Here is a 167,476-nt window from a genome sequence, read left to right as displayed (position 1 = left end):
GCGGGCCGGTGAGGGGGGAGACGCAGGCCCCCCCCCCCCCCCCCCCCGCCGCCCCCCCCCCCCCCCCCGCGCCGGTGGTCCGGTTCCGGTCAGTGGAAGAGCATGGACGCGCCGCCGGCCGCGGTGGTCACGGATCCCGGACACAGGAAGCTGCCCGAGACCTTGGTGGCCGTGAAGGCCTGGTTGACGTACTTGCCGGTCGCCGCGTCGAGGCCCCACAGGATGTTCGTGGCCTTGTAGCGGCAGGACACGAAGCTCTGCTGCCCGGTGATGTCGATCAGGTCGGTACGGGCGGTGGTCCCGGCGGCGTCGAAGGTGAAGGCCGGGTTGTTGTTCAGGGTGGCGGTGATGCCGCCGTCGCAGGTGAGGTTTCCGCCGGGCCTGTTGATGGTGGTGCGGTCGACGGTCAGGGCGCTGGGGGGATTGGCGCTGGTGCGGGCGTTGGTCCAGGTACAGGTGTTGCCCGCGACGACGATGACGCCGTCGACCTTCTGCTCGGCGGTGGTGCCGAAGGCGGCGGCGCTCGTGACACTGCCGGCCGTGGCCGCGAGGGCCAGTGCGGCGACGGCGAGTTTCGCACGGTGCATCATGTCGCTCCTCTGTGACACGTCCTTGTGGGGGTGTGGTGCGAGGGCGGTGCGGAGTGCGCCACGGAATGTGTCACAGCGGTCTTGAAATGTCATGTGCACTTCACGAATTGGCCGGAATGCGGCCCCGGCCGGGGGTGACCCGGGGAACGGGGACGCGCTGAAGCGGAGATGGAGGTCCGGGGAGGAGCGGGCGAGGGGAGCGTCAGGGGATGTCCGTGTCCATCGGCTCGGCCTCGTAGACGTGCGGGGCGTCCCCCTGCCACTCGATCAGCGAGGGCGCGCCGCCGAGCACCACCTCGTCGGGGTCCGGGACCTCCGCGCGGCGCAGGAACTCGATCACGTCGGCGTCGGTGTGCGCGGTGCCGAGGGGCGCGTCGCGGTCCTGGACGCGCAGGGTGACCCGGCGGCCGCCCGAGGGGGAGATCCGGTGGACGACGATCGGCGCGTGCTCCATGCCTCCACCCTGGAGCCGGGCCGCCACCGGCGCATCCGGACGCGGACGCCTTCGGGTACGCGCGCGTCCCGGCCGGTGTTGCGCACGGCTTCGGCGCGGACGGGTGTGGCGCGTGGCAGGCTGGGGGACATGTGCGGCCGATACGTCTCCACCCGCGGTCCCGAGGACCTGTCGGGCCTCTTCCACGTCCCCGGGCCCCCTTCCGGGCCCGAGCTGCCGCCCAGCTGGAACGTCGCCCCGACGGATGCGGTGTGGGCGGTGCTGGAGCGCGCCGACCGGGAGAGCGGGGTCCTCGAACGGCGGCTGAGGGCGCTGCGGTGGGGGCTGGTGCCGTCCTGGTCGAAGGACCCGGGTGGCGCGGCCAAGATGATCAACGCCCGGGTGGAGACGGTCGGCGAGAAGCCGGCCTACCGCCGGGCCTTCGCCAAGCGCCGCTGCCTGCTGCCCGCCGACGGCTTCTACGAATGGCGGTCCGTCCCGGCCGCCGGGTCCGCGAAGGCGTACAAGCAGCCGTACTTCATCAGCCCGCAGGACGGCACCGTGATGGCGATGGCCGGCCTGTACGAGTTCTGGCGCGACCCGTCCGTCACCGACCGGGACGACCCGGCCGCCTGGTGGGCGACCTGCACCGTCATCACCACCGAGGCCACCGACGCCGCGGGCCGCGTCCACCCCCGGATGCCGCTGGCCCTGGCGCCCGCCGACTACGACGCCTGGCTCGACCCCGCCCACGAGGACCCCGACGCCCTGCGCGCCCTCCTCGCCACCCCGGCCGAAGGGCGCCTGGAGGTCCGTGCGGTGTCCACGGCGGTCAACAACGTGCGCAACAACGGCCCCGAACTCCTCGAGGAGGCCCGGCCGTCCTGACGCCGGATCCCCTTCCACCCCTACAGACGGGCACGGCGCACATGGCCATCGGTACGGAGAACACCGCCTACGGGATACGCCCTGGTGTTCCGGACGTAGCAACCTACCGCCGGCTGCGCGGCGAGACCGGGCTCGGCGCCAAGAGCGTCGAGTACTCTCCGCCGAGCTGGAACGGCGCGTGCCGCAGGCACGTACGTGTCCCTGATCGCCGACGGCGACGCCCGGCACCTCTACGCGAAGTTCGGCTTCGCCGAGACGGCGCCCGCGTCGGTCGGCACGGCCGCCTGCTCTAGACCGGCTACAGGCCCGCGTCCTCAGCCGTGCCCGCCCGCCGCGCGCGGGGTGCCCGCCTCCGGTCCGAGTACCCGGCGCAGGGCGGCCGCGGAGGTGAAGCGGTGGCCCCGCATGCCGAGGGCGAGGGCGGCGTCGACGTTCTCCTGCCGGTCGTCGACGAACAGGATCCGGCCCGGGGCCGCGTCCAGCGCCCGCAGGCACCAGGCGTACGCGCCGGCCGCCGGTTTGGCGTGGCCGATCCGGCAGGACAGGCCCAGCGCCTCGAAGTGGGAGAGCCAGGGGTGGTGGCGCTCGTAGTGGACGGCGAGTTCCTCCGGGATGTTCGACAGGAGCGCGATCCGCCGCCCGGCGGCGGCCAGTTCCCCGATCAGCTCCACCATCTCAGCGTCCACGGCGCTCCAGCTCGCGATGTCGGCCTCCACGAGCGCGGTGACCCGCTCCGGACCGAAGCGGGTGCCGAGGGCTTCGGCCACCAGGTGCCAGTACCGCGGTCCGTTCACCCCTCCGCTGTCGTAGGGCGGCCGCAGCGCCCAGTAGGCCTCCCAGAACGCGTCCCCGGACACACCGGCCGCCTCGGCCAGGCGTTCCCTGCCGGCCGGTGACTGGTGACGGGCGATGACGCCGAACATGTCGAACAGCAGGATCTCGTCCAAGGCCCTCACACCTTCCGTACGGTGACGCCTGCCGCAGTCAGCGCGTCGGTCTCGTCCTGCGGCGCCTCCTGGTCGGTGACCACGGCGTGCAGCGCGGAGGCGGGCAGCACGTGCGCGAGGGCGGTGCGCGAGAGCTTCGCCGCCTCGGTGACGGCGATCACGCGGCGCGCGGAGCCGATCGCGGCGCGCTTGACGGCGGCATCCGCCAGGTCGTAGGCGGTCAGGCCGTGTTCCGCGCTCAGGCCGCAGCAGCCGATGACGGCGGTGTCGAAGCGCAGGGCGGCGAGGGAGGCCTCGGTCAGCGGCCCGGTGAGGGCGAGCTCGCCCTTGCGCGGCGCCCCGCCCGGCAGCAGCAGCGTCATGTGCGGCGCGTCGGCGAGGGCGTTGGCGGCGTGCAGGGACAGCGGCATGACGGTCAGCCGGCGGTGGTGCAGGGCGCGGGCCACCTCCAGGCAGGTGGTGCCGCTGTCCAGGACGACCGACTCCCCGTCCGCCAGCAGGGCCGAGACCTCGGCGGCGATGCGCCGCTTGGCCTCCAGCCCGTCCCGGGCGCGCAGCGGGAAGGGCGGCTCCTCCCCGCGCAGCAGCAGGCTCCGCGCCCCGCCCCGGTAGCGCTCGAGCAGCCCTTGCCCGGCGAGGACCTCCAGATCGCGGCGGACGGTCATCTCGGAGGCGCCGGTGAGCTGCGCGAGCTCCGTGACGCTGCGGCTGCCGCTCGCGCGGACGGCGTCGGTGATCTGTCTCAGACGGTCTGCACTCATACCCGAATTGAACAACCAGAATGTTCGAAAGGCAAGTTCCGCACATGATTCGTGTTTGTTATGTTCGATCGCATGCAGTCACTCATACCGCCTCGAGGACTCCGAGGCCCCCACGCGCCGCCCCCGTCCGTACGCCTGCGCAAGGCCCGGCGGGTCACCTTCGCCTACTTCGCCCTCAACGGCTTCGTCATGGGCATGTGGATCGTGCACATCCCGGTGGTGCAGCAGCGCACCGGCGTCGACCACGCCCTCCTGGGCTGGCTCCTGCTCCTCCTCGGGGCCGGTGCCTTCGCCGGCATGCGGGTGGCCGGACCGCTCGCCGACCGCTTCGGCGCCCGTACGGCCGTCCCCGTCGGCGCGGTCCTGTGCGCCGCCGCGCTGGTGCCGCCCGCGCTGGCCGGCGACGCGCGGACCCTGGGCGCGGCGCTGCTGCTGCTCGGCTTCGGCAACGGCTGCCTCGACGTCGGCATGAACGCCCACGCCGTCCAGGTCGAACACGGATACGGACGCCCCGTCATGGCGGCCTTCCACGCCGTCTTCTCCGTCGGCGGAGCCCTCGCCGCCCTGGCCGGCGCCCTCGCCCTGGGCCGCGGGCTGCCGGCCGCCGCCACCCTCGGGGCCACCGCCCTCCTCGGCGTCGTCCTCGCGCTCCTGGCCGCCCCCGCCCTGCTGGGGCGCGACTCCGGGCGGGCCGGGCGCCCGGAGCGGCGCCCCGCCGGCCGGACCTCCCCGCGCGTGCGGATGCTCGCCGTGCTCGCCTTCCTGCTGATGCTCTGCGAGGGCGTCGCCAACGACTGGAGCGCCCTCCACCTCGAGGACTCCCTCGGCGCGTCGCCCGCCACCGCCGCGCTGGCGTACGGGGCCTTCGCCACCGCCATGACCGCCGGGCGGTTCCTCGCCGACCGCCTGACGGCCCGCACCGGCCCCGTCGCGGTCCTGCGCTACGGGGCCGCCCTCGCCGGCGCCGGCCTGGCCCTGGCCGTCGTCGCACCCGGCGTCCCGGCGGCCCTGGCCGGCTGGACGCTCTTCGGCGCCGGCCTCTCGGGCTGCGTCCCGCAGCTCTTCAGCGCCGCGGGCCGCGCCGACCCGGAGGCGGCCGGGGTCAACGTCTCCCGCGTCGCGGGCCTCGGTTACCTGGGCATGCTCGCCGGCCCCGCGGTGATCGGTCCGCTGACCCGGCTCGTACCGCTCGGGCCGGCCCTGCTGCTGCCGGTGGCCTGCTGCGCCTTCGCCGCACTCGCCGCCGGCGCCCTCCGGCCGGAGGGTCAGGGGGCGGGCGGGTAGTGCTCGCCGAGCACCGCGGCGAAGAGCGTCGACACGTCGCGGGCGCTCATGCCCTGCTCGCGCGCCTCGCGCATCCACTCCCCGAGACCGGTGCGCAGCGGGGACTCCGGCGCCGTCTGCGGGGTGGCCAGCGAGCGGGTGATGAAGGTGCCGGAGCCCTGGCGCACCTCCACCAGACCGGACCGCTCCAGCTCGCGGTAGGCCTTGAGCGTGGTGTTGGGGTTGACCTTCGTGGAGGCCGCGACCTGGGCCGCCGTCGGCAGCTTGTCGCCCTCGGCCAGCGCCCCCATCCGCAGGGCCTGCTCCACCTGCTGCACGATCTGGAGGTAGGCGGGCAGGCCGCTGCGGCGTTCGATGCGAAACACGACCACCGTGCCCGCCTCCTTGCTGCTTCTCGATCCTTCACGGGTGACGTTTCAGCCTAGGCGGTGTCCGGCTGGAGTGGCCCGGGTCAGAGCGCCGAGTGCCGGGCCCGGCGCAGGAACGCGCCCACGAGGAGGGCGCTCAGCCCCAGGAAGATCCCCGCCGCGGTCCACTGCATGCCCGCCATCTGGTCGGTGCCGAAGTATTCCCAGACCGAGTTGACGATGCCCAGGGAGGCCCGGCAGCCCTCGGGCGAGCTGTCGTGCACGCACGTGCCCCAGCCGTAGAGCCTCCCGGAGGCGGTGCCGATCCACTGGTCCACCTGCACGACGTGGTCGAGCGCGGCCGGCTGGGCGGAGCCCAGCGGATAGGCGAGCGTCCGCGGCGTGGCGAGCCGCTCCCTGAGCAGCCCGGCCGCGAACAGGGCGACGGACGAGGTGAAGAAGGTCGCCACCATGGCCGGCAGGGACCGGCGGGCCATGGCCCCGATCGTGATGCCGAGCGAGGTGCAGAACAGGGCCGAGGACACCAGGACGGGGCCGGTGGCGCCGAACACCGGCCCGTTCAGCCAGTCCTCGGGGGCGAGGGGCCCGGCGGAGCGCCACCACCACCAGTAGAGGAGGCTCAGGATCCCCGTCGGGACCGCCGCCAGCGCCAGGGCCGAGCACAGCTTCCACAGCAGCCAGCGGCTGCGCGGGACGGACTGGGTGGCGACCAGCCGCGCCGTCCCGTGCTCCCGGTCGGCGGAGATCAGCGGGGCGCCGAGGAGGACGCCGAACAGCACGGGCAGGAATCCGAGCGTGCTGCCGAAGGAGTCGAGTTCGTTGGCGGCCCGGTTGTGGACGGCGCTGTCGAGGGCGTGCGGGGACGCGACGGGCCAGCCGGTGGCGTGCAGGGTGTCCAGCATGGCGGCGCGCTGGTACAGGATCCAGGCCGAGCCGAGGACCGTCAGGGCGGCGCAGGTGATCAGGGCGGTGCGGTGCTGGCGCGCCAGGAGCCAGGCGAGCCCGCGCAGCCGTCGGGGGCGGGCGGGTGCGGTGTCCGGGCGGGTGAGGCCCTCGGTGGGAGCGCTCATACGGCGGACTCCTCTCGGTGCAGGGGGGCGGCCGTGGGGGAGAGCAGCGCGGGGGCCCCGGGCGAGCGGAGGTAGGCGAGCAGCACTTCCTCCATGCTCGGCTCCGCCCGCTGCCACGCGTCGTCCAGCGGGCCCTCGCGCCGCACCAGCGCGGTGAAGTGGCGCCCGGAGGTGCGCGCTTCGATGACGGTGTGGTCGTTCAGGGAGGCGGGCAGCCCGGCGTCCGTGCTCACGCCGGTGACCAGGGTGTGCATGGGGACCAGTTCGTCGGTCTCCCCGGCCATCCGGACGCGGCCGTCGGCGAGTACGAGTACGTAGTCGCACATCGGCTCGATCTCGCTCAGCAGGTGGGACGACATCAGTACGGTGGTCCCGTGCTCGGCCGCCTCCGACAGCAGCAGGGCGGCCATCTCGTCCCGGGCCACCGGATCCAGATCGGCCATCGGCTCGTCCAGCAGCAGGACGTCGGGCCGCTTGCCGAAGGCGAGCGCGAAGGCGACCCGGGTGCGCTGGCCGCCCGACAGGTCCCCCACCCGGGCGTCGGGCGGGACCATTCCCGCGCGGACGATGCGCTCGGCCAGCGCCTGGTCCCAGGCCGGATTGAGCTCCCGGCCCAGCCGCAGGGTCTGTGCCACCGTGAACCGCTTGAACAGCGGCTTGTCCTGCGCGAGGTAGGCCCACAGGGGCATGGACGCGGGGGAGCCCGCGAGCCTCCCGAAGATCCTCAGGTCACCGGCCGACGGCTGCGCGAGGCCGGCCGCCAGGCTCAGCAGGGTGCTCTTGCCCGCGCCGTTCGGGCCCACCAGGGCCGTGATGCGGCCCGCGGGTATCCGGAAGGAGCAGTCCCGCAGCGCCCAGCCCCGCCGGTACTTCTTGCCCAGCCCGCGCGCCTCCAGGGCCCATCGGCCGTCGGCCGCGCCGGAAGTGGTCGTGCTCCGCACGGGCTCCCCCTTTTCAGTGAATCCACTAGATGAGTAATGGAATCATGGAGTGGGGGTGGGGCTCTGTCAAACGGTTGCCGCGGCGATCAGGAGGAAGCCGGCCCGGGAGCCGTCGGCGCCGACACCTGGTGCAGGCGCAGGGCCAGTTGGAGCTCCAGGGAGCGGTCGGGGGACTGCCAGTCCGGGCCGAGGAGACGGCCGATCCGCTCCAGGCGCTGCACCACGGTGTTCACGTGGACGTGCAGGACCTCCTTCGCCCTCGCCTGGCTCATACCCGCCGCGAAATAGACCCGCAGCGTGTGCACGAGCTCGCTGCCGCGCTGGGCGTCGTAGTCCAGGACCGGCCCCAGCACGGTCCGTACGAAGCCAGACAGGTCCGGGCGGTCACCCAGCAGTACACCCAGGAACCCCAGGTCGGCCAGCGTGCTCCCGTCCCCGGCACGCCCCAGGGCGCGCAGCGTCGACAGACAGCGCAGCGCCTCCGCGTGCGCGGCGGGCAGCCCCGCCGGACCGCCGCCCGCCCGCGCCGCACCCACCGTGACGGGCGCGCCCACGCTCCGGCCGAGCGCCGAGGCGAGCCGGGCGGCGTCCGCTCCGGTGGCCTCCGACGGGGCCAGCAGTACGGCGTGGTCGTGGTGGACCCCGGCCAGGCCCCGGCGCTCGCGGGCGTGGTGCGCGGCGGCCGTGAGCAGACGGGGCCGGGGAGCGGTCTCGCTGTGCAGGACGAACAGGGCGTGCGGCCGGGTCAGTTCCACCCCCAGACGACGGGCGCGCACCGTCAGGCCGACCGGATCGGCGGAGGGGCTCAGCAGGTCCCCGAGCAGCTCCCCCCGTATCCGGTCCTCGGTCTGCGCCACGGACCGGCTCAGGAGCAGCAGCAGGGCCGTGACCGTCGCCGCCCGCTCGAACAGGCGCCGTCCGGCCTCGTCCAGGCCGGGGCGGCCGGTCAGGGTGATGCTGCCCAGGAGTTCGGGACCCGCCAGCACGGCGCACACCCAGGTACCGCCCTCCGCGACGGCCCGGCCGCCAGACCGCGAGGCGGCCACGGCCCCGGCCGGCGGGGGACAGGGCCCGGTCCGCGCGCGGGCCAGCTCCGTGCCGTCGGGGTCGTGGATCAGGGTGCCGCCCTCCAGCAGCGCACCGATCGCGGCCGCCACCTCGCCGACGTCCCCGCCGCGCAGGACCAGACCGGTGAGCCGGTCGTGCGCCTGCTCGGCCCGGCGCAGCGCGTCGCTGTTCTCCTGGATGGTGCGGGACGCGGCGCCCAGTTCGGCCAGGGCCCGGCGCGTCTCCTCCAGCAGCCGCGCCCCGTCGATGGCGACGGCGGCGTGATCGGCGAGCGAGGACAGCAGCGCCACCTCGCGCGGGCTGAACTCGCGCGGGCTGCGGTCGGCGGCGAAGAGCACCCCGATCACCGTCGGGCCCAGGCGCAGCGGGACACCCAGGATGGCGTGCAGGTCCTCCTCGCCGACGGCGCTGTCGATGGGCCCGGTGTGCTGGAAGCGCGGATCGCGCTGGTAGTCCCCGGTGGCGTACGGGCGGGCCGTCTGGGCGACGAGACCGCCGAGCCCCTCGCCCATGCCGAGGCGCAGCTGCTGGAACGCCGCCGACACCGAGCCGTCCGTCACCCGCATGAAGGTGTCGCCCGCCGTCTCGTCGATCAGCGACAGGTACGTGACGTCGGTGTGCAGCAACTGCTTGGCCCGGTGCGTGATCGCCCGCAGCACCGCGTCCAGGTCGCGCAGCGCGGCCAGGTCCCCGGCGGTGTCGAACAGCGCGGTCAGCTCCGCCTCCCGGGTCCGGTGCCGGCCCAGGGTCCGGTGGACCTCCAGCGCCACCTCCGTCGCCTCGTCGAGGGCGGCCAGTTCCGCCTCGGAGGCGCCGGCGGCCCGCGCCGCCGCCGAGGGCCGCGCGAACTCCTCCGCCGGCGCCCCCTGGGCCAGCAGGCCGAGCAGCTCCCGTATGCCTTCCGTCACGGTGGTGAGCATACGGGCGCCCGCCCCCTCAGCCCTTGACGGGGACGGGCGGGGCCGTCCTGACGGGCCGGTCGAGGCTGCGGCCACGGGTCTCGCGGGCGACCAGGGCGGTCACCGTGGTGATCAGCGCGGCCGCGCAGAGGTAGACGGAGACCGGCACGGAGGACCCGTACTCCTTGAGGAGTTCCACGGCGATGACCGGGGCCAGCGCGCCGCCGATGATCGAGGCCACCTGGGAGCCCATGGAGGCCCCCGAATAGCGCACGCGGGTGTCGAACATCTCCGAGATGAACGCCGCCTGCGGCCCGTACATCGCGCCGTGCAGCAGCAGCCCGGCGGTGACCGCGACGGCGATCACCGGGAAGGACCGCGAGTCCAGCAGGGCGAAGAACGCGAACGCCCAGCCCGCCATGCCGACCGAACCCACGAGGGTCACGGCGCGGCGGCCGATCCGGTCCGACAGAGCGCCCCAGAGCGGGATGGTCACGAAGTGCACCGCCGAGCCGATGAGCACGGCGTTCAGGGCGTCGCCCTTGGGGAGGTGCAGGTGGACGGTGACGTAGACCAGCAGGAAGGCCGTCAGCACGTAGTACGAGACGTTCTCCCCCAGCCGCACGCCGATCGCCGTGAGCACTCCGCGCCGGCCCGAACGCAGCACCTCGACCACCGGCGCCGCGTGCCGGGCCCCCGCCGCCTCCTCGGCCTCGGCCCTGGCCCGCGCCTCCAGGAACGCCGGCGACTCCGACACCGAGACCCGGATCCACAGCCCCACGAGCACCAGCACCCCCGACAGCAGGAAGGGCACCCGCCACCCCCAGGCCAGGAACGCCTCGTCCGACTGGACGGCGGCCAGCAGCGCCAGCACCCCGGTGGCGAGCAGGTTCCCGCCGGGCGCACCGGCCTGCGGCCAGGACGCCCAGAAACCCCGGTTCCGGTCGTCCCCGTGCTCGGCGACCAGCAGCACCGCCCCGCCCCACTCACCCCCGAGCGCGAAGCCCTGCACCAGCCGCAGCAGCGTCAGCAGCACGGGCGCGGCGCCGCCCACCGTGGCGTGCGTCGGCAGCAACCCGATCGCGAAGGTGGCCCCGCCCATCAGCAACAGGCTCACCACGAGCAGCCGCTTGCGCCCGATCCGGTCGCCGTAGTGCCCGAACACCACCCCGCCGAGCGGCCTCGCCGCGAAGCCGACGGCGTAGGTGAGGAACGCGAGCAGGGTGCCGACGAGGGGATCGCTGGCCGGAAAGAACAACGTGTTGAACACGAGGGCGGCGGCGGATCCGTAGAGGAAGAAGTCGTACCACTCGATGGTGGTCCCGATGAGGCTGGCGGCGACGATCCTGCGTATGCCGGACGGGCTCGTTCTGCTCGCTGCGGGGGAGGCCATGTGCACCACTTCCAGGGGGGGGTCTGCGGGGACGTCGGGTGTGGCCACAACGTAGAAGTCCCCAGGTCAGCGGCATATGTGGCGGGCCATCACAATCACAGGCCAGCTTGTGTGCCGCATCACCACACGACCACCGCTGGCTCATTTCCACCACCGGAGGAAGTCCCTCCGTATCGTGTCGGATGTGCAGAACTCCGCCTGTTTCAGGGGGCCGGTGCTGACTCCCGTGCTGGTTCGGCGCTGACTACACAGCGTTGAGCTCCGACATTCGGCGCGGATCGAGTCCGCGGCCTTGTCGTGTGAGGGCGACCGACAGGTGCGCCAGCGGAGGTGTTCCGATCGCGTCGGCTGTGCGTTCACGACGCGTGTTGACGGCGATGGCCAGTCGGTCCCGGGTCTGCTGCCCTGGCCCTTCTCGACCCTCGAGGGACCGCTGGGGGAGCAGTGTCGGCTCGCCGGAAGCGGCGCCGACGTCAGCGGGCAGTGAGACGTTTGAGCGTCGGCATCAGGGAGTGGGCTCATTCGCCGGCCGTACGGGGATGTCGAAGGCCGGCCGTCGCCGGGGCACGGCGAAGGTGCAGCGGCTCGCAGGTGGTCACCAGACCTTCTCGTATCCGGCGCCGGACTCCCGGTAAATCCCAGATTCGCACATCTCTTCGATCGCGAAGGAGAGGGGGCTGCCGGGCCCGCCGTGGGCGAACACCGCCAGCCCCATCGGGATCATCGGATACTTCCTTTTCGGCCCCCGCCGGGACGAAGGAGCAGGACTGGCGGCCCTGCCGCGCAGCGATGCTCCGTGTTCAGACAGGCACTGAGCGCTACCACCACGGGTTGCGCCACAGGACCAGCTCGCCACCTAGCCCCACCGCCCGGTGTGCCAGCGCCTTCACCTGGACAGTGGTACTAGCCGGCCCGGCTTCCGCCTCGGATACCGTGTTCCTCTACGGGGTGCCATAACGGATGTGACGCCCCCCACCGGAGGTAGTCAGCGTATGAGTTCAAAGCGCAGCAAGAATCCAGCCCTGCCCGTACTTGACGACGCATACCGACTCGCGTCGGTCAAGGACGCCGAAGAGTCCACCCGTGACTTGGCCGCGCGGCTGGCCACCACCCAGCTGCGCCGCGTTTCCCACCCGGGCCGGGTCACCTGGGATCCCACCGATCAGGCCGAGCCCGTACCGGTCCCGCCGACTGTGGTCGACGGTGACGGGGACCTGTGGCTGCGGGACCGGGGCACTGGCACCTGGACCATGCCCGAGTTCAACCCGAAGGAGTTCCCGGACCGCTGTGGCGAGGTTCTGACCTGGAACCAGCTTGCCCGCGAGTTCGGCCCGCTTACCGCACTGGCCGACGACCGCCGCATCGGCGGCGGCCGGCGCTGACCGCGCAGCCTTCTGGAATGACCGCACCCCTGAAGCGCCCGTTACGGGTAGCTGGGAACTCCGGCTCGCCGCCGAGCTCGACGATGGCGGCGAGCAGGTGAGCGTGGTGGTCGGTCACGAGGTCTCCATGGTGCAGCCGGATACGTCGTCGCTGTCCGTGGCGTCGGGGTGGAAGAAGCGGGTGTAGCGGAGTCCGGTCTCCGGAGTGATGTTGAAGACCGCGCATAGGTGCTGCGGGTCAGCGCCGGTGAAGGCGGCCTCCTCGAGGATTCGGTCCTCGCGAAGTTGCTGGGCGGTGACTGGATCACGGTGCGGGCAGGGTCCGCGTCGGCCTGCCCCGGCTGACCGATCACCGGGACGCGGTTCCCGCCGGTGTCGCCCGGCGCGCTCGCCGGGGCCGCACGGGCACCGGACGGCCCTGAATCGACGGCCCGGAAAGCATTCGGGTGAATGTGCTCGCGGCCCATGTGCGCATCGGCGGGGAGGCCGGATTCTTGGCGGATGATCACTGCTTCTTTGCAGCGGGCGGCCGTGCTGGTGGCGACCGCGGCACTGCTGGGCGTCGCTCCGGCCGGCACTCCGCACGAGTCCTGGGATACGACGGAGAGGTGCGCGCAGACGGATTGGGACAGCCGTCGCATCCCCACGCGGACGGGAAACTCCGAGCTCGGGTGGCAGCACTTCTCCCGGCCGCACGGCATCACGAGCTGCAGGCTCATCAACGCCGCCCTCAACGGCAAGCCCGACAAGCTGTCCGACCAGCAGCGCAACCTCGAGTACTGGGGATCGGCCATCAAGAACGGCCGCCAGGTCGACTTCGTGGTCAAGGTCCGCTACGCCAAGACCACGGACGACGGCAGGTACGAAGCGCCCGGGGCGAAGGGGAAGGTCGGAGTCATCACGGCCTACTGCCGGGGGATGCGGAAATGCCCGTCATGGGTCAACTGACCTGCTCCGAGGGCTGCCTTGCGCACGCGCAGCGTGCCGTCTCCGAAGCCCTCTGGCACTACACGGACACTCCCATTGCCAGGCCGTACTACGTCCGCGGGTGTGTTCCCGAGCCGGACGACGCGGCCGTCATCGTCGCGCTGTGGACCGGCCCGAGCGCACGGGAGAAGAGGAACCTGTTCCTGCTTGTCCCGCTGGTGTCGGGCGGACTGCCCGTCCCACCGCGGCGCGTGGTCGCGGGGCTGATGCGGCTCAGCCGCGGTACGCACCTGTTCGGCTCTGTAGGGCGGCGCTTCGACGGCAAACCCCTCCTTGACGGCAGCGCTCTGATGCAAGGCGGGGGCCGGTCCTGCCTGTGTGACGGGGCCCCGGAACCCGAAGGGCCGCGGGGCTTCTACTTCGAGCGCCCCGGCGAACCGAGGCGCTACCCATGACCGACGGACCGGGGTGGGATCACCCTCGTCCTGCGAACTGATGGCGGCTCTTGACGATGGCGCGGGCGCTACCGGGGTGACCGGCGAAGTGGGTAGAGCCAGTTCTCCACGGTCTCCCCGCGAGGTGATGACCGGGCTGGACCTGCCCGCCCGGACCGTCGACTCCTGCGTGGCCCTCGCCCGGCTGCGCGGCGAGGGCGCGGCTGCCCCGGCTCCTGGCGCCCGTGACCGCCCGGCTCGAGTGTCACTGGTGTCGGGCCGTAACACCCCGGTGAGTCTGGAAGGGTTGGCCCGGCGCACAACCTGCGCCCGAACGCGTACCACCTCCGTCGACCGGGAGAGAAGCATGACCATCAAGGACATCGGGCCCGAACCTCAGAGTTTCGACCTCGAGCAGGCGACGCTGGAGAACACCGACTACCGCTCGGTCGCCTGGTCCGGGAAGTACCTCCAGCTGACCCTGATGTCGATCCCGGTGGGCGAGGACATCGGCCTGGAGGCACACCCGGGGACCGACCAGTTCCTCCGGCTCGACGCGGGCCGCGGCCGCGTTCAGATGGGCAGCGCGAAGGACCGCCTCGACTTCGACCAGGAGGTCGAGGACGGCTGGGCGGTCTTCGTACCCGCCGGCACGTGGCACAACGTCACCAACATCGGCGACGAGCCCATGCAGCTCTACGCCGTCTACGCCCCGGTTCACCACGCCCCGGGCAAGATCCACGCAACCTTCGCCGACGCGGAAAGCGACGAGGACTCGGGCAACGACGAACCCCCGACCTGGTCGGTCCAGCCCACCCACCGCCCCGCGGACGAGCAGGCCTGACCACCAGCGGGGGCCCAGGGAAACAAACCAGCCCCAGGTCGCCGACCTGGGGCTTCGAATGCGGCGGAGCCCTGCCGGAGTTGTCGGTTCCGGCAGGGTCCCTAGCTGCTGCCCGGCGCCCGTAGCGGTCGCTCAGATCGCGAGCCGGTGTGACGCGACCTCCGCCGCGATCGACCGGCGCTCCCACGACTCCCGGTCCCGCAGGTAGCGGGGGCGCTCGGCGACGATCGAGCGGGTCTCCGCCGAACCAGGCGCGAGCCGCCAGCGCACCGACCCCGTGACGTCGCGTGCGCACACATCGATGAACGCCTGTACGGCGGCCCGGAGTTCTCCGTACCAGCGGCCCTCCAGGGCCTCGCGGACCCAGAGCTGCTCGAGGGGCATCTTCTCCCGCAGCGTCTCCGCGTCCAGCACGGCGTTCTCCAGGAGCCGGTAGCCGCGCAGCAGCAGCCAGGCCGCCGGCATTTCGCGGATCTCCAGCACCTTCTCCCCGTGGTCGAGGTGCTCCAGGCCGCTGTAGCGGCCCATGCCGTAGCGGCCCACGCGCGCGTTCAGCTCGGTGATCAGCTTGCTGAGCGGGAGCGCCCTACCGTCGAGCGCCACGGGAACTCCCGCCCGGAACGCCACCTCCACCATGTCCACGCCGGTGGCACGCGCGTCGGGACGTCTGCTCCAGCGGTACAACTCCTCCGGTACCGCGTGCGATTCCGGATCGTCCAGGAGGCCGGACTCGAACTCCCGGCACCACAGGTTGGAGTCGCCGCTCACGGTTCGGCCGTCCAACTCGTCGACCCCCGCCTCCTTCAGTTCCTGGATCTTCTGCGCGCGGTCCACCGGGTCCAGGTCGTACGGGCTGCCGTAGCGGCCGGGCCAGCCGAGCAGGTCCAGGGCGCCGTTGAGTCGCCGGAGGGTGTTCTGCGAGCGGTTTGCCGTGTGCAGCAGCAGCCCCGCACCGAGCCGGTCGGCCACCCCCACCGCTTCCGCCGCGATCAGGGGCCGGCTGAGCGAGGAGCTGATGGGATGCGTGCCGAGGTACACCGCTTGCGCGGCGATGGCGGGCCGGACGAACTCGGTCGCGAACCGCTCCCGTGCGTCGACCACGTGCAGGGTGGCGCCCAGCTTGGCCGCGATCTGCTCCTTGGCGTCGTGCCGCTCGTCCACGTCGAGGCCGACGCTGACGGCGTGCACGTTCGAGGCGCCCGCCAACCGCAGCCGGTGCAGCAGGTAGGTGCTGTCGAGCCCACCGCTGAACAGGGTGACGACCGGACGCCCGGGCGCCGACCGGATCGACGCGGTGATGTCCCGGAAGGACCGGACCAGGGGAGAGGCGGCGGAAGGCGGCGTCACAGGGACGCTCCGCTCTCCAGATAGGCGCAGACCCCTGCCACCGTCGGCCGCTCGAAGAGCTCGTCCATCGGCACCTCGACGCCGAGGTGCTGCTTGATGAGCGCCTGCATGCGCACCATCAGCAGGGAGTGCCCGCCCAGCACGAAGAAGTCGTCGTCGTCGGAGAAGTCGTCCAGGCCCAGGACCTCGGCCCAAATGTGGTGCATCTGCTCAGTGATCAAGAGAGTTCCTCAACTGTGTGCCAGACGGGTCAGAGCCGTCCGGTCGACTTTTCCATTGGGGCTGAGGGGGAACGCCGGCACCGGGACGATGTGCTGCGGGACCATGTGGTCCGGGACGGAAGCCCGGAGTGCGATCCGCACGAGCCGGCCGTCGAGCCGTCTTGTGGGCGCCGGTACGACGTATGCGATCAGCTCGCCCCCGCCGGTGGTGACGGCCGCGGCGTCGGCGACGTCGGGCAGCGTCCGCAGCGCCGTCTCGACGTCCCCCAGGTCGACGCGCATGCCCCGCACCTTGACCTGGGAGTCCACCCGCCCGACGAAGAGCAGCTCACCATCGGGGGAGACCCGTCCGAGGTCCCCGGTGCGATACAGCTCGACGGATCCGCGGGACGTGTCCAGGCGGGTGAACCGCTTCTGGCTCTCCGGGTCGGCGTTGAGGTACCCGGCACCGACACCGCGTCCTGCCACGCATATCTCGCCGGTCGCGCCCCGTGCCACCGGCGCCAGATCACCGTCCAGGACGTACACGTCGGTATTGGCGAGCGGAAGCCCCGCCGGCACGCCGTCGGTCATGTACCGCTCCCAGTCGTGCAGTTCGTGCGCCGTTGCCACGTCGCTGCACTCGGCGACTCCGTACAGGTTGACCAGACGACAGCGGTGGCCCGGGCCGCGCGCCCAGGAGGAGATTCGTCCCGGCGACAGTGCCTCGCCCCCGCAGAGCAGCAGCCGCAGGGATTCCAAGGGGGAAACCGCCCGGGCCTCGTCGTCCTCCTCGACCAGCAGGTAGAGGGTGCTGGGAGCGCAGTGCAGCGTGCGCACACCGAACTCGCGGATGAGCCGGCGGGCGAGCAGCGCGTCGAATCTGCGGCTGGGCAGCAAGTGCAGGGTGGCGCCGGTGAACAGGGGCATCATCAGGCTGCGCTGGGTGATGTCGAACCCGAATGAGCTGACGGCCAGGTTGGAGGACTCCGCACCGAGCCCGTACGACGCGGCCAGCGACTCCAGCAGGTTGAACCAGCCCTCGTGCCGGATGGCCGCCGCCTTCGGCGTACCGGTCGATCCAGAGGTGAACACGACGTAGCACGGAGCGTCCGGGGCGAGGTCGGGACGAGGATCGCCCTCCGGCGCGCGGTCGTGGGACCCGGCCATGACGGCGTCCGGGACGAGGACCTCGCCACCGCCGTGGTCCACCAGTCGGCGCGTGTCCTCCGAGGCCACCACATGGGCCATGGCGGGCAGCTGGGCGACGTTCAGGCGCAGCCGCTCCGCGGGGTACGTCGGGTCGAGCGGCACGTAGGCCGCACCCGACTTGAGCACCCCCAGGATGGCGACCATCAAGTCGACCGAGCGGTGCAGACACACCCCGACCAGCGAGCCCGGGCCGATACCGCGGGAGGTGAGGGCGTGAGCGAACCGGTTCGCGCGCGCGTTGAGTTCCCCGTACGTGTACCGGCCCGTCGCGTCGGTGACCGCCGTCGCGTCGGGGTGGCGGGCCGCGTGGGCCTCGAAGGCCCGGTGGGCGAAGGGAGAGGTGCGGCGCGGAGACCGGGGACCTGAGAGGATCACCGGTCCGCCGTTCCCGTGCCGCGGGCGCTCACCGGGCGCATGTCGGTCCACTGGTTCTCGATGTGCTCCAAGCAGGACTGCCGGCTGCCGCGGTGCGCCGCGACCGACCAGCCCGGCGGGACCTCGGCGAAGGCCGGCCACAGCGAGTACTGGCCCTCGTCGTTGACCAGTGCCAGGAACTCCCCGTCCTGGTCGTCGAATGGATTCATACCTCGATCTCCTCTGTGAAAGTGCGGTCCCGGACGCGTCCCATCGCGTCCAGGAGGCAGGTTGCGCGCGGGCTCCTGCGGCCATTCAGGCCGGTTCCTCCCGGATGAGGTGCCGCAACACCCGGCCGATGTGCGCCAATGGGGCCGGCTGGGCCATGCCCAGATGGGAGCTGTCCACCTCGTGGATCTCGATGTCACCGAGCACGTGGGACCGCCATGCGGCATTCACGGACGGCGGCGTCAGTCCGTCCGAGGAGCGAGTGGCTCGGAAGAAGACGACGTCCCCGTCGTAGCGCCCGGGGGTGTGGTGGTCCATCAGCTCGATGTGCCGGGCGACCGCACGGGCGAGCCCTGCGACGCGTGTCGGTTCGAGAGCGGCGAGCGCGGGGTTCTCGCGCGCGACGAGGTCGGCGAGCGCCCGATCGTCAGGTCGCACGGGGTACTCGGCGAGTGCCCCCGCCACGTCCGCACCCTCGCCGAGCAGGTCCGAGAGCACCTCGGCCCAGTCGGCGCCCGTTCCCGTTCCGTCACCGCGGCTCGGATAGCTGTCGAGCAGTGCGAGCAGTTCGACCTCTTCGCCGGCGGCGCGGAGTCGTACCGCCATCTCATGCGCGACGAGACCTCCGAAGGACCAGCCGAGCAGACGGTACGGACCCGTCGGCTGCACCGTGCGCACCTCGGCGAGGTAGGCCGAGGCCATCTCGGCGACACTCGTGGGCAGCCGCTCCGGTTCCAGCAGTCCCCGGGTCTGCAGACCGTACAGCCCGGTCACGGGGTCCAGGTGCGCCGCGAGCCCCGCGTAGCACCAGCTCATCCCGAGCACCGGATGCACACAGAACAGGGGGCTGTGCGAGGCGCCCGCCCGGATCGGCAGCAGGGTGCGCAGGGAGTTCTCCCTCCGCGCGCCCTGATCGCCCGGTCCGTCCAGCAGCCCGGCCACCGTGGGAGTGTCGAAGACATCCCGGACGGACACGTCGATCCCCAGCTCGGTACCGATCCGCTTGACCAGTCGTGCCGCGAGGAGGGAGTGGCCGCCCAGGTCGAAGAAGCCGTCGTCGATACCGATGCGGGACGCGCCGAGGAGTTCCCCGAAGATTCCGCACAGCCGCTCCTCCCGGTGGTCGCGAGGCCCCCGCACCGAACCGTCGACCGTGTAGCCCGGTACCGGGAGGGCAGCCCGGTCCAGCTTTCCGTTGACGGTCAGGGGCAGTGCTTCCATGACGGGGAACGCCGCGGGCACCATGTGGCCGGGGAGGCCGGCGGAGACGTGGGCGCGCAGCTCCGCGGCACTGACGCCCCCGGACCGGTGCGTCTCCTCCGGTACGACGTACGCCACTAGCCGCTGGTCGCCCGGCTGGTCCTCGCGGACCACGACCGCGGCCTGCGCCACCGCCGGGTGCGAGACGAGCGCGGCTTCGACCTCGCCGGGCTCGATGCGGAACCCGCGTAGCTTCACCTGGCGGTCGGCGCGCCCCAGGTACTCGAGGGTGCCGTCGGTACGGAGCCGTACGAGGTCCCCGGTGCGGTACATCCGCTCGCCCGGCGCGCCGAACGGGTCGGCGACGAAGCGTTCGGCCGTCAGCTCGGGACGGTTGAGGTATCCGCGCGCCAGCCCGGCCCCGGAGACGTACAGCTCGCCGGCCACACCGGTCGGGGTGGGGGCCAGCCGTGCGTCAAGGACGTGGACCCGGGTGTTGGGCAGCGGCCTGCCGAGGGTCGGGGTGCCTCCCCCGCGGACTTCGGCGTACAGGACGTCCACGGTGCACTCCGTCGGTCCGTACGAGTTGTAGCCGCGCAGGTCCGCGTACGTGCCCAACTCCTGCCAGAGGTCCCTGCCGATGTCCTCGCCGCCGATCCAGAGCACGGCCGGACGGTGCCGGTCCTCGGCGAGCAGCCCCGCGGCCAGCAGCTGTCGTGCGTAGGTCGGGGTGATGTTGAGCATGTCGAGCCCGAACGCCGCGGCATGGCGGACGAGGGCGTCCGGGTCCCGCCGGGTGTTCTCGTCGAGGACGTGCAGCTCGTGCCCGGACATCATGGCGAGGATGTCGGTGGTCGACGAGTCGAACGAGAAGGACGCCATGGCGCCGATCCTCAACGGCTTCCCCGAGGCGAGCAGCACCTTCTCGTAGGCCGCGGCCAGGTGGGTGAGGTTGGCGTGGGTCACCACGACGCCCTTGGGCCGGCCCGTTGATCCCGACGTGTAGATGACGTACGCGGGGTGGTGCGGCCGCAGGGCGTCGTGCACGGGGTCCGTGGCGGGGCACCGCGCGACGGACGCGCCGAGCTCGTCCAGCACCAGGCGCGGGGGGGTGGCGGTCGCCGGCAGGCGGCCTTGCGCCGCCGTTTCCGTGAGGACCAGAGCGGGGCGGGCGTCGTCCAGCATCTGCGCGATGCGGTCGGCCGGGTACTCCAGGTCGATCGGCAGATAGGCGGCGCCGGACTTCAGCACCGCGAGCAGCGCGACCACGAACCGCACCGATCTGGGGAGGGCGAGGGCGACGAGGTCCTCGGGTCCGGTGCCGTGGGTGCGGAGGCGGTGGGCGAGTCGGTTGGCCTGCTGGTTGAGCTGGGCGTAGGTGAGGTGCCCGTCGTGGCCGCGGACGGCGATGGCGTGGGGTGTGCGGGCGGCTTGCGCTTCGAAGAGTTCGGGGACGGTGGCGTGTGGTGCGGGTGGGGTGGTGGTGTCGTTGAGGCTGGCGAGTTGTCGGCGCTCGTTGTCGGTGAGGACGTCGATGTGCCCGATGGGAAGTTCGGGGTGGGTGGTGAGCGTGGTGAGGAGGTGTTCGAGGCGGCGGGCCAGGAGGTCGGCTGTGGGCTGGTCGAACAGGTCGGTGGCGTATTCCACGACACCGGTGAGTCCGGCTGGTGCTCCCCGGTCGTCGTGCCGTTCGGCGAGGTCGAAGATCAGATCGAACTTCGCCGAGGCCAGCCTGCCGGTCTCGGTGGTACCCCGCACTCCCTTGAGCGCCGCGGCCGGATTGGCGGGCGTGTTGTCCAAGGACACCATCACTTGGAAGAGGGGGTGGCGGGCGGGGGAGCGGGTGGGGTTGAGGGCTTCGACGACGCGCTCGAAGGGCACGTCGGCGTAGGTGTAGGCCTCCAGGTCGGTGTCTCGGACGCGGTTCAGGAGCTGTTCGAAGGTGGGGTCGCCGGAGAGGTCCGTGCGCAGGACGAGCGTGTTCACGAAGAAGCCGACCGCCCGGTCCAGCGCCTCGTCGTCGCGGCCGGCCACATCGGTTCCGAGGGGGATGTCGTCTCCGGCGCCGAGGCGGTGCAGGAGTGCGGCGAGGGCGGCGTGGAGCACCATGAAGACCGTGGCGTCGTGGGCGCGGGCCAGTGCGGTGATCCGGGCATGGGTGGCGGCGGGGATCTCCAACGACACGGTCGCTCCCCGGTGCGTCGGCTGGGCGGGGCGTGAGCGGTCGTAGGGCAGGGAGAGCTCCTGGGGTGCGCCGTGGAGGGCCTTCGTCCAGTAGCGGACCTGGTCGGCGAGGGGGCCGGAGTGGTCGTCGCCCATGTACGCGTGCTGCCACAGGGTGTAGTCGGCGTACTGCACGGGCAGGGGCGCCCAATCCGGCTCGATACCCGCCAGACGGGCGGAGTAGGCGAGGCTGAGGTCCTGCACGAGCGGCCCCAGGGACCACCCGTCGCAGGCGATGTGATGGATGTTCAGGACGAGTGTGTGCCGGTTGGTGCCGGTGCTGAGCAGGGTCGCCCGCAGGGGGAGGTCCGAGGCCAGGTCGAAGGGCGCGTTGACGATGGTGTCGACCTCGAGCTCGGCCTCCGAGGAGTCACACTTCCGGATGACCAGAGCCGTTGCACCCTGCGCCGGATCCAGCACGATCTGGCAGGGCTCCTCGCCGGTGACCGGGTAGACGGTGCGCAGGACCTCGTGGCGGGTCACCAGGTCCACGAGCGCGGCCTGGAGCGCCGCGGGATCGATGGCGCCCGTGAGGCGGAGCACCACCGGCACGTTGTACGTGCTGTTGGGGCCTTCCAGTTGCGCGAGGAACCACAGTCGGCGTTGCGCGTACGACAGGGGCACGACGGCCGGCCGCACCGCCGGCACCAATGCCGGTCGGCTCCCGGTCGAATGGGCGGCGGCCACCCGCAGTGCCAGTCCCGCCGGCGTCGAGGCCTCGAAGACATCTCGGATCCCGATCTCAACGCCGAGTTCTCTCCGCACACGGCTGATCAGACGGGTCGCGAGCAGGGAGTGACCGCCGAGGCCGAAGAAGTCGTCGTCGACGCCGATGACGGGTGCGTCGAGGATCTCGGCGAAGACCCGGCACACACACTCCTCGACGGTGTTGCGCGGTAGGCGCGCCGAGGTGTTGGCCGCCCGCGCGGGCGTGGGCAGGGAGCGCCGGTCCAGCTTGCCGTTCGGGGCGAGCGGGAAGGCGTCCATGACGACGAACGCGGTGGGAATCATGTACGCGGGAAGCAGGGCTCGGGTGTGTTCACGCAGCGGCTCGGCGTGAAGTCCGTGGGCAGGGTCGGCCGGAACGACGTAGGCCACGAGTTCCTTCTCGCCCGGCCGGTCCTCGCGGACGGTCACCAACGTCTGACCCACGCCGGGATGCCGGCCGATGACGGCGGCTATCTCGGCAGGTTCGATCCGGAAGCCACGGATCTTGACCTGGTCGTCCGCTCTGCCGACGAATTCGAGCTGTCCGTCACGGTTCCAGCGGGCGATGTCCCCGGTGCGGTACATGCGGTCCCCGGCCGGGCCGAAGGGGTTCGCGACGAACCGTTCCGCCGTGAGGTCCGGGCGCTCGAGGTAGCCGCGGGCCAGTCCCGCACCGGCGAGGTACAGCTCTCCCGCCACACCCGGCGGTACCAGCCGCAGCCCCGCGTCCAGGACGTAGGCGCGGGTGTTGGCCATGGGCCTGCCGATCGGTGCGGTACCGGCGGTGTTGCCGTCGTCGTACCAGGCGGTGGCGTAGACGGTGCATTCGGTGGGCCCGTAGATGTTGGCGATCCTGGCCTCCGGGAGCGCCGCGCGCAGATCCTTCACCAGTTGGGGCGGCACTGCTTCGCCGCACAGCACGACGTCGCCGGCACGCAGCTCCACCGGGCCGCCCGCGAGAACGGCGGCGAACACGGACGGCACGCCGCTGATGAGGGTTCCCGACCAGCCGCCCCGCTGGGTGACTTCCAGCAGATCCCGCACGATCTCGACGGTTCCGCCCAAAGTGAGCGGGACGAGCCACTCGAAGACCGACACGTCGAAGTTGAGGGACGTGGACAGGAGCGTGCGGGACATCCGCTCCCGTCCGTAGTCACGCGCGGCCCATGAACAGAAGTCGACGACGTTGCCCTGGGTGACGACCACGCCCTTGGGGCGGCCGGTCGACCCGGAGGTGTGGAGGACGTATGCGGCGTTCTGCGGCCCCAGGGGCCGGGTGCGATCCCGGTCCGACAGGTTGGTCGAAGGAAGGGGCCTCCCGTACACGTTCTCCAGCAGCACCCGCACGGTGTCGCCGGAAGGCAGGGCGTGCTCGACGTCTCCGGTGGTGAGGACGCAGGCCGGCGCGGCGTCACGGAGGATGTAGGCGATGCGCTCCGCCGGGTAGTTCAAGTCGATCGGCTGGTAGGCGGCGCCGACCTTGAGCACGGCGAGGGCGGCCGTGAGCAGTGCGGGCGATCTGGGGAGGGCGAGGGCGACGAAGTCTTCGGGTCCGGTTCCGTGGGTGCGGAGGTGGTGGGCGAGTTGGTTGGCTTGTTCGTTGAGCTGGGCGTAGGTGAGGTGCTGGTCGTGGTGGCGGACGGCGATGGCGTGGGGGGTGCGGGCGGCTTGCGCTTCGAACAGTTCGGGGATGGTGGTGTGGGTGGGGGGTGGGGTGGTGGTGTTGTTGAGGGCGGTGAGTTGTTGGTGTTCGTGGAGGGTGAGGATGTCGGTGTGGGTGATGGGGAGGTGGGGGTGGTTGGCGAGGGTGGTGAGGAGGTGTTGGAGGCGGCGGGCCAGGAGGTCGGCTGTGGGCTGGTCGAACAGGTCGGTGGCGTATTCGATGACGCCGGTGAGTCCGGCTGGTGCTCCGCGGTCGTCGTGCCGTTCGGCGAGATCGAAGATCAGATCGAACTTGGCCGCTCTGAGTCCACCCTGCTCGACGGAGCAGTCCAGCCCGGTCCAGTGGTGGGCTCCACCACCTGTGGGAGACGCGTTGTTGAACCACAGGGCCACCTGGAAGAGGGGGTGGCGGGCGGGGGAGCGGGTGGGGTTGAGGGCTTCGACGACGCGTTCGAAGGGCACGTCGGCGTGGGTGTAGGCCTTCAGGTCGGTGTCTCGGACGCGGTTCAGGAGCTGTTCGAAGGTGGGGTCGCCGGAGAGGTCGGTGCGCAGGACGAGCGTGTTCACGAAGAAGCCGACCGCCCGGTCCAGCGCCTCGTCCGTGCGGCCCGCGTGGTTCGTTCCGAGGGGGATGTCGTCTCCGGCGCCGAGGCGGTGCAGGAGGGCGGCGAGGGCGGCGTGGAGCACCATGAAGACCGTGGCGTCGTGGGCCCGGGCCAGTGCGGTGATCCGGGCATGGGTGGCGGCGGGGATCTCCAACGACACGGTCGCTCCCCGGTGCGTCGGCTGGGCGGGGCGTGAGCGGTCGTAGGGCAGGGAGAGTTCCTGGGGTGCGCCGTGGAGGGCCTTCGTCCAGTAGCGGACCTGGTCGGCGAGGAGGCCGGAGTCGTCGTCACCGAGGTGGGCGCGCTGCCACAGGGTGTAGTCGGCGTACTGCACGGGCAGGGGCGCCCATGGCGGCTGGCTGCCGGCCAGACGGGCGGAGTAGGCGAGGCTGAGGTCCTGCACGAGCGGCCCCAGGGACCACCCGTCGCAGGCGATGTGATGGATGTTCAGAGCCAGGACGTGATGGTGGGTGCCGGTGGTGATCAGGGTCGCCCGCAGGGGGAGGTCCGAGGCCAGGTCGAAGGGCGCGTTGACGATGGTGTCGACCTCGAGCTCGGCCTCCGAGGGGTCGCAGTGGCGGATGACCAGAGGGGGTGCGCCCTGCGCCGGATCGAGCACGATCTGGCAGGGCTCCTCTTCCGAGACCCGGTAGACGGTGCGCAGAATTTCGTGGCGGGTCACCAGGTCCACGAGCGCGGCTTCGAGCGCGGCCGGATCGATGGTGCCCGTGAGGCGCAAGACGACGGGGACGTTGTAGGTGCTGTTGGGGCCTTCGAGTTGTGCCAGGAACCAGAGCCGGCGTTGGGCGAACGAGAGGGGTGTCACCTGGGGGCGCACCGCCTGTGTCAACGCCGGCCGGGTCCCGGCCGGACGTGCGGCGGCGACCCGTTGTGCCAGCCCCGCCGGCGTCGAAGCCTCGAACACGTCGAGGATCCCGACCTCGACGCCGAGCTTCGCCTTGATCCGGCCCACCAGTTGGACGGCGAGCAGCGAATAGCCGCCGACCTCGAAGAAGCTTTCGTGCTCCGCCACCGGAGGCGTGCCGTCCGCCCGCACCGGCAGGTCGAGGAGGTTCGCGTACACCTCGCGGAGTTCCCTCGTCAGTTCCCCGAGCTCCGGCGCCGTCGCCGTACGCCCGGTCTCGGCGTCGGCCGACGTCGGGGCCTCGGGCGCTGTCAGGACCTCTCGCTCGCCGCGCAGCCTCTCCTCCTCGGAGAGCATCGCGGGCTCGTCGATCCGGGCGTCGGGCTCCGCCGTCAGACCCGCCAGCAGCCTCAGGTACCGGTCGGCGAACCCGCGCACGGTCGCCTCGTCATAGAGCGCGGTGGAGTATTCGAGCTGGACGTGGGGCTGGTCGCATCCCATGACGACGGTGACGGTGAGGTCCACCTTCGCCGTGCCCGTCCATACCTCCTCGTGTTCGCCGCTGCCGAGGAGCCCCGGACGCGCGTCGTGGCGCGGCGTACGGTCCTCCGCCGAGAAGATGATCCCGAACAGCGGATGGGGGCCTGAAGGATCACGCTCGGGGCACAGCCGCTGCACCAGGGCGTCCAGGGGGACGTCCTGGCGGACGAAGGCCGCCAGTGTGGTGGACCGCACCTGACGGAGCAGCTCGGTGAAGGTGGGAGTGCCCGAGAGATCGGTGCGCAGTGGCAGGGTGTTGACGAACAGTCCTATGAGGTCGACGACGTCCGGGCGCGTGCGTCCCGCCGCCGGCACGCCGACGACCACGTCCGAGCGCCCCGTGGACCGTTGGAGGAACGCCGTGAACGCGGCGAGACAGACCATGAACGGACTGCAGCGCTGTTCCCTGGCCCCGGCCCGGATCCGCTCCTCCAGGTCCTTGGGCAGGGGCACCAGGCAGGCGGCGCCCCTGTGGTCGGACCGGGACGGACGAGGACGGTCGCCCGGGAGTTCGAGCGGCCCGCCGACCCCGCGCAAGCGCTCTTCCCAGTGTTCGAGCTGTTCCTTGAGCCCGTGGCCGTCAAGACGCTCGCGCAGGCCCCGCGCGTAGGGCCCGTACTGTGTGGGCGGAGGCGGCAGGGGGCTCGGCCGGCCCTCGGTGAAGGCCTCGTAGTGGGTGTCGATCTCCTTGTGCAGGAGCTCGCGGGACCAGCCGTCGAAGACGATGTGGTGCGCGGTGAACAGGACGACGTGGTCCTGCGCGGCGAGCGTGACGAGTTCCACGCGCAGCAGTTGCCCGAAGGACAGGTCGAAGGGGCGTTCTCCCGCGGCCCGCAGCGTCCTGGCGAGCAGCAGGTCCTGGTGAGCCCGATCGGTGTCGGTGAGGTCGGTCTCCCGCCACTCAGGACGCTGGCCCTCGTCGACGATCTGTGACGGAACCCCGTCCGTGCTGGTGAAACGCGAACGGAGGGCGTCGTGCCGACGGGCGGTCTCGTCGACGGCCGCGTGCAGCGCGGCCGCGTCGAGCGGGCCGCGCACGCGCACGGCCCACGGGATGCTGTAGAGCGTCCGGCCCGGCATGAGCTGGTCGAGGAACCACATGCCGTGCTGCGAGGGTGACAACGGATACCACGTCGCGGCCGAGGCCCGCGCCTGATCGCCGGTGCTGCCGGGTTCCCGGTCAGTCCCTGCCATGGAAGAACATTCCCTTCGTCAACTGCGTGGTGAGCACGGGGCCGGTCGGACCGTTCCCGCGTCGTGCTTGCTCGTGGGCGCCACCGGGGGCGGGTGGCTCAGTAGCCGAACTCGAGGGATACGGTGTTCCGCAACTCACGGCCCCGCGCGAAGCGTTCGATGTTGTCGCGGACCAGATCCGCGAAGGCGGGCCACGCGTAAGGCAGATCACCCGCGCAGTGCGCCGTGAGGAAGCAGTTCTCCAGGTCCCACAGCGGATGCCCTTCGGGGAGCGGCTCCGGATCCGTCACATCGAGCGCAGCGGCGCCGATCCGCCGCTCGCGCAACGCCGTGATCAGGTCGTCGGTGACGACGAGTCCTCCGCGCGCCACGTTCACCAGGCAGGCGTCCGGGCGCATGGCCTCGAACACGTCCCCGTCGATCAGGCCGCGCGTCGCGCCGGTGAGTGCGGCGGCGAGTACCACCACGTCGGCTGTCGCGACGACTTCGATCAGCCGGTCGGACGTGACGACGCGCGCCGCTCCCGCCACGGGCTCGGCGCGTCGGCGTACGACCGTGGCCCGGGCCCGTAGCGGGGCGAGGAGGTGCAGCAGTGCTCCCGCCACCTCGCCGGCGCCGACGATCACCACGTCGGCGTTGTACAGCGACCGCGGCTCCTGCGGGGACCAACGCCCCTCGCGCACCGAACGGTCAGCGGAGCGCAGAGCGAGCATCGACAGCATCAGCGCGTGCTCGGCCACCGGCTCGGCGAGCACTCCGCGCGCCGAGGTCCACCGCAGGCCGGGCCGCATGGAGGGTGCGTACTCCTCCACACCCGACCACGGCAGCTGTACCCAGCGGACGTGCGGCATGCGGGTGAGTTCCGCGGTGAGCGCCTCGGGGTCCGAGCCCAGCCAGACGAGCGCCTCGGCGTGTTCGGGCCGGACCTGCTCGCAGGGTGCCCGGTCGAGGGCGGTTCGCAGCACCGGAGGGAGGGGCTGAGGACGTACCGCAATCCTGATCATGGAAGTTCTTCCTCGTCGGGGGTGGCTTCTTCGTACGGGGGCAGGGCGCGGTCACATGGCGATTCCCCCGTTGGGGCTCAGCAGCCATCCCACGTAGTAGTCGGCTTCCGCGGAGGCCAGGAAGCAGACGCTGGCCGCGATGTCCTCGGGCCTGCCCCAGCGGCCCGCCGGGATGGAACGTTCGCGCTCCGGGTTGTAGGTGACGGGGTTGGCGGTGAGCATGGGCGTCTCCGTCATCCCGGGGGCGATCGCGTTGACGTTGATGCCGTGGGGGATCAGTTCATGGGCGAGCGCCTTGGTCAGGCCGATGACCCCGCTCTTGGCCGCGCAGTAGTGGACGAGCCGGGCCTCTCCGGTGAGGGCGAGGTCCGAGGAGATGTTGACGATGCGCCCGCGACCGTTCTCGATCATGTCGGGAACCACCGCGCGGGTGACCAGGTAGGCGCCCTTGAGGTTGGTGTCGAGGACCCTGTCCCACTCGGCCTCCTCGAGCTCCGTGACGGCGGCCCGGGAGATGACGCCGGCGTTGTTGACCAGGACCCCGATCGGCCCGAAGGCCTCGTGGGCCGTCGCCACCATCCGGGCGACCGCCTCTGCGTCGGACACGTCGGCCTCGACGGCCAACGCCCGGCCGCCCTCCGATTCGATCGCCTCGACGACGGCACGGGCCGGCCGCTCCGTGCCCCAGTGGTTGACGACCACGGCCGCGCCCTCGGCGGCCAGGGCACGGGCGGTTGCCGCGCCGATCCCGGTGGCGGCGCCGGTGACCAGTGCGACCTCTTCCGCGAAGCGGGGTGCGTGGATGCGCCCGGTCACCGAACCTCCAGTCCCTTCTCCTCCGCGAAGGTCTCAAGGAGCTCGACGTAGGTGCGCCGATAGGCGATGGAGTACTTGTCGGCGGGTGCGTGCGCCTGGCCGCGTAGGTCCAGGGGGGCTTCGCGCGGCTCCTGGTTCTCCACGATGGGGAAGTCCTCTTCGAAGACGATCCGCTCGTACTCCCACATCTGCTCGATGGACACTCCGTGCTCCTCCGCCACGATCCTGTCGATCCCGACGACCCAGAACTCCCTCACGCGCAGGCCGTCTTCGGAGATGGGCGTCGCGAACTGCGCGACGAGCCGGCGGCCGCCGTCGGGAAACGTGGTCCGGATCCACGCGAACATGGGCAGGGAGAGGTGGTAGGTGAGCGTCTGCCGTGTGCCGAGTGCCTTGTTCCCGTCCAGGGCCGTGCCGCCCAGGTCGGTGGACAGCTGCCATTCGAGGTCCCAGCCGTCGCGCTGCACCTGGTACGGGGCCACGACACGGCGCACGTCGGGTCCCATGCTTCCCTGGTGCACGAAGGGGAAGTGGGCCATGTCGCGGAAGTTCTCGGTGAGTTGGCGCATCCCGCAGTCGAGGTCGTTCGGCTCGCCGAAGGCGAGCCGCCACTCGACGGTGCCCACGTCGGCCAGGGCGGGCAGCGGCAGGTAGGGCTCCTCGAGACAGCTCCAGACATGGCCGTACGCCTCCGCCACCCGGTAGGTCTGGAGGTGCGCGCGCACCGGAGCGCTTCCCGCGGGCAGGGAGGGTACGTGCGTGCACATGCCGGTGCCGGCCGAGAAGATCCAACCGTGGTAGGGGCACTCGATGCCGCCGTCCCGGATCTCGCCCATGGACAGGTCGGCGCCGCGGTGCGGGCAGGCGGCACGGGCTACGGTCACCGTGTCCCCGACCCGGTACACCACGAGCTTGGTGCCGAGGATGTTGGCCTGGACCGGCCGGTCGGTGACGTCCTCGATCCGTGCGACCGGGAACCAGGTGTGGCGCAGGAGCTGGTACTCGCGCGGGTCCATCGTCTTCTCTCTTCGGTAGTGCTGGTACTGCCGGGCGCTGCTCAGGTGTACGGCACCGGCTCGGGCGGGCTTTCGGCTCCCGGTGCCACTGGACGCCCGTGCTCCAGGAGCGAGCGGCAGGCGGCCGCGAGCCTGTCCGCGGTGTCCGCGTCGATGCGGGCGGTGCGGTGGTCGAGGCGTCCCTCCAAGCGGTCCGGGTACTCCGTGACCGTCAGGACGAGGTCGGTGTGGGCCGTGCCGGTGGGCAGGTCGCGCGTAGGGCCGAGGGTCAGCCCGGGCCATTCCACGCCCTGGGACGCGTCGCGTTCGTAGGTGAACAGGACGTTGAAGAAGGGGTTCTCGCCGACCCTTCTGCGGGTACCGGCCGAGGTGTGCGCGATGATGCGGTCGATGGGTACGTCCTGGTGCGCGAAGGCGTCCAGGACGCACTGCCGCACCGCGTCGAGTTCCTCGTGGTGGGTCATGCCGTCGTGCAGACGCGGCCGCATCACCAGCGTGTTCACGAACATCCCCAGCACGTCGCGGAACTCGGGCAGGCCCCGTCCCAGGACCGGCGTGCCGACCGCCACGTCCTCCCGCCCGCTCTCCCGCCGGAGCACGGCCAGGAAGGAGGCGAGCAGCACGACGAACGGTGTGACACCGGCGGCCACGGCCGCGCGCCGCAGGTCAGCGGGCGAACCGAGCTCGAACGTGACTGAGGCCCCGGTCTCGTCACCCAGCCCGCGTCGGGTCCCGGCCTCCTGCGTGATCGGCCACAGCGGCGTGCAGCCGTCGAGCTGATCACGCCACCAGTCGAGCTGGGCCGCGGCCTCGGGACCGTCGAGGAACGCCGTCTGCCAGGCGGCGAAATCGGTGTGCCGGGCCGTGGTTCCGACCGGCTGCGGGTGCCGGCCGGGCGTGGTGAGTTCCCGGCCGTAGGCGTCGGCCAGCTGCTCCAGGAGCACGTGCTGCGAGCGGCCGTCGAGGACGAGGTGATGCGCCGCGCACACGAGGAGGTGCTCTTCGTCCCCGACACGGAGCAGGCTCATCCGCAGCAGCGGACCCTTCGCGGTGTCCATGGGCGCCCGGCCCAGTGCCTCCGCGCGCCGCAGGGCCTCCGCCTCGGGGTCGGGGACCTCCCGCAGGTCCTCGATGGTGAACGTGGCGGGCGCGCCCGTGACCTGCGCGGGCTCGCCGTCGATGTTGGCGAACGCGGTGCGCAGCGCCTCGTGCCGGAGGACGAGGACGTCGAAGGCCTTCCGCAGGGCGTCGTGGTCGAGGCGGCCCGAAAGGCGGCACAGCCAGGGGGTGAGGTAGAGGGTACTGGCGGGAGCGAGCAGTCCGTGGAACCAGATCCCGCGCTGGCTCTCCGAGAGGGGGCCGAGCACCGGCAGGCCGCTGAGCGCTCCGAGCCGCTCGGCGAAGTCCGCCCGGCGGACCTCGGCCGAGGCGAGGCCGGGCAACGGAGCGGACTCGGTGCCCGAGGGCGGCGCCGCGTCTACGACGGCTGCCAGTTGCCGCACCGTGGTGGCGGCGAACACGTCCCGGACCTCTGGATGGCGGCGGAGGTCACCGCGGATCCGGCCGAGGACGCGGTGGGCCAGGAGCGAGTCGCCGCCGAGGGAGAGGAAGGGATCGTCGGCACCCACCTCGTCGATGCCGAGGAGTTCGGCCCACAGCCCGCACAGGTAGGCCTCCGAGCCGGTGCCCGGTGCGCTGTAGGCCACTCCCAGGCCGGGGCGTGTCCCGGGAGGCTCGGGCAGGGCTGCCCGATCGATCTTGCCGTGGTTGTTCAGCGGGATCGCGGCGATCCGTACGTAGGCGGCGGGCACCATGTACGCGGGCAGCTCGGACGCGAGTGCGGCGCTCAGCTCGGCGTCGGTGGGCGGTGCTGCCCCGGGGTCGGTGGCGGGCACCACGTAGGCCACCAGTCGGCGGTGCCCGCCGGTGCTCTCGGCCAGGGTGACGACGGACTGCCGTACGCCGGGGTGACGGGCAAGCGCCGATTCGATCTCCCCCGGCTCGACCCGGTATCCGCGGATCTTGATCTGGTCGTCGACGCGGCCGATGAACTCCAGATTGCCGTCCGGCCGACGGCGCACCCTGTCTCCGGTCCGGTAGAGGCGTGACCGGTGGGTGTCCGGGGCGTCCGGCGCGAAGGGGTCCGGGACGAATCGCGCGGCCGTGAGTCCGGGCCGGTCGTGGTAGCCGAGGGCGAGCGAGTCGCCGCCGACGAACAGTTCTCCCTCCGCCCCCTCGGCGACCGGATGCAGGGCCGGGTCCAGAATGTGCACCCGAGTGCCCCGGATCGGCTTGCCGATGGGCAGGAGCGCCCCCTCGGGCACGCATGCCCCCGCGGGCAGGGTGTAGTAGGTGACGGTCGCCGTGTACTCGGTCGGACCATAGATGTGCACCAGCGGTACCCGGAGGCGCGCCCACAGCGGCAGGAACTCGGGGTGGCAGCGCTCGCCCGACACCCCCACCAGTCGCACGGGGGCGGGGAACATCCCGCCGGTGTCGGCGAGTTCACGGACCACGACGTGCCACAGCGCGGTGGTCAGGATGAGTGCCGTCACCCCGTGGCGCCGCAGGCACGCCATGAGACCGTCCACGGTGGACAGCCGTTGCCGTTCGGCCGGTATGACGACGGCCGCCCCGTGCACCAGCGGGGGGAAGAGCTCCTCCAGGGATCCTGAGAAGCCGGCCGAGAGGTTCACGAGGAAGCGGTCCCCCGGCACCAGCCGGAACTCCTCTCCGGCTGCCAGAGCGAGATTGGTCAGGGCCCGGTGCGGTATGAGGACCCCCTTGGGCCGCCCGGTCGATCCCGAGGTGTAGATGACGCAGGCGGGGTCCTCGCCTGCCGGTGCCCTCGGCGGGACCCGCCCGGCGGCCCGCTCGTGCGGCCCGTCGCCCCGTGCCGCGTCCGGTTCGTGGACGGGGACGAGCCGGGCGGAGCGGGCCGGACAGCTTCCGGCTGTCTCGTCCGAGACGACGACGTGGCTCAACGCCAGGTCGGAGGCGATGAACTCCAGGCGCTGGGGCGGGTAGTCGAGGTCGAGCGGGACGTAGGCCGCCCCGGTCGTCAGAATGCCCAGCAGGGCGATCAACAGGTCGGGGGAGTGCGGCAGACAGACCCCGACCCGGTCACCCGGCCCCAGCCCCAGGGCTGCGAGCCGGCCCGCCAGCCGGGCGGCGGCATCGGCGAGCTCCCGGTACGTCAGCCGCCGGCCGTCGCCGAGGACCGCGAGTGCGTCGGGACGGCGGGCCGCCTGCTCGGCGAAGAGCTCGGTCAGCGGCCGCAGCGCGTCCGCCGCGGAGTCGTCGTGGGCGGCCCTCGCCGTTTCGGCGGTCGAGGAGGGCGTCATACCGCATCCGCCGATGCGTGGAAGGTGCGCAGCGCGGCCGCTACTCCCTCTCCGACGACGAGGTCGTGTCCGGTGTCGCAGAGCGACAGCTCGAGGGCGCCGAGCGCACTCAGCACGTCGAAAGCGTCGACGTAACCGCAGTGGCCTATCCGCAGGACGTGACCCGATAGCGCGCCGGGACCGCCCGCGAACTGCACGCCGTGCCGCAGGAACGCCGAGCGGATGAGGGCCTCGACATCGACGCCCCGGGGCACGCGCACGGCGGTGACGGACCCGGCACGGTCGTCATCCGTGCCGTACACCTCCAGGCCCATGGCGCGCACACCAGCCCGGACCATCCTGCCGAGGACGACGTGCCGCCGCAGGACGTCGTCCAGGCCCTCCTCCAGGATCTGCCCCAGCGCCGCGTCGAGCTGGCTGAGCAGGGTGATGGCGGGCGTCCACGGGGTGTGCGCCAGCGCGCTCTCGGTCGTGGCGCGCACCTGGGTCCAGTCGAAGTAGAACCGGGGCAGCGTGGCCTTCCCGTGATGCCGCCAGGCGTTCTCGCTGATGCTGACGAAGGCCACACCGGGCGGCGTCATGAGGGCCTTCTGGCCGCCCGCGACGACGACGTCGATGCCCCAGTCGTCGGTCCGCAGTTCGCAGGCCCCCAGACCCGACGCGGTGTCGACCACGCTCAGGACGTCCGCGGCCGCACGCCCGAACGCCTCGATGTCGTTGACGACGCCCGTCGAGGTCTCGCAGTGCACGGCGATGGCCGCCGTGATGTCGCCGTGCTCGGCCAGTGTGCGGGCCACTTCGCCCATGTCCACGGCTTCGCCCCAGGCAGCGCCCACCTCGGTGACCCGCAGGCCGAATGCGCGGCACAGCGCGGCCCATCGGTCGCCGTACACGCCGTTGACCGCGACCAGGACGTGGTCTCCCGGCGAGAGCAGGTTCTGCACGGCCCCTTCGAACGCGCCGGTCATGCTGGAGGTGAAGACCAGGACGCTGTTCTCGGTGCGGAACACTTTCTTCAGGTTGTCGAGGATCCGCCGGAAGACGGCTGCGTATTCGGGGGTGCGTTCATCCTCGATCGGTCGCACCGCGGCCATGGTGACCGCGGGCGGCAGCGGCGTGGGTCCCGGGACCATCAGACGGTACTTGGACAGCATGCGTGGGCCTCGTGATTCTGGTGTGGGTGGAGAAGCGTTCGGTTCGCCGCAGCGGTGTACGTGCGGTCGCGGCGGGGATCAGTTCGTCCGATCCGCGGTCGGCTCCGTGGTCGTGTCCCCGCCGCTGCGGCTGCGCACGAGCTCGATGAACCGACCGGCGGTCGAGTTGCCGTAGAACTCCTGGACCGAGACCTTCGGCAGTCCCAGCTCCCTGAGCTCGGCGATCACGCGCACGACGAGCAGTGAATTGCCGCCCAGCTCGAAGAAGTTGTCCTGGACGCTCACTTCGGTGCCGAGGCGCCGCCGCCAGAGGTCGAGCACGGCCTCCTCGAGAGGATCCGCCGAGGGGGCGTCTGCCGGAGCGCCGCGCCCGCCGTCCCGGACGACGGCCGGCGCCGGCCCGCTTCCGATGGCGGGCAGACGGGAGGGGTCCAGCTTCCCGTTGATCGTCAGGGGGATGGCGTCCACGGGAGTGAGGGTGGTCGGGACCATGTAATCGGGAAGAGTCCTTCGCGCGTGCGACAGCACCTCCGCCGGGCGTGCGCCGGGTCTCAGTACGGCGTACGCGTCGATGCGCGCGGTCGTCGGATCGCCCTGGTCCCCGGGATCGAGGACGACGGCCGCGGCGAGGACGTCGGCTGAGGAAAGCAGGACGTGGCGGATCTCGTCGAGCTCGATGCGGAAGCCGCGAAGCTTGACCTGGCTGTCGATCCTGCCCAGGTGCTCCAGGCGGCCGTCGGGCAGGAGCCGGCCCTTGTCGCCGCTGCGGTAGATCCGTTCGCGGCCGGACGGGTCGAGGACGAACCTCTCCGCGGTCAGCTCCGGCTGTCCGAGGTAGCCGTCCGCGACCCCCGCGCCCCCGACCCAGATCTCGCCCGCGGCACCGGCCGGCAGCAGCTGCCCCCCGTCGTCGCGCACGGTCACCGACCAGCCCCGTAGCGGCCGGCCGACGCAACGCGAGCCGCGCAGGGCCGACTCCGGAGTGATCGTCTCGGCGGTCACGTGCACGGTGGTCTCGGTGATTCCGAACATGTTGACCAGACGGCAGGAGGCGGGCGGGTACCGGGTGAACCAGGGCAGGAGCATCCGGGTGTCGAGCGGCTCGCCGCCGAAGACGATCAGCCGCACGGCGAGCCGGACATCCGAATTCCGGTCGGCGGCCACGAGCTGCCCGAACGCCGAGGGTGTCTGACTGAGCACGGTCACCTGCTGCTCGGCGAGGAGTCCGTGGAAGCGCTCCGTGTCACGTGTGATCCAGTACGGGACCACCACGAGCCGCCCGCCCGTGAGGAGGCAACCCCAGATCTCCCAGACCGAGAAGTCGAAGGCGCTCGAGTGGAACATCGTCCACACGTCGTGCGGGCCGAGCCCGAAGTCCTCCTCCGTGGCGTCCACGAGGGCGAGGACGTTGCGGTGGGGCACCACCACACCCTTGGGCCGGCCCGTGGAACCCGAGGTGTAGATGACGTAGGCGGGCGCGTCCCCGTCCCCTTGCGGTGCCACATCGGCCCCGGACGGCACCGTGGCGGCGAGACTCAGCAGCTCCCGCGGACCGACGCGCTTGACACCTCCGACGTCGGGAAAGTCCGGCAGATCGGTGACGACCACGGCGACGTCGGCGTGCGCGGTGACGTAGCGCAGCCGATCCTCCGGATAGCGGGTGTCCATGGGAACGTACGCACAGCCTGCCTTGAGCACCGCGAGCAGGGTGACCACCAGCAGGGGGTCCCGTTCCAGGCACACGCCCACCATCCGGCCCGGGTCCGCGCCCAGCCCGCGCAGTGCGACGGCCATGTCGTCCGCCAGCTCGTCGAGCCGGCGGAAGGTCAGTTCCGTCCCCGCGCCGCTCACCGCTATCGCATCGGGACGGGTGCGGACCGCCTCGCGGAACCGGTCATGGATGCCGGCCCGCGGCTCGGTCGCGTGGGCGCGCTCCCGTGCGGGGCCGGTGCCGAGCAAGGCGATGTGCGAAGCCTCGGCGGCGTCCGACGGCATGACGGTGACCGTCGCGGTGTCCTCCCCGCCGGCGGCCAGCTGCGCGGCGACCCGCGCCACCCCGCGCGTGAACGCCTCGGCCACCGCGGTCGCCACGACGGTCGGGTCATACGCGCAGCCGCCCCGGACGGAGCCGTCGGGCTGCCGTTCCGCGTGCAGGGTGAGGGGGAAGTACGGCGCGAGGCAGGGCCGGTAGACCTGCCCGGCCACGGCGTCGCCGAGAACCACTCCGACGCAGGGCAGGACCGTTCCGACGGCTTCGGCGGACGGTGTGCCGGCGCCGCTGAGCGCGTACGAGACGTGGTTCGCGAAGGCGGCCGGCCGCTCCCCCTCGACGGGAGAGAGATCGAGTTCGTGGACGTACGTGATCTCCTGCGCGTGCGGGCCGCCGTCCGGGTCCAGCACTCCTACGCGGGGGGACTCGTCCGGCTCGTAGCGGGTGAGGACGACGGCTGCGGCGAGGGCGAGCAGGGCGACGTCCAGCGGCCGTCCGCCCGGCACCTCGAAGGGGATGGGCTCCCCGGGGCCCGTGGTGTGCGGCTCGCCCAGGCCCCACGGGGGCACGGCCGTCGAACGCGGCGGCGCGGGGGCGGCGTGCGGCGTGATGCGCAGTTCGGCGCCCGTGGCGAGGGCGCTCGCCGTCCGGTTCAGGTCCGTACGGGACAGTGTCGCGCGGTCGGCCACGAGGACCAGCGCACCGGCGCCGTCGCTGTGGCGGACGAGTACGACGCGCAGGCGTTGTGCGGAGCGCAGCGGGCGCTCGGCCTCGCGCCGCACGTACCGCGGCGCCGCCGGATCGGCGGACGGGACTGGTGTGGGTGCCTCCCAGAAGCTCCAGCCCTCGGCGTCCGCGGCGATGTCCGTCAGGCGTTGGTGCAGCACTTCCGCAGCCGGGGGGTTCGCGCAGGGCACTACCAGACTGTGGAGCGAGGCGTGTGCCCGCAGGGGTCGGTGGGTGGCCACCATGGGAATCTCCTGTTCGAACTGCGACGTGGTGCCGGTACCGGAGCGGGTCTCACCGAGTGGTGAAACCGCCGTCGACCGTGAGTACGCTCCCTGTCACCCGGGGGGAGTCGTCGGCCGCCAGCCACAGGGCGGCTCCGGCGACGTCCGCCGGGTCCATCAGGGAGTTCATGGGCTGGGCTTGGAGGAAGACCTCCTCGTGCTCCTCGACCGACACGTCGAGGGACCGGGCGATCTCGGAAAGCATGCGCCCGTCCACAGCAGGGTCGTCGCGCACCGAACCGGGGCACAGCGCGTTGACTCTGATCCGGTGCGGGGCGTAGTCCAGAGCGGCCGCCTTGGTCAGGCCGACGAGACCGTGTTTCGCGGCCACGTACCCGGCGAAGTGCCGGTATCCGACCAGGCCGGCGGTCGAGGAGATGTTGACGATGCTGCCGGACTGGTTCGCGACCATCCCCGGTGCCACGGCCCGCATCATGCGCCAGGCCCCCGAGAGGTCGACGTCGAGCATCAACGCCCACTCGTCGTCGGTGATCTCGTGGACGGCCTTGCCGGAAGGAGACGCGATCCCGGCATTGTTCAGGAGCACGTCGATCCTCCCGAAGCGGTCGAGTGCCCGCTCCACGCCGTCCGCGACGGAACCGCTGTCGCGGACGTCCAGACCCACGGAGAGCACGGCGGCGCCCTCCTGCCCGCACAGCCGCGCCGTGTGCGCGAGCTGTGCTGCCGAACCAAGCGGGTAGGGCACCCCGTCGATGTCACCTCCGATGTCGGCGAGGACGAGGGAGGCGCCCTCGCGCGCGAACCGGACCGCGCAGGCGCGGCCCAGGCCCCGGGCCGCGCCGGTGATGAGGGCGACCTTGCCTTCCAGGGCGGGGCCCCCGCTCATCCCAGGACCTCGCCCATCGTGTCGAGGAGCTGCTCGGCGGACTCCGCCAGGTACATGTGGCCTCCCGGGAGTTCCACGTACGCGAAGCCACCCCGGGTGGCCGCCGCCCACTGGCCGGCTTCCTCCTTCGAGACGAGCGTGTCGTCGGCGCCGCGCAGCGCCGTGATCGGGACCGAGAGGGGGGCGGCCGAGGAGGGCTTGTAGTCCTCGTGCATTTCCGTGTCGGCCCGCAAGGTCGGCAGCAGCACCTCGCGCAGGACGGGGTCGTCCAGCGCGGGATGGCGGTATCCGGCGAAGCGCGCGACCTGTTCGACGAACTCGTCGTCCCCGAGACCGGTGGCCCGCTCACTGCGGCCCGTCCAGGGGCCCGGCGATCCGCTGACGAACAGGTGACACAGCTCGACCGTTCCACGGGCTTCCAACTCCCTCGCCAACTCGAAGGCGAGCACCGCACCGAGACTGTGGCCGAAGAGCGAGACAGGGCCCTCGGTCCTCATTTCCAGGGACCGCACCAGATCGCGGGTGGCGGTCTGCGCGTCGGTGTGCGGCTGTTCTCCGAACCGCTCCTCGCGTCCGGGGAGCTGGAGGGGAAGGACGCTCGTTCCCGCCAACCGGTTCTTGGGCCAGGCCCGGTAGAAGCCGGCCCCTCCTCCCGCGAACGGCAGACAGACCAATGACTTCGACATGCTGGATCGCCTTCCTGTGAATCGATGGGGCTGTACGGGTGCGGCCGCGGGCGCGAGCCGGCCCCGCGGACGGGGAACAGCCCCTCCCGGCGGGCACCGTCGTGCGGGGGACCGACGGTCAGGCCGCCCGGCGGCGTCGCACCGCGGCGGCGGTCAGGAGGGCCACGGCCACGAGGCAGCTCACGGCGGGCGCGGTGAGGGCGATGTGCAACGGCAGCACGGTCAGACCCAGACCGCTGGCCGCGAACCCGCAGGCCCCCGTCGTGTAGAGCCAGCCGAATCCCTCGGAGCGCCGGTGCTCCGGAATGGTCTCCTCGACCGCGTAGGAGCGGATCGCGTTGAGCGGAGCGGTACACAGGCCCGCGACGACCACGACGGCGAGCAGGGCGGTCCAGCCGCGTGCCTGCCCCACCCCGACGGCCGCCACGGCGACCACCGCCAGGAGGGCACCCGCCTGCGCTCCGGGGCCGCCGGGCAGCCGGTCCGTCAGGACGGCGTAGCCGATTCCGGCGAGGGCGCTGCTCCCGGCGAGGACCGTGATGATCGCTCCGCCGCCGAAGGTGCCCGACCCCAGCATGTGGGCCAGCGGCAGGGCTGCCGTTTCGATGGCGCCGAGGGTGTGGCTGAAGGCGACGCCTACCGCGACCCAGGCGATGAATCCCAGATTCCACAGCGGTTCGCGCTGCTTCTCGGAGCGGTCCTGCTCGCCCCGTCCGTCGTGCTCGGGCGGGTCGTTCCGGGACGGACGTGCCGCCGTACGGGAGAAGGCCAGCAGGAGGGCCAGTACGGCACAGCCGCCGGCCATCGCCGCCACGCCGCCGAGCCGGCCGAACAGCACGATCGCGGCCCCCGCGATCAGCGGGGCTCCGACGACCAGCAGCTCCATCACGGTGGCATTGATGGCGAGCCCGCGCTGCACCAGCCCTTCCGGAACGGCCGAGTTGAGGAGCGTACGGGTGAGTCCGGTCAGGCCCCCGAGGCCGATGCCGGCCACCGCGCACAGCAGGCACAGCACGGCCAGCGGCGCGCCGAGGCCGGCTGCCAGACCGACCGATGCCAGTCCTAGCGCCGCCAGGGACGCGGAGGCCACCTGAACGGTCCGGCCCGACGTACGGTCCGCGACCTTGCCGATGAGGCCGGAGGAGACGACGTCGGCGAGGATCAGCGAGGCCACCATGACGCCGCCGTCCTTCGCGGAACCGGTACTCACGGCGGTGAGACCCGCGAAGGCCATGGCCGCCATCAGGGCGGGTCCGTTCACGAGCTGGACTATCAGGGTCCAGATCCAATAGGGCCGGTGGGCGAGCAGTGCCCGGACGGGGTGGGCGGTGGCTGTTCGCTCCGGGGCCGTCGCTTCGGTGGTCATTGCGCCCCCCGCTCGCCCGGCGTGCGCACCCCGGACGTCCTGCGCACGCGCGCCGCCAGTAGGTCGAGGGCGGCCAAGAGCTCGGACGCCGGCCCGCCGAATCCGACCCGGATCCGGTCGGGGTGGTCGAAACAGTCACCCGGCACGACGAGAACCCCGTCCTCCGCTTCGAGGGCGTCGCAGAACGCGGTCACGTCCGGCACTCCCACGAGGCGGGGGAAGGCGGTCACGCCGCCGAGAGGGGTCGGCAGGTCGATCCGACCGGGATGCCGTGCGGCCCAGTCGAGGAGCAACGCGCGGTTCTCGAAGGCGAGTTCCCGGTGCGGGGTCAGCACACGGTCGGCCTGCTCCAGGGTCACCGCGGCCAAGTGCTCGGCCACCGGCGACGTGCTGATGGTGAGGTAGTCGCGAAGCCGCACCATCTCGGGTATCAGCCGACGCGGGGCGACGCACCAGCCGACCCGCAGGCCGGGAAGACCGTAGGCCTTGGACAGGGTCGAGAAGGACAGTGCCCGCTCCAGCCGGCCGGTCGGCTCGGGCAACGGATCGGCATCGTGGGCCAGCTCTGCGAAGGACGCGTCCCAGAGCAGGTGGCAACCGTGGCTGTCGACCAGTCGGAGGAGGTCGTCGTACTGCGCGCGGGAGAGGGTGGTCCCGGTCGGATTGTGGGGGAAGTTGACCACGATGGCGCGGGTGCGCGGCGTCAGCACCGCCCGCAGCAGCTCCAGATCCGGAACGAACCCGTCCTCGGCGCGCAGCTCCCACGTCCGCAGGCGGGCGCCGAGCGCTGCGGCGATGGAGGAGAGGGACTGATAGACGGGGCGCAGGGTGACGATTTCGTCCCCGGGCTTCACCAGGGCGGCGATGGCGAGGAAGAGGCTCTCGCTCGCGCCGTGGGTCGCCATCACCCGGTCCGCATGCCCCGGCGCGTAGCGAGCGGCGATGGCCTCTCGCAGGCGCTCACTGCCCGTCGACGGGCTGTCCCGGAACGGAATGGCGTCCAGATCCGCGCTGTCGATGCCCAGGTTCCGACGCAACTCGCCGAGCGTGCACGGGGTCAGACCGGAACTGGAGATGTCGTAGCGGGCGGAGAAGTAGCGGTTGCGCAGCCAGTCCTCGAGCAGGGCGGGCGCGATGTCGTGCAGGGTCACGTGCTCTCCTTCAACCGATCACACGTGTGGCCGCGCCGGCGCGATCGGGACGGGTGCGCCGCAGGTCCGCGACGACGTTGACGCGCTTGAGCCAGCGGTCCCGGCCGTCGTAGCGCGGGCGGAAGGAACGCCGGCCGTGCACCACGTTGCGGTTGTCGACGAACGCGACGTCACCGGGGTCCAGGACGAAGTCGTACAGTTGCTCGTCGAGGTGGGCGATGATCCAGCGCAGCGCCTCGGACGCGTCGGCGTCGCCGTCCCGGGCGACCGTGAAGTCCCGGTCGATCCGCAGCACCGGTGCGTCCGGGCTGCCGCCGAGGACGGACACCGGCTCCTGCTCCTTCTGCTGTTGCGCGAGGCGGGCGAAGGCCTCCGGATTCGCCCCGCCGCCATCGGAGTTGTTGGCCGCGTCGTGGGAGGAGTCGGGGAGGATGTGGAACCGTTCCTGCGCCAGGACGTCGGCGATCACACCCGGCACCCGCGCGAGGTCCACACCCGCGAGCGTGGTGGGAATGCGCTCCGGTGACCGCAGGCAGTAGAGCCCGACGTAGTCCGCACGCGACGTCGAGAAGGCGTCCTCGGTGTGCCATCCCAGCTCCTGCTCGCTGCAGGAGCTGACCAGGCTGTCCTCGTACCCCGGGATGGGCAGCACATCGGTGATCACCTTGCCGTCCTGCTGAGTGGCCCACCCGATGGCGTCTCCCAGCAACGCCGCGTACAGGGACAGCAGTACGGCGTGCACCCGACTTCCCGGCGTGTCCGCGTCGCGCCAGTGCGTCGGGGTGTCCTCCAGGGCCGCCCCGTCCACGCGATTGCCCTTGATGACCAGCGCGTGCAACCTGTCCTGCAGCCGTGCCGAGTTGACGGCGGTCCTCAGGGATCTGGGCAGATCCGCGGCGAGCACCGGAGCGTCCCGCTGGAACTCCGGGGCTGACGCGCTCCCGTACGCCGACAGACACGTCTCGGCCAGCGCGAGGGCCTGGGCCGCCTCCTCCTGGGAGAGCCCGTACGTGATCACAGGCGGTTGGTCGTCGGTCGGGAGGGAGGTGGATGGGTCGGTCACGCTCTTGGTCATTGCTGTTTCACCCCCGGCCTGCGGCAGCGTGAGCCGCACAGGCCTGTCGTCGGTTGCGGTGGAGCAGTTCTCGGGCTGGTCATTTCGGCGTGCCGAGTGTTCCGAGCGTGCCGAAGGGAGGACCGCTGAGCCGTACGGTGCGAGCTGCGCACGCGTCGACATGGCGTGTCGGCAGTGGGCCGTCGGGGGACCGGGCAAGCCCCCGAGGATGCGCGGGGCGCCGGCCGACTCGGCAGGGTGTTGCCCCGCGGGTGCGACGGCGTCAGGTTGCCGTGGTCAGGTGGCCCCGGTGCCGCGGGTCTGCGGCGGGCGGCCGACGCTCAGGGCCGGACGTGAGCGGTGTGGTGTGCGCTCGAGGAGCTCTGCGGTCGAACGGTCTCGCGGCTCAATCAGATCAGAGCGGCCACGTCTGGCGCTGACATTGATCCCGCAGTCAACATCCTTTCCCAGGAATGGAATTGAGCTTCCGTATGCCGGAAATCTAGCGGCGGGGGGTGGGAGGGTCAACCGAATTTCGAATGGTTGATGCATTAGCCAAGCCGCTCCTCCGAACCTCTGTGCGATCAACTGAGGTCGACGAGCGCCGCCGATGGACTGCGGGGCTTCGAGCGCCGCGTACGGCTCGCCCATCAGCAGGAGTTCGAGCGCTTCCGCGTTGCGCACCACGCCGTCGGTTCCGTCGGATCCTTCAGCGTGACGCCACCCTCGGCGCCGGGTGCGATGGCACGAAGTGCTCTGTTCGGCCGCAGCGGTTGCCTGCGTCCCGCGCCGCCGAAAAGTATGTTTTTGCGTCCCTGGTGGTACGGGCGGGGTGCACGTGGTCGGATGTCCGCGACGGGGGCGGCGGGCGGAGCCGTAAGACGGCGCGCGGGGCCGTGTGAGCGCCGTGGGCGCACCGCGAGCGAACCGGAAGCGCCCTGTGATGATCCGCTCGTCATACGTAGCGTGGTCAAAGCGGAATGACCGATCTCCGGATCGTAAACCGCCGCATGCGCATGCAGACCGCACGTCCCCACAGCGAAAAGGAGTTCGACCATGACGTATGAGCGCCCCACCCTCACCAAGGCCGGCAGCTTCCGCAAGGTGACCGGGATCAAGAACACGGGGCCCAAGGACGTCCTCGGCGGCAAGCAGCTCCTCTGACATGAGGGCCCGGCCGCGCCGTTGAATCGGCGGCGGCCGGGCCCGACGGGGTGGCGGCACTCAGCCGCCACCCGTCCACCAGGCCACTTGCCTCCCGGCCACCTGCTTCCCGCACATCGCCGACCGAAGGCCGTAGTCGTGGAAGACTCCCTGTCACTCCGGGCCCTGCCCACCTGGTTCGCCGTCCTGCCCGACACCGACGCGGCCGCCACCGTCGCCGCCGACGCGCTCGCCCACGCCGGCCAGGCTCTGCGCCATCGATCCGGACGTCCCTGGCTCGTGGGGCGCTGGACACCCTCCAGCATGGTGGTGGGCGAGTGCGGAGGAACCCGCATCGCCGTGCTCGGCGAACACTCCGTCACCGCCGAAGCGGCCCGGCGCGCCGCCGCAGCCGTCGAAGGCACGTCCCTGTCGACGCTCGACCGCATCAGCGCCACCTGGGCCGGCAGCCACCACCTCGTGGCCAGCCGCGACCGACGGGTCCGGGTCCAGGGCGGCGTCGTCGGTATCAGGCGGGTGTTCTTCACCGATGCCGCTCTCCCGGCAGCCGGCGGCGTCAGTCTGGCCTCCGACCGGGCGGACGTACTCGCCGAACTGGTCGGCGCCCCGCTCGACGAACGCAGGCTCGCTCTCGAACTGCTTACCCTGGGCGTGCCGCACCCGCTGTCGGGCTCCCCGATGTGGAAGGGCGTACACGTCCAGCCCGGCGGTCACTACCTGACGCTCGATCCCGACGGACGGGCGCAGGAGACCCGCTGGTGGTCGCCGCCCGAGCCCCATCTGTCCCTGGCCGAAGGCGCCGTGCGCTTCCGGGAGGCGCTGACCGCCGCCGTCGCCACGCGCACACGCGGGCGCGAGCTGGTGACGGCGGACCTGGGCGGCCTCGACTCCACCGCCGTGTGCTGCGCCGCTGCCCGCGGGGACGCGAAGGTCGCGGCGTACACCGCCGCCATCCACGACGAACTCGGTGACGACGTGTACTGGGCGCGCCGGACCACCCAGGCCCTGGGGACGGTCGAGCACCACGTCGTCCCGGCGGCCGAACTGGCCATGACCTTCGATGGGATCGACGCACTCGACGACCTCCTGGACACCCCCAGCATCCTCACGGTCGACCGCAACCGCCGCATGCACATCGTCGCCCTGGCGGCAGCCCGCGGATCGAGCCTGCACCTGACCGGCCTGGGGGGCGACGAACTCCTCGCCGGAGCGCCCGCCCGCCTGCACGCGCTGCTGGGTACGCATCCCCTCACCGCCCTGCGGGACCTGCGCGGATACACCGCGAAGTACCAGTGGTCCCGATGGCGAGTGCTGCGCCAGCTGCTGGACCGCCGCTCCTACCGCGCCTGGCTCGGCCGGGTCGCCCGCGACCTGGACGCGCCCCCGGCCCCGGCGGACGAACCGCTGCTCGACTGGTCGGCGCCGCCCCGCATGCCCGGCTGGGCCACGCCCGAGGCCGTGGAGGCGGTGCGCGAGCTGCTCCGCACCCACCTCCCGGACGCCGCGCCCCGTGGTCGCGGGCACGGCGAGCACCGGGAGATGGCCGCGATGGACGGCATCTCCCAATGGACCCGGCACATCGGCCAGATGGCTGCCCCGCTCGGCATCACGGTCGCGGCCCCCTACTACGACGACCGGGTGATCGAGGCAGCCCTCGCCGTCCGGCCGCAGGAGCGGATCACCCCTTGGCGGTACAAGCCGCTGATCGTCGAGGCCATGCGCGGCATCGTCCCCGAGGCCAGCCGCACCCGCGGCACCAAGGCCAACGCCACCTTCGAGGAAGAGGCGGGACTGCGCCGCCACCGTGCCAGTCTGCTGGCCCTGTGCGAGGAGTCGCGCCTCGCCCGGCTGGGTCTCGTCGACGTGAAGGCACTGCGCGAGTGGTGCCGCCGCGCGCTGTCGGCCGAGAGCGAGAGCTACCTGCTGCACCCGACCGTGGCCTGCGAAGCATGGCTGCGTTCCCGGGAAATGAGGCCGTCCCCGAGGCGGCGCCCCCTGACGGAACGGGAAAGGTGATCCGATGTGCACGCTGAAGCCCGGGGTCCTGCTCACCGAGACCGAGTACGGCATGGCCCTGCTCGATCAGAAGAGCGCCGAGTACTGGACCCTCAACCCCACGGCGGCCGTCGTGCTCCGCGAGCTGCTGGACGGCCACGGCGCCGAACGGGCGGCAGCGGCCCTCGTCGAAGGGTACGAGGGCGTGGACACCGACGTGGCCGCACAGGACGTCATGAGCATCATCGAAGAATTCCGCTCCGCAGGGCTCATCACGCCGTAGCCGGCCACGGCCGCCGCGCCGTGGACCGCCGGCCGCCCCCGCTGAAGGGACACGCACAGATGTCGACCCCGGAAGCCGTTCCCTACCACCCTCGCTCCGTGCCCCTGGCCCGCCGCCTCGGGGCGCGCATGGTGATCGGCTGCGCCCACGTGCTGGCCACCCTGCCGCCCCGGCGGATCCGGGCCGTGCTGGCCCTGCTCCGCCGCGGATCCCGGCCCGCCACGCTGGCCGAGGCGGAAGCGGCCCGGGAGACGGTGCTCGCCGTGAGCCTCGCCGCGGGCGGGCACAAGGGATGCCTGCCGCGGTCCCTGGCCACGGTGCTGCTGTGCCGCTGCCGCGGCCGGTGGCCCACCTGGTGCGTGGGGGTACGCACCCGCCCGCCGTTCGCCGCGCACGCCTGGGTGGAAGCCGAGGGCAAGGCGGTCGGCGAGGGCACGCCGGCCGGATACTTCCAGCGCTTCTTCGCGGTGGACTGAGCCCGTGCCCCCTGCCATGCTCGCCCTCATCGGGCACCTCCGGCCTCAGCGCGGCCGCATGGGTGCGGGTGTCCTGCTGGGTCTGCTCGGGAGCGTGATGGGCTTGGCCCAGCCCCTGGCGGCCAAGCAGGTGATGGACGACATGGGCCGAGGAGGTCCGGCGTACGGCCCCGTGGTCGTCCTGAGCGTGCTGGTGGCGGCGGGCGGAATCCTCGCCGGCCTCGGGCACTACGTGCTGGACCGGTCCGCGGAGTCCATCGTCTGCACCGCCCGGCGCCGCCTGACCGACCGTCTGCTGGCGCTGCGCGTACCGGTGGTGGAGCGCACCGAACCGGGGGACCTGATCTCCCGGGTCACCTCCGACACGGCGCTCCTGCGGCAAAGCGCTCCCCAGGCGGTGTCGGCCGCGGTCACCGGCACCTTGATCACCCTCGCGACGGTGGTCATGATGGGCCTGCTCGACCCCGTGCTGCTCGGGGTCACGCTCGGAGTGATCGCGTTCGTCGGCGTCGTCGTCGCTGTCGTGTCCCCGCGCATCGGCCGGGCGACCCGGCATACGCAGGAGGCCGTCGGCCGCATGGGCGCCGCGCTGGAACGAGCCCTGGGCGCCTTCCGTACGATCAAGGCATCGGGTGCCGAACAGCAGGAGGCGCGAGCGCTGTACCGGGCGGCCGAGCACGCCCGGCGCACCGGTGTCCGCGCCGCCGCCTGGGAAGCGGTGTCCGCGACCCTCTCGGCGGTCGTGGTGCAGGTCTGCTTCCTGGTCGTGCTGGGGGTGGGGGGCGCGCGCGTCACCTCCGGCGCCATCGGGGTCTCCACCCTGGTCGCGTTCCTCCTCTACCTCTTCGCACTCGCCCCCCGGATCGGCCAACTGGTGGAAGGCGTCGTCCAGTTCCAGGTCGGTTCGGCCGCCGCTGCCCGGATCCTGGAGGTGGAGAGCCTGGAGGTCGAGAACCTGGAGGACCGGGGCGCGCACCGCGGCAGGGGAGGGGGTACGAGCCGGTCGCAAGGCGATCCGCTGCCCGCCCGCGTGGCCTTCCGCGAGGTCCGCTTCGCCTACCGCCCCGGGCTGCCCCTGGTGCACCACCGTGTCTCCTTCACCGTTCCCGGCGGAGGCCTGACCGCGTTCGTCGGCCCGTCCGGCACGGGCAAGACCACGGTCTTCTCCCTGATAGAACGCTTCTACGAGCCGGACGACGGGCACGTACTGCTGGACGGGAAGGACGTGCGGCAGTGGCCCCTGGCCGAACTGCGCGCCGCCATCGGATACGTGGAACAGGACGCACCCGTCCTCGCAGGCTCCCTGCGCGAGAACCTGACGCTGGGCGCGGTCGATGCCACGGAGGAAGAACTCCGCCACGCCCTGCGCCTCGTCCGCCTCGACGCGGTGACGGACCGCCTGCCCCATGGCCTCGACACCGACGTCGGTCACCGCGGCAGCAGACTCTCGGGCGGAGAGCGCCAGCGCGTCGCGATCGCCAGGGCCCTGCTGCGCCGCCCGAGACTGTTGCTGCTCGACGAAGCCACTTCGCAGCTCGACGCGGCCAACGAGGCGGCACTGCGCGACACCATCACCGACATCGCCGGCCGCATCACCGTCCTCGTCGTCGCCCACCGCCTGTCCACGGTCACCACGGCCGACCGCATCGTCGTGATGGAGGCGGGCCGCGTACGGGCGGTGGGCACCCACGCCGAACTCCTCACGGCGGACGCCCTCTACCGCGAACTGGCCACCACGCAGCTGCTGAACGGCCGGTGAGCGCGCCGGCCGTGCGATCACGGAGAGCGTCCGCCTTCCCTCGGCGAGCCTTTGGCGGGCGTGCTCGGGAGGAGGGTCCAGACAGTGGGGGGCATCGTGCCGGCCCCGGACGAGAAGTGCCCCTGAGCGGCGGGACGACCCGCCGATCGGCTGGCCGGCCGATCAGCGAGGCGGGCTCTCGGCGGGGAGGGGCAGGGACCTGATCAGCTCGGCGAGTTCGGCCCGGAAGAGCTTGTCGGGCGAGTGGGTCTGGGCGCGCAGGTGGCCGTAGATCTCCAGCGTGATCAGGCCGTGCAGGTGGCCCCAGATGCGCAGCGCCAGGGCGACTCCGGCCGGCGGGAGCTCTGGGAACGCCGGGCGGACCTTGTCCAGCAGGGCGGGGTCGAAGTCGTCCCAGTCGAAGCCGTCGTCGTGGGTGCGTTCGGCTTCGCCCCAGGCCGCGTCCGCCAGGCCGGTGATGCCGACGCAGACCCGACGGGCGGCGTCCGGCGCGGCGCCACCGTCCGGTGCCTGGTAGCCGGGCACGGGGTCGCCGTAGATGAGCCGGAAACCCTCGGGGTTGGCCAGTGTCCAGTCCCGGAAGGCGTGGGCCCATGCCTTGATCCGCTCCGCCGGGTCAGCCTGGGCGGAGGCGGTCCAGGCGGCGTCGAGCGCGTCGGCGAGGGCCGTGTAGACGTCGGCGATGAGGGCGGTGACGAGGTCGTCACGGGTGGCGAAGTACCCGTAGATGGCGTTGGCGGTCATGCCCATCTCGCGGGCGATCGCCCGGAGTGTGATCGCGGCGGGGCCGCCCGAGCGCATCAGCTCCAGGGCGGTGCTCTTGATCTCGGCGGTCGTCTCGGCCCGCAGCCGCTCGCGTCTTCCGTTGCTCCGGGTGCCTGTCACGGCGTCAGTCTACAGCGTCACCGAGCTGACCCCCGTACTGAAACTTCACGGCGTATAGTGCTTTCACGGCGTGAGGCTCCCGGCCTTCCGCTGCCATCCCGCACGACCACACGCATGAGCCAAAGGGGAGAACCATGCACATCGGCGTCATCGGAGCCACAGGCACGATCGGGAGCCGGGTCGTCACCGAGGCCCTCCGGCGCGGGCATCGCGTCACGGCATTCAGCCGGGACGCCTCCGGGGCGAACGAGGAGCGGCCGAACCTGGACTGGGCGAGTGTGGACGTCATGGACTCCGCGAGCATCGCCGCCGTGCTGCCCGGCCTGGACGTCCTGATCAGCGGTTTTCAGCCGGGCAACGCGGCGAAGGACTTCGCCGACACCGTCGAGCGCTCGATCGCGGACCCGAGCGTCTACGCCACCGCCGCCCGGGCCCTGCTCAAGGCCCTGGAGAGCCGGCCGCGCACCCGCCTGATCGTCATCGGCGGCGCCGGCAGCCTGGAGATCGAGCCGGGCGTCGTCCGCGCCGACCACGACGAGCTCATCCATGCGTCCCTCGACGCAGTCGGTCTGCCCCGGTCGTACGCCGCCGCCGTACGCGGTCACCGGGAGGCGCTGAACGTCCTGCGCGGCTCGAACCGACTGTGGACCTACTTCAGCCCCGCCGAGCAGATCGCCCCCGGCGAACGAACCGGCCGCTTCCGCATCGGCGGCGACCAGCCCGTACTGGACGCCGACGGCCTGAGCCGGATCTCCGCGGAGGACGCCGCGATCGCGCTGGTGGACGAGGTGGAGCTGCCCCGCTTCGTCCAGCGTCGGTTCACGATCGGGTACTGAGCCGAGCGCGGGACCCGTCGCCCGAGGCTCGGGCTTCGCGCGCTGCGGGCGGCCTAGATGTACCCCTCGCGCAGCGCGTAGGCCACCGCGTGGGCGCGGTTGCGCAGTTGGAGGCGGGTCGTCACGGTGTGGAGCACGTTCTTGACCGTCCGCTCCGAGTAGGCCAGCTTGGCCGCGATCTCTCCGGTGTCCAGGCCGTCCGCCACCAGCCGCAGGACATCGGCTTCCCGCGGCACCATCCCCATCGTCGCCGGAGCCGGGCCCGGTGCGCCGGGCGCGCTGCTCCGGAGACGTCCCATGTGGGCGATGAGCTTGCCCAGAAGATCAGCGGGGAAGTCGCCGTCTCCCCGTTCCGCGGCGAGGACGGCTTGGAGCAGGCGTGCGCCGGTGGCCTCACGGCGCCAGAGAATCGAAGTGACGCCGCAGGCGACCACATCGAACAGTTCCGCTTCTCTGAGCCGGTCCACGACCAGGACGACCCGGACGGCCTCGGCGCGGACGAGCCGGCGCAAGTTCAGCAGAACGGTTTCGTCCACCGAGTCGGCGAGCAGCAGTGCGACCTGGCTGGGCTCTTGCCGCGCGTCGTCAGTGAGTGCTATCTCCGGGTACGGACGGAGCTCGCTCACGACTCCGGCCCGGGAAATCGGGTCGGGCGCATGAATGACAACCGGAACCCGACGAAACGTGCTGACTCCGTCGACGCACTGAGTCACAGTTCACATCTCCTTGTTCTTGTGGCGGACCCGGATTGACGGACCCGTGGGACCGGGTCGGTTATCGAGTGCGCCGCAGCGCCATTGGCTTTCACTCTCCTCGACAGGGCCGTGGCGTGGCCATCGTGGGCGCCCACGAGATCGTAACCACGAGGACTTTAAGTGTCTTTGATGCCGGTGGCGTTGACGCGCCGGACGGCCCCGGGCGGCGCCGCTGCCTGCTGGTTGTGTGCGCTCCGGCTGCCCAGCACTCGTGGCACGCGAGTCTCGTGCCGTCGGCGGTCGTCACCGGGGCGACGCAGAATTCGAGAAGTGTTCTCCCGATGCCGAGATCCCTTGTTTCACCATTGAACGATTCACGAAGTGCCCCTGTCCGAAGGGCGGAAACCAATTGCTCTCCCTGTCGCCCGGGACTTCATGGAAGGCGCCGTCCGGCCCTCGGAGCGGCCCGGCTCGCCCTCGGGCAGCAGGCCGCCGGTCGTTGGCGGGGAACGTTTTCCCGCGTGTGATATGCAATGCGCCTACCGCCGCCGGCTGCGAGGCGGCCGGCGGCGCCCGCGAGGGGCTTCCCAGATGGCTGGACTCGGACATGTCTCTGCATGGGGGATATGTCCGAGTGAGATGTAGATCGCACGCATGTCAGGAGAGGCCTGAAATCGCCGTAGCACGCTCTTGCGTTCAGGGGAGTGGTACACAATGGCCTCTCCTCTCTGCGCACCGCACCATAATGTCCAGGAGCCCCACGTATGATCGTCAGTTCGTCGCGGGCGCCAGCCCCCGCTCAGTCCGGCGCGTTGTGGGAGCGGGCGGAGCCGCTGAGCGAGGCCAGGGCGGGGGTCGACCGGGCGCGGTCGGGCGCCGGTGAACTGCTGGTGGTCCGAGGTGCTACCGGAATCGGCCGCACCGCTTTGTTGGAGGAACTTTCCAGGGGCGCGGCGCTCCAGGGGACGACGGTACTGAGCGCCCGATGCTCCGATCAGGAATCGGACGCCGACTTCGGGGCGGTCCTCCAGCTGTTCGACGACCTCCTTCACCGGAAGCCGGTCGTGCCGCCGGCGGCGGGAGGCGCTCAGTGGGACGGCTCGCTGTACGGGGCGGATCTGCCGTCCCGGCTGTGGAGCCTGCTCCGTGCGAAGGCGGCGGAGGGTCCCGTCCTGCTCGCCGTGGACGACATCCACCTGGCCGACGAGCCGTCGCGTCGCTGGCTCGCCCAAGTGGCCCGGCGGCTGGACAAGCTGCCGGTCCTGCTGGCGGTGACGGAGCGCTGGCAGTACGACCTCGTCCCGCCGAAGCCCGCCTTCGCCGACCCCGCCGGCAGGCCGGCGCACGGGCATTGGACGTTGAGACCCCTGGGCCCGGCGGCTTCCACCGGTGTGGTCCGCGCGGCGCTGGGCGACCACGTACCGCAGGCTCTCGCCGAGGACTGCGTCCAGGCCTGTGCCGGCAATCCGATGCTGCTGCACGCCCTGCTCACCGATCTGACGGAGATCACCGGCGGCGGGCCGCTCCCGCCTCGGCTCCCGGAGAGCTGCGCCGAGCTCCATCACGGTGCCTTCGCCGGCGCGGTGTCCCGGTGGTTGCACAGTGCGGGCGCCGAGACGGCGGCCGCCGCCCAGGCGCTCGCCGAACTCCAGGAGGTGGAGGACGCCCTCGGGCTCCTTCCCCAGGTGGCCGGATCGGACCCGGCTCGACTCTGCGGATGGACCGGGGACCTCATCCGGCAGGGTCTCCTGCGGGCCACCGCGACGGAGGGCCGTCCGGTGTTCGCCCATCCTCTGCTGCGCGAGGCGATACGGGACTCCCAGCACCGGGACCACCGGACGAACCTCCGCCGTCGCACCGCTGAACTGTTGCACCGCCGGGGTGACCCGGAGGACGCGGTGGCGCGTCAACTGCTGCCGATCGGGGCCGTGGGCGAGCCCTGGGCCGCTGACGTGCTGCTCACCGCCGCTGCCCAGGCGGTCCGCGGCGCGCGGATCGATGACGCGATCGCCCTTCTGCGGCGGGCGCTCGAAGAACCACTGCCCGCCCGCCGCCGGGTCGAGGCCCTCTCGGAGCTCGGCTGTCTGGAAATGCAGGGCGAGCGCTCCTCCGGGGTGCGCCACCTCGCCGAGGCGCTGCGGCTGGAGCAGCACGTCGGAGGAAAGGTCCACGCCGCCACCGCGCTGAGCGCCGCCCTGGTGGCCCGGGGCGAGGTCCGTCTCGCCCTCACCGTGCTCGAGGACCTCGCCGAGGAGGCCGACTCCACGGGCTTGGCGGACGCGCTCCAAGCGGCGACCGCCCTCGTCTCCTCGCACGAGGGCGCCAGTTGGCTGCAGGTGGTGGCCGAACTCAAACGGATCGAGGAGCGGTCGCCCGGCACGATGGCCCCCACCGCTCGTGCGCTGCTCACCGAATACGACGCGACCGCCGGACACCTGTCGGCGGCCGAGGTCATGGAACGGGTCCGGTCGCTGACGGCCGAAGTGCTGGATCCGCTGATCGAGCCGTATCTCCTCGCGTCCACCGCCTCGCTGGCGCAGTGGGCCGATGAGCTCCCCGAGGCCGGCCGGCTGGTGGCACGCGGACTCGCCGACGACCGGTTGCCGAAGCTGCACCCCGGACGGCAGAGCCTGCTGAGCGTCCAGGCCGAGATCGCGGTGATGCGAGGCCAGTACGGCGACCTGCTGGCCGACACGACGCTATGGGGCACGCGCGGGGGACAGCGCGTGGAGCCGGTGCCCGACAACGCCCACCTCAGTGCCCAGGCCCTCATCGCGCTGACGGAGACGGGGCGGATGTCCGAGGCCCAGCGGCTCGCCGAGGCCGTCGCCCTGGGCGGAGCGAACGGGTCCTGGGAATGGAGCGAGTTCCTCTACGCGCGGGGGTTGTTCCGCCTCGCGTCGGAGGACCCCGGCGGAGCGCTCGCCGACTTCCTGGAGTGCGGGGTCCGTCAGTCCGCCCGCCAAGTGGAGAGCCCGGTCGTCACTCCGTGGCGCTCCGCCGCCGCCGACTGTCACGTCGCGCTGGGTTCGGCGGAGAAGGCGGTCCCGCTCGCCACGGAGGAACTGCGGCTGGCCCGGACATGGGGAACGCCTCGCGCCGTGGGCCGGGCGATGCGCGCCCTCGGCGCGTCGCTCGGCGGACGGCAGGGGCTGGAACTTGCCGAACAGGCGGTGGAAACGCTGCGGGACACCACTGAACCGCTTCCCGAACTGGTTCCCGCCCTCCTGTCGCTCGCGCAGGCGCTCCAGGGCTCCGGACAGCGGCAGCGGGCCCGTGAAGTGTTGCGTGAGGCCGCCCAGCGCGCCGAGCGCCTGGGAGCGGTCCGGCTGCACCTGATCGCGCGGGAAGCCCTGCGCCGTTGCGGCGCCCGTCCGCAACGGGCGAGCCAGACCGGGGTCATGGCGCTCACCTCCAGCGAACGCCGCATCGCCCTGCTGGTCGTGGCCGGGCACAGCAACAGTGAGATCGCCGCGCTGCTGCACGTGGCTGTCCGCACGGTGGAGACACATCTGACGCACAGCTACCAGAAACTCGGTATCCGCGGCCGGGCGGATCTGGCTGTCGCCCTCATGGACGCCGCATAGGTCCGCAGAACCCCACAGCCGTGATCAGTGCCGGTGTGCCGGCCCGGACGGGAACCGTGCGGGCCGGCACACCGTCTACTCGGCCGAGGTGAGGGACAGCAGCACGTAGTGCCGCAGCAGCCGGCCCGCGATCTCCCGGGTCTCGGTGTCCCGCCTGCCGTCCAGGCTGTAGGCGGTGTCCACCGCCCAGAAGATGAACAAGCACGTCGAGAGGTAGGCCGGCAGGTCCTCGCAGCGCAGTACGGACTCGGCCAGGTCCTTGATCAGCTGGGTCACCGAGCGTCCGGCGACGGCGGGGCTCATCCCGGCCAGGTCGTTGTGCCAGTCGGCGGGCGGCTGCTGGCTGCCGTCCAGGGTCGTCAGGTCGAGGACCCGCATCGCCAGGTCGTGGACCTGCCGCGCCTGGAGGGCGTCCGACGGCCGCGGCTGCTCAAGGCCGTCGCTCCAGCCCGCGAGCCGCTCCTGGAGGCGGTCCGGAGAGGCCTCACGAATGAGGTTGCGCGCCCACTTGCGCGGCTCCTCGTGGTTGTCGTGGTGGAGGATCAGGTCCAGCGGGCCGTGCTTGTCGAACCGCATCAGGCGCCAGACCAGGTCGAAGAACTCCTCACGGAGCAGGATGTCACCGAAGGGGATCACCTGCTCCCGGCCCCTGATCTCCTGGACCTTCGGCGCCTCGGTGGCGGCCGTCATCCACTCCTCGAAGCGCGGCCCGCTGAGCGTCTGCTCGTGCAGCGGCAGCGGAACAGGCCGTTCCGGAGTGTTGCGCCACTTCGTCAGCAGCTCGGCGATGTCACCGGCCGACGCCTGGAGGCTCGCGAGGAACCGCGGCTCGTACGCCTCGTCAGGGGTGCCGCAGGTCAGCAGCTCGCTCAGCGAGGCGTCCGCGGTGTCCTCGATGTCGCTCACCAGACGGCCGGGGTTGTCGGCCACCCGGTGGAAGGCGATGATGACGCAGCTGCGGGCCCTTCCGGTCGCGGTACGGAAGCGGTGGTGCACCAAGGAGCCCGCGGCGAAGACGCTGCTGAGCGGCCGGTCGGGGTCGGTGACCTCGACGACGGTCGGCTCGGCCTCGCCGTTGAGGCGCTTCTGGGCGGCGAAGACCTTGCGGATGCTGTCCGGGGTGGTGAAGATCGACGCGTTCTCACTCGACCACGGGACGCCTTCGCCGTCGGTCAGACAGGTGCGGGCCAGCTTGTGGGTGCCGGGCAGGAACGTGAAGTTCTGGCCCGCCGGGCCCTCCGCCGTACCGCGCCGCCAGGTGACGAGGATCTTGTACTCGTCGTTGAAGGGCGTGTTGTCGATGTGGAGCATGTTGTCCTGCGCCAGAACCGACAGCGGCTCGGCGTCCTTGGCCCGGGCATCGACGATCCGCACCGGCCCGCCGACGGCGTAGGAGATGAGGGCGACCATCAGCGGGTGCAGCAGCGGCTGGTTGACCTCGGGGTCGGTGAGCAGTCCGACGGTCCTGCGCAGGTCGACGAAGCGGTGGATGAAGCTGCCGCTGCCCTCCAGGGTCATGATCTCGTCGTAGCGCTCGACCAACGCCATGAAGTCCATGGTGGCCACGATGTCCGCGAGGACCACCGCGCCCTTGTCCGTCAACTGGCCGAGCAGGGCGCGCAGGCCGGCGCTCGTCTCGGCCGCGGTGTCGCGGTCCAGCGCCTCGAAGGCACGGTCGAGCTTCTGCAGGAGGAGCTCCCGGAAGGCTTCCTTGCCCTCCAGGTCACGGAAGCGCTTGTAGGCCCAGGGTGCGGGCAGCTCGTCGAGTGCCACCAGCTCGGGAACGATCGGCGCGGCGAAGTCCAGCGTGGGCAGGTCCTGCAGGGTGAAGCGTGCGAGCCGTACTCCGTCGGCTCGTTGTGCACGGGAGGAGGGGGAGGTCTCCTGCGGATAGGTGGTCATTGGGACGCCTTTCGTAGAGAGGGTGGGACGCCACGCCACGCCGCGCCTTGGGACGGCGGACGGGGATCTGGAAGGGGCGAGGCCCGTGGCGAGGGGGAGTCGCCGGGCTTCTGGGGCCGTCGGCTGCCGCGCCCGGCCTATGCCGTCCGCCCCTCGCCGGCCCGTCGGGCCACCTCGACGACCGGCAGGTGGGAGGCGCTGAGCGCGTGGCTCGTCAGAGCGCGCCAGCCGGCGAGGAAGTCCTCCATGGCCGGTGCGTCCAGGTGGTTGGCGGCGTGGACGACCGTCGTCGCCAGGCCTTCGGCGGTGCGGCGGGACCACAGGGACAGCCCGGGGGTCGTTCCGGCGAGCGGGAGGGGCAGACCGGTGGCGGGAGTGCCGGCGAAGAGCAGCGGCGCGTCGTCGCTGTCGTCGGCCTCGGTGTACTCGAAGAAGATGACGGTGGGCGGGCCCTGCTGCGGGACGCCGCCGGCGTCCAGGACGTCGCGGTAGCCGGGACCGCGGTGGTCCATGGCGCCCAGCAGGAGACGACGGGTCTCCGCGACGACGTCGTCGAAAGTGGGACGCTCGGGCAACCGGAAGCGGAGGGCCACGGTGGTGGACAGCCAGCCGACCGTGTGCTCCAGGTCGTCCGTTCCGCGCAGGTCGTCGGGGGTGCAGATCGTGAGGTCGTGTTCGCCCGTCACGGTGTGCAGGTGCGCGACGAAGGTCGCGGCATGGACCGTGAAGAGGGTGGTGTCGTGCTGCCGTGCGTACTCCTGCATGGCGTCGGCCGTGCCGGCCGGGACCAGGCTGTGATGCCGGAGGCCGTCGGCGGCCGGTTCTGCCGACGGCCGGGCGTTCGGCAGGTCGAGCTGCGGGAAGAAACGGTTGGCGGTGACCTCGGGCAGCCAGTAGGGCATGAGCCGGGCGTGCAGCTGTCGCAGGCCTTCCGGCCCGTGCCGTCGGCTCACCCAGTCGGAGAACTGGACGGCCACCGGAGGGAGTTCGCAGGTTTCGCCGGTCGCCGCCCGGGTGTAGAGGCGGGCCAGTTCCGTGCCGAGGATCTCCGCTGAGCGCCCGTCGGAGACGCTGTGGTCACTGACCAGCAGGAGCACCGACCGGTCCGGGGCTAGCCGGTAGAGCGCGGCGCGCAGCCGGGGCAGTTCGCGCGGGTCGAAGGGGAGGCCGGAGAACTCGGCGGCCAGGGCCAGAGCCCGGGGCAATCGGTCGTGCTCGGGGAGGCCGGAGAGGTCGTGCGACCGGAGGGGGACATCGCCCGTCGGCAGGACCGTCGCCTCACCCACCCCGTCCCGCATGGTGAACACCGTGCGCAGTGCGTCGTGCCGGGCCGCCAGGGCGGCGAGGGCAGTGGTGAGCCGGTGCTCGTCGACGGGACCGTTCAGCGAGACGCACCACGGCACGGTGCGCACGTGGGGCTTCGCGCCGAGGGTCCGGTGGGCCACGTCGCGTTCCAGCGACCGCTGCTGCGAGGGGGTCACCGGAAGGGGCGCGCCGGGGCGGATCCCGGCGTCTTCCGGGCGGCGCGTTCCGGAATCCGGCGCGGGCGCGGACCCGCGGTCCGTCAATTCCGCGAGGCTCACCGCGAAATCCTTCAGCACGGGGTTCCGGAACAGCAGTTCCAGCGGAACGGGCATCTCCAGTTCGCGGCGCAGTCCGAGACAGACCTTCGCTGCCTTGAACGAACTTCCGCCGAGCGCAAAGAAATTGGCGCTCGGATCCGGGTCGTCGGTACCGAGTACGGCGGCGCTGACTGCGCACACCAATCTGAGATGGTCCATCGCTATGCCTTCTCCTGCCCGACCTGCCACTGCTGCGGGGTCTGGGTGACGCGGGTCGTCCATAGATTCTTTTGCGGCGGATCGTCGACCGACAGGTACGGAAGGGAAGCGGTCGGTGCGTGAATACCTCGCGGAACAGGCAGGTGAGGCGGTCGCGGGAGGGCAGTCGAAGGTGCCCCCTGATGTGCCCCTCCGGTCATTTCCCGTGCCGTGGGGCGAGCCTAGGCTCGCCAGCGATCGAATTTCCAGGACGGTTGGTGGCGACGGTGAAGGTGCTGGATCCCGACAGTGGGAACGCGGACGAAAACGGTTCCGTAATGGCTTCCGCCAAGGAAAATGCGCTGTGGCTCCTGCACGAGATCATGCAGGAGAGTGGAATCAACAACGTGCCGTTGGCCGTCCAGGTGACGGGGCGGCTGCGGTGGTGGTCCCTTCAGCAGACGGTCGACGCTCTGATGCGACGGCACGAAGTGCTGCGCACCGTGTTCCGCACGCGGCGGTCCGGTCAGCAGGGCGCGTTGCGCAAGGAATTCCTTCCGCCCGATGACGCGGAGATCGCTGTCGAGGTGATCCGCTCGACTCCGCAGAGCCTCGAAGAGGACATCAAGGCGTTCGCGGCGACGCCCTTCGCGATGGAGGGGCAGCCGCTGGTGCGTGCCGCGCACCTGCTGTGCGAGACCGGCGACGTGTTCTGCTTCGTCGTGCACCACGTCGTCTTCGACGGACGCTCCGCCAATGTGGTGCTCGCCGAGTTCACCGCGCTGTACAGCGCCCTGGCCGTCGGCGCCGCGCCCGCGCCCGAGTTGCTGCGCGAAGTGCCGGTCCTGGTGGAACCGGAGCCCACCGCCGACAGCGCCGCGTACTGGCGCCGGCACCTGTCGGGAGTGGACCCCGCCCGCATGGAGCTGTGGTGCGGCGGTCCCGAGCCGGACGCGCCGACCCTGGCCGGAGCGCGCATCGTGCACGAACTCTCCAGCGAGGCGCAGTCGGTGGTGCGCCGGCTGCGCAAGGAGCTGAAGGCGACCGAGAGCAGCGTGCTGTTCGCGGCGTACTACCTGCTGCTCGCCCGGCACGGTGCCGGACCCGACCTGGTGGTGGGCACGCCGGTGGACATACGGGGAGCCAAGGCGCGCGACCGCGTCGGCTATCACGTCAACACGCTGGCCTGCCGGGTGCGGGTGGACCTCGACGACACCTTCCGAGCACTCGTCCACACGACGCAGGACGTGTTCCTGGGCGCTGTCGCTCGAGCCGACATGCCGGTCGACCTCGTCCTGCCTGACATCCCGCGCCAGGACTCATCATGGCGCGGCGTGCTGTTCCGCCACATGTTCAACTACATGCCCGACGACGGCGGGGACGGCCTGACCGTCGGCGGGCAGCCCGCTCGCACGCTGGACGTGGACCGCGGGTACAGCCGGTTCGACCTGGAGTTCCTCGTGTCGCCGTCGCCCAAGGGGACGCGCGTCAAGGCCGTGTACAGCACGGAGATCCACACGGCCGCGGACGTCCGGTCGCTGCTGGAGCGGTACGAGGAACTGATCCTGGCCGCGGGCCTGGAGCCGGACCGGCCGGTGGGCGCCCTCCCGCTGTCCAGCGGGCGGGACCGCGCGGTGCTGGAGCGCGCGAACCGTACGGAGCGGGCCGTCGCTCCGGCCAACGTGCTGGCCGCGATCGCCGCCCGAGCGGCGGAGCAGCCCGGTGCGGTGGCCGTCGTGGACGGCGGGCAGGACGTCACGTACGGCCGGCTGTGGCGTACGGCCGAGGCCACCCGGGCGGCCCTCGGCGCGGCGGGCGTGCTCCCGGGTGACGTGGTGGCGGTCGAGGCCACACGCGGCGCCGCGCTGGCCGCAGCGGTGCTCGGAGTATGGCTGGCCGGGGCGTCCTACCTGCCGCTGGACCCGGCGCACCCCCGTGAGCGGCTGGCCCACCAGCTGGAGGACTCCGGTGCCAAGGTGCTCCTGGGACGCGGCGGGTGGGACTGGACCAATGGGCCGTGCGCTGTCCTTCCGTTCGCCGAGCCAGGACCGGACGGCCCGCTGGACGGCCCGCTGGACGGCCCGCTGGACGGCCCGCTGGACGGCCCGCTGGAGGGCCTGGGGACCGTGCCCACGCCGGGGGAGCGTGCCTACCTGATCTACACCTCCGGCAGCACCGGCAGGCCCAAGGGCGTCGAACTCAGCCACGCCAACCTCGCCAACGTCGTCGGGCATTTCGCGCGGACCGTGTCGGCGGCTCCGGGCGAGGCCGTCCTGTGGCTCACGACGTTCGCCTTCGACATCTCCGCGCTCGAACTCTTCCTGCCGCTCTCGTGCGGCGGGCGGGTCGTGGTCGCACCGGACGAGGCCCGCACCGACGCCTCCGTCCTCTTCGGACTCGTCGAACGGCACGACATCCGTGTCGTCCAGGCCACCCCGACCACCTGGCGGCTCGTGGTGGACGAGGCGGGCGGCCGCCTCGCCGGGCGGCACGTGCTGTGCGGCGGCGAAGCGATGTCCGCCGCCCTCGCGGGCCGGCTGCTGGACACCGGCTGCCGGTTGCACAACGTCTACGGGCCGACGGAGACGACCATCTGGTCGACCGCCGCCGAGGTACGGGCGCGGCCGACGGGTGCGGTGAGCATCGGGACCCCGATCGCCAACACCACCGTCTTCGTCTCCGACCCCGACGGGCGCGAACTGCCCCCGGGCCTGCGCGGCGAACTGTGCGTCGCGGGGGACGGCGTGGGCCTCGGCTACCGGGACGCGGAGCTGACGGCGGACCGGTTCCGTGACCACCCGCGCTTCGGCCGCCACTACCGCACGGGCGACCTCGCCCGGTGGCGGCACGACGGCACGCTGGAGGTCCTGGGCCGTGCCGACCGCCAGGTGAAGCTCCGGGGCAACCGGATCGAACTGGGCGAAGTGGAGGCCGCCATGGCGGGATGCCCCGGAGTCTCCGCGGCGGCCGCGGTGATCGCGGGCGACCCGACGGCCGACGGGCGGCTGGTGCTCTTCGTCCACACCGCGCGCGGCGAGGAGATCGTCCCGGATGTCTGGGCCCACGCGCGTGCCGTCCTGCCCGCCTCGTTCGTCCCCAACGATGTGGTGCCGGTGAGCGGCCTGCCCACCACGCCCAACGGCAAGGTCGACTACCGGGCGCTGACGGAGACGGCCCTGGCCCGCCGGGCCCGGCGCGCGTCCGTGCCCGATGCCGCGGCCGGGACCCCCGCCGGACCCGCGGACGGCGAGGACGCGGGCGCCGCGCGGAGCGGTGACGCGCTGGCCGGGCAGCTGGTGGCGCTGTGGGGCGAGTTCCTGAAACGGGAGGACGTCACCACCGACACCAACTTCTTCGTGAGCGGAGGCCATTCACTGCTCGCGGCCCGCCTCGTACGGCGGATCGAGAAGGTGACCGAGACCCGGGTCAAACTGGCCGACGTCTTCGGCGCGCCGACCCCCTCCGCGCTCGCGGCCCATCTGGTCGCCCGCCGCACCGCCCGGCCGGCGCCGGCGGGGGGTGGCGCGGCGTGAGCAGGAAGAAGAAGACCGCACGCAAGAGCGTGCCGCCGGCGCCGGTGGCGACGGCCTCCGCCCCGGGGACCACCGGCACCGGCGAACCGGCTGCCGACGCGCTGGCCCGGCTGTGGCGGGAACTGCTGGAGCTGCCGCCAGGAGCGTACGGGGACGACACGGGCTTCCTCAGCAACGGTGGCACCTCATGGGCGGCCGTCCGGCTCAAGGCACGGGTGCGCGAGCGCTTCGGCGTGGAGGTCCCCCTCACCTCGTTGCTGCGCGACAACGCGTCGCTGGCCCGACTGCGCGAGCTCGTCACCGCCCGGCCGGCCGGATCCGGTCCGGCGGCCGGGGCCGACCGGCCCCTCTCGCTCCCCGCCTCCGGCCGGTCCCGGTCCCGGCTGGCGCCCTCGCAGCGCCGGATGTGGACGCTCAGCCGCCTGCACCCGCACTCCGCCGCGTACAACGTGGTCGCCGCCCTGCGGCTGCGCGGGCACCTCAGCCTGCCCGCGCTGCGGGCAGCGCTCGCCGACCTCACCGCCCGGCACGACGCCCTGCGCGCCTCGGTCGACGTGCCGACGGGCGTCGCCGACGGCGAACCCTCACTGGTCTACGCGGACGCCGTCCGTCCCGATCTGCGCGTGCGCACCGTTCAGGGCCCCTTGGAAACCGCTGTCGCGGCATTCGTACGGGAGACCGCCGAGCGCCCCATCGCCATGACCGGCGCTCCCCTGTGGCACGCGGCGCTGCTGCGCTCGCGGACGGTCGACGAAAACGTCCTGGTCCTGTCCCTGCACCACATGATCTCCGACCAGCACACGCTCGACCTGCTGCTGGCCGACCTCGCGGCCGCGTACAACGCCAGGTCGCACGACGAACCCCCGCAGCTGCCGCCCGCCCCCCGGTTCGCCGACCACGCCGAGACCGAGTGCGACGCGGTGGGCGGATCCCGTTGGACGGCCGATCTCGCGTACTGGCGGGGCCGGTTGGCCGACGCCCCGCGCGACAGCGACCTGCCGTTCCGACTGCCCGGACCGGACCGGCCGACCTTCAGAGGGGAGACGCACCCCCGCCCCCTGGGCGCGGACCGCACCCGGCAGATGGAGGCGTTCACCCGCGAGCACGCGGTCACTCCTGCCGTGCTCGTCCTGGCCTGTGTGGCCTTCGTGCTGGCGGCATGGTCGGGGCGCTCCGGCGTGGTGCTCGGAATGCCCGCCTCGCGGCGGCGCAGCTCGGCCGACGACGCCCTGGTCGGGTTCCTCGTCGAGAGCCTGCCGGTACGGCTCGACGTGGACGGTCACGCCGGCTTCCCGGCGTTCCTCCAGCACGTCAGGGAGCGCCAGGTCGAGGCGCTGGAGCACGGCCTGCCGACCTTCGACACGATCGTCCAGGCGCTGGGCGTGCCGACCCGGCCGACGGGCAATCCGCTCTTCCAGGTGTGGGTGAACGACCTCAGCCAGGTGGCGCCCGCGCCGTCGATGACCGGGCTGGACGTCGAGCTCGTGGACGTCCCCGGCTTCGCCGCGCTGTTCGACGTCAATTTCTACCTGCGCCGCACCGGCCCGGCCTACCGCCTGGATCTGGTGCGCGCCACGGACCGGGTCCCCGCCGACGTCGCCGAGGAGCTGGCCGACCAGTGCACCGCCGTGCTCGACCAGGTGTTGGCACGCGCGGACGTCCCGCTGGCCGACCTCAGCCTGGTCACCCAGCGCTCCCGTGCCGCCCGGGCCGCCCGGCGGCGGCCATCGCCCGCCCGCGCCCGCCTCGCACCGGAGCCCGGTCTCGCCGGCCAGGTGCTGGCCGTGGCCGCGCGGCACCCCTCGGCGACGGCGCTCCTGACGGCCGACGGCACGGCCCTGCCGTACGGCTGGCTGGCCGGGCAGGTGACGACGCTCGCCGCCCGGCTGGTGGCCGACGGCGTGGAGCCGGACGCCGTGGTCGCCGTCGAGGCGGTACGCGGCGTGTGGCTTCCGGTGGCGCTGCTCGCCGTGTGGCACGCGGGCGCCGTCGCCGCACTGCTGGACGGCACGCTGCCGGAGCAGCGGCTGGCCGCCTGCCGCGACATCGTCCGGCCCGCGCGGACACTGCGGCTGGACGACGGCCCGGACCGGCCGCCGACGCTGCTGGCCGGGGCCGCGCGAGCCCGGACGCTGCCCGGTGCGAGCCATGTGCTGTTCACCTCCGGCACGTCCGGCACGCCCGCGGCGGTGGAAGTGCCGCGCGGGGCGCTGGAGACCGCGCTGAGCTGGTACGGCCGGACGTACGGAACCCGGGCCGCGGACCGCACCGTGCTGCTGTCGGGCCTGGGGCACGACCCGGTACTGCGCGATCTGTTCGTACCGTTGCGCACGGGCGGTGCGGTCGTGCTGCCGCCGGCCGACGTGCGCACCGACCCCGCACGCCTCCTCGACCTGCTGCACGGCAGCGCGGTGACGCTGCTGCACGCCACCCCCGCCCTGCTGGAGCTCCTGGCGGCCGCCCACGAGGAGCGGCCCGCGCTGCGCCTGGACGCACTGCGCCTGGTCATCTCCGGGGGAGCACCGCTGACCGTGGGCCAGGCCCACCGGATCCGGGCCTTCACCCAGGCGGCCGTCGTCAACGCCTACGGAGCCACCGAGACGCCGCAGATCGCCTCCGCCCACCTGGTCGCCGCGCGCTACGCCCCGGTCGCCGCCACACTGCCCGCCGAGGCCGCCCTCCCGGTGGGGTCCGGCGCGGCCGGTGCCGACCTGGTCGTCCTGGCGCCGGACGGGAGGCCGGCCGGAGTCGGACAGCGGGGCGAGGTCCTCGTCCGCGGACCCTTGCTGGCGACCGGCTACCTCGACGGCACCGGGCCCGGCGAGCGGTTCGCACCGCGGCCGGACGGGACGCCGGGCCCGGCGGCGGGCACCTACCGGACGGGCGACCTGGGCCGGCTCGACCCGTCGGGCCGGGTGCACGTGGACGGGCGCACCGACCGGCAGGTCTCGGTGAACGGCTACCGGGTCGGGCTGGAGGAGGTCGAAAGTGCCGCCCGGCGCCATGCCGACGTCCGGGACGCCGGTGCGGCGCTGACCCCCGACGGTGCCCTCACCCTGTGGGTGGTGCCCCGTGACGGCAGCGCGCCGACCGTGGCCGGGCTGCGCGGCCACCTGTCGGCCTGGCTGCCGCCGCTGGCCGTCCCCTCGTCGATCACGCTGACCGGTGACGTGCGCATGGACGCCAACCACAAGGTGGTCACCGCGGGCACGGGGCTCCGGCAGGAGACCGCCGCCCGGGCCCCGCAGGGGAGACGAGCGCCCGCCGACGGGCCGTCCGACGGCCGGGCCGGACCCCCGCAGGCCGACGACCCGGCCGCTGCGGTCCTGGCCGGGCGGCTGCGGGAGCTCGTCGGCCAGGACGTCGGCCCGGACGAGAACTTCTTCGACGTCGGGCTCGACTCGATCTCCCTGCTGCGGCTGCACGAGTCGCTGCGGCGCGAGCTGCCCGGCCCGCTCACCGTCACCGACCTGTTCACCCACGCGAGTCCCCGGTCCCTGCTGCGCTTCCTGTCCGACCGGAGCGCCGGAGAGACCCGGACACCGCACCGCCCATCCGGTGCCACGACCGCCAACCTGCACGACGCCGCGGAACGCCGCAGGGCGATCCGCCGACGCATTCACCTTGAGGGGCGAAGCACCCATGAATGATCAGCTGGAGCCGATCGCCGTGATCGGCCTCGCCGGCCGGTTCCCCGGCGCCCGCGACACCGAGGCCTTCTGGCGCAACCTGCGCGAGGGCCGGGAGTCGGTGTACTTCCCCTCCGACGAGGAGCTGGCGGCGGCCGGTGTACCGCCGGAGGCCCTGGACGATCCCGGCTACGTCAAGGCGGTCGCTCTGGCGCCCGACGTCGACCAGTTCGACGCCCGGTTCTTCGACCTGTCGCCGCGCGACGCCACGTCGACCGACCCGCAGATCCGGATCTTCCTGGAGGCCGCGCACGCCGCGCTGGAGAACTCCGGCTACGACCCGGAGCGCATCAGCGACGTCGGCGTATTCGGCTCGGTCGGCGTCAACCGGTACGTCGACCTGCTGGCCGGTGCCGACCACAGCACGGTGCGCAGCGCGTCGGGCATGTCCGTGGGCGTGCTGAACAACTCGGACTACGCGGCCACCCTGGTCTCGTACAAGTTCGACTTCCGCGGCCCCAGCATGACCGTGCAGACCGCCTGCTCCAGCTCCCTGCTGACGGTGCACCTGGCCGCGCAGGCGCTGCGCAACGGTGAATGCGAGATCGCCCTGGCCGGCGGCTCCGACGTGGAGTTCCCCCTGGGGCACGGGCACTGGTGGGCGCCGGGCAGCCCGATGACGCCCGACGGCCACTGCCGCCCCTTCGACAAGGACGCCAACGGCACGATCTTCGGCAGCGGAGCGGGCGTCGTGGTGCTCAAGCGGCTCAGCGACGCCCTCGCGGCCGGTGACACGATCCGGGCCGTCATCCGCGGCACCGCCGTCAACAACGACGGCTCGGGCAAGATCGGATTCAGCGCGCCCAGCGTGACCGGCCAGTCCGCGGTCGTCGCGGAAGCCATGGAAATGGCGGGCGTGGCTCCCCGCGAGATCTCCTACGTCGAGGCGCACGCCACCGGCACCCCGCTCGGCGATCCCATCGAGGTCGCCGCCCTCACCCAGGCGTACCAGCGGCTGGCCGACGGCGAGTTGGAGCCGGGCAGCTGCGCGATCGGTTCGGTGAAGGGCAACATCGGGCACCTCGGTCATGCCTCAGGGGTGACAGCACTGATCAAGGTGGTGTTGTCGCTGGAGAACGAGCAACTGCCGCCCAGCGTCAACTGCACCGAGCCCAGCCCGAAGCTGGGGCTGGAGAGTTCGCCGTTCCGGGTCAACACCGAGCTCACCCCGTGGCCGCGCGCGGCCGGTGCGCCACGGCTGGCAGGGGTCAGCTCCCTGGGAATCGGGGGAACCAACGTGCACGCCATCGTCGAGGAGGGGCCGATGCCCACGCAGACCGCACTCGACGGCCGCGCGCGGCTCGTGGTGTGGTCGGGCAAGAGCCCGCAGGCCGAGCAGGCCTACCGCGACCGGCTCGCCCGGCACCTGCTGGCAGGTGGCGACGACGCGTTCGCCGACAGCGTCGCCACCCTCCAGGCGGGCCGCACCGCCCACCTGCACCGTGCGGCGGTGGTCGCCGCCGACGCCGGCACCGCCGTGGCGGCCCTGACCGGCCTGGACGGGCGGCAGCCCGTTCTGGGACCCGGTGCCGCCGTGCCCCGTGGCATCGTGTTCCTGCTGCCCGGGCAGGGCGCGCAGCACGCCGGAATGGCCCGCGGCCTGTACGGCACCGAGCGGGAGTTCACCCGCGCCTTCGACGAATGCCTCGACCTGCTCGACGGGCACGGCCTGGGGGTGCGCGAGGCGTGGCGTTCCGCCGGGAGCGACGACGACCTGCGGGACACGGCGTTCGCGCAGCCGCTGCTGTTCGCCGTGGAGTACGCGCTGAGCCGGATGTGGCTGGCCTGGGGGATCCGTCCCCGCGGGCTGCTGGGCCACAGCATCGGTGAACTGGCGGCGGCCGCCGTCGCGGAGGTGTTCAGCCTCGCCGACGGCGCCGCACTGGTGGCGGCCCGGGTGCGGGCGATGGAACGGGCGGAGCCCGGCGGCATGTCCGCCGTGGCGGCCCCCGCCGACACGGTGCGGCGCCTGATGACGGCGGAGCTGACCGTGGCCGTCGTCAACGGCCCCCGGCAGACGGTGGTCGCCGGACCGCTGCCCGCGCTGGAGGCCTTCGCGGAGGTCCTGCGCGGCGAAGGCATAGCGAGCCGCCCGGTGCTGACCTCGCACGCCTTCCACACCCCCCTCATGGAGGCCGCCGCCGCGGAGTTCGAGCGCGCCTTCGAAGGCGTCGAACTGCGCGCGCCGAAGCTGCCGATCCATTCCGCGGCCACCGGGCGGACCGTCACCGAGCAGGAGGCTGTGACGCCCGCCTTCTGGGCCCGCCAGGTGGCGGACCCCGTCCACTTCGGCCCCGCGCTGGAAGCGCTGCTCCGCGACGGGGACCACCTGCTCCTGGAGGTGGGTCCGGGACGCACGCTGACCTCGCTGGCCGTCCGGTACCCGGAGATGGCCGAGGACCGGCACGCGGCGGTCGCGACCCTTCCGCGTCGCCGCGACGACCGTGACGGTGACGGCGCCGACTGGCGCTCCGTCATGGAGGCGCTCGCGGTCATCTGGACCGAGGGCCACGAGGTGGACTGGGACGCCGTCGGCCAGTACGAGCCCGTCCGGCGCGTCCCCCTCCCCGGATACCCCTACCAGCTGTCCCGGCACTGGGCCGACGCCCCCGCCCCGCGCGACAGCGCCGGCACGGCGGCCCCGGATCCCGCGACCGACGAGCAGCGTCCCCGGACCGGCACGGCGCACTCCGCAGCCCCGGTGGAGCAGCCCGGCGGACTGCCCGCCCCGGACGGGGACGGGCAGCCGCCGGCCGCCGGTTCCCCTTTCGGCACCTTGTCGTGGACGGACGCACCGCGTACGGTGACGCCCCGGCCGCCGAAGGACGTCCCGGCGCTGGCACTGCTGCCCGCCGATCCCGGCCGGGCACTGGAGATATCGCTCGCGCTGCAGCAGGCCGGACTGCGCGTCACGCGCGTCCAGCCGGGTGACGCCTACGAGGAGACCGGTGCGGGATTCCGGGTCCGCCCGGGAACGCCGGAGGACTTCGAGCGGATGTTCCGCACGCTGGCCGCCCGTGGCACCTGGCCCCGGGTCCTGGTGCACGCCCTCACCCTCGCCCCCTGGACCCGCCCGACCTCCGCCACGGTGCCCGGCCAGCTGGACGACGCCTTCCACAGCCTGGTCGCGCTCACCCAGCAGGGGACCCGGCACGCCGGCGCCGCCGGAATGCCCGCCGTCATGGTGCTCACCGAGAACTCGGCGGACGTCTCGGGCGCGGAACCGGTGGACCCCGTCAAGGCCATGACGCACGGCCTGCTGCGCACCCTGGCGCTGGAGGACGAGCGCGTGGTGTGCAAGCTGGTGGACATCGGTGCCGGGACCGGCGAGGACGCCCTGGTGGCCGAGCTGGGCGAGTGGCAGCTCCCCGGTGTGGTGGCCCTGCGCGGCGACCGCCGCTGGCACCGCACCGAGCGGGAGTACCACCCGGTGCCCGGCACCCGGCCCGCACTGCGGCGCGGCGGCGTGTACCTGATCACCGGGGGGCTCGGCGGCCTGGGCATGGAGGTGGCCAAGGGCCTTGCCCGGACGGGGCTGCGACCGCGCCTGGTGCTGCTGGGCCGCAACGGCCTGCCCGAGGGGGAGGAACGTGACCGGCTGCTGGCCGCCGGGGACGCGCGGACCACCCGCCTCGTGGCCGACCTGGAGGAACTCACCGCGTCCGGCGCCGAGTACCGGGTCTTCGCGTGCGACGTCACCGACACGCGGTCGCTGCGCCGGGCCGCGGACGTCGCCGTGGCCCGCTTCGGACCGGTCTCCGGGGTGCTGCACCTGGCCGGCGTCGCCGGTGACGGGATGCTCGCGTTCCGCGACCGCGAGCAGACGAGCGCGGTCCTGGCACCCAAGGTGCAGGGCACCGTGGCACTCGCCGGCTTGTTCGCCGACCGCCCGCAGCTCGACTTCTTCGTCTCCTTCTCCAGCCGTGCCGCGGTCGCCGGCCTGCGGGGCGGTGGTGACTACGCGGCGGCCAACGCCTTCCTGGACGCCTTCACCGGCACCCCGCTGCTGCCCGGCTGCCGCATGCTGAGCGTCAACTGGCCCGCGTGGAACACCGTCGGCATGGCGGTGCCCGCCCTGGCGGCCCGCGACGGCCGGCCGCGACCGGACGCCACCGCGCGACGGGTGTGGAGCACCGAGCTGATCCCGGCCCAGTGCCCCGCGCTCGACGAGCACCGCATCGACGGACAGGCCGTACTGCCCGGCACCGGACACCTCGACCTCGTCGTCCGGGCCTTCCGGGCCGAGTGCCTCGACGGCCGGCCCGACCCGGTCCGTCTGACGGACGTAGTCTTCCTGCGGCCGCTGGTCGTGGAGGAGAGCTGCCAGGTGGAGATCTCCTGGGAACCGGCGGACTCCGGCGACGGGGAATGGCACTTCACGGTGGCCTCGCGCTCCGCGGCCGGCGGGCAGGTCCACGTCACCGGCAGCGCCACCGGGAAGGCGCCGCGGGCGGGCGGAACGGAGGCCGACCTCACAGCGCTGCGTGCCCGGCACACGGTCCGGCGGCCCCCGGCCGCCGGCCGCAAGAAGCCGCAGCGGCTCTTCTCGCTCGGGCCGCGCTGGAACAACGTCGTCACCCTCGACAGCGTCCCCGGTGACCGCGCCGAGCACCTGGTCCGCCTGGCGCTGCCCGAGGTCTTCGCGGACGAGACCGCTGACCACGCCCTGCACCCCGCGCTGCTGGACTGCGCCACGTCCCACGCCCGCGACCCGGAGCGCGACACGTTCCACCTGCCGTTCATGTACCGCTCCTTGACGCTCTACGCCGCCTCGCTGCCCGCCCGGCTGCTGAGCCACATCCGGCGCCAGGACAGCGCGGACGGGCTGATCGTCGCCGACGTGACGCTGCTGTCGGAGGAGGGCGCGGTGCTCGCCGAGATCCAGGGGTTCACGATGCGCCGGGTGGAGGACGCCACCTTCCTCCGGGCCGCCGAGCCGGCCGTCGCCGCACCGCCCGCCGCCGATGCCACCGCCACCGGGCCGACCGCCACGGCGGACGTCCCGCTCGCGGCGTCCGGTGTCCGGCAGGACGGCGCGCCGGCCGCGCAGTCCGGCATCGACCCCGACACCGGGGTCCGGCTGCTCCTGGACCTGCTCGACTCCGTGACGCCGCGTCAAGTGACGGTCGCGCCGTTCCGTGACGGACTGCCGATGCCGGTCGCCGTGCCGGCGATGCCGGTTCCGCCCGCGGCGCCCGTGCCTGTCATGCCCGTCCCCGTCGGGCGCGCGGTGCCGCCGGCCCCGGCGGCGTCCGCCCCGGTCTCCCCGTCCGTTCCCCGCCCTGCCCCCGCCCGCCCGGTGCCGTCCGCGGCGCCGTCCCCGGCCCCGGCACAGGCTCCGGCAGCCGAGCCCACCGGCGCGGATGCTGTCGAGGAGCGGCTGCGGGAGCTGTGGAACGCCGCGCTGGGCACGGAGTCGATCCGGCCCGACGACAACTTCTTCGACCTCGGCGGCAACTCGCTCACCGCCGTGGAGCTGATGATGCACATCCGCAAGCACTACGCGCTCGACCTGAGCATCGGGGCGTTGTTCGACAACCCCACGCTGCGCACCCTCGCGACGGAGCTCCGCACGAGGGGAGCCCGCTGAGATGGCGGACACCGCACCGGACACCGGCACCGGCAAGCCGCCGGACCCGCTGTTCGGCCTCGCCCCCGGCTGGCGCATGTGGCGCCTGTCGGCCCTGCGCGGGGCCGGCATGCCGTTCAACTGGCTGGACGACCTCGCCGCCCACGGCTCCGGCCCCGGCCGGTTCCTCTCCGAAGAGCGGTACCTGGAGGCACTGGCCTGGCAGAACCCTGCCGCCGTGCGCAACTGGGTCGCCCGGCACGCCACCGCACGCCGGGACGGCCACGACCTCAAGCGCGGCGGCAAGCGGGACGCGCTCCTGGCCCGCTACGCGCAGCGGTACTGCGCCAAGAACGACACCATCGGGTTCTTCGGACCGGTCGCCTGGGCGCGCTTCGACGAGCGGGCGACCGGTCTGCGCCAGACCGGCACCGGCGGCATCCGCCACCGCAGTACCCACTTCGAGACCTGGGCGCTGGAGACCCTGGCCGAGGCGTGGTGCGACGACCCGCTGCTGGCACCTCACCTGCCGGTGCGCGTGCACCCGGCCGTCCATTTCGACGGCGCCGTGATCCGCCGTCCCTGGCGCCCGGCCGAATCCGCCACCGGCGTCACCGCGGCCCTGCTCACCGCCGTCGGCGCGCACGGCGTGGCGGGCCCGGCGGTGCGCGCGACCGTCGGCGACGGCCACCCGGAGGCCGAGGTCGCGGCGGAGTTCGACCGGCTGCGCCGCGCCGGCGTGCTGGCCGTCGGGTTCACCGTGCCGCTGGACGAGCATCCCGAACGCCGCCTGCGCGAGCAGCTGGAGCGGATTCCCGACCCGCTGGCGAGCCGTGGCCCGCTCGGGCAGCTGCGCGAGCTGGACCGGCGACGGGACACGGTGGCCGGCGCGGCCGGGGACGCCCTGGCGACCCACCGGGCGCTGGAGGACCTGGGCGGCTACCTGAGCGAGGCGACCGGCCGGGCGGCAAACAGGGAGAAGAAGCAGACCCTGTACGGGCGTTCCTACCTGTACCAGGACAGCCGCCGCGACCTCGACGTGACCATCGGCGGCGATCTGACCCAAGCGCTGCGAGGGCCGCTGGCCCTGCTGCTGGACAGTTCGCGATGGCTTGCGGCGGAGGCCGCCGCAGCGGTGGAAGAGCGGGTCCGGGACCGTTACCGCACCTTGCGCGGGCGCTCGCGGGAGGTCACGCTCAGCGAGCTGTACCTCGGGGTGGCCGACGTCCTCGCCGGAGCGCCGGGCACCGTCATCGACGAGGTGTCGGAGGACTTCCGGCTGCGCTGGGCCGAACTGCTGGACACCGGACCCCGCCCGGCGGGTGCCGGGCCGGACCGCGAAATACGGCTGAGCACCACCGAGCTCGCTCCGCTCGCCGCGGCGCTCTTCCCGCACCGGGCCCCCGCCTGGTCCGGGGCCCGGTACCACAGCCCCGACGTGATGCTGGCCCGGACCGGGGGACCGGACGGCCCGGCGCGCTGGGTCCTGGGCGAGCTGCACGTCGCGCTCAACACCCTGGAGAGCCGCGTCTTCCACACCCAGGCCGACGACCGGGACGAACTGCGCGACACCGTCGCGCAGGACATGGCGGGCGGCCGGGTCCTGGCCCTGCAGCCGAACGACTCGCCGGAAGTGTCCCCGCGTACCTACCCGCCGCTCGCGGTCCACGTGCCCGGCGCGTACGCGTACTGGTCGTTCGGCGGAGACGCGGGAGCTCCGGGCGGCGCGGTCTCCTGGCCCGCGACCGCCCTGCGGGTCCGCGAGGCCGACGGGGAGCTGGTCGTGGAGCCCCCGGACAGGTCCTGGTGCGCGCCGGTGACCGAGGTGCTCGGCGAGTTCCTGACCGCCCTGGTGGTCAACCGGTTCCAGATCCGCCCCCGGGGCGCCCACGGGCCACGGGTGCTGCTGGACGAGATGGTGATCTGCCGCGAGAGCTGGCGCATCCCGGTCACCGCGCTGCACGGCGCCCGGTCCGCCGAGGCCCTGGCGGCCGGCCTGCGGGCGCGGGGCGTTCCCCGTCACGTCTTCGCCCGCACTCCCGCGGAACCGAAGCCGTTCTACGTGGACCTGGACGCCCCCCTGCTGGTCCGCAACCTGCAACGGGCACTCAGGCTCGCCGCAGCCCTCCCCGAGGAGGACGTCTGCCTCGACCTGGGGGAGATGCTGCCCGGCCCGGGCGACCTGTGGCTCGACGACCAGGACGACGGGCAGTGCACCGCGGAGTTCCGCCTGGTCGCGGTGGACGGTACCGCGCCACGGCCGGTGACCATGACTGTTGAAGGAGAAGCACGATGACGCAGACGCCCGGCTGGCGCACCCTCACCGAGGCCGCGCCCCCCGAAGCGGAAGGAACACCGGGCACCGTGCTCGCCGTGGACTTCGGCCAGAGCAGGACGGACGCCGGTTTCCCCGAACTCGTGGCGCACCTGGACACCCCGTACACGGTGCTGGAGACCGTACCCCCCGCCACCGGTCTGCGGGACCGCACCGCGCTGGAGCCCCAGACGTACATGGCCCCGTGGGCCGAAGCGCCGGCCGCACGCCCCGCGCCGGTCCGCGCCGTGCTCGGATACTGCATGGGCAGCCCGCTGGCGCTCGGCCTGGCGGCGCGGCTCGCCACCACCCAGCCGACCACGCCCCTGGTGATCCTCTTCGACCCCGAACTGCCGGGAACCGGCACCTTCCACGCCCAGTTCACCCGGGCTGTCGAGGGACTGGCGGACGAGCTCACCCCTGACGAGCTGGCGAGGGCGACGCGCCGCGCACAGGACGCCGCCGCTCCTTCGGCCGACCCCGTGGAAGCCGCCGCCCGCCTGGCCGGCCTCTACCGGGACCTGGCGAACCGTGCCTTCACCCGGGCGGAGCTGGGCGAGGAACTGGCCGCCGAATCCGCCGACCGGTTCGAGCACTTCCTGGCCTACCTGGTCGCGGCGCACCTCACCACCGACGCCTCCTGGACCTGCGGCCCGATCGCCGTGACCTCCTCCACCCCCGGGGCCGCCGCCCGCCACGCCGCCCGGCGGCACGCGTTCGACATCCCCCGTCAGGACCTGCTCCGCAGCCCCGAGGTGGGCCGCGCGCTGTCCCGGCTGCTGCGCGACGCCGCACACCGCCCCGCACCCGGAAGGACCTGAGATGCCGCAGACACCCCCCGCCCCCGATCCCCACGCCGACGCGGTGGACATCCGCGGCCTGCGACGCGTCTACGAGACCCGGGGCTGGCGCGGCCCGCGCACCACCCGGGTCGCCCTCGACGACGTCAACCTGCGAGTCGGCCGGGGCGAGGTGCACGGCCTGCTCGGCCCGAACGGCGCGGGCAAGACCACCCTCGTCAAGATCCTGGCCACCACCCTGCTCCCCACCACGGGCACCGTCCGCGTCTACGGCCACGACGTGGTCACCGAGGCCGCCGGAGTGCGCCGGGAGATCGGCCTCGTACTCGGCGGCGACCGGGGCCTCTACCAGGGCCTGTCGGCACGGCAGAACCTGCGCTACTGGGCGGCCCTGCAAAAACTCGACCGCGCCGAGGCCCGGCGGCAGGTCGACGAGGTGCTGGACCGCTTCGGACTGTCGGACCGCGCCGACGTCAAGGTGGAGACCTTCTCCCGGGGCATGAAGCAGCGCCTCCACCTGGCCCGGGGCCTGGTGGGCCAGGCCCGCCTCATCGTGCTGGACGAACCCACCATGGGCATGGACCCGGTCGCCGCCCGCGCCTTCCGCGACCTGGTCCGCGTCCTGAAGGACGAAGGCCGGTCCCTGCTGCTGGCCACGCACGACATGGCCGAAGCCGAAGAGCTGTGCGACCGCGTCACCCTGATCAACGAAGGCCGCATCCTGACCACGGAAACCCCCGAAGCCCTCAGCAAGCTGATGTCACGTCATGAGCACATCGACGTCGAGGACGCCCCCGGCCACGTCCTGGCGGAGATCGCCGCCCACCGCGCGGTCGCCTCCGTCGAGCCCGCCGCCGCCGGCGCCGCCCGGATCCGGCTGAGCGACGGGCCCGCCGCGCGCGACGTGCTCGCCCTGTTGGTGGAGGCCGGGGTGACCCGGATCAGGACCGGCCGCCCCAGCCTGGAGGACATCTACGTGGACATGCTCGGCGAACGCGGCCTGAAGGTGTCGGCATGAGGGTCTTCACCTCGGCGTTCCGGCTGCAACTGGCGCTCTTCCGCAGCGCGATCGGCCGTGTCTCCATCGTCATCGCACTCCCCTTCCACGTCCTCATCTTCCTTTCCATCACCCGGCACGGCGGACGCCTGGACCTGGACCAGCAAGCCGCCCTGGCACCCGCGCTCGCCGGGATGTGGACGCTGTCCCTGATGCTGGCCGGAGACATCATCGACGCCGACCGCTGGAGCGGCGTCCTGGACGTGGTGCTCTCCGCGCCCGCGTCGTTCTTCGCGAACCTGCTGGGCCGCTGCGCCGCGGTCGGCGTCCTCGGCCTGGTCTGCTTCGCCGAATCGTGGGCGTTCGCAGCACTGTTCTTCGACGCCGATCTGTCCTTCGCGCACCCCGGCTGGTTCCTGGCCGGGCTGCTCGCCACCTGCCTGGCCACAGCCGCCACCTCCACGGTGATGGCCACGGTCTTCGTCCTGGGACGCACCGCCCTCGCCTTCAAGAACGCGCTCAACTACCCGGTCTACGTGCTCGGCGGAGTCTTCGTCCCCATCGCCGCACTCCCGGAGTGGTCACAGCCCTTCTCCCGGGTGATCTTCCTGTCCTGGAGCGCCGACCTGCTGCGCGCGGCAGCCGGGCCGGACCCGATGGACAACCCCCTGGGCCAGATCACCGCGATCCTGCTGCTGGGCGCGGGCACCCTGGCCGCCGGCGTGTGGTCCGCCCGCGCCGTGCTCAACCGGATCCGCACCACCGGACGGGTGATGGCCGCATGAACAACGCCCTCACCTCCCGGCTGGGCATCGCCGGGAACGCGGCCCTCCTCGGCTTCGCCGAATACCGCTCCCAGTACACCCTGCAGTCCTGGTTCTTCGGCTGGGGACTGCGCCTGGTCTTCCAGGTGGTCTTCTTCGCCACGATCGGAACCGTGGTCGGCGACCAGGACACCGTCCGCTACCTCGCGGTCGGCAACATCGTCGCCGTCGGCACCATCGAATCGACCTCCTCGGTCCTGTCCATCGTCCGCGACCGCAGGAACGGCACCCTCACCCAACTCGTCGCCGCCCCCGGCGACCCCGTCGTCGCACTGCTCAGCCGCAGCCTGAACAACCCGGTCAGCGGGTTCATCAGCTCCATGGTCGTGGCCGCCTTCATCGTGCCCGTCTTCGGCATCCCGCTGCCGGGAGCCGCCACGGCGGCCATCGTCCCCATCGTGCTGACCGCCTGCTTCTCCGCGTACTGCTACGGCGCGCTCATCGGCGCCGTGGTGATGCGCTATCCCAACGCCGGATGGGGCGCGCTCAACGTCGCGTACCTGCTGCTCATGGCGTTCACCGGCGTGAACGTGCCCGCCTCCTTCTGGCCCGCGCCGATCAGTGCACTGGCCGGCCTGCTCCCGGTCACCCATGCCCTGCGCGCGCTGCGCGGCCTGCTCGACGGCGCCCCGACGGCACACGTCGCAGGACAGCTCGCCCTGGAGGCCGCCGTGGCCGTGGGCTGGCTGGCGGCCGCGGCCCTGCTGCTCGCCTTCCTGATCGGACGGGGCCGGCGCAGCGGAGGGCTCGACGCGGTGCACTGACGCCGACGCCACGCCCCCCGGCCGTGCCCCCCTCCACCCCGACGACCATCCGCCCGGCCACCTCGGCCCCGCGGGGGAGACCCCATGGAATTCAGCCTGTTCTACTTCGCCGACGACGACACCGCGCAGCCCCCGGCGCGGAGCGGGCCCCCGGCCGGTACCGCCACCGGCAAGTACCGCCTCCTGCTGGAAGGCGCCAGGATCGCCGACCGGGAAGGGCTCTGCGCGGTGTGGACGCCCGAACGCCACTTCCACCGCTTCGGAGGCCTCTACCCCAACCCCGCCCTCGCGGGCGCCGCCATCGCCGCCGTCACCGAACGGGTGCAGATCCGGGCCGGCAGCATCGTCGCCCCCCTCCACGATCCGATCCGGATCGTGGAGGACTGGTCCGTGGTCGACAACCTCTCCGGCGGCCGCGCCGGAATGTCCTTCGCCTCCGGCTGGCACGCCACCGACTTCGTCCTGCGGCCTGGCGCCTATGACGACCGGCGCCGACGGGTGACCGAGACCATGGAGGAGGTCCGACGGCTGTGGAGCGGTGACCCGCTGACCGCCGAGGACGGCGGCGGCAGGCAGGTCCAGGTCACCGCGCACCCCACCCCCGTGCAGACCTTCCCCCGGATGTGGCTCACCAGCGCGGGTTCCGCCGAGACGTTCCGGGCCGCCGGAGAACTCAACGTCGGCCTGCTGACGTACCTCCTCGGACAGGACCGGGACGACCTCGCCGACAAGATCCGCGAGTACCGGGCGGCGGTCCGCCGCGCCAGCGGCAACTCCTGGTCGGGCCACGTCGTCGTGATGGTTCCCACCTACCTCGACACCACCCGGGAACTGGCCGGGGAACGCGTCACCGGCCCGCTGGCCGCCTACCTGAAGAGCAACTTCCGCCTCATCGCCGGATCGCTGCGCCGAGGCGCGGCCTCACTGGACCCCGCGACCCTCAGCGCCGCCGACGTCGACGAGATCGTCCAGCGCTCCCTCGGCCACTACTACGAGCACTACGCCCTGTTCGGCACCGTCGACGACGCGACCGCCGCCGCCGAGAAGATCGCCGAACTCGGCGTCGACGAGATCGCCTGCCTGATCGACTTCGGTGTGGCACCCGAGCTCGCCCTGGCCTCCGTCCCCCGCATCGCCGAACTCGGCCGGGCGTTCCGGTGACCGCGCCGGCCCCCCACCACACCTGGCGGATCGAGCAGGCCGACGCCATCGAGGACATCGAGGCGGACCTCCTCGGCGGCCTGGCGGTCCCCGGCGGGACCGCGCACTACATCGCCGAGCTGGCACGCCTCGAACTCGCCGAATCCCTGCGCGGCACCACCGTCCGGTACCTCCGGGCCCGCGACGCCCACGGACGGTGCGAAGCCGTCCTGCCGGTCTACCGCGTCACCGCACCACTCCCACCGGCCCTCACCCCGCGGAACAGCCCCTGGCGCGACGGGGAACCGGTCCACCTGCTCGGTGCGCCCGGCGCGACCGCCAACCAGCTCGCGGTCTCCGCGACGCTGTCCCCGCGGCAGCGGCAGACCTGCGCGCGCCTGCTGCTCGAGCACGCGCTGTCCCTGGCCGCACACGACGGCGCCGCCGCGGTGCTGCTTCCCCTGGCCGATGCCGCACAGCGATCGCTGGCCACCGCGGCCCTGGCCGAAGCGGGCCTGGCCGAAACGGCCTTGGTGCACACCGAACCCGTCGCCGGGCTGGACGTCACCTGGGACAGTTTCGACGCCTACGTCGCCTCCCTGGCCAGCAGCCGCCGCGCCGGGATACGCAAGGAACGACGCCGGTTCCTGGACAGCGGCATCGTCGTCACCCAGGAACCGGTCCTGGACGTCTGCGAGGAGATCGCGCCGCTCGTCCACCAAGTGGAACAGCGCTACGCGCGGTCCACCACCGTGGAGCAGATCGAGTTCTACCTCACCGGACTCGGCCTCGCCATGGACGACAGCGGATTCGCCCTGGTCGCCCGCTCCGGCGGCCGGGCACTCGGAGCCTGCGTCATCTGGGAGCACGACGACGCGTGGGTCATCCGGTGCTGGGGCTGCGACTACGCCAGGACCGACCGGGAACCGCTCTACTTCAACATGGTCTTCTACGAGCCGGTGGCACGCGCCATCGCGCGGCGGATCCCGCGCATCCACGTAGGCGCCCACTCCATCGACACGAAGACCACCCGGGGCTGCACCGTCGACGAGCTGCACACGCTCCTCATCCGGTGACCCGAGCCGCCGCCCTACGCCCTACACCGTGGAGAACCCGATGGACCTGAGCCTTTTCTATTTCGCGGACGAATCCCAGGACGACGAGGACCGCTACCGGATGCTCATGGAGGGCGCCCGCTTCGCCGACACCCATGGCTTCACCGCGGTGTGGACCCCCGAACGGCACTTCCACCCGTTCGGAGGGGGATACCCCAACCCCGCGCTGACCAGCGCCGCCGTGGCAGCCGTTACCGAGCGCGTCGCCATCCGGGCAGGCAGCGTCGTGGCCCCGCTGCACTCGCCCGTACGGATCGCCGAGGAATGGGCGGTCGTGGACAACCTCTCGCACGGACGCGTGGGAGTGTCGTTCGCGTCGGGCTGGCACAGCACCGACTTCGCACTGCGCCCGGAGAACTACGCGGACCGCAAACAGGTAGCCGCCGAAACGGTCGACACCGTCCGGCGGCTGTGGCGGCGCGAGGAGGTCGACCTCACCGATGGCACGGGAGAGCCGGTACGGGTGCGGACCTTCCCCCCGCCGGTGCAGCCGGAACTGCCGGTCTGGCTCACCACCTCCGGCAGCGTCGAGACGTTCCGCGCGGCGGGCCGCCTGGGCGTCGGCCTCCTCACCCACCTGCTCGGACAGGACGTCGACGACCTCACCCGCGGTGTCGCGGAGTACCGACGCGCCTTCGCCGACGCCCACCAGGGCGACGGCCACGTCGTTCTGATGCTCCACACCTTCGTCGGCACCGACCGCGATGCCGTACGCGGCATCGTGCGAAAGCCCTTCAGCGACTATCTGCGCAGCTCGGTGAACCTGTCCGCACGCACCGGGACCGCCCCGGAGCCCGATGGGGACCTGGACCCTGAGGACATCGACTTCCTCGTCGAGCAGTCCTTCAACCGGTACTTCGAGACCAGCGGCCTCTTCGGGACCGTGGACGACGCGCTGGCCGTGGTCCGCAGGATGGAAGCGATCGGCGTCGACGAGATAGCCTGCCTGATCGATTTCGTCGGCGACACGGACGAGGTCCTGGACGGGCTCGTCCACCTCGACGCCGTGCGCCGCGCCTGCGGCTGACGAATCCGTTGTCACTGCCGAGGGGTGTCGAGGCTCGCATCCCGGCGCCGGTGATGCGATCGTTGACCGGATCCGCGGTGTGCCCGAGCGAACACGGCATGTGAGGGCGATCGGCCGTGAGTGCTCCCGCGGTGGGCCGAGCAGGCCATGAGGGGGAAGGCGACCGGGATGAACTGGCTGATCACCTTCGCGGGCGCGGTCCTCGTGTCGGTCGTCCTGCGGGACGTCTTCCATACCTTGTGGCACCCCACGCGCCACGGTGGCCTCAGTCGTCTGGTCATGACGGCGCTCTGGCGGCTGTCCTCCCGCCTGCGGCTGCGCCGTAGCCGGCCCTCAGGGCTGGCCGGCCCCGTCGCGATGGTGGTCGTCGTCGCCGTGTGGGCCCTCACCGCGGTCGTGGGATGGGCCCTCGTCTACTGGCCGCACATGCCCCAGGCCTTCACCTACGCCCCCGGCCTGCGCCCCGCCGAGCACGCGGGCTTCCCGGACGCCCTGTACGTCTCCCTGGTCCACATCTCCACCCTCGGCCTCGGCGACATCGCACCCGCCGAGGGGTGGCTGCGCATCCTCGCCCCCGTGGAGGCCATCGCCGGCTTCGCCCTGTTCAGCGCCACGGTGGCCTGGACCCTCGGCATCTACCCCGCCCTCGCCCGGCGCCGGGCCCTCGCCCTGAGGATCTCGCACCTGGCCCGTACCCATCCTTCGACGGAGCAGATCGACGCCGACGCGGGCGCGGCCGTCCTCGACGGCCTGGCCGGGGCCGTCTCCGTGGTGTCGGTCGACTTCCAGCAGTACGCCGAGTCCTACTACTTCCACGACGGGGACGACCGCACCTCCCTGGCCCGCCAGATCACCTGGGCCCTGAACCTGGCGGACCAGGCGGCGAGCGCCCGTCACCCGGACGTCCGGCTCTCCGCCGCGGTGCTGCGGGCGGCGCTGGACGACCTGGGCGCCATCCTCGACGAACGCTTCCTGCATGTCGGAGGTACGGCGCGCGAGGTCTTCGCGTCCTTCGCGAGCGACCACGGCCGCCACGCCGGGGGTGGCGACTGACCCGCGCGGTTCCACGCTCCGGGGACGGTGCGAACGCCGGTCGGAAAACCGCCCCATGCGCCACTCCGTGTCAGTGCGGGGGCCGGCGACCGCTCAGACAGGATCTAGTGGAGGTCCTCGGGGTGGGGTCCTGTGGCGTACGGGTTCGGCTCGCCCTCGGCGAGCACGGCCACGAAGGGCTCGCCCTCGCCGGCGAAGGTGTAGGCGCCGTTCTCGATCCGGCCGATCAGCCCGCGGGTCCATGCCGCTTCGCTGTCGGCGGAGTGGAGCCACATGTTCATGATCTCCCCGATGTGGCCGAGCTGGCCGGGCCCGTTCTCCGGCGTGTAGTACTCGGTGACCGAGGACCGCCACTGCTGAAGCCGCTCGATCCTCTCCTTGAGGAGCGCGACGGCCTCGTCCCGCGGCAGGTCGACGATGAACCCGACGCCGGCGGAGAGCACGTCCATCTTCTGGTCGTACGAGGTCAGGGCCTGGCGCAGCAGCGTGAGGTACTCCTCGGTTCCCGCGTCGGTGACCTCGTACTCGACCCGGGGAGGGCCGCCGACGGTGCTCGGTGCGACCTCGTGCGCCAGGAGGAGTTCCTCCTTCGCCATCTGCTTGAGCGCGTGGTAGATCGAGCCCGGCTTGGCGTTGGACCATTCGTGGGCGCCCCAGAACTCCAGGTCGTTGCGCACCTGGTAGCCGTGTGCCCGTCCGTGCTGGCGGACCGCGCCGAGGACCAGCAGCCGGATCGCTGACATGGGCGTCTCCCTTCAAGACAACTTTGACTAGCCTATCGGTAGTCCCCGAGTAATCAAGTTTGACTAACTCTTCGGGAGCTCGTACTGTTCGGCAGGTAGTCAAGTTTGACGAGAAGGGGGAGGGTGCATTGTCCGACCGTGATCCGGCGATCATCGTCGAAGGCCTGCGCAAGAGGTACGGGGCCAATCAGGCGCTCGACGGCCTCGACCTCACCGTCGAGGCCGGGACGGTCCAGGGGGTCCTGGGTCCGAACGGCGCCGGCAAGACCACCGCCGTGCGCATCATGTCCACGCTGCTGCGCCCTGACGAGGGACGGGTGGAGGTGGCGGGAGCCGACGTACGGACCCGGGCCGGCGAGGTGCGCTCGCGGATCGGGATGCTCGGCCAGAACGCCGCGGTGGACGAGGAACTCGGCGGCCGGCAGAACCTGGAGATGTTCGGCCGGCTCCACCGCCTCGGCGCGCGCCGCGCGGGCACCCGGGCCGATGAGCTGCTCGCCCGGTTCGGGCTCGCGGACACCGGCGGCAAGGCCGTCAGACACTACAGCGGCGGCATGAGGCGCCGGCTCGACCTCGCGGCGTCACTGATCTCCCGGCCGCAGGTGCTCTTCCTGGACGAGCCCACGACCGGACTCGACCCCCGCGGCCGCACGGAGGTGTGGAACGCGGTCCGCTCGCTGGTGGACGGCGGTACGACCGTCCTGCTGACGACGCAGTATCTGGAGGAGGCCGACCAACTGGCCGACCGCATCGCGGTGATCGACCACGGCAGGGTCATCGCGCAGGGCACGGCGGAGGAGCTGAAGTCGATGACGGGCGGCGACCGGATCGACGTGGTGCTGCACGACGCGGCGCAACTGGGGCGCGCGTCGTCCCTCCTGCCCGGCGAGGCCGTGGTGGACGAGGACCGGCGGCTGGTCAGTACCTCGGTCACCGACCGGATGCGGGCCCTGACCGAGACGGTGCGGGCCCTGGAGGCCGCCGGCATCGAGGCGCAGGACATCGCGGTGCGCCGGCCGACGCTCGACGAAGTCTTCATCCACCTGACCAAGGAGGAGGCCGCATGAGTGCGACGCTCACCGTGGGAACGGCGCGCGGCAGCAGCGCTTCGAAGCTGCGCTGGGCGGCAGCCGACTCGTGGACGATGACCAGGCGGGAGCTGGCCCACTGGGCGCGCCGGCCCTGTCAGGTGGTGGTCGGGCTGGTCTTCCCGGTGATGATGCTGATGATGTTCGGCTACCTGATCGGGGGCGGACGGGGCGTCGACGGTGACTTCACCTCCTACCTGGTGCCCGGCATGCTCGCCATGACCATGGCCTTCGGCCTCGACGCGACGATGCTCTCCGTCACCCAGGACCTGGGCAAGGGGGTCATCGACCGGTTCCGGGCCATGCCGATGTACTCCGGCGCGGTCCTGGTCGGACGGAGCGTCGCCGACATGCTCCAGTCGGCGGTCGGCCTCAGCGTGATGATCGCGGTCGGATACGCGATCGGATGGCGCTGGCACCACGGATTCGCTCCGTTCCTGGCGGCGCTGGGACTGCTGTTGCTGCTCCGGTTCGCGATGCTCTGGATCGGCATCCACCTGGCGCTGGTCGCGGGCAGGCCGGAACTGGTGCAGGCCGTACAGATCCTGGTCTGGCCGGTCACCTTTCTGTCCAACGCCATCGCCGCACCCCAGTCGATGCCTGCCTGGCTGGGCGCGATCGTGGAATGGAACCCGCTGTCGGCGACGTGCACGGCCGTACGCGGCCTGTTCGGCAACCCCGGTGCCGGGGGCGGCTCCTGGGCCGCCACCCACGCGGAACTGCTCGCGGTCGCCTGGCCGGCGGCCCTGATCGCGGTGTTCTTCCCCCTGGCGGTCAAGCGCTTCCGGGACCTGAGCCGATGACCCGCCCTCCGAACCGCCCCGAAACGTCCATTGCCTCGCCCACGAACCGAAGGAGTACGGTGCCCAAGCCCGTGCCCACCCCCGTAACCGGCTCTGCTTCCGGTGACCTCGTACCCCCGCTTCCGCCACTCGCCGTCCAGGCCGAGCACCTGATCGAGCTCGGCGTACCCGAGCTCGCCGGGATCTCCGCCGCCGAGATCCGGGCCTTCGCCGCCGGCGGCGGCGAGGACGTGCTGCTCGCCGTCCACCCGGACCGGGCCCCCGCGTCCGCCCTCGCTCCGCTGCTCCGCCGCCAGGACAAGCCCGGCTTCGTCGTCACCGACATGCATGACGTCGACCAGTTCGCGCCCCAGGGGGTGGAGCTGCCCGACGCGCCCCTCTACCTCGTCGCCGCACCCGACCGGGGCGACCGCATGGCCAACTGGAGCCCGGAGGAGGCACTGCCCGCCCTGACCGGGGAGGGCCGCAGCCCGCTGCTGCTGACCGAGGGCATCCACTGGGTGCTCCAGCAGCCGCAGGCCCTGGAGCGCAACCGCTGCTTCATGACCATCGGATCCCGCCTGCGCAAGGCCAACGGCACTCTGGACGCCCGCACGCCGGCGGTCTGGATCAGCAACGGCACCGGGCGGGACGGCCGCGAGCGGCGCGGCGCCCCCAAGGTCGGCTGGTGCTGGTGGAACAACCGCCACACCTGGCTCGGCTTCGCCTCCACCACGGGCCGCCGGCCCTGACCGGGCACGTCCCCGCCCCCCGGTCCACGGAGGCAGCCCGCACCCGCGGACCGCACCGCAGACCCCGGCGTGCGCGCGCCGCGGCGGGCGGCTACGGCGGGTTCTCCCCGCGGCCCGGGGGCTCGGGCGCGGGGCGGTCTGCTTCGCGCCGGGCCGCCGGCCGGTCCTCGTACCGGTCCTCCTCCCGCTCCGCGAAGTGGTCCGCGGAGCGGTCCGCGTACCCGGCCGCATCCCGGTCCGCGCTCCCGTTCGCGCCCGGGGCAGGCCGGCCCGCCGCCCGGTCCTGACCGGTGTCGGCGGAGTCCGGTACCGCGCCCGGGTCTTCGCCCGCGCCGGCGCGGAGGTGGCCGACGACCCTGTTGGTGACGGCGACCAGCGGGACCGCCATGACCGCCCCGCCGATGCCGGCGGCCAGCCCGCCCGAGGCTACCGCCAGGACCACTGCCAGGCCGCCGTGACCGCGGTGACCGGTCCCCGGGACAGGCCCCAGCGCTGCGGGAGGGCGACCGTCGCCTGGAGCAGCGCGGTGACCAGCAGCGCCGCGACGAACGCCAGCGCGGCCAGCCGGACGGAGCCGATCACCCGCATCAGGATCCACAGGGCGGCGGCGATCACCACGAAGCGCCAGCCCACCTCGGCCGCGACCCGTATGCCCCAGGGCACTCCGTGATCAGGCGGGCCCCACCGGCCGGGCGTCTCCGCGGCCGCCCGCGCGGGACAGGACGTCCCAGGGCCCACGCGTGCCCTGGGTAATCGGCTGCGCCGGTCGGGCATCTGCCGCAAAACGGCCGGGCTGTGAGTGTCGCACCCCACGCGAATGTCACTCCATGAACAGAATCATCACCCCATGTAAGGGTGAGCCGGCACGGCCGCGCCCCCCACACCCGAGGTGACACATGCCACTGACCCGAACAAGAGGGCGCGGGCCGACGACCGCCCTGCCGATGAGACTGCTCGCCCTGCTGGCCGCCCTGACTGCCTGGGCGCTGCCCGCCGCGTCACTGGCCGCCGCCGAGGTGCCGCGCGTCGAGTCCTGGGGCGACAACTCCTTCGCGGAGCTCGGCGACGGCACCACCTTCGACCGGCACACGCCGGTCACCGTGGCCGGACTGACCGCCGCCAACACCACCAGCCTCGCCGCCGGGGGCGGTCACGGCCTGGCCGTGCTGTCCAACGGCACGGTAAAGGCCTGGGGTGCCAACGACTTCGGGCAGCTCGGCGACGGCACCGCCACCGCGGACATCACCCCCGACCACCTCACCCCCGGCACCGTACGGGAGCTGAGCGGCGTCACCGCGGTCGCCGCCGGTTGCTCGTTCAGCCTCGCCCTGCTGTCCAACGGCACGGTCAGGGCCTGGGGGAACAACTTCTCCGGGCAGCTGGGCAACGGCAGCACCGGCGCCCCCAGCAACACCCCCGTCACGGTCGTCAACCCCGGCAGCCCCGGCACTCCCCTCACCGGCGTGATCGCGATCGCCGCCGGCTGCGACCACAGCCTCGCGCTGCTGTCCAACGGCACGGTCAAGGCCTGGGGCGACAACAGCGCCGGCCAACTCGGGAACGGCACCACCGGCGGCACCAGCAGCACCCCCGTCACGGTCATCAGCCCCGGCAACCCCAACACCCCCCTCACCGGCGTCCGGGACATCGACGGCGGGCTGACCCACAGCGTCGCCCTGCTGTCCAACGGCACGGTCAGGGCCTGGGGCGACAACAGCGCGGGCCAGCTCGGGAACGGCAGCACCGGCGGCACCAGCGCCACCCCCGTCACCGTCGTCAACCTCACCGGCGTCCGGGACATCGACGCCGGGTACGACCACAACATCGCCCTGGTCAGCACCCTGCTGTCCACCGGCACCGTCAGGGCCTGGGGCGACAACAGCGTCGGCCAGCTCGGGAACGGCAGCATCGGCGGCACCAGCGCCACCCCCGTCACCGTCGTCAACCTCACCGGCGTCCGGGACATCTCCGCCGGCGGGAACCACAACCTGGCGACCCTGTCCAGCGGCACTCTCAGAGCCTGGGGCGGCAACAGCTCCGGGCAACTGGGCAACGGCAGCACCACCAACAGCGGCACCCCCCTCACCGTCCGTACCGGGATCGCCGCCATCACCCTCATCGCCGCGGGCGGTGAGTTCAGCCTGGCCGCCTGAAGCCCCGCCGCATCCCGGCCGGGAGGCCCCGGCCGGGCCGGGGCCGCCTACCGCACGGCGGGTCGTGCGGTAGGCGGGGGCGGGGGTGCCGGGTACGCGCGGTAACCGGGGCGGCCCGGCAGGTCGGGCAGGGGACGGGGGCGCCAGTCACGGGCCCACCGGGGCGGTGGGGAGTCGCCCCACCCGCCGCCGCGAGGCGGTCCCGGGGATTCCGGGCCGCCCTCAGGAAACACCCGACGGTGAACAGCGCGCCGAGGGCCACCCAGAGGTTGGGCATGGCCTGGGGCCCGTAGAACAGGGTGATCCACAGCCCCGCGAACAGGCCGCCCGCCAAGGCGAGCACGCGCGTGGGGAGCAGCCCCCGCCACACCCACAGGGAGAGCAGCAGCCCCGCCGCTGCCAGCACGGCCAGGTAGACCCGTAGCGCCGGTACGGAGGAGGTGAGCGCGGTGACCGGGGCGACCAGGTAGGTGATGCCGCGGGCGCGCGGGGCGCTGAAGAACGCGGCCGGGGCCTCAGGAGTCACCTGGCTGACGTACACCGTCTCGTCCACCCCAGCCCGGTACCCGGTACGACGAGGAGGAGCTGGACGACGCCGTACGCGGCGGCGACCGACCCCAGCCGGACCAGGTCCCCCCGGCGGCCGCGGGCCGTGACGGAGCCGGCCCGGGCGGTCGGGGGATCCGGCACCGTGCTGACCTTCTGCGGCGTCACCCTCGTACCTCCGACGTGAAGGGGGCGGGTGCACCACCCTGCCCGGCACCGGCCGCCGGCGCATTCCGGGTACGGCGGTGAGGAGCCGCCCTACGGCGCCGGCGCCGGGCGTGCGAGCGGGAGGGGGCCGGATGCGCCGACACGCCCGCCGTCCGTTTTCCGGGAGGGTGGTGTGCTGCGGCCCGGCAGGGGCAGGGGCGCCTGGAGGGAAGGCATTACGAGTCTTCTCCGCCCGCCCGCCCGAACGGGGCGGGCGGGCGTCCGCCCACACGAGGAACGAGGATCGGTCATGTCGCAGGTCAAGGAATCCATCGAGGTCAACGTCCCGATCACCACCGCCTACAACCAGTGGACGCAGTTCGAGTCGTTCCCCGAGTTCATGGACGGGGTCGAGCACATCGAGCAGCGCACCGACACGCTCACCCACTGGGTGACGAAGGTCGGCGGCGTGCAGCGTGAGTTCGACGCGGAGATCACCGAGCAGGTCCCCGACAGCAAGGTCGCCTGGGTCACCGTGGGAGGCGAGACGGAGCAGTCGGGTCTGGTCACCTTCCGCCCGATCGACCCGGCCCATACCGAGGTCACCCTGATGATGGACTTCGACCCCGAGGGGATGGCCGAGAACATCGGCGACAAGCTCGGCTTCGTCGACCGTCAGGTCAAGGGTGACCTCAAGCGGTTCAAGCACTTCATCGAGGACCGCGGCCGCGAAACCGGTGCCTGGCGCGGCAACGTCTGACCGCAGCGCCCCCGACGCCCCCGCGCCAGGTCCCAAGTCCGTTGACACGGGCGGGGTTTGAGCACCCGGATCGGGGACATGCGGGCCAGTGGCGACGGCACGTCTCACCGGACCGGCGGGAACCCCCGCGGCCGGTGACCGCAAGCGGCACCCCTCTCCCCGGTGCCGCTTGCGGGCCGTCGGCACGGCACCGCTCCGTCGTCCGGCCGCAGGCACGGCCCGGGCCGCGTCCACGCCCCCGTAGGCCCGCCCCGGCCGGCCCCCGGTGCCCGCTGAACGCACAGCGGCCCCCGTCCCGAGCAGCGCCCCCCGAGGCCGAGCACCTGGTTCCCCGTCAGGCGGACGCGGTCACCGTCCGGCGGACGTAGCCGCCGCCCGCGGCCGTCGCCTAGCCTGCCCCCATGCGTACATAGGGGGGACGACAGCAGCAGGCCGGCCGCCGCCAGGTCCTGAAGCTGGCGGCCGGTGTGGCGGGCGGGCCCGCCCTCACCACCTCCGCGTGCGACGTCCTGGGCGGTGCGCCCGGGACCGCCGCACCGCCGGTCCGCGAGCCGCTGTGGACCCTGCCCCTGCTGGACCGGGACGGCAGCGGCCAGGGCCTCGACCACGCCGGGGTGGTGCACCAGGACGGAGTGGCCTACGTCAGGTCGAAGATGGACGGGCTGTACGCGGTCGACGCGGCCACCGGCCGCCGGCGCTGGCGCGCACCGCTGGCCGGAGCCCTCCCCGGCGCACCGGCCGTGACGCCGGGTGCGGTGTTCGTGGCCACGGACGGCGGCGCCGTGCACGCGCTGCGCACCGCGGACGGTGAGCCGATGTGGCGCCAGACTCCCGGAAGCCGCCTGCGGAAGCCCACCGCGGGGGCAGTGCGGACCAGTGGCTCCACCGCCCTGGTCAGCTTCTGGCCGTACACCCACGACGAGGACCCCGACCCGCCGCCCCCTGCCCTGTACGCGCTCGACACGGGCAACGGCGACCTGCTGTGGCACATCGAAGCCTCGCTCCTGGAGGTGCGCGACGGCCTCGCGTACGCCAACCCGCCGGACGGGAGCCTGACCGCGCTCGACCCGCGCACCGGCGCCTTCGCTGGTCGGCGGCACCGCGGGCGCCGGGCGGCCGGTGCACCCCGGACGCCTCCGCCGCCGGACTGCTCTTCGGGCGCAACGGCAACGTCGGCATCGGCTCGGAGCTGGTGGCGTACGACCCGCGCACCGGCGCCGTCCGCTGGACCGCACCGGCGGCCCACGCCTCGGTGCCCGTGGCGCACGGCGACGCCGTCCACATCAGCGCGCCCGGCCGCCGCAGGGGCGACGCACAGCGGCTGCAGGCCTTCGACGCCACGTCGGGCCGGCTCCGCTGGACCGCGCCCGCCTTCTCGACCACCCTCAACGAAAGCGCCGCCCTCGCCGCCGACCAGGACTGCGCGTACCTGTGCTGGAGCGAGGACGGCGGCTTCGACGACGACCGCACGACACTGCGCTCCTACGACGCGCGCACCGGCCGCGAACGCTGGCGGAGCGAGCGCCGGGACGCCTCCTACGGGGCGGGCGTGGCTCCGGGGAACCTGCTGTTCGTGTGCTACCTGCGGGACTGGTACTGCCATGACGCCCGCACCGGCAAGGCTCTCTGGCGGCTGAGTGCGGGAAAGAGCACCTCTGGGCCCCCGCCCCTCGCCGCCGACGGGCTGCTGTACTTCGCGAACGACGAGGGCGTCCACGCGCTCCGCCCCTGACACCCCGCCCGCCGGCCGACGCGCCACGACGCTGAGCCCGCTCGGCGCCCGCACCCGGGCGGCGGCGCGTCCCTCAGGTGTAGAAACCGTCCTCGTGGGCCCGTTGGGCCAGTTCGATCTTCGTGTGGGCCGGGCGGCCCTCCTGACGGTACTTCTCCTTGACCTGGTCCAGGTAGTACTTCGCGGTGTTGACGCTGATCCCCGCGCGCCGGGCGGTCGCCTTCAGGGTCAGCCCGGACGCGTAGTCGCGCAGGACCTGCCGCTCGCGCGGAGCCAGGCGCGGCCGCGCCGGACCGGTGTCTTTGAACCAGGCGAAGGCGAGTTCAGGGGAGTGCACCGTGCCGCCCGCGGCCACGGTCTCGACGGCCTCGACCAGGGTGTCCAGCGCGTGGTCCTTGGTCAGGTAGCCGTCGGCTCCGGCCGCCACGGCCGCCACGACCCTGGCACGGTCCGCCACCGTGCTGATCACCAGGACCCTGCTTCCCGCCTCGCGCACCCGCCGCACGTTCGCCTCGGGAACCGACCCGTCGCGCAGCACCAGGTCCAGCAGCACCACCTCGGCAGCCGCCGCGGGACCGGCCAGCAGTTCCTCCACCGTGGCGGCGGTCCCCAGGAGCCGCAGCTTCCGCTGCCCGGACAGCCAGGAGCACAACCCGTCGAGCAGCATGCGGTCGTCGTCCACCACGGCCACGTCGATCACGCGGGCCACCGCAGTTCCACGACGGTCCCCTCACCGGGGAGGCTGTCGACCGAGGCCGCACCCCCGACGGAAGCCATCCTCCCGTACACCGAACGCCGCAGGCCGGTACCGGCACCGCGGCGGGCGGCGTCAAAGGCGTCGAACCCGGCACCGCGGTCGGCCACGGTCACCACCACACCCCCCTCGCTCCCCACCACGGTGCAGTAGGCCGAGGAGGTCCCGGCATGCCTGCGTACGTTGTTCAACGCCTCCCGTACGGCGGCGGCGAGCGCCCCGGCGACGTGCGCGGGCACCTCCGGCACCGCGTGGTACTGGGCGCCGACCACCAGCCCCAGCCCTTCCGCCGAGCGCACCACCTCCTCCAAGGAGGCGCCGACCCCCACCACCCCCTCGGGCGGGGGACCGGAGCGGCGGTGCGGGCCCTCCTCGAACTGGACCAGCCGCCGCAGGTAGGCCGCTTCGCGCGCGCACCGGTCCCGGACGGCCGGCGCGTTGGCGTCCACCCGGCCGGCGGCGATCGTGGACAGCGTGGCGAGCACCGTGTCGTGCAGCGCCGCGTGGTGGGCCGCCCGCTCGGCCTGGCGCGCCCGGGCCACCTCGGCCACGACGGCCCGTTCCTGCGCGGTGTCCAGCAGCGTCCCCTGCCGACGCAGGTACCACCAGCAGGCTCCGGCCAGCACCACGCACTCGAGGAGCGCGGCGACGTGCCGCAGGAGATCCTCCGAGCCGGTGCCCGGCACCGCCCCGTACAGGGCCAGCGACGTGGACAGCAGGAGCGCGACCGCCCCGGCGAGGCCGCGCCAGTCGAGCACGACGACGACGGCCGTGGCCGCCGACAGAGCCTGCACCATCAGCCAGCCGTGGGGCGTCACCGCCGGACCCGCCCCCAGGACGGCGAGGGCGGCCCACGGCAGCGCACAGCCCGTCACCAGCACGTCGGCCCACACCCACGCGGGGCGCAGCCGGCCCCGTACGAGGGCCGGTCCGTACACGGCCGCGCTGACGGCACAGACGACGGCGAAGACGCCCACCGCCCCCACGTCGACCCCGCCCCCGCCCACCACACTGGCCGCGAAGATCAGGTGCGCCACCCGAAAGAGCCCGACCACCGTGACGGCCACGGCGCGCGCACGTCCAAGCCCCACTCCCCACCCCCCGCGCAGATGATCCCCCGCCGCGCCACCCCCCTGAACTGGCGGGTGCCGCGCGTTCAGTGGATCTCGATACGTTTCCCGGCGTCAAGACGGTCCCCGGACAGGAGACCGCCACTGCCGCCAGGAGGAGTTCCGTTGAACCGATCGTCCCTGTCAGGCCGGCTGCGCCCGGCCGCCGTGGCCTTAGCCGCCGCGACCTGCCTCATCGCGGGTGCCACCGGCGCCCAGGCGACCGCCGCTTCCGTCGGCCCCGTGCAACTGCGCTACACCGGCATCGGAGGCGGGCCGCTGAACATCGCCCAGCGCGCCGCGCTGGAAGCGGCCCTCGCGCAGGCCGCCGCCACGGGCTTCAGCAGCAACCAGTGCCGGATCACCAACGGCACGGACTTCCAGCAGGTGGGCGGGTACTGGACCTCGACCCGCGAGATCACCTGCGTGGGCGAGCCGGTTGTCAGCGCCGCCCAGCTCTCCCTGGACCGGTACTTGAAGCCCGGCAAGGACCACCTCAGCAGCGTCTGGCACGTCCCCGACGGCTACAACCGCGAGGGCTCCCTGGGCCGTCTGCTCACGAGTGCCGCCCCGGGCACCAACCCCGTCTACCTGTGCGTGGTGCGCGGAGACAACTTCCTCTCCCGCGACGTCAACTGCGAGGGACAGCAGTACGTGACGCGCCTCGGCTGGATCCACGACGGCCCGCCCGCCGGGGTGGCGGGGGCCCCGGTGTACCGCTGCCTGGTCAACCAGTCGCGGGAACTGTTCGAGTCCAACGACCCGAACTGCGAGGGCCAGATCGTCGGCGGCCCGCTGGGCTACACCGTCACCGGCTGAGCCCGCGGACCGACGACCGACGACCGAAGACCGACGACCAACAGGGGGACCGGATCTCATGGCACTACGGAAGGGCATGCGCGCGGCGGTCACGGCGGCCGTGGCCGCCGCACTGACGGCGCTGGCGTCGGGGGCCGAGGCGGCCGCCGTCGAGTGGCGGCCGCGGCCGGGCATGGTGTACCTGTCCGACATGCCGAAGGACGGCACGACCTGGTACGGCGCGCCGGCCGTGCGGGGCTGGAACAACTTCACCACCTGCTTCGGCTTCTGGCCGGACGACCAGGCGCCCGAGGTGAACGTGTGGAGCCGCGAGGTCGCCACGTCCGAGACGGCCGCGGGCAGGCAGAACACCGTGGTCTTCGAGACGGAAGCCGAGGCCGCCGCCTTCGCGGTCCGCGCCCGGCAGGCCTACGCGGACTGCCCGCGGCTCTACGAAGGGCCCAACACCGTGGTGACCGGATACGACTACGGGGCGGTGGACGTGGAGGAGGGCGTCACCGTCCAGGGCATGCGCCTCACCTACACCTTCGACACCAGCCTCTACCACAACCACCTGTTCGGCGTGGGCCGTGACGGTGACACCGTCACCCTCATCGAGTGGGAGAGCAACTGGAGCGCCCCGCCGGTGGACTACTTCAAGAACACCACGATGCGCAACGTCGTCAACCGCCTCTACTGACGGTCCGCCCACCGGGCCCGCCGGGCGGACTCCGCTCCCGCGTGGGGCCCGGGCTCAGGCCCGGCCGCTCCTCCTGGCCCGCACGTCGGCCACGGCGTACGGCAATCCGGGCAGCAGCAGGACCGGCGCCGCCCACAGGGGCAGCTCGAACAGCACCCCGTCACCGGCGAGCCGGTCCGTGAGGAGCGCCGCGGGCAGGGCGGCGGCGCAGGCGACCGCCCAGCTCCGGCCTATGCCGAGGTTGCCGCGCCGCAGCTCCCAGACGACGGTGACCGTGCCGAGTACCGCCCAGAACGCGAGGTATCCGGGGGTCACGTCGAGGCTGGTGGTCCACCGGGGCACGTACGAGAGGAGCAGGACGCAGCCGATCACGAAGCACCCCAGGGACGCGGTGCGCAGCACCCGGCGCGGGAGCGGGGCGCGTGCGCGCGCCCAAGCGGCGGCGAAGGCACGGACGTCGTCGCCGACGACGTCCCGTGGTGTGCGGCCGGCTGCCTCGGCGTCCTCCAGGTGCGCGGAGAGCTCGTCGAGCATCTCCCTCACCGAGGCGTCGTCGATGCCCCGGTACTCCCAGTTGCTGCGGCAGGCGGCGAGGATCTGCGTGTTCGTCATGGAGTGGTTCCCCCCGTGGGTTCCGTGGTGGTCAGGACGCGGCCCACCTGCCCGGCGAAGGCGAGCCAGTCGGCGCGGCCGCCGCTCAGCTCGGCGTGCCCCGCCTCCGTCAGGCGGTAGTACTTGCGCGGGGCACCGCCGCTCGGGGACGGAGCACGGTACGAGGAGACGAGCCCGGCCCGCTCCATCCGCGCGAGCAGTGGGTAGATGCTGCCGTCACTGACCAGCTCCAGCCCGCCGGCGGCGAGCGCCTCGGCGAACTCGAAGCCGTACCGGGGCCGTTCGGCGATCAGCGAGAGCAGGCACAGGTCGAGCACGCCGCGCAGGAGCTGACTGCGCCGCTGGTCACCGGCCGCGGACAGGTCCTTTGTCATGCGGCACAAGATAGTCAGTGATTACCTTGCACCGCAAGGGACTGGTCCCGTCAAGACCCGGCCGGGGCCCGGCCGCCGGCGCTCACCGACCGGTTCGGGCCGTGGAACACGGCCGGTGCCACGTCAGAAGTGGCAGACGCCGAGGTCCCGGACCGTGGCGGCCAGGGCGCGGATGAGGTCGTTCTCGGATTCGGTCCGCCAGACCAGGGCGAAGGTCAGGTTCCCGATCTCGGGGATGGGCAGCCACCGTATGTGGGACATGCCCCAGTACTTGGTCACATGGCTGGGGAAGGTGTGGATGATCTCGCCCATACCGATCAGGCTGACCAGCTCGTCGGAGTTGTCCGCCAGCTTGAGGCGCTCGATCGGCTTGCCCCGTGGAGTGTAGAAGGGCAGGTAACTGTCCTCCCAGTAGTCCGGTACGTCGAGGGAGGTGGCGTGCGGGTACTCGGCGAGCAGCTCCAGCGGCACGGACTCCCGCCGGGTGAACGGATGGTCGGCGCGCACGCCGAGGACGCGGGAGTCGGTGCAGAAGGCCGGGCCGACGGTGAGGTCCGGCTCCTCGACCGGCAGCCAGGTGACCAGTACGTCGGTGCTGCCGGAGCGGAGCCGGCCGAACACGTCGTTGAAGGTCTCCAGGCGGATCTGGAGTTCGCACTGCGGGTGGCGCGCGCGGAACGCCTTCCAGTACGCGTGCAGCTCGGGCATGTTGAAGGGCATCATGCTGACGCGCAGCTGTGCGGTGATGCCGCGGGCCGCCAGCCGGGCCCGCTCCAGGGATTCGTGCAGGCCCGCGTAGACCGGTTGCAGGTCGTCGCGGAACTGCCGGCCGATCTCGGTCAGGCGTACGGTGCGGCTCGTGCGGGTGAAGAGCTCGGCGCCGATGCGCCGCTCCTGCTTCTTGATGACCTGGCTGACGCGGGCCTGGGAGACGTGCAGCCGCTGTGCGGTCCGGCCGAAGTGCAGCTCCTCGGCCAGCACCAGGAAGATCTCGATGTCCCGCAGCTCCATCGGCTCCCCAGCCCCCTCAGTCGATAACCCAGCGGATACCGAACCGCGCGGAAGTTTACATTGATCACGATCATGCCCGGTGAGAGGGGGTGCGGCATGCGCCGTGACCGGGGCGGCGCCGGCGGCGAAGGGCGTCATCGAGTGGGGTTACCCGGACGAGGAACGCTGAACGAACGACCTGCGCGGGGTGGGCGCAGTCAAACACGACGCTCGGTTACGCGATCCCCACCTTCTCCAATTCGGCCAATCTGGCGAGGATGCGCGGGGAGAGCTCCGCAGCCTTCAGCCGGAACCGGCTCCAGCGATCCTCGGAGTCCAGCTTCATCGACGCCGAGAACCGGAAGCGCCCCTTGCTGTTGGGCTCGGTCACCATCTCGGCGAACGTGCCGCTCGGGACCAGCCAGGCCATCATGATCACCCCCAGCTCGACATCCACGGCGACGAACAGCATGTCCAGGTCGGTCCGCGGCTGGAACGTCTGCGACCGCACGAAGGCCGTCAGCCGGCTCTGCCGAACCTGCGTTGCCGTGGACATCCGCGCCTTCACCTGCACCGCCAGAGTCGCGGAGCTCCCGCGCCGGTGGAAGACGAGGTCGACCCCCTCGTCGTCCACGAGCGACGTGGAGACGTTCAACTCACCGCCCGTGGCGAGGATGCACGAGGCCGCGACCAAGTACTCCGCGGCCTTCCCCATCCGTCCGGCGGCCTGGCTCTTGTCCAGGTAGTCCTCGTCATCACTCATGGCGGGAACCTACCGAGCGCCTCCGGTGGTGACCATCCCTCCGGACGGGATCAGCGGACGACGGACCACCCCGAACCACCCGCAGGCGTGGGGGTCGGAGACGTGTGACATCGGCCTGACTCCGGTGGTCGACCCGGCCGTCGCGAGTAGTGTGGCGGAAGCTCCTGTTCGCTCCAGGTTCGTCCGACGGAGAGGAAGAGACATGCGCAAGGCCCTGATGGTGATGGTTGCGGCCGCGATGACGGCCATCGGTTTCGCCGCGCCGGCGCAAGCCACCGTGAACGACGTGGACATGCCCTTCGGCATGGCCTACGGCAACAGCACCACTTCCGGAACGATCCACTTCACCGACGGATACACCGCCACCGTCGCCGGCGCCGTCCACGCGGCGAGCGGCTACCGCCGGGTCTGCGCCTACGGGGCGAACGGCGACGCGCGCTCGGGTCTCATCTGCAGCCCGTTCGCGCAGGCCGGCGGGCCGGACCAACTCCTCGGCGGATCGCTGCGGATACCGGTCCCGGGTGGCGTCCAGCGGGTCTACATCACGATGTACGACGGGAACAACGTCCGTCTGGCCGAGGAGTTCTGCACCCGCAACGGCTGTACGCGGGTCCTCTGAGCCGACTGAAGGGGTGCGGGGTCAGTCGGCCGGGCGGCCGAGCAGGACGCCGCGTCGGGCGTAGTAGCGGCGCATCACCGGCCAGGGGACGTCGACGAACTCCTGCGAAGTGCCGTGCCAGCCCGACGGATTGTGGATCGTGACCGCGTTCCGGGCCGCACCCACGGCCAGCACCAGGTGTCCGCCGCGGTGGGGCGGCTCGGTGTCCCCGCTGCGGACGCCCGGGTGGACGGACAGCATGACGAGGCGGTCGGCGTGCAGCTGGTACGCGACCTCGTGCAGCGGGAGGCAGGGGCGGGATTCGGCGTAGAGACCGAAGCGGTCCCGGGTGTGGCGGGCGAAGGGCTCGTAGATCAGCCCGTGCAGGCCGCCCTCCTTCGGTACGTACGCGCCCGCTTCGAGGTACTCCTTGCCGAGGGTGACGCTCGGAGGCGCGTCGAGGCCCCAGTGGGCCAGCGCCATCCGCAGGCAGGCCATGCCGCACACCCGCCAGGACCAGAAGGCGTACTCCTCGGGGGAGTCGGCGCCGGAGGCCCGCCAGCGGGGGTCGTCGGCGGCCTCCAGGCGGCCCGTGACGATTTCCGATACCAGCTCGGGAGACTCCCACTGCGCGAAGTACGGCACCTCGTGGCGGACGGGCCGGCACGAGGAGAGGGGCGGAACGGGCCGCGGCGGGGCGGGGTGGGACTGCTCGGGGATCACCGGGCGGTCACGCCTGGTTCTTGGCGTCGATCTCGGCGATCAGCCCCTCGACGAGGCCCTTGATCTCGTCCCGGATGGGGCGGACGGACTCGACGCCCTGGCCGGCCGGGTCATCGAGCTGCCAGTCGAGGTACGTCTTGCCGGGGAAGTACGGGCAGGCGTCTCCGCAGCCCATCGTGATGATGTAGTCGGACGCCTGTGCGGCTTCGGGGGTGAGCACCTTCGGCTTCTGGCCGGAGATGTCGATGCCCAGCTCGGCCATGGCGGCCACCGCGGAGGGGTTGACCTGGTCGCCGGGGACCGAGCCGGCGGAGCGGACCTCGACGCGGTCTCCCGCGAGGTGGCGGAGGAACCCGGCCGCCATCTGGGAGCGGCCCGCGTTGTGGATGCAGACGAAGAGGACGGACGCGGCCGGGGATACCTCCCGGCCGCCGGGCTGGGGGAGAGCGGAGGACATCTGTTCTTCCTAGTGCTCGGGGCTCCACCGGGGTGAGCCAATGAGGCCAGCATGGACTGGTGTCAGGCGTCGCTGATGTGACAGTATCAGTACATGATGACGTCAGCCGACACTGAACTGATTCGGGTGCTGGCCGACCCGCTCAGGCTCCGGATCGTGACCCTGCTCGCGCGCGAGACCCTCTGCACCACGCACCTCGTGGAGGAGACGGGCGCCAAGCAGACCAACCTCTCCAACCACCTGAAGGTGCTGCGCGAGGCCGGGGTCGTGGAGACGGAGCCCTGCGGCCGGTACATCTACTACCGGCTGCGCCCGGAAGTCATCGAAGCCCTCGCCGGTCAGTTCGCCGACCTCGCCCGGACCGCGCGTGCCACCGCCGAAGCGAACCTCAAGCGGTCCTGTCCGTAGCCCGCTGTCCGCCTCACCTGCCCGAGGAGAACCCGCCTTGACCGCCACCGAGCGCGTCGCCGCCGCCCCCGCAGCGGAGTCCGTCATAGCCGCCGACGTGCCCCGGCCCGCACCCGGCGCGACCCCGCCCCGCACTCCACTGATCGCCCGCGCCGCCGCCGAGCTGGTGGGCACCGCCGCGCTGGTGGCGGTCGTCGTCGGCTCCGGCATCCAGGCCACCGAGCTCACCGACGACGTGGCGCTCCAGCTCCTGGCCAACTCCACCGCCACGGTCTTCGGCCTCGGCGTCCTGATCGCCCTCCTCGGCCCGGTCTCCGGCGCCCACTTCAACCCGGCCGTGACGCTGGCCGAGTGGTGGACCGCCCGCCGCGGCGGCGCCGGGGTCACCGCACGCGAGCTGGCCGTGTACGTGCCTTCGCAGATCGTCGGTGCGATCGCGGGCGCCGTCCTGGCGGACGCGATGTTCGGCGAGCCGCTGGTGAAGTGGTCCACCCACGACCGCTCCGCCGGCAACCTCCTCCTCGGTGAAGTCGTCGCCACCGCTGGACTCATCCTGCTGATCTTCGGCCTGGCCCGCACCGACCGCCTGCGCTTCGCCCCCGTCGCCGTCGCCTCGTACATCGGCGCCGCGTACTGGTTCACCTCCTCCACCTCCTTCGCCAACCCGGCGGTGACCGTCGGCCGCGCCTTCACGGACACCTTCGCCGGTATCGCCCCCGCCTCCGTGGCCGGCTTCATCGGCATGCAGCTGATCGGTGCGGTGGTGGGCCTGGCCCTGGTCGCGGTCGTCTTCATGCGCGGCAGGACGGACACCGGGGCGCCCGCGGCATGAGCATGTGCACGGAGGCGGTGGTGATCGGCGGCGGCCAAGCGGTCGAGTAGGACAGCCCTGCCGCGTTCGCCGGACAGCGCGTGATCGTCGTGGGCGGCGGCAACTCCGGCGCCCAGATCGCCGCGGACCTGGCCGGGCGCACGGACCTGACGCGGGTCACCCGGCGCCCGCCCCGCCCGCGGCGCGGCCCGGGAGGTCGCCGACCTGCTCGGCTGACGATCGGTGGGGCCGCGGCGGCGGTCGATGCGGGTTGCAGGCGGTCAGCCATCGAAGCTCCGCCAAGGGATGTCGAGCCGCGCGAGCGGGTTGAGCGCGCTCCGGTGAGCAGCACCAACGCGGACCTCGACCGTGTCCTCGTCCCAACCGGGCGCAACGGTGGCGACAAGCCCGGAACCAACCAGGAGGTCCGTCGGCGCTACCGGTGCCAGGAACGGCTGCAGGGGAACGCGCTGCAGACAGCTCTCAAGCCGCGGCAGGAATCGCCTCGGGAGGTCGAAGGAATAGGCCTCGTAAGGTGCGGTGACCGCCGCCTCCTTCAAGGCGAACTGCAGGAGGAATCCACTCAGCGGTTCTCGTTCCGCCGCGGAACGGCGGTCCTCGAAGCGGGCGTCCTCAAGCCTTACGGAGGGATCGACATCGGTCTCACCCGCTGACCGGGGTATCGACCAGGTCCAGCCTCCCTGGCACTCGACACCGAAGACGAGGAGTGCCGCACCCTCCTCCGCACGCAACTCGGGCATCGGCACGATCCGGTTGTGGCCGCCCATCATGGCCGGCCTCCGCGCGGCCAGCCGATAGAAGTCGGCCAGTGCCCCGGGGATGAAGTCCGGCACGTCGACGTCCGGGGCCTGTGTGCTGCTCTCCGGGTACCAGCCGGCGACGAAGCCTTCCAGGGCCCTGCCGGGGTTCGCTCCTACGTCGCTGAGCCAGCCCAGGTCCGGAAGAGGCGGCAGCGTGACCGGAGGCCGCACCAGGTCGAGGACCTCGCGTTTCAACGGAGGGCTGATGCCGAGATCGCAGCGGCTGAGCACGTCCTCGCCGGCTTCGCACATGGACACCTGCACCTCGCCGAGGTGCAGGCAGACGTCATCGAGCCGTACGAAGAGGTGGAAGGGCGCCTCCTCCGGGTCCCCTGCTGTGGTGAAGGGCATGGGCTCCATGAGCCTCGACGTGACCGGAGCGGGAGCGGGTCCGATCAGGCGGAACTCTTCGGCATTCCACACCCCGCTGACCGCGGGATCGTCGCCGGCCTCGGCAACGATGACCGTTGATGTGGCACCGAGGGCGACGGTCGCGCCGGACACGGGGAAAACGTCCGCGTCGGGACCGGCCAGGGCCATGGCCTCGGCCTCATCGACGCGGTCCAAGGGGGTCAGCTGCACCCGGCAAGGATATGGAGGACCGGCCCCCCGATCTCAAGGCGGGGGCAGCGGTGGACCGGCGGCTCGTGCGGGGAGGGCCGACCGCCGGGCTTGCTGATCGCCGCCCCCACGTGAGCGGCCCATAATTTTGATGGATGTCTATGTTGACGCCTGTCGAAGCAGGTGGGATGCTGATGCCAGACATCGACAAGCGTCGAACCAAAGGGGAATCCCGTGAACGCCAGTGCCACCGCCAACGACCACCTGCCCGTCGTGGTCATCGGAGCAGGCCCGGCCGGCCTGGCCGCCGCCGCGCACCTCGTCGAGCGCGGCATCACGCCCCTGGTCCTGGAAGCCGGACCGGCCGCCGGCAGCGCGGTGCGCGAGTGGGGCCACGTGCGGTTGTTCTCCACCTGGTCGGAGGTCGTCGATCCAGCCGCCGAGAAGCTCCTGGCTCCCACCGGCTGGACCGCCCCCGACGGTGCGACCTACCCCTCCGGTGCGGACTGGGCCGAGAAGTACCTCCAGCCGCTCGCCGATGTCCTCGGCGACCGGGTCCGCTACGGCGCCGCGGTGACCGGCGTCTCCCGGCTCGGCCGCGACCGGATCGTCGACGCCGACCGCGAGGCGCAGCCCTTCACCGTCAGCATCCTGACCGCCGGCGGCGCCGAGGAACGGATCACCGCCCGCGCCGTCATCGACGCGTCCGGCACCTGGTCCACGCCCAGCCCCATCGGCGGCGACGGCCTCCCCGCCCTCGGCGAGCACGCCGCCTCGGACCGGATCTCGTACCGGATCCCCGACCTCAAGGACCCGGCCGTCCGCGCCCGCTACGCCGGCAAGCGCACCGCCGTCATCGGCTCCGGCGCCTCGGCCTTCACCGCCCTCGCGTACCTGGCCGACCTCGCCAAGGAGGAGTCCGCCACCCGCGCGGTGTGGGTCCTTCGCCGGGGCATCAGCGGTTCCACCTTCGGCGGCGGCACCGCCGACCAGCTCCCCGCCCGTGGCGCCCTCGGCCTCGCCGCCAAGGCCGCCGTCGACGACGGGTACGCCGACGCGGTCACCGGCTTCCGCACCTCCGCCGTCCGGCGCGACGGCGACCGGCTGGTCCTCGTATCGGAAGACGGCCGGCATCTCGATCCCGTGGACGAGGTCATCGTCCTCACCGGCCTGCGCCCCGACCTCTCCTTCCTGAACGAACTGCGGCTCGGACTCGACGAGCGCCTCCAGGCGCCGCTGGAGCTCGCGCCGCTGATCGACCCGAACCAGCACTCGTGCGGCACCGTCTACCCCCACGGAGTCAACGAGCTCTCCCACCCGGAGAAGGACGTCTACCTGGTCGGCATGAAGTCCTACGGCCGTGCGCCGACCTTCCTCGCCATGACCGGATACGAGCAGGTCCGCTCCATCGCCGCCGCCCTCGCGGGCGACCAGGAAGCCGCCGGACGCGTCGAGCTGACCCTCCCCGAGACCGGCGTCTGCGGCGGCGCCGGTCTCTTCGACGAGCCCCAGGCCGCCGAAGAGACCGGCGGCGGCTGCTGCGCGGCCCCCACCACGCTCACCGTCGGCGTCGGCGCACCGGCTCAATCCGGCGGCTGCTGACCCGCTCCGGGCGGGGAGCGGCTCGCCTGTGGCGGCTGGCCGCGCGCCACCGAGCGGCCACAAGCCGTGGATCACTCGGGAGTCGGCGCCGGGCTCGAAGGCCCCGGCCGCCGTGGTCGGCCATTCCCCCGCCGCCCGCTCCGCCTTCCGGGTGGGAAGGCGGAGCGGGCGGCTGCGGGTGACGGGTCAGGGAGCCGTGGCGCGGGTCCAGCAGGAGAGCAGGACCGGTTCGGGGCGATGGAGGCCGTTCGCGTCGACGTCGAACACCTGAAGCGCTCTCAGGACGCGCACCATATCGGCCGCGGTGACCGTCGCGTCGTAACGTCCGCTCTCCACCGCGGCCTCGAGGTCTTCGAAGGGCAGGCCCTCCTCCGTCATGAGTTCCAGTACCACCGCGAACGCCGCCCACAGGGGCGACTTCGCCACCAGGCCCGCCTGCGCCAGAAAGGCCTGCGCGCCCTCGAGGTCGTCCAGCCGTTCCTGGAGCGAGCGGAGGGCCCTGCCCTCGGAGACGCCTCTGGCCAGCTGTTCCGCGAGATCGTCGACCAGCAGCGGCCATCCGCCCGTGGTCGCTCCCAGGCGGGTGAGGGCCGACTCCGAGGCGAAGGCGCTCTTCTGGTCCAGCGCCCAGGTGCGCAGTCCGTGGCGGGTGAAGCGCCGGAGGGTGACGACGTCCAACTCGCGTCCCTGCCGGTCGGACAGCAGCTCCCCCCAGAGCCGGATCTGTTCGAGCCCGATCACCACCACCGCGGAACGCGTGACGCCCGGGGCCACGGGGAGCCAGGTCGCCGCCATCTCCAGCGAGTCGAGGCAGGTCTGTTCGCCAGGCGTTTTTACGGTCATGTCGGAGAGGACGAGGCGGCTCGTGCCCGCCGCGCCGCCGACCAGCTCACGCTCGAAGTCGGCGCGCCGGTTGATGACGGGCATCTTCCAGCCCGTTGCCTCCGCGACCTCGCGCAGTCCCGAGCCGACGCGGTTGATCCCCGTGGCGGGTGAGCCGATGACCACGCGGGCGAGGTTCCGGCGGCCCTGTTCGCCGCCCACGACCTGCCGGCCCGGCAGGAGGTCCGCGATCTGCGCCGCGGTGAGCGGGCAGTGCGCGTGCGAATGGGCGGACCGGTGCCGGGTCTCCATGGCCGTGAGCCGCTCGGTCACCTCCCGGCTCGACGTGTTCTGCAACTGCGCGTCAACGTCCTCGAGCGTGCCGATCATGCTCAGGGCGTTCGCGCTGCGCAGGTGCCAGCCGCGGTACTCGGGGTCGGGGGCGAGCACCCCCAGTCCCTCCATCTCGGTGAGGTAGGCGCGGAACTGGTCGGGGTCCAGGTCCCGGAACCCTTCCGCCCACCAGTACGTGCACTCGTCCCGCAGCTCGGCGTGGGTCATCCTGGCATCGATCCCGTGGTGGTGGGCATGGTGCGCCACGACGTTGGCGATCATGTTGTACCGGGAGTCGAGCCGCAGGGTGTCGTGGAAGGCCGCCGTGATGCTGCGCTGCAGGTCCTTGTCCGACTGGACCCGCTCCACGTCCGCGCGGGTGATCGAGTACAGCGGGCCGCGGCCCCTCGCCCGCCCCGTGTGCATGGTCTGCACGAGTCGATGCGCGAACATCTGGAGGAGGAACGGCTGGTAGGAGCAGTGCCCGAGGATCCGGTGGACGAGCGGCGGTTCGTCGAACCTGTAGCCCAGCGCTGCCAGCGGCTTCAGCAGCAGGTTGGCCGCGTCCTGAGGCTGCAGCGGGCCGATGACCGTCGGGTGCTGCGAGAGATGGCTGAACGGGTTGTTCACCGCGAGGGTCGCGTACCGCTGCACCGAGTGCAGCCCCGCGAACACGATCTTGACGCTGTCGTTCGTCTCCGAGCTGAGGTCCCGCAGGCGCCGGGTCTCCGTGAACCTCGGCGAATCCGACTCGAAGAAGCCGTCCGCCTCGTCCAGCATGATCAGCATTCGCCGGCTGCTGTCCTGCTTCAGCCATGCCCGGATTCCGGCCACCACGGCGTCCGCCGTCAGGACTGCGTCGGGCCTGACCCGCTTCGCCAGGATCAGCGCGTCCTCCTCCAGCAGCCGGCGCCCGATGATGTTCCAGACGGCGGCGGCCTGCGCGCTGGTGCCGTTGTACGTGGAGTCGAGGCTCAGCGCCAGGCTCACGTGCGCGGTCGGCGCCTGGGCGGTGAAGTTCCTGCCCGCCTCCTTCAGCAGGGCGGACTTGCCCAGACCCCGGCCGCCGAAGACGACCTGGTTCCCCGCCGGGTCCTGGACCGAGCTGAGCTCGTCCAGCCTGCCGAAGAACATCTCCTGCGCGACCCGCCCGCGCTTCTCGCTGACGTACGGGTTCACCGCCGAGAAGGGCAGGAGGACCTGCATGGCGCGGTCCAGCAGCTGGTTGCCGCGTGCCGCGATGTGGGCCAGTGCCGCGTCGTCGAGCACGACCATCGGCCGGCGGCCGACGCTCAGTGCTGCGAGCGCCGTCCGGTCCTGCGCCGAGAGGGTTCCGAAGTAGGCGACCAGCAGGCTGTCCTGGCTCGGATCCTGCTGGACGCGGGCCATCAGCGCCTCGGGCTTCGGCTGGCCCCAGGCGAGCATCACCCGGAGCCGGCCGCGCAGGGCCGAACCGAAGGCCGGTACCAGCGCGTTGCCCGTGTACCCCACGTCGACCAGGTCGAGGAACCGGTGGTCGGGCGTGGTGCTCCGCTGCCGGTCCCGCTGAGGCCTGCGCAGACTGCGGTAGCCGATCAGCCGCAGGGCGGGCATGAGCAGGTTCTCCTCGCTCAGCCCCTCCAGCCTCCGCCCTCCCCGGCGGCCGGCCATCTCGTGCCAGCCGGCCAGGCCTTGGGCCGCCTGCTCCGTGAACTCCTCCGACATCATGGAGAAGTCGAGGGCGTCGAGGTCGAGGAAGCGCCTGCGCTCCCGCACCGCCTGGATGAGTTCCGCCGTGATGCCGCGGGGCAGCGCGTCCGGCACCGTCGGGAAGAACGCGTCCAGCGGATGGTCGGCCTGGCGCGTGTCGGGGATGCTCTCGCCATTGGAGAGGTGGGAGATCAGCTCCTCCGCCGTCAGGAGGTCGCCGTCGTCGAGGACGGGCGTGACCCTGGCGACGTTCTCGGGCTTGAGGTCGGGAATCTCCATGAGCCGGGCCCGCAGGGTGGCCACCGCCTTCGCATGAGCCCGCTCCAGTTCCTCGGACAGAGCGCCCAGCCGCCGGCGTACCGAGGACAGGTCGGACGCGGGGGTGATGACGGACGCCTTGAGCCGGTGCTCGAAGTCGCGTTCCTCCTCCTCCTTGAACACGCCGTTCACGCGGGTGCGCCGCAGGGCGTCCTCCAGCTCCCGCCGCTTCACCTCGAGCTCGGCGACCGTACGCCTGGCGGCCTCGTCGACCTTCACCTGCACGGACTCGGCGATCGGTTTGTCATCACCGTCGAGACGGGGCAGGTGGCCACGTTCGGAGAGCTCGATCAGGTGGCCGGCTACGTCGAACCGCTCGGCGGCCGCGTGACCACTGACTGCGTCCTCCCAGGTCCTGCCCGCAGCGGCCGCGATGGTGGCGGACGTCAGGCGGGGCGGGACGACGTGCCCGGTCGTTCCGTCCACCCGCACGCCCGCCATCTTCAGCAGGTCGGCGCCGAGCACGGTCTCGGCCGGCGGCTCCGTGGGGTCGAGGCGGGCGTCACCCGCGAGGAGCTCGAAGGTCAGACGCAGGGACTCGGCGGCCGAGCGCATGGCGGTGGCGGCGTACGGGTCGTCGGTGAGAGCCTGCTCCGCGAGGTCCGCGAGCACGCCGTGCCGGAGCGCCAGCACGTTGGTGCGCATCTCCTGGACCTGATCGACGCTCCAGTCCTGCGCACCCGCGTTGAGCGCCCGGGCAGCGGTGACCCACTTCTCGACCCATCGCAGACGCTCGCGCACCAGCCGCAGCAGGTTCTGCCGGGCCGGGCCTTCCAGGGGGCTTCTGCTGGACTTCATCATCCGGCGGTCGATCTCGTTGAGCTCGTCCTGGAGCCTGGAGTCGATGCTCAGCTCCCGTACGCGCTCGGAGACCTCGTCGAGCACGGCCCTGTCGTCGTCCGCCGCGCTCCGCAGCAGCCGTCCGACGAGCCCGTCGGGGGCGAGCCAGGTCCGGGTGATCTCGGTCGCGCGGTTGAACCGGATCCGCGGAATCTGGTCAAGGCCCTGCCGGCACTCCTCGCGGGCCTCCCGCATGGTCCTCTCGAGTTCGGCGGCGCCCTGTGCCACGGCGAGCGGTGGCGAGTGCAGGAGCGTCGACCGCAGGGCGCGGAGCGCGACCTCTCCCGCGATGGCGGCGAGGCTCGGCGGCAGGGCCGACGCCACGCGTTCCAGCGGAGCACTGCTCTCGGGGTCGCCCGTGATCAGGACGGTCCGCAGCAGGGCCGCGGTGACGAGGGCGGCGTCCGGCCGGCTGCCGACCAGCTCGTCGAGGTCGATCTCGGCCAGCTCGGCCCGGACCCGCGAGGCGCACTCGCCGCCGGCCGATCGCAGCGCGTGGGCGTACGCGGAGATCCGCAGGGTGGCGACACGAGAGCGGGGTTCGCCGTTCTGCTCGGCGAGCGCCGCCGCCGTGCCGTAGCGCCGGGCTTCCAGGAGCGGCGCGAGTTCAGCGGCCCGCCGCGTACCGGCCGTGGCCGGTATCTCGGGGAGGTCCGCGCCGGGCGCCGGGGCGGCATCCCGCTCGCCGGTCGGCTGCGGCGGCAGGTACGGGGATGCGGCTCCGGCGCTCGGAGTGGGCGTCGATGGCGTCGGCGGCTGCTGCCGTGCCTGGTCAGATGGGGCGGCGGCGGGGGAAGCGGCCGGGGCGGGACCGCTGCGCCGGGTCTCCTCCTCCGGAGCAGGAGAGCCGGCGCCGGCAGGTGCGGGCTCGGAAACCGATGTCTGCGCGGGTACCGCTGCCGGTGCAACGGGCACGGCAGGGGCGGTCTTCCGTTCCGGGGACGCGGGGGCGGTGACCGGTTCCGCGTCGGCGGGAGGGCGCTGACCAGCACCGCTCGAGGAATCCCGTCCGCCGGGCAGGGCGAGGCCGGCGTGTTGCGCGGCCAGCATCACCAGTGCGGGAGTGGGCCCCTTGGCCGACATCGCTCCGAGCAGCTCCAGGATCTCCGCGGGCCGGTCCTGGCTGCCCTGCGCGAGCTCCACCGTCCTGAGGAGGATGTCGAGTGCTTCCGCGTCGGCACGGTCCTGCCTGTCCCAGACCTTCTGCGTCCGGAGTGCCTCCGCCCTCTCCTGTGCCTCGAACAGCGCGTCGGCCGGCAGCGTCGAGCCTTCGCCGCGCATCAGGCAGGACACGAGCCGCAATCGCGTGCGGAGTTGTCCCATGTCCCGCGCTTCGATCGCGCGGGCGGTCCGCTTCCGCAGGCCCGGCAGGTCGATTCGTTCGGGGGCCGGGCCGTGCGGGCGCAGCGCGGTCAGGAGTTCGTCGAAGGACGTTGCCACCTCGACGAGCGCGCCGAGGTCCGCGTCGTCAGGCCTGGCCTCCTCCGTCAGGGCTTGGGCGACCCGCCGCACGGACACGGTCGCGGCCTCGAGGGCCCGCTCGATCCGCTCCAGGCGGGTGGTGAACGGATCGTCCTCCGCCATCGCGTCCGGGGCGGGGGACGCATCGTCGGACGGAGAGGGAGAGGCCGCTGCCTCCTCGCGTCCCATGCCTGCCCCGTCTTCTTCCTCGAGCTCGTGCCGCGGCTGCTGGAGCAGGCTCACCACGTGCTCGACCGACTCGCGTACGGCGGCGATGTCCGCCGGAGACGACTCGTCGGTCATCCAGGGCTGCTCCAGAGCCCACAGCCACACCGGCGCGTCCTCCGTACTGACGCGCAGGAGGGACCACGCGGCCAGGCGCAGCAGCGCGGGGCTCCAGCGCCGGGTGAGCGGCTCCGATGACCCGACGGCCGCCAGCAGGTCGTGGAGGAGCGGCTGGGTGAGGTGGGCAGCCGCGTGGCGCGCCTTGGCGGAGTCGGGGTCGCGCGCCATCCGGGCCAGGACGTCCCGGCACAGGGCGGGGCTCACCCTGGTTCCCGCGATGGAGATGCGCAGGGTGCCGAGCAGGTGACGGCGCCATTGCACCGACATCGAGTTCAAGGCGTGTTCCACGTCCGCCTGCTGGAGCAGTTTCACGGCGGAGCCTATGGGGGAGGGCAGCGAGTTGAGGACGCGTGCCTGCGCCTCGAGGGCATCGACGAGGACGGGCGCCAGCACGGCGTTGGGCCCTTCGCCCACGATGAAGGGTGTTTCGGGTTCTTCGCACAGCTGGCCACGCCGCCGGCGGGGTGAGGTCACGCGATCTCCTGCGAGCTGGTTGGTACTGGTTCAGACACCTCGGCGGTGCGGTCGTACGTAGGTGTAGCCCGGGGGCAGTTCGGGCGAGCCGGCCAGGCCGAAGGTCATGAAGTCCTGTCGGAACAAGCGTCGTTGTTCTTCGCTCGCTTCGTGGCCCAAATGGCCTATCAAGCGGAGGAATCCTGGAACATGGTGGCCGTTGACGGGCCGGACGGTGTGGACGGGTTCGTCCGGCGGGGCGGAGCCCCGTGGCCTGCTCTCGACCACCAGGGGTGTGTAGCAGACCAGTTCCAGCACGGTCTCGCGCGGCCGCTGCGGGTAGTGATCACGGCCGTCGGGGCCGCGGCTGCCCCGGGTGAGGGTGAGCCGGGCCGAGGCGAGCAGCTGCCGGAGCGCCGTTTCCACCAGGGGCGCGGCGGGGTGGCCGGGAACGTCCGTCATGACGAGGCGTACCGCGGTGGGGAGGCGGTCGCGGGCGAGGAGGGCGCGGCCGTAGGCGTCGAGCAGGCCCAGGCGTCGGACCGCGGTCATGACGAGCGCTTCGGTGCCGGCGGGGTCACCCGGGGCGGCGCCGCGCGCGGGGCCCGTGCCCGGGGGATCCCCGCCGCCGTCCCGGGTGCGGACCCGCCGGTCGTAGCGGTGCGCCACGGGCTCGCCGTCGACGGTCTGAGGGTGTGGCAGCCGGACGGTGCGGGCCTGGATGACCCGGCCGGCACGGTGCCAGGTGAGGGTGAGCAGGATGCCGGGGAAGAATCCGGCGGGCCACTCCAGGCCCGCGAGAGCGCCCTTCCCGTCGCGCTCCGCGTGCTGGCCGGCCTGGTGGGGTGGCAGGTCCGTTCCGTCATGGGTGAGCAGGAGCAGAACGCGGTCCGCCGCCTCGTCCTCGGCGGCCGAACGGCCGCGGGCGAGGCCGTCCGCGACGCCGCGGGGCAGCGGCAGCCGGCCGTTCGCTAGGTCACGGGCCCTCAGGGGCTGTGTCCACTCGACGCGGTCCGGCCCGGCCGTTCCTCCGATGGCATCGCCCAGCCCGCGGTCGTCCGGCCACCACTGGCCCTCTTCGGGCGCGCTCGACTGCTCGGCCGCACCGGTGGTGCCGGGTTCCGGAGCCGGCCGGTGTGGCTCGGCGCCCCCCGCGGGAGCCCCGCCGTCCGGCCGGGCGCGTTCGGGTGGCGGGGGAGCGCCGGGGCGGGTGCCGGCCGGAGCGTCGCCCGCCCGGTACTCCGCGCGCCACACGCCACCGCTCTGCCAGCGGTCCTCCTGGGCCAGGTGCACACCGTTCGGCAGGAGGCCGCTCTCCTCGTCGGCCTCGCCCCTCACGTAGTCCGCCAGAAGAACGTTGGCGTGGCTGACGGCCAGGGGATACGCCGTGCCCCGTAAGGCGCCGAAGGCCTGCGGCAGCGCTCGGAGCGCGTGCCCGAGGGCGGTGTGGACCGCCTTCGGCCGCGCCGCCGCCCGGCGGCGGCCGATCGGTGCGGCCGAGCGTCCGACCGAGTGCGCCAGCGCCTGCAGGGCGTCGCGCCCCAGCGGACCCCGGTCGGTGAGGCGGGCGGCCATGGACGTCCGGGTGAAGGCGTAGTCGCCCCACATCCGGAGCTCCGGCGAGGATGCCAGGGCATGCCGGACCACGGACATCAGCCGGAGCAGGGCGGCTTCCATCTCCGCCGGAGCACTGGCAGGCGGCAGCATCAGCGGCAGCGGCACGGGAGCGAGGGAGCTCGTGAGCTGCTCCCGCCCGCGCGTCATCAGGTAGCGGACGTAGTACGCCGTGTCGTCCAGATCGGCTTCCGATCCCGCGTACCGGGCCTCGACGAGCAGGTGCCCGTACGCGTCCGTCGTTCCGCGGCGGCTCAGCCTGTTCAACCGGTCGGTGGTCGCGGCAAGGCCCTGGCCGAACGCCTCGGTGTCGAAGACGATCCGCTCGTGCAGGGCCGAGGGGTCGGCCGACTCGTCCTCTCCCGGGCCCCGCGCACCCGCGGGAGCGCCGGACAGCCAGGCGGGAGTGTCTCCGGTGCTGCCGACGGCCGGGTGGGCGCCTTCCTTGTAGACGACCTCCGCCGGCAGGAGGTCGCCCCCCGTACGGATGTTGATCATCGCTCCGACGGGCAGGGCCTCGGCCCGGTCGCCGAGGGCGACGGACGGGAAGTCACCGATGTCCAGCGGCCCTCCGGCGTAGCCGCCGGCCTGGACGTCGAACCCGAAGTAGACCGCGTTGAACGCGACCGCGGTATGCACGGGTGCGGTCCGGCACGCGACGAACGCGCTGATGTACCGGCGGAGGTGTTCGAAGTCCGGGTGGCTCCGCACGTCTGACGCGCCGATCAGCTCGGGGCTGAGCAGAGGGGGGTCCACGTACGGCCGCCAGACCTGATCAGAGGTACCGGCGTCATTCGTCAGTCGCATATGTGGCACATGGTGGCGCGCCCCGGTGAGAAAGTGAAGCGCTGTGCTCGATCCAGCCACACTGCGACAATTACCGGTCGCCCCGGCCGGCGGTGAGGTCGGCGGGAAGGCTGTCGTCCGTCACTCGGTGCCCCGGGCGCTTTCGTACGCGACTCCGCGGAAACCTCTCCGAAGGGACCGTCTAGGATGTCGGCCGCGCGCTGATGTCACATGCGGTTGACGTCGCGCCGGGTCGTGCTCATGTGCAGTCCTGCGTCCGTGAGCCGCCCGACCGGATGCGTCCGGGCAGCTGTTCCTACGGGGGAGAACGATCGGTGTTCGGAATCATCAGGCCATGCCGTCATCGCCTGGGCGAGGGCTTGCGTACCGAGTGGATGGCGCATCTGTGCGGGCTGTGCCTGGCTCTGCGCAGCGAGTACGGGCAGTTCGCGAGGGTGGCCACCAACTATGACGGCCTGATCGTCTCGGTGCTGACCGAAGCGCAGTCGGAGCGGACCGGGGACTGGCGGCGGGGAGCCGGGCCGTGCCCGCTGCGCGGGATGCGGTCGGCGGACGTGGCGCAGGGTGAGGGCGCGCGGCTGGCGGCGACGGTGTCGCTGGTGCTGGCCGCGGCGAAGATGCGCGACCATGCGGCCGACGGCGACGGCCTGGTGGGGCGGCGTCCGGTGGCGCTGGCGGCACGCCGGATCGCCCACAGCTGGGACCGTGCGGGCGTCGCGGGCGGCGAGCGGCTCGGCTTCGACACCGCCCTGCTGATCCGTGCGGTCGAGCGCCAGACGGACGTCGAGCGGTCGACCGGCCCCGGGGGCTCGCTGCTGGCGGTCACGGAGCCCGCGGAGACGGCGACCGCAGCCGCCTTCGCGTACACCGCGGTGCTCACGGACCGCCCGGGCAACGCCGAACCGCTGGCGGAAGCGGGCCGCCTGTTCGGTCGGCTGGCGCATCTGCTGGACGCGGTGGAGGACCTGGACGCCGACGCGGCGTCCGGCGCGTGGAACCCGATCGCCGTGACCGGCGCGGACCGTGCCGAGGTGCGCCGGCTCTGCGACGACGCCGTCCGCGGGATCCGACTCGCCCTGGACGACGCCGTGTTCGTCGACGGGCGGCTGGTGCGGACGCTGCTGGGCGGCGAGTTGGAACGTGCCGTCGACCGGGTCTTCGACCCTCGGCACCGTCACCACAAGCCCCGGCGTCAGGTGCGGAGCGGCCCGCGCATGCTGCCCTGGCTGGGACGCCGTACGGAGACGGAAACGGCCTCGGCAACCGGCACGGGCACGGCCTGCGGCGTGGGGGAGCTCGCGGGCGCGGCCCCGGTGGGCGGGGTGACGGCGTCGGGCCGACCGCCGGAGGGGCAGTGCCGGCGGTGTCGCGAGTGGGGCCGGCTGTGCCGTGATTGCAGGTTGTGCTCCAGGTGCTGCCGGTGCGACGACGGCGGCCCGGATGACGGAGAGCCCATCCAGTTCGGCGACGGCAACCGCAACGGCGGCTCGACCAGGGACGGTTCCGGGAACGACGGCTGGTTCGGCGGCCAGGGCGGCGGCAACTCGGGCGGCTACTCCGGCGGTTCGGGCGGCGGCTCCGGCGGCGGCCGTGGCTCCGGTGGCTCCGGCGGTTCCGGCGGTTCCGGCGGCGGCTCGGGCGACGGCTGCTGCGGTGGCGGGGGCTGCTGCAATCCGTGCAAGTGCTGCTGCGACTGCTGCGACTAACGACGGTGAGCCCGGTTTCCCCCGGCGGGGGAAACCGGGTGCCGGACTTCTCGTCCCGCCGCGCGTCGACGAAGGCGTACGCCACCGGGCTGGACCACCCGCAGCGGGAGGCGCCGGCGCGTACCGGGTGCTTGCCCCCGCCGGTCGTCCCGGAGCTCGGCGCCGGCTTGCTCGGAAGCCGAGTCCTGGCCGTTCCGGGTCGGCAAAATGATTTGAACCCGGGCGGCGGCACCGACAGGATCGGGGAAGACCGATGAGTTCTTCCCGGCGCCGCAGTCTGTCAGGGTGACCGCCACGCGCGGAGGACACTCACATGACGGAAGGCACCATGCCCGCACCACACGAAACCCCCAGCCCCTCGCCCGCCCGCGTCACCGCCGTGCTGCGGATCCTCGTGCTGTCCACGTTCGTCGTCCTCCTCAACGAGACGATCATGGTCAACGCGATCCCGCGGCTCATGCGCGATTTCGAGGTCACCGCCGCCGCCGCGGGGTGGCTGTCCACGGCCTTCATGCTCACCATGGCCGTCGTCATCCCGGTGACGGGGTGGTTCCTCCAGCGCGTGACGACCAGAACCGCGTTCGGTCTCGCCATGGCGCTGTTCCTCGCCGGCACGGCTCTGGCCGCGGCCGCGCCCGCCTTCCCCGTACTGCTGGCCGCCCGCGTCATCCAGGCCAGCGGCACCGCCGTCATGATGCCGCTGCTCATGACCACGCTGATGACCCTCGTGCCCCCGCACGACCGCGGCCGTGTCATGGGAAACATCACCCTCGTCATCTCCGTCGCACCCGCCCTCGGCCCCGCCGTCTCCGGTGTGCTGCTGCAGCTGGGTTCGTGGCGCCTGCTGTTCGTGGCCGTGCTTCCCATCGCCGGAGCCATGGCGATATTCGGCCGGCGCAAACTGGTCAACATCGGTGAGCCGCAGGCCGCCCCCATCGACTGGCTGTCCGTCCCCCTGGCGGCAGCGGGCTTCGGCGCCCTGGTCTACGGCCTGAGCGGGCTCGGCGCCGAGAACGCGGCCCGGGCCCCCCTGCCCGCGGAGGCCATCACCGCGGCCGGCGCCGTGCTCGTGGGCCTGTTCGTATGGCGACAGCTGGCACTGCAGCGTTCGTCCGCACCGCTGCTGGACCTGCGCGCCCTGATGTTCCGTCACTTCTCCGTGGCGCTCGGCCTGATGTGCCTGTCCTTCATGGCCCTCATGGGTGCGTTCATCCTGCTGCCCATCTACCTGCAAGAGGTGTGCGGCCTGACCTCACTGCAGACCGGGCTGCTCCTCATCCCCGGCGGCCTGACCATGGGCCTGCTCGGACCGCAGGTCGGCAAGCTCTACGACCGGCTCGGCGCACCACGCCTGGTCGTACCCGGAGCCGTACTCACCGCGCTGTGCCTCGCGCTGTTCGCGCTCACGGGCGAACAGACCTCGCCGTGGGTGGTGCTCGCCCTTCACGTGGCCCTGAGCGCGGGCATGGCGTTCGTCTTCACCCCCGTCTTCACCTCCGGCCTGTCCGTGCTCCCGCCGCACCTCTACCCCCACGGCTCCGCCATCCTCGGCTCGCTCCAGCAGGTCGCGGCCGCCGCCGGCACCGCCCTCGTCATCAGCGTCATGTCGGGGCGCGCCGCCACGGCGGCGGCCGAGGGCGCCGACGCCACCGGAGCCCTCGCCGCGGGCGTCCAGTGGGGATTCGGTATCGGCGCCGTGCTCGGCGCCGTGGCCGTACTGGTCGCCTTGCTGATCCGCACCCCGCCCGCTCCGGAGAAGCCTTCCGCGCCCGAGGCCCAGGAGGAAGACGGCACCGCGACGAACAAGACCGCCCACACGCCCACCTGACGCCCCGGGACCGGCCCGTCGTCCGCCCCGGCCGGTGGAACGCCGGCTCCGTGCCGCCGGCTCCCTCCCGGAGCCGAGCCGCGCGGCGACGGCGTTCCGTCCCGTCAGCCCCTGAGCGGGCCCTCGCAGGTGTACGGGGAGGTGCCGGCGCTTCCGGCGATGGCGGTCGGGCCGAACCAGCAGTTCATGTCCTCGAAGTTGGTGCCGCTGCCGAGGGCGCGCTCGATCAGCCGGCTGTCCGTGGCGGCCGACATGTCCTGGAAGACCAGGTCGGGGGCGGCGGCGTCGCGCAGCGTGGCCGTCAGCTGCCCCGTGCACACGAACCGCCGGTTGGTGCCGGTGGCGCCCGTGTCCGCGCACTGCGGCACGGTCCCGCCGGCGGCGGTGAGGGCCGACTGCACCTGGGCCGCGGTGTCGTGGGTGAGGGTGGCGGTGGGCTGGAACACCGTACGGGGGACGTACAGGTCGCCGACCTTGGCTATCTGCTCGTCGAGGAAGGTGTCGTACCCGCGCTGGACGGCGGCGTCGGCGCCCAGGCGGTTCCGCCAGGCGTCGAATCCGGTGACGTCATCGGACCTGGAGAACCGGTACATGGCCTGGAGCTCGGAGGGCCTGTCCCGCCACAGGTACGCGAAGAAGGTGCCCGCGTAGTCGTAGAACCGGAAGCCGTCCCCGGCGTAGGTCGCGTGCAGGAGCTGGTTCACGCTCATCCGCGGGCCGCCGGACGCGGTGTCGTCGATGACCCCCTGGACCAGGGACTTGCGCACCGCGACCCCGTCGTCGCGGGTGGCGCCGTCGAAGAACTCCGCCGTCCCCTCGTCCATCGCCGTGGTCCGGTCACCGCTGTACCAGGCGCCGGAGCCGAAGGTGCCCGGGACGGCGAACCGGCCGTTGAGGTAGTGGGCGTACTCGTGCCGGAACAGTTCCTCCAGGGTCAGGGAAGAGTCCTCGGGCACGCGCCGCTGGTAGGTGTAGAAGGTCGCCGTGGACTCGATGTACATGCCGCCGTTGTTGGTGCTCAGACCCGTGAGGATCGGCTGGTACTCCACGTAGTCGGCGCGCGAGGCGTACAGCACGACGGTGAGGGTGGCGTTGGTGTCTCCGGCGAGCGGCTGATCGGTGCCGAGCACCCGGTGGAACTGCGACTTGACCTGCTTGCTCGCGTAGTAGAGCTGGTCGACGGTCGCCCGGTCCAGCGCGGTGCGGACCTTGATCGCGCCCTTGTCGTAGGTGTACGCGTACGGGAAGAGCCGTGCCTCCAGCTCCGCCTTGCACTTCGGCGAATGGCAGGAGCCCCCGGCGGTGGCCTGGGTGGCGGACGCGGCCGTGGCGGCCCGCTCCACGCGGTCGCGCCGGTCGCGCCGGTCACGGGCCGAGTCGGACGGCCCGGGTCCCGCCTTCGCCGTGACGGCGGAGGCGGGTGCGGATCCCGGGACCGGTGCGGGGGCTGCCTGGGCGGCGGGCGACGCGGACAGGGCGAGCGTCGCGGCCGTCACCGCGGTGAGCAGTGACGCGCGCAGGAATCTCGGAGCGGGCAACGAAGGTCTCCTGACGGTTCGACAGGGGTGGACGGAGCAGGTGTCGCCGAAGCGGTGCCGCGTAACATAGCAATGTGAAATGGCACTGTTAACCCCTCGAACGGCACGGCTTCGTGCGGATCGGGGCCTCGGGGTGCGCGGTCGACGCTCACGGCACGCGGCAGGTCGGCGGTCTTGTGTGTGAGGAAGTCCCTCCACATACTCACTGCAGCGCATGTCAGGGACACGCCATTTCCTGAAGCGCCTCACAGGGCCCCCACCCCACGGGCCCCGACGCTCCGAGGAGGAGATCAGTGAGGATCACGCGCACCAGTTCCCCCACCCGTACGTCGAGACGAGCCGTGTTCGCCGCCGTCGCCGCGGGCCTGCTGACGGCCACCGGGCTCACCCTGCCCACCGCCCAGGCCGCCGCCCCGCGGTCGTTCGGGGCGGCGGAGCTGGCCAGGGTCGACCGGGCCGTCCTGAACGCCGACGTGGGCGGGACCGCTTGGTACGTGGACCGGGCGAACGGCCGGGTCGTCGTGACCGCCGACAGCACCGTGTCCGCCGCCGGCCTCGAGAAGATCCGGAAGGCGGCGGGGGCCGAGGCGGGCGCACTGCGCATCGAGCGCACCCCCGGCACGTTCACCACCCTGCTGGGGCCGGGCGACGCCATCTACGGCGGCGGCTACCGCTGTTCGGCCGCCTTCAACGTGGTCAGCGGCAGTACGTACTCCTTCCTGACCGCCGGCCACTGCGGCAACGTGGTCAGGACCTGGTACGCCAACTCCGCCCAGAGCACGCTGATCGGTCCCACGGTCGGGTCGAGCTTCCCGGGCAACGACTACGCCCTGGTCCGCTACGACAACACCTCGCTGAGCCGCCCCGGCGGCTTCACCGCCGCCGACGCCTACGTGGGCGAGCCCGTGAAGCGCAGCGGCTCAACCACCGGCACGAAGAGCGGAACGGTCACCGGTCTCGACGCCACCGTCCACTACAGCGGCGGCGGCACGGTCCGCGGCATGATCCAGACCAACGTGTGCGCGGAGCCCGGCGACTCGGGCGGGGCGCTGTACGACGGCACGAAGGCGCTCGGCATCACCTCCGGCGGCAGCGGCAACTGCACTGTCGGCGGTACGACGTTCTACCAGCCGGTGCCCGAGGCCCTCGCCAAGTACCGGGTGTCCCTCCTCTGAGCGTGCCCCTCAGCCGCCCCCGGTCCCGACCGGTGACACGGGACCGGGGGCGCGGTCACCCCGGCGGACTCGGCGAGCCCGCCGTGCCCGGCGCGGTGGTGGCCGCCGAGACGGCAGACCCGTACGGCCGGCCGGCTCATACGCCGCGGCGGCCGGCCGTGCTGTCGTCGACCGCTTCCAGCGCCTCCGGGAGGACCTCCGCGGCCTCGGGCCGGGCCGCGCGGGCGCGCGTGCCGCGCCCGGTGAGCCAGGTCGCGACGGGCTCGGTGTAGCGGGCGGTCAGCGGTCCGACGATGACCAGCACCAGGACGTAGGCGGTGGCGAGGGGTCCCAGGGCCGGCTCGATGCCCGCGGTGACCGCGAGCCCCGCGATGACGATGGAGAACTCGCCGCGCGCCACGAGCGTGCCGCCCGCCCGCCAGCGGCCCTTCGCCGAGATCCCGGCGCGACGCGCGGCCCAGTATCCGGTGGCGATCTTCGTGCCGGCCGTGACGACCGCTAGCGCCAGGGCGGGCAGCAGCACGGGCGGGATGCTGGCGGGGTCGGTGTGCAGGCCGAAGAAGACGAAGAACACGGCCGCGAACAGGTCCCGCAGCGGGCTGAGCAGGTTGTGCGCACCCTCGGCGACCTCGCCCGACAGGGCGATCCCGACCAGGAAGGCTCCGACGGCCGCCGACACCTGGAGCTGCTGGGCGATCCCGGCGACCAGGAGGGTCAGCCCGAGGACGACGAGCAGCAGCTTCTCGGGGTCGTCGCTGGAGACGAAGCGGGAGATGACCCGGCCGAAGCGGACCGCGAGGAACAGCACCAGGCCCGCCACGCCCAGGGCGATCGCGAGGGTGACGCTTCCGGCGGCGAGGCTCACCCCGGCCAGCAAGGCGGTGATGATCGGGAGGTAGACCGCCATGGCGAGGTCTTCGAGGACCAGGATGCTGAGGATCACCGGGGTCTCGCGGTTGCCGAGGCGCCCGAGGTCGCCCATCACCTTGGCGATGACACCGGAGGAGGAGATCCAGGTGACTCCGGCCAGGACCACGGCCGCGACCGGACCCCAGCCCAACAGCAGGGCCATTGCCGCGCCGGGCAAGGCGTTCAGGGCGGCGTCGACCAGGCCCGCCGTGTACTGGGTCTTGAGGTTCGAGACCAGGTCGCTGGCCGTGTACTCCAGGCCGAGCATCAGCAGGAGCAGGATGACGCCGATCTCGGCGCCGATCGCGACGAACTCCTCGCTCGCTCCGAGCGGCAGCAGCCCGCCCTCGCCGAAGGCGAGGCCGGCGATCAGGTAAAGGGGTATCGGGGAGAACCGGAACCGGCCGGCGAAACGGCCCAGCAGACCCAGTCCCAGGATGATCGCGCCGAACTCGATCAGGAAGACCGCGGAGGAGTGCACGGCGCTCACTCCCGGCCGAGGATCGAGGCGGCGGCCTCGACGCCCTCGCGGGTGCCGATCACGATGAGCGTGTCGCCGCCCGCCAGACGGAAGTCCGGCGCCGGCGAGGGAACCGCTCCCGAACGGCGCAGGACGGCCACGACCGACGCTCCGGTCGCGGTCCGCATCCTGGTCTCGCCCAGCACGCGGCCGTTCCAGTGAGAGGTCGAGGACAGCTCGATCCGTTCCGCCACCAGCCCCAGATCGGTCGTGGACAGCAGGTTCGGGCTGTGGTGGGAGGGCATCAACGCGTCGATCAGCGCCTCGGCCTCACCGGCGGTCAGTTTCACCGACAGCGCGCACTCGTCCGGATCGTCCCTGCGGTAGGCGTTCACCGTCCGGGTGCCGTCGCGGTGGGCGACCACCGACAGGCGGCGGTGCTCGCGGGTCGTGAGGTCGTACCTGACCCCGATACCCGGCAGCGGTGTACTGCTCAGACGTGGAGCGGGCACGGCGAACCCCCTGGTTCGTAGTGGTGTCCTGCGGCAGACCGGACGCGCTCGGGCGCATCCTCCGGTGTCACCTTATCGACATGCGGATCACCCGATCGCGTTAAATGGAAATGATTATCATGTAGTCTTCGGTGCGTTCCCTTGATCGGCACCACCGGAAGGCGCGAGCGCGCACCATGAGAACCCCCCGTCGTCGGCTGATGGCCGCTCTCCTCCTCACCCCGCTCCTCACCGGCTGTTTCGCCTCCGGCGGCGACCCGGCCGCCGGCTCCCCGGGCTCCGCGGACGGCAGCCGACTGCGGGTGGCGCTCGCCTTCCCGCCCACCCGGAACTTCTCCCCGTACAGCCAGGACGCCTTCCACCTGTCCAAGCTCGGTGTCTCCGAGGGCCTGACCAAACTGGACGCCAACGGCAACACGGTCCCCGCGCTCGCCGAGTCGTGGACCAGCGAGCAGGGCGGACGCAGCTGGCTGTTCACCCTGCGCGGCGCGAAGTTCCAGGACGGCACCGAGCTCACCGCGCGGGCCGTCGCCTCCGCCCTCACCCACGCCGCCGCAGCCGAGCCCGTCCCCAACGCCCTCTCCGGCGTCAAGCTGACCGCGGAGGCGGCCGGCGAGCGCCAGGTGCGGATCGGCACCGACGCGGCCGACCCGGTACTGCCCCTGCGCATGTCCAACCCGAGCCTGGCGGTCTTCTCCCCGAAGGCGTACGGGGAGAAGGGCACCGTGAACCCGGTCGGCACAGCCACCGGCCCCTTCGCGCTCACCAGGATCGCCGGCGACACGGCGGCCACCCTGGACCGCTTCGACGACTACTGGGGCGGCCGCGCCCAGGCCCCGGGCATCGACGCCACCTTCGTCGCCGACGGCACGGCCCGCGCCAACGCCCTGCGGACCGGCCGGGCCGACATCGCCGAAGCCCTCCCCATGGCCCAGATCGCATCCCTGGACCAGGGCACCGTCCACGAAACCGACACCGCCCGCAACACCAGCCTCTACCTCAACACCAAGTCCGGCGTCTTCGCCGACGCGGGGCTGCGCGCCGCCGCGCGCGAGGCGGTCGACACCTCCGTCATCGCCAAGGACGTCTACGAGGGCAACGCCGAGGCCGCGCACGGCATCTACGGCCCCGCCCTGAACTGGGCCGCGGCCCAGCGGACCGAGCCCACCGGGCGGGCCGGGGCCGGCGTGCCCGGCGGGAAGAGCATCACCATCGCCACCTACACCGGCCGCCCCGAGCTCGCAGAGGCCGCCCAGGTGCTCCAGCAGCAGCTCGAGAAGGCCGGGTTCAAGGTGAAGCTGGAGGTTCGCGAGTACGCACGGCTCGAAAGCGACCTCCTCGCGGGGAAGTTCGACGCCGCCGTCGCCTCCCGCAACATGGTGCTCGACACCGGCGACCCCGTCAGCGTCCTCGCCAGCGACTTCACCTGCGCGGGGACCTTCAACCTGTCGCTGCTGTGCGACCCGGGCATCGACCGGGCCGTGGCGGACGCCCGGGCCGTGGCCGACACCACCGAGCGGCGGAACGCCGCCATGAAGGCGGAAGCAGCGGTCCTCGGCACCGACGCGGTGGTTCCCCTCGTGCACCAGAAGGTCTCCACCGGCATCGGCGCCTCCGTGCGGGGCACACTGCTCGACCCGTTCGAGCGGCAGTTCATCGGAACGGGGACCCGGCGCTGAACGGCATCCCCGACCACGCCCGGGGCGGCCCGGCGGCCCTGACCGCCGCGCTGCGCGCCCTCGTCCGCGGCGGCGGGCACACCCTGCTGTGGCGGGCCCTGCTCGCCGCGGCCATGGTGTGCGGGATCGGTCTGCTGCCGTGGCTCTCCCGCACCGACCCCGCGCTGACCGTGCTCAAGGCCCGCTCGGCGGAGCACGACCCCACGCCCGCGGCACTGGCCGCCGTACGCGACGAACTGGGCCTGGGCGACGGCCCGACGGCCCTGCTCGCGCGCTGGCTCGGCCGGCTGCCGCACGGGGACGCGGGCCGGTCCTGGATCTCCGGGACCGAGGTCCTGCCGTCCGTGGCGGAGGCCCTCGGCGTCTCGCTCCTGCTGATGGCAGGCTCCCTCGCGGTCGCCGTGGGAACGGCCGCCGCGGTGTGCGCCCGCACCGTGTGGCTCGGTTCGCGGCGCGCACTCGGAGAGCGGACCCCCAGCGGCACCGCGACGGCGGTACTGGCCGCGCTGCCGGAGTTCCTCGTCGCCGCCGTACTCGCCTCGCTGATCGGTGTGCGGCTGGGCTGGCTGCCCGCCCTGGGCTGGTACGGCCCGCAGTGGATGGTGCTGCCCTCGCTCGCCCTCGGGCTGCCCGCCGGCGCGGTCCTCGGGCGGATGCTGGACGATCTGCTGCCCGGCGCGTTCAACGCGCCGTGGGCGCCGGCCGCCGCCGCACGGGGCGTCCCGCCGCACTCCGTGGCGCGGCAGGTGCTGCGGAGCTGCGTGCCGGGACTCCTGCCCAACCTGGGACTGTTCGTCGTCGGCCTCACCGGCGGTTCGGTCGCCGTCGAGCAGGTCTTCGACATCCCCGGCCTGGGCCGGCTCACCCTGCGCGCCGCCCTCGCCCAGGACCTGCCCGTCCTGCAGGCCGGCACGCTCGCCCTGGTGCTGCTCGCGGCCGCCGCCGGCGCCCTGGCCCGGCTCTCCGCCCGGCTGCTGACCGGACCCGTGCTGCGTGCCGGCGCCCTGCTCTCCCCGCACCGGCCCGCCCCGCCCGCACCGCGGACACCGCCCCTGCTGTACGGGACGCTGCTCGCCGTCCTCATCGGCGCCGGCCTGCCCCGTGACCCGCTCGCCCTGCACACCGGCGCACGTCTCCAAGCCCCCTCCACGGCCCACCCCTTCGGAACCGACGCGCTCGGCCGGGACGTCCTGGCCCGCATCTCGCACGGCGCCCTGACGACCCTCGGCACCGCCCTCGCCGTGAGCGCCGCCGCCCTCCTGACCGGTGTGCTGCTGGGGCTTCTCCCACGGCTGTCCGGGCCCGTGGTCGAGACCATCAACGCCGTGCCGCCCGTCCTGGCAGGCCTCCTCGTCACCGGTATCGCCGGCAGCGGCCCGTGGACCCCCGCGCTCGCCGCGGCCGCCGTCGCATGGTCCCCGCTGGCCACCCACACCTCGGCCCTCCTCCGACAGGAGCGCGCCGCCACCCACCTGACCGCCACCCGGGCCCTCGGCGCCGGCCCCCGGTACGTCCTCACCCGCGTCCTGCTCCCGGCCGTCCTGCCGCCCGTCGTCCGCCACGCCCTGCTCCGGCTCCCCGGCATCGCCCTGTCGCTGGCCGCCCTCGGCTTCCTCGGCCTGGGCTCCCAGCCGCCGTCGCCCGAGTGGGGCCTGCTGCTCGCCGAGAACCAGCCGTACGTCGAACGCGCCCCCTGGGCCGTCCTCGCCCCGGCCGCCGTCCTCGCCCTCCTGGGCGCGCTCGCGGTCACGGCGGCCAGCGCGGCGGGGCGCGGGACATCCCGGCCGAAAGCCGGGGGAGTACGCGTGCCCCGGCCGAGGCGGCGGGCGGCGGTCCACCCCGCGGCGCCCGCGGTCGCCCCCGCCGGACCGGCGTCGGGCACGCCGGAGCCACCGCGCGCCTTCGTCCTCACACGGTCCGCGGACTGAAGGGAACCCGATGACCGGCCTCCTCTCCCACGTCCTGCCCCGCCGTGCCCCCCGGGCCCCGAAACCCCCGCGCGAGCGGACGTGGAAGCACCTGTCGCCGTTGCTGCGCCTGCTGATCCTGACCCAGCTGGCCTTCAACATCGGCTTCTTCGCCGTGCTGCCGTTCCTGGCCGCACACCTGGGCACCGCGATCGGCATGGCCGGCTGGACGGTCGGCTTCGTCCTCGGCCTGCGGACCTTCAGCCAGCAGGGCCTGTTCGTGGTCGGTGGATGGCTGGTGGACCGCTACGGCGTACGCCCGGCCGTCATGACCGGCTGCGTGCTGCGGATCGCCGGATTCGCCTGGCTCGGGTACGCGGAGGCGACCTCGGCCGTGATCGGCGCGGTCCTGCTGATCGGCTTCGCCGCCGCCCTGTTCTCCCCGGCCGTCGAGTCCGAGGCGGCCCGGCAGGCGGCGCTCCGCGAGCAGGAGGGCCACGGTCCGCGCACCCGGACGCTGGCCCTGTTCAGCGCGGCCGGTCAGGCGGGGGCCTTCGTCGGGCCCCTGCTCGGGGGCCTCCTGCTGACCGTGGACTTCCGCACCGTGTGCCTCGCCGGGGCCGGGGTCTTCGTCCTCGTCCTCGCCGGTCACGCGCGGCTGATGCCGCAGCACATCCCCGGCCGCGTCCGCACCCGGGGGCGGGGAGGGACCCGCGCGCTGCTGCGCAACCGCCGGTTCCTCGGCCTGTGCTGCGCGTACGGCGCCTACCTGCTCGGCTACAACCAGCTCTACCTCGCACTGCCGGACGAGGTGGAACGTGTGACCGGCTCCCAGGCGGCCCTGTCCTGGCTGTTCGCCCTGTCCTCCCTGCTGGTGGTGTGCGCCCAGCTCCCGGTGACCCGCTGGGCGGACGGCCGCTTCGGTCTGCGTCGCTCCATGGCCGCCGGGCTGCTGCTGATCGCGGCCGGTTTCACCGTCGTGGCCGCCGCACGTCCGGCGGAGTGGACAGGACCCGCCGGGCTGCTGCCCGCCGCCGGGTACGTCGTCCTCCTCACCCTGGGCCAGATGCTGATCGTCCCGGCCGCCCGCGCCTGGGTGCCCGACCTGGCCGAGGACGGACGGCTCGGGCTCTACACCGGCGCGTTGTCCTCCGTCTCCGGCCTGATCGTCCTCGCGGGCAGTTCGGCCGCGGGCTCGCTCCTCGACCTGGGCCTTCCCCCCGCCGTCCCCTGGCTGGCCCTCGCCGCCGTGCCCGTCCTCGCCCTGGGTCTACTGCCCCGCGCGTCCTCGTGAACTGACGGCACGACCGATCCCCGCGGGGTCTTCCGGGTAGGCGGGCCCTGACGAAGGGACGGCCGGTATGGGCGAGATGCGGATCGGAACGTGTTCATGGACGGACAAAGCCCTGGTGGGCAGCGGATGGTACCCGCCCGGGCGCCGTGACCCCGAGGGACGGTTGAGGTACTACGCCGAACGGTTCTCCGTCGTGGAGGTCGACGCCGGCTACTACGCCCTCCCCAGCGTGCGCAACAGCGTCCTGTGGACCGAACGCACGCCGCCGCACTTCCGGTTCGACGTCAAGGCGTTCTCCCTCCTCACCGGCCACCCGACCCGCAAGTCCGCCCTGCCCGCCGACCTCCGCGGCTACGACGCAGGGGACCCGGAGCTCCTCGACGAGGTCTGGCACCGTTTCGGCGCGGCCCTGCGGCCCCTCGCGGAAGCCGGCCGGCTCGGCGCCGTACTGTTCCAGTTCCCGCCGGGATTCGTCCCCGGCGCCCGGGCCGAGACCGTGCTCCACCGCACCAGGAAGCGGGCGCACGAGTGGCCGGTCGCCGTGGAGTTCCGCCATCCCGACTGGTGGCGCGAGGACCGGCGGGAGCGCACCGCCGCCCTGCTCAGGGACCTGGACGCCACCGCGGTGGCCGTGGACACGGCCCAGGGGCTGCCCACCTCGATGCCCCCCGTCACGCCGGTCACCTCCTCGGGGCTCGGAGTGGTCCGCTTCCACGGCCGCAGCCCCGCCTGGGGGACCGGCAGCAAGGAGGACCGCTTCCGGCACGCCTACACCGAGGAGGAACTGGCCGCCTGGATACCGCGCCTGCGCTTCCTGGCGGACCGGGTCGACGAGCTGCACGTCCTCTTCAACAACTGCTGCGGCGACGCCGCCGTACGCGCCGCCGTGACCCTGCGCGGCCTCCTGGACCGTGACGAAAGGACCGGGCCGATCGGGCCGGCCGGGCACGCATGAGAGGCCCGCGGCGGGTTACACGCCGTCAATGAGACCTGAACGCAGTGCGGTCCCCGGCCCAGGCGGCCGCCTCGCCTTCCTCTGGCTGCTGCCGGTACAGGCGGCCCTGATGGTCGCCGTGGGGCTGATGGTCACCGGCCCGCTGGCGGACCGGTGGCCGCTGGCCGTGGAGGACGGCATCAACCGGAGCCTGGCCGCGCACCGCAGTGGCCCCCTCACCGCGTTCTCGGACTGGCTGTCCCTGCTGGCCGCCACCCAGACCGTCATCGCCCTCACCGTCCTGGCCGTCGCCGCGATCACCGGGCTCTCGGGGGGACGGCGGCTGCGGGAGGCGGTGTTCCTGGCCGTGGCCGTGGCCGCGCAGTCGGCGGTCTTCCTGCTGGTGACCCTCGCCGTCGAGCGACCGCGTCCGGACGTCCCCCGGCTGGACGCCGCGCCGCCCACCTCCAGCTTCCCCTCCGGGCACGTCGGAGCGTCCGTGGCGCTGTTCGGCGGGCTCGCCGTCCTCGCCGCGCTCCGGCCGCGCGGCGACAGGCCCTGGGTACGGCGCGCCCTGATCACCGCCCTGCTCCTGGTCCCGGTGCTCGTGGCGTTCTCCCGGGTCTACCGGGGCATGCACCACCTGTCCGACGGGGTGGGCGGCCTGCTCAACGGCGCCTGCACCCTGCTCGTCGTGGCGTACGCGCTCCTGCTGCCCGCCCGGCCGCGGCCGTTCGCCCGCGCCGCCCGCGGCGCGGTCCCGGCCGGCCGGCTCCCGGCCGCCCGCCCCGCCGCCGGCGGCACGGCGGGGCGCCGGGCCGTGGTGGTGCGCCACCCGCACGGCTGCGGGGCGGAACTGGCCGAGCGCGTGCGGGGAGTCCTGCGCCGCCATGGCTACCGGGACCAGGCGTGGACGGAGACTTCCGCCGAGCACGCCGCGGGAGGTCTCGCCGCGCGGATCGCCGAGGAGGACACCGCCCTCGTCGTGGTCTGCGGCGGGGACGGCACCGTACGCGCCTGCGCCGACGTCCTGGCCGGTACAGGGATCCCGCTCGCGGTGGTCCCCTGCGGTACCGGGAACCTGCTGGCCCGCAACCTGGGGCTGCCCTCCGACCCGGCCGCGGCGCTGGAGGCGGCCCTGTCCGGGGAGACGGCGCGGATCGACGTGGGCCGGGTGGGGGGCGACGGGCCGGGGAGCGCCCGCTTCACCGTCATGGCGGGAGCCGGGTTCGACGCCGCCATGGTCGCAGACGCCTCGGAGCGGGCGAAGCAACGCGTGGGCTGGGCCGCGTACGTGCTGTCCGCCGTCGGGCACCTCCGGGATCCCCGGATGCGCCTGTCGATCCGGCTGGACGGGGGTCCCGTGCGGGAGCGCCGTGCCCGCATGGTCGTCATCGGCAACGTCGGCAGCCTCCAGGGCGGACTGCCGCTGCTGCCCGCGGCGCGGCCCGACAGCGGCCGGCTGGAGGTGGCACTGCTCGATCCGCGCGGCGTCCGCGGCTGGCTCGCGGCGGCGGGATACCTCGGGGCGCGCATGCTGCCCGGCCGGGCGGCGGCCGCCCCCGGCGGCGCGTACGGCAGGGTGGCCGGCGGCGCGCTGGAGTACTTCAGCGCCGTACGCGTCGACATCCGCTTCGCCCGCCCCCAGCCGCGTGAGCTCGACGGTGACGTCATCGGAGCCGGCACCCGGCTGAGCGCGGAGGTGGAACCGGGCGCGCTGCGCATCTGGCTCCCGCCGCGCGCGCCGGACGGGCGGACGCGTACGGCGGCGGCCGAACCGGCCGCCCGCGCACACGACTCGGGCGGGCGGTGACGGCCGTGGGAACCGCGACGCGGGTACCGCAGCGCGAGGAAGTGGCGGCGGCCACCGCCGGGCTGGAGATGGAGGGCGAGGAACTGTCCGCCGAGGAGGCGCTGGCCGCCCTGCGGCGCTACGGGGGCTGGAGCCTCGTACGGGACTCCTTCGTCCGCTTCCGGTACGCCGACGGCTTCAGCCACTCCAGGGCCCTGGCCCTGCAGACGGTACTGGCTCTCGTCCCGCTGGCCATCGCCGTCATCGGGCTGTCGGGTGCGCTGCACACCGAGGACATCGGCCGCATCGCGGAACTGACCATCCGCCGGCTGGCGAGCGGGCCCAGCCAGGAAGTGGTGGACGACGCCCTGGCCCAGAGCCGCCACCGGTCCGGGGACGGGAGCCAGATCGCGCTCTGGCTCGGTCTGGCCTTCTCCGTCGTGAACGTGACCACCGCCCTGTGCCAGGTGGAGCGGGGCGCCAACCGCATCTACGGAACGGAACGGGACCGGCCGTTCCTCTCCAAGTACGCCCGCGGGCTCGTCATGTCCGTGCTGGCCGGCCTGCCCCTCGGGCTCAGCTTCGCGGTGACCGTCCTCGGCGCCCACCTGAGCCGCGCCGTGGCCGCGGTGTACCACCTCGGCCCGGGCGCCGTCCGCGCGTGGGACCTGCTGCGCTGGCCCGTGGGCGTACTGCTCGCCGTCCTCGCCACCAGCGCCGTCTTCCGCCTCTCTCCCCGCCGCACCCAGCCCGGCTACACCTGGCTGGCCTTCGGCGCGACGGTGTACCTGGCGCTGTGGCTGCTGGCGACGTGGGGGCTGAGCCTGTACGTCGGCGCCGGCGGCTCCTTCACCACCGTGTACGGGCCCCTCAGCGCGTTCGTGTCCCTGCTGCTGTGGTCCTACCTGACCTCGATGGCCCTCTTCCTCGGGCTGGCCTTCGCCGCCCAGCTGGAGGCCGTACGGGCGGGGGTGACGGAACCGGTCACGGACGATCCCGGCGTCTGAACGGGCCGCGCCCGGACAGTCCGGAAGGGGCGGCCCCCGGGACGCGGCGGAACACTCCCGAAAGGAAGCACCACGACCATGGCACGACCCTCAGCCCCGCGCCGCGCGCTCGCCCGGCTCGTCACCGGCCGCTGGGGCCCCGACGCCCGGTTCGGGGCGCGGCTGGTGGCGACGGTGGCCGCGACCGCCCTCGTGTCCGTTCCCTTCGCGCTCGCGCTGGTCCTCGTCGAGTCGCGATGGGCGCCGCTGTGGCGGCTGGACCAGGGAGCGGCCCAGTGGCTGCACGCGGCGGCGCTCCGGCATCCCGCCTGGGTGCGGGTGCTGCGCGTCTTGAGCGACGTGGTGTGGGATCCGGTGACCATGCGGCTGCTCGTGGCGGCGCTGGTGGTGTGGCTCCTCGTACGCGGCGCGGTACGGCTGGCGCTGTGGGCGGCCGTCACCGCGACGGCCGGAGGCCTGCTCGGCCTGCTGGTGAAGATCGTGGTCGCGCGGGCCCGGCCCCACCTGCCCGAACCGGTCTCCCACGCGCACGGGTTCTCCTTCCCCTCCGGGCACGCCATGACGGCCACCACCTCCTGCGCGGTCCTGCTGCTGGTCCTGCTGCCGCTGGTCCCCCGGCGCCGGCGTCCGCTGGCGTGGGCGCTCGCGGCGGTCTCCGTCGGGGGAGTGGGCGCCACGCGGGTGGCGCTCGGGGTGCACTGGGTGAGTGACGTGGTGGGGGGCTGGCTGCTCGGGCTGGCGGTGGTCACGGCGACGGCCGTGGCCTTCGAGGCCTGGCGGGCGGACGTCGGGCGGCGCCGCACCACTCCCGCGGAGGGGCTGGAGCCGGAGATCCGCTCCGAGCACCCCGAGCCGCCGGCGGGGGCCCCGGAACGTCCGTGACCGCCCGCCGGCGGCGTGGGGAGGGCCGTCAGGCCCCGTCGCTGGTGAGGGTCTCCTTGACCTTGGCGATGGCGAAGCCCCAGCCCTGGCTCACGGTGGGCTTGCCCGGTACGGCGATCTCCCGGGGGTTGGTCAGCACGTCGAGGAGGACCGGTCCGGGCGTGTCGAACGCCCGGCGCACGGCGTCGTCCAGTTCCGACGGGTCCGTGACCCGGATGCCGGTCAGGCCGAGGGCGGTGGCGACGGCCGCGAAGTCTGGATTGTCGAGCTCGGTGCCGAACTCGGGCAGCCCCGCCTGCTCCTGCTCGAGTTTGACCATGCCCAGGCGCCGGTTGTCGAAGAGGACGAGCTTGACCGGAAGCCGGTACGTCTTGATCGTCATCAGGTCGCCGAGCAGCATGCTCAGGCCGCCGTCCCCGCAGAACGCGACCACCTGACGTTCCGGCGCCCACAGCTGGGCGCCCAGCGCCTGCGGCATCGCGTTCGCCATCGAGCCGAGGTCGTACGAGCCGAGCAGCCGCCGCGTCCCGCGCATGGTGACGAACCGGGAGAGCCAGACGGTGGCCATGCCCGTGTCGGAGGTGAAGACCGCGTCGTCGTCGGCGTACCGGTCCACGGCCGCGGCCAGCGCCTCGGGACGGACGTCGTGGTCCCGGTTGTCCACCAGGGCGCGCAGCCTGCCCCGCCAGCGGCGGTCGTGGCGGGGGTCGGCGAGCTTGTGCTGGTCCTCGCTCCAGGACTCGAAGCGGGAGCGCGAGCCGTCGAGGTGGGAGCGGTCGGACGACGCCTTCAGCTGGGGGAGCAGGGCGCGCAGGGTGGCGCCGACGTCGCCCGCCAGCCCGGCGTCCACCGGCACCCGCCGGCCGAGGTGTTCGCCGCGGGTGTCGATCTGGACGACCTTGCAGCCGTCGGGGTACCAGTCGCGGTAGGGGAAGTCGGTGCCGAGCATGACCAGGGTGTCGCACTGGTCGAGGGCGTGGGAGGCGGCTGGGTTGCCGATCAGCCCGGTCTGGCCCACCTGGTACGGGTTGTCGTGCTCGAAGCCCTCCTTGGCCTTCAGGGTGAGCACCATGGGGGCGTTGAGCAGTTCGGCCAGGCGCAGCACCTCCTCGCGGGCCACCCTCGCCCCACGGCCGACCAGCAGGGTGGTCCTGGAGCCGGCGTTGACGAGCTGCGCGGCTTCGGCGAGCGCGGGGTCGTCGGGCCGGGTCACCGGGCGGTCCAGGGCGAAGCGCACGGGCCTGTCGTCCTCGACCTCCTGGTCGCCGAGGTCGCCGGGGACGGTCAGCACCGCCACTCCGCCCTGGCTGATCGCCGCGCGGACCGCGGATTCCAGCATCCGGGGCATCTGTCCGGGCGAGGTCACGGTCGCCCGGTAGACGGCGACGTCCCGGAACAGGTGATCGTTGTCGACTTCCTGGAAGTAGTCGGTGCCCATGTCCGCGAGGGGGACCTGACCGCAGACGGCCAGGACGGGGGCGTGGCTCTTGGCGGCGTCGTAAAGCCCGTTGAGCAGGTGGACGGAGCCCGGGCCGACGGTGCCCATGCACACGCCGAGCCGGCCCGACAGCTGGGCCTGCGCGCCGGCCGCGAAGGCCGCCGCCTCTTCGTGGCGACAGCCCACCCAGTCCACGCCCTCGGTGGTGCGGATGGCGTCGGTCAGGGGGTTGAGGGCGTCTCCGACGACGCCGAAGACGTGGTGGACGTCGAGTTCCTTGAGGGCGTCGACGATGACGCGGGCAACGGTACGTGTCACGGGGCAGTCCTGTCGGTCGTGGAAGCCGGTGTCGTGGGGGCGGGGCTCGGGCGGGGGCGCCGGCCGTGGCGGGGGCGTACGGTCCGGGGGCAGCCGCTCGGGGCCCGCTGCGGCGCACTCCCGCGACCAGGGGGCGGGGCGCGTCGTCGAGGAGCCGCCGCGGGCGAGCCGCTCGTGGAGCCGCGCGGCGGAGCGGACGGTGTGGGGCCGACGCGGTGCGTGAGCGGGCGGCCCGTGCCGGTCGCCCGGACCGGGTCGCCGCCCGGGCGCAGGTGGTACTCGGAAGGACCGCCCTCGCCCGCGCCGTGCGCGGAGCCGCCGAGCCGGGCGCCGGTGTCCAGGGCCGTGACGGCCGGGGCCGACAGCGAGCCGGGGCTCATGGCCGGCACGTTGTCGAAGGGGCGGGTGCAGGGGGGCGCCGATCCTGCCCCATGGCGGCGGGCGCGGCGCCTGCCGGAGTGTCCGGCGGTGCGAACGTCAGCACCTATGGCCTCGTCATCGCATCCGCGCTCCTGCCCGCACGGCATCCGCGCGTTCGGGGCGTCCACCACCCAGCGGGCGGTGGACGCCCCGAACGACCGGGACGCCCGCGCCGGAGGCGTGCGCGCCTCCGGCCGGTGGCCGCATTCAGATGCGGCCACCGGTGAGCCGGGAGAGCGGCCCGCGCCGGCGCAGTCCGGCCCGGCGCCCCATCGCGTACGTGCTGGTGATCACGGCCGCCGTGCCTCCCGCCGCCGCGGCGGCGAGGCCCTTGCGGTTCCTGATCGCCGTCCATGCCCGTCCGGCGCTGCCGAGGGTGCCCCGTACCGCCTGCGCGGCCGCCTGGGTCCTCTCCGCCAGGGGGGCGGGCAGGGCCGTCAGGGTGCCTGCCACGGATTCCTTCGCTTCCGCCCCGGAACGGCTCCCTGCCCGGGCGGCGCTGGTGGCCCGGCGCCGTGTGGTGGTGCCGTTGGAGGACGAACGGGAACCGTTGCTCGTCGACTTGGTGTTGTCGGACTTCTCTGATGCGGTCATACAGCGCGTGTAGCCGGATCCGTGTTCGGTAAACGCGGTCCTCCGGGAGTTCACCCGGCGCACCGGGAACCGGTACGGGCCCCTGCGGAGCCCGGCCGGGCCCCTCGTGGCGTCCGGCTCGTCCGCCCCCGTGGTGTTCGGGCGGAAAGATCCTGTCGTGGACCAAAGGTCAAGCCCGCCGAACCGGCCATCCCGGCCCTGCCGCGCGCGGCCGCCCGTCGCCCTTCCGGTTCGGGCGGACGGCTCCGCCCCCGCTCGATCTCCGGGGCGGAGCAGCAGCTCCGTTCCCCCGAACGCCGCGCGACCGGCCGGGAGGCAGTCTCGGCCACTCTCCCCGGGACCCCTTGCGCCGACGGGGAGGAGGCGTGGTGAACTGGTTGAGCCGTAACCGATCAGGTGCGTGAGCGGCATTGCGAGTCCGGACCAGGGTTGAACAGCACCCCCGTTTCGAGCGCACCGCCAGGGGCGCGGCGGCAGGCGTGTGCGCCCCGGGTGACCACCGGTCAGTGTCCGCCCGCGCCTGCCTCCCCCCTCGCCCTGAATCTGGAATGGAGTGATCGTGCACCACGGCCCCGACCTGCCCGAAACCCCTTACGAGAACGTAGCCGTCACCGGTGGAGCCGGTTTCGTCGGCCGGCACCTCGTCACGGCCCTCAGCCTTCTCTCCCAGAAGGTCACCGTCGTCGACCACGCCCCCCTCCCCCCCGAGCTCGCGGCCCTGCCCGGCGTCTCCTACGTCCGCGCCGACCTGCGCGATTACGGGGAGACCTTATTGGCGCTGCAGAACGCCGACGCCGTCTTCCACCTGGCCGGCAACGCCAGCGGCACCGAGTCGGTGGCCCATCCCCGCCACGACTTCCATCTGAACGCCCTCGGGACCTGCAACGTCGGCAACGCCTGCCTGGAACTGGGCGTGCGCCGCCTCGTCTACCTCTCCTCCGCCATCGTCTACGGCACCCCGCGCCACAGCCCGATCCGTGAGGACCACCCCACCCAGCCCTTCCTGCCGTACGGCGCCTCGAAGCTCTCCGGCGAACTGACGCTGCGCAGCCTGCACGCGACGGCCGGACTGCCCGTCGTCATCGGCCGGTCCTTCGTCGTCTACGGCCCCGGCGAGGATCCGCGCCGGGCCGGCGGCGAGGTCTCGCAGTTCCTGCGCTGGCACCTCAACGAACAGCCCATCCCGGTGGTCGGCGACATCGACCGCAAGCGCCGCGACTTCATCCACGTCGAGGACCTGTGCCGGGCCATGATGACCCTGGCCGGCCGCGGCACCGACGGCGAGACCTACAACCTGGGCACCGGCACCGCCGTCTCGATGCGCGAGCTGGCCGAGGCGGTGGGGACGGCCACCGGCCGCCCGGCGCTGCTGGACGCCGACACCTCCAGCCTCGCGGACAGCTTCACCCTCCTCGCCGACGTCACCCGTCTGCGAGGGCTGGGCTTCGCCCCGCGCGTCACCCTGGCCGAGGGGCTGACCGGGCTGGCCGACCTGCTCGGCCCCTTCCCCGAGATCCCCTCCGCCCGGGCGGTGTTCCGACGGGAGCCCCCGGCCCGCCGGAGGATGACGCTGACCGCCGCCGTCGGGGCCGGTGAGGAGGCCAGGACGTGCTAGCCGTCGACGGGGGTACCCCGCTGCTCTCCGGGGACGAGGCCGCTCCCTGGCCGTACATCACCGACGCCGACCGCAAGGCCGTCCTCGACGCGCTGGACCAGGCGACGCCCTGGCACTGGCCCATGCGCACGGTGAGCGATCTGGAGGGAGCCTGGGCGGAGTTCACCGGCATGCCCCACGTCCTCGCCGCCAACTCCGGTACGGCGGCCCTGCACATGGCGATCGCCGCCGCCGGCGTGGAACCGGGCGACGAGGTACTGGTACCGGCCGACACCTTCCTGGCCTCGGCCTCCTGCGTACTCCAGGCCAACGCGATCCCGGTGTTCGTGGACACCGACGTCGCGACGTTCAACATCGACCCGGCCCGGATCGAGGAACGGATCACCGACCGAACCCGCGCCATCGTCGCCGTGGACCTCAACGGCCTGCCCGCCGACTACGACGCCCTGCGGACGATCGCGGACCGGCACGGCCTCGTCCTCATCGAGGACGCCTCCCAGGCCCACGGCGCGAGCTACCGGGGCCGCCCGGTCGGGTCCCTCGGCGCACTGAGCGGTGCCAGCCTCAACGGGTCCAAGACCCTCTCCGCCCTCGGCGAGGGCGGTCTGTTCGCGACCCGCGACGAGGAACAGCACCGGCTGGCCCGGCGGGTGCTGATGTTCGGGGAGGAACTCCCGGGACAGAGCCGCGACTACAACGCCCGCATCATGGGCTGGAACTACCGCATCGACGTCCTCGCCGCCGCGTTCGCCCGCTCCCAGCTGACCCGCCTGTCCGAGATGTCCCTCGTCCGGCAGGCCAACGGCGCCGCGCTCACCCAGGCCCTCGCCGGCGTCCCCGGCATCCGCACGCCGGTCGTGCCCGAGGACCGCACGCACGTCTACTTCTTCTACCCGCTGCTCGTCATGCCGGAGGAACTCGGACTCGACGGCCTTCCCGTCGCCGCCTTCCGTGACGCGCTCGCCCGGGCGGTCAACGCCGAAGGCCTGCACATCATGCGCTGGCAGCCGCAGCCGGTGCCCGGGCAGACCCTCTTCCAGGAGCTGCGCGGATACGGCCGCGGCTGCCCCTGGAGCTGCGGACACGCCCGCCCCGGGCACCACTACGACCCGGCGCAGTACCCCGTGAGCGAGGAGGTCTGCCTGCGCCGCCTGGTGCTGGGGCAGAGCTTCAGCTCTTTCGGCCCGCCCAACGACGTGACGACGATGCGCCGCTACGCCGAAGTCCTGTACAAGGTCCTTGTCGAGGAACGGGAGGCGTTGGTCGCCCTGACCCGGCGGACGGCCGACTCGGCGCGATGACAGGCGGACGGCCGGTCCTCCCGCCGGGGCGCGGGGACCGGCCCGGCACCGCCCGGGCACGAAGGACAACCCGGCACGGCCCGGGCACGAAGGACAAGGGGACGGACGCAGATGCACGACGAGTCCGAGACCGTGGGCGGACGTGCGGTGCGCTCCGCCCGGGAACGCGGCCCCGGCCGTGACGGTGGCCGGCGCCCGCGGACGATGCGGCTGGCCGTCTGCGCGGTCTTCTTCGTCACCGGAGCCGCCTTCGCCACCTGGGCGGCCCGGGTACCGGCCGTCCAGGGCCGGCTGGACCTGTCCGCCGGGGAACTGGCCGTGGCCCTCGTCGGCCTGAGCGGCGGGGCCTTCGTCGGGCTTCCGCTGGTCGGCGGCCTGGTGGCCAGGTTCGGCAGCCGCAAGGTCCTGTGCGTCGGCATGGCCGCCTACCTGGGCGCCCTGGCGAGCCTGCCCCTCGTCCCGGACCTCGCGGTACTGACCGCCGCGCTGGCCGTGTTCGCGTGCGGCAACACGGCCGTCGACGTCGCGATGAACACCCAGGGCGTCCTCGTCGAACGCGCCTACGGCCGCCCCGTCCTCGGCGGCTTCCACGCCATGTTCAGCCTCGGCGGCATCACCGGCGCCACGGCGGGCGGCCTGGCGGCGTCCGCCGGCATCGGCATCCGGGCGCACTTCACGGTGACGGCCCTCGTCCTGCTGGTGGTGGCGGGGGCGGCGGCCACCGCGCTGGCCCCCGAACCACGGTCGGCCGACGGTCCTTCCCCGGCGGGCCCCCTGCTGGCCCTACCCGGCCCGGGCCTGTGGATCCCCGGCCTCGTCGCGTTCTGCGCGCTGATGGGGGAGGGGGTGGTCAACGACTGGGGGGCGGTGTACCTGAAGGAGGAGACCGGCGCCTCACCGGGCGCGGCGGGCCTGGGGTACGCCGTCTTCTCGGCGGGCATGGTCATCGGCCGCCTCACCGCCGACCGGCTGCGCGCCCGTCTCGGAACGGTCCGTTTCACGCTCGTCTGCGCCGTGGTGGCGGGCGCCGGGGCCCTCATCCCGATCATCAGCGCGACGACGACGGCCGGTTTCATCGGCTACACCCTGCTGGGCCTCGGCATGGCCGCGGTCATCCCCCTCGTCTTCGCCCACGCGGCCGGCCTGCGGCCGGAGCGCGCCGGCTCCTCCATCGCCGCCGTCTCGGCGGTGGGCTACGTCGGCTTCCTCGCGGGACCTCCGGTCATCGGCGCCCTCGCGGAGGCGACGAGCCTGCGGTGGGCGATGCTGGTGCTGCCGGCTCTGATGACGGCGATGGCGGTCCTGGCCCCCCGCCTGCGCCGCCCCTGACACGGCCGGAGCCCTGCCGCCCCGGCAATCCGGGGGAGCACGGCCAGTGAACGGGGCGCGGCCGACGCGCCGGCGGCCGTGGACACGGCACTGCACGGACCGTCAACTCGGCGGTCCGCACAGCCTGCGGGATGGTCAGCCGTCAGCAGCCGCCGTGGTGCCCTCCGCCCCAGTCGTCATCGTGGTCGTACCCGCCGTGGCCGTAACCGTGGCCGTGGCCGTGGTCGTCGTCCCATCCGCCGCCACCGGCGACATAGGTGACCGAGTGGGTGGGCGCCGCCGCGGAGGCCGTGCCCGCCGCGCCGAGGGCGGCGCCGCCGGCCATCAGGACTCCGATCGCGGACGCCGCGAAGAGCCGCTTCACTCTCAGTGCCTGCATGGTTCAAAACCCTTCTCGAACTGCGCCGCGCACGCGGCGCGAAACGGTTTCGGCCTCCTTCCGGCTCCAGCGCGGAGCTCCGGCCCTACCGGATGGGACGTGTGGAGGTGCATCCGCCGTCAACGCGGCTGTTCGGACCGCGGACCAAGGGGTGGATGGCACGTTCTCAAGGCCGTGTGCATCACCGCAGGTGAAAGGTCTGTTCACCCGGTGGCGGCCCTCTTCTGCCCATGCTAGTCACCTCCCCGCGCGCCGTCATTTCGGGAACCGGCGCGTCGAGAGTCGCGGAGCCACCGCTTCCATCGGGTGCGCGACCAGTGGCGTCCCACCATCTCCCCCCGTCCGAGGGGCCGTCGGGCGGTGCCGGGACGCCGCCGTGGCCGCGAAGACGCCCCGGCGCCGCGCCCGCCCTACGCGGCGGCGCGCAGGCGGGTGGCGGCCGCCTCGGCCTCCCGTACGACGCGCTCCGTGTCGATGCCGACCAGCCGGCCGCCGAGTTTCAGCGCCCGCCCGTCCACGAACACGGCGTCGACGTTCTCGGGCCGCCCGTTGAAGACGATCTGCCCGACCCAGTCGAAGCGCGGTGCGAAGTTCAGCGCCGCCGGGTCGATGACCACGAGGTCGGCCCGCTTGCCGGGGGTCAGGGACCCCACCCGGTCCGAGAGCCCGAGGACCTCCGCGCCACCCAGCGTGGCCATCCGCAGGGCGTCGTGCACCTGAGGGAAGACCCCGGCCCGGGTGGTACGGGCGCGCTGCAGGCCGATGGCCGTCTTCATCAGCGCGTGGAAGTCCGAGGTGTCGTTGGTTCCGCCGTCCAGGCCCAGCCCCACCTTGACGCCCCGTTGTCCGAGGTCGGACAGCCGCATGATGCCGGAGGCCAGCCGCATGTTGCTGAGCGGGCAGTGGGCCACCCGTACGTCGTGCTCGGCGACGGCGGCGATCTCCGCGTCCGTCAGGTGGACCGCGTGGTTGATCAGGAGCCGCGGACCCAGCGCGCCGATGCCGGCGAGCACCCCGATCGGGTCGTCGGCCCGCTGCTCGGGGCGTTCCAGGACATGGGAGTTGAGCATGACCCCGAGGTCCTGGGCGGCCTCCCAGTGGGCACGGTTGTGGGACTCGACGGCCCGCGCCGCGTGGGTGGCGACCTGGAAGGAACCGAGGGGCGCCGGGTCGACGAGTTCCCTCTTCACCTTCCTGACCAGCACCGCGTCGGGCGCCGGCGGGAACATGGCGTACGTGAACCTCAGTCCGGTGCCGGCCAGGGCCCGTACATAGCTCTCGACGAGGTCGTACGAGAAGATGTCCACCCAGTCCACCAGCGTCGTCACGCCCGACTGGACGGCGTCGAGGGCGGCGAGCCGCACGATGCTGTGGACGTCCGCGGGCGTCAGGCGGCCGCGCTGGGGGTCGGTACACCCCCGGAACCAGCCGAACAGGTCCCGGTCGGTGCAGCCGCCCCGGATCGCGGCCTGCCACAGGTGGTTGTGGGTGTCGACGAAGCCGGGCATGACCAGCTTGCCTGAGGCCTCCACCACCCGGGCGCCGGGCGGCGTACGCAGCGCCGCGCCGATGGCGGCGACGGCTCCGTCGAGCACCAGGACGTCGGCGTTCTCCACGGCGCCGAGGGGACCGCTGCCGAGGGCGGGGTCCATGGTGAGCACGAGGGACGCCCCGCGGAGCAGGACCGTCCGGCCGCCCGGGACGGCCGGGCCGGAGGGCAGGTCGTGCGGGGCGGGGCGGGGGGTGGCGCCGAGGACGAGCGGGGTGGCGGCGGCCAGGCCGAGACCGGCGAGGACATCGCGGCGGCTGGGGGCCGGCGGCGTCGTGGGGGCTGACTGCATGGCGTGTTACCTCCCGAGAGCTCAGAACGGAAGGCCGCCCGGTGGGGACGCCGGGACGGGGCGTCGTACCGGGGCGGGAGATCACACGCAGCATTCCCAGCGAACGGCCATTCGATAGACGTCCGGTGGAAAACTTTTTCCGCTCCGAGTGGGGTTTCGCTCGCCGTCGAGGCGCAGACCGGGGACCCGACGCCGCGCCTCTGAGCGGGCGGCGCCCCCGGTCACTAGCCTGACCCCATGACTCCCGCCGCCCACCCCGCCCCCGGCCGGTACACCGTCGTCCTGCGTCCCGGCCCGCCCGGCGGCCAGGACGCCAAGGGCCACGACGCGGTCCTGCGCACCGCCCGGGTCGAAGCCACCGGCGCCATCGGCGTCTCCGGTTACCCGCGCTACGCGGGGGAGGGGGTGCAGGCCGAGATCGACCCCGCGAGCCGGGCCGTGGAGGCCGTCACCGTCGACGGCGAGGAGCTCCCTTACGGCTGGATCGCCCAACTGGCCGACGACCCCGGCCCCCCGCGGACCTGACCCACGGCCGGCCGGGAAACCGGGAAGGGCCTGCTCGTGGCCGGTGCGCGGTGGCTTGACCGATGGACCCGCCGCCACGTAGCTTCTGGCGGACCGGCTCGTGAGTTGACGGAAGGAGGCGACGTCGGATGTCGACCATCTCCGCACTGCTTCGCCTCGCTCACCAGGTCGCCTGGGCTCCGGGCCGCGTCGCACACGGCTGCTGAACAGCCCCTCTCCGGCGTGCCCGATTGCGGCCCCGGTTCCTTTTTCGATTCTCTGTCACCGCCTGAGGCACGCCGTCGCGTGCTGATGTGCGCTCTCCGGGTTCTCCGGCCGCGCCACCGAAACAGAAGGCTCCTGAAATGGCGACTAGGACGATCAGATCCACCGTGCACCGGAACGAGGACGTGCCGTGGTAGCGGCGCGGATCACGGTCAACGGGAAAGACACACCCATCGAGCCCGCTCCGCCCCACACCTCGGTGCTGGACTTCCTGCGCGAGCGCGGCCTCACCGGCACCAAGGAGGGCTGCGCCGAGGGCGAATGCGGCGCCTGCTCCGTCCTGGTGGCCCGCCCCGGGCTGGACAAGCCCACCGACTGGGTGGCGGTCAACGCCTGCCTCGTCCCGGTCGCGGCGCTCGACGGGCAGGAGGTCGTCACCTCCGAAGGCCTCGCCGCCCCGGGCGCGCCCGGCACGCCGCCCACCCTGCACCCGGTGCAGGAGGAGATGGCGGTCCGCGGCGGTTCCCAATGCGGTTACTGCACCCCGGGGTTCGTCTGCAGCATGGCCGCCGAGTACTACCGGCCCGACCGCTGCGCGCACGCGGAACCCGCCGGCGGCGGCGACCCCGAGCACGGCCCGAACGGCTTCGACCTGCACTCGCTGAGCGGAAACCTGTGCCGCTGCACCGGGTACCGCCCGATCCGCGATGCCGCGTACGCCGTCGGTACGCCCACCGAGGACGACCCCCTGGCACGGCGCCGCGAGCAGTCCCCGCCCGGACCGGCCGCCACCGAGTACACCCGCGACGGCAGTGCGTTCCTGCGGCCGGGCACCCTCGCCGAGGCGCTGCGGCTGCTGCGCGAGCGGCCCGACGCGGTGGTCGTCGCGGGAAGCACCGACTGGGGCGTGGAGGTGAACATCCGCGCCCGCCGGGCGCCTTGCGTGGTCGCCGTGGACCGGCTCCCGGAACTGAGGGAGCTGGAGGTCACGTCCGACTCCATCGTCATCGGTGCGGCGCAGACGCTCACCGAGATCGAACGCCGCCTCGGCGGCACCGTCCCGCTGCTGGCGGACCTGTTCCCGCAGTTCGCGTCCCGGCTCATCCGCAACAGCGCCACCCTCGGCGGCAACCTGGGCACCGGCTCGCCCATCGGCGACAGCCCGCCGGTGCTGCTCGCGCTGGAGGCGTCGGTGGTGCTCGCCGACGCCGACGGGGAGCGCGAGGTCCCCCTCTGCGACTACTTCACCGGCTACCGGCAGAGCGTACGCCGTCCCGGCGAACTGATCCGCGCGGTGCGGGTCCCGCTGCCGCTCTCCCCGGTCACGGCCTTCCACAAGATCGCCAAGCGGCGCTTCGACGACATCTCCAGCGTGGCGGTCGCCTTCGCGCTCGACATCGAGGACGGGACCGTCCGCAAGGCGCGCATCGGCCTGGGCGGCGTGGCCGCCACCCCGATCCGCGCCCTCGCCGCCGAGGCGGCGCTGGAGGGCAAGCCGTGGACGGCCGGGACCGTCGAGGCCGCGGCCGGGGTGTTGCGGGCCCAGGGCACCCCCATGGACGATCACCGGGCGAGCGCCGGATACCGCTCCGCGATGCTCGGCCAGAGCCTGCTGAAGCTGTACGCACAGACCCCCGAGGCGGTGTCGTCATGAGTCAACTGTCCGAACGCCCCGAACACCCCGCCGTCGGCGTCCCCGTGGCGCACGAGAGCGCCGCCCTGCACGTCACCGGCGCCGCGCTCTACACCGACGACCTGGTCCACCGCACCAAGGACGTCCTGCACGCCCACCCGGTCCAGGTGATGAAGGCCCGCGGCCGGATCACCGCGCTGCGCACCGGACCCGCGCTCGCCGTGCCCGGCGTGGTCCGGGTTCTGACCGGCGCCGACGTGCCGGGCGTCAACGACGCCGGAATGAAGCACGACGAACCGGTCTTCCCCGACGAGGTCATGTTCCACGGCCATGCGGTCGCCTGGGTGCTTGGCGAGACCCTGGAGGCGGCCCGGCTCGGTGCGGCGGCCGTGGAGGTGGAACTCGACGAACAGCCCTCCCTGGTCACCCTGGAGGAGGCGATCGAGGCCGGAAGCTTCCACGGCGCCCGGCCCGAGCTGCGGACCGGCGACATCGACGCGGGCTTCGCCGACTCCACACACGTCTTCACCGGCGAGTTCCGGTTCTCCGAGCAGGAACACTTCTACCTCGAGACGCACGCCGCCCTGGCCCACGTCGACGAGTCGGGGCAGGTGTTCGTCCAGAGCAGCACCCAGCACCCCTCGGAGACGCAGGAGATCGTCGCGCACGTACTCGGCCTGCACAGCCACGAAGTGACCGTGCAGTGCCTGCGGATGGGCGGCGGCTTCGGCGGCAAGGAGATGCAGCCGCACGGATTCGCGGCCGTCGCCGCCCTCGGCGCCGTGCTCACCGGCCGCCCAGTGCGGCTGCGGCTCAACCGCACCCAGGACCTGACCATGTCCGGCAAGCGGCACGGGTTCCACGCCGCGTGGAAGATCGGCTTCGACGCCGAGGGCCGCATCCAGGCCCTGGACGCCGCCCTGACGGCGGACGGCGGCTGGAGCCTGGACCTCTCCGAGCCGGTGGTGGCCCGCGCGCTGTGCCACATCGACAACACCTACTGGATTCCCAACGCCCGCGTCACCGGCCGCATCGCCAAGACGAACAAGGTCTCCAACACCGCCTTCCGGGGCTTCGGCGGACCGCAGGGCATGCTGGTGATCGAGGACATCATGGGCCGGTGCGCGCCGCTGCTCGGCCTCGATCCGACCGAGCTGCGGGAGCGGAACTTCTACCGGGAGGGCCAGTGCACCCCGTACGGGCAGGAGGTCGTCCAGCCCGAACGGATCTCCGCCGTCTGGCAGCAGGTCAAGGAGAACGGCCGACTCGCCGATCGCCGGCGGGAGATCGCGGCCTTCAACGCCGCGCACCCGCACACCAAGCGGGCACTCGCGCTCACCGGCGTCAAGTTCGGCATCTCGTTCAACCTCACCGCCTTCAACCAGGGCGGCGCGCTCGTGCTGATCTACAAGGACGGCTCGGTCCTGATCAACCACGGCGGCACCGAGATGGGCCAGGGCCTGCACACCAAGATGATCCAGGTGGCCGCGACCGCCCTGGGCATCCCGCCGCACAAGGTACGGCTGGCCCCGACGCGGACCGACAAGGTGCCCAACACCTCCGCCACCGCGGCCAGCGCCGGCGCGGACCTCAACGGCGCGGCGGTGAAGAACGCCTGCGAGCAGCTGCGCGAGCGGCTGCTGCGGGTGGCCGCCACCCAGCTCGGCGCGAACGCCTCGGACGTGCGCATCGTCGACGGCGTCGCACGCGTCCTCGGCAGTGACGGGGAACTGGCCTGGGACGACCTGGTGCGCACCGCCTACTTCCAGCGCGTCCAGCTGTCGGCGGCCGGTTTCTACCGTACGGAGGGCCTGCACTGGGACCCGAAGTCCTTCAGGGGATCGCCCTTCAAGTACTTCTCCCACGGCGCCGCCGCGGCCGAGGTGGAGGTGGACGGCTTCACCGGCGCGTACCGCGTCCGGCGGGTGGACATCGTGCACGACGTCGGCGACAGCCTGTCCCCGCTGATCGACATCGGTCAGGTCGAAGGCGGTTTCGTGCAGGGCGCGGGCTGGCTGACGCTCGAGGACATGCGCTGGGACACCGGTGACGGGCCGGGCCGCGGCCGGCTGCTGACCCAGGCCGCGAGCACCTACAAGCTGCCGAGCTTCTCGGAGATGCCCGAGGAGTTCAACGTCACGCTGCTGCGGAACGCCACCGAGCAGGGCGCCGTCTACGGGTCCAAGGCGGTGGGCGAGCCCCCGCTGATGCTGGCCTTCTCGGTGCGGGAGGCGCTGCGGCAGGCCGTCGCGGCCTTCGGGACCGCCGGTGCCAGTGTGGAACTCGCCTCCCCGGCGACACCGGAGGCGGTGTACTGGGCGATCGAAGCGGTCCGCGGCGCCGGCGCGTCCGGCGGCAGCGGGGCCCCCGCCGACGCGAGCGTCTTGAGCAATGTCTGACATGACCTGGGTGGCCGCGGTCGCGCGGTTGCGGGCACGCCGGGAGCCCGGCGCGCTCGTGACCGTCGCGGCCGTGCGCGGCCACGCGCCCCGCCGGGCCGGTGCCAAACTCGTGGTGGGACGGACCGAGACCTGGGGTTCGATCGGCGGCGGCAACATCGAGGCCGTCGCGATCGACCGGGCCCGGGAGGTGATGGGTACGCCGGACCCGGAGCCGGAGCTGATGGACTTCGCCCTCAACGACAAGGTCACCGGCCGCCACGGCGTCCAGTGCTGCGGCGGGGCCGTCAGCGTACTGCTGGAACCGCTGCCGGTGGTCCCGGCGGTGGCCGTCTTCGGTGTCGGGCACGTCGGGATGGAGCTGGCCCGCATCCTGGCCCGCCACGACCTCGATCTGCACCTGATCGACAGCCGCCCCGGCCAGCTCGCCGACGAGCGGCTCGCCGTACTCGCGGACGCGGTGGCGCGGATCCACGTCCACCACACCCCGCTGCTGCCGGAGGAGGTGCTGGCGGAGCTGGCGCCCGGCACGCACGTCCTGATCATGACCCATGACCACGCCGAGGACGCCGCACTGTGCGACGCCGCCTTGCGCACCGCCGGCCTCGGCTCGATCGGGCTGATCGGCTCCGCAGCCAAGTGGGCGCGCTTCCGGCAGCGCCTGGCCACCGAGGGCGGCCACGACGCCGCCGCCATCGACCGGATCAGGACCCCGATCGGAATGCCCTGCATCACCGGCAAGGAGCCCGCCGTGATCGCGGTCGGAGTGGCGGCGGACCTGCTCCGGGTCTTCGAAGGGGGCGGCGCGGCGTAGTGCCGGGTCCCGGGCGCTCATTGCGGCGCGAGGTGCCTCCGGAGCCAGGTGAGCAGGGCCGCGAACGCGGGGGACATGGCGGCGTCCGACTGTTCGAGGACCGTCGAGCGGCCGCCGTCCTCCACGGTGACCCGGTGGCCCATCGCGTCCCGGGCGCGGCCCGCGTCCTCGGGCGGGGGCGTCGCGGCGGCCGCCGCCACCAGCCGGCGGAGCTCGGCCACGTCGTCCGGGGGCAGCGCCTCCGTGTCCAGCACCCGGGGCGGACGGCGGAGGTTGGCCGCCGCCGCCATCCCGCCGTACGACACCAGGCTCACCCTCATCGCGCGCGGCCTCCCGGCCCGGGCTTCCCCGGGCTCACCTGGTGCCCTTCAGCGCGGCCACGTCCCGGGCCAGGCCGCTGACCCTGTCGCTCAGTGCTCCGACCTGCCGGGCCAGGGCCGCCAGGTCGGTCTCCCGGCCGGTGCCGCCGTGCCCGTTGACGGAGAAGACCCGTGCCCGGGCGAGGCCGGACGGGACTCCCGTGATCTGGACCTCGACCTCCTGCCACCCCGCCAGCACGGCCGTCTGCTCGGGGCCGCCGATGCCGAACAGCTGTCCGGCCTTCTGGAAGGTGGTGTCCGCGAAGTCCTGGAACATGTCCCCGGAGCTGGAGGCCTTGAGCGCCTCGTACCAGATCCTCCCGGAGACCTCCCATGCGAACCCGCCGATGCCCATGGCCGTCACGAAGAACGCCTTGTTCGGGATGCCGGAGTTGAAGTGCACCCCGCCGTTGTCCGTTCGCGGAGTGTCGGGCAAGTGGACGAACTTGCTCATGCGGTCGGGCTGGGGGTCCTTCCCGACCAGCGGGTTGTTGTACGCCGTCCCCGGAGCCTTCATCGACCGCAGGGCGTCGCCCTCGATTCCCGGGGTCCATATGTCGGCCCCGATCAGCCAGTCGGCCTCTTCGGCCGTCTGCTTGAGCGACCACTGCTTGACGAGCGAGCCGAAGACGTCCGACATCGACTCGTTCAGGGCGCCGGACTGATTGTGGTACTCGAAATTCGAGGTGTGCTCGGTGACTCCGTGCGACAACTCGTGGCCGACCACATCGAGGGAACCGGTGAGGATGCCGAATTCGACCCCGTCCCCGTCGCCGAACAGCATCTCCCGGCCGTCCCAGAACGCGTTGTTGATCTTTTCGCCGAAGTGGACGAACCCGTTCAGCCGCATCCCCCGGTCGTCGATCGAATTGCGCTGGAACACCTCCTGGTAGAAATCCCGGGTCAGGCCGAGCCCCTCGAACGCCTGGTTGACGGCGTCGTCCGGGGATTCCGGCCCGTCTTCCGACCTGGCCAGCACCGCATCGGGGAGGAATTCACTTCGCTCGCAGTCGAAGACGGTGCGCCGGGCGTTTCCGGGGGAGGCGGCCGCGCCGCCGGCGAAGGCCGACCGGACGGCTCGTTCCCCCCGGAGTCGAGCGGTGGTCAGCAGGGTGTCCAGGGCGGCCTGGCGCACCTCGCTGTCCCCGCTCTCCATGAGCTTTTCGAGGATGTACGGCGGGATGATGCAGTTGACCGGGCGGGTGCTGCTCATGGCCCACCTCCTGGGTGAGAGGACCTACTGTTGAGGGTTCATCGATCCGGCCACGGGCTTTCGCCGGGCACGGGATCTCGGAACCCGCATGTCGCCACCCGCCCGCATGTCGCCACCCGCACCACTGCCCGGTTCCCGACGGCTGACGAGAGGGCGGATTGACGTGGCACGGCAGGCCGCGGACGCGCACCCGCGGGTGCGGACGCGGCGGCGCGGGAGGAGCGTCGGCACCGGCCGGGCGCGGTCCCGCGGCACGGCACGTCGTACCCCCCAGTCTCCCGCCCTCCGTGGCCGTCGGCAAACGCAACCCGCGTGTCCCGGAACCCCCTTCGGCGGGCCTGACCGCTCGCACCCCGGCGGTGGGGGACGGGACCGGGGCGCGCCGGCCGGACGGCGGAAACCGTCCGGCCGGCTTCCCCGTCATCGTGACGCGCGGCTGAACAGGCGGAAGACGGCCAGGAGGATGAGGGAGCCGACGATGGCGGCGATCCACGTGGAAAGCTCGAAGAATCCGTCGACGGAGTCGACGCCGAAAATCACCTTGCCGAGCCATCCGCCGAGCAGTGCGCCCACGATACCGATCAGTATGGTGACGATGATTCCTCCCGGGTCCTTCCCGGGCATCAGCATTTTGGCGATGATGCCCGCCAGGAGTCCGATGAGGATCCAAGCGATGATTCCCATGGTGCCTTCTTTGCCTCGTCGCGTTGAATAACGGTCGATTCCGCTTCTACGCCGACCAAGCGATTCTCAAACCTCTTCCCACGGGCCGTGCCCCCCTCGGGGCGGCAGCCGGGCCATGATCGTCCCAAGTGGGCCCGGAGGTAGGGTGGTTCTCGTACGCCAGTTCTCGACTGCGCGCGCCGCACGTCATATCAAGGGGGACCCCGCATGAACCAGACCACTCGTCACGCCGCCGTCGTCGCGGCCGCCGTCGCCGCCCTCGCGGGCGCGGCCACGGCCGGTGCCGCCAACCCGGCGGGCTCGGACGGCAAGGACGGCATCAGCGTCGTCGCCCACATGGGGATGCTCTCCGCTCCCGTCGACGCCCCCGCCGCGGGCGACCTGGCCGTGGTCCAGCACGTGGCCCTCTGAACCCCGCCGCATGAGCGAACACCGCGCCGCCCCATCGGCCGGGCCGCCGCCCGTGGTGGAGAGGCTGGTCGAGCTCTCCACCCGGCTGCAGCGGATGTGGGACGCACGGCCGACGGTGACGTTCCCGGGCTGGGGGCACCCGTTCCGTGCCCTCGGGGAGCTGCTGCCCGAGCAGGACGTGATCCACGCGGACCGGCACCCGCAGATGGTGCCGCTGCTGTGGTACCCCGCCCTGCGCGCGCGGGGGCCCGGGGGCCGGGTGGTCGTCGAGGTCTTCGACCACCTGCCGCGGGAGGAGGACGCGGCGCCGCTGATGCTGCGCCGCCAGGACCTCGCCGGGCTGTACAGCTGGGCGGTGCTCACCGGCTCCGTCGCGCAGTGGATCCGCGACGTCACCGGCGGCGCGGCCCTGCTGGAAGTGGGGGCGGGATCCGGCTACTGGGCACGGCAGTTGTCCCGGGCCGGCCTGGACGTCCTGGCCACGGACCTGAACGACGTCGAGACGAACGCCTTCACCCACGGCTTCCGTTACGCCGACATCGAGACGGCGACGGCCGTCGACGCGGTGCGGCGCCACCCCGGCCGCACCCTGATGCTCGTATGGCCGCCACCCGCGGACGCGATGGCCGCGGAGGCGCTGCGCGCCCACGGCGGGGACACGTTCCTGTACGTGGGGGAGGGGCCGGGCGGGATGTGCGCCGACGAGGACTTCTTCGGCGAGCTGAGCCGCCATTGGACCGCCGGGGCCACCTGCCCCCTGACCGTGCGCTGGCTCGGCCACGGCGACGGCGTCACCCTCTACCGGCGCCGCTGACGGGTCCGCCGCAGCCCGCCCGGCCGCCGCCCCCCCCCGCATGGAAAACCGCCGTCCGGGCAGGCGACGGATGAAGAACGGCCGGGCGTGCTCGGGGCGCGCCCGTGGACGAGAGCATGCGAGGCGGTGCGTACGCATGGACATCCGGCCGGCCGTATCGCGCGGCCCGACCCTCATGGAGCCCGAGGAGTTCCTGGAGATCGCCTACGACGTGGGCCGCGACTACCACCGCTGGCGGCCGAGGCTGTCGGAGCCGGACGGCGAGGGCGGCTGGCTGCCGCTGTTCCGGACCGGCCTCTTCGGGGTCTGGGCCCTCGGCTGGGAGTGCCTGTCACCGGGGGCCGCCTACCTCGACCACGAGCGCATACGCGGAGCGGTGTACGTGGCGCGGGGAGCCCTCACGCACGAGCGGGCCCGGCTCGGCGACGCTCCCCGTACCGAAGAGGTCGGGGCGGGCCTGGGCTTCTGCTTCGACGAGACCTTCTACCACCGGATGCACCCCGTCCGGGAAGCGGGGCCGACCGTCACCGTCCACGTCTTCGCGCCGGCCGGCCCGGAGGCGTCCCCCGACGGCGAGGACGGGCCTTCGCCCGCTCTGTGGCTCGGCCTGCCCTGACGGCATCCACCCCGGAAGCCGGGGTAGGCGCCCCGCATGGCCGTGACCGTCGGCACCTCCGGGTGGCAGTACCGGGACTGGTCGGGTGTGTTCTATCCCCCTGACCGGCCGCAACGGCTGTGGCTGGAGGAGTACGCGACGCACTTCCGGACGGTGGAGAACAACAACGCCTTCTACCGTCTGCCGTCCCCCGACACCTTCGCCCAGTGGCACGACCGCACTCCGCCCGGCTTCGTGATGGCCGTGAAGGCCAGCCGGTTCCTCACCCACATCAAGCGGCTGCGCGACCCGGCCGAGCCGGTCCATCGGCTGATGGCGCACGCCGCCTCCCTCGGGGACCGGCTCGGCCCCGTCCTGCTCCAGCTGCCGCCGACGCTGCGCGCGGATCCGGAACTGCTCGACCGCTGCCTCGCCTGCTTCCCGGCCGGCGTCCGGGTCGCCGTCGAGCCCCGGCACGAATCCTGGTGGACGCCGGCCGTGCGGTCGGTGCTGACCGGGCGCGGTGCCGCCCTGTGCTGGGCGGACCGGGGATCGCGGCCGGTGACACCGCTGTGGCGCACCGCCGACTGGGGCTACGTCCGCTTCCACGCGGGCCGCGCCCGCCCCTGGCCCCGCTACGGCAGGGCCGCCCTGCGCGGCTGGGCGGCCCGGGTGGCCGACGCCTGGCCCCCCGAGGCGGACGTCTTCGCGTACTTCAACAACGACCCCGGTGGGGCCGCCGTGACCGACGCCCGCGCCTTCGCCCGCCTCACGGGCGGCCCGGGACCCGGCGGGGCCGTCCCGGAAGCGGGCCGCGCGGCGCCCGCGCGGACCGGCGAGCCTCCCTGAGGCCCCGATCGGGGAGCCTGCCGCGGGCCGGGGAGTTCCTCAGCCGGCCGGCGCCGTGGCGCCGGACTGGGGGAGCGTCGCCGCGTTGCCGGCGCGTACGGCCAGCAGTACGGCGTCGTGCAGGGCCCGGCTCGCCTCCTCGCTCGGACAGGGCGCCGGGCTCCCCGCCAGGGTGAGCCACTCCGTGGCGCCGCTGTGCTGGACGGCGACGTGGGCCAGCCGGTCGGCCTCGGTCCAGGTCGTGTGCACGTCGAGCTCGCCGGTCAGAAGAACCGATTCGGCGGTTCTCACCCCGCCCCGCCCGGCGAAAACGCCGCGCGTGGTCCATGATGCCCAGGTCATCCGGCCTCCAGGGTCCGTCCCGTAGCGGTACGGGACATTGATGCGTACGGATCTGGCGTGATACCCGCCTGAAGCGGGATATATACCGGTTCGCCCTGGCCTTTCGGATGTGCCCGACTCAGCCGGCGGCCGGGGTGAGGACCACGAAGTCGGCGTTCCAGGGGTCGAGGCAGACGGAGAGGCGGCCGATGCCCTCCACGTCCTGCGGGTCCGTCTGCGTGTTGCCGCCGTTCCCGGTGACCGCGGCGACGGCGGCGTCGCAGTCGGGGACGGCGAACACGGGGTGCCAGTACGGCCGCCCGTTCGTGAGGCCGAGGTGCTCCGGGGCCAGTTCCATGAGCCCGCCGTGCATGCGCTCGTCCGGGAGCCCCGCCGGAGTGATCAGCGAGTACGTGCCCCCGCCGCCGGGCAGCTCCATGTCGCTGAACCGCCAGCCGAGGACGCCGCCGTAGAACTCCCTCGCGGCCGCGGCGTCGCTGGTGAACAGCTCGGTCCAGCACAGCGAGCCCGGCTCGTCCACCAGCTCGACCCCCTTGTCCGTGCCCGGCTGCCAGACGGCGAACTGCCCGCCCAGGGGGTCGCTGAACTGGGCCATCCGGCCCGAGTCGTCCAGAGCCATCGGAGCCACCCGGACCGTACCGCCCGCGTCCTCCACCGCCCGGGTCGTGGCTTCCGCGTCCCCGACGCTGTAGTAGATCATCCACGCCGACCGCGCGCCCTGCTCGGTGAGCTTGCCGAGCCCGGCGACGATCTTCCCGTCCCTGCGGAACATCCCGCCTTCCATGCCCCCCATGGACTCGTACTCCCATCCGAACACGGCGCCGTAGAAGGCCGCCGCGGCCGGGACGTCGGGGGTGCCGAGGTCGAGCCAGCAGGGGGAGCCGGGGACGTAATCAGTGGTGATCATGGGCGCGGGCCTTTCAGGGAGCCGGTACGACCCAGCGTGGCACCGGACACCCGCCCCCGCCCGTCAGAGCGGACGCCAACCGGCCCGGACGCGGTCCCTCCGGAAGGGGGACGGGGGAGGGGGAGCGGCTCAACCGCCGGCGGGCAGCCGGTCCGTACGGGAATCCGTGCACGCGCGGGCGTCGCGGGCGCGTGCCCCGAGCAGCTCCCGGAACCCGGCCGTCGCGTACCGGTCGGCGGTGGCCGAAGCCGGACCGGGAAGGCCCGCGATCCGGGCCATCAGCTCCCGCGGCTGGATCTGCCAGCCGACGACCAGGACCCGGAGCCCCCGGCGTTCGGCGCGCCGGTGCAGGTCGAGGAGGTGCAGCAGGCCGTCGGCGTCCATGAAGGGGACCCCGTGCAGATCGATCATGAGGACCCGCTCGGCGGGGGTGGCGTACTCCAGCGCGCGCCGGAGCTCCGCGTCCGCCTCCTCGTCGAGTTCGCCGCAGGCACTGACCAGGACGGTGGTGCCGCGGTACTGGACGTCCGTGGTGATCAACACGTTCCCCTTCCCGATTCGCCCGCGCGGGCGGCGGCCCGCGGGGCCACCATCCTGGCGTGGTGCCCCGCGGGAGGGGTAAGAGGCTCGCTGACGTCCGCCCGGGTTGTCAGGTTTCGCTCAGGCCGGTACCGCGTGCCGGGCGGTACCGGCCCGCGTCCGGGCGCCTCACGCCGCCAGCGCGTCGTGCGCGGCGCGGGCCCCGGGCCGGAGGGCCGACAGCGTCGTGGTGCCCTCGCCGCGGACCGAGTCGAGCACGGCGTCGTGGAGGAGCCGGCTGGCGTACCCGTTGGGGCACGGCACGGGGCCGCCGGCCACGGGCCACCAGGTGGAACCGCCCGGGTGGCGTACGGTCACCCGGGCCAGCCCGTCGGACCAGGCGGTGTGCACCTCCAGTTCCCCCGTGAGGACGCCGGCGTCCTGTGTCCGGACGCCGCCGCGGCCCGCCACGACCGAACGCGTCGTCCACGAGGCCCAGCCCATGGTGCTCGCCTTCTTCCGCTCTGTTCCTCGGACCCCGGCTCCTCGGCGGGGTCAGCTGGACAGTGATTCGAGGAGCTCGCCGACCTTCGTGTCGGGCAGCGCACGTGCGACGTCGGCCTGGGCCACCATTCCGACGAGGTCGTGGCCGTCGATGACGGGCAGCCGCCGGACCTTGTGCCGGGCCATCGTGCGCAGGATCTCGTCGGCGTCGTCGTCGGCCCCGATGGTCACCGCCTCGCCCTGGGCCAGTTCGCCGGCCTTGCACTGGGCGGGGTCCTTGCCCTCCGCCAGGACCTTGACCACGATGTCGCGGTCAGTGAGCATCCCCTTCAGCTTGTTGTCGGTGCCGCAGATCGGCAGGGCACCGACCCCGAGCTCCTTCATCATCTCCGCTGCCCGGATGATGGTCTCCTCGGCACCGATGCAGTCGGCGCCCTCCGTCATGATCTCGCGGGCGGTGGTCATCAGCGGTTCCTCCTCGTGTTCTCGCGGTGGGTCTTGTTGTTGCGGCGGTCTTCTTCTCCCGGCCGGTCTCGTCCAGGTGCGGCCTCATCCGGTGAGGGCGGGCAGCACCTTGTCGCGGTAGGCCTCGAAGAAGGCCTGGTCGTCCGGGCCGATCTGGCCGATGTACACCTCCTCGAACCCCGCCTCCACATAGGCGCGGACGGCCTCCACGTGCTCCTCGACGTCGGGGCCGCAGGGGACGGCGTCGGACACCTGGCGGCGGGTGACGAGTTCACTCGCCTGCTCGAAGTGCGCCGGGGTGGGCAGGATCTGGTTCAGCTCGCCCGGCAGCTGCTCGGTCGGCCACAGACGGTGCGCGGTGTCGACTGCCTTGTCCCGGTCCTCGCCCCAGCACACCTTGAGGCCGCCGATCACCGGCTTCCCCTCGCCCCCCGCGTCCCGGAAGCGCTTGATGGCCTCCTCGTCGGGGCCCATGGTGACGAACCCGTCGCCGATGCGCCCGGCCAGGTCCGCCGCCTTCGGCCCGAAGCCGGAGACGTGAATGGGCAGCGGGCCCCGCGGCGCGGTGTACAGGCGGGCGTTCTCCACCGTGTAGTGCCGGCCGCGGTGGCTGACCTGACGGCCGGTGAAGAGCTCGCGCATCACCTCGACGGCTTCCTCCAGCATCTCGGCCCGCTCGTCGAAGGCCGGCCAGCGGTCGCCGAGGATGTGTTCGTTGAGGGCCTCGCCGGTGCCCACGCCCAGCGCGAAGCGGCCCTCCAGCAGCCGGCTCGACGTCGCCGCGGCCTGGGCCGTCACCGCCGGGTGCATCCGCATGGTGGGGCAGGTGACCAGGGTGGTCACCGGCAGCTCCACGGTCTGCGACAGGGCCCCGATCACCGACCAGACGAGCGGGCTGTTGCCCTGGGCGTCGTTCCACGGGTGGAAGTGGTCGGAGATCGCCAGCCGGCTGAAACCGGCGTCGGCGGCCCGCCGGGCCTGCTCCAGAAGCCGGTCCGGGGGGAATTCCTCGCAGGCCAGGAAGTAGCCGAAAGCTGTCATCGGTCTCGTGCCTCCAGGGACGGGAAGTACGTGGCTCCGTGGTCGGCGCGTGCCCCCGCCGACGGGGGGGCAAACCTCGCGCCCCGCGCTGCGGGGCGGGCCGGCCCTCGAACCCACCCCGGGGCCGTCGTCAGGCCGGGGGGAACCGGTCGCGGTGGGCCGCCAGCCAGGTGGCGAAGTCCTGGAGGGCCGGGTTGATGCCGCGCACGGCGTCCAGGTCCCGCGCACCGGTGAAGGAGGCCTCGCAGTCGGCGTAGAACTGGAACATGTTCCCCGCCTCGTCGGCGCCGGGAAAGCCGAGGGCGCGGAACGCGTCCGGGGTCAGGGGCCGGTAGCGGACCGGCCGGCCCAGGGACTCGGTGAGGGCCGCGGCCATGTCGGCGACCCGCAGGTGCTCGCCGGCGACGCTGATGGTGGCGGCGACGAAGTCGGCACCCGTCCTGAAGATGGCGTGCGCGATCCTGCCGATGTCGTCGACGGCCATGCCGGACAGCCGCTTGTCGCCCATCGGGTAGATCAGCTCCAGGCCCCCGTCCTCCGTCTCCCTCGGCGCGAAGCTGCCCAGCAGGTTGTCCCAGAAGAAGGTGGTCCGCAGGAACGTGACCGGCACCCCCGCGTCGAGGAAGTACTGGTCCGCCTCCGCCTTGGCGTCGAAGTGCGGAACCTTGTACTGGCCCTGGAGCGTCGGCATCCGGTCGTCGTCCACCGGAATGCAGTGGCGCGTGTCCTCCAGGGTGGACCAGATCGCGTGCTGCACGCCCGCGTGCCCGGTCGCCCGGGCGAGGGCCGCCGCCTGCCGCTTCTCGCGGGCGGCGTCCATGTCCTCCCAGAAGTTGGTCACCAGGAACGCCCCGTACGCGCCTTCGAGGGCGGGTCCGAGGCTCGCTTCGTCGTCCATGTCGGCCCGGACCACCTCCGCCCCGAGCCGCTCCAGCTCCCGCGCCCGTTCCGAGTCCGGACGGCGGGTCACGGCGCGCACCGCGAAGTCGCCGTCCCGGTCCTCCAGGATCGACCGGGCCAGGGAGCCCCCCTGCTGCCCGGTCGCTCCGAATACGGTGATCGTCCGCTTCCCGGTCATCGCCGGCCACCCACTCCCGCACGCGTTCCTCGCCCCGTGGGACGTTTCCGCCGCGAACATACGGGCGGCGGACCGGACGCCACCGGCGCCACACCCCGGGCCCGCCCGTATGGCCGCACGAGACGGCGCCCCCTCGGTCCCCCGCGCCGAGGGGGCGCCGGGCCCGGGCCGGTCACCGGCGGAGGCGACCGGGTACCGCGCCCGAGTCAGCCCCCGCGGCCACCCGCGCCGGGGTCAGCAGGACGCGTTGTTGGAGTCGTAGACGCTGCCCAGGTTGCCCGCGTACATCCAGCCGCTGTAGGTGCGGCCGCCCGTGTACACGTCACCGTGGTACCAGAGGTTGCCCGCGCCGTTGACGTACCGGCAGTCGATGCTGAACTCGGTGCTCGCCGGGACGTACGTGCGCACCCCGCAGTCCGCGCTCGGACCCGACCGCAGCGGCGAGCTCTTGCCGGAGACCGTGAACGAGTAGCCGGGATCGTACGGGCCCCAGCCGGGCGACGAGCACGCGGCGGCGGCCGCGCTGGCGGTCGTGGGGGCCACGACGGCCAGCGGGGCCGTGAAGGCGGCCACGGCCAGGACCGCACCCGCGAGACGCTTCTTCATGGAGCACTCCTTCGGGAAGACGCTGTCGGCTTGCCCGGCACAGCCTGCGCCCGCACGGACACCGGATTCGACTCGTTTCGGGCTGTCCCGAAACGACGGCGGTGGGGAGCATCGCCCGCAGGGGCGGCTGAGGAGGAAGGCGTGCTGCGGTTGCACTTCACGGCGCAGGACCTGGCACGGGTGAGGGTGGCCCTCCTGGGGCCGCTCGCGGAGACGGAGCTGAGCCTGTGGAACCTGCAGCGGCGTGACGCCAAGGCGCTCTTCGGCGGCTGGCGTGCGCGCACCGGCCCCCTGATCACGGGCGACGGGCCGGACACCGCGAGGTTCCTCGGCTCTCCGCGCGGGGAACTGGTGGACCTGTTCACCCTGGTGGGCGCGGCGGCCCGGATCGACGAGGGCGTCGAGCGGCTGCGCGGAGCACCCCGGCGCAGGCTGCGCGCGGAGTTCGCGGTGGTCGCGGGCGGGCCCCGGCGGCACGCTCCCTGGCTGGCGGAGGCGGTGGACGCCGGCCCGCGAGCGGTGGCCAGGCTCGCCACCGCCCTCCTGGACTGCCACCGCGTGGCCGTGGCCCCGTACTGGGAGCGCATCCAGCAGCACCTCGAGGGGGAGCTGGCCCGGCGCGGGCGGCTCATGGCCCAGGGCGGGGTCGGGGCCCTGCTGGACAGCCTGCGCCCGATAGCGCTGTGGGAACCGCCCGTGCTGGAGGTCCCCGGCTACCGGCCGCTGGTCCACCGGGCGGCCGACTTCCACCTGGCGGGGCGCTCGCTCGTACTGGCCCCGTCGGTGTTCTGCGGGCCCGTCCCCCAGCTGTTCGCGGGCCCCGAGGCCGACACGGTCCTGGTGGTGTACCCGGCCCTGACCAGTCCCGTCGACGCGGCCGAGCTGTGGGCCCCGGCCGTCGGCCCGCGCCGCGCCGGCACTCCGGTGCCGCCGGCCCTGTCCGCGCTCCTCGGCCGCACCAGGGCGGTGGTGATGTGCGTGATCGCCGACCACCCCGCGTGCACGACCACGCAGCTCGCCCGGCGTGCGGGCATCTCGCCGGCCAGCGCCAGCGAGCACGCCACCACCCTTCGCGGCGCCGGGCTGGCCGCCCTCACCCGCGACCGGAAGACCGCCCTGCACACCCTCACCCGTCTCGGCCGCACGCTGCTGGACGGAATGTGAGCGCGGCGCCGCGCTGCTGAACTCGCTGGTCGGGCGGCGCACGCCCTGAACCCCGGCGGGGTCAGCTCACTGGCCGACCCTTCCGTCGACGCACTCGCGCAGCAGGTCGGCGTGGCCGCAGTGGCGGGCGTACTCGTCGATCCTGTGCACCATCAGCTCCCGGATCGCGATGGAGTCCTTCCCCACGCGCTCGCCCAGGTCCGGATGCGCGGCCAGCGCGGCGTCGGTCGCGGCCTGCTCGCGCTCCAGGTCCGCGTACGCGGCGTCGACCACGGCCTGGTCGGCGACGGCCCCGTGGAAGTCGGCGTCGCGCTCGCCGTACAGCTTGGGCAGCGGGTCGCCGTCGGTGATCCAGTTGTGCCAGTCCCGCTCCACCTCGGCGAGGTGACGGATCAGCCCGAGCAGCGACATCGTCGACGGCGGAACCGACCGCCGGGCCAGCTGCTCGGGGTCCAGGCCCTCGCACTTCATCCTCAGGGTCAGGCGGTAGCCCGTCAGGAAGTCCAGGAGCGTGGCGAGCTCGCCGTCCGGGCTCGTTCCGGTGTTGTTGCGGGGGTCGTCGTCCGGATCCGCCCACATGTCGGCGTACACGGTCGACTGGGTCCATCGCGCGGGTTGTTCACTCATGCGGCCCATGATCGTATGCGACGGCCCGGGTCGGCCAGAGAGATTCCGCCCGGCCGGCTCCCGGGGCGGGCGGCGAGCGGGGCGAGGGCCCTACGGAGAGCTCCCGAAGGCTGCCCGGGCCGCTGAAGGCGTTCGTGAGCCGCGTCTCACCCGGCCTCCGGCACTTGTCTATGCAACGAGTTGCATAGAAAGATCGGGGGCATGGCGCTCGACCACGCGATCCTCGTCTCCCTGCTGGAGATGCCGGGCTCCGGATACGAACTGGCCCGGCGGTTCGACCGGTCCATCGGCTACTTCTGGACCGCCACCCACCAGCAGATCTACCGCGTGCTGGGCCGGATGGAACGGGACGGCCAGCTCACCGTCCGCGAGGTCCCGCAGCAGGGCCGGCCGGACAAGAAGGAGTACTCCGTCGCCGCCCCCGGCCGCGCGGCCCTCTCCCGGTGGCTGCACGAGCCGATCGAACCCGAGAGCATGCGCCACGACCTGGCCGTGAAGATCCGCGGCGCGGCCTTCGACGACCCGGCCGCGCTGATCCGCGAGGTCGAACGGCACCACCGGGTGCACGGCGAGCGGCTCGCGCACTACCTCGCCGGGGAACTGCGCGACTTCACCGGGCCCGAGGCCCCCGCCCCGCTCGACGCCGCGCAGGAGCTCCAGCACGCCGTGCTGCGCGGCGGCATCGCGTACGAGCGGATGACGATCGCCTGGCTGGACGACGTCCTCGCCACGCTGAGGCGTCTCGGCACGGCACCGCCGTCCGCCTGAACACCCCCACCTCCCTCCCCCTCCCCTCCCTCTCCGGAAGGCGACCCCTCATGGCCGACTCCCTGCTCTTCAACCCGCGCACCTACGACCCCGCGCACTTCGACCCCGAGACCCGCAGGCTGCTGCGCGCCACCGTCGACTGGTTCGAGGAGCGCGGCAAGCGCAAGCTGATCGAGGACTACCGCTCCCGCGCCTGGCTCGGGGAGTTCCTGGCCTTCGCGGCCAAGGAGGGCCTGTTCGCCACCTTCCTCACCCCGGCCTCCGCCGCCGGACGGGAGGACCAGCGCTGGGACACCGCCCGGATCGCCGCCCTCAACGAGATCCTCGGCTTCTACGGCCTCGACTACTGGTACGCCTGGCAGGTGACGATCCTCGGCCTCGGCCCGGTCTGGCAGAGCGAGAACGCCGCCGCCCGCGCCCGCGCCGCCGAACTCCTCACCCACGGCGAGGTGTTCGCGTTCGGTCTGTCCGAGCGCACCCACGGCGCCGACATCTACTCCACCGACATGCTGCTGGAGCCCGACGGCGACGGCGGGTTCCTGGCCAGCGGCTCCAAGTACTACATCGGCAACGGCAACGCCGCCGGACTCGTCTCCGTCTTCGGCCGCCGCGCCGACGTCGAGGGGCCGGACGGATACGTCTTCTTCGCCGCCGACAGCCGCCACCCCGCGTACCACGTGGTGCAGAACGTCGTCGACTCCTCCAAGTACGTCAGCGAGTTCCGCCTCGACGCCTACCCGGTGTCCCCGGACGACGTCCTGCACACCGGCCGGGCCGCCTTCGACGCCGCCCTCAACACCGTCAACGTCGGCAAGTTCAACCTCTGCACCGCCTCCATCGGCATCTGCGAGCACGCGATGTACGAGGCCGTCACCCACGCGCAGAACCGCGTCCTCTACGGCCGCCCCGTCACCGCCTTCCCGCACGTGCGCCGTGAACTGGCCGACGCCTACGTCCGCCTCGTCGGCATGAAGCTCTTCAGCGACCGGGCCGTCGACTACTTCCGCTCCGCCGGCCCCGACGACCGCCGCTACCTCCTCTTCAACCCGATGACGAAGATGAAGGTGACCACGGAGGGCGAGAAGGTCATCGACCTCATGTGGGACGTCATCGCGGCCAAGGGCTTCGAGAAGGACACCTACTTCGCCGAGGCCGCCGTCGAGATCCGCAGCCTGCCCAAGCTCGAGGGCACCGTCCACGTCAACCTCGCGCTGATCCTCAAGTTCATGCGCAACCACCTGCTGGAGCCGGTCGCGTACCCGGCCGTGCCGACCCGCCTCGACGCGGCCGACGACGACTTCCTCTTCCGGCAGGGGCCGGCCCGCGGCCTGGGCTCCGTGCGCTTCCACGACTGGCGCCCCGCCTTCGACGCGTACGCCGAGGTGGCGAACGTGGCCCGGTTCCGCGAGCAGGCCGACGCCCTGTGCGAGTTCGTCGCCACCATCGCCCCGGACGAGGCGCAGAGCCGCGACCTGGACTTCCTCCTGTCCGTCGGCCAGCTGTTCGCCCTGGTGGTGCACGCCCAGCTGATCCTGGAGCAGGCCCGCCTGACGGACCTGGACCCGGACGTCCTCGACGAGCTGTTCTCCGTCCTCGTGCGGGACTTCTCCGGACACGCCGTCGAACTGCACGGCAAGGATTCCGCCACCGAGGCGCAGCAGGCCTGGGCCCTGGGCGCCGTACGCCGGCCCGTCGTGGACGAGGACCGCGCGGCGCGGATCTGGCAGCGCGTCGAGGCCCTGTCCGGGGCGTACGAGATGGCGCCGTAGCCACCGGGTGCCCCGAAGCGGGCCCGCGGCCGGCCGTGCCGGTCGCGGGCCCGCCGTGGACGGTGGCCCTTCCCCGGGCCGAGGCGCTCCGCCCCGTTCACACCTTCCAGCGCAGCACCGCCCCCAGACCGCCCGCCGGGCCCGCCATGTCCGCCGGCACGACCAGCACCTCGCAGCCCGCGGCCGCGGCCGAGCGCAGCAGGGCGTCGTCCGCGCGCGCCCGTACGGGCTTGCCGACGCCCATCGCCTGCGCCTGGCCGCGCTGCACCGCGACCTGGTCCACGCCGGGACCCACCCAGACCTCGCGCGCCGCGTCGGGGCCGTCCGGGGTGAGCAGCAGGGTCGCCGCCTGGTGGCTGCGCACGGCGTCCACCACGGCGGGCATGCCCTCCGCGGCCTGACCCGGCCCGGTGTCCACGGTGGACTCCCTGTGCTCGCCGGGCCGGCCCCGGCCGGCGCGGAACCGTTCCAGGGCGCTCTCCAGGCGCTCGCGGGCGAAGGCCTCGCGCACCCGCGCGATCTCGCGGTCGAGGGCGTCCCGGGAGGCGCCGGGCGAGCGGCCGCCGGCGTCGATCTCGACGGTCACCGCCCGCATCGCCTCGGGCAGGCGGTGGTGGACGGCCCGGCGCTCGCGGACGTCACCGGCGAGCACCACCAGGCCGGCGCCGCTCTCCGGCCACTGCCGGGCCAGCTCGGCGGCGATGGCGTCGGCCGTCTCGTTCCAGGCGTTCTCGACCTTGTTCCGGTAGTGCCACTCGTAGCGGTCGGCCGGCACCCCGCGGTGCCCCCGGTCCGGCCCGCGGCTGCCCCGCGCCCGGCCCACGGCCTCCCGGTGCAGGCCGTCGCACAGCTCGAGGTCGGCGCCGGTACGGTCGACGTGCGCCACCAGGCAGCTCGGCTCGTCCCCGCGCAGACCGGCCAGCGGGGCGACGTGCGGCAGGACCGACCAGGTCGCCGCGGTGGCGGCGGGGGCCCGGGCGAGCGGGACGTCCAGCAGGATCTCGGCGCCCGAGGCGAACAGCGCACGGCCGGGCGGCGCGCCGCCGGCGGGCTCCCCGGCGAGCCGGTTCACCACGGCCCGGACGGTGTAGGCGTCGGCGCCCGCGTCGATCAGCTGCGACGCCACCGCCCGCTCACGCAGGGCCTGGATCCGCTGCGCGTCCTCGGTGGCGCGGGTGGTCTCGACGTACACCGACGCCCAGGGGCCGGGACGGGAGAAGAGCGGTTTGAGGAAGCCCAGTTCCATGACGTCCCCCAAGGGGTTCAGGAAGGCGTGAGGGTCCTCCTCCAGAATGCCCCGCCCGCCCCCGGCCTGCCCACTGGCCGGCCGGCGGTGGCCGGTGGCCGGGGCGGCGGGGGCGGGCGGGCGTGCCGGTACGGACGGGTCAGGAGAGGTCGAAGCGGTCGAGGGTCATCACCTTGTCCCACGCCGCCACGAAGTCACGTACGAACTTCTCGCCCGCGTCCTGGGAGGCGTACACCTCGCACAGGGCCCGGAGCTGGGAGTGCGAGCCGAAGACGAGGTCGACCGCGGTCGCGGTCCACTTGACCTGGCCCGTGGCGCGGTCCCGGCCCTCGAACACGTTCTCCTCCGTGGCCGAGGGCGACCACTGCGTCCCCATGTCCAGCAGGTTCACGAAGAAGTCGGCGGTCAGCGTCTGCGGCCGGCTCGTGAGGACGCCGTGCGGGGAGCCCTTGAAACCGGCGTTCAGGGCCCGCATGCCGCCCGTCAGCACCGTCATCTCGGGGGCCGTGAGCGTCAGCATGTTGGCGCGGTCCAGCATGAGGGTCTCCGGCGACAGCTTCTCCCCCTCCCCGAGGTAGTTGCGGAAGCCGTCCGCCCTGGGTTCGAGGACGGCGAACGCCTCCACGTCGGTCTGCTCCTGCGAGGCGTCCGTACGCCCCGGCGCGAACGGGACGGTGACCCGGTGACCGGCGTCCTGCGCGGCCTTCTCGACGGCCGCGCAGCCGCCGAGGACGATCAGGTCGGCGAGGGAGACCTTCTTCCCGCCGGTCTGCGCGGCATTGAAGTCCTCCCGGATCCGGTCGAGGGCCCGCACCGTCTGCGCCACCTCGTCCGACGCGTTGACCTCCCAGTCCTTCTGCGGAGCGAGCCGGATCCGCGCCCCGTTGGCGCCGCCCCTCATGTCGGTGCCGCGGAAGGAGGCGGCCGCGGCCCAGGCGGTGGCCGCCAGCTGCGAGACCGACAGCCCCGAGCCGAGGACCCGGGCCTTGAGGTCGGCGATCTCGGCGTCCCCGACCAGCTCGTGATCGACGGCGGGGACCGGGTCCTGCCACAGCTGCGGCTCGGGGACCCACGGGCCCAGGTAGCGGGATACGGGCCCCATATCGCGGTGCAGCAGCTTGTACCAGGCCCTGGCGAAGGCGTCGGCGAGCCGGTCCGGGTTCTCGTGGAAGCTCCTCGAGATCGGCCCGTAGACCGGATCCAGCTTCAGCGCGAGGTCCGTCGTCAGCATCATGGGGGCGTGCCGCTTCGACGGGTCGTGCGCGTCGGGCACCGTGCCCTGGGCGGAGGGATCCGTCGGGGTCCACTGCTGGGCGCCGGCCGGGCTCCTCGTCAGCTCCCAGTCGTACCGGAAGAGGTTGTCCAGGTAGCCGTTGTCCCACCTGACGGGCTCGGTCGTCCACGCACCCTCGAGCCCGCTGGTGATGGTCTCGGCCCCCTTTCCGGAACCGAACGAATTCGTCCATCCGAGGCCCTGCTGCTCGAGGGGCGCGGCCTCCGGTTCCGGACCGACGTACTCGGGGTCGACCGCCCCGTGGCATTTGCCGAAGGTGTGGCCGCCGACGATCAGCGCGACCGTCTCCTCGTCGTTCATCGCCATGCGCGCGAACGTCTCGCGGATGTCCCTGGCCGCGGCGAGGGGGTCCGGGTTTCCGTTCGGACCTTCCGGATTGACGTAGATGAGTCCCATCTGCACGGCGCCGAAGGGACCCGCGAGCTCCCTGTCGCCGCTGTAGCGCTCGTCACCGAGCCAGGTGTCCTCAGGACCCCAGAAGATTTCCTCGGGTTCCCAGATGTCCTCCCGGCCGAAGCCGAATCCGAAGGTCTTGAAGCCCATCGACTCCATCGCGCAGTTCCCGGCGAAGACGAGGAGGTCCGCCCACGAGACCTTCCGGCCGTACTTCTGCTTGACCGGCCAGAGCAGACGTCGCGCCTTGTCGAGGCTCGCGTTGTCGGGCCAGCTGTTGAGGGGAGCGAAGCGCTGGGCGCCGGACCCGCCGCCGCCCCGGCCGTCGGCGATCCGGTACGTTCCCGCCGCGTGCCAGCTCATCCGGATGAAGAGCGGCCCGTAGTGGCCGTAGTCGGCGGGCCACCAGTCCTGCGACGTCGTCATCACCTCGAAGAGGTCCCGCTTGAGGGCCTCGACGTCCAGGTCCGCGAATTCCCGCGCGTAGTCGAAGTCCTCGCCCATCGGGTTGGACCGGGGCGAGTGCTGGTGGAGAACCTGGAGGTCGAGCTGGTTCGGCCACCAGTCCCGGTTCGTCCTGGGGCGGGTCGGCGTGGCGGCCGGGGAGGGAATTGCGGGGTTCTCGCTTTCGCTGCCGGACACGTCCGTCCTTCTTCCTGTCTCGGTGTTTCCACCTGCTGGCTGCTTGCTCTCCGCGTCCGTATGGTCGCGCACCGTGGACGGTGCCGCCGAGAGAACACGCAGGGCTCCTGGAACGGGTGCCGTCCCCCGGGCGGGGCCCGGGGGACGGCGGACGTGCGGGGACCGGCGGCTACGGCTTGTTGGCGAGCGCTCCGAGATACCGGTTGAGCTGCTTCATGCGGGCGTCGATGCCCTGGATGGAGGACGTCAGGAGCTGGAGCTCCTGCACCGCGGCGAGGACGGCCAGCAGGCCGGCCCGCGCCGACGGATCGGTGACGTCACGCAAAGCCGTCCGCGCCTCTTCGAGGAGGTGCGAGGGGGCCGGGCCGGCCGCCGGTGCCGAGGGCGGTTCCATCGCGTCATCCCACCTTCCGGTCGGTGGAGGAGGCTCCGTCGCGGTTCGAGGAAGGCCTCCACCCGGTTTCGTCGCCTGCCCCCGCCGCGACCTGTCAAACGGCGGGCGCGGCCCGTACGGCGGACGCGGGCCGGGAACGCGTTAGCGGTGCGCGCCACCGGGCAGATGCCGGGGGACCGACGTGCGAGGAGGAGGAATCGCGGTGAAGGCATCGAAGATCGCGTACAAGCCCGTGGGGCTGGTGCTCGGCGCGGCCGGGGGCGCACTGGCGGGCGTCGCGTTCAAGCAGCTGTGGAAGAGGCTCGGGCACGAGGACGACGCACCGAACGCCACCGACGAGGACCGCTCGTGGCGGGAGATCCTCATCGCCGCGGCGCTGCAGGGCGCGGTCTTCGCCGCCGTCAAGGCGGCGGTCGACCGGAGCGGCGCCGTGGCCGCCAAGCGCCTGACCGGCACCTGGCCCGCCTGACCCGGCCGCGGGATTCCGGGCGGGCCGGGCCTCCGGTTTGGTGCCGGGGGCGCCGGGAAGAAGCCGACTGCCGCCCTGCGGTCCCGAACCCGGGGCGGACCACGGCGTAGGAGCCGGACCCCCGGCCCGGAGGTGGTGGCGATGGACGCGGGCGTGCGCACCGGCTCGGCCCCGGCCGCCGGATCCGGGCCCGGACCGGAGCTCGGACAGGAGTACGACGCCACTCCCTACCTCCCTTCGCGGGGAGGCCTGCGGAACCTCGAGCGGGCGGCGTCGGGCTGCAAGGGGTGCCCGCTCTTCCGGGACGCCACCCAGACGGTCTTCGGCAGCGGCCCGGCCGGCGCGCGGCTGATGCTGGTCGGGGAGCAGCCCGGCGACCAGGAGGACCTGCGGGGCGAACCCTTCGTGGGTCCGGCCGGCCGGCTGCTGCACAAGGCCCTCGACGAGGCCGGGCTCGCGGACGAGGGCGCGTACCTGACCAACGTGGTCAAGCACTTCAAGTTCACGCTCGCCCCGCGCGGCAAGCGCCGCATCCACAAGGCCCCCAGCCTGCGCGAGATGGCCGCCTGCCGGCCGTGGCTCCTGGAGGAACTGCGGCTGGTCGACCCGGAGGTGCTGGTGGTGCTCGGCGGTACGGCGGGCAAGGCGCTGCTCGGGTCCTCGTTCCGGGTGGGGGAGCGGCGCGGAGTGCTCGTGCCCATGCCCGCACCGCTCGGCGGGGAGTCGGGCCCGGCGGCCGGGCAGCTGCTGGCGACCGTCCACCCCTCGGCCGTGCTGCGCTCCGAGGACCGGGAGGCCGCCTTCGCGGGGCTGGTCGCGGACCTCTCCGTGGCCGCCGCCGCGCTGGGCCGCCCGGGACCGACGCCGTCTGAATGAGCCGCCCCCACCCGGGCAGGCGGACGGTACGGACCGCTCCGCCGGATCCGTTGGACCCGGTCCGCCGGATCCGTACACACGCACAAGAGCGAAGGAGTCACCATGCCTCGCGGTTCCAGCCCCAAGCGCGAACGTCAGTACGAGCACATCAAGGAGAGCGCCGAGCAGCGCGGCGAGAGCACCGGACGGGCCGAGGAGATCGCCGCGCGCACGGTCAACAAGGAACGCGCCCGCTCGGGCGAGTCGAAGACCGCGAGCCGCTCCTCCACCCAGGACACCTCCTCCTCCAAGCGGGGCGGGCAGCGCTCTCACAGCGGCTCGCAGGGCCCCACCAAGGAGCAGCTCTACAACGAGGCCAAGCAGAAGAACATCGAGGGCCGTTCGAAGATGGACAAGTCCGAACTGAAGCGTGCCCTCGGCCGCTGACCCCTCGCTCAGAAGGCCCGGGCGGGCCGGCCGTGCCCGCCCCCGGCCATGTCCTCCCGACCGAAGAACCGAGGCTCCCGGAAGTCGGTCTCCATGTCCCTCCACCCCGTCCACCCGACACCGACGCTCCACCTGGCCCTGCACGGGCGGGGTGCGGCCGCCGAGGCGCGCCAGGCGGCGCGGGACTTCCTCGAGCCCTTCAGGGGCGGGGAGCCGCCGTATTTTCCGGCCCGCGCGCTGGACGCCGCCCTGCTGGTGATCAGCGAACTCGTCACCAACGCCGTCCGCCACGCCAGCGGCGACTGCGCACTCGACCTGCACCTGGTGTCGGACGGCGTCGACGTCGACGTGACGGACAGCAGCAGCGCGGAGCCGCGGGCCCGGCGACCGGACCAGCGGGGGGAGGGCGGATGGGGATGGCACCTGGTCAACCTGCTGGGAACCGATGTGGAGATCCGCCACCACGACGGCGCGGAGGCGGGCAAGACCATCCACGTCCACATCCCCCGCGATCCGCTCGTACGGTGACCCGCTCCGGGCGGGTCACCGTACGAGCGGCCGACGCGGTCCCACGCCGGCCGCCGACGGCGTCAGACGACCTCGCTGCGGCGCCCGCCCTCCGGGATGACCAGCGGCGTACCGGCGACCGGGCAGCGGATCACGGCCGCGCGGAGGCCGAAGACCTCGTGGACGAGGTCCGGCGTGACGATCTCGGACGGCGGGCCGGCCGCGACGACCCTTCCGTCGCGCATGGCGACCAGGTGGCCGGCGTAGCGGCAGGCGAGGTTGAGTTCGTGCAGGACCATCACCACGGTGCGGCCCTCGGAGCGGTTGAGCTCCGCGACGAGTTCGAGGACGTCCACCTGGTGGGCGAGGTCCAGGTAGGTCGTCGGCTCGTCCAGCAGCAGCACCGGCGTGTGCTGGGCCAGCGCCATCGCGATCCACACGCGCTGGCGCTGACCGCCCGACAGCTCGTCGATGGAACGCGTCGCCAGCTCCTGCGAGCCCGTCGCCGCCAGCGCCGCGTCCACCGCGGCCTCGTCGGAGGAGGACCACTGGCGCCACCACCGCTGGTGCGGGGTACGGCCCCGGGCCACGAGGTCGCGTACGGAGATTCCGTCCGGGGCGCTGGGCGTCTGCGGCAGCAGGGCGAGCCGCAGGGCGAACTCGCGTGCGGACAGGCCCGCGATGTCCTCGCCGTCCAGGTGCACGGCGCCGCCGGCCGGCTTGAGCAGCCGGGCCAGGGCCCGCAGGGCGGTGGACTTGCCGCAGGCGTTCGGGCCGACCAGAGCGGTCACCTTCCCGGCCGGGATGTCCAGGTCGAGGTCCTCGGAGACGATCCGGTCGCCGTACCCCAGCCGCAGTCCTTCCGCGCGGAGCGCGGAGGGGGCGGTGCCGGTCGGCGGGGTCTCGGTCAGTGGGGCGGTCATGTCAGCCTCCCTTTCCGGCCCGGTTGGTACGGGCGAGTAGCAGCAGCAGGTAGGGCGCGCCGACGGCGCCGGTGAGCACGCCGACGGGCAGCTCGGTCGGGGCCAGGACGGTGCGCGCCCCGAGGTCGGCCAGGATCAGCAGGACCGCTCCGGTGAGGGCGCTGGTGATCAGCGGGATCCCGGCGGTGCCGGCGAGCCGCCGGGCGATCTGCGGGGCGCCCAGGGCGACGAAGGCGATCGGCCCGGCCGCGGCCGCGCCGAGCGCGGTGAGGCACGTGGCGAGGACCAGCAGCGCGATCCGCGAGTGCCGCAGCGGCATTCCGAGGCTCCGCGCGGTGTCGTCGTCGTACTGGAGCAGCTGGTACGGGCGGGCCAGTGCCAGGGTCAGCGGCAGCAGCACGGCCAGCGCCAGCCCGGCCCACTGGACGTGCTCGTAGCCGCGGCCGTTGAGGCTGCCGGTCAGCCACACCATGGCGCGGGACGCCTGGTCGATGTCGGCGCGGGCCAGCATCCAGCGGGTCAGCGCGACCAGGGCGCCGTTCGCGGCGAGGCCGACGAGGACGAAGCGGTAGCCGGTGATGGTGCCGTCCCGGAACGCCAGCAGGTAGATGACGACCGCGGTCAGCAGGGCGCCGGCGAGGGCTCCGAACGGGACCGCCGCGAAGGTGCCCGCGCCGGCCGCGGTGACCCCGCCGATGAGGATGGCGCCCACCGCTCCGGCTCCGGCGCCGCCCGCGATGCCGATCAGGTCCGGGCTGGCCAGCGGGTTGCGGGTGACGGCCTGGAACACGGCCCCGGCCAGCCCGAACGCGGCCCCCACCAGCAGGGCCGTCAGGGCCCGCGGGAGGCGCAGCTGGTGGACGATGAGGTCGGCCGCGCCGGAGCCCGTGCCCAGTACGGCGGTCAGTACGTCGCCCACCGGAATGGCGAAGGTGCCCAGCGACACGGAGGCGATCAGCCCCGCGAAGCCGGCCGCCACGAGGGCGAGCACCACCAGCGCGACCCTGGGCCGCACGGCCACGCCGAAGGGCCCGGCTTCGAGCCTCAGCCGCGGAACGGCCTTGCGGCGGACCGCCGGGACCGGCGTGCCGGTCGTACGCGTCACGCTCATCGGGTGTGCTCCTTGAGCTTGCCGCGCTTGACCAGCAGCGCGAGGAACGGCGCGCCCAGCAGCGCGGTCACCACACCCGCCTCCAGCTCGCCGGGCCGGGCGACCATCCGGCCGACCACGTCGGCGGCGAGCATCAGCGACGCCCCGCCCAGCGCGGAACACGGGACCAGCCAGCGGGCGTCGGGCCCGGTGAAGGCGCGTACGACGTGCGGCACGACGAGGCCTACGAAGGTCACGGGGCCCGCGGCGGCCACGGCGGCGCCGGTCAGCAGGACCACCGCCAGCGCGCCCAGGGCGCGGGTGGACCTGACCGGGGTGCCGAGCGAGCTGGCCAGGTCGTCCCCGAGGGCCAGGGCGTTGAGCCGGCCGCTCAGGCCGAGGGCGAGGGCGAGGCCGACGATGAGGAACGGGAGGAGTTCCATGCCCAGTTGGGCCTCCCGGCCGGCCAGCGAGCCGACCGCCCAGAACCGGTACTGGTCCAGGGTGCGCACGTCCATCAGCACGAGCGTGTTGGTGCCGGCGTCGAGCAGTACGGTCACCGCCGCGCCGGCCAGGGCGAGCTTGGCGGGAGTCGCGCCGCCGTAACCGGTACCGCCGACGGCGTAGGCGATGAGTCCGGCCAGCGCCCCGCCGAGGAAGGCGAACCAGATGTACTGGTACGAACTCGTCAGCCCCAGGACGCCGATGCTCGCGGCGACCGCGAACGAGCCTCCCGCGCTGATGCCGATGAGGCCGGGGTCACCGAGCGGATTGCGGGTGATGTCCTGGGCCACCGCTCCCGCGGCGCCCAGGGCGAGGCCGACCAGCAGCCCCAGGAAGGTTCTGGGCATGCGCAGTTCGCGGATGACGATCGCGTCGCCCTCCTCGCTGCCGCCGATCGCCGCGAGGACGTCGGAGAGCGGCACGGATTTCGTGCCGATCGCCAGGGAGGCGCACACCATGGCCGCCACGAGGGCGAGCAGGAAGGTGAGCACGAGGGGTCGGGACAGGGTTCGTCGGGGTGGCGGAACTGCCGGGACGGGGGCCGCGGCGGCATCGGCGGTGACGGGCTTCAGAGACACTCAGACAAGGTAAGGGATGCCTAACCGTATCCGCTCTTCGGCCCCCGTCTGGATTTGGCCACGAAGAGCGGCTACTGTTCACCACGCATTTACTCAGGCAAGGCTTACCTAAGAGCGCCTCACCCTTAGAGCACGCGTTCCCTCTGGAGAACTGAGAACCGATGAACAGCTTCACCCACCGTCGCCGGCCGGGCCGGATCGCCTCTGCCGTCCTCACGGCGGCCATGGCCCTCTCGCTCGCCGCCTGTGGCAGCGGGGATGACGGCAAGTCGGCCGCCGAGTCGTCGCCGAAGCCGGCCGCCGAGTCCGCCGGCTTCCCGCGCACCATCACCCACGACAAGGGCAAGACCGAACTGAAGGCCAAGCCCAAGCGTGTGGTGGCGCTGGACAACAGCCTGGTCGAGGCGGTCGTGGCGCTCGACGCGCCGCTGGTCGGCGGCATCGGGTCCTACCGTGACCAGAAGGGCTTCCCGGCGTACCTGGGTGACGCGGTGAAGGACACCAAGGACGTCGGCCCGCTCGACAACCCGAACCTCGAGGCGATCGCGGCCCTGAAGCCCGACCTCATCGTCTCGGCGACCGTGCGGCACGCCGACTTCTACGACCGGCTGAGCCAGATCGCGCCGACCGTCTTCGTCAAGACCACCGGCCCGATCTGGAAGGAGAACATCACGTTCCTCGGCCAGGCGCTGGGTCAGGAGGAGAAGGCCCAGGCGAAGCTCACGGCCTACCAGACCCGCGCCAAGAAGATCGGTGACGCGATCAACGCCAAGGGCGGCGGCGCCAACGGCAAGCCCACCTTCTCGGTCCTCCGCTTCGTCGACGGCCCGACGCGCATCTACCTGCCCAAGACGTTCAGCGGCATCATCCTGAACGACATGGGTCTGACGCGGCCCGAGAACCAGCGCGACGAGTCCAAGTTCAACATCGAGATCAGCGAAGAGCAGATCCAGCAGGCGGACGCCGACCACATCTTCATGACCTCCTTCTCGGGCGGTGAGGAGCGCAAGAAGAAGTTCACCGCCAACCCGCTGTGGCAGCGCCTCAACGCGGTGCAGAAGAACCAGGTTCACGAGGTCGACGACGCGAGCTGGATGACCTCGGTCTCCCTCCAGGGCGCGGACATGGTCCTCGATGACCTGGCCAAGGCCTTCCAGGTGGACCCCGCCAAGTAGGCGGACGCCGGGAGGGCGGGCCCCGCCCGCCCGCAGCGCCTTCCTCCCGCCTCGACGCAAAGGCCCCGGCCGCGTACTGGCGGTTTCTAGGGGTCGTGGCAACACGTGGTCGGTTGATCAGGCCGCGAGGAGTTTATGCAAACGCTCGGCTGGGGTTTCCCAGCCGAGCGTTT

At 72.8% G+C, this 167,476-nt stretch carries 134 protein-coding genes and 4 pseudogenes; 68 read left to right on the top strand and 70 right to left on the bottom strand.

Features of this window, described 5'->3' with window-relative positions:
* Positions 1–89: 89 nt before the first annotated feature.
* Together ACZ4WZ_RS00690 and ACZ4WZ_RS00685 are read right to left on the bottom strand one after the other, a co-directional pair.
* The gene (locus ACZ4WZ_RS00690) at positions 90–587 is read right to left on the bottom strand and encodes a hypothetical protein (RefSeq protein ID WP_467883741.1); all 498 of its coding nucleotides are present in this window, start codon (positions 585–587) and stop codon (positions 90–92) included.
* A gap of 205 nt (positions 588–792) precedes the next feature.
* Positions 793–1,044: a hypothetical protein gene (locus ACZ4WZ_RS00685; protein WP_467883740.1), complete on the bottom strand. Its 252-nt coding sequence runs from the start codon at positions 1,042–1,044 to the stop codon at positions 793–795.
* A gap of 129 nt (positions 1,045–1,173) precedes the next feature.
* Between ACZ4WZ_RS00685 and ACZ4WZ_RS00680 the strand changes: the two genes are divergently transcribed.
* Positions 1,174–1,911, top strand: a complete 738-nt coding sequence (locus ACZ4WZ_RS00680; RefSeq protein ID WP_467883739.1) for an SOS response-associated peptidase — start codon at positions 1,174–1,176, stop codon at positions 1,909–1,911.
* Positions 1,912–2,225: 314 nt separating this feature from the next.
* On the opposite strand, the gene ACZ4WZ_RS00675 is transcribed toward ACZ4WZ_RS00680, so the two are convergent.
* Both ACZ4WZ_RS00675 and ACZ4WZ_RS00670 read right to left on the bottom strand, forming a co-directional pair.
* Positions 2,226–2,858 (bottom strand): HAD family hydrolase, encoded by a 633-nt coding sequence (locus ACZ4WZ_RS00675; protein WP_467883738.1) that lies wholly within the window; start codon positions 2,856–2,858, stop codon positions 2,226–2,228.
* A 5-nt stretch (positions 2,859–2,863) separates the two neighbouring features.
* The gene (locus tag ACZ4WZ_RS00670; protein WP_467883737.1) at positions 2,864–3,619 is read right to left on the bottom strand and encodes a DeoR/GlpR family DNA-binding transcription regulator; all 756 of its coding nucleotides are present in this window, start codon (positions 3,617–3,619) and stop codon (positions 2,864–2,866) included.
* A gap of 189 nt (positions 3,620–3,808) precedes the next feature.
* Between ACZ4WZ_RS00670 and ACZ4WZ_RS00665 the strand changes: the two genes are divergently transcribed.
* Positions 3,809–4,903, top strand: a complete 1,095-nt coding sequence (locus ACZ4WZ_RS00665) for an MFS transporter (RefSeq protein ID WP_467884188.1) — start codon at positions 3,809–3,811, stop codon at positions 4,901–4,903.
* Here the strand turns inward: ACZ4WZ_RS00665 and ACZ4WZ_RS00660 are convergent.
* The 6 genes from ACZ4WZ_RS00660 to ACZ4WZ_RS00635 form a co-directional block, all read right to left on the bottom strand.
* Positions 4,885–5,274, bottom strand: a complete 390-nt coding sequence (locus tag ACZ4WZ_RS00660; protein ID WP_467883736.1) for a GntR family transcriptional regulator — start codon at positions 5,272–5,274, stop codon at positions 4,885–4,887. The genes ACZ4WZ_RS00665 and ACZ4WZ_RS00660 overlap by 19 nt on opposite strands.
* An 80-nt stretch (positions 5,275–5,354) precedes the next feature.
* Complete coding sequence (locus ACZ4WZ_RS00655) at positions 5,355–6,341, bottom strand: ABC transporter permease (RefSeq protein ID WP_467883735.1); 987 nt, start codon at positions 6,339–6,341, stop codon at positions 5,355–5,357.
* Complete coding sequence (locus ACZ4WZ_RS00650; RefSeq protein ID WP_467883734.1) at positions 6,338–7,282, bottom strand: ABC transporter ATP-binding protein; 945 nt, start codon at positions 7,280–7,282, stop codon at positions 6,338–6,340. The genes ACZ4WZ_RS00655 and ACZ4WZ_RS00650 overlap by 4 nt, the downstream gene beginning before the upstream one ends.
* A gap of 86 nt (positions 7,283–7,368) precedes the next feature.
* Entirely contained in the window at positions 7,369–9,270 is a 1,902-nt protein-coding gene (locus tag ACZ4WZ_RS00645; protein ID WP_467883733.1) for a helix-turn-helix domain-containing protein, read from the bottom strand.
* Between the two features lie 16 nt (positions 9,271–9,286).
* Positions 9,287–10,642 (bottom strand): MFS transporter, encoded by a 1,356-nt coding sequence (locus ACZ4WZ_RS00640; RefSeq protein ID WP_467883732.1) that lies wholly within the window; start codon positions 10,640–10,642, stop codon positions 9,287–9,289.
* 595 nt (positions 10,643–11,237) lie between these two features.
* The gene (locus tag ACZ4WZ_RS00635; protein ID WP_467883731.1) at positions 11,238–11,366 is read right to left on the bottom strand and encodes a hypothetical protein; all 129 of its coding nucleotides are present in this window, start codon (positions 11,364–11,366) and stop codon (positions 11,238–11,240) included.
* Between the two features lie 268 nt (positions 11,367–11,634).
* Between ACZ4WZ_RS00635 and ACZ4WZ_RS00630 the strand changes: the two genes are divergently transcribed.
* The 4 genes from ACZ4WZ_RS00630 to ACZ4WZ_RS00615 all read left to right on the top strand — a co-directional run bounded on the left by ACZ4WZ_RS00630 (position 11,635) and on the right by ACZ4WZ_RS00615 (position 14,229).
* On the top strand, positions 11,635–12,024 hold the full coding sequence (locus ACZ4WZ_RS00630) for a hypothetical protein (RefSeq protein WP_467883730.1): 390 nt from the start codon (positions 11,635–11,637) through the stop codon (positions 12,022–12,024).
* A 501-nt stretch (positions 12,025–12,525) separates the two neighbouring features.
* Positions 12,526–12,972 (top strand): hypothetical protein, encoded by a 447-nt coding sequence (locus tag ACZ4WZ_RS00625; RefSeq protein ID WP_467883729.1) that lies wholly within the window; start codon positions 12,526–12,528, stop codon positions 12,970–12,972.
* Positions 12,960–13,406: a hypothetical protein gene (locus ACZ4WZ_RS00620; protein WP_467883728.1), complete on the top strand. Its 447-nt coding sequence runs from the start codon at positions 12,960–12,962 to the stop codon at positions 13,404–13,406. Before ACZ4WZ_RS00625 ends, ACZ4WZ_RS00620 begins: the two co-directional genes overlap by 13 nt.
* Before the next feature lie 346 nt (positions 13,407–13,752).
* On the top strand, positions 13,753–14,229 hold the full coding sequence (locus tag ACZ4WZ_RS00615) for a cupin domain-containing protein (RefSeq protein ID WP_467883727.1): 477 nt from the start codon (positions 13,753–13,755) through the stop codon (positions 14,227–14,229).
* Between the two features lie 132 nt (positions 14,230–14,361).
* On the opposite strand, the gene ACZ4WZ_RS00610 is transcribed toward ACZ4WZ_RS00615, so the two are convergent.
* The 16 genes from ACZ4WZ_RS00610 to vioC form a co-directional block, all read right to left on the bottom strand.
* On the bottom strand, positions 14,362–15,576 hold the full coding sequence (locus ACZ4WZ_RS00610) for an argininosuccinate synthase-related protein (protein ID WP_467883726.1): 1,215 nt from the start codon (positions 15,574–15,576) through the stop codon (positions 14,362–14,364).
* Positions 15,573–15,797: an acyl carrier protein gene (locus ACZ4WZ_RS00605; RefSeq protein WP_401256227.1), complete on the bottom strand. Its 225-nt coding sequence runs from the start codon at positions 15,795–15,797 to the stop codon at positions 15,573–15,575. Before ACZ4WZ_RS00605 ends, ACZ4WZ_RS00610 begins: the two co-directional genes overlap by 4 nt.
* A gap of 9 nt (positions 15,798–15,806) precedes the next feature.
* Complete coding sequence (locus tag ACZ4WZ_RS00600; protein WP_467883725.1) at positions 15,807–17,363, bottom strand: amino acid adenylation domain-containing protein; 1,557 nt, start codon at positions 17,361–17,363, stop codon at positions 15,807–15,809.
* Positions 17,360–17,572: an MbtH family protein gene (locus tag ACZ4WZ_RS00595; protein WP_467883724.1), complete on the bottom strand. Its 213-nt coding sequence runs from the start codon at positions 17,570–17,572 to the stop codon at positions 17,360–17,362. The genes ACZ4WZ_RS00600 and ACZ4WZ_RS00595 overlap by 4 nt, the downstream gene beginning before the upstream one ends.
* An 85-nt stretch (positions 17,573–17,657) precedes the next feature.
* The gene (locus ACZ4WZ_RS00590) at positions 17,658–26,567 is read right to left on the bottom strand and encodes an amino acid adenylation domain-containing protein (RefSeq protein ID WP_467883723.1); all 8,910 of its coding nucleotides are present in this window, start codon (positions 26,565–26,567) and stop codon (positions 17,658–17,660) included.
* Positions 26,568–26,665: 98 nt separating this feature from the next.
* The gene (locus ACZ4WZ_RS00585) at positions 26,666–27,571 is read right to left on the bottom strand and encodes an NAD(P)-dependent oxidoreductase (protein WP_467883722.1); all 906 of its coding nucleotides are present in this window, start codon (positions 27,569–27,571) and stop codon (positions 26,666–26,668) included.
* Between the two features lie 51 nt (positions 27,572–27,622).
* Positions 27,623–28,387: a glucose 1-dehydrogenase gene (locus ACZ4WZ_RS00580; protein ID WP_467883721.1), complete on the bottom strand. Its 765-nt coding sequence runs from the start codon at positions 28,385–28,387 to the stop codon at positions 27,623–27,625.
* Positions 28,384–29,403: a Rieske 2Fe-2S domain-containing protein gene (locus ACZ4WZ_RS00575; RefSeq protein ID WP_467883720.1), complete on the bottom strand. Its 1,020-nt coding sequence runs from the start codon at positions 29,401–29,403 to the stop codon at positions 28,384–28,386. The genes ACZ4WZ_RS00580 and ACZ4WZ_RS00575 overlap by 4 nt, the downstream gene beginning before the upstream one ends.
* A 41-nt stretch (positions 29,404–29,444) precedes the next feature.
* Positions 29,445–32,747 (bottom strand): amino acid adenylation domain-containing protein, encoded by a 3,303-nt coding sequence (locus ACZ4WZ_RS00570; protein ID WP_467883719.1) that lies wholly within the window; start codon positions 32,745–32,747, stop codon positions 29,445–29,447.
* Positions 32,744–33,901, bottom strand: coding sequence for a pyridoxal-phosphate-dependent aminotransferase family protein (locus ACZ4WZ_RS00565; RefSeq protein ID WP_467883718.1), 1,158 nt, complete (start codon positions 33,899–33,901; stop codon positions 32,744–32,746). The genes ACZ4WZ_RS00570 and ACZ4WZ_RS00565 overlap by 4 nt, the downstream gene beginning before the upstream one ends.
* A gap of 78 nt (positions 33,902–33,979) precedes the next feature.
* Positions 33,980–36,778: a non-ribosomal peptide synthetase gene (locus ACZ4WZ_RS00560; RefSeq protein ID WP_467883717.1), complete on the bottom strand. Its 2,799-nt coding sequence runs from the start codon at positions 36,776–36,778 to the stop codon at positions 33,980–33,982.
* A gap of 133 nt (positions 36,779–36,911) precedes the next feature.
* Positions 36,912–37,748 carry a mycofactocin-coupled SDR family oxidoreductase gene (locus ACZ4WZ_RS00555; RefSeq protein ID WP_467883716.1) on the bottom strand — a complete coding sequence of 279 codons (837 nt, stop codon included), beginning with the start codon at positions 37,746–37,748 and terminating at the stop codon, positions 36,912–36,914.
* Positions 37,745–38,434, bottom strand: coding sequence for a thioesterase II family protein (locus ACZ4WZ_RS00550; RefSeq protein ID WP_467883715.1), 690 nt, complete (start codon positions 38,432–38,434; stop codon positions 37,745–37,747). Before ACZ4WZ_RS00550 ends, ACZ4WZ_RS00555 begins: the two co-directional genes overlap by 4 nt.
* Before the next feature lie 118 nt (positions 38,435–38,552).
* Positions 38,553–39,800 (bottom strand): MFS transporter, encoded by a 1,248-nt coding sequence (locus ACZ4WZ_RS00545; RefSeq protein ID WP_467883714.1) that lies wholly within the window; start codon positions 39,798–39,800, stop codon positions 38,553–38,555.
* Entirely contained in the window at positions 39,797–40,951 is a 1,155-nt protein-coding gene (vioD, locus tag ACZ4WZ_RS00540; protein WP_467883713.1) for a capreomycidine synthase, read from the bottom strand. Before vioD ends, ACZ4WZ_RS00545 begins: the two co-directional genes overlap by 4 nt.
* 10 nt (positions 40,952–40,961) lie before the next feature.
* The gene (gene vioC / locus ACZ4WZ_RS00535; RefSeq protein ID WP_467883712.1) at positions 40,962–42,026 is read right to left on the bottom strand and encodes an arginine beta-hydroxylase, Fe(II)/alpha-ketoglutarate-dependent; all 1,065 of its coding nucleotides are present in this window, start codon (positions 42,024–42,026) and stop codon (positions 40,962–40,964) included.
* Positions 42,027–43,061: 1,035 nt separating this feature from the next.
* Here vioC and ACZ4WZ_RS00530 point away from each other — a divergent pair.
* The 5 genes from ACZ4WZ_RS00530 to ACZ4WZ_RS00510 all read left to right on the top strand — a co-directional run bounded on the left by ACZ4WZ_RS00530 (position 43,062) and on the right by ACZ4WZ_RS00510 (position 47,682).
* The gene (locus ACZ4WZ_RS00530; RefSeq protein ID WP_158688462.1) at positions 43,062–43,169 is read left to right on the top strand and encodes a keywimysin-related RiPP; all 108 of its coding nucleotides are present in this window, start codon (positions 43,062–43,064) and stop codon (positions 43,167–43,169) included.
* A 138-nt stretch (positions 43,170–43,307) separates the two neighbouring features.
* Positions 43,308–45,185 (top strand): lasso peptide isopeptide bond-forming cyclase, encoded by a 1,878-nt coding sequence (locus ACZ4WZ_RS00525; RefSeq protein WP_467883711.1) that lies wholly within the window; start codon positions 43,308–43,310, stop codon positions 45,183–45,185.
* A gap of 4 nt (positions 45,186–45,189) precedes the next feature.
* Positions 45,190–45,447, top strand: coding sequence for a lasso peptide biosynthesis PqqD family chaperone (locus ACZ4WZ_RS00520; protein ID WP_467883710.1), 258 nt, complete (start codon positions 45,190–45,192; stop codon positions 45,445–45,447).
* Between the two features lie 59 nt (positions 45,448–45,506).
* Entirely contained in the window at positions 45,507–45,923 is a 417-nt protein-coding gene (locus ACZ4WZ_RS00515; protein WP_467883709.1) for a lasso peptide biosynthesis B2 protein, read from the top strand.
* A 16-nt stretch (positions 45,924–45,939) separates the two neighbouring features.
* Positions 45,940–47,682, top strand: coding sequence for an ABC transporter ATP-binding protein (locus tag ACZ4WZ_RS00510; RefSeq protein ID WP_467884187.1), 1,743 nt, complete (start codon positions 45,940–45,942; stop codon positions 47,680–47,682).
* Between the two features lie 162 nt (positions 47,683–47,844).
* Here the strand turns inward: ACZ4WZ_RS00510 and ACZ4WZ_RS00505 are convergent, their stop codons facing one another.
* On the bottom strand, positions 47,845–48,567 hold the full coding sequence (locus ACZ4WZ_RS00505; protein WP_467883708.1) for a TetR/AcrR family transcriptional regulator: 723 nt from the start codon (positions 48,565–48,567) through the stop codon (positions 47,845–47,847).
* A 134-nt stretch (positions 48,568–48,701) separates the two neighbouring features.
* On the opposite strand from ACZ4WZ_RS00505, the gene ACZ4WZ_RS00500 reads away from it, so the two are divergent.
* Positions 48,702–49,403, top strand: a complete 702-nt coding sequence (locus tag ACZ4WZ_RS00500) for an NAD(P)-dependent oxidoreductase (RefSeq protein ID WP_467883707.1) — start codon at positions 48,702–48,704, stop codon at positions 49,401–49,403.
* Positions 49,404–49,456: 53 nt separating this feature from the next.
* Here the strand turns inward: ACZ4WZ_RS00500 and ACZ4WZ_RS00495 are convergent, their stop codons facing one another.
* Positions 49,457–50,116 (bottom strand): helix-turn-helix transcriptional regulator, encoded by a 660-nt coding sequence (locus tag ACZ4WZ_RS00495; RefSeq protein WP_467883706.1) that lies wholly within the window; start codon positions 50,114–50,116, stop codon positions 49,457–49,459.
* Positions 50,117–50,862: 746 nt separating this feature from the next.
* Here ACZ4WZ_RS00495 and ACZ4WZ_RS00490 point away from each other — a divergent pair.
* Positions 50,863–53,685 carry an AAA family ATPase gene (locus ACZ4WZ_RS00490; protein WP_467883705.1) on the top strand — a complete coding sequence of 941 codons (2,823 nt, stop codon included), beginning with the start codon at positions 50,863–50,865 and terminating at the stop codon, positions 53,683–53,685.
* A 75-nt stretch (positions 53,686–53,760) separates the two neighbouring features.
* On the opposite strand, the gene ACZ4WZ_RS00485 is transcribed toward ACZ4WZ_RS00490, so the two are convergent.
* A complete protein-coding gene (locus ACZ4WZ_RS00485; RefSeq protein WP_467883704.1) occupies positions 53,761–55,587 on the bottom strand; it encodes a hypothetical protein in 1,827 nt (608 codons plus the stop codon).
* Positions 55,588–55,724: 137 nt separating this feature from the next.
* Positions 55,725–57,368 carry a condensation domain-containing protein gene (locus tag ACZ4WZ_RS00480; protein WP_467883703.1) on the bottom strand — a complete coding sequence of 548 codons (1,644 nt, stop codon included), beginning with the start codon at positions 57,366–57,368 and terminating at the stop codon, positions 55,725–55,727.
* Between the two features lie 317 nt (positions 57,369–57,685).
* Between ACZ4WZ_RS00480 and ACZ4WZ_RS00475 the strand changes: the two genes are divergently transcribed.
* From ACZ4WZ_RS00475 to ACZ4WZ_RS00420, 12 genes are all read left to right on the top strand, one after another.
* Positions 57,686–60,880, top strand: a complete 3,195-nt coding sequence (locus ACZ4WZ_RS00475; RefSeq protein WP_467883701.1) for a non-ribosomal peptide synthetase — start codon at positions 57,686–57,688, stop codon at positions 60,878–60,880.
* Positions 60,877–64,530: a condensation domain-containing protein gene (locus ACZ4WZ_RS00470; RefSeq protein ID WP_467883699.1), complete on the top strand. Its 3,654-nt coding sequence runs from the start codon at positions 60,877–60,879 to the stop codon at positions 64,528–64,530. Before ACZ4WZ_RS00475 ends, ACZ4WZ_RS00470 begins: the two co-directional genes overlap by 4 nt.
* Entirely contained in the window at positions 64,523–70,159 is a 5,637-nt protein-coding gene (locus ACZ4WZ_RS00465; protein ID WP_467883696.1) for a type I polyketide synthase, read from the top strand. Before ACZ4WZ_RS00470 ends, ACZ4WZ_RS00465 begins: the two co-directional genes overlap by 8 nt.
* A 1-nt stretch (position 70,160) precedes the next feature.
* Positions 70,161–72,434 carry a lantibiotic dehydratase gene (locus tag ACZ4WZ_RS00460; protein ID WP_467883694.1) on the top strand — a complete coding sequence of 758 codons (2,274 nt, stop codon included), beginning with the start codon at positions 70,161–70,163 and terminating at the stop codon, positions 72,432–72,434.
* Positions 72,431–73,273 carry a hypothetical protein gene (locus tag ACZ4WZ_RS00455; protein WP_467883692.1) on the top strand — a complete coding sequence of 281 codons (843 nt, stop codon included), beginning with the start codon at positions 72,431–72,433 and terminating at the stop codon, positions 73,271–73,273. The genes ACZ4WZ_RS00460 and ACZ4WZ_RS00455 overlap by 4 nt, the downstream gene beginning before the upstream one ends.
* 1 nt (position 73,274) lies before the next feature.
* Entirely contained in the window at positions 73,275–74,270 is a 996-nt protein-coding gene (locus ACZ4WZ_RS00450; protein ID WP_467883690.1) for an ABC transporter ATP-binding protein, read from the top strand.
* Entirely contained in the window at positions 74,267–75,034 is a 768-nt protein-coding gene (locus ACZ4WZ_RS00445) for an ABC transporter permease (RefSeq protein ID WP_467883688.1), read from the top strand. The genes ACZ4WZ_RS00450 and ACZ4WZ_RS00445 overlap by 4 nt, the downstream gene beginning before the upstream one ends.
* A complete protein-coding gene (locus tag ACZ4WZ_RS00440) occupies positions 75,031–75,837 on the top strand; it encodes an ABC transporter permease (protein ID WP_467883686.1) in 807 nt (268 codons plus the stop codon). Before ACZ4WZ_RS00445 ends, ACZ4WZ_RS00440 begins: the two co-directional genes overlap by 4 nt.
* 84 nt (positions 75,838–75,921) lie before the next feature.
* The gene (locus ACZ4WZ_RS00435; protein ID WP_467883684.1) at positions 75,922–76,998 is read left to right on the top strand and encodes a MupA/Atu3671 family FMN-dependent luciferase-like monooxygenase; all 1,077 of its coding nucleotides are present in this window, start codon (positions 75,922–75,924) and stop codon (positions 76,996–76,998) included.
* On the top strand, positions 76,995–78,053 hold the full coding sequence (locus ACZ4WZ_RS00430; protein ID WP_467883682.1) for a peptidogalycan biosysnthesis protein: 1,059 nt from the start codon (positions 76,995–76,997) through the stop codon (positions 78,051–78,053). Before ACZ4WZ_RS00435 ends, ACZ4WZ_RS00430 begins: the two co-directional genes overlap by 4 nt.
* Positions 78,054–78,093: 40 nt before the next feature.
* Positions 78,094–79,119, top strand: a complete 1,026-nt coding sequence (locus ACZ4WZ_RS00425; RefSeq protein WP_467883680.1) for a MupA/Atu3671 family FMN-dependent luciferase-like monooxygenase — start codon at positions 78,094–78,096, stop codon at positions 79,117–79,119.
* A 168-nt stretch (positions 79,120–79,287) separates the two neighbouring features.
* Entirely contained in the window at positions 79,288–80,172 is an 885-nt protein-coding gene (locus tag ACZ4WZ_RS00420; protein WP_467883678.1) for a potassium channel family protein, read from the top strand.
* Between the two features lie 104 nt (positions 80,173–80,276).
* Here the strand turns inward: ACZ4WZ_RS00420 and ACZ4WZ_RS00415 are convergent, their stop codons facing one another.
* Positions 80,277–80,915 (bottom strand): PadR family transcriptional regulator, encoded by a 639-nt coding sequence (locus ACZ4WZ_RS00415; RefSeq protein WP_467883676.1) that lies wholly within the window; start codon positions 80,913–80,915, stop codon positions 80,277–80,279.
* 128 nt (positions 80,916–81,043) lie between these two features.
* On the opposite strand from ACZ4WZ_RS00415, the gene ACZ4WZ_RS00410 reads away from it, so the two are divergent.
* The 3 genes from ACZ4WZ_RS00410 (at position 81,044) to ACZ4WZ_RS00400 (ending at position 83,537) form a co-directional block, all read left to right on the top strand.
* Entirely contained in the window at positions 81,044–81,982 is a 939-nt protein-coding gene (locus ACZ4WZ_RS00410; protein WP_467883674.1) for an ATP-binding cassette domain-containing protein, read from the top strand.
* Complete coding sequence (locus ACZ4WZ_RS00405) at positions 81,979–82,806, top strand: ABC transporter permease (protein ID WP_467883672.1); 828 nt, start codon at positions 81,979–81,981, stop codon at positions 82,804–82,806. The genes ACZ4WZ_RS00410 and ACZ4WZ_RS00405 overlap by 4 nt, the downstream gene beginning before the upstream one ends.
* A 71-nt stretch (positions 82,807–82,877) precedes the next feature.
* Positions 82,878–83,537, top strand: coding sequence for a DUF5701 family protein (locus tag ACZ4WZ_RS00400; protein WP_467883670.1), 660 nt, complete (start codon positions 82,878–82,880; stop codon positions 83,535–83,537).
* A gap of 91 nt (positions 83,538–83,628) precedes the next feature.
* Here the strand turns inward: ACZ4WZ_RS00400 and ACZ4WZ_RS00395 are convergent, their stop codons facing one another.
* Positions 83,629–83,979: a hypothetical protein gene (locus ACZ4WZ_RS00395; protein WP_467883668.1), complete on the bottom strand. Its 351-nt coding sequence runs from the start codon at positions 83,977–83,979 to the stop codon at positions 83,629–83,631.
* Positions 83,964–84,200: a hypothetical protein gene (locus tag ACZ4WZ_RS00390; protein ID WP_467883666.1), complete on the bottom strand. Its 237-nt coding sequence runs from the start codon at positions 84,198–84,200 to the stop codon at positions 83,964–83,966. The genes ACZ4WZ_RS00395 and ACZ4WZ_RS00390 overlap by 16 nt, the downstream gene beginning before the upstream one ends.
* A gap of 281 nt (positions 84,201–84,481) precedes the next feature.
* Between ACZ4WZ_RS00390 and ACZ4WZ_RS00385 the strand changes: the two genes are divergently transcribed.
* Positions 84,482–85,690: an RCC1 domain-containing protein gene (locus ACZ4WZ_RS00385; RefSeq protein WP_467883664.1), complete on the top strand. Its 1,209-nt coding sequence runs from the start codon at positions 84,482–84,484 to the stop codon at positions 85,688–85,690.
* Between the two features lie 181 nt (positions 85,691–85,871).
* Here the strand turns inward: ACZ4WZ_RS00385 and ACZ4WZ_RS00380 are convergent.
* A pseudogene (locus ACZ4WZ_RS00380) lies at positions 85,872–86,320 on the bottom strand (hypothetical protein); the annotation flags it as partial.
* Positions 86,321–86,693: 373 nt separating this feature from the next.
* On the opposite strand from ACZ4WZ_RS00380, the gene ACZ4WZ_RS00375 reads away from it, so the two are divergent.
* From ACZ4WZ_RS00375 to ACZ4WZ_RS00365, 3 genes and pseudogenes are all read left to right on the top strand, one after another.
* A complete protein-coding gene (locus ACZ4WZ_RS00375; RefSeq protein ID WP_467883662.1) occupies positions 86,694–87,143 on the top strand; it encodes an SRPBCC family protein in 450 nt (149 codons plus the stop codon).
* Positions 87,144–87,610: 467 nt separating this feature from the next.
* Positions 87,611–88,126, top strand: a pseudogene (locus ACZ4WZ_RS00370) (outer membrane protein assembly factor BamB family protein); the annotation flags it as partial.
* Complete coding sequence (locus ACZ4WZ_RS00365) at positions 88,126–88,875, top strand: outer membrane protein assembly factor BamB family protein (RefSeq protein ID WP_467883660.1); 750 nt, start codon at positions 88,126–88,128, stop codon at positions 88,873–88,875. The pseudogene ACZ4WZ_RS00370 and the gene ACZ4WZ_RS00365, both read left to right, overlap by 1 nt.
* Positions 88,876–88,948: 73 nt before the next feature.
* On the opposite strand, the gene ACZ4WZ_RS00360 is transcribed toward ACZ4WZ_RS00365, so the two are convergent.
* Both ACZ4WZ_RS00360 and ACZ4WZ_RS00355 read right to left on the bottom strand, forming a co-directional pair.
* Positions 88,949–89,584 carry a response regulator gene (locus ACZ4WZ_RS00360; RefSeq protein ID WP_467883658.1) on the bottom strand — a complete coding sequence of 212 codons (636 nt, stop codon included), beginning with the start codon at positions 89,582–89,584 and terminating at the stop codon, positions 88,949–88,951.
* Positions 89,572–90,666: an ATP-binding protein gene (locus ACZ4WZ_RS00355; protein ID WP_467883656.1), complete on the bottom strand. Its 1,095-nt coding sequence runs from the start codon at positions 90,664–90,666 to the stop codon at positions 89,572–89,574. Before ACZ4WZ_RS00355 ends, ACZ4WZ_RS00360 begins: the two co-directional genes overlap by 13 nt.
* 198 nt (positions 90,667–90,864) lie before the next feature.
* Between ACZ4WZ_RS00355 and ACZ4WZ_RS00350 the strand changes: the two genes are divergently transcribed.
* Positions 90,865–91,557 (top strand): hypothetical protein, encoded by a 693-nt coding sequence (locus ACZ4WZ_RS00350; protein ID WP_467883654.1) that lies wholly within the window; start codon positions 90,865–90,867, stop codon positions 91,555–91,557.
* A 58-nt stretch (positions 91,558–91,615) separates the two neighbouring features.
* Positions 91,616–92,236: a hypothetical protein gene (locus tag ACZ4WZ_RS00345; protein WP_467883652.1), complete on the top strand. Its 621-nt coding sequence runs from the start codon at positions 91,616–91,618 to the stop codon at positions 92,234–92,236.
* A 54-nt stretch (positions 92,237–92,290) separates the two neighbouring features.
* On the opposite strand, the gene ACZ4WZ_RS00340 is transcribed toward ACZ4WZ_RS00345, so the two are convergent.
* From ACZ4WZ_RS00340 to ACZ4WZ_RS00325, 4 genes are all read right to left on the bottom strand, one after another.
* Positions 92,291–92,848, bottom strand: coding sequence for a hypothetical protein (locus ACZ4WZ_RS00340; protein ID WP_467883650.1), 558 nt, complete (start codon positions 92,846–92,848; stop codon positions 92,291–92,293).
* On the bottom strand, positions 92,845–93,222 hold the full coding sequence (locus tag ACZ4WZ_RS00335; RefSeq protein WP_467883648.1) for a PadR family transcriptional regulator: 378 nt from the start codon (positions 93,220–93,222) through the stop codon (positions 92,845–92,847). The genes ACZ4WZ_RS00340 and ACZ4WZ_RS00335 overlap by 4 nt, the downstream gene beginning before the upstream one ends.
* A 123-nt stretch (positions 93,223–93,345) precedes the next feature.
* A complete protein-coding gene (locus ACZ4WZ_RS00330) occupies positions 93,346–94,233 on the bottom strand; it encodes a LysR family transcriptional regulator (protein WP_467883646.1) in 888 nt (295 codons plus the stop codon).
* Positions 94,234–94,447: 214 nt separating this feature from the next.
* Positions 94,448–94,975 carry a hypothetical protein gene (locus tag ACZ4WZ_RS00325; RefSeq protein ID WP_467883644.1) on the bottom strand — a complete coding sequence of 176 codons (528 nt, stop codon included), beginning with the start codon at positions 94,973–94,975 and terminating at the stop codon, positions 94,448–94,450.
* Between the two features lie 202 nt (positions 94,976–95,177).
* Between ACZ4WZ_RS00325 and ACZ4WZ_RS00320 the strand changes: the two genes are divergently transcribed.
* Positions 95,178–95,594, top strand: a complete 417-nt coding sequence (locus ACZ4WZ_RS00320; protein ID WP_467883642.1) for a hypothetical protein — start codon at positions 95,178–95,180, stop codon at positions 95,592–95,594.
* A 21-nt stretch (positions 95,595–95,615) separates the two neighbouring features.
* On the opposite strand, the gene ACZ4WZ_RS00315 is transcribed toward ACZ4WZ_RS00320, so the two are convergent.
* Complete coding sequence (locus ACZ4WZ_RS00315) at positions 95,616–96,296, bottom strand: C39 family peptidase (protein ID WP_467883640.1); 681 nt, start codon at positions 96,294–96,296, stop codon at positions 95,616–95,618.
* 7 nt (positions 96,297–96,303) lie between these two features.
* The gene (locus tag ACZ4WZ_RS00310) at positions 96,304–96,753 is read right to left on the bottom strand and encodes an arsenate reductase ArsC (protein ID WP_467883638.1); all 450 of its coding nucleotides are present in this window, start codon (positions 96,751–96,753) and stop codon (positions 96,304–96,306) included.
* Positions 96,754–96,846: 93 nt separating this feature from the next.
* On the opposite strand from ACZ4WZ_RS00310, the gene ACZ4WZ_RS00305 reads away from it, so the two are divergent.
* From ACZ4WZ_RS00305 to ACZ4WZ_RS00295, 3 genes and pseudogenes are all read left to right on the top strand, one after another.
* A complete protein-coding gene (locus ACZ4WZ_RS00305) occupies positions 96,847–97,161 on the top strand; it encodes an ArsR/SmtB family transcription factor (RefSeq protein ID WP_467883636.1) in 315 nt (104 codons plus the stop codon).
* 37 nt (positions 97,162–97,198) lie between these two features.
* A complete protein-coding gene (locus ACZ4WZ_RS00300; RefSeq protein ID WP_467883634.1) occupies positions 97,199–97,993 on the top strand; it encodes an aquaporin in 795 nt (264 codons plus the stop codon).
* Positions 97,994–98,049: 56 nt separating this feature from the next.
* A pseudogene (locus ACZ4WZ_RS00295) lies at positions 98,050–98,169 on the top strand (pyridine nucleotide-disulfide oxidoreductase); the annotation flags it as partial.
* A gap of 84 nt (positions 98,170–98,253) precedes the next feature.
* Here the strand turns inward: ACZ4WZ_RS00295 and ACZ4WZ_RS00290 are convergent.
* Positions 98,254–99,375, bottom strand: a complete 1,122-nt coding sequence (locus ACZ4WZ_RS00290) for a hypothetical protein (RefSeq protein WP_467883632.1) — start codon at positions 99,373–99,375, stop codon at positions 98,254–98,256.
* A gap of 213 nt (positions 99,376–99,588) precedes the next feature.
* Here ACZ4WZ_RS00290 and ACZ4WZ_RS00285 point away from each other — a divergent pair, with 213 nt between their 5' ends.
* Complete coding sequence (locus ACZ4WZ_RS00285) at positions 99,589–100,956, top strand: FAD-dependent oxidoreductase (protein ID WP_467883630.1); 1,368 nt, start codon at positions 99,589–99,591, stop codon at positions 100,954–100,956.
* A gap of 186 nt (positions 100,957–101,142) precedes the next feature.
* Here ACZ4WZ_RS00285 and ACZ4WZ_RS00280 read toward each other — a convergent pair whose 3' ends face one another.
* Complete coding sequence (locus ACZ4WZ_RS00280; RefSeq protein WP_467883628.1) at positions 101,143–107,238, bottom strand: hypothetical protein; 6,096 nt, start codon at positions 107,236–107,238, stop codon at positions 101,143–101,145.
* Positions 107,239–107,268: 30 nt separating this feature from the next.
* On the bottom strand, positions 107,269–109,638 hold the full coding sequence (locus ACZ4WZ_RS00275; protein ID WP_467883626.1) for a hypothetical protein: 2,370 nt from the start codon (positions 109,636–109,638) through the stop codon (positions 107,269–107,271).
* Between the two features lie 359 nt (positions 109,639–109,997).
* Between ACZ4WZ_RS00275 and ACZ4WZ_RS00270 the strand changes: the two genes are divergently transcribed.
* Positions 109,998–111,344 (top strand): DUF5685 family protein, encoded by a 1,347-nt coding sequence (locus tag ACZ4WZ_RS00270; protein WP_467883624.1) that lies wholly within the window; start codon positions 109,998–110,000, stop codon positions 111,342–111,344.
* Positions 111,345–111,657: 313 nt separating this feature from the next.
* Positions 111,658–113,172 carry a DHA2 family efflux MFS transporter permease subunit gene (locus ACZ4WZ_RS00265; protein ID WP_467883622.1) on the top strand — a complete coding sequence of 505 codons (1,515 nt, stop codon included), beginning with the start codon at positions 111,658–111,660 and terminating at the stop codon, positions 113,170–113,172.
* A 104-nt stretch (positions 113,173–113,276) separates the two neighbouring features.
* Here ACZ4WZ_RS00265 and ACZ4WZ_RS00260 read toward each other — a convergent pair.
* Positions 113,277–114,446, bottom strand: a pseudogene (locus ACZ4WZ_RS00260) (collagenase); the annotation flags it as partial.
* Positions 114,447–115,003: 557 nt separating this feature from the next.
* Between ACZ4WZ_RS00260 and ACZ4WZ_RS00255 the strand changes: the two are divergent.
* Positions 115,004–115,885 carry a S1 family peptidase gene (locus ACZ4WZ_RS00255; RefSeq protein ID WP_467883620.1) on the top strand — a complete coding sequence of 294 codons (882 nt, stop codon included), beginning with the start codon at positions 115,004–115,006 and terminating at the stop codon, positions 115,883–115,885.
* A gap of 136 nt (positions 115,886–116,021) precedes the next feature.
* On the opposite strand, the gene ACZ4WZ_RS00250 is transcribed toward ACZ4WZ_RS00255, so the two are convergent.
* Complete coding sequence (locus ACZ4WZ_RS00250; RefSeq protein WP_467883618.1) at positions 116,022–117,275, bottom strand: cation:proton antiporter; 1,254 nt, start codon at positions 117,273–117,275, stop codon at positions 116,022–116,024.
* Positions 117,276–117,280: 5 nt separating this feature from the next.
* Positions 117,281–117,766, bottom strand: coding sequence for a cation:proton antiporter regulatory subunit (locus ACZ4WZ_RS00245; protein ID WP_467883616.1), 486 nt, complete (start codon positions 117,764–117,766; stop codon positions 117,281–117,283).
* 176 nt (positions 117,767–117,942) lie between these two features.
* Between ACZ4WZ_RS00245 and ACZ4WZ_RS00240 the strand changes: the two genes are divergently transcribed.
* The 7 genes from ACZ4WZ_RS00240 (at position 117,943) to ACZ4WZ_RS00210 (ending at position 127,261) form a co-directional block, all read left to right on the top strand.
* Complete coding sequence (locus ACZ4WZ_RS00240; protein ID WP_467883614.1) at positions 117,943–119,445, top strand: ABC transporter substrate-binding protein; 1,503 nt, start codon at positions 117,943–117,945, stop codon at positions 119,443–119,445.
* 113 nt (positions 119,446–119,558) lie between these two features.
* Positions 119,559–121,373, top strand: coding sequence for an ABC transporter permease subunit (locus tag ACZ4WZ_RS00235; RefSeq protein WP_467883612.1), 1,815 nt, complete (start codon positions 119,559–119,561; stop codon positions 121,371–121,373).
* 10 nt (positions 121,374–121,383) lie between these two features.
* Positions 121,384–122,646 (top strand): MDR family MFS transporter, encoded by a 1,263-nt coding sequence (locus ACZ4WZ_RS00230; RefSeq protein WP_467883610.1) that lies wholly within the window; start codon positions 121,384–121,386, stop codon positions 122,644–122,646.
* Positions 122,647–122,713: 67 nt separating this feature from the next.
* Complete coding sequence (locus ACZ4WZ_RS00225; RefSeq protein ID WP_467883608.1) at positions 122,714–123,601, top strand: DUF72 domain-containing protein; 888 nt, start codon at positions 122,714–122,716, stop codon at positions 123,599–123,601.
* 28 nt (positions 123,602–123,629) lie between these two features.
* The gene (locus ACZ4WZ_RS00220; RefSeq protein ID WP_467883606.1) at positions 123,630–125,393 is read left to right on the top strand and encodes a bifunctional phosphatase PAP2/diacylglycerol kinase family protein; all 1,764 of its coding nucleotides are present in this window, start codon (positions 123,630–123,632) and stop codon (positions 125,391–125,393) included.
* 5 nt (positions 125,394–125,398) lie between these two features.
* Positions 125,399–126,379 carry a YihY/virulence factor BrkB family protein gene (locus ACZ4WZ_RS00215; RefSeq protein ID WP_467883604.1) on the top strand — a complete coding sequence of 327 codons (981 nt, stop codon included), beginning with the start codon at positions 125,399–125,401 and terminating at the stop codon, positions 126,377–126,379.
* 78 nt (positions 126,380–126,457) lie between these two features.
* Positions 126,458–127,261, top strand: coding sequence for a phosphatase PAP2 family protein (locus ACZ4WZ_RS00210; RefSeq protein ID WP_467883602.1), 804 nt, complete (start codon positions 126,458–126,460; stop codon positions 127,259–127,261).
* 28 nt (positions 127,262–127,289) lie between these two features.
* Here ACZ4WZ_RS00210 and ACZ4WZ_RS00205 read toward each other — a convergent pair whose 3' ends face one another.
* Together ACZ4WZ_RS00205 and ACZ4WZ_RS00200 are read right to left on the bottom strand one after the other, a co-directional pair.
* Positions 127,290–129,017: a thiamine pyrophosphate-dependent enzyme gene (locus ACZ4WZ_RS00205; RefSeq protein ID WP_467883600.1), complete on the bottom strand. Its 1,728-nt coding sequence runs from the start codon at positions 129,015–129,017 to the stop codon at positions 127,290–127,292.
* Between the two features lie 627 nt (positions 129,018–129,644).
* On the bottom strand, positions 129,645–130,031 hold the full coding sequence (locus ACZ4WZ_RS00200) for a hypothetical protein (protein WP_467883598.1): 387 nt from the start codon (positions 130,029–130,031) through the stop codon (positions 129,645–129,647).
* Between the two features lie 559 nt (positions 130,032–130,590).
* Between ACZ4WZ_RS00200 and ACZ4WZ_RS00195 the strand changes: the two genes are divergently transcribed.
* From ACZ4WZ_RS00195 to ACZ4WZ_RS00185, 3 genes are all read left to right on the top strand, one after another.
* Complete coding sequence (locus ACZ4WZ_RS00195) at positions 130,591–131,646, top strand: NAD-dependent epimerase/dehydratase family protein (protein ID WP_467883596.1); 1,056 nt, start codon at positions 130,591–130,593, stop codon at positions 131,644–131,646.
* On the top strand, positions 131,640–132,947 hold the full coding sequence (locus tag ACZ4WZ_RS00190; RefSeq protein ID WP_467883594.1) for a DegT/DnrJ/EryC1/StrS family aminotransferase: 1,308 nt from the start codon (positions 131,640–131,642) through the stop codon (positions 132,945–132,947). Before ACZ4WZ_RS00195 ends, ACZ4WZ_RS00190 begins: the two co-directional genes overlap by 7 nt.
* Positions 132,948–133,058: 111 nt before the next feature.
* On the top strand, positions 133,059–134,276 hold the full coding sequence (locus ACZ4WZ_RS00185) for an MFS transporter (protein WP_467883592.1): 1,218 nt from the start codon (positions 133,059–133,061) through the stop codon (positions 134,274–134,276).
* A 142-nt stretch (positions 134,277–134,418) separates the two neighbouring features.
* Here ACZ4WZ_RS00185 and ACZ4WZ_RS00180 read toward each other — a convergent pair whose 3' ends face one another.
* Positions 134,419–134,655, bottom strand: a complete 237-nt coding sequence (locus ACZ4WZ_RS00180) for a hypothetical protein (RefSeq protein ID WP_467883590.1) — start codon at positions 134,653–134,655, stop codon at positions 134,419–134,421.
* Positions 134,656–135,065: 410 nt separating this feature from the next.
* Positions 135,066–136,496, bottom strand: coding sequence for an amidohydrolase family protein (locus tag ACZ4WZ_RS00175; protein ID WP_467883588.1), 1,431 nt, complete (start codon positions 136,494–136,496; stop codon positions 135,066–135,068).
* Positions 136,497–136,733: 237 nt separating this feature from the next.
* Between ACZ4WZ_RS00175 and ACZ4WZ_RS00170 the strand changes: the two genes are divergently transcribed.
* From ACZ4WZ_RS00170 to xdhC, 4 genes are all read left to right on the top strand, one after another.
* Positions 136,734–137,021: a hypothetical protein gene (locus ACZ4WZ_RS00170; RefSeq protein ID WP_467883586.1), complete on the top strand. Its 288-nt coding sequence runs from the start codon at positions 136,734–136,736 to the stop codon at positions 137,019–137,021.
* Positions 137,022–137,415: 394 nt separating this feature from the next.
* Positions 137,416–138,879 carry a xanthine dehydrogenase small subunit gene (locus ACZ4WZ_RS00165; RefSeq protein ID WP_467883584.1) on the top strand — a complete coding sequence of 488 codons (1,464 nt, stop codon included), beginning with the start codon at positions 137,416–137,418 and terminating at the stop codon, positions 138,877–138,879.
* Entirely contained in the window at positions 138,876–141,257 is a 2,382-nt protein-coding gene (gene xdhB, locus ACZ4WZ_RS00160; protein WP_467883582.1) for a xanthine dehydrogenase molybdopterin binding subunit, read from the top strand. The genes ACZ4WZ_RS00165 and xdhB overlap by 4 nt, the downstream gene beginning before the upstream one ends.
* Before the next feature lies 1 nt (position 141,258).
* Positions 141,259–142,071, top strand: coding sequence for a xanthine dehydrogenase accessory protein XdhC (gene xdhC / locus ACZ4WZ_RS00155; RefSeq protein WP_467884185.1), 813 nt, complete (start codon positions 141,259–141,261; stop codon positions 142,069–142,071).
* A 17-nt stretch (positions 142,072–142,088) separates the two neighbouring features.
* On the opposite strand, the gene ACZ4WZ_RS00150 is transcribed toward xdhC, so the two are convergent.
* The 3 genes from ACZ4WZ_RS00150 to ACZ4WZ_RS00140 form a co-directional block, all read right to left on the bottom strand.
* Entirely contained in the window at positions 142,089–142,391 is a 303-nt protein-coding gene (locus ACZ4WZ_RS00150) for a protealysin inhibitor emfourin (protein ID WP_467883580.1), read from the bottom strand.
* A 34-nt stretch (positions 142,392–142,425) separates the two neighbouring features.
* Positions 142,426–143,643 carry a M4 family metallopeptidase gene (locus ACZ4WZ_RS00145; RefSeq protein WP_467883577.1) on the bottom strand — a complete coding sequence of 406 codons (1,218 nt, stop codon included), beginning with the start codon at positions 143,641–143,643 and terminating at the stop codon, positions 142,426–142,428.
* Between the two features lie 420 nt (positions 143,644–144,063).
* Positions 144,064–144,327 carry a GlsB/YeaQ/YmgE family stress response membrane protein gene (locus ACZ4WZ_RS00140; protein ID WP_467883575.1) on the bottom strand — a complete coding sequence of 88 codons (264 nt, stop codon included), beginning with the start codon at positions 144,325–144,327 and terminating at the stop codon, positions 144,064–144,066.
* Positions 144,328–144,534: 207 nt separating this feature from the next.
* Between ACZ4WZ_RS00140 and ACZ4WZ_RS00135 the strand changes: the two genes are divergently transcribed.
* From ACZ4WZ_RS00135 to ACZ4WZ_RS00120, 4 genes are all read left to right on the top strand, one after another.
* Positions 144,535–144,738 (top strand): hypothetical protein, encoded by a 204-nt coding sequence (locus ACZ4WZ_RS00135; RefSeq protein WP_467883573.1) that lies wholly within the window; start codon positions 144,535–144,537, stop codon positions 144,736–144,738.
* A 10-nt stretch (positions 144,739–144,748) separates the two neighbouring features.
* A complete protein-coding gene (locus ACZ4WZ_RS00130; protein WP_467883571.1) occupies positions 144,749–145,552 on the top strand; it encodes a hypothetical protein in 804 nt (267 codons plus the stop codon).
* Between the two features lie 136 nt (positions 145,553–145,688).
* Positions 145,689–146,168 carry a cupin domain-containing protein gene (locus ACZ4WZ_RS00125; protein ID WP_467883569.1) on the top strand — a complete coding sequence of 160 codons (480 nt, stop codon included), beginning with the start codon at positions 145,689–145,691 and terminating at the stop codon, positions 146,166–146,168.
* A gap of 36 nt (positions 146,169–146,204) precedes the next feature.
* Positions 146,205–146,996, top strand: a complete 792-nt coding sequence (locus ACZ4WZ_RS00120) for a DUF72 domain-containing protein (RefSeq protein WP_467883567.1) — start codon at positions 146,205–146,207, stop codon at positions 146,994–146,996.
* Positions 146,997–147,035: 39 nt separating this feature from the next.
* Here ACZ4WZ_RS00120 and ACZ4WZ_RS00115 read toward each other — a convergent pair whose 3' ends face one another.
* From ACZ4WZ_RS00115 to ACZ4WZ_RS00080, 8 genes are all read right to left on the bottom strand, one after another.
* Positions 147,036–147,338: a hypothetical protein gene (locus ACZ4WZ_RS00115; protein ID WP_467883565.1), complete on the bottom strand. Its 303-nt coding sequence runs from the start codon at positions 147,336–147,338 to the stop codon at positions 147,036–147,038.
* A gap of 118 nt (positions 147,339–147,456) precedes the next feature.
* On the bottom strand, positions 147,457–148,245 hold the full coding sequence (locus tag ACZ4WZ_RS00110; RefSeq protein ID WP_467883563.1) for a VOC family protein: 789 nt from the start codon (positions 148,243–148,245) through the stop codon (positions 147,457–147,459).
* 129 nt (positions 148,246–148,374) lie between these two features.
* Positions 148,375–148,788, bottom strand: a complete 414-nt coding sequence (locus ACZ4WZ_RS00105; protein WP_467883561.1) for an STAS domain-containing protein — start codon at positions 148,786–148,788, stop codon at positions 148,375–148,377.
* Between the two features lie 165 nt (positions 148,789–148,953).
* Positions 148,954–149,268, bottom strand: a complete 315-nt coding sequence (locus ACZ4WZ_RS00100; RefSeq protein WP_467883559.1) for a hypothetical protein — start codon at positions 149,266–149,268, stop codon at positions 148,954–148,956.
* 51 nt (positions 149,269–149,319) lie between these two features.
* Positions 149,320–149,733, bottom strand: a complete 414-nt coding sequence (locus ACZ4WZ_RS00095; RefSeq protein ID WP_467883557.1) for a CBS domain-containing protein — start codon at positions 149,731–149,733, stop codon at positions 149,320–149,322.
* Between the two features lie 84 nt (positions 149,734–149,817).
* Complete coding sequence (locus ACZ4WZ_RS00090; protein WP_467883555.1) at positions 149,818–150,774, bottom strand: TIGR03557 family F420-dependent LLM class oxidoreductase; 957 nt, start codon at positions 150,772–150,774, stop codon at positions 149,818–149,820.
* Positions 150,775–150,904: 130 nt separating this feature from the next.
* Complete coding sequence (locus ACZ4WZ_RS00085) at positions 150,905–151,852, bottom strand: NmrA/HSCARG family protein (RefSeq protein WP_467883553.1); 948 nt, start codon at positions 151,850–151,852, stop codon at positions 150,905–150,907.
* A 234-nt stretch (positions 151,853–152,086) separates the two neighbouring features.
* Positions 152,087–152,458, bottom strand: coding sequence for a hypothetical protein (locus tag ACZ4WZ_RS00080; protein WP_467883551.1), 372 nt, complete (start codon positions 152,456–152,458; stop codon positions 152,087–152,089).
* Between the two features lie 141 nt (positions 152,459–152,599).
* Here ACZ4WZ_RS00080 and ACZ4WZ_RS00075 point away from each other — a divergent pair, with 141 nt between their 5' ends.
* Positions 152,600–153,622, top strand: a complete 1,023-nt coding sequence (locus ACZ4WZ_RS00075) for a winged helix-turn-helix domain-containing protein (protein ID WP_467883549.1) — start codon at positions 152,600–152,602, stop codon at positions 153,620–153,622.
* Between the two features lie 66 nt (positions 153,623–153,688).
* Here the strand turns inward: ACZ4WZ_RS00075 and ACZ4WZ_RS00070 are convergent, their stop codons facing one another.
* Complete coding sequence (locus ACZ4WZ_RS00070) at positions 153,689–154,258, bottom strand: DinB family protein (RefSeq protein WP_467883547.1); 570 nt, start codon at positions 154,256–154,258, stop codon at positions 153,689–153,691.
* Positions 154,259–154,450: 192 nt separating this feature from the next.
* On the opposite strand from ACZ4WZ_RS00070, the gene ACZ4WZ_RS00065 reads away from it, so the two are divergent.
* Both ACZ4WZ_RS00065 and ACZ4WZ_RS00060 read left to right on the top strand, forming a co-directional pair.
* Positions 154,451–155,017: a PadR family transcriptional regulator gene (locus ACZ4WZ_RS00065; protein WP_467883544.1), complete on the top strand. Its 567-nt coding sequence runs from the start codon at positions 154,451–154,453 to the stop codon at positions 155,015–155,017.
* A 50-nt stretch (positions 155,018–155,067) separates the two neighbouring features.
* Entirely contained in the window at positions 155,068–156,786 is a 1,719-nt protein-coding gene (locus tag ACZ4WZ_RS00060) for an acyl-CoA dehydrogenase family protein (protein WP_467883542.1), read from the top strand.
* A gap of 97 nt (positions 156,787–156,883) precedes the next feature.
* Here the strand turns inward: ACZ4WZ_RS00060 and ACZ4WZ_RS00055 are convergent, their stop codons facing one another.
* The 3 genes from ACZ4WZ_RS00055 to ACZ4WZ_RS00045 all read right to left on the bottom strand — a co-directional run bounded on the left by ACZ4WZ_RS00055 (position 156,884) and on the right by ACZ4WZ_RS00045 (position 160,755).
* Complete coding sequence (locus ACZ4WZ_RS00055; RefSeq protein WP_467883540.1) at positions 156,884–158,044, bottom strand: baeRF2 domain-containing protein; 1,161 nt, start codon at positions 158,042–158,044, stop codon at positions 156,884–156,886.
* Between the two features lie 127 nt (positions 158,045–158,171).
* The gene (gene katG, locus ACZ4WZ_RS00050) at positions 158,172–160,361 is read right to left on the bottom strand and encodes a catalase/peroxidase HPI (protein ID WP_467883538.1); all 2,190 of its coding nucleotides are present in this window, start codon (positions 160,359–160,361) and stop codon (positions 158,172–158,174) included.
* Positions 160,362–160,530: 169 nt separating this feature from the next.
* Complete coding sequence (locus ACZ4WZ_RS00045; RefSeq protein WP_467883536.1) at positions 160,531–160,755, bottom strand: hypothetical protein; 225 nt, start codon at positions 160,753–160,755, stop codon at positions 160,531–160,533.
* A 202-nt stretch (positions 160,756–160,957) separates the two neighbouring features.
* Here ACZ4WZ_RS00045 and ACZ4WZ_RS00040 point away from each other — a divergent pair, with 202 nt between their 5' ends.
* The 4 genes from ACZ4WZ_RS00040 (at position 160,958) to ACZ4WZ_RS00025 (ending at position 163,054) form a co-directional block, all read left to right on the top strand.
* Positions 160,958–161,224: a DUF4235 domain-containing protein gene (locus tag ACZ4WZ_RS00040; RefSeq protein WP_467883534.1), complete on the top strand. Its 267-nt coding sequence runs from the start codon at positions 160,958–160,960 to the stop codon at positions 161,222–161,224.
* A 141-nt stretch (positions 161,225–161,365) separates the two neighbouring features.
* Positions 161,366–162,100 (top strand): UdgX family uracil-DNA binding protein, encoded by a 735-nt coding sequence (locus tag ACZ4WZ_RS00035; RefSeq protein ID WP_467883532.1) that lies wholly within the window; start codon positions 161,366–161,368, stop codon positions 162,098–162,100.
* A gap of 102 nt (positions 162,101–162,202) precedes the next feature.
* Positions 162,203–162,526, top strand: coding sequence for a plasmid stabilization protein (locus ACZ4WZ_RS00030; protein ID WP_467883530.1), 324 nt, complete (start codon positions 162,203–162,205; stop codon positions 162,524–162,526).
* A gap of 93 nt (positions 162,527–162,619) precedes the next feature.
* The gene (locus tag ACZ4WZ_RS00025) at positions 162,620–163,054 is read left to right on the top strand and encodes an ATP-binding protein (RefSeq protein ID WP_467883528.1); all 435 of its coding nucleotides are present in this window, start codon (positions 162,620–162,622) and stop codon (positions 163,052–163,054) included.
* Positions 163,055–163,116: 62 nt separating this feature from the next.
* On the opposite strand, the gene ACZ4WZ_RS00020 is transcribed toward ACZ4WZ_RS00025, so the two are convergent.
* Genes ACZ4WZ_RS00020 through ACZ4WZ_RS00010 form a run of 3 tightly spaced genes read right to left on the bottom strand, consistent with a single transcriptional unit; the run spans position 163,117 to position 166,128 of the window.
* Complete coding sequence (locus ACZ4WZ_RS00020; protein ID WP_467883526.1) at positions 163,117–163,956, bottom strand: ABC transporter ATP-binding protein; 840 nt, start codon at positions 163,954–163,956, stop codon at positions 163,117–163,119.
* A gap of 1 nt (position 163,957) precedes the next feature.
* Positions 163,958–165,067, bottom strand: coding sequence for a FecCD family ABC transporter permease (locus tag ACZ4WZ_RS00015; RefSeq protein ID WP_467883524.1), 1,110 nt, complete (start codon positions 165,065–165,067; stop codon positions 163,958–163,960).
* A complete protein-coding gene (locus ACZ4WZ_RS00010) occupies positions 165,064–166,128 on the bottom strand; it encodes a FecCD family ABC transporter permease (RefSeq protein WP_467883522.1) in 1,065 nt (354 codons plus the stop codon). Before ACZ4WZ_RS00010 ends, ACZ4WZ_RS00015 begins: the two co-directional genes overlap by 4 nt.
* A 161-nt stretch (positions 166,129–166,289) precedes the next feature.
* On the opposite strand from ACZ4WZ_RS00010, the gene ACZ4WZ_RS00005 reads away from it, so the two are divergent.
* Entirely contained in the window at positions 166,290–167,303 is a 1,014-nt protein-coding gene (locus ACZ4WZ_RS00005; protein ID WP_467883520.1) for an ABC transporter substrate-binding protein, read from the top strand.
* Positions 167,304–167,476: the final 173 nt, after the last annotated feature.

Source organism: Streptomyces sp. NPDC029122, assembly GCF_055569445.1.
This window is presented reverse-complemented; position numbering and strand designations above follow the sequence as displayed.

What these genes read in the sequence shown, in the direction of transcription:
- ACZ4WZ_RS00340 (WP_467883650.1), bottom strand. Translation starts at nt 92,848, where the DNA reads ATGACGAACACGCAGATCCTCGCCGCCTGCCGCAGCAACTGGGAGTAC.
- ACZ4WZ_RS00655 (WP_467883735.1), bottom strand. Translation starts at nt 6,341, where the DNA reads ATGAGCGCTCCCACCGAGGGCCTCACCCGCCCGGACACCGCACCCGCC.
- ACZ4WZ_RS00265 (WP_467883622.1), top strand. Translation starts at nt 111,658, where the DNA reads ATGACGGAAGGCACCATGCCCGCACCACACGAAACCCCCAGCCCCTCG.
- ACZ4WZ_RS00490 (WP_467883705.1), top strand. Translation starts at nt 50,863, where the DNA reads ATGATCGTCAGTTCGTCGCGGGCGCCAGCCCCCGCTCAGTCCGGCGCG.
- ACZ4WZ_RS00435 (WP_467883684.1), top strand. Translation starts at nt 75,922, where the DNA reads ATGGAATTCAGCCTGTTCTACTTCGCCGACGACGACACCGCGCAGCCC.
- ACZ4WZ_RS00670 (WP_467883737.1), bottom strand. Translation starts at nt 3,619, where the DNA reads ATGAGTGCAGACCGTCTGAGACAGATCACCGACGCCGTCCGCGCGAGC.
- ACZ4WZ_RS00575 (WP_467883720.1), bottom strand. Translation starts at nt 29,403, where the DNA reads ATGGACCCGCGCGAGTACCAGCTCCTGCGCCACACCTGGTTCCCGGTC.
- ACZ4WZ_RS00545 (WP_467883714.1), bottom strand. Translation starts at nt 39,800, where the DNA reads ATGACCACCGAAGCGACGGCCCCGGAGCGAACAGCCACCGCCCACCCC.
- ACZ4WZ_RS00090 (WP_467883555.1), bottom strand. Translation starts at nt 150,774, where the DNA reads ATGACAGCTTTCGGCTACTTCCTGGCCTGCGAGGAATTCCCCCCGGAC.
- ACZ4WZ_RS00480 (WP_467883703.1), bottom strand. Translation starts at nt 57,368, where the DNA reads ATGGACCATCTCAGATTGGTGTGCGCAGTCAGCGCCGCCGTACTCGGT.
- ACZ4WZ_RS00500 (WP_467883707.1), top strand. Translation starts at nt 48,702, where the DNA reads ATGCACATCGGCGTCATCGGAGCCACAGGCACGATCGGGAGCCGGGTC.
- ACZ4WZ_RS00440 (WP_467883686.1), top strand. Translation starts at nt 75,031, where the DNA reads ATGAACAACGCCCTCACCTCCCGGCTGGGCATCGCCGGGAACGCGGCC.
- ACZ4WZ_RS00425 (WP_467883680.1), top strand. Translation starts at nt 78,094, where the DNA reads ATGGACCTGAGCCTTTTCTATTTCGCGGACGAATCCCAGGACGACGAG.
- ACZ4WZ_RS00045 (WP_467883536.1), bottom strand. Translation starts at nt 160,755, where the DNA reads ATGGAACCGCCCTCGGCACCGGCGGCCGGCCCGGCCCCCTCGCACCTC.
- ACZ4WZ_RS00375 (WP_467883662.1), top strand. Translation starts at nt 86,694, where the DNA reads ATGTCGCAGGTCAAGGAATCCATCGAGGTCAACGTCCCGATCACCACC.
- ACZ4WZ_RS00625 (WP_467883729.1), top strand. Translation starts at nt 12,526, where the DNA reads ATGATCACTGCTTCTTTGCAGCGGGCGGCCGTGCTGGTGGCGACCGCG.
- ACZ4WZ_RS00515 (WP_467883709.1), top strand. Translation starts at nt 45,507, where the DNA reads ATGTCGACCCCGGAAGCCGTTCCCTACCACCCTCGCTCCGTGCCCCTG.
- ACZ4WZ_RS00320 (WP_467883642.1), top strand. Translation starts at nt 95,178, where the DNA reads ATGCGCAAGGCCCTGATGGTGATGGTTGCGGCCGCGATGACGGCCATC.
- ACZ4WZ_RS00140 (WP_467883575.1), bottom strand. Translation starts at nt 144,327, where the DNA reads ATGGGAATCATCGCTTGGATCCTCATCGGACTCCTGGCGGGCATCATC.
- ACZ4WZ_RS00680 (WP_467883739.1), top strand. Translation starts at nt 1,174, where the DNA reads ATGTGCGGCCGATACGTCTCCACCCGCGGTCCCGAGGACCTGTCGGGC.
- ACZ4WZ_RS00125 (WP_467883569.1), top strand. Translation starts at nt 145,689, where the DNA reads ATGGACATCCGGCCGGCCGTATCGCGCGGCCCGACCCTCATGGAGCCC.
- ACZ4WZ_RS00145 (WP_467883577.1), bottom strand. Translation starts at nt 143,643, where the DNA reads ATGAGCAGCACCCGCCCGGTCAACTGCATCATCCCGCCGTACATCCTC.
- ACZ4WZ_RS00115 (WP_467883565.1), bottom strand. Translation starts at nt 147,338, where the DNA reads ATGACCTGGGCATCATGGACCACGCGCGGCGTTTTCGCCGGGCGGGGC.
- ACZ4WZ_RS00305 (WP_467883636.1), top strand. Translation starts at nt 96,847, where the DNA reads ATGATGACGTCAGCCGACACTGAACTGATTCGGGTGCTGGCCGACCCG.
- ACZ4WZ_RS00475 (WP_467883701.1), top strand. Translation starts at nt 57,686, where the DNA reads ATGGCTTCCGCCAAGGAAAATGCGCTGTGGCTCCTGCACGAGATCATG.
- ACZ4WZ_RS00405 (WP_467883672.1), top strand. Translation starts at nt 81,979, where the DNA reads ATGAGTGCGACGCTCACCGTGGGAACGGCGCGCGGCAGCAGCGCTTCG.
- ACZ4WZ_RS00110 (WP_467883563.1), bottom strand. Translation starts at nt 148,245, where the DNA reads ATGATCACCACTGATTACGTCCCCGGCTCCCCCTGCTGGCTCGACCTC.
- ACZ4WZ_RS00015 (WP_467883524.1), bottom strand. Translation starts at nt 165,067, where the DNA reads ATGAGCGTGACGCGTACGACCGGCACGCCGGTCCCGGCGGTCCGCCGC.
- ACZ4WZ_RS00180 (WP_467883590.1), bottom strand. Translation starts at nt 134,655, where the DNA reads ATGCAGGCACTGAGAGTGAAGCGGCTCTTCGCGGCGTCCGCGATCGGA.
- ACZ4WZ_RS00130 (WP_467883571.1), top strand. Translation starts at nt 144,749, where the DNA reads ATGAGCGAACACCGCGCCGCCCCATCGGCCGGGCCGCCGCCCGTGGTG.
- ACZ4WZ_RS00060 (WP_467883542.1), top strand. Translation starts at nt 155,068, where the DNA reads ATGGCCGACTCCCTGCTCTTCAACCCGCGCACCTACGACCCCGCGCAC.
- ACZ4WZ_RS00620 (WP_467883728.1), top strand. Translation starts at nt 12,960, where the DNA reads ATGGGTCAACTGACCTGCTCCGAGGGCTGCCTTGCGCACGCGCAGCGT.
- ACZ4WZ_RS00345 (WP_467883652.1), top strand. Translation starts at nt 91,616, where the DNA reads ATGGCACTACGGAAGGGCATGCGCGCGGCGGTCACGGCGGCCGTGGCC.
- ACZ4WZ_RS00025 (WP_467883528.1), top strand. Translation starts at nt 162,620, where the DNA reads ATGTCCCTCCACCCCGTCCACCCGACACCGACGCTCCACCTGGCCCTG.
- ACZ4WZ_RS00080 (WP_467883551.1), bottom strand. Translation starts at nt 152,458, where the DNA reads ATGAAGAAGCGTCTCGCGGGTGCGGTCCTGGCCGTGGCCGCCTTCACG.
- ACZ4WZ_RS00330 (WP_467883646.1), bottom strand. Translation starts at nt 94,233, where the DNA reads ATGGAGCTGCGGGACATCGAGATCTTCCTGGTGCTGGCCGAGGAGCTG.
- ACZ4WZ_RS00555 (WP_467883716.1), bottom strand. Translation starts at nt 37,748, where the DNA reads ATGAGCGGGGGCCCCGCCCTGGAAGGCAAGGTCGCCCTCATCACCGGC.
- vioC (WP_467883712.1), bottom strand. Translation starts at nt 42,026, where the DNA reads ATGACCAAGAGCGTGACCGACCCATCCACCTCCCTCCCGACCGACGAC.
- ACZ4WZ_RS00550 (WP_467883715.1), bottom strand. Translation starts at nt 38,434, where the DNA reads ATGTCGAAGTCATTGGTCTGTCTGCCGTTCGCGGGAGGAGGGGCCGGC.
- ACZ4WZ_RS00615 (WP_467883727.1), top strand. Translation starts at nt 13,753, where the DNA reads ATGACCATCAAGGACATCGGGCCCGAACCTCAGAGTTTCGACCTCGAG.
- ACZ4WZ_RS00635 (WP_467883731.1), bottom strand. Translation starts at nt 11,366, where the DNA reads ATGATCCCGATGGGGCTGGCGGTGTTCGCCCACGGCGGGCCCGGCAGC.
- ACZ4WZ_RS00275 (WP_467883626.1), bottom strand. Translation starts at nt 109,638, where the DNA reads ATGCGACTGACGAATGACGCCGGTACCTCTGATCAGGTCTGGCGGCCG.
- ACZ4WZ_RS00070 (WP_467883547.1), bottom strand. Translation starts at nt 154,258, where the DNA reads ATGGGCCGCATGAGTGAACAACCCGCGCGATGGACCCAGTCGACCGTG.
- ACZ4WZ_RS00455 (WP_467883692.1), top strand. Translation starts at nt 72,431, where the DNA reads ATGACGCAGACGCCCGGCTGGCGCACCCTCACCGAGGCCGCGCCCCCC.
- ACZ4WZ_RS00590 (WP_467883723.1), bottom strand. Translation starts at nt 26,567, where the DNA reads ATGGCAGGGACTGACCGGGAACCCGGCAGCACCGGCGATCAGGCGCGG.
- ACZ4WZ_RS00570 (WP_467883719.1), bottom strand. Translation starts at nt 32,747, where the DNA reads ATGACGCCCTCCTCGACCGCCGAAACGGCGAGGGCCGCCCACGACGAC.
- xdhB (WP_467883582.1), top strand. Translation starts at nt 138,876, where the DNA reads ATGAGTCAACTGTCCGAACGCCCCGAACACCCCGCCGTCGGCGTCCCC.
- ACZ4WZ_RS00510 (WP_467884187.1), top strand. Translation starts at nt 45,940, where the DNA reads ATGCTCGCCCTCATCGGGCACCTCCGGCCTCAGCGCGGCCGCATGGGT.
- ACZ4WZ_RS00135 (WP_467883573.1), top strand. Translation starts at nt 144,535, where the DNA reads ATGAACCAGACCACTCGTCACGCCGCCGTCGTCGCGGCCGCCGTCGCC.
- ACZ4WZ_RS00240 (WP_467883614.1), top strand. Translation starts at nt 117,943, where the DNA reads ATGAGAACCCCCCGTCGTCGGCTGATGGCCGCTCTCCTCCTCACCCCG.
- ACZ4WZ_RS00185 (WP_467883592.1), top strand. Translation starts at nt 133,059, where the DNA reads ATGCACGACGAGTCCGAGACCGTGGGCGGACGTGCGGTGCGCTCCGCC.
- ACZ4WZ_RS00170 (WP_467883586.1), top strand. Translation starts at nt 136,734, where the DNA reads ATGACTCCCGCCGCCCACCCCGCCCCCGGCCGGTACACCGTCGTCCTG.
- ACZ4WZ_RS00465 (WP_467883696.1), top strand. Translation starts at nt 64,523, where the DNA reads ATGAATGATCAGCTGGAGCCGATCGCCGTGATCGGCCTCGCCGGCCGG.
- ACZ4WZ_RS00335 (WP_467883648.1), bottom strand. Translation starts at nt 93,222, where the DNA reads ATGACAAAGGACCTGTCCGCGGCCGGTGACCAGCGGCGCAGTCAGCTC.
- ACZ4WZ_RS00460 (WP_467883694.1), top strand. Translation starts at nt 70,161, where the DNA reads ATGGCGGACACCGCACCGGACACCGGCACCGGCAAGCCGCCGGACCCG.
- ACZ4WZ_RS00485 (WP_467883704.1), bottom strand. Translation starts at nt 55,587, where the DNA reads ATGACCACCTATCCGCAGGAGACCTCCCCCTCCTCCCGTGCACAACGA.
- ACZ4WZ_RS00640 (WP_467883732.1), bottom strand. Translation starts at nt 10,642, where the DNA reads ATGGCCTCCCCCGCAGCGAGCAGAACGAGCCCGTCCGGCATACGCAGG.
- ACZ4WZ_RS00020 (WP_467883526.1), bottom strand. Translation starts at nt 163,956, where the DNA reads ATGACCGCCCCACTGACCGAGACCCCGCCGACCGGCACCGCCCCCTCC.
- ACZ4WZ_RS00385 (WP_467883664.1), top strand. Translation starts at nt 84,482, where the DNA reads ATGAGACTGCTCGCCCTGCTGGCCGCCCTGACTGCCTGGGCGCTGCCC.
- xdhC (WP_467884185.1), top strand. Translation starts at nt 141,259, where the DNA reads ATGACCTGGGTGGCCGCGGTCGCGCGGTTGCGGGCACGCCGGGAGCCC.
- ACZ4WZ_RS00645 (WP_467883733.1), bottom strand. Translation starts at nt 9,270, where the DNA reads ATGCTCACCACCGTGACGGAAGGCATACGGGAGCTGCTCGGCCTGCTG.
- ACZ4WZ_RS00095 (WP_467883557.1), bottom strand. Translation starts at nt 149,733, where the DNA reads ATGACCACCGCCCGCGAGATCATGACGGAGGGCGCCGACTGCATCGGT.
- ACZ4WZ_RS00685 (WP_467883740.1), bottom strand. Translation starts at nt 1,044, where the DNA reads ATGGAGCACGCGCCGATCGTCGTCCACCGGATCTCCCCCTCGGGCGGC.
- ACZ4WZ_RS00325 (WP_467883644.1), bottom strand. Translation starts at nt 94,975, where the DNA reads ATGAGTGATGACGAGGACTACCTGGACAAGAGCCAGGCCGCCGGACGG.
- ACZ4WZ_RS00445 (WP_467883688.1), top strand. Translation starts at nt 74,267, where the DNA reads ATGAGGGTCTTCACCTCGGCGTTCCGGCTGCAACTGGCGCTCTTCCGC.
- ACZ4WZ_RS00005 (WP_467883520.1), top strand. Translation starts at nt 166,290, where the DNA reads ATGAACAGCTTCACCCACCGTCGCCGGCCGGGCCGGATCGCCTCTGCC.
- ACZ4WZ_RS00450 (WP_467883690.1), top strand. Translation starts at nt 73,275, where the DNA reads ATGCCGCAGACACCCCCCGCCCCCGATCCCCACGCCGACGCGGTGGAC.
- ACZ4WZ_RS00420 (WP_467883678.1), top strand. Translation starts at nt 79,288, where the DNA reads ATGAACTGGCTGATCACCTTCGCGGGCGCGGTCCTCGTGTCGGTCGTC.
- ACZ4WZ_RS00530 (WP_158688462.1), top strand. Translation starts at nt 43,062, where the DNA reads ATGACGTATGAGCGCCCCACCCTCACCAAGGCCGGCAGCTTCCGCAAG.
- ACZ4WZ_RS00415 (WP_467883676.1), bottom strand. Translation starts at nt 80,915, where the DNA reads ATGTCAGCGATCCGGCTGCTGGTCCTCGGCGCGGTCCGCCAGCACGGA.
- ACZ4WZ_RS00665 (WP_467884188.1), top strand. Translation starts at nt 3,809, where the DNA reads ATGGGCATGTGGATCGTGCACATCCCGGTGGTGCAGCAGCGCACCGGC.
- ACZ4WZ_RS00030 (WP_467883530.1), top strand. Translation starts at nt 162,203, where the DNA reads ATGCCTCGCGGTTCCAGCCCCAAGCGCGAACGTCAGTACGAGCACATC.
- ACZ4WZ_RS00225 (WP_467883608.1), top strand. Translation starts at nt 122,714, where the DNA reads ATGGGCGAGATGCGGATCGGAACGTGTTCATGGACGGACAAAGCCCTG.
- ACZ4WZ_RS00690 (WP_467883741.1), bottom strand. Translation starts at nt 587, where the DNA reads ATGCACCGTGCGAAACTCGCCGTCGCCGCACTGGCCCTCGCGGCCACG.
- ACZ4WZ_RS00120 (WP_467883567.1), top strand. Translation starts at nt 146,205, where the DNA reads ATGGCCGTGACCGTCGGCACCTCCGGGTGGCAGTACCGGGACTGGTCG.
- ACZ4WZ_RS00175 (WP_467883588.1), bottom strand. Translation starts at nt 136,496, where the DNA reads ATGCAGTCAGCCCCCACGACGCCGCCGGCCCCCAGCCGCCGCGATGTC.
- ACZ4WZ_RS00230 (WP_467883610.1), top strand. Translation starts at nt 121,384, where the DNA reads ATGACCGGCCTCCTCTCCCACGTCCTGCCCCGCCGTGCCCCCCGGGCC.
- ACZ4WZ_RS00035 (WP_467883532.1), top strand. Translation starts at nt 161,366, where the DNA reads ATGGACGCGGGCGTGCGCACCGGCTCGGCCCCGGCCGCCGGATCCGGG.
- ACZ4WZ_RS00210 (WP_467883602.1), top strand. Translation starts at nt 126,458, where the DNA reads ATGGCACGACCCTCAGCCCCGCGCCGCGCGCTCGCCCGGCTCGTCACC.
- ACZ4WZ_RS00630 (WP_467883730.1), top strand. Translation starts at nt 11,635, where the DNA reads ATGAGTTCAAAGCGCAGCAAGAATCCAGCCCTGCCCGTACTTGACGAC.
- ACZ4WZ_RS00520 (WP_467883710.1), top strand. Translation starts at nt 45,190, where the DNA reads ATGTGCACGCTGAAGCCCGGGGTCCTGCTCACCGAGACCGAGTACGGC.
- ACZ4WZ_RS00100 (WP_467883559.1), bottom strand. Translation starts at nt 149,268, where the DNA reads ATGGGCTGGGCCTCGTGGACGACGCGTTCGGTCGTGGCGGGCCGCGGC.
- ACZ4WZ_RS00565 (WP_467883718.1), bottom strand. Translation starts at nt 33,901, where the DNA reads ATGCTGTCCAAGTACCGTCTGATGGTCCCGGGACCCACGCCGCTGCCG.
- ACZ4WZ_RS00085 (WP_467883553.1), bottom strand. Translation starts at nt 151,852, where the DNA reads ATGACCGGGAAGCGGACGATCACCGTATTCGGAGCGACCGGGCAGCAG.
- ACZ4WZ_RS00310 (WP_467883638.1), bottom strand. Translation starts at nt 96,753, where the DNA reads ATGTCCTCCGCTCTCCCCCAGCCCGGCGGCCGGGAGGTATCCCCGGCC.
- ACZ4WZ_RS00235 (WP_467883612.1), top strand. Translation starts at nt 119,559, where the DNA reads ATGGTGTGCGGGATCGGTCTGCTGCCGTGGCTCTCCCGCACCGACCCC.
- ACZ4WZ_RS00065 (WP_467883544.1), top strand. Translation starts at nt 154,451, where the DNA reads ATGGCGCTCGACCACGCGATCCTCGTCTCCCTGCTGGAGATGCCGGGC.
- ACZ4WZ_RS00200 (WP_467883598.1), bottom strand. Translation starts at nt 130,031, where the DNA reads ATGACCGCATCAGAGAAGTCCGACAACACCAAGTCGACGAGCAACGGT.
- ACZ4WZ_RS00150 (WP_467883580.1), bottom strand. Translation starts at nt 142,391, where the DNA reads ATGAGGGTGAGCCTGGTGTCGTACGGCGGGATGGCGGCGGCGGCCAAC.
- ACZ4WZ_RS00585 (WP_467883722.1), bottom strand. Translation starts at nt 27,571, where the DNA reads ATGATCAGGATTGCGGTACGTCCTCAGCCCCTCCCTCCGGTGCTGCGA.
- ACZ4WZ_RS00220 (WP_467883606.1), top strand. Translation starts at nt 123,630, where the DNA reads ATGAGACCTGAACGCAGTGCGGTCCCCGGCCCAGGCGGCCGCCTCGCC.
- ACZ4WZ_RS00595 (WP_467883724.1), bottom strand. Translation starts at nt 17,572, where the DNA reads ATGAATCCATTCGACGACCAGGACGGGGAGTTCCTGGCACTGGTCAAC.